At 41.3% G+C, this 230,686-nt stretch carries 221 protein-coding genes, 5 pseudogenes and 1 riboswitch (1 of these 227 cut by a window edge); of the genes and pseudogenes, 176 read left to right on the forward strand and 50 right to left on the reverse strand.

What is annotated here, in order from left to right:
- The first annotated feature begins 241 nt into the window (after positions 1-241).
- The 3 genes from H9647_RS26300 (at position 242) to H9647_RS09175 (ending at position 2,454) form a co-directional block, all read left to right on the forward strand.
- On the forward strand, positions 242-403 hold the full coding sequence (locus H9647_RS26300; RefSeq protein WP_404822617.1) for a DUF308 domain-containing protein: 162 nt from the start codon (positions 242-244) through the stop codon (positions 401-403).
- A 93-nt stretch (positions 404-496) separates the two neighbouring features.
- Positions 497-1,258 (forward strand): hypothetical protein, encoded by a 762-nt coding sequence (locus H9647_RS09170; RefSeq protein ID WP_191799480.1) that lies wholly within the window; start codon positions 497-499, stop codon positions 1,256-1,258.
- 188 nt (positions 1,259-1,446) lie between these two features.
- The gene (locus H9647_RS09175) at positions 1,447-2,454 is read left to right on the forward strand and encodes a TolB-like translocation protein (protein WP_191799481.1); all 1,008 of its coding nucleotides are present in this window, start codon (positions 1,447-1,449) and stop codon (positions 2,452-2,454) included.
- Positions 2,455-2,639: 185 nt separating this feature from the next.
- Here H9647_RS09175 and H9647_RS09180 read toward each other — a convergent pair whose 3' ends face one another.
- From H9647_RS09180 to H9647_RS09190, 3 genes are all read right to left on the reverse strand, one after another.
- Complete coding sequence (locus H9647_RS09180; RefSeq protein WP_318245283.1) at positions 2,640-3,332, reverse strand: 4'-phosphopantetheinyl transferase family protein; 693 nt, start codon at positions 3,330-3,332, stop codon at positions 2,640-2,642.
- A 10-nt stretch (positions 3,333-3,342) separates the two neighbouring features.
- On the reverse strand, positions 3,343-4,839 hold the full coding sequence (locus H9647_RS09185; RefSeq protein ID WP_191799482.1) for an amidase: 1,497 nt from the start codon (positions 4,837-4,839) through the stop codon (positions 3,343-3,345).
- Between the two features lie 104 nt (positions 4,840-4,943).
- On the reverse strand, positions 4,944-5,894 hold the full coding sequence (locus H9647_RS09190; RefSeq protein ID WP_191799817.1) for a DMT family transporter: 951 nt from the start codon (positions 5,892-5,894) through the stop codon (positions 4,944-4,946).
- A 133-nt stretch (positions 5,895-6,027) separates the two neighbouring features.
- Positions 6,028-6,172, reverse strand: a riboswitch (FMN riboswitch).
- Positions 6,173-6,607: 435 nt separating this feature from the next.
- Here H9647_RS09190 and H9647_RS09195 point away from each other — a divergent pair.
- The 16 genes from H9647_RS09195 (at position 6,608) to H9647_RS09270 (ending at position 23,228) form a co-directional block, all read left to right on the forward strand.
- Positions 6,608-7,996, forward strand: coding sequence for an amino acid permease (locus tag H9647_RS09195; RefSeq protein ID WP_191799483.1), 1,389 nt, complete (start codon positions 6,608-6,610; stop codon positions 7,994-7,996).
- 308 nt (positions 7,997-8,304) lie between these two features.
- The gene (locus H9647_RS09200; protein ID WP_191799484.1) at positions 8,305-9,528 is read left to right on the forward strand and encodes a WD40/YVTN/BNR-like repeat-containing protein; all 1,224 of its coding nucleotides are present in this window, start codon (positions 8,305-8,307) and stop codon (positions 9,526-9,528) included.
- A 115-nt stretch (positions 9,529-9,643) separates the two neighbouring features.
- Positions 9,644-10,042, forward strand: a complete 399-nt coding sequence (locus tag H9647_RS09205) for a DUF2500 domain-containing protein (protein WP_191799485.1) — start codon at positions 9,644-9,646, stop codon at positions 10,040-10,042.
- A gap of 180 nt (positions 10,043-10,222) precedes the next feature.
- On the forward strand, positions 10,223-10,972 hold the full coding sequence (locus H9647_RS09210) for an SDR family NAD(P)-dependent oxidoreductase (RefSeq protein ID WP_191799486.1): 750 nt from the start codon (positions 10,223-10,225) through the stop codon (positions 10,970-10,972).
- Positions 10,973-11,106: 134 nt separating this feature from the next.
- Positions 11,107-12,876, forward strand: a complete 1,770-nt coding sequence (locus tag H9647_RS09215; protein WP_191799487.1) for a hypothetical protein — start codon at positions 11,107-11,109, stop codon at positions 12,874-12,876.
- Positions 12,877-13,029: 153 nt separating this feature from the next.
- Positions 13,030-13,230: a hypothetical protein gene (locus H9647_RS09220; protein ID WP_191799488.1), complete on the forward strand. Its 201-nt coding sequence runs from the start codon at positions 13,030-13,032 to the stop codon at positions 13,228-13,230.
- 164 nt (positions 13,231-13,394) lie between these two features.
- Complete coding sequence (locus H9647_RS09225; protein WP_225229199.1) at positions 13,395-13,817, forward strand: cell wall hydrolase; 423 nt, start codon at positions 13,395-13,397, stop codon at positions 13,815-13,817.
- 42 nt (positions 13,818-13,859) lie between these two features.
- Complete coding sequence (gerQ, locus tag H9647_RS09230; RefSeq protein WP_318245290.1) at positions 13,860-14,321, forward strand: spore coat protein GerQ; 462 nt, start codon at positions 13,860-13,862, stop codon at positions 14,319-14,321.
- 222 nt (positions 14,322-14,543) lie between these two features.
- Positions 14,544-15,656 carry a hemolysin family protein gene (locus H9647_RS09235; protein ID WP_225229200.1) on the forward strand — a complete coding sequence of 371 codons (1,113 nt, stop codon included), beginning with the start codon at positions 14,544-14,546 and terminating at the stop codon, positions 15,654-15,656.
- A 95-nt stretch (positions 15,657-15,751) separates the two neighbouring features.
- The gene (locus tag H9647_RS09240; protein ID WP_191799490.1) at positions 15,752-16,672 is read left to right on the forward strand and encodes an ArsR/SmtB family transcription factor; all 921 of its coding nucleotides are present in this window, start codon (positions 15,752-15,754) and stop codon (positions 16,670-16,672) included.
- A gap of 236 nt (positions 16,673-16,908) precedes the next feature.
- A complete protein-coding gene (locus H9647_RS09245; protein ID WP_191799491.1) occupies positions 16,909-18,639 on the forward strand; it encodes an ABC transporter substrate-binding protein in 1,731 nt (576 codons plus the stop codon).
- 84 nt (positions 18,640-18,723) lie between these two features.
- The gene (locus H9647_RS09250) at positions 18,724-19,680 is read left to right on the forward strand and encodes an ABC transporter permease (protein ID WP_191799492.1); all 957 of its coding nucleotides are present in this window, start codon (positions 18,724-18,726) and stop codon (positions 19,678-19,680) included.
- A gap of 12 nt (positions 19,681-19,692) precedes the next feature.
- On the forward strand, positions 19,693-20,616 hold the full coding sequence (gene opp4C / locus H9647_RS09255) for an oligopeptide ABC transporter permease (RefSeq protein WP_191799493.1): 924 nt from the start codon (positions 19,693-19,695) through the stop codon (positions 20,614-20,616).
- 11 nt (positions 20,617-20,627) lie between these two features.
- A complete protein-coding gene (locus H9647_RS09260; protein WP_191799494.1) occupies positions 20,628-21,611 on the forward strand; it encodes an ABC transporter ATP-binding protein in 984 nt (327 codons plus the stop codon).
- A complete protein-coding gene (locus tag H9647_RS09265; protein ID WP_318245284.1) occupies positions 21,604-22,569 on the forward strand; it encodes an ABC transporter ATP-binding protein in 966 nt (321 codons plus the stop codon). Before H9647_RS09260 ends, H9647_RS09265 begins: the two co-directional genes overlap by 8 nt.
- A 179-nt stretch (positions 22,570-22,748) precedes the next feature.
- Complete coding sequence (locus tag H9647_RS09270) at positions 22,749-23,228, forward strand: hypothetical protein (RefSeq protein ID WP_191799495.1); 480 nt, start codon at positions 22,749-22,751, stop codon at positions 23,226-23,228.
- A gap of 89 nt (positions 23,229-23,317) precedes the next feature.
- Here the strand turns inward: H9647_RS09270 and H9647_RS09275 are convergent, their stop codons facing one another.
- Together H9647_RS09275 and H9647_RS09280 are read right to left on the reverse strand one after the other, a co-directional pair.
- On the reverse strand, positions 23,318-24,238 hold the full coding sequence (locus tag H9647_RS09275) for a hypothetical protein (RefSeq protein WP_191799496.1): 921 nt from the start codon (positions 24,236-24,238) through the stop codon (positions 23,318-23,320).
- The gene (locus tag H9647_RS09280; RefSeq protein WP_191799497.1) at positions 24,216-24,806 is read right to left on the reverse strand and encodes an RNA polymerase sigma factor; all 591 of its coding nucleotides are present in this window, start codon (positions 24,804-24,806) and stop codon (positions 24,216-24,218) included. The genes H9647_RS09275 and H9647_RS09280 overlap by 23 nt, the downstream gene beginning before the upstream one ends.
- A 262-nt stretch (positions 24,807-25,068) precedes the next feature.
- Here H9647_RS09280 and H9647_RS09285 point away from each other — a divergent pair, with 262 nt between their 5' ends.
- Positions 25,069-26,205, forward strand: a complete 1,137-nt coding sequence (locus H9647_RS09285) for a zinc-dependent alcohol dehydrogenase (protein ID WP_191799498.1) — start codon at positions 25,069-25,071, stop codon at positions 26,203-26,205.
- A gap of 103 nt (positions 26,206-26,308) precedes the next feature.
- Here the strand turns inward: H9647_RS09285 and H9647_RS09290 are convergent, their stop codons facing one another.
- Entirely contained in the window at positions 26,309-27,541 is a 1,233-nt protein-coding gene (locus H9647_RS09290) for an aminopeptidase (protein ID WP_191799499.1), read from the reverse strand.
- Positions 27,542-27,753: 212 nt separating this feature from the next.
- Here H9647_RS09290 and H9647_RS09295 point away from each other — a divergent pair, with 212 nt between their 5' ends.
- Entirely contained in the window at positions 27,754-28,020 is a 267-nt protein-coding gene (locus H9647_RS09295) for a hypothetical protein (RefSeq protein WP_318245285.1), read from the forward strand.
- A 184-nt stretch (positions 28,021-28,204) separates the two neighbouring features.
- Positions 28,205-29,011 carry an MBL fold metallo-hydrolase gene (locus H9647_RS09300; protein WP_191799500.1) on the forward strand — a complete coding sequence of 269 codons (807 nt, stop codon included), beginning with the start codon at positions 28,205-28,207 and terminating at the stop codon, positions 29,009-29,011.
- A gap of 67 nt (positions 29,012-29,078) precedes the next feature.
- Here the strand turns inward: H9647_RS09300 and H9647_RS09305 are convergent, their stop codons facing one another.
- The gene (locus tag H9647_RS09305) at positions 29,079-30,233 is read right to left on the reverse strand and encodes a serine hydrolase domain-containing protein (protein ID WP_191799501.1); all 1,155 of its coding nucleotides are present in this window, start codon (positions 30,231-30,233) and stop codon (positions 29,079-29,081) included.
- Positions 30,234-30,609: 376 nt separating this feature from the next.
- Here H9647_RS09305 and H9647_RS25725 point away from each other — a divergent pair.
- From H9647_RS25725 to H9647_RS09425, 26 genes and pseudogenes are all read left to right on the forward strand, one after another.
- Positions 30,610-31,155, forward strand: a pseudogene (locus H9647_RS25725) (S-layer homology domain-containing protein); the annotation flags it as partial.
- Between the two features lie 447 nt (positions 31,156-31,602).
- Positions 31,603-34,116: pseudogene (locus H9647_RS25730) on the forward strand (LamG-like jellyroll fold domain-containing protein); the annotation flags it as partial.
- A gap of 192 nt (positions 34,117-34,308) precedes the next feature.
- Positions 34,309-34,764: pseudogene (locus tag H9647_RS25735) on the forward strand (LamG domain-containing protein); the annotation flags it as partial.
- A 204-nt stretch (positions 34,765-34,968) separates the two neighbouring features.
- Positions 34,969-35,982 carry an aldose 1-epimerase gene (locus tag H9647_RS09315; protein ID WP_191799503.1) on the forward strand — a complete coding sequence of 338 codons (1,014 nt, stop codon included), beginning with the start codon at positions 34,969-34,971 and terminating at the stop codon, positions 35,980-35,982.
- A 92-nt stretch (positions 35,983-36,074) separates the two neighbouring features.
- A complete protein-coding gene (gene fumC, locus H9647_RS09320; protein WP_191799504.1) occupies positions 36,075-37,463 on the forward strand; it encodes a class II fumarate hydratase in 1,389 nt (462 codons plus the stop codon).
- Positions 37,464-37,631: 168 nt separating this feature from the next.
- Positions 37,632-38,054, forward strand: coding sequence for a DMT family transporter (locus tag H9647_RS09325; protein WP_191799505.1), 423 nt, complete (start codon positions 37,632-37,634; stop codon positions 38,052-38,054).
- 92 nt (positions 38,055-38,146) lie between these two features.
- Positions 38,147-38,620: a DMT family transporter gene (locus H9647_RS09330; RefSeq protein ID WP_191799506.1), complete on the forward strand. Its 474-nt coding sequence runs from the start codon at positions 38,147-38,149 to the stop codon at positions 38,618-38,620.
- Between the two features lie 474 nt (positions 38,621-39,094).
- Positions 39,095-39,547, forward strand: coding sequence for a MarR family winged helix-turn-helix transcriptional regulator (locus H9647_RS09335; RefSeq protein ID WP_191799507.1), 453 nt, complete (start codon positions 39,095-39,097; stop codon positions 39,545-39,547).
- Between the two features lie 22 nt (positions 39,548-39,569).
- Positions 39,570-40,088, forward strand: a complete 519-nt coding sequence (locus H9647_RS09340) for a GNAT family N-acetyltransferase (protein ID WP_191799508.1) — start codon at positions 39,570-39,572, stop codon at positions 40,086-40,088.
- A gap of 182 nt (positions 40,089-40,270) precedes the next feature.
- On the forward strand, positions 40,271-40,687 hold the full coding sequence (locus H9647_RS09345) for a MarR family winged helix-turn-helix transcriptional regulator (protein ID WP_191799509.1): 417 nt from the start codon (positions 40,271-40,273) through the stop codon (positions 40,685-40,687).
- A 64-nt stretch (positions 40,688-40,751) separates the two neighbouring features.
- Complete coding sequence (locus tag H9647_RS09350; RefSeq protein WP_191799510.1) at positions 40,752-42,500, forward strand: ABC transporter ATP-binding protein; 1,749 nt, start codon at positions 40,752-40,754, stop codon at positions 42,498-42,500.
- On the forward strand, positions 42,493-44,325 hold the full coding sequence (locus H9647_RS09355; protein WP_191799511.1) for an ABC transporter ATP-binding protein: 1,833 nt from the start codon (positions 42,493-42,495) through the stop codon (positions 44,323-44,325). Before H9647_RS09350 ends, H9647_RS09355 begins: the two co-directional genes overlap by 8 nt.
- 342 nt (positions 44,326-44,667) lie before the next feature.
- Positions 44,668-46,299 carry a PucR family transcriptional regulator gene (locus H9647_RS09360; protein WP_191799512.1) on the forward strand — a complete coding sequence of 544 codons (1,632 nt, stop codon included), beginning with the start codon at positions 44,668-44,670 and terminating at the stop codon, positions 46,297-46,299.
- Positions 46,300-46,451: 152 nt separating this feature from the next.
- On the forward strand, positions 46,452-46,952 hold the full coding sequence (gene uraD, locus H9647_RS09365; RefSeq protein WP_191799822.1) for a 2-oxo-4-hydroxy-4-carboxy-5-ureidoimidazoline decarboxylase: 501 nt from the start codon (positions 46,452-46,454) through the stop codon (positions 46,950-46,952).
- Positions 46,953-47,939, forward strand: coding sequence for a factor-independent urate hydroxylase (gene pucL, locus H9647_RS09370; RefSeq protein WP_191799513.1), 987 nt, complete (start codon positions 46,953-46,955; stop codon positions 47,937-47,939).
- Between the two features lies 1 nt (position 47,940).
- Positions 47,941-48,306 carry a hydroxyisourate hydrolase gene (gene uraH, locus H9647_RS09375; protein WP_191799514.1) on the forward strand — a complete coding sequence of 122 codons (366 nt, stop codon included), beginning with the start codon at positions 47,941-47,943 and terminating at the stop codon, positions 48,304-48,306.
- 43 nt (positions 48,307-48,349) lie between these two features.
- Positions 48,350-49,759: an allantoinase AllB gene (allB, locus tag H9647_RS09380; protein ID WP_191799515.1), complete on the forward strand. Its 1,410-nt coding sequence runs from the start codon at positions 48,350-48,352 to the stop codon at positions 49,757-49,759.
- Positions 49,752-51,053 (forward strand): M20 family metallo-hydrolase, encoded by a 1,302-nt coding sequence (locus H9647_RS09385; protein WP_191799516.1) that lies wholly within the window; start codon positions 49,752-49,754, stop codon positions 51,051-51,053. Before allB ends, H9647_RS09385 begins: the two co-directional genes overlap by 8 nt.
- Complete coding sequence (locus H9647_RS09390; protein ID WP_191799517.1) at positions 51,046-52,299, forward strand: pyridoxal-phosphate-dependent aminotransferase family protein; 1,254 nt, start codon at positions 51,046-51,048, stop codon at positions 52,297-52,299. The genes H9647_RS09385 and H9647_RS09390 overlap by 8 nt, the downstream gene beginning before the upstream one ends.
- Positions 52,293-53,888 (forward strand): gamma-glutamyltransferase, encoded by a 1,596-nt coding sequence (gene ggt, locus H9647_RS09395; RefSeq protein WP_191799518.1) that lies wholly within the window; start codon positions 52,293-52,295, stop codon positions 53,886-53,888. Before H9647_RS09390 ends, ggt begins: the two co-directional genes overlap by 7 nt.
- Positions 53,889-53,931: 43 nt before the next feature.
- Entirely contained in the window at positions 53,932-55,266 is a 1,335-nt protein-coding gene (locus tag H9647_RS09400) for a 5'-deoxyadenosine deaminase (RefSeq protein WP_191799519.1), read from the forward strand.
- A 111-nt stretch (positions 55,267-55,377) separates the two neighbouring features.
- Positions 55,378-56,397 (forward strand): XdhC family protein, encoded by a 1,020-nt coding sequence (locus tag H9647_RS09405; protein WP_191799520.1) that lies wholly within the window; start codon positions 55,378-55,380, stop codon positions 56,395-56,397.
- Complete coding sequence (locus tag H9647_RS09410) at positions 56,345-56,965, forward strand: nucleotidyltransferase family protein (protein WP_191799521.1); 621 nt, start codon at positions 56,345-56,347, stop codon at positions 56,963-56,965. The genes H9647_RS09405 and H9647_RS09410 overlap by 53 nt, the downstream gene beginning before the upstream one ends.
- Before the next feature lie 69 nt (positions 56,966-57,034).
- Positions 57,035-57,943: an FAD binding domain-containing protein gene (locus tag H9647_RS09415; protein ID WP_191799522.1), complete on the forward strand. Its 909-nt coding sequence runs from the start codon at positions 57,035-57,037 to the stop codon at positions 57,941-57,943.
- 29 nt (positions 57,944-57,972) lie between these two features.
- Positions 57,973-60,333 carry a xanthine dehydrogenase subunit D gene (gene pucD, locus H9647_RS09420; RefSeq protein ID WP_191799823.1) on the forward strand — a complete coding sequence of 787 codons (2,361 nt, stop codon included), beginning with the start codon at positions 57,973-57,975 and terminating at the stop codon, positions 60,331-60,333.
- Positions 60,330-60,830: a (2Fe-2S)-binding protein gene (locus tag H9647_RS09425; protein ID WP_191799523.1), complete on the forward strand. Its 501-nt coding sequence runs from the start codon at positions 60,330-60,332 to the stop codon at positions 60,828-60,830. Before pucD ends, H9647_RS09425 begins: the two co-directional genes overlap by 4 nt.
- A gap of 122 nt (positions 60,831-60,952) precedes the next feature.
- Here the strand turns inward: H9647_RS09425 and H9647_RS09430 are convergent, their stop codons facing one another.
- Positions 60,953-61,153 (reverse strand): hypothetical protein, encoded by a 201-nt coding sequence (locus H9647_RS09430; RefSeq protein ID WP_191799524.1) that lies wholly within the window; start codon positions 61,151-61,153, stop codon positions 60,953-60,955.
- Positions 61,154-61,483: 330 nt separating this feature from the next.
- Between H9647_RS09430 and H9647_RS09435 the strand changes: the two genes are divergently transcribed.
- The 23 genes from H9647_RS09435 (at position 61,484) to H9647_RS09545 (ending at position 86,525) form a co-directional block, all read left to right on the forward strand.
- The gene (locus H9647_RS09435) at positions 61,484-61,996 is read left to right on the forward strand and encodes a nucleoside deaminase (RefSeq protein WP_191799525.1); all 513 of its coding nucleotides are present in this window, start codon (positions 61,484-61,486) and stop codon (positions 61,994-61,996) included.
- A gap of 83 nt (positions 61,997-62,079) precedes the next feature.
- Complete coding sequence (locus H9647_RS09440) at positions 62,080-63,114, forward strand: ABC transporter substrate-binding protein (RefSeq protein WP_191799526.1); 1,035 nt, start codon at positions 62,080-62,082, stop codon at positions 63,112-63,114.
- A gap of 191 nt (positions 63,115-63,305) precedes the next feature.
- On the forward strand, positions 63,306-63,635 hold the full coding sequence (locus H9647_RS09445) for a YnfA family protein (RefSeq protein WP_191799527.1): 330 nt from the start codon (positions 63,306-63,308) through the stop codon (positions 63,633-63,635).
- A gap of 205 nt (positions 63,636-63,840) precedes the next feature.
- A complete protein-coding gene (locus tag H9647_RS09450; RefSeq protein ID WP_404822607.1) occupies positions 63,841-64,908 on the forward strand; it encodes a LacI family DNA-binding transcriptional regulator in 1,068 nt (355 codons plus the stop codon).
- Positions 64,909-64,924: 16 nt separating this feature from the next.
- Positions 64,925-66,103: a Gfo/Idh/MocA family protein gene (locus H9647_RS09455; protein WP_191799529.1), complete on the forward strand. Its 1,179-nt coding sequence runs from the start codon at positions 64,925-64,927 to the stop codon at positions 66,101-66,103.
- Positions 66,100-66,822: a ThuA domain-containing protein gene (locus H9647_RS09460; RefSeq protein ID WP_191799530.1), complete on the forward strand. Its 723-nt coding sequence runs from the start codon at positions 66,100-66,102 to the stop codon at positions 66,820-66,822. Before H9647_RS09455 ends, H9647_RS09460 begins: the two co-directional genes overlap by 4 nt.
- Before the next feature lie 34 nt (positions 66,823-66,856).
- Entirely contained in the window at positions 66,857-67,963 is a 1,107-nt protein-coding gene (locus tag H9647_RS09465; RefSeq protein ID WP_191799531.1) for a Gfo/Idh/MocA family protein, read from the forward strand.
- Between the two features lie 186 nt (positions 67,964-68,149).
- Positions 68,150-68,500, forward strand: a complete 351-nt coding sequence (locus H9647_RS09470) for a hypothetical protein (protein WP_191799532.1) — start codon at positions 68,150-68,152, stop codon at positions 68,498-68,500.
- A gap of 346 nt (positions 68,501-68,846) precedes the next feature.
- Positions 68,847-70,007: a type III polyketide synthase gene (locus tag H9647_RS09475; RefSeq protein ID WP_191799533.1), complete on the forward strand. Its 1,161-nt coding sequence runs from the start codon at positions 68,847-68,849 to the stop codon at positions 70,005-70,007.
- Positions 69,994-70,707: a methyltransferase domain-containing protein gene (locus H9647_RS09480; RefSeq protein ID WP_191799534.1), complete on the forward strand. Its 714-nt coding sequence runs from the start codon at positions 69,994-69,996 to the stop codon at positions 70,705-70,707. Before H9647_RS09475 ends, H9647_RS09480 begins: the two co-directional genes overlap by 14 nt.
- Before the next feature lie 31 nt (positions 70,708-70,738).
- The gene (locus H9647_RS09485; RefSeq protein ID WP_191799535.1) at positions 70,739-71,896 is read left to right on the forward strand and encodes an NAD(P)/FAD-dependent oxidoreductase; all 1,158 of its coding nucleotides are present in this window, start codon (positions 70,739-70,741) and stop codon (positions 71,894-71,896) included.
- A gap of 362 nt (positions 71,897-72,258) precedes the next feature.
- On the forward strand, positions 72,259-73,797 hold the full coding sequence (locus H9647_RS09490; protein WP_191799536.1) for a carboxylesterase/lipase family protein: 1,539 nt from the start codon (positions 72,259-72,261) through the stop codon (positions 73,795-73,797).
- A gap of 156 nt (positions 73,798-73,953) precedes the next feature.
- Positions 73,954-74,301, forward strand: coding sequence for a hypothetical protein (locus H9647_RS09495; RefSeq protein ID WP_191799537.1), 348 nt, complete (start codon positions 73,954-73,956; stop codon positions 74,299-74,301).
- Positions 74,302-74,319: 18 nt separating this feature from the next.
- Positions 74,320-74,820 (forward strand): hypothetical protein, encoded by a 501-nt coding sequence (locus tag H9647_RS09500; RefSeq protein WP_191799538.1) that lies wholly within the window; start codon positions 74,320-74,322, stop codon positions 74,818-74,820.
- Between the two features lie 162 nt (positions 74,821-74,982).
- Complete coding sequence (locus H9647_RS09505; protein WP_191799539.1) at positions 74,983-75,483, forward strand: tetratricopeptide repeat protein; 501 nt, start codon at positions 74,983-74,985, stop codon at positions 75,481-75,483.
- Between the two features lie 515 nt (positions 75,484-75,998).
- Positions 75,999-79,964 carry a S8 family serine peptidase gene (locus tag H9647_RS09510; RefSeq protein WP_191799540.1) on the forward strand — a complete coding sequence of 1,322 codons (3,966 nt, stop codon included), beginning with the start codon at positions 75,999-76,001 and terminating at the stop codon, positions 79,962-79,964.
- A 94-nt stretch (positions 79,965-80,058) separates the two neighbouring features.
- Complete coding sequence (locus H9647_RS09515) at positions 80,059-81,294, forward strand: S-layer homology domain-containing protein (protein ID WP_191799541.1); 1,236 nt, start codon at positions 80,059-80,061, stop codon at positions 81,292-81,294.
- A 112-nt stretch (positions 81,295-81,406) separates the two neighbouring features.
- A complete protein-coding gene (locus tag H9647_RS09520; protein ID WP_191799542.1) occupies positions 81,407-82,447 on the forward strand; it encodes a serine hydrolase domain-containing protein in 1,041 nt (346 codons plus the stop codon).
- A 125-nt stretch (positions 82,448-82,572) separates the two neighbouring features.
- Positions 82,573-82,842 (forward strand): HPr family phosphocarrier protein, encoded by a 270-nt coding sequence (locus H9647_RS09525; RefSeq protein WP_191799543.1) that lies wholly within the window; start codon positions 82,573-82,575, stop codon positions 82,840-82,842.
- A 130-nt stretch (positions 82,843-82,972) separates the two neighbouring features.
- A complete protein-coding gene (locus H9647_RS09530; protein WP_191799544.1) occupies positions 82,973-83,809 on the forward strand; it encodes a class I SAM-dependent methyltransferase in 837 nt (278 codons plus the stop codon).
- A gap of 198 nt (positions 83,810-84,007) precedes the next feature.
- Positions 84,008-84,901 carry an ABC transporter ATP-binding protein gene (locus H9647_RS09535; protein WP_318245286.1) on the forward strand — a complete coding sequence of 298 codons (894 nt, stop codon included), beginning with the start codon at positions 84,008-84,010 and terminating at the stop codon, positions 84,899-84,901.
- A gap of 20 nt (positions 84,902-84,921) precedes the next feature.
- Positions 84,922-85,710 carry an ABC transporter permease gene (locus H9647_RS09540; RefSeq protein WP_191799545.1) on the forward strand — a complete coding sequence of 263 codons (789 nt, stop codon included), beginning with the start codon at positions 84,922-84,924 and terminating at the stop codon, positions 85,708-85,710.
- Positions 85,711-85,730: 20 nt separating this feature from the next.
- Complete coding sequence (locus tag H9647_RS09545; protein ID WP_191799546.1) at positions 85,731-86,525, forward strand: ABC transporter permease; 795 nt, start codon at positions 85,731-85,733, stop codon at positions 86,523-86,525.
- 161 nt (positions 86,526-86,686) lie between these two features.
- On the opposite strand, the gene H9647_RS09550 is transcribed toward H9647_RS09545, so the two are convergent.
- Positions 86,687-87,628, reverse strand: coding sequence for an urea transporter (locus H9647_RS09550; RefSeq protein WP_191799547.1), 942 nt, complete (start codon positions 87,626-87,628; stop codon positions 86,687-86,689).
- Between the two features lie 251 nt (positions 87,629-87,879).
- On the opposite strand from H9647_RS09550, the gene H9647_RS09555 reads away from it, so the two are divergent.
- From H9647_RS09555 to treR, 11 genes are all read left to right on the forward strand, one after another.
- Positions 87,880-88,182, forward strand: coding sequence for an urease subunit gamma (locus tag H9647_RS09555; protein WP_191799548.1), 303 nt, complete (start codon positions 87,880-87,882; stop codon positions 88,180-88,182).
- A 27-nt stretch (positions 88,183-88,209) separates the two neighbouring features.
- Positions 88,210-88,530: an urease subunit beta gene (locus tag H9647_RS09560; RefSeq protein ID WP_191799549.1), complete on the forward strand. Its 321-nt coding sequence runs from the start codon at positions 88,210-88,212 to the stop codon at positions 88,528-88,530.
- The gene (gene ureC, locus H9647_RS09565; protein WP_191799550.1) at positions 88,530-90,242 is read left to right on the forward strand and encodes an urease subunit alpha; all 1,713 of its coding nucleotides are present in this window, start codon (positions 88,530-88,532) and stop codon (positions 90,240-90,242) included. Before H9647_RS09560 ends, ureC begins: the two co-directional genes overlap by 1 nt.
- A gap of 12 nt (positions 90,243-90,254) precedes the next feature.
- Positions 90,255-90,710 carry an urease accessory protein UreE gene (gene ureE / locus H9647_RS09570; protein WP_191799551.1) on the forward strand — a complete coding sequence of 152 codons (456 nt, stop codon included), beginning with the start codon at positions 90,255-90,257 and terminating at the stop codon, positions 90,708-90,710.
- Positions 90,703-91,389 (forward strand): urease accessory protein UreF, encoded by a 687-nt coding sequence (locus tag H9647_RS09575; RefSeq protein WP_191799552.1) that lies wholly within the window; start codon positions 90,703-90,705, stop codon positions 91,387-91,389. Before ureE ends, H9647_RS09575 begins: the two co-directional genes overlap by 8 nt.
- A gap of 29 nt (positions 91,390-91,418) precedes the next feature.
- The gene (gene ureG, locus H9647_RS09580; RefSeq protein WP_191799553.1) at positions 91,419-92,030 is read left to right on the forward strand and encodes an urease accessory protein UreG; all 612 of its coding nucleotides are present in this window, start codon (positions 91,419-91,421) and stop codon (positions 92,028-92,030) included.
- Between the two features lies 1 nt (position 92,031).
- Positions 92,032-92,856 carry an urease accessory protein UreD gene (locus H9647_RS09585; RefSeq protein ID WP_191799554.1) on the forward strand — a complete coding sequence of 275 codons (825 nt, stop codon included), beginning with the start codon at positions 92,032-92,034 and terminating at the stop codon, positions 92,854-92,856.
- Between the two features lie 135 nt (positions 92,857-92,991).
- Positions 92,992-93,612 (forward strand): PadR family transcriptional regulator, encoded by a 621-nt coding sequence (locus H9647_RS09590; RefSeq protein WP_191799555.1) that lies wholly within the window; start codon positions 92,992-92,994, stop codon positions 93,610-93,612.
- A gap of 246 nt (positions 93,613-93,858) precedes the next feature.
- Positions 93,859-95,595 carry an alpha,alpha-phosphotrehalase gene (gene treC / locus H9647_RS09595; RefSeq protein ID WP_191799556.1) on the forward strand — a complete coding sequence of 579 codons (1,737 nt, stop codon included), beginning with the start codon at positions 93,859-93,861 and terminating at the stop codon, positions 95,593-95,595.
- A gap of 15 nt (positions 95,596-95,610) precedes the next feature.
- A complete protein-coding gene (gene treP, locus H9647_RS09600) occupies positions 95,611-97,626 on the forward strand; it encodes a PTS system trehalose-specific EIIBC component (protein WP_191799557.1) in 2,016 nt (671 codons plus the stop codon).
- Positions 97,627-97,695: 69 nt separating this feature from the next.
- A complete protein-coding gene (gene treR / locus H9647_RS09605) occupies positions 97,696-98,427 on the forward strand; it encodes a trehalose operon repressor (RefSeq protein WP_191799825.1) in 732 nt (243 codons plus the stop codon).
- 64 nt (positions 98,428-98,491) lie between these two features.
- On the opposite strand, the gene H9647_RS09610 is transcribed toward treR, so the two are convergent.
- Positions 98,492-98,770: a YesK family protein gene (locus tag H9647_RS09610; RefSeq protein ID WP_191799558.1), complete on the reverse strand. Its 279-nt coding sequence runs from the start codon at positions 98,768-98,770 to the stop codon at positions 98,492-98,494.
- Positions 98,771-98,929: 159 nt separating this feature from the next.
- Between H9647_RS09610 and H9647_RS09615 the strand changes: the two genes are divergently transcribed.
- The 3 genes from H9647_RS09615 (at position 98,930) to H9647_RS09625 (ending at position 102,101) form a co-directional block, all read left to right on the forward strand.
- A complete protein-coding gene (locus H9647_RS09615) occupies positions 98,930-99,784 on the forward strand; it encodes a serine/threonine protein kinase (protein ID WP_191799559.1) in 855 nt (284 codons plus the stop codon).
- Positions 99,785-100,165: 381 nt separating this feature from the next.
- On the forward strand, positions 100,166-101,092 hold the full coding sequence (locus H9647_RS09620) for an AEC family transporter (RefSeq protein WP_191799560.1): 927 nt from the start codon (positions 100,166-100,168) through the stop codon (positions 101,090-101,092).
- Positions 101,093-101,243: 151 nt separating this feature from the next.
- Positions 101,244-102,101 carry a chemotaxis protein gene (locus H9647_RS09625; RefSeq protein WP_191799561.1) on the forward strand — a complete coding sequence of 286 codons (858 nt, stop codon included), beginning with the start codon at positions 101,244-101,246 and terminating at the stop codon, positions 102,099-102,101.
- An 87-nt stretch (positions 102,102-102,188) separates the two neighbouring features.
- On the opposite strand, the gene H9647_RS09630 is transcribed toward H9647_RS09625, so the two are convergent.
- Positions 102,189-103,496, reverse strand: a complete 1,308-nt coding sequence (locus H9647_RS09630; protein WP_191799562.1) for an MFS transporter — start codon at positions 103,494-103,496, stop codon at positions 102,189-102,191.
- A 63-nt stretch (positions 103,497-103,559) separates the two neighbouring features.
- Between H9647_RS09630 and H9647_RS09635 the strand changes: the two genes are divergently transcribed.
- The 6 genes and pseudogenes from H9647_RS09635 to H9647_RS09660 all read left to right on the forward strand — a co-directional run bounded on the left by H9647_RS09635 (position 103,560) and on the right by H9647_RS09660 (position 108,509).
- Positions 103,560-104,495, forward strand: coding sequence for a S66 peptidase family protein (locus tag H9647_RS09635; protein WP_404822609.1), 936 nt, complete (start codon positions 103,560-103,562; stop codon positions 104,493-104,495).
- A gap of 127 nt (positions 104,496-104,622) precedes the next feature.
- Entirely contained in the window at positions 104,623-105,705 is a 1,083-nt protein-coding gene (locus H9647_RS09640; RefSeq protein WP_191799563.1) for a DUF1835 domain-containing protein, read from the forward strand.
- Positions 105,706-105,728: 23 nt separating this feature from the next.
- A complete protein-coding gene (locus tag H9647_RS09645; protein ID WP_191799564.1) occupies positions 105,729-106,583 on the forward strand; it encodes a DUF1835 domain-containing protein in 855 nt (284 codons plus the stop codon).
- A 59-nt stretch (positions 106,584-106,642) separates the two neighbouring features.
- Positions 106,643-106,759, forward strand: a pseudogene (locus tag H9647_RS09650) (YkgJ family cysteine cluster protein); the annotation flags it as partial.
- Between the two features lie 230 nt (positions 106,760-106,989).
- Positions 106,990-107,400 carry a GntR family transcriptional regulator gene (locus H9647_RS09655; protein WP_191799565.1) on the forward strand — a complete coding sequence of 137 codons (411 nt, stop codon included), beginning with the start codon at positions 106,990-106,992 and terminating at the stop codon, positions 107,398-107,400.
- A gap of 5 nt (positions 107,401-107,405) precedes the next feature.
- On the forward strand, positions 107,406-108,509 hold the full coding sequence (locus tag H9647_RS09660) for a DUF1648 domain-containing protein (RefSeq protein WP_191799566.1): 1,104 nt from the start codon (positions 107,406-107,408) through the stop codon (positions 108,507-108,509).
- Between the two features lie 94 nt (positions 108,510-108,603).
- Here H9647_RS09660 and H9647_RS09665 read toward each other — a convergent pair whose 3' ends face one another.
- Positions 108,604-109,383, reverse strand: coding sequence for a sporulation protein (locus tag H9647_RS09665; RefSeq protein WP_191799567.1), 780 nt, complete (start codon positions 109,381-109,383; stop codon positions 108,604-108,606).
- A 262-nt stretch (positions 109,384-109,645) separates the two neighbouring features.
- Between H9647_RS09665 and H9647_RS09670 the strand changes: the two genes are divergently transcribed.
- Together H9647_RS09670 and bshB2 are read left to right on the forward strand one after the other, a co-directional pair.
- Positions 109,646-109,990, forward strand: a complete 345-nt coding sequence (locus tag H9647_RS09670) for a YojF family protein (protein WP_191799568.1) — start codon at positions 109,646-109,648, stop codon at positions 109,988-109,990.
- A 15-nt stretch (positions 109,991-110,005) separates the two neighbouring features.
- Entirely contained in the window at positions 110,006-110,662 is a 657-nt protein-coding gene (gene bshB2, locus H9647_RS09675) for a bacillithiol biosynthesis deacetylase BshB2 (RefSeq protein WP_191799569.1), read from the forward strand.
- A gap of 78 nt (positions 110,663-110,740) precedes the next feature.
- Here the strand turns inward: bshB2 and hflX are convergent, their stop codons facing one another.
- The gene (gene hflX / locus H9647_RS09680; RefSeq protein WP_191799570.1) at positions 110,741-112,021 is read right to left on the reverse strand and encodes a GTPase HflX; all 1,281 of its coding nucleotides are present in this window, start codon (positions 112,019-112,021) and stop codon (positions 110,741-110,743) included.
- Between the two features lie 534 nt (positions 112,022-112,555).
- Between hflX and H9647_RS09685 the strand changes: the two genes are divergently transcribed.
- From H9647_RS09685 to H9647_RS09720, 8 genes are all read left to right on the forward strand, one after another.
- Positions 112,556-112,903, forward strand: a complete 348-nt coding sequence (locus H9647_RS09685) for a hypothetical protein (protein WP_191799571.1) — start codon at positions 112,556-112,558, stop codon at positions 112,901-112,903.
- Between the two features lie 114 nt (positions 112,904-113,017).
- Complete coding sequence (locus tag H9647_RS09690; protein WP_191799572.1) at positions 113,018-113,596, forward strand: DUF1273 domain-containing protein; 579 nt, start codon at positions 113,018-113,020, stop codon at positions 113,594-113,596.
- A gap of 93 nt (positions 113,597-113,689) precedes the next feature.
- Positions 113,690-114,022, forward strand: a complete 333-nt coding sequence (locus H9647_RS09695; protein WP_191799573.1) for an antibiotic biosynthesis monooxygenase family protein — start codon at positions 113,690-113,692, stop codon at positions 114,020-114,022.
- Between the two features lie 343 nt (positions 114,023-114,365).
- Positions 114,366-115,055 (forward strand): N-acetylmuramoyl-L-alanine amidase family protein, encoded by a 690-nt coding sequence (locus tag H9647_RS09700; RefSeq protein ID WP_191799574.1) that lies wholly within the window; start codon positions 114,366-114,368, stop codon positions 115,053-115,055.
- Positions 115,056-115,280: 225 nt separating this feature from the next.
- Positions 115,281-115,634, forward strand: coding sequence for a hypothetical protein (locus H9647_RS09705; RefSeq protein WP_191799575.1), 354 nt, complete (start codon positions 115,281-115,283; stop codon positions 115,632-115,634).
- A 325-nt stretch (positions 115,635-115,959) separates the two neighbouring features.
- Positions 115,960-116,373 (forward strand): cupredoxin domain-containing protein, encoded by a 414-nt coding sequence (locus H9647_RS09710; protein ID WP_191799576.1) that lies wholly within the window; start codon positions 115,960-115,962, stop codon positions 116,371-116,373.
- Between the two features lie 298 nt (positions 116,374-116,671).
- Complete coding sequence (gene rbsK, locus H9647_RS09715) at positions 116,672-117,556, forward strand: ribokinase (RefSeq protein WP_191799577.1); 885 nt, start codon at positions 116,672-116,674, stop codon at positions 117,554-117,556.
- A 114-nt stretch (positions 117,557-117,670) separates the two neighbouring features.
- Positions 117,671-118,411: a glycerophosphodiester phosphodiesterase gene (locus H9647_RS09720; RefSeq protein ID WP_191799578.1), complete on the forward strand. Its 741-nt coding sequence runs from the start codon at positions 117,671-117,673 to the stop codon at positions 118,409-118,411.
- A gap of 139 nt (positions 118,412-118,550) precedes the next feature.
- Here H9647_RS09720 and H9647_RS09725 read toward each other — a convergent pair whose 3' ends face one another.
- Positions 118,551-118,724, reverse strand: a complete 174-nt coding sequence (locus tag H9647_RS09725; RefSeq protein ID WP_191799579.1) for a hypothetical protein — start codon at positions 118,722-118,724, stop codon at positions 118,551-118,553.
- Between the two features lie 202 nt (positions 118,725-118,926).
- On the opposite strand from H9647_RS09725, the gene H9647_RS09730 reads away from it, so the two are divergent.
- Positions 118,927-119,604 (forward strand): DUF1796 family putative cysteine peptidase, encoded by a 678-nt coding sequence (locus H9647_RS09730; protein ID WP_191799580.1) that lies wholly within the window; start codon positions 118,927-118,929, stop codon positions 119,602-119,604.
- A gap of 132 nt (positions 119,605-119,736) precedes the next feature.
- On the opposite strand, the gene nrdG is transcribed toward H9647_RS09730, so the two are convergent.
- Complete coding sequence (gene nrdG, locus H9647_RS09735) at positions 119,737-120,240, reverse strand: anaerobic ribonucleoside-triphosphate reductase activating protein (protein ID WP_191799581.1); 504 nt, start codon at positions 120,238-120,240, stop codon at positions 119,737-119,739.
- The gene (locus H9647_RS09740; RefSeq protein WP_191799582.1) at positions 120,237-122,204 is read right to left on the reverse strand and encodes an anaerobic ribonucleoside triphosphate reductase; all 1,968 of its coding nucleotides are present in this window, start codon (positions 122,202-122,204) and stop codon (positions 120,237-120,239) included. The genes nrdG and H9647_RS09740 overlap by 4 nt, the downstream gene beginning before the upstream one ends.
- A 470-nt stretch (positions 122,205-122,674) precedes the next feature.
- Here H9647_RS09740 and H9647_RS09745 point away from each other — a divergent pair, with 470 nt between their 5' ends.
- The 8 genes from H9647_RS09745 (at position 122,675) to H9647_RS09780 (ending at position 129,480) form a co-directional block, all read left to right on the forward strand.
- Positions 122,675-124,204: an MDR family MFS transporter gene (locus tag H9647_RS09745; protein ID WP_225229202.1), complete on the forward strand. Its 1,530-nt coding sequence runs from the start codon at positions 122,675-122,677 to the stop codon at positions 124,202-124,204.
- A gap of 181 nt (positions 124,205-124,385) precedes the next feature.
- Positions 124,386-125,207 carry a hypothetical protein gene (locus tag H9647_RS09750; RefSeq protein ID WP_191799583.1) on the forward strand — a complete coding sequence of 274 codons (822 nt, stop codon included), beginning with the start codon at positions 124,386-124,388 and terminating at the stop codon, positions 125,205-125,207.
- Between the two features lie 5 nt (positions 125,208-125,212).
- Positions 125,213-125,815 carry a hypothetical protein gene (locus H9647_RS09755; protein WP_191799584.1) on the forward strand — a complete coding sequence of 201 codons (603 nt, stop codon included), beginning with the start codon at positions 125,213-125,215 and terminating at the stop codon, positions 125,813-125,815.
- Between the two features lie 42 nt (positions 125,816-125,857).
- Entirely contained in the window at positions 125,858-126,718 is an 861-nt protein-coding gene (locus H9647_RS09760) for a hypothetical protein (protein WP_191799585.1), read from the forward strand.
- Complete coding sequence (locus tag H9647_RS09765; protein WP_191799586.1) at positions 126,715-127,356, forward strand: hypothetical protein; 642 nt, start codon at positions 126,715-126,717, stop codon at positions 127,354-127,356. The genes H9647_RS09760 and H9647_RS09765 overlap by 4 nt, the downstream gene beginning before the upstream one ends.
- Positions 127,357-127,410: 54 nt before the next feature.
- Complete coding sequence (locus H9647_RS09770) at positions 127,411-127,929, forward strand: hypothetical protein (RefSeq protein WP_191799587.1); 519 nt, start codon at positions 127,411-127,413, stop codon at positions 127,927-127,929.
- Positions 127,930-128,053: 124 nt separating this feature from the next.
- Complete coding sequence (locus tag H9647_RS09775) at positions 128,054-128,401, forward strand: DoxX family protein (RefSeq protein ID WP_191799588.1); 348 nt, start codon at positions 128,054-128,056, stop codon at positions 128,399-128,401.
- Between the two features lie 224 nt (positions 128,402-128,625).
- On the forward strand, positions 128,626-129,480 hold the full coding sequence (locus H9647_RS09780; protein ID WP_191799589.1) for a RhaT/GlcU family sugar-proton symporter: 855 nt from the start codon (positions 128,626-128,628) through the stop codon (positions 129,478-129,480).
- A gap of 23 nt (positions 129,481-129,503) precedes the next feature.
- Here the strand turns inward: H9647_RS09780 and H9647_RS09785 are convergent, their stop codons facing one another.
- Positions 129,504-130,379 (reverse strand): LysR family transcriptional regulator, encoded by an 876-nt coding sequence (locus H9647_RS09785; RefSeq protein ID WP_191799590.1) that lies wholly within the window; start codon positions 130,377-130,379, stop codon positions 129,504-129,506.
- Positions 130,380-130,580: 201 nt separating this feature from the next.
- On the opposite strand from H9647_RS09785, the gene H9647_RS09790 reads away from it, so the two are divergent.
- The 8 genes from H9647_RS09790 (at position 130,581) to H9647_RS09825 (ending at position 139,096) form a co-directional block, all read left to right on the forward strand.
- The gene (locus tag H9647_RS09790; RefSeq protein ID WP_191799591.1) at positions 130,581-131,648 is read left to right on the forward strand and encodes a stalk domain-containing protein; all 1,068 of its coding nucleotides are present in this window, start codon (positions 130,581-130,583) and stop codon (positions 131,646-131,648) included.
- A gap of 125 nt (positions 131,649-131,773) precedes the next feature.
- Positions 131,774-132,283 carry a PTS sugar transporter subunit IIA gene (locus H9647_RS09795; RefSeq protein ID WP_191799592.1) on the forward strand — a complete coding sequence of 170 codons (510 nt, stop codon included), beginning with the start codon at positions 131,774-131,776 and terminating at the stop codon, positions 132,281-132,283.
- 194 nt (positions 132,284-132,477) lie between these two features.
- Positions 132,478-133,209: an ABC transporter ATP-binding protein gene (locus tag H9647_RS09800; RefSeq protein WP_404822612.1), complete on the forward strand. Its 732-nt coding sequence runs from the start codon at positions 132,478-132,480 to the stop codon at positions 133,207-133,209.
- Between the two features lie 26 nt (positions 133,210-133,235).
- Positions 133,236-134,483 carry an ABC transporter permease gene (locus H9647_RS09805; RefSeq protein WP_191799593.1) on the forward strand — a complete coding sequence of 416 codons (1,248 nt, stop codon included), beginning with the start codon at positions 133,236-133,238 and terminating at the stop codon, positions 134,481-134,483.
- Between the two features lie 244 nt (positions 134,484-134,727).
- Positions 134,728-135,843, forward strand: coding sequence for an ABC transporter substrate-binding protein (locus H9647_RS09810; RefSeq protein ID WP_191799594.1), 1,116 nt, complete (start codon positions 134,728-134,730; stop codon positions 135,841-135,843).
- 19 nt (positions 135,844-135,862) lie between these two features.
- Entirely contained in the window at positions 135,863-136,753 is an 891-nt protein-coding gene (locus H9647_RS09815; RefSeq protein WP_191799595.1) for an ABC transporter ATP-binding protein, read from the forward strand.
- 45 nt (positions 136,754-136,798) lie between these two features.
- Positions 136,799-137,695 carry an ABC transporter permease gene (locus H9647_RS09820; protein WP_225229203.1) on the forward strand — a complete coding sequence of 299 codons (897 nt, stop codon included), beginning with the start codon at positions 136,799-136,801 and terminating at the stop codon, positions 137,693-137,695.
- A gap of 36 nt (positions 137,696-137,731) precedes the next feature.
- The gene (locus H9647_RS09825) at positions 137,732-139,096 is read left to right on the forward strand and encodes an LLM class flavin-dependent oxidoreductase (RefSeq protein ID WP_191799596.1); all 1,365 of its coding nucleotides are present in this window, start codon (positions 137,732-137,734) and stop codon (positions 139,094-139,096) included.
- A gap of 120 nt (positions 139,097-139,216) precedes the next feature.
- Here the strand turns inward: H9647_RS09825 and H9647_RS09830 are convergent, their stop codons facing one another.
- The 3 genes from H9647_RS09830 to H9647_RS09840 all read right to left on the reverse strand — a co-directional run bounded on the left by H9647_RS09830 (position 139,217) and on the right by H9647_RS09840 (position 141,922).
- Entirely contained in the window at positions 139,217-139,411 is a 195-nt protein-coding gene (locus H9647_RS09830; protein ID WP_191799597.1) for a hypothetical protein, read from the reverse strand.
- 91 nt (positions 139,412-139,502) lie between these two features.
- On the reverse strand, positions 139,503-140,222 hold the full coding sequence (locus tag H9647_RS09835; protein ID WP_191799598.1) for a cupin domain-containing protein: 720 nt from the start codon (positions 140,220-140,222) through the stop codon (positions 139,503-139,505).
- Between the two features lie 173 nt (positions 140,223-140,395).
- Positions 140,396-141,922: a phytoene desaturase family protein gene (locus H9647_RS09840; RefSeq protein ID WP_191799599.1), complete on the reverse strand. Its 1,527-nt coding sequence runs from the start codon at positions 141,920-141,922 to the stop codon at positions 140,396-140,398.
- 202 nt (positions 141,923-142,124) lie between these two features.
- Here H9647_RS09840 and H9647_RS09845 point away from each other — a divergent pair, with 202 nt between their 5' ends.
- Together H9647_RS09845 and H9647_RS09850 are read left to right on the forward strand one after the other, a co-directional pair.
- Positions 142,125-143,216 carry a glycosyltransferase gene (locus H9647_RS09845; protein WP_191799600.1) on the forward strand — a complete coding sequence of 364 codons (1,092 nt, stop codon included), beginning with the start codon at positions 142,125-142,127 and terminating at the stop codon, positions 143,214-143,216.
- 16 nt (positions 143,217-143,232) lie between these two features.
- Entirely contained in the window at positions 143,233-143,802 is a 570-nt protein-coding gene (locus H9647_RS09850; RefSeq protein WP_191799601.1) for a glycosyl-4,4'-diaponeurosporenoate acyltransferase CrtO family protein, read from the forward strand.
- Positions 143,803-143,847: 45 nt separating this feature from the next.
- Here the strand turns inward: H9647_RS09850 and H9647_RS09855 are convergent, their stop codons facing one another.
- The 3 genes from H9647_RS09855 to H9647_RS09865 all read right to left on the reverse strand — a co-directional run bounded on the left by H9647_RS09855 (position 143,848) and on the right by H9647_RS09865 (position 146,491).
- Positions 143,848-144,426 (reverse strand): sugar O-acetyltransferase, encoded by a 579-nt coding sequence (locus tag H9647_RS09855; protein WP_191799602.1) that lies wholly within the window; start codon positions 144,424-144,426, stop codon positions 143,848-143,850.
- A gap of 108 nt (positions 144,427-144,534) precedes the next feature.
- The gene (locus H9647_RS09860; RefSeq protein WP_191799603.1) at positions 144,535-145,479 is read right to left on the reverse strand and encodes an aldo/keto reductase; all 945 of its coding nucleotides are present in this window, start codon (positions 145,477-145,479) and stop codon (positions 144,535-144,537) included.
- 13 nt (positions 145,480-145,492) lie between these two features.
- Positions 145,493-146,491, reverse strand: a complete 999-nt coding sequence (locus H9647_RS09865; protein WP_191799604.1) for a Gfo/Idh/MocA family protein — start codon at positions 146,489-146,491, stop codon at positions 145,493-145,495.
- 126 nt (positions 146,492-146,617) lie between these two features.
- Here H9647_RS09865 and H9647_RS09870 point away from each other — a divergent pair, with 126 nt between their 5' ends.
- Positions 146,618-147,457 carry a helix-turn-helix transcriptional regulator gene (locus tag H9647_RS09870; protein WP_191799605.1) on the forward strand — a complete coding sequence of 280 codons (840 nt, stop codon included), beginning with the start codon at positions 146,618-146,620 and terminating at the stop codon, positions 147,455-147,457.
- Between the two features lie 177 nt (positions 147,458-147,634).
- Positions 147,635-148,123 (forward strand): GyrI-like domain-containing protein, encoded by a 489-nt coding sequence (locus tag H9647_RS09875; RefSeq protein WP_191799606.1) that lies wholly within the window; start codon positions 147,635-147,637, stop codon positions 148,121-148,123.
- A 31-nt stretch (positions 148,124-148,154) separates the two neighbouring features.
- Here the strand turns inward: H9647_RS09875 and H9647_RS09880 are convergent, their stop codons facing one another.
- Together H9647_RS09880 and H9647_RS09885 are read right to left on the reverse strand one after the other, a co-directional pair.
- Positions 148,155-148,448, reverse strand: a complete 294-nt coding sequence (locus tag H9647_RS09880; protein ID WP_191799607.1) for a hypothetical protein — start codon at positions 148,446-148,448, stop codon at positions 148,155-148,157.
- Between the two features lie 102 nt (positions 148,449-148,550).
- The gene (locus tag H9647_RS09885; RefSeq protein ID WP_191799608.1) at positions 148,551-150,272 is read right to left on the reverse strand and encodes an ABC transporter substrate-binding protein; all 1,722 of its coding nucleotides are present in this window, start codon (positions 150,270-150,272) and stop codon (positions 148,551-148,553) included.
- Between the two features lie 119 nt (positions 150,273-150,391).
- Between H9647_RS09885 and H9647_RS09890 the strand changes: the two genes are divergently transcribed.
- The 6 genes from H9647_RS09890 (at position 150,392) to yidC (ending at position 155,895) form a co-directional block, all read left to right on the forward strand.
- A complete protein-coding gene (locus H9647_RS09890) occupies positions 150,392-151,996 on the forward strand; it encodes a DUF4153 domain-containing protein (RefSeq protein WP_191799609.1) in 1,605 nt (534 codons plus the stop codon).
- A 17-nt stretch (positions 151,997-152,013) separates the two neighbouring features.
- Positions 152,014-152,685, forward strand: coding sequence for an HD domain-containing protein (locus H9647_RS09895; protein ID WP_191799610.1), 672 nt, complete (start codon positions 152,014-152,016; stop codon positions 152,683-152,685).
- A gap of 181 nt (positions 152,686-152,866) precedes the next feature.
- Positions 152,867-154,009 carry a stalk domain-containing protein gene (locus H9647_RS09900; RefSeq protein WP_191799611.1) on the forward strand — a complete coding sequence of 381 codons (1,143 nt, stop codon included), beginning with the start codon at positions 152,867-152,869 and terminating at the stop codon, positions 154,007-154,009.
- Positions 154,010-154,176: 167 nt separating this feature from the next.
- Positions 154,177-154,365 (forward strand): hypothetical protein, encoded by a 189-nt coding sequence (locus H9647_RS09905; RefSeq protein ID WP_191799612.1) that lies wholly within the window; start codon positions 154,177-154,179, stop codon positions 154,363-154,365.
- A 356-nt stretch (positions 154,366-154,721) separates the two neighbouring features.
- Positions 154,722-155,126 carry a hypothetical protein gene (locus H9647_RS09910; protein WP_191799613.1) on the forward strand — a complete coding sequence of 135 codons (405 nt, stop codon included), beginning with the start codon at positions 154,722-154,724 and terminating at the stop codon, positions 155,124-155,126.
- Positions 155,026-155,895 (forward strand): membrane protein insertase YidC, encoded by an 870-nt coding sequence (gene yidC / locus H9647_RS09915; RefSeq protein WP_191799614.1) that lies wholly within the window; start codon positions 155,026-155,028, stop codon positions 155,893-155,895. The genes H9647_RS09910 and yidC overlap by 101 nt, the downstream gene beginning before the upstream one ends.
- Before the next feature lie 55 nt (positions 155,896-155,950).
- On the opposite strand, the gene rocF is transcribed toward yidC, so the two are convergent.
- On the reverse strand, positions 155,951-156,859 hold the full coding sequence (gene rocF / locus H9647_RS09920) for an arginase (RefSeq protein WP_191799615.1): 909 nt from the start codon (positions 156,857-156,859) through the stop codon (positions 155,951-155,953).
- A 263-nt stretch (positions 156,860-157,122) separates the two neighbouring features.
- Here rocF and H9647_RS09925 point away from each other — a divergent pair, with 263 nt between their 5' ends.
- From H9647_RS09925 to H9647_RS09945, 5 genes are all read left to right on the forward strand, one after another.
- Complete coding sequence (locus H9647_RS09925; RefSeq protein WP_318245292.1) at positions 157,123-157,458, forward strand: ArsR/SmtB family transcription factor; 336 nt, start codon at positions 157,123-157,125, stop codon at positions 157,456-157,458.
- 103 nt (positions 157,459-157,561) lie between these two features.
- Positions 157,562-158,857, forward strand: a complete 1,296-nt coding sequence (locus H9647_RS09930; RefSeq protein ID WP_191799617.1) for an arsenic transporter — start codon at positions 157,562-157,564, stop codon at positions 158,855-158,857.
- A gap of 304 nt (positions 158,858-159,161) precedes the next feature.
- Positions 159,162-160,193 carry an NADH:flavin oxidoreductase/NADH oxidase gene (locus tag H9647_RS09935; protein WP_191799618.1) on the forward strand — a complete coding sequence of 344 codons (1,032 nt, stop codon included), beginning with the start codon at positions 159,162-159,164 and terminating at the stop codon, positions 160,191-160,193.
- Positions 160,194-160,303: 110 nt separating this feature from the next.
- Positions 160,304-160,753 (forward strand): MarR family winged helix-turn-helix transcriptional regulator, encoded by a 450-nt coding sequence (locus tag H9647_RS09940; protein WP_191799619.1) that lies wholly within the window; start codon positions 160,304-160,306, stop codon positions 160,751-160,753.
- Positions 160,754-161,002: 249 nt separating this feature from the next.
- Positions 161,003-161,344, forward strand: a complete 342-nt coding sequence (locus H9647_RS09945; protein ID WP_404822618.1) for a PadR family transcriptional regulator — start codon at positions 161,003-161,005, stop codon at positions 161,342-161,344.
- Here H9647_RS09945 and H9647_RS26370 read toward each other — a convergent pair.
- Positions 161,305-162,144: pseudogene (locus tag H9647_RS26370) on the reverse strand (IS30 family transposase); the annotation flags it as partial. The gene H9647_RS09945 and the pseudogene H9647_RS26370 sit on opposite strands and share 40 nt — an antisense overlap.
- A 302-nt stretch (positions 162,145-162,446) precedes the next feature.
- Here H9647_RS26370 and H9647_RS26145 point away from each other — a divergent pair.
- The 4 genes from H9647_RS26145 (at position 162,447) to H9647_RS09980 (ending at position 164,850) form a co-directional block, all read left to right on the forward strand.
- Positions 162,447-162,788: an integrase core domain-containing protein gene (locus H9647_RS26145; protein ID WP_191799621.1), complete on the forward strand. Its 342-nt coding sequence runs from the start codon at positions 162,447-162,449 to the stop codon at positions 162,786-162,788.
- Between the two features lie 325 nt (positions 162,789-163,113).
- Entirely contained in the window at positions 163,114-163,260 is a 147-nt protein-coding gene (locus H9647_RS09970; protein WP_191799622.1) for a hypothetical protein, read from the forward strand.
- Positions 163,257-163,838 carry an N-acetyltransferase gene (locus H9647_RS09975; RefSeq protein WP_191799623.1) on the forward strand — a complete coding sequence of 194 codons (582 nt, stop codon included), beginning with the start codon at positions 163,257-163,259 and terminating at the stop codon, positions 163,836-163,838. Before H9647_RS09970 ends, H9647_RS09975 begins: the two co-directional genes overlap by 4 nt.
- 589 nt (positions 163,839-164,427) lie before the next feature.
- A complete protein-coding gene (locus H9647_RS09980) occupies positions 164,428-164,850 on the forward strand; it encodes a hypothetical protein (RefSeq protein ID WP_191799624.1) in 423 nt (140 codons plus the stop codon).
- A gap of 94 nt (positions 164,851-164,944) precedes the next feature.
- Here the strand turns inward: H9647_RS09980 and H9647_RS09985 are convergent, their stop codons facing one another.
- The 3 genes from H9647_RS09985 to H9647_RS09995 form a co-directional block, all read right to left on the reverse strand.
- The gene (locus H9647_RS09985; RefSeq protein WP_191799625.1) at positions 164,945-165,346 is read right to left on the reverse strand and encodes a secondary thiamine-phosphate synthase enzyme YjbQ; all 402 of its coding nucleotides are present in this window, start codon (positions 165,344-165,346) and stop codon (positions 164,945-164,947) included.
- Positions 165,347-165,431: 85 nt separating this feature from the next.
- Complete coding sequence (locus H9647_RS09990; RefSeq protein ID WP_191799626.1) at positions 165,432-165,755, reverse strand: AzlD domain-containing protein; 324 nt, start codon at positions 165,753-165,755, stop codon at positions 165,432-165,434.
- The gene (locus H9647_RS09995; protein ID WP_191799627.1) at positions 165,752-166,477 is read right to left on the reverse strand and encodes an AzlC family ABC transporter permease; all 726 of its coding nucleotides are present in this window, start codon (positions 166,475-166,477) and stop codon (positions 165,752-165,754) included. Before H9647_RS09995 ends, H9647_RS09990 begins: the two co-directional genes overlap by 4 nt.
- Positions 166,478-166,622: 145 nt before the next feature.
- On the opposite strand from H9647_RS09995, the gene H9647_RS10000 reads away from it, so the two are divergent.
- The 6 genes from H9647_RS10000 (at position 166,623) to H9647_RS10025 (ending at position 170,921) form a co-directional block, all read left to right on the forward strand.
- Positions 166,623-167,213 carry an MSMEG_1061 family FMN-dependent PPOX-type flavoprotein gene (locus H9647_RS10000; protein ID WP_191799628.1) on the forward strand — a complete coding sequence of 197 codons (591 nt, stop codon included), beginning with the start codon at positions 166,623-166,625 and terminating at the stop codon, positions 167,211-167,213.
- Positions 167,214-167,256: 43 nt separating this feature from the next.
- Positions 167,257-168,507 (forward strand): MFS transporter, encoded by a 1,251-nt coding sequence (locus H9647_RS10005; protein WP_191799629.1) that lies wholly within the window; start codon positions 167,257-167,259, stop codon positions 168,505-168,507.
- A gap of 173 nt (positions 168,508-168,680) precedes the next feature.
- Entirely contained in the window at positions 168,681-169,322 is a 642-nt protein-coding gene (locus H9647_RS10010; protein ID WP_225229204.1) for a hypothetical protein, read from the forward strand.
- 27 nt (positions 169,323-169,349) lie between these two features.
- A complete protein-coding gene (locus H9647_RS10015; protein ID WP_191799631.1) occupies positions 169,350-169,883 on the forward strand; it encodes a MauE/DoxX family redox-associated membrane protein in 534 nt (177 codons plus the stop codon).
- Positions 169,884-169,896: 13 nt separating this feature from the next.
- Entirely contained in the window at positions 169,897-170,436 is a 540-nt protein-coding gene (locus H9647_RS10020; RefSeq protein WP_191799632.1) for a thioredoxin fold domain-containing protein, read from the forward strand.
- A 17-nt stretch (positions 170,437-170,453) separates the two neighbouring features.
- The gene (locus tag H9647_RS10025) at positions 170,454-170,921 is read left to right on the forward strand and encodes a hypothetical protein (RefSeq protein ID WP_191799633.1); all 468 of its coding nucleotides are present in this window, start codon (positions 170,454-170,456) and stop codon (positions 170,919-170,921) included.
- Positions 170,922-171,129: 208 nt separating this feature from the next.
- Here H9647_RS10025 and H9647_RS10030 read toward each other — a convergent pair whose 3' ends face one another.
- Positions 171,130-172,014 carry a LysR family transcriptional regulator gene (locus tag H9647_RS10030; RefSeq protein ID WP_191799634.1) on the reverse strand — a complete coding sequence of 295 codons (885 nt, stop codon included), beginning with the start codon at positions 172,012-172,014 and terminating at the stop codon, positions 171,130-171,132.
- A 116-nt stretch (positions 172,015-172,130) separates the two neighbouring features.
- Between H9647_RS10030 and zwf the strand changes: the two genes are divergently transcribed.
- The 5 genes from zwf (at position 172,131) to ybaK (ending at position 176,437) form a co-directional block, all read left to right on the forward strand.
- Positions 172,131-173,666, forward strand: coding sequence for a glucose-6-phosphate dehydrogenase (gene zwf / locus H9647_RS10035; protein WP_191799635.1), 1,536 nt, complete (start codon positions 172,131-172,133; stop codon positions 173,664-173,666).
- Between the two features lie 73 nt (positions 173,667-173,739).
- The gene (gene fsa / locus H9647_RS10040; RefSeq protein WP_191799636.1) at positions 173,740-174,408 is read left to right on the forward strand and encodes a fructose-6-phosphate aldolase; all 669 of its coding nucleotides are present in this window, start codon (positions 173,740-173,742) and stop codon (positions 174,406-174,408) included.
- A gap of 194 nt (positions 174,409-174,602) precedes the next feature.
- Positions 174,603-175,319 (forward strand): 3-ketoacyl-ACP reductase, encoded by a 717-nt coding sequence (locus tag H9647_RS10045; RefSeq protein WP_191799637.1) that lies wholly within the window; start codon positions 174,603-174,605, stop codon positions 175,317-175,319.
- 107 nt (positions 175,320-175,426) lie between these two features.
- Positions 175,427-175,801: a hypothetical protein gene (locus tag H9647_RS10050; RefSeq protein ID WP_318245287.1), complete on the forward strand. Its 375-nt coding sequence runs from the start codon at positions 175,427-175,429 to the stop codon at positions 175,799-175,801.
- A 156-nt stretch (positions 175,802-175,957) separates the two neighbouring features.
- Complete coding sequence (ybaK, locus tag H9647_RS10055) at positions 175,958-176,437, forward strand: Cys-tRNA(Pro) deacylase (RefSeq protein ID WP_191799638.1); 480 nt, start codon at positions 175,958-175,960, stop codon at positions 176,435-176,437.
- Between the two features lie 129 nt (positions 176,438-176,566).
- On the opposite strand, the gene H9647_RS10060 is transcribed toward ybaK, so the two are convergent.
- Positions 176,567-177,424, reverse strand: a complete 858-nt coding sequence (locus tag H9647_RS10060; RefSeq protein ID WP_191799639.1) for an SDR family oxidoreductase — start codon at positions 177,422-177,424, stop codon at positions 176,567-176,569.
- A gap of 192 nt (positions 177,425-177,616) precedes the next feature.
- Here H9647_RS10060 and H9647_RS10065 point away from each other — a divergent pair, with 192 nt between their 5' ends.
- The 3 genes from H9647_RS10065 to H9647_RS10075 all read left to right on the forward strand — a co-directional run bounded on the left by H9647_RS10065 (position 177,617) and on the right by H9647_RS10075 (position 179,964).
- Positions 177,617-177,898: a hypothetical protein gene (locus H9647_RS10065; protein WP_191799640.1), complete on the forward strand. Its 282-nt coding sequence runs from the start codon at positions 177,617-177,619 to the stop codon at positions 177,896-177,898.
- A gap of 128 nt (positions 177,899-178,026) precedes the next feature.
- Entirely contained in the window at positions 178,027-178,326 is a 300-nt protein-coding gene (locus H9647_RS10070; RefSeq protein ID WP_191799641.1) for a hypothetical protein, read from the forward strand.
- A gap of 87 nt (positions 178,327-178,413) precedes the next feature.
- Complete coding sequence (locus H9647_RS10075) at positions 178,414-179,964, forward strand: BCCT family transporter (protein ID WP_191799642.1); 1,551 nt, start codon at positions 178,414-178,416, stop codon at positions 179,962-179,964.
- Positions 179,965-180,037: 73 nt separating this feature from the next.
- Here the strand turns inward: H9647_RS10075 and H9647_RS10080 are convergent, their stop codons facing one another.
- Entirely contained in the window at positions 180,038-180,211 is a 174-nt protein-coding gene (locus tag H9647_RS10080; protein WP_191799643.1) for a hypothetical protein, read from the reverse strand.
- 31 nt (positions 180,212-180,242) lie between these two features.
- Positions 180,243-180,614: a DUF948 domain-containing protein gene (locus H9647_RS10085; protein WP_191799644.1), complete on the reverse strand. Its 372-nt coding sequence runs from the start codon at positions 180,612-180,614 to the stop codon at positions 180,243-180,245.
- 135 nt (positions 180,615-180,749) lie between these two features.
- Between H9647_RS10085 and H9647_RS10090 the strand changes: the two genes are divergently transcribed.
- From H9647_RS10090 to H9647_RS10105, 4 genes are all read left to right on the forward strand, one after another.
- Complete coding sequence (locus H9647_RS10090) at positions 180,750-183,341, forward strand: WG repeat-containing protein (RefSeq protein WP_191799645.1); 2,592 nt, start codon at positions 180,750-180,752, stop codon at positions 183,339-183,341.
- A 134-nt stretch (positions 183,342-183,475) separates the two neighbouring features.
- Entirely contained in the window at positions 183,476-183,685 is a 210-nt protein-coding gene (locus H9647_RS10095; protein WP_191799646.1) for a hypothetical protein, read from the forward strand.
- A 151-nt stretch (positions 183,686-183,836) separates the two neighbouring features.
- Entirely contained in the window at positions 183,837-184,301 is a 465-nt protein-coding gene (locus tag H9647_RS10100) for a GNAT family N-acetyltransferase (protein WP_191799647.1), read from the forward strand.
- 293 nt (positions 184,302-184,594) lie between these two features.
- Positions 184,595-185,767 (forward strand): copper amine oxidase N-terminal domain-containing protein, encoded by a 1,173-nt coding sequence (locus tag H9647_RS10105; protein WP_191799648.1) that lies wholly within the window; start codon positions 184,595-184,597, stop codon positions 185,765-185,767.
- Positions 185,768-185,853: 86 nt separating this feature from the next.
- On the opposite strand, the gene H9647_RS10110 is transcribed toward H9647_RS10105, so the two are convergent.
- Positions 185,854-186,585: a spermidine synthase gene (locus H9647_RS10110; RefSeq protein WP_191799649.1), complete on the reverse strand. Its 732-nt coding sequence runs from the start codon at positions 186,583-186,585 to the stop codon at positions 185,854-185,856.
- A 447-nt stretch (positions 186,586-187,032) separates the two neighbouring features.
- On the opposite strand from H9647_RS10110, the gene H9647_RS10115 reads away from it, so the two are divergent.
- The gene (locus H9647_RS10115) at positions 187,033-187,821 is read left to right on the forward strand and encodes a sulfite exporter TauE/SafE family protein (RefSeq protein WP_225229205.1); all 789 of its coding nucleotides are present in this window, start codon (positions 187,033-187,035) and stop codon (positions 187,819-187,821) included.
- 122 nt (positions 187,822-187,943) lie between these two features.
- Here H9647_RS10115 and H9647_RS10120 read toward each other — a convergent pair whose 3' ends face one another.
- From H9647_RS10120 to H9647_RS10135, 4 genes are all read right to left on the reverse strand, one after another.
- Complete coding sequence (locus H9647_RS10120) at positions 187,944-189,866, reverse strand: CotH kinase family protein (protein WP_191799651.1); 1,923 nt, start codon at positions 189,864-189,866, stop codon at positions 187,944-187,946.
- Between the two features lie 19 nt (positions 189,867-189,885).
- Entirely contained in the window at positions 189,886-190,614 is a 729-nt protein-coding gene (locus tag H9647_RS10125) for a DUF4956 domain-containing protein (protein WP_191799652.1), read from the reverse strand.
- Between the two features lies 1 nt (position 190,615).
- On the reverse strand, positions 190,616-191,329 hold the full coding sequence (locus H9647_RS10130; RefSeq protein ID WP_191799832.1) for a polyphosphate polymerase domain-containing protein: 714 nt from the start codon (positions 191,327-191,329) through the stop codon (positions 190,616-190,618).
- Positions 191,330-191,601: 272 nt separating this feature from the next.
- The gene (locus H9647_RS10135) at positions 191,602-192,015 is read right to left on the reverse strand and encodes a hypothetical protein (protein ID WP_191799843.1); all 414 of its coding nucleotides are present in this window, start codon (positions 192,013-192,015) and stop codon (positions 191,602-191,604) included.
- A gap of 286 nt (positions 192,016-192,301) precedes the next feature.
- On the opposite strand from H9647_RS10135, the gene H9647_RS10140 reads away from it, so the two are divergent.
- Both H9647_RS10140 and H9647_RS10145 read left to right on the forward strand, forming a co-directional pair.
- Positions 192,302-193,546 carry a purple acid phosphatase family protein gene (locus tag H9647_RS10140; RefSeq protein WP_191799653.1) on the forward strand — a complete coding sequence of 415 codons (1,245 nt, stop codon included), beginning with the start codon at positions 192,302-192,304 and terminating at the stop codon, positions 193,544-193,546.
- Positions 193,547-193,845: 299 nt separating this feature from the next.
- Complete coding sequence (locus H9647_RS10145) at positions 193,846-196,227, forward strand: family 43 glycosylhydrolase (protein WP_225229206.1); 2,382 nt, start codon at positions 193,846-193,848, stop codon at positions 196,225-196,227.
- A gap of 93 nt (positions 196,228-196,320) precedes the next feature.
- Here the strand turns inward: H9647_RS10145 and H9647_RS10150 are convergent, their stop codons facing one another.
- Positions 196,321-197,103 (reverse strand): DUF4184 family protein, encoded by a 783-nt coding sequence (locus H9647_RS10150; protein WP_191799654.1) that lies wholly within the window; start codon positions 197,101-197,103, stop codon positions 196,321-196,323.
- A 103-nt stretch (positions 197,104-197,206) separates the two neighbouring features.
- On the opposite strand from H9647_RS10150, the gene H9647_RS10155 reads away from it, so the two are divergent.
- From H9647_RS10155 to H9647_RS10170, 4 genes are all read left to right on the forward strand, one after another.
- The gene (locus H9647_RS10155; RefSeq protein ID WP_191799655.1) at positions 197,207-198,586 is read left to right on the forward strand and encodes a DUF4179 domain-containing protein; all 1,380 of its coding nucleotides are present in this window, start codon (positions 197,207-197,209) and stop codon (positions 198,584-198,586) included.
- Between the two features lie 139 nt (positions 198,587-198,725).
- Positions 198,726-199,307: a sigma-70 family RNA polymerase sigma factor gene (locus tag H9647_RS10160; protein ID WP_318245288.1), complete on the forward strand. Its 582-nt coding sequence runs from the start codon at positions 198,726-198,728 to the stop codon at positions 199,305-199,307.
- Entirely contained in the window at positions 199,300-200,670 is a 1,371-nt protein-coding gene (locus H9647_RS10165) for a DUF4179 domain-containing protein (RefSeq protein WP_191799656.1), read from the forward strand. The genes H9647_RS10160 and H9647_RS10165 overlap by 8 nt, the downstream gene beginning before the upstream one ends.
- Before the next feature lie 126 nt (positions 200,671-200,796).
- On the forward strand, positions 200,797-201,519 hold the full coding sequence (locus H9647_RS10170; RefSeq protein ID WP_160031726.1) for a YebC/PmpR family DNA-binding transcriptional regulator: 723 nt from the start codon (positions 200,797-200,799) through the stop codon (positions 201,517-201,519).
- Between the two features lie 325 nt (positions 201,520-201,844).
- Here H9647_RS10170 and H9647_RS25745 read toward each other — a convergent pair whose 3' ends face one another.
- Complete coding sequence (locus H9647_RS25745; RefSeq protein WP_225229207.1) at positions 201,845-203,218, reverse strand: restriction endonuclease; 1,374 nt, start codon at positions 203,216-203,218, stop codon at positions 201,845-201,847.
- 543 nt (positions 203,219-203,761) lie between these two features.
- Between H9647_RS25745 and H9647_RS10180 the strand changes: the two genes are divergently transcribed.
- The 3 genes from H9647_RS10180 (at position 203,762) to H9647_RS10190 (ending at position 205,964) form a co-directional block, all read left to right on the forward strand.
- On the forward strand, positions 203,762-204,229 hold the full coding sequence (locus H9647_RS10180; protein WP_191799657.1) for a hypothetical protein: 468 nt from the start codon (positions 203,762-203,764) through the stop codon (positions 204,227-204,229).
- A 162-nt stretch (positions 204,230-204,391) separates the two neighbouring features.
- On the forward strand, positions 204,392-205,156 hold the full coding sequence (locus tag H9647_RS10185; RefSeq protein ID WP_191799658.1) for an exodeoxyribonuclease III: 765 nt from the start codon (positions 204,392-204,394) through the stop codon (positions 205,154-205,156).
- A gap of 178 nt (positions 205,157-205,334) precedes the next feature.
- The gene (locus H9647_RS10190; RefSeq protein ID WP_191799659.1) at positions 205,335-205,964 is read left to right on the forward strand and encodes an SGNH/GDSL hydrolase family protein; all 630 of its coding nucleotides are present in this window, start codon (positions 205,335-205,337) and stop codon (positions 205,962-205,964) included.
- A 146-nt stretch (positions 205,965-206,110) separates the two neighbouring features.
- Here the strand turns inward: H9647_RS10190 and H9647_RS10195 are convergent, their stop codons facing one another.
- The 3 genes from H9647_RS10195 to H9647_RS10205 form a co-directional block, all read right to left on the reverse strand.
- Positions 206,111-207,088 (reverse strand): electron transfer flavoprotein subunit alpha/FixB family protein, encoded by a 978-nt coding sequence (locus tag H9647_RS10195; protein ID WP_191799660.1) that lies wholly within the window; start codon positions 207,086-207,088, stop codon positions 206,111-206,113.
- Positions 207,089-207,216: 128 nt separating this feature from the next.
- On the reverse strand, positions 207,217-207,984 hold the full coding sequence (locus H9647_RS10200; protein ID WP_191799661.1) for an electron transfer flavoprotein subunit beta/FixA family protein: 768 nt from the start codon (positions 207,982-207,984) through the stop codon (positions 207,217-207,219).
- Between the two features lie 72 nt (positions 207,985-208,056).
- A complete protein-coding gene (locus H9647_RS10205; protein WP_191799662.1) occupies positions 208,057-208,641 on the reverse strand; it encodes a TetR/AcrR family transcriptional regulator in 585 nt (194 codons plus the stop codon).
- 367 nt (positions 208,642-209,008) lie between these two features.
- On the opposite strand from H9647_RS10205, the gene H9647_RS10210 reads away from it, so the two are divergent.
- From H9647_RS10210 to H9647_RS10235, 6 genes are all read left to right on the forward strand, one after another.
- Entirely contained in the window at positions 209,009-211,189 is a 2,181-nt protein-coding gene (locus H9647_RS10210; RefSeq protein ID WP_191799663.1) for a heterodisulfide reductase-related iron-sulfur binding cluster, read from the forward strand.
- Positions 211,186-213,618 carry a 3-hydroxyacyl-CoA dehydrogenase/enoyl-CoA hydratase family protein gene (locus H9647_RS10215; protein WP_191799664.1) on the forward strand — a complete coding sequence of 811 codons (2,433 nt, stop codon included), beginning with the start codon at positions 211,186-211,188 and terminating at the stop codon, positions 213,616-213,618. Before H9647_RS10210 ends, H9647_RS10215 begins: the two co-directional genes overlap by 4 nt.
- Before the next feature lie 74 nt (positions 213,619-213,692).
- The gene (locus H9647_RS10220) at positions 213,693-214,898 is read left to right on the forward strand and encodes an acetyl-CoA C-acyltransferase (protein WP_191799665.1); all 1,206 of its coding nucleotides are present in this window, start codon (positions 213,693-213,695) and stop codon (positions 214,896-214,898) included.
- A 570-nt stretch (positions 214,899-215,468) separates the two neighbouring features.
- Positions 215,469-217,259, forward strand: coding sequence for an acyl-CoA dehydrogenase family protein (locus tag H9647_RS10225; RefSeq protein ID WP_191799666.1), 1,791 nt, complete (start codon positions 215,469-215,471; stop codon positions 217,257-217,259).
- An 89-nt stretch (positions 217,260-217,348) separates the two neighbouring features.
- Positions 217,349-219,025: a long-chain-fatty-acid--CoA ligase gene (locus tag H9647_RS10230; protein ID WP_191799667.1), complete on the forward strand. Its 1,677-nt coding sequence runs from the start codon at positions 217,349-217,351 to the stop codon at positions 219,023-219,025.
- Positions 219,026-219,066: 41 nt separating this feature from the next.
- The gene (locus tag H9647_RS10235) at positions 219,067-219,480 is read left to right on the forward strand and encodes a PaaI family thioesterase (RefSeq protein WP_191799668.1); all 414 of its coding nucleotides are present in this window, start codon (positions 219,067-219,069) and stop codon (positions 219,478-219,480) included.
- A 134-nt stretch (positions 219,481-219,614) separates the two neighbouring features.
- On the opposite strand, the gene H9647_RS10240 is transcribed toward H9647_RS10235, so the two are convergent.
- Entirely contained in the window at positions 219,615-220,163 is a 549-nt protein-coding gene (locus H9647_RS10240; RefSeq protein WP_191799669.1) for a recombinase family protein, read from the reverse strand.
- Between the two features lie 144 nt (positions 220,164-220,307).
- On the opposite strand from H9647_RS10240, the gene H9647_RS10245 reads away from it, so the two are divergent.
- The 4 genes from H9647_RS10245 (at position 220,308) to H9647_RS10260 (ending at position 224,584) form a co-directional block, all read left to right on the forward strand.
- Positions 220,308-221,771, forward strand: a complete 1,464-nt coding sequence (locus tag H9647_RS10245) for a SulP family inorganic anion transporter (protein ID WP_191799836.1) — start codon at positions 220,308-220,310, stop codon at positions 221,769-221,771.
- Between the two features lie 94 nt (positions 221,772-221,865).
- Positions 221,866-222,261 carry a hypothetical protein gene (locus H9647_RS10250; protein ID WP_191799670.1) on the forward strand — a complete coding sequence of 132 codons (396 nt, stop codon included), beginning with the start codon at positions 221,866-221,868 and terminating at the stop codon, positions 222,259-222,261.
- 154 nt (positions 222,262-222,415) lie between these two features.
- Positions 222,416-222,961: a PadR family transcriptional regulator gene (locus H9647_RS10255; protein WP_191799671.1), complete on the forward strand. Its 546-nt coding sequence runs from the start codon at positions 222,416-222,418 to the stop codon at positions 222,959-222,961.
- 111 nt (positions 222,962-223,072) lie between these two features.
- Positions 223,073-224,584 (forward strand): MDR family MFS transporter, encoded by a 1,512-nt coding sequence (locus tag H9647_RS10260; protein WP_191799672.1) that lies wholly within the window; start codon positions 223,073-223,075, stop codon positions 224,582-224,584.
- Positions 224,585-224,713: 129 nt separating this feature from the next.
- Here the strand turns inward: H9647_RS10260 and H9647_RS10265 are convergent, their stop codons facing one another.
- The 5 genes from H9647_RS10265 to H9647_RS10285 all read right to left on the reverse strand — a co-directional run bounded on the left by H9647_RS10265 (position 224,714) and on the right by H9647_RS10285 (position 229,725).
- A complete protein-coding gene (locus H9647_RS10265) occupies positions 224,714-225,535 on the reverse strand; it encodes an SPL family radical SAM protein (RefSeq protein ID WP_191799673.1) in 822 nt (273 codons plus the stop codon).
- 175 nt (positions 225,536-225,710) lie between these two features.
- Positions 225,711-226,412, reverse strand: coding sequence for an ABC transporter ATP-binding protein (locus H9647_RS10270; protein ID WP_191799674.1), 702 nt, complete (start codon positions 226,410-226,412; stop codon positions 225,711-225,713).
- Positions 226,412-227,512, reverse strand: a complete 1,101-nt coding sequence (locus tag H9647_RS10275) for an ABC transporter permease (RefSeq protein WP_191799837.1) — start codon at positions 227,510-227,512, stop codon at positions 226,412-226,414. Before H9647_RS10275 ends, H9647_RS10270 begins: the two co-directional genes overlap by 1 nt.
- A 150-nt stretch (positions 227,513-227,662) precedes the next feature.
- A complete protein-coding gene (locus H9647_RS10280; RefSeq protein WP_191799675.1) occupies positions 227,663-229,051 on the reverse strand; it encodes a sensor histidine kinase in 1,389 nt (462 codons plus the stop codon).
- Entirely contained in the window at positions 229,048-229,725 is a 678-nt protein-coding gene (locus H9647_RS10285) for a response regulator transcription factor (RefSeq protein ID WP_191799676.1), read from the reverse strand. Before H9647_RS10285 ends, H9647_RS10280 begins: the two co-directional genes overlap by 4 nt.
- A gap of 161 nt (positions 229,726-229,886) precedes the next feature.
- Between H9647_RS10285 and H9647_RS10290 the strand changes: the two genes are divergently transcribed.
- On the forward strand, positions 229,887-230,686 hold the 5' portion of the coding sequence (locus tag H9647_RS10290; RefSeq protein ID WP_191799677.1) for an aldo/keto reductase. Its footprint extends 67 nt past the window's final position; only the first 800 of its 867 coding nucleotides appear in the window; the start codon lies at positions 229,887-229,889; the stop codon falls past the right edge of the window.

The raw sequence follows: 230,686 nt of genomic DNA on the forward strand, positions 1-230,686 counted from the left end.
CTCTATTCTACACGAATCAGGCCATGGGCCATTTTTATTTTTTGAGCAAGGTGTCGCACTTCATATTACAATCTGTCGTTCAAAAAGGTTTCAGGCAATTTCAAAAGTGATTTTCCTTTAATTTCGGAGGGGAAATTATATACCTATTTACAAGCAAGGAGGAACTATAGCGCTGAGGTTAGAGGGGGAGAGTTTTCATTAAGGAAACATTGAAGGGGGATAAGGAGAGATAGCGGGCTTTATTGTAGGAACAAGTTTAGCGGTAATTATATTGGTTACGGGAATCGTGGGTCTGCTGATCAGTAAGCAAAAGAGAAAGAAGAACAAATGGGCGTGGTGGTTCATCTTGTTTGGATGCTGTGCAATCATAAGTGCATTTATAAACGCAGGTGGTTTAACTTAATCGTTCCAACTTAGAAATAATTCCATTATTTTGAAAATAATTTCCCTTGTATTATACTAAGATGTAAAGGTGACTTTATTGGGAGGTTTAATAATGAAAAAAATATTCAAAATAATCTTAGCTTTCACATTAGTTTCTCCTGTTTTTCAATTCAGTCAATACTTTAGCAATGAAGCCAAAGCACAAATGGTAACAGATAATAACTTTTCCTATTTCATAACGAAAGAAAAGCCTAGCAAAAAAGAAACAAAAAACAAGATTGTATTTGAACAGGATAACGTAAGTGTAATAGCTACTAAGAAAAAGTCAGCTACTCCTCCATCTGACACCCTGATAGATTCTGTAGAGATCATAAATGGGACTCAAAACTATACTATAAATTTCACAGATGAGTTTGATACCATTAATTCAATCTCCATATCCCCAACCAAAAAATTTCTTGCGCTACAAGCAGGGAATCTTAGCTACAACAGTTTATATGTCGTTAATCTCACAAATGGCTCTTACAAACTGATTAATAGTATTGTGAAAAGTTCGAAAGCAGTTGAAACAGTGACTGCCTACCAATGGTCTCCTAATGGTCAAAAACTTGCCTTTTCGTATGGAGATCCCTCATTAAGTAGAATAGCAATATATAATGTGTTTTATAATACCTTTACTTATGTACCAAGAGAAATAAGAACGATTTCTACTGCATTTATACTTTGGGATAAAAAAGGATTATTTATTGATTATGCAAGTGAATACCCTTCTGACCAATTTAAGTTATATAGATATTCTTTCGACACGAAAAAAAATAAAGTTATAAAAAAACTAAATGCTAAAGAACTGGCACAAAAGAATACATTAAATTAATAACTAAATAAAAAGCAAGCTAAGGAAATGGGGCGCAAAATAACTATTTCTCAAAGCTTGCTTTTTGCTTAAAAAACTGTTGTTTAAGCATTAAAAGTAATATACTATATTTATATGAAAAAAATTACATAGAAAAGAGTGTCTGCGATGAATTTAGGAAAATGTGTTAGTTCTAGGCTAAGTACCTTATGAAAAATAAATTGTTTTTAGCAAAAGGTTTACTACTTACTTTAGTTTTTATACTTTTACTAGTTGGCTGTAATAACAAAAATGGTCTTATAGAACAGAATGATGATTATATCTCAATAACACGTACGACATATATTCAGCCTGATACAGATGAAATGACAACCTCCATCTACCAATACACTCCTAAAACAAAAGAACTAGCAGAAATATTTAATTTCCCATATACAGCACAGTATCCACTAGGCGTTTTCAGTTCTAATGATAAAGTTGTTTATTATACTAAGACCGATGATAACAAGCATGATCAAATATTTAGTTATAATATAGAGACAAAAGAAGAAACGAAGTTAACAACCAATTTACGTGCTGTGAATCAAATCATACCTACTAAGGAAAAAGTCTTTTTTATTGCTTCTTCAAACAGGGTATTACGTTTAGGAATGTTGGATAAACAGAGCGGTGTTATTTCATACTGGGGAGATGAAGATACCAACGTTGAAACGATAACCATAAATCCAGATACAGAAAAAATATATATTTCTGCTTTTTCTTATAGTCAAGATCGGGAGGTTATCGAAAAACAGTTTGTCTCCGATGAAAATAAATATTCTATGCCTTTGTTTTCTATCTATGAAACCGATTTTAAATTTACGGATACACAGCAGCTCTTTTCAGAGCATGCTTGGATAAGAATTCTGATGGTAAATAGGATAGATAATAAGATAATTGCTATTTATGACAAAGAATATAATTCAGAAGAAAAATCTAAAGCTGTATCCATCAATGCTAGTTCACATGAGTTAGAAGAGTTCATATTACCACCTGAAAGAATGCAAGTAGACGGAGCAAGTTTTTCAGTTGATGGAAAAGGTCTATATGTTACATCGGTTTTAAATGATAAAAGAGGTATCTATTATTATGATTTCGAATCTAAAGAATACACGCCAGTTTTTATATCTGAGGATGGATTTATTAATAATTTTCAATTGATTTTAAGTGATCAGTAACAGATATCGTTAAACATAGCTGTGAGACGAAATAAGGAGACTGGTATAGTACACCAATATCAACACATACGTAGACGTATACATAAACGTAAACAACGTATGTGTAATTTAAATAGGCGTAGTGCAGGGGTTAAGCTCCTTGCACTACGCCTATCTTTTTAATCATGCTGATGCGCTTACTATTTTTAAATAATTGAAATCAGTTTATCCCAACGAACAGTTTCAACTTGTTCGGGAAAGTTTGACTCGCGCCCACATACGGCAAGAGCATACCCGGGGTCAATCCTATATTGCTTAAAATACCAGCTGGTATCTGGTTTACCCGAACGATAGAACTCTACTTTATGATGCTCCTGAAATTCAAATGAGAATGAATCAAGCGGAATCGAGAGCCCTGCACCTTCTGCTTTAATATAACTTTCTTTTAGCGTCCACAGATCGTAAAAAAGAGATTGCTGTTGTTCCTCGTATTGTTCTCGAAGCAGGCTGACTTCAGCAGGTGAAAAGAAGCGCTCTGCAATAGAGATCTCTATGGGATTAGCGGTAGTCTCAATATCGATACCAACCGGCTGGTTATCAAAAGCAGCTACGACCCAATCTCCAGAATGAGAGATGTTATAGTGACATGAACGATACTCTGCAAGTTCCGGTTTCCCATAGGCATTATACGTTTTGATAAGAGAAGAGGGGGAAATTCCCCACTGTTCTAAAGCATATGCTTGCAGAAGGAGTTCACCGCAAAGGGTGCGCAGCTGATCTTCAGGTTGACGAAACTTCTGAATCTTTGCTTGCATCTGAGAGTTCATTAAGGGTATGATACGCATCCAGTCTTTACCCGAATCTAATATTGGACAGAGATGCACAGACCAGATATCCATTTGTCACTTCCTATTCATTTTTCAACATGGGATTGTCCATGAGATCAACCCAAAGCGATGAATTTTCAAGTAAGGAAGCTAAGGTAAATAACTCATTCTCGTGCCCCTTGGCAGCCATCACCTGAACACCAACGGGAAGTCCTGACTCTGTCAGATGGATAGGGAGACTCATCGCTGGATTACCTGTAAGATTAGCTAATTGTGTAAACGGAGTATAGGTCAAGCTTGGAAGGAACATTTCATATATAAGTTCCTGTTGTTTAGTTTTTGATAAATCGCTCACGGAAAGCAAGTGCTGGATCTGTTCAGGTCCGGGCGTAAGTTCCCCCACAAGCGGTGCTGGATAGGCATTAGTTGGTGTAATGTAAAAATCGTAACGATCATAAATCGTACTCATCTGAGCAGCAGCTACATCCCATTCCGCTAAACTGTGCACAAATTCGGCAGCAGATAACTTACGGCCTGCTTCAAGCAGAACCCAACCTTCGATTTCGATATCTTCCGCAGTAATGGATCTGCCAAGCCCACGTTCCATTCCGAGAACCATAGCTGCCATTTCACCGCTGTTCATCATGTAATAGTTCTCCATCAGACGGACACCATTTACAGGGCTCAGTTTTTCTTCTACTGCATGTCCTTCGGATTCTAAGAAACGAACCAGTTTGTGTACCGCTTCTATAGCATCTTCACTCACGGGTGTACCAACAGGTGAAGTGGTAGTATATGCAATTCGGTATTTACGTTTAAGCGGCCCATACATATCTTCGAGATAACGTCCCGGATAAAGCGGTACTTGAAAAGCAGCTTCATTCTGAATCACTTGGAGTACATCGAGAAGAGCCGCACTGTCTCTGACCGTCTTTGATAAAGCAAAATCAATGGAAGCTCCTTGCCATTGTCTACCGACGCCAGGGCCAACTGGTGTACGTCCTCGAGTCGGTTTAAGTCCGAAGAGTCCACTAAATGATGCAGGGATACGAATGGATCCTCCGCCATCACTAGCTCCTGCGATCGGAACCATTCCAGACGCAACGGCCGCTGCGGAACCTCCGCTAGAACCGCCAGGGGAGTGCATGATGTTCCATGGATTCCGAGCGGGTCCATGCAGCTTTGGTTCGGTAATATTTTTGAGGCCAAATTCCGGTGTATTGGTATGCCCGATCGGAATAAAGCCAGCTTTTCTTAACTTGGCAACGAAATGAGAATCATATAAAGGCTTATGCTCTTTAAACAGCTTAGAACCAGAGGTGAGAGGTTCACCGGCAATGGCTTGAGAAATATCTTTTAACAAAATAGGAACGCCTGCAAAAGGCTGCTCCATAATGCTTACCTGTTCAGCTTCTTTCAAAGCTTGTTCATATCTTGTATGTACTACGGCATTTACTTTTGTATTTTGCTTTTCTACTTGCTCTATAGCAGCTTGAACTAACTCGGCAGGTGAAGTTTCCCGGTCTCTGATGAGCTGAGCAAGTCCTACGGCATCATAGGTAGTGTACTTGTTTTTCATGTCAATCATCCTTTCTGCTTATGATTCTAACATAAGCAAGAGCATTGTCGTTATCTCTTACATAAAAAGCCATGTCTAAAAGACATGGCAGGATCGAACCTTTATTAGTTTATAGAAAGTTGGTTCTGATTCGTCTGTTGCTGGCGCGTTAGGATAAAGAGAACGGACCATATAAAGATAAAACCTACGAGCTGGGCTAGTGTAATCATTTCACCAAAAGCAAGCCAGTTTACAATGATACCTGTCATCGGAAAACTGAGTTCGGCGAGTGTAGCCATCGATGCTTTCGTTGATGATAAACCTTTATAGTACAGAAGCAGACTTAGAAGTCCTGGCAGCAAAGCTTGCGCTAGAAGATTTATAATAATACTGGTAAGTGCAGGACCCGCTTGAGGAAGGTTGGTTACCCCACCTTCGATCCATGTCATACCAACAAGTAAAGGAATTGCGAATACATACCGGATTGAAGTAACGGTACTATACTGGATCTGACCAAGGAGCAGACGGCCCATCACTGTAGATCCGCCCCATAGAGCAGCTGCTAAGAGTGACAAAAGACTGCCGATTTTGAGCCATTCGGTTCCTCCGCCAAAGGGTAAGTGAAATCCAAAGGTAAGGAGATACGTACCAATGATCGCAACGATAAACAATGCACCGAATTTTTGCGGCAATGTTTCTTTTAAAATCAATTTTGCTAAAAGAATAGCAAAGATAGGTTGCATTTTTTGCAGCAAGATTACTGCATTTAAGTCACCGTTTGTCAGCGCCATCGTGAAGATAACAGACGCAAGCGCAGATCCACCCCATGAAATAAATAACATGGCAAGGTAGTGCTTAAGCTTCAAGTGTTTCAATTCGTGACGATTTTTCCAAAGGATTGGACCGGCGACAAGACATACGAGTAAATGTTCTACCAGAACAACTTGCATCGAAGTCAGATGTTCTAACAAGTTGATACGAAACAGGGGACTTATTCCCCATAAAGCTGCCCCAAGGGCAACCAGCCAAAAACCAGTCGAACTTGAATTTCTTTTTGCGTGGGTAGTGTTTTCCATCATCAAACTCCTCCATCGAAATTTGAAAATGGTATCTTCAGTTAACAAAACCCCTATCATTTCAGCATTTGCACGCCAAAAACAATAGGGGTTGATCAAACAAACATGCGAAATAACACGGCACGTTGCGATATTTGATCTTCTCTCATCCGGACTGTACCGTCGGCCTTGGAATTACACCAAGTCAGTCAATCTTCTATAGTAAGAAAATTGAGTCGCGGGCTTCGCTTAAAAGCGTCACCGCCGGTTGGGAATTTCACCCTACCCCGAAGATCCATTATTCAATTAGTTGATATATTTTAGTAAGTAAATGAGTTGTTGTAACTCTGTAGGTGTTATCATAATACAGGAAGCGCTATCACAGCAAGTGTTTTTTTATAGACGCTTATTTTTACTAATACCTACTATTGAAATAACTTAGATGCTTATCAAATCGGTGCGTATAATCAGCTTACATCATCCTGAATTTCATTGTACACAGGAATTGATAATTTTGTGCATTGATATGTACCTTTTAATAGGCCTATATAGGGTCTTTTTTATGCCGAAAATAGCGTAATACTAGTGGAAATGGGAGATTGAGTAAGTGAAGTATGATAATTTGATTAATCCTTTAAATATTCATTGACAGAGTCAATCCATATTTAGATAATAAAACAGCATTGCTATGAAACTACAGAATAGTAGGGCAACTTACATCTAGGAGTGACTTTATGGATTTATTACGTAAGAAACATTTTGATCCAAATCAAAAAACGGATAACAATCTAAAGAAAACGCTGGGCCCTTTTGATCTGACCGTCCTTGGAATAGGGGCGATTATCGGAACGGGTGTCTTTGTCGTTACTGGGACTGCTGCCGCAGATAATGCCGGTCCGGCACTCGTTATTTCATTTGTTGTTGCTGCCCTGGTATGTATTCTAGCAGCACTTTGTTATTCTGAACTAGCTTCTACGGTAACGATATCCGGCAGTGCCTATGCATACAGTTACGCCGCTTTTGGTGAAGTATTTGGCTGGTTAATGGGGTGGGCTCTTGTACTCGAGTACGGCTTAGCAGCTGCTTCTGTTGCGAGTGGGTGGTCTGCCTATGTGCAAGGACTATTAGCTGGTTTTAATATCCATTTGCCTGCTGCATTGTCTGGAGCATTTAATGCTGCCTCAGGACAAATTGTGGATTTACCGGCTGTTATTATTATTTTGCTGATTTGTTTACTATTAACGAGAGGTGCGAAAGAAACGGCTAGATTTAATGCGTTTATGGTGTTTGTTAAAATTGCTGTCATTCTCATCTTTGTGGTCGTAGGAGCTTTTTACGTGAAACCGGATAACTGGACACCGTTTATTCCATTCGGATATTCAGGGATTCTGAGCGGTGCTGCACTTGTGTTTTTTGCCTATATTGGTTTCGATGCAGTAGCAACCGCAGCTGAAGAGGTTAAAAACCCACAGCGAGATCTGCCAATCGGTATTATAGCTTCTCTTTTAGTGTGTACGATACTCTATGTCATTGTTGTTGTAGTCCTGACAGGCATGGTACCTTATACTGAACTCAGTGTAGCTGATCCGGTAGCTTTTGCACTGCGGTTCGTTGAGCAAGATTTTGCAGCAGGACTCATATCTCTTGGGGCTATTGCTGGGATTACAACCGTTTTACTTGTGCTTTTATACAGTCAAACAAGACTTTTATTCGCGATTTCTCGTGATGGGCTGCTTCCTAAATTCTTGTCAAAAGTAGATGAAAAGAGTCAGACTCCCGTTCGAAGTACATGGATGGTTGGGTTGGTAATCGCCTTGTTATGCGGATTCCTTCCACTTGATAAACTGGCAAGTCTGACAAATATGGGTGCATTATTCGCTTTTGCTATCGTATCTCTAGGGGTAATCGGATTACGTAAAGCAAGACCGGATCTTAAGCGAGGTTTTACGGTTCCCTGGGTTCCATTCCTTCCTTTGTTAAGTGCTGGCTGTTGTTTTTTACTCATGTTCCAATTAGACATTTGGACTTGGATGGGATTCATTCTTTGGATGATCGTAGGACTTCTTATTTATTTATTCTACGGATACTCGCATAGTGAGCTTGGTAAAGAAGATCCTAAATAAACCATTTTTTCTAGATAAAATATAATACTGATTTTAAGAACTTTCGGCTAGTTGCCGGAAGTTTTTTTATTTATCACAGACGAATCAATTTCATAATACCTTTAGTTGCTTTAATCAGGAGGATATATAGATCATAATGGCTCTATATATCTATATATAGTTACAAATTTATCGTTTTAATGAGTTAGACAAGTAACAGTTTTGACTCTCATTCAAAACAAATTATGCTATAATGACTAACTTAGAGAAAACGCTATGGTAGAAAAGGTGATAACATGCATAGAGCAATAGTATGGTCATTAGCATGTATGTTTATATTACTGCTTGCAGCCTGCAGTTCTAAAGAGTCAGAACAAGTGCAGCCGATCATGAAAGAAGAGCCTGTAGAGACAGGACAAACCCTTACATTAGTAGAACCAGAATATTATGAAGTACCGGATAGTAATAAATATCAAATTCAAACCAGATTGACTGATTTTCAATTAATCCATGGTTATGGTGGTCTTGCTTGGGGCGTTACTCGTAATGAATTAAGACTTTATTATACGCGAGATAACGGAGAAACCTGGGTTAATATTTCACCATCAGCCAATGTGAAATTTTCATCTAACCCCGTTTACGGAAAAGACATTTTCTTTTTAGATGGAGAACATGGATGGATTGTTCGTTCGGGAACGGATGGAACCAATAATGTTGTTCTTCGTACAGAGGATAGCGGGGAGAGCTGGAAGATCGCCTCTCTCGAAGAATCGGAAGCAGTGACAGCCCTTCATTTTAATTCCAGTACACATGGTTATCTCATGACAAGTGAGAGTGTGGGAACATTAAAAGAACAAAAAACATTATATACGACGACAGATGGCGGAGTTAACTGGACCCAGACATCAACAAATATTCCAATTCAAGCTACAAATGATGCGATTTCATTGCAAGGTTATACGATGGGCATGATGTTCACAGACATGGGGAAAGGTTTTGTACCTGTACTAGAGCTGGGAACACCAAAAATGTACGTAACTAAAGATGACGGTGAAACTTGGAGCGTGGATAAGTCATTTTTTAATCGTACTTCATCACTACATACGGATTGCTCTTCGTTTACAATTGGTGAAATGGAGTCATTAAGCGTAAATCATCATAAACTTTACTTACCGCTAGGGTGTTCTGAAGGAGACCAGGTTAAGTACAGCGGATTGTTCACAGATGACAGCGGCGATACATGGAATCATGTTCAATTTGAGTTGCCTGCAGAAGTCGTGACAGATAAACGGTTATATCCTACTTTTGTTTCTGATCATATAGGATGGATGTTACTAGGGAAAACGGTATACCAGACCGCAGATCAAGGAAAGACTTGGACTAAACTTGCAGAGAGCAAGAATCTGTCTGATTTACTGGATAAATACCCTGAGGTTGTGAAAATGCAGTTCGTTACGACAAAAGTCGGATGGATCTTACTTGAAAATGCAATTGAGAAGAAATCAATATTGATGCAAACGACGGATGGTGGATTGAACTGGGAAGTGTTATAACAAAATACTTTTGAACTATTCTGCAAAAGAGATGACAAGTTCTTTTCCATAGTGGCATATACTTGAAGAGAATGACGGTTTGTCAAAAGCCAGAACTTGGACGGGAGGAGACGGCATGGGATTTGAATCTTTCTGGATGTTTGATTTTTTCGGAACGGTATTCCCTGTAGTGTTTGTCGTGATTCTCGGTATCATTGCTATTTCCATTGGAAAAGAAGCACTTCAGTGGGGTAAAAACAAAAAACAGCCTGTCCTCACGGTGCAATCTCGAATTACAGGTAGACGTATTTCTGTACAGCAGCAGACGAATCAGAGTGAAGGCAACCATACGAGAACAATGTATTATGTCACGTTTGAAGTAGAGAGTGGCGATCGATTGGAATTTAAAGTCGCCGGTACAGAGTATGGTCTATGTTCTGAAGGAGATGAAGGAAGACTCACTTTTCAGGGAACGCGTTACATAGGCTTTGAACGTCTTGCTAAAGTATATGCGGAGCCGGTTCACGGGTCTTAGGGAAAGATACGGGGCTGATGCATGAGTGAAGTTTTTCGTTCAATCTCTTGCCATAATAATGTATAGGTCGTCCCTGACAAGGGCGGCTTTTTTTGATGTTTATTCAAAATGAATAGAGTAACTAAGTAGAACTAGGGTAATGAGTAGGAAAGGAATTCAAAAGGGAAGGGTGATGAGAAAATGAGATTTGAAAATAGGGTAGTGATCGTAACGGGAGCTGGTAGCGGGATTGGTAAAGAAGTGGCAGGTGCTTATGCAATGCAAGGAGCAAAAGTCGTCCTTGCGGATCGCCATGAGGAGAAGGGAGCAGCGGCGGCGGCATCATTACGTCAAGATGGATACGAGGCGATGTTTGTCCACTGTGACGTTAGGTCGGAAGAAGCAATTTTAGCATTAATGGAAGCTACTGTAACTGAATATGGGCAGATTGATGTTCTAATTAATAATGCAGGATACGGGATTTGGAAATCACCTTATGAACTAACTGTAGATGAATGGGATGATGTGATGAACACAAATGTCCGTAGCTGTTTTCTTGGGACAAGGATCGCAGCAAAATACATGAAAAACAACAAAAATGGTGGCTCTGTAGTCAATATTTCTTCTACCCGGGCTACCATGTCAGAGCCAAATTCAGAAGCTTATGCGGCTTCTAAGGGAGCTATTATTTCGCTTAGCCATGCGATGGCTCTATCCTTGTCAGCTGAACACATCCGGGTCAATAGTATCAGTCCGGGATGGATTGAGACTGGTGAATATGAACAACTGCGCCCAGAGGATCATACACAACATCCGAGCGGAAGAGTGGGAAAACCTTCAGATATCGCACGTGCCTGCTTATATTTGACCGATCCTGAGAACGATTTTATAACAGCAGAGAATCTAGTTATCGATGGTGGAATGTCACGAAAAATGATATATCAGCCCTAATCTAGGACTCGTATCATAATTGTATAATATTTCAAGCTGAGCCCAACATGAGCACGAGGGCTCATTTTTTTTGCTCTCTCTCACTGCTATAATAGCGTTGGCTTAAAAAAAGAGAAAAGAAGTGGAGGGAAGATATGTACGGGAAACTTTCCCGCATGCTCTTGTGGGTTGTACTTCTTGCTAGTGTAATGTGTTTGACAGCTTTCGATACCTCAAAAGAAACTACTCGGGCAATGTGGCTTTGGCAAGCTGAATCTATTCAAGATGGCGGCCAAGATATATTAGATTACGCGGATAATCATCGGATTAATCATATTTATTTACGAATTGATATGGAGCAACCTGCCGCAGTATACCAACGCTTTATCCTTCGTGCGCATGAGAATGGAATAAAAGTGGATGCGCTGGGAGGTCACCCAAAGTGGGCTGCGGAAGGCGGAGATGTTCCGTTATTGCGTTTTGCTAACTGGGTTGTTGACTTTAATAGAGACTCAGAAGAAAATGAGAAGTTTAGTGGAATTCATCTGGACATAGAGCCCTATGTTCTAGGGGAGTGGGAGATAGATAGCGATGAGGTCACTCGGTCTTATCTTGCGAATATTGAAAAGTTCCTGTCTGTCATTGAGCAAGAACCTAGCCTGGATTCAGCTATAGATCTTCCTTTTTGGTATGATCACTACTATAATCCAGAATCAAAGGAACCGCTGATTCAGTGGTTCATGAGTAGGTTTGATCAAATCGCTTTAATGGCTTATCGTGATAAAGCGAGTGGAGTGGGCGGCATCCTTCAAGTTATTCAAGAAGAGATGGAATGGTCAAGCAATTATTCTGCAAAGATCATTGTTGGAGTTAATGCGAAACCAATGCCGGGAGAAGAATTCACCTCATTTGCTGGGAAGACGAAAGAGAAGATGGAAGAAGCTCTCCAGGAAGTGACATCATCCTTTGCAGGCTATTCAAGTTTTGCCGGTGTTGCCATTCATGATTATGTATATTGGAGTCAAATGACTCAAGATACAGTGAATCCAGAGCCGACACCAGATCCAGAACCAACGCCGGACCCAGAACCTACACCAGAACCATCACCAGAACCAGAGCTTCCGGCTGACTCCATTCGCGGAACTTATATATGGAAAGCAGAACAGATAATTAATGAAAGTGAACGAGTGCTCGAGTTCTTGCAAGAGAAAAAGGTGAATTTTCTATATGTAAGACTTGATCTTGACCAGCCTTATGCGCTGTATCGCAATTTTGTGGGTCAAGCTGCAGCAATGGGAATTGAAGTTCATGCGATGGGCGGTCATCCAAGTTGGGGACTTGAAGAAAACAGATCACGTTTAACGAGGCTCATTAATTATGTGAAACAATATAACCTACGTGCAGCAGAGGAAGAAAAATTCCATGGCATTCACTTAGATATTGAGCCTTATACTAACTCGGAATGGGATAATAACCGAGAACGTGTGCTTAAAGAGTGGGCATCTAATATGGAGTATTTCGCTCGTGAGACCAAAAAAGATTCCGATCTCAAAACAAGTGCTGATTTAGCTGTATGGCTCGATCGTCATGAGTTACCAGGAAAAAATATGAGTGTAACGGAATGGATGATTCGTACATTGGATCATATCTCACTTATGGCTTTCCGAGATACAGCAGAAGGATCTAACGGAATTGCAACCGTTGTTGCTCAAGAAATGGAAATTGCTGATCAATTAGGCAAGCCGCTGCTGATTTCGGTTGAAATGAAAGAAAGTCATGAAGGAAATCATATTACTTTTTATGAAGAAGGCGAAGCTTATATGGAATCAGAACTAGCGAAGTTGCCAGGTCTGCTTGCGGAACATAATGCTTATCAGGGATATGTAATTCATTCTTACGATTATTGGATTAATGCGAAACCTTAAAGAATTATTTAATAATCTCATATAGAGATGAGAAGAGCGGGCTAAAGAAACTTTTAGTTTGCTCTTTTTTCATACGTTCCTTTCCTTTCCGTTATATATTTCCAATTAGAGATTTGTTAAACTGGAAAAAAAGATATAATCTCGGAGGAGTCTATGTATCTGATTAACTTTATTGAAGGCAAGCATATGTTACATGCAGAGGATGAGCCTAGGACGAGTTTCGGTCCTCTATCTTCAGGTGAAGACACGTATGATCCGATCCTTGTAATAACTAGTGTCGTTGTCTTGCTTGTTTTTCTCGTTGTAGGTTATTATGTGTCTCGCTATTTTCGTAATCATCGCAATAAAAAATGAGTGAAAAATAAGAAGAATGTTGGGCTCTTGTGAAAAGAAACCCAAGATTCTTTTTTTATTTTAAAAAATAATTGAAATAAATTGTCACGATCTGGGCGAATGCACAATAAGATATAAAGTATAGCCATGAGAACACCTGAGTACAGGAAGGAGGAAGACTTCCATTGGCAGTGATTAAAGCGAATTCCGAAGATGTGAAATTACTGGCGAGACTTATGCGTGCGGAAGCGGAAGAAGACGGGGATACAGGGATGCTTCTTGTAGGAAATGTAGGGGTCAATCGCGTACTCGGAGGATGTTTGGATTTTCGTAATATCCGCTCTGTGAGTGATATGGTATTCCAGAATCCCGGGGGTTTTGAAGCAACCCAAAAGGGCTATTTCTATCAGGCGGCAAGGGAATCAGAGATCAGGCTCGCTCAGCGGGTCATTAACGGGGAAAAAATATGGCCGGCCAGTAACGCACTCTGGTTCTTTAGACCTTCAGGGGATTGTCCGCCGACTTGGTACAATCAAGCCAATACAGGGAGATACCGAGCACATTGTTTCTTTAGTCCTTCAGGAGAGGATTGTCCTGCTGTTTATTAGTTTTTTGAACAGAGTATCTATTTAAAATCAGGGAGGTTTTTAATTATGTTTAACCAGCCTTACCAACCGGTCACATATAAGATTGGAAATGGAGGACCTGGATATGATCCGAGAAATATGGGAATGCCTTCGATGCCAATGATGCCTATGATGCCAAATACAACCATTGTTCCTCCAGAAGTGAGCAGTGGGAGTGTGATGACTCCAGGGGGGGCCGTTATTCAACAGACTCTACCTTTTACCGAACAATCTTTCATCGAGAATATTCTTAGGTTGAATCTCGGAAAGATTGGAACTTTTTACGCCACTTATGAAGGAAACAGGGAGTGGAATGCAAAGATCTTTAAAGGAGTTCTGGAAGCAGCAGGACGTGATCATATTATCATAAGTGATCCAAATACGGGTCAACGTACGATTATTTTGATGGTGAACTTTGACTATGCTACGTTCGACGAGCCTTTGAATTATGAATATCCATATGCGCCGCCTAGTGCTCGGCGGTAAAACTTAGGTTTATGAACGTTGTGCTCATGAACCCTTACTAAAACACATAATGCAGTAATAAGCCGCTGGGGCTACACATCAAACTTTTTTGTGTACCCAGCGGTTTTTTATAGCACTTATTTTGTTTCAGACATCATATATATTATCAAGTCAAGACAGACAAAGAAGGTTAAAAGGAGGTGAACCTATTCACTGTACTTTTACGGTGGATAGGACAATCATTTGGCTGATCCTTTACCGGCAATAGAGCTATTCATGATTATGGCAGTACTTGCGCTGATTAGTGCCATATTTAGTTTTTTTCAGAACCAGTTGATACTTCTTGCCTCAGACCCAGAACCGATCAGATCCATGGATAATACGGTTCTGTCTACATTTGATAAGGTGGGACTGCATTTGCGAGCACATCTTCAGTTCTATGTATATTTATGCAGAGCAGGTACTATTTTACCGTTGATTGCAGCCGGAATGATAGCTGTAGAAAGTAGATCGCGCATCTTTACTGCTGTATTAGTTGTTCTCGTTGTTATTGTATATATGGTTTGCGGCAGTAGTATTTCAAAACTGTGGTTAAGAAGACGTAAAAATAAGCAATCCTCTTCTGTAAGTATTTCTAAATCGGATCATAAGGAAAGTGCGTTACTCAGCCAAAATCTTCTGGAATTCTCTTCAAGGACAGCAAAGGAAATCATGATTCCGCGTACAGAAATGATATGCCTCAATACAGAATGGAGTGTTCATGAAAATCTGAAGACGGCAAGCATAGAGATGCGTACTCGCTATCCAGTATGTAGAGGAGATAAGGATCATATCATTGGATTTGTTCATATCAAAGATTTATTTATGTCAGGAATGGAGGATTATATAAGGACAATCAGACCTATTTTGAGTATCCCGGAATCCACTTCGATTGACCTTTTACTGAAACAAATGAAGGAATCCAAGACGCAAATTTCTATTGTAATTGATGAGTATGGCGGTACCTCTGGACTCGTAACCTTAGAAGATATCGTCGAAGAAATTGTTGGTGAAATTCAGGATGAGTTCGACAATGAACGGCCGCTTGTGGAATATTTGGGTGAAGATGTCTATTCTATTGATGGGTTAATGTTAATTGAAGATTTAAATCAGCATTTTGATCTGTGCTTGGAGGATATTCAGTACGATACGATTGGGGGATGGCTGTTCTCTGAGTTAGAATCTTCCTCTCCTCAAAAAGGAGAATATATTATCAAAGCGGGCTTTCGATATGTGATAGAAGAGATGGAACACTTACGAATTTCTAGAATACTTTTGTCCCCTAAGCAGGATACAAATGAACAAACGGGTACGTAACTCAGCTGTTTTATATAAAGAAATCTTATAAATCGCCAACTATTCCATTACTTCCTTCGAACGTTATAATATAGGGTACGAAGGAGTGTGGAGCAATGAGTTATGATATTACCTTTCGGTTTAAACCGGTATATGAGTTTATGAACAGTCTTCATACTTTTATTTGTCGCAAATCACATAAAAAGATTGAACTCTCACTTAGTTGGGTCAAGCAGACTCAAAGCATGCTGACTACAGAGTACAGTTCTTTACTGCACGAATGGCAAATGGACGACGAGTGGAAGTACGCCTATCTGTTGTTAGAACGAGAAGATATATATACTGCCGAAGATTACATAACCTTTTTAGAAAACACATCAGACAAAGATCTGCTTGACCAGTTCATTTCTCTCTGCAAAGATTGGAATTTTGAAATTCCTGAATTTGAAATGAACAGGTTTAGGGAGAGATATAAGGAACTATTTTACGAATGGAATGAACAATATTTCAAACAGCTTAGTCCTGAGGTGTGTAAAGCCCTTCAAGCAGAATATGCAGTTCGACTTGCTGAAAAAGAGTATAAATCGGCGGATTCATTACTCGATGAAACGACCCGAGGACTCGTGTTTGGCAGGACGGAGGGTCTTATTCGAATTGTGCTCATTCCGCAGTACCATTTTCAGCCGCTCCATATTTTTTGGCATTATGGAAATACAATTGTCTGTCACTATGCAGCACCTATTTACCTTGGGGATGATGCCGTTATTCCTCCGCATGATTTGCGAGTGATTCGTAGTCTGGGGGAAAAAAATCGTCTGAAAATACTTAAATATCTGCACCAAGGACCTCGATCCTTTATTGAAATTGTCAGGCATTTAGAGCTTTCGAAGGGAATTACGCATGATCATATTTCCAAACTGCGCAGCAGTGGACTCTTGTATGCTCATTTTGACGGAGAGAATCTGATTGAATACAGTATTAGATCACATGCGCTGCGTCAGGTGGAACGAAGTTTATTACATTACATAGAAGGTTGAAAAAATTAAAAACCATCAAATTCCTTGTGTGATAAGGGGTTTGATGGTTTTATTTTTCATAAAAAGATAAAAAGTTGAAAAAAACCCATAAAAATAACTGGTTCTCTATTTACAGAACTGCAATTCGTTTCTATAATAATGACTAATCAATAAAAACATACCTGGTTTATCGGAATTATTACTTTTGTGTTTTGTAAGGGCGTACTAAAAAAAATAAAGAGACGGAGAGATGTTTTATGAGAAAAAGGATCGCCTATGCTTCCTCGTTATTGCTTGCTAGCTCGCTTGTGTTATCTGCATGTTCAGGAGAGGGTGCTTCACCTGCCGATACCGGCACAGGTACATCGGTGAATGCTCCGTCAGGTGAAACTCCTGCAGCAACGAATCTGTTAACTGAAAAGGTACCTGCATCTGATCTCAGCAAATTACCTCAAACGGCTGTGCAAAGAACAGACACGGTTATTGTGGGACTCACCGATCCAAGCGGATCGTTCACCCCTTATTTCTCACAAAGCGGTTATGACGGTAACGTTGCTTCCCTTTTGTACACATCTCTTATTACTTCGGATGCTGAGGGACTCCCTATAGCAGATTATGCAGAAAGTTATGATGTTTCTGAAGACGGATTAACATATACATTCCATTTACCTGAAAAAGGTACGTTCAGTGATGGATCACCTCTCACTTCGGAAGATGTTGCATTTACTTGGACGCTTCTGCATGACAAAGCTTACGATGGCGATACCGATATTACACTGATGAAAGTGAAAGGCGGTCTTGCTTACAAAGAGGGCAAGGCAGACAGCATCGAAGGCATTAACATAATCGATCCTTATACGATTTCTGTAACGCTTGAGGAACCCAATGCAACTGCTCTTCTAAATCTCGGCGGTAATGTACTATCTAAAGCTTATTACGGTAAAGATTATAAATTTGGCGAATTGACTTATTTACAAAAACTACATGCTGCTCCGCTGGGTAATGGACCCTACATATTAGAGAAATTCCTGCCAGGACAAGAGGTTCGTTTCACAGCAAATGAACATTATCTGAAAGGAAAACCAAGTGTAGAACGTTTTATCTATAAAACTTCTCAGGGCGATACATGGCAATTCCTAGAAACAGGCGAAGTGGATCTTGCTTCTTATACAGCAACACAGGAAAACATCGATAAATTAAAAGGTCTCGGGTATGTCGATATCCTGCCTTATACACCAAGCACTTATGGATACTTCCAATTGAATCTTGAGAATGAACAGATGAAACAAAAAGAAGTGCGCCAGGCTATTACTCACGGATTAAATCGCCAAGCTATTTATGTAGATGCCAATCAAGGAGCAGGTGAAGTAGCTAACATCCCGGCAGCTCCGATCTCATGGTCTTATACCGAGGAAGGGATTAACCCTTACGAGTATAATCCAGAAAAAGCGAAGGAACTTCTTGATGCAGCAGGCTGGACCGTAGGCGGAGATGGGATTCGTGAGAAAGACGGCAAAAAATTATCCATTCACTATCTTGGTTTCAAAAGTCCGGCAACGGATATTTTTATCGCAGTAGCAAAAGAGAATTTCGCCGAAATCGGCATTGATTTTCAACCCGAAGTATTTGCAGACTTTAACGCTTTAGTATCAAAAGTAGAAAGCAAAGATTATGATATGGCCTCATTCTCAACGCCGATGCTAACGGATCCTTCCGATGGCGTTAATCAATTTATCGATGGCTCTTTGCCTGGCTACGATAACCCGAAAGTAAAAGAGTTATATGCAAAAGGTCTTGCCACGGTAGATACGGAAGAACGTAAAGCAGTGTATCAAGAATTGTATCAAATTCTGAATGATGAATTGCCAGTTATTTTTACATCCTACAGAAAATCGGTATACGCCAACAATGGTAGATTGAAGAACGTAAGTATTAGCCCATACCGTGGCATTGCCCAATCACTACCTGAATGGAAAATAGAACAATAGCATTGCGTTAGAGAAACAAAAAGTTAGCTTATGTCCGACCTAGACCCTTAGGCGGACGTAAGCTTAACAGATAAGGAGCATAACATGAGCACTTACCTTGTCAAAAGACTCACCTACATACTTGTTATTTTGCTAGCTGCGTCATTTCTTATTTTCAGTCTATATGCTCTTACGCCAGGAGATTATGTGTCGAGTAATATCAAGCTAAGCCCAGAACGTAAAGCAGAGCTGCGGGAGTTATATGGACTTGATAAACCGCTACTCGATCGCTACGTCATTTGGATTAAAAACGCACTACAAGGGGACTTTGGTTATTCGCTAGCACAACAAAAACCCGTGTTAACTCTTTTTAATGAATATATTTGGAATTCATTTCTACTTGCCGCCGTGTCGACTTTTCTCACATGGCTCATTGCCGTTGTGATTGGAGTCATTTCCGCTTACAAACAGTATTCTTGGTTTGATACCGTGGTCATGCTGATTATTTTTGCAGCGATGTCCATTCCGTCCTTTTTTATTGGACTTTATTTAATCAAGATGTTTGCCGTTGACCTGAAATGGCTTCCGCCAGGCGGAATGACAACAACGGGTAGTAATGCAACCGGTCTTGCTTATGCCAAAGAAGTGATTGAGCATATGGCACTGCCTGTAGTTGTCATGACACTACTTGGAATCGGCTCACTCACAAGATATATCCGCAGTAACATGATTGATGTAATCAAACAGGATTATATCCGAACAGCGAGAGCTAAAGGGCTTACTGAACGTAAAGTGCTATTTACACATGCCCTCCGAAATGCTCTGCTTCCGGCAATTACTCTCATCGGTTTTGAGCTTCCCGGACTATTTGGCGGATCGTTAATTATTGAAAAGATCTTTAACTGGCCGGGTATAGGACAGCTTTATATGTCATCTTTTTCTTTGCGTGATTATCCTCTGCTGATGAGTTTTACTGTATTTATCGCGATTTTAACTGTCCTTGGCACCTTGTTGTCGGACCTGCTGTATCGACTCGCAGATCCGCGTGTCAAGTTGGATTAAGGGGTGGATCGAATGTCATCAATTAGCGGAGCTACAAAAACAAGTAGAGGGCCTGGAGTAGAGTATAGATCATCTTTATGGCGCCAATCCGTTCGAAAACTATTACGTAACAAACTGGCGATTTTCGGTCTGGTTGTGGTGATCCTGATGTTTCTTATCTGCTTCTTAGGTCCGCTATTCTCTCCTTACGCAGATAACAAAATCAATATGCTGGAGATGAAGAAAGCGCCGAATGCAAAACACTGGCTTGGAACAGATAACTTAGGACGAGATGTACTTACTAGAGTGATGCAAGCAGGGCGTATTTCCCTGACAGTAGGGCTAGCCTCCATGATGTTATCTGTTCTAATTGGAGCGACGCTTGGAGCAGTAGCTGGATATTATAGAGGTGTTGTAGATCAGCTCATTATGAGAATTGCAGATTTGCTGCTAACGATTCCGAGCCTTCCGCTGCTATTTATCGTCGGTGCGCTCTTATCAGAATGGAAAGTGCCTCCAGATTACCGAATGTACGTGGTTATGCTGATGCTTGGACTCGTCAATTGGCCGGGACTCGCCAGAATGGTGCGGGGACAGATGCTCAGCTTACGAGAAAGAGAATTTATGCATGCCGCGACTGTCCTCGGACTCAGGGATCGAAAAAAACTGTTCCATCATCTATTGCCGAATATATATCCGCTTCTTATTGTTATGGCAACCTTAAGTATCGGCGGTGCGATTCTAAGTGAATCGGTGCTGAGCTTTTTTGGATTAGGTGTAATGCCGCCGACGCCAACATGGGGCAATATGATTGATGCTGCGAATAACTTAATTGATTTTCAACAGCATCCATGGCTTTGGATGCCGCCTGGATTCTCTATTTTTATTACAGTCATTGCCATTAACATATTTGGGGACGGTTTACGCGATGTGCTTGATCCCAAACAGAAGAGGTAGGTGAACACCAAATGGAATCGTTACTACAAATTAATCACCTGAAGACACATTTTTACACAGATGAAGGACCCGTCAAAGCAGTGGATGATGTGAGTATTACGGTACCTAAGGGACAAACCGTATGTATTGTTGGAGAATCGGGATGCGGTAAAAGCGTAACTGCCATGTCCATCATGGGTTTGATTGAGGAACCTGGGGGCAAGGTTGTCAGTGGAGAAATTAATTTTATAGATCAAGATCTGCTGAAGATGGACAAAAATGAATTTCGAACGATTCGTGGAAATGACATTACGATGATTTTTCAAGAACCGATGTCGAGTTTAAATCCCGTTATGAAGATCGGTGAACAGATTATGGAGCCGCTTATCATTCATAAAAGAATGAAAAAAGAAGCAGCTAAAAAAAGAGCGATTGAACTCTTGAAAGAAGTTGGGATTTCTCGATCTGAGCAAATTGCAGACTCTTATCCGCATGAACTGAGCGGAGGAATGCTGCAGCGTGTTATGATTGCAATCGCGATCTCATGTAATCCCAAACTCCTCATTGCTGATGAGCCGACAACAGCTCTTGATGTTACCATTCAAGCCCAAATTCTCGAAATGCTCCGTAAAATCAAAGAAGATTCTAATATGTCGATTCTGATGATTACGCATGATTTGGGTGTAGTTGCCGAAATGGCAGACTACGTTGTTGTTATGTATTCCGGCAAAGTAGTGGAAGAGGGCGAAGTGGTTGAACTTTTCCGTTCTCCCAAACACCCTTATACACAAGGACTTCTTAAGTCTAAGCCGGTTATTAATCAACGGCAGGATGAACTTTACTCTATACCAGGACAAGTTCCGAATCCGCTAACCCTTACGGAATCCTGTTATTTCAGTGATCGCTGTGAACACTGCATGCCGATCTGCAGAACGAATGAACCGGAACTGAAAGAAGTAGCTCCACTACAAAAAACGGCATGCTGGTTATACGAGGAGGTGGCTGCTCGTGTCTGAAGCATTACTGGAAGTGAAGTCGCTGAAAAAGTATTTTCCAGTGAAAAAAGGTCTGATGGGCCGAACGATAGGATATGTAAAAGCAGTTGACGATATAAATATCACTTTGTATCAAGGAGAAACTTTTGGTCTTGTAGGTGAGTCTGGGAGCGGAAAAAGTACGGTGGGACGCACCATTTTACGACTTCATGACAAGACGGCAGGAGAGATTCGGTTTCAAGGAAAAGACCTGTATGCTCTATCACCGCAAGAGTTAAGACAGCTTAGACCCAAAATGCAGCTTATCTTCCAAGATCCTTATAGCTCTCTAAATCCAAGGATCCGAGTGGGAGATGCCATTGGTGAAGCTCTCTTAGATCATAAGCTTGTACCTAAAGATAAAATTCGTGAAGTAGTTACTGAGGTGTTAACTTCGTGTGGTTTATCTGCTTATCATTATGATCGATTTCCGCATGAATTTTCCGGGGGACAGCGTCAGCGGATCGGAATTGCGAGAGCCCTTGCCCTAAACCCAGAACTGATTATAGCGGACGAACCGGTATCTGCTCTTGATGTTTCTATTCAGGCACAGATCATTAATTTATTTAAAAAATTGCAAGTCTCAAGAGGCCTCACCTATCTATTCATCTCTCATGATCTAAGTGTTGTTGAACATTTGTGTGATCGCATCGGAGTGATGTATCTCGGCTCCATGGTGGAGATGGGAACTAGGGATGATCTATTTCTTCGCCCACTACATCCTTATACAAAGGCTTTGTTGTCCGCAGTACCTATTCCCATACCTAAGCTTAAGAGAGAAAGAATTGTACTGAAAGGAGATATCCCATCTCCCATGAATCCACCTTCCGGCTGCAAGTTTCACACTCGTTGTCCTTTTGCAGTGGAACGTTGTTCTTCTGAAATACCGCTATTTAGAGAAATTGAGCAGGGGCATCATGTGGCTTGCCATCTAGTGTAGCAGTAAGCCGATACCTCAGATATAATAAAATAAGAAAACCTAAGCAGACCGTTTCCTAATGGAGATGGTCTTTTTATGTAAATATTTTACTTTATTTGAAACATAAACCACGCCAACTGCGTTATATTAATGAAACGTGATAATCACCGCGTTTAAATTAAAGTGAGGCAGGGAGATCAATGAAAAAGTATGTATGCGTTACCAAACTTCATGCTCTATGTTTGCTTGTGTTGGTACTATCTTTAGGGTTTGCTGGTGCCGCTAGCGCCGATCCGGTAAAAGAAGAAGGTGCACTGACTACAAAACCGCCATCAGAAGATACGACCCAGGTCAAAGCTACTTATAAGTATCTGAGTGCTTATACCAGTGATGTTTCGTATTCCAGTGGTGGGAAAGGTTCTGTTTTTGGTAATACGGGGGCATCCGTTACTGCGGATTTTATTGGAATCGACGCTGCCATACAGCGCTGGACAGGGGAAGAATGGGTTGCAGTTACAAGTAAAACTTCTTCTAAAAACACATCAAAGACAGTGAGTCTTAATGAAAGTTTTGCAGCAAGTGCTGGTTATTACTATCGGGTGGTATCCACACATACAGTGAGAGTAGGTTCAGATATTGAAAAAGCAACATACACAAGTCCATCACGTCTGTTAAAATAACTTTTTACTTGGCATTTGCAATTCTACATAGTGAAAAAAGAAAGAAGCTCAGTACATGTACTGGGCTTTTTTTGAATAGTGACGTATGACTAAGGCTTCAGTTCAAAACGATTATTAGCTTGGATTGCATTCGCAGTGGCAATTAAATCTTCTCTTCCAAGGGTACCTGTAATAATGATAAATACAAGATTGTTCCGATAAGCTAGGTGATCGTATTCAGATAAAGAGACGTCATAGAATACAGCAGTAGTTCCATCCTCAAGCGTGATTTCTTCCGGTTCTCCATTAATGCCGATGTGGAAGGATGTATCATCGTTTTCTTTGAACCTTTGATACATTTCAATCGTCAGTGGATTTTCATTACCTTTGTAATATTCAAGCGTCAATTCTTCTGAATGATAGATATGATCAGGGTCAATCGGGTTATTCTGATCTATTAAAAGCTGGTACTCTTTCCGATCGGGAGTAAATGGAACCTCGAAATCACGGTAGACAAAAGTAGCTCCGTCCAAAGCAGTTTCTCTCGGGACCGTGACTCGTTCTAGATCGTGTTTCTCAATCGTTGTGCCGATTGGCAGTCCCGTTCCTTCCACGATTGGGGGAGGAGTAGAAGTTTCGGGGGGAGGAGATGTTAAGGCTCCTGTATTGGCCTCTTCTTTTTCCTTACCCGTGAAACTTAGTATAAAGTCGTCACCAATCTTCTCCAACTTTTCAACAAAAAGCGTGTTAGCTTGAAGTCCTGCAGGAACACTAAAAATCGTTGCACCAAGCATAATGGAAGCTGCAACAACTCCTCCAAGCTGCCATCGTTTTGACCTGCGTTTTCGTTTGCGGATCTTCTGTAGCTCACTCTGCATGTTATTCCAGGATGCCTCCATACTCTCTTTATCTACCGTGGTGGAGGCAGCAGCGGCATTTTCGAAAGCAAGGTCAAAAACATCTTCAAATTCCCTGTCATAGATGTTATTTGAATCGTCAGCAGACTTATTACCGAACTTTTCGCTGCTCATTAGCCGCACCCCACTCTCTATACAGGAGTTTCTTAATTGCTTCTCTGGCTCTGAAAAGACGTTGCTTGATTACATCTTCCCGCAGATCAAGAAGTTCAGCCATCTCACGATAACTAAGTCCTTCTTTCCAGCGAAGCTCAATGAGAGATCTGTACTCTGGTTTCAGCGTCTCCATATAGCGCTCTATGGATTCCTGCATCAGTTTGGTCTCTACCATCGATTCGATGGATACAGAGTTTTGTTGTACGGTCTCTACATCTAAGAAAACACTGTCAGCATCCAAAAGGTTACGATATTTTTTATTTTTTCTTAAATAATTTATTGCTGTATTTTTAGTTACTACTTTCAGCCAAGCTTTTAATTTGATTTCGTTCTCGAATTCGGGTTTGTTTTTGATGATTTTGATGAATGCTTCCTGGATAATGTCTTCAGCTGCAGAGCGATCCTTCACAATGTATACGATAAATCCGTACATCATCTGATAGAACTCATAGTAGATCTCTCTCTGTAGGGATTCGCCAAGATCATTATAGTCCGCAGCCAACAGCAGTTGGATCCGGGTAGACATGATTATCCCCTCTCTAGTACATCTCTCTATTGTCAAACAAGTATTCCATTATTTTACTATAAATTGAGATTATTCTCCATAAATTTAAACTTCTTACTCATAGCTTTTCAAACTCATTGTTCCATGTTTATGTGAAAACCTCTTAAATAAAGAACTGAAATGTCGTGAACTTCGATTTTTCGTTTAGTTTCAGCTGTGATGGTTACTATATAAGCACAAGGAGTTATTGCAATCTCTATTAGGCTAAAGGAGCGTGAAGTAAGTGAAGGCACTAACTTATCAAGGAAAGAAAAAAGTGAAGGTAAAGGAAGTGGCAGATCCTACTTTGCAGGGCGACAAAGATATTCTAGTTAGAGTCACATCAACAGCGATCTGCGGCTCTGATCTTCATATTTATAATGGACTTATTCCCGGTATGCACAAAGACTACGTTATTGGTCACGAACCAATGGGAATTGTAGAGGAAGTATCAAGTGATGTGACACATGTGAAAAAGGGAGATCGGGTAATTATTCCTTTTAACGTTTCTTGTGGAGAATGTTATTTTTGCAAACATGAGATGGAAAGTCAGTGTGATTATTCAAACGAGGCTAAAGATACCGGTGGCTTGCTAGGTTATTCGGATTCCTATGGCGGTTACCAAGGTGGACAGGCAGAACTGTTACGTGTCCCTTATGGAGACTTTATGCCTTTTGTGATTCCGGAAGATGCAGAGATGGAAGATGAGAAGTTGCTCTTCCTCTCGGATATTTTACCGACAGCGTACTGGGGTGTGAAAAATGCAGGGGTTAAGCCGGGAGATACAGTAATCGTATTAGGTTGTGGTCCCGTTGGTCTGTTCACCCAAAAATTTGCTTGGCAGGCAGGTGCTAAGCGGGTTATCGCTGTAGATCATATTAACTATCGCTTAGAACATGCGAAACGGACAAACCATGTAGAAACTTTTAATTTCGAAGAGATCAAAGGCTTTGAAGGTTACATGAAGGAAATTACACATGGTGGTGCTGATGTAGTTATTGATTGTGTAGGAATGGATGCAAAACGAACGGTTGCCGAAAAAGTGGAAACAGCTCTTATGCTTCAGGGAGGTTCTTTAGGTGCATTCCGAACGGCAACGGAAGTGGTTAGGAAGTTCGGTACCATTCAGTTAATCGGGGTGTACGGTGCTAATTATAATATGTTCCCGTTAGGACATCTATTTGAACGTAATATCCAGCTGCGTACAGGACAGGCTCCTGTGATTCACTTTATTCCGGAAATTTACCAGCAAATTAAAACAGGAAAGATCGATCCGACCGATATTATCACGCATCGGATGAATCTGGAAGATGCAGAGCGTGGATATGAAGTGTTTTCGGAAAAAGAAGAGAACTGTCTGAAAGTTATTCTTAAGCCCTAATCATAGTATGAAAAATAAAGGTTGCCTTGGATCTAAATAATAGACCGCAGGCAACCTTTTTAATAGAGTATATTTTGATTATGAAAATCTACATCAGGCTGAATTAGAATGCCCAATTTCCTTTAAGGAAGATCGGTTCTTTTGTGCCGTCAGCGGTAATTCCGTAGATATCCATTTCAGCAGAACCAATCATAAAGTCAACATGTGTTAGACTTGTGTTGAGTCCAGCTGCTGCCAGCTGTTCTTGGTTCATGTTTTTGCCGCCTTCGAGGTTAAAGGCATAGGCGCTTCCAATAGCCAAGTGGTTAGAGGCATTTTCGTCAAATAGCGTATTATAGAACAGAATATTAGTATCGGAGATTGGGGATTGATGAGGAACAAGTGCTACTTCACCCAAATAATGAGAGCCTTCATCAATATCAACGAGATTTTGCAGGGCTTCTAAGCCTTCTTCAGCAGTCACCTTGATAATCCGTCCATTCTCGAATGTAAGTGAGAATTTATCAATTAGATTTCCGCCGTAGCTGAGAGGTTTGGTACTGCTAACTGTCCCATTAACACCTGTCTTCAGCGGTGCGGTAAATACTTCTTCCGTAGGCATGTTCGCTACAAACGTATGTCCCTTTTCATTGATACTGTCTCCTTGGGCCCATAAGTGTCCTTCAGGAAGCTCAATCGTAAGGTCTGTGCCAGGTGCGATGTAATGCAATTTTTTATATTTCTTCTCATTAAGCACTTTTGATTTGTTCTCAAGTGTAGTAATATGCTTCTGCCATGCAGCTACAGGATCGGCTTCACCAATACGTACCGTCTTAAAGATAGCTTCCCAAAGCAGAGATACTTGTTCTTGTTCTGGGGCATCCGGGAATACTTTGGCAGCCCATTCTGGAGAAGGAACAGCAATCAGACACCAGCTGAATTTATCAGCTTGCTGATATGCACGATATTTGGCCATCGCTTTGCCGCGAGCTTTTTGGGCAGCAACAATTCGATTTTGATTCACACCTTTAAGTAAATCGGGATTTTCGGATAGAATATGTAGGACAGCAGCCCCTTCTTCCACCATTTCAGTCATCTCGCCGGCATACCATTTTGGCTCTTTTTCAAATATTTCATCGGAAGCTAGGTCATACTGCATACGAGTGATCTGTTCATCGTTCCATTGAACTTTAATAAAACTAGCGCCAGTATCGTATGCTTCTTTCACGATAAGACGTACAAATTCCCTTGCTTCAACAGGAGCATGAACAATAAGCGCTTGTCCAGGTTGGATATTTACCCCGACTTTAATGGTGAGTTCAGCGTAAGCTTTTAGTTTTTGAGCAAAATCAGACATTGTAAAATTCCTCCATTTCACACGCTATGATATATTTATCTACCTTTGGTTAAAAAAAGCGATGTGATTAGCATGCCCGGATGAGTGAATCCAGACTCTTTCGCAAAGCTATTTTATTATTGTACAATATAAGTGGTAAAAATGAACTATTGCAATTGGTTTTCAAAAAAAGAAATCAAAAAAAGAAATCAGGATTATAAGGAGAGAAAAACGTGAGTTATAACATAATTAGAGCATCTATGCACAGGGATGAAGAGAAACATTGGTTAGGAAACACGGTATTTACGATCGGGGAGAGCAAGACTGAGTATGAGATCTCCTTCTTCAGTAAGAACGGCAAGGATTGGGATTATAGCCTGCATTTCGCGGCTGAACCGGGAGTAGAGGAAGAATTCCTACAACTGGATGCAAGGCTTGAAGAAGATGATGATTTATATAACGATCTTCTAGACGCTGCGATTGATTCTATTCCTGAATAAAGCGAACGAAAAGTGATAAAGCTTGTTCTTAATGAATGGTTGTTCTATTTCTGTGACATGCCGACTATAGATAGTAGGGTGAGTTTTTCTTACGAAAGCACATATTTTCTGGGAACTTGGGAATTCTACAGATGATTGATTGCACATAGGGGGCATTCCAATAAGAATGGGAGGTATCCGTCGCATGGCATCTGATAATCTGATAACGGAAGGCAAGATGGCTCTAGAAGAGGTTGCGCCCGATTTATTGTGTCTGCGAACATTGTTTGTTAATGTCCTTTTTGTCGGAACCCCTGGTTCTAGACAATGGATTCTAGTCGATACAGGGATGCCGGGCTTCGCGAAAGATATTATTGAAATTGCGGAAGAACGTTTTGATGGACCGCCTTTAGCGATTGTGTTAACCCATGGACACTTTGATCATGTGGGTAATGTAATTGAGCTAGAGCAGCATTGGGGAACACCTGTATTTGCGCATACTTTAGAATTGCCTTATCTAACAGGTCTAACGGATTATCCTCCAGCGGACCCTACGGTTGGCGGAGGATTACTAGCTCGTACATCCTTTATTTTTCCTAACGAAGCGATTCATCTGGATGATCGGGTTGATGCGCTTCCTTCTGATCATAGTGTACCGTACGCCCCAGATTGGCGATGGATTGCTACACCGGGTCATTCCCCAGGTCATATCTCTTTATACCGGGAGAAGGATGGGACACTCATTGCAGGTGATGCGTTCATCACCGTTCAGCAAGAATCGCTCTGGCATGTTATTTTCCAGGATAAAGAACTCCATGGACCTCCAATGTATTTCACTACGGACTGGGATGCTGCTAAAACTTCTGTTCAGACGCTTGCTGATCTTAAGCCAGAGCTTGCCATTACGGGACATGGTCATATGATGGCAAGTACAGAACTTAGAGGTCAATTGGATCGTCTTGCTCGGGACTTTGACCGGCTTGCCCTACCGAGACAAGGGAAATACGTCTAATAGATCATGAAATGACGAATAAAGATATCCTATAATCCGGGATATCTTTATTTTTGTTGTGATGAAATTAAAATTGTTCAATGGCAGCGAGGAAAACATTGTTAAAATGGTCTGTATACATATTTTTAAAAGGCTTCTCCAAATCTCGTTCGATCGTAAAATGAATCAATATAATATCATATACCGGATCAACTGCGACAAATACACCGGCTGCTCCCCAGTGAGAGTATGCCTGCTGCGAAAATAAATCTCCGCCATCTTTTTTACTTCCATTAATACTCCAGCCATATCCCCAGCTTGCTTCTGGAAAGGTTTCATCTCTGTAGACGGAGGAGACCCCTGGAATATGATTTTTTGTCATTTCTTTTATGGAAATGGGAGAAAGGATCCGCTGATCTCCATACGTACCTTTATTGAGAAACATCTGAGCAAAGACAGCAAGGTCCATGGCACTGCTATAGATACCAGCTGAAGGGGAGACCGATTCTATCATCTCGTCTGTTTCGAGCCACTCAGCACAAGGGTCTTCGGGTGATCGTTTCACAATACGATGACGTTCCGTGTGGGGGACTTTGAAATAAGAATCATTCATCCCAAGCGGCTCAAATAGTTCTTGCTTAACGAAGTCTGGATAGGAGATTCCGCTGACTCTGCGTATGATGTCTCCAAGTAGATCATATCCAAATCCAAGGTAAGACATAATTTCACCCGGCTTGCTGGATAAAGGAGCGCCGTATCTCATATGGAGGTACTCATGGAAATAAGGTTCTTCTGATTCTTCGCACGGAGGGATATCGATCGTTGATCCATCCCCTCTCGCGTAAGTATAGATGTCTTCTGCATTCATTCCAGAAGTGTGAGTAAGCAGGTGATGAATTCGCACATTTTCTTTTCCAAGTCCTTGAAATTCGGGTATGTAGTCAATCACCGGTCGATTAAGTCCGATGAGCCCTCGTTCAACGAGTATCATAATACAAGTAGCAGTGAACACTTTAGTAATCGAGCACAAGGGAAATAAAGCATTAGCAGTTAACGGTGGCGAATCGGCAGCGGGTGTGAGAGTTCCGAACGCTTGGTGAGAGACAATGATCCCTTTTCTTGCGACAAATATGACCTCGGCAGGGGTAATGTTGTTGTCAACCATCTGCTTCGCATAGGTAGTAGCGTAAGCTATTTTTGATGCAGACATTCCTGCTTCTTCTGGTGATCCATTACGTAACATCGTATTCACCTTCCTTTTATAGAAATATAATCCAGATTATATAGTATATAGAGTTAAGAATTAATAGACAAGTAAAATAATTCATATATTTGTTAGCTTCTATTGGTAGATAGTGTGTTCCTCATTTTCGTTTAATATATTGTAGCATTGACGAAATTTGGTAAATGAAGTTAGAATACAAATGTTAACTAGTTAGGATATGTATTAACAATGCGATTAATGGGGCGTGGTTTATGGTCGGTATAGGTGGTGGATAAGGAAGAAGCCATTCTGAGGCTGGATTGTTGTATTCGTTTACAAAATAAAGAGAAACATGCTTGTCATACCTTATAGGGAGGACTTTAATGTGAAAAAAACTTTTTCGAAATATGTAGCTATGATTCTCGTATTTGCTTTGCTTGTACCTACTAGTATCTATGCAGACAGCTCGGATACATCCCGAACGAAGACAGATGTAAGCGGTCACTGGGCGGAGGAATCACTTGAATCCTGGATTCAGAATGGAATCATTCAAGGTTACGGAAATGGCGTATACAAGCCGAATCAAGCCATAACAAGAGCAGAATTAATAACTCTTATTAATCGTACATTTAACTTTGTCGAGGTATCTGGCAGCGATGCTTTCTCAGATCTATCTGCTGATAACTCTTATTACAACGATATAATGAAAGCGGTTGCCGTTGGGTATGTGAAAGGATATACGGATGGCACAATTCGTCCTGATGAGCTTGTATCACGACAAGAAGCTGCTGTAATGCTTAGAAATGTGTTCGAATTATCACCTGAAGAAAGTAATAGTTCGCAGCTTACTGATTTGAGAGGGCTTCCAGATTGGAGTAAATCTGCAGTCAAAACCCTGTTGAATTCAGGCTATATTACTGGATATCCTGATCAAACCTTTAGACCTGCTAAATCCATTACGAGAGCGGAAGCTTTGGTATTGCTAAAAAATATTTCAGGAGAAATTCTTAACAAAGAAGGTACATACTCCGGCGTAACAGCAAGAAATGTACTTATTAACCACTCAGGAGTTACACTGAATAATTCAACAATTGAAGGAAATATAGTTCTGACGCAAGGTATTGAAGAGGGTGAAGTAGTACTAGATCAAGTCACAGTCAAAGGTGATGTTATTGTCGCTAGTGGTGGAACTGTTCATTTGAATGGTGAATTTGGGACGGTCGAAGTAAGATCATCAAATCATCCACAGGTGAAACTAGTAAAAGGAGTGATCCAAAAGCTGATATTGAATCAGCAGACGGAGCTTCATGTAGAAGAAGGTGCAGTTATCAATGAAGTTGTGATCGACGGAAATCTAATGATCACGGTGACGGGTAAAGGGGTAATCAAAACGACGGACGATCGAATTATACGTAAGGACAACGTAACATCTATACCGGAAGCAGGAGTTCCAAGTCAACCTTCCGTACCAAATCCATCACCAAATCCATCAACAGACCCATCAACAGATCCGGATCAATCTCCTGCACCTACATTCAAGAATGTATCGGTCCATGATCCTTCGATCATTAAAGACGGAAAAGAATATTATGTGTTTGGGTCTCATATTGAGGCAGCTAAATCGACTGATCTGATGAACTGGACAACGTTCACGAATGGATATACAACCCCTAACAATGTTCTGTTTGGAAATCTTTCAGAAAATTTGAAGGGCTCATTCGCTTGGGCTGGTGAAAATGACTCAGATAGTAAAGGCGGTTTTTCCGTTTGGGCACCGGACGTGTTCTGGAACGAAAATTACATCAATAAGGACAATACAAAGGGTGCCTATATGATGTACTACAGTGCATCATCCACCTATATCCGTTCCGCGATTGGTTATGCGGTATCTCAAAACATCGAAGGACCTTATGAATATGTAGACACGATTGTTTACTCAGGATTCACTAAAAACGATGCTAAAGATACAGATAGTCAAGTCAATAAAAAATGGACAAATACCAATATCAAAACATTGGTTGACGAGAAGCTTTTGAGCGGTCCAAATGAACAATGGTTTAAAGCAGACGGATCATTCAATAACAGCGTGTATCCTAACGCGATTGATTCCACCTTATTTTATGATACAGACGGTAAGCTGTGGATGACCTATGGTTCTTGGTCAGGCGGTATTTTCTTACTCGAACTGGACCCGCAAACGGGGAAAGCGATTTATCCAGGAGAAGATGGAATAACTGAGGATGGACGAATCATTGATCGTTATTTTGGTACGAAAATTGCCGGCGGTTATACAAAATCCGGAGAAGGTCCGTTTATTGTCTATGATGAAGAGACGGGATACTATTTCTTGACGGTTACTTACGGCTGGCTTGGGGCTGACGGTGGATACAACATGAGACAGTTCAGATCGAAGAATCCAGACGGTCCGTATGTGGATGCTGAAGGGAAAAATGCAGTATTGCCAAGTGGCGCGGAAAATGAAACTTATGGCATTAAGATGATCGGTAACTTCCTCTTCAAGAGAGAGATTGGTGATCCGGGAACAGGTACAGGTTATGGTTACGTATCTGCTGGTCATAACTCGGTATATTATGATGAAGAGACAGGTAAACAATTCTTGTTCTTCCATGCTCGCTTCCCGCAAAAAGGAGAAGCACACGAGCTTCGTGTTCACCAAATGTATAGGAATAAGGATGGTTGGCCGGTAGTAGCTGCTAATCGCTATGCGGGCGAGACGCTTTCGAAATTGAATACAAAAGATATCTCAGGCGAATACAAATTTGTGAATCACGGTTTAGCCTATTCCGGAGATATTACAAATTCAGTTGATATTAGTCTGAATGAAAATCAAACGATATCTGGAGAAGTAACTGGATCTTGGAAATTGAAGGATGATTTTTATGCAGAACTTACTGTAGATGAAGTCACATATGATGGAGTTTTCGTGAAACAATGGGACGAAACTTTGCAGAAGGAAACGATGACATTTACGGCCATTTCAAGTGCGGGAGAAACGATCTGGGGTATTGGACAGCCTGAGAAAACAGATCAAGAGGTTGTAAAGGATGTGGAGCAGGCGCTTACATTAGGTAATACATCCAATGTTTCTTCAAATCTTGCACTTCCTGTAAAGGGAGCGCGCAACACTCAAATCTCTTGGAAGACGTCTGATTCAAGCGTTGTGTCTGAGACAGGAGAAGTGAACCCTCCAGAGGTCGGTGAGCAGAATGTAACGGCAACACTTACGGCAACCATCTCGAAGGGCAACGCCGTAGTGACGAAAACATTTGATATTGTAGTAGCACCGGTTGACGCTTCATATGGTCTAATTGCGCAGTATTCTTTTGAAAATGATCTATCCGCTTCAGTCGGTTCTTTTGGTGATGGATCGATAACGGGAGATCGCATCGATAACACAGGTGGTACAATTACTTTTGATAAGGGTGTCGTAGGAAACGGAGCTATATTTGACGGAAAATCGGGTATCAAGCTTCCGAATGGTTTAATTGAAGGGAAAGAGTATTCTGTATCCATGTGGCTGAAGCCTTCGCAGATCACACAGTATACTCCGACTTTCTTTGGTGGATCAAACAAGAGTTGGATCAGCTTTGTACCGCAAGCAGGAGATAATACGACAACACTATGGTCTGGTGAGAATTGGTATAATGCATCCATCGGATCAAGAATTCGTACGAATCAGTGGCAACATATTGCATTCTCTGTTGATAACGGATTTGTAAAAGTATTTGTGGGTGGAAAAGAAGCTTACTCAGGCTCAGGTTTCCCGGATGTGTTTACGACCAAAGATGGGGTATTCAGTTTAGGTGTTAACTTCTGGGATACAGCATACAAAGGAATGTTGGATGAACTCCGTATCTACAATGTTGCTATTACTGCGGAAGTGGCTGCAAAACTAGCTGAGGACTTACCAAAAGAGGAACAAGGCGAAGCTGAACTCTCCGCTGAATTCTCTTTTGAGGACAAGTTAACCGATACCAAAGGCGACTTTGGAACCGGAACGGTCATCGGAGAAAAAATTGGTAACCCAGATGGTGGAACAATCTCATATAAAGATGGGGTAAAAGGGAAAGCAGCCGCATTTGACGGGAAGTCAGGGATACTTCTTCCGAGCGGGCTCATTTCAAGTGACAGCTATTCCGTTACAATGTGGGTATATGCAGATAAATTGAAGCCTTACACTCCCGTGTTCTTCGGAGCACAGTCGAATAAAAACTGGATTAGTATGCTCCCGATGGGACATGACGGAGCAAAAAACAACGCGATGTTGTGGTCAGGTGAAGCGTGGTACGATGCCATAGCAGATGTAAAAACACCGCTTCAAAAGTGGACTCACTATGCATTTACGGTGAATGGTGATGCCGTTACCGTATATGTTGATGGAGTAGCGAAGTATACGGGCAAAGGATTCCCCGATATTTTTACAGATAATAAGGGAACCTTCAGTCTAGGTACAAACTGGTGGGATACTCCTTTCAAAGGCATGATTGATGAACTGCAGATTTATAAAGGGGCAATTACTCCAGAAAAAGTCGCAGAACTTGCTTCATAATATTCTTCATGGGTAATAACCAATTAAGCACTTCTCAGGAGGAGTGCTTAATTGGATTTCTATATGCGAAGCCTTCTCTATTAATTGTTCCTATGAAGGCTCTATGATAGAATTTTTTTGTAGAACATGATATATTCGTCAAGAGAATAACATTGCTTCATACTAGATATGAAAGCGCTACATATAGGAGGCGTTGAAGAAACGATGGTACAAGATACGCATACGGCATATGAAGGAACATACGGTAGTTTTGCTGCTATTATTTTGAAGTCAGGCCCTTATGAAGCTAAGATGATCCCGGAAATCGGGGGGAATCTAGTTTCTTTTCGTGATGTAGAGCGAGGTCATAGTTATCTGAGAGAACCGGGTGAAGATCACGCGGAGGAATTAAAAGAGAACCCAGGAGTATTCGGGATTCCTGTACTCTTTCCGCCGAACCGATTCGAGGATGGTAAGTTTCCTTGGAACGGCAAGGTATATCATTTGCCAATTAATGAAGAAGCAACAGGCAATCATCTGCATGGATTTATGCACTACATACCGTGGCAGGTCGTAAGTTTTGGTGCAAATGAGCAGGAGAGCTTTGTTGTTGTAGAACAGATCGTACGAGAAGGACATGAATTTTATAAGTATCTCCCGTTTGAATATACGATCCGTCTTCGTTATACACTCAGTGGGCTAGGACTTCAGCAACAAGTTACCATTATAAATGAAGGTAAGGAATCCATGCCTAATTTACTAGCATTTCACACGGCAATTAAGGCGCCATTTGATGAAACAAGCGAGGCTGCTGACTATAAAGTCAAAGCGACGATTGGTCAGCGTTATGAGCTGAATGGTCGAAGTTTGCCAACAGGCAACATACAGCCTTTATCTAAAGAGGAAGAACTCTTAAAGACAGAAGGAGTGAATCCTTATTTTGAAGCGATGGATAATCACTATACTTCTGAGCCTCAGAATGGACGTAACTACATGGAACTTACGAACACAAAAACAGGAGATACCCTTGTTTATGACGTAGGTACTTCATACAAGCACTGGATGATCTGGAACAACAATGCGAGCAATCAGTTTTTCTGTCCAGAACCACAGATGAATCTCGTAAATGCACCGAATGTAACTGGAAAATCAAACGAGGAAATCGGGCTTATAGCACTAGAACCAGGCACTGTTTTTGAACAAGCTAGTCGGTTGTATGTGGTAAACAGATCACTATAGTTAGCCGGGCAGCAAAGATGATTGGCTAATCAAGCTTTTCTTCATAAAAATAACTTATGAACCCATAAGATTCGGTGAAGGAGGAATTGCAAATGGATTTCCGCATTGAGAAAGATACGCTAGGTGAGATGAAGGTTCCCGCTGATCGGTTATGGGGTGCGCAAACACAGCGCAGTAAAGAGAATTTTCCAATTGGTCAAGAAAAAATGCCGCTTGAAGTCATTCGTGCGTTTGCGATATTGAAAAAGAGTGCTGCCAAAAGCAATCTTCAGCTTGGCAAACTCTCAGAGGATAAAGCAGCAGCCATTGTTTATGCAGCCGATGAAATTTTGTCTGGACGAGTAGATGATCATTTCCCGCTTGTTGTATGGCAGACTGGAAGCGGTACGCAGTCCAATATGAACACAAACGAAGTGATTGCAAATCTCGGTAATCAGTGGCTTGCTGAACAAGGTAAGGAAGAACGCCTTCATCCGAATGATCACGTGAATATGTCACAAAGCTCTAATGATACATTCCCTACAGCACTTCATGTAGCAGGTGTTATTGCAGTGGAAGATGAACTGCTGCCGGCTATTCAATTGCTAAAAGGAACACTTCATCAGAAATCAGAAGAATTTATGGATATCATTAAAATAGGGCGTACCCATCTGCAAGATGCAACCCCGATTACACTTGGGCAGGAAATCAGCGGCTGGGAAGCGATGCTTGCCAAAAGCGAGCGCATGATTGCAGCTAGTGTGGAGTCGATGAAAGAGCTTGCTATTGGAGGAACTGCAGTAGGTACGGGAATTAATGCTCATCCTAAGTTCGGCGAGATGACAGCTGAAGAGATTAGTAAAGCGACAGGCAAAAACTTTACTTCTGCTGAGAACAAATTCCATGCCCTCACAAGTCATGATGAAGTGGTCTATACCCATGGTGCCGTCAAAGCACTCGCTGCCGATCTGATGAAGATTGCAAATGACGTACGCTGGCTGGCAAGTGGACCTCGCAGTGGTCTGGGGGAAATTTCAATACCTGAGAACGAGCCGGGAAGCTCCATTATGCCAGGAAAGGTAAATCCTACACAGAGTGAAGCACTTACTATGGTCGTTGCACAAGTGATGGGAAATGACGCTTCTATAGGTTTTGCGGCAAGCCAAGGTAACTTCGAATTGAATGTGTTTAAACCCGTTATTATCTATAATTTCTTACAATCAGTGCAGTTGCTTGCAGACTCGATTCGCGCATTTAATGACAAATGTGCCGTTGGTATTGAGCCGAATAGAGAGGCAATTAAGCAGAACTTGGATAATTCCCTCATGCTAGTTACCGCACTCAATCCGCATATCGGTTATGAGAATGCAGCGAAGATTGCAAAACATGCACATAAGAATGGTCTGACATTAAAAGAAGCGGCACTTGCGTCGGGGCTTTTGACAGAAGAACAGTTCGCAGAGTATGTTGATCCATCGAAAATGATTGCTCCAAAAGCATAACCATGAATAAAAGCAAGGAAATGTACAGATCAGGCTTTGTACATTAATAAAGGACTAGAAACCTTATCGGTTTCTGGTCCTTTTCTTATTGGGTTGCCTTTTTTCATAGCGAGCCTGTATGATTAGACATGCTGAAGCGTATCTTTTGGACAGAAGGGAGTACGGAAATTGAAAGGAATTTTATTTGCCATTTTGGGTGGGGCATGTATTACATTGCAAGGAATAGCGAACACCCAAATTAGTGAAGACATGGGAACGTGGCAGGCTGCTGCCATCACACAAACTACCGGGTTTGTGATTGCATTAATCATTATGCTGCTTGTGCGTGAAAGAAATTTCGGTGCAATCAAAAAGGTGAATCCTTTATACATAACGGGTGGCCTGATGGGAGCAATCATTATTTTTAGTGAAGTGACTGCGATCCAAAAAATCGGTGTAACCCTCACGATATCTACCTTGCTAATTGCCCAGCTTAGTCTCACTTATCTAATAGACATCAATGGTTGGTTTGGGGTAATGAAGCGGAAAATTACCATTCCGCAGCTGCTTGGGATTGCGATGATGATTTTGGGAGTTATTATTCTTAAGTGAATCAATTTCATAATACCTTTTTATCGTTTTAATGAGTTATGAAATTGATTTGAGTTGTAATGTAATTAGACTTTGAAAGGACCTTTTATTATATGACACTAGGTATTATTATAGCTTTGATAGCAGGCTCGTTTGTAGCGATGCAGGTTGTTTTTAACAGTAAAATGGGTGAGCATACAGGTTCCTGGCTTACAACGACCATAGTACTTGGACTTGGGGCAATCGCTTCTCTTGCGATAAGTTTACTGGTTGAAGGAACGGGTGGATATCATTTGGAGAACATGAAGGGATGGTATTGGATCAGCGGAGCCATCGGGGTAGGTGTGGTATTTAGTTTGATGCAGGGCATCAAGTTACTCGGGCCTACGTTTTCGACATCTATTGTGCTCACCTCTCAGTTAAGTTTTGCGCTATTATGGGATTCGCTTGGTTTTTTTGGACTAGAGAAAATTGAATTTACGATGAATAAATTGATTGGAGTTCTCGTGATTATAGGAGGAATTCTTGTCTTTAAATACGGAGAGCGTCTAAGCCAAGTACGGAATTCACCAAAACGGAGTAAATAGGGAAGCAGAATGCACTTCTAAACGAGCAATTCTACAATACAACAGGAAATTCACGGAACGGAGTAACACTCAAAGCGGAAAACTGTACTATATATTAACGTGATGCTAAGTTTGAAGCGAATCCTACAGTATCGACTTGCGTTTTTTAGTTAAAATAATTAAGTTAATACTTGAACAAACTGACCGATTTTTTGGTCAGTTTTTTAATGTTTGCTGTCAGGTATCATGAGGTATATATCAAATTCAGTCTGATACAAATGCACTAGGTTTCTATACCGAATTCATATGATTTCAAAATTAGCTGCGATGGTGAGAATCCAATAACACCAGGCACAGCTATACAGGGATTAAAAATATATTTTCATTTACTCATTTGCATTCTTGTTTATGTTGCAAATGCAATAAAGTTGAGTTAAATTAATATATATTTATTTTTGTTGCAAATACAACAAAATATAAGCTAAGGAGCTAAATATGAAGGGAATTCTTCGTGAAATAGGAATGATCGCAAGAGCTTTAGATTCAATAAGCAATATAGAATTTAAAGAGTATGACCTTACAAAAGGTCAATATCTATATCTTGTGCGTATATGTGAAAACCCAGGAATCATCCAAGAAAAGGTAGCTGAGATGATAAAAGTAGATCGAACAACAGCTTCACGCGCTATAAAGAAATTAGAAATCAATGGCTTTATTGAAAAGAAAGAAGACAATCATAACAAGAAAATAAAGAAACTATTTCCTACGGAGAAAGGGAAAAATATTTATCCTTTTATCATAAGAGAAAACGATTATTCCAATAAGGTTGCACTATCTGGGTTTTCCGAAAATGAAGTAGAGACGATATACAATTTACTGCAGAGAGTCAGGGAAAATGTAGAAAAAGATTGGGAGTTCGTTAAAAAAGGCAACAAGAGAGAGTATTAACAGACTGCTAGGAGGAAATAAAATGACAACCATAAACACAAGAAAATGTACAATTGAAGATCTAGAAATACTTCGGGAAATAAGTGTGGAAACATTTAAAGATACATTTGAGGATCAGAATTCTTCTGAAAATATGAAAACCTATTTAGATAGAGCATTTAATTTGAAACAAATAGAAGAAGAATTAGTAAATGAATTTTCGGAATTCTATTTTCTCTATTTGAATGAGGATATCGCAGGGTATTTAAAGTTAAACACGAATGATGCTCAATCTGAAACGATGGGAAATGATTCACTAGAAGTTGAAAGGATTTATGTGAGAAAAAAATTCCATAAACAGGGGCTAGGTAAATTCCTCATAAATAAAGCGATCGAAATAGCAAAAGAACAGAACAAAGATAAAGTCTGGTTAGGCGTTTGGGAAAAAAATGAGAACGCCATTTCCTTCTATAAAAAAATGGGGTTTGTTCAAACAGGAGCTCATTCTTTCTATATGGGTGATGAAGAACAAATAGATCTTATAATGACCAAATTACTTTAATAACATTTTACTGTTTAAAAAGTGTAGTCAAGTGAATTAAATCCAACTGATAGGAAGTCAGTTGGATTTAATTTGTACATACATCAAAACTGTAATCCATATTGAAAAGATCTAATTCGAAAAACTTGCAACCATTTATCTTCTAGTGTAAGATAAAATCATTCTGAAATCAGGTGATAAAATTGAATTATCAAGAATTAGCAGAAGAGTTTTTAGATTTTATGGTGACGGTAAAAGAAGGACCCATGCCACCCCCTCCTGATCTTATGGAATTTTCTAGAGGAGAGATGGGGATTTTAGTTTATTTGGTTCATTTGAAAGACGGTGTGTCAGCTGGAGAGCTAAGTAAGAATTTGAAATTGACGACGGGCCGAATTGCAGCAGCACTAAAAACATTAGAAAAAAAGATGTATATAGAAAGGAGAACAGATCCGTCTGATGGCCGCAAAGTGTTGGTTTATATAACAGCACTCGGAAAAGAAATATCACAAAGAAAAAAGAAAGAAGCCCTTGCTCATTTCACAAAAAATCTAGAAAAGTTAAGTATCGAGGAAGCTGAAAATTTTGTTCAGCTGTTGAAAAAATTTATCACTCCTTAGAGCAGTTATTAGACTGCTTTTTTTATCACAAAAATATCTTACACTAGAAGGAAAAGGAGAGCATATGTTAAAAATCTTAAGGCATTTAACGAGAAGAGAATGGCTTTTTGTTGGCGTTAGTTTAGTTTTTATTATTATGCAAGTATGGCTAGATTTAAAGTTACCGGATTATATGGCTGAGGTTACGTTACTCATTCAGACAGAGGGCACGACGGTTTCAGATTTATGGCATCCTGGTTTGATGATGCTATTATGCGCAGTGATAAGTATGGTTGCAGCTATAATTGTTGGTTGTTTTGCTGCTAGAATTGCTGCAGGTTTAGCAAAGCGAATTCGTGGTATGGTCTTTGATAAAACGATTTCATTTTCGCTTGCAGAAATGAATCATTTTTCAACGCCAAGTTTAATTACACGTTCCACAAATGACATTACCCAAATTCAAATGATTGTCGCAATGGGCTTACAAGTGATTATTAAAGCCCCGATTTTAGCGGTTTGGGCAATCATTAAAATATACAATAAGAACTTAGAATGGACAGCTGCTACAGGAGTTGTACTCTTATTACTAGTGACATTAATACTTATATTAGTACTAGTGGCCATTCCTAAATTTAAAGTGATTCAAACCTTAACAGACAATTTAAACCGGATAACACGTGAAAATTTAACGGGACTACGTGTGATTCGTGCGTATAACGCAGAAGATTATCAATTGCGTAAATTTGAAAAGGCAAATACAGAAGTAACAAGTACAAATTTATTTGTGAACAGAATAATGGCCTTAATTAGTCCTTCAATGATGCTTCTTATGTCTGGCTTGAGCGTTGCGATTTATTGGATTGGAGCATATTTAATTCAAAATGCCAATGCTGTGGATAAACTACCCCTGTTTTCAAATATGGTTGTCTTTTCTTCTTATGCGATGCAAGTTATTATGGCATTCATGATGGTAAGTATGATTTTTATCATGCTTCCAAGAGCACAGGTGTCAGCTAAACGTATTTTAGAAGTATTAAACACAAGCTCAACCATTAATGATGGAGAGCATGCAATCGAAGGTAGTATAGAAGAAATTCAATTTAACAATGTTTCATTCAGATATCCAAACAGTGAACAAAATGTATTAACAAATTTACAGTTTACAGCGAAAAAAGGTGAAACCATTGCACTGATTGGTTCTACCGGTAGTGGGAAGACAACGGCTATTCAGCTCATCCCTCGTTTTTTTGATGTGACAGAAGGGGAAGTTTTAATTAATGGTCAAAATATAAAGAAATTTAATCAGAAAGCATTGCGTGATGCGATTGGTTATGTTTCACAATCTGCTTTTTTATTCAGAGGAACTGTAAAATCAAATGTAATGTATGGTTCCAAAGAAGATCGTTCAATGTGGTTACAAGAAGTGATATCGATTGCTCAAGGAACAGAATTTGTAGAAAAGATGGAGAATTCCTACGATGCAATGATTGCACAAGGTGGTAAAAACGTATCTGGTGGACAAAAACAACGTTTATCAATTGCACGTGCCATTTATAAAAAGCCTTCTATCTATCTCTTTGACGATTCGTTCTCAGCACTTGATTATGAGACGGATAGAAAATTACGTTCAGCGTTAAAAGAAACAACGAATGATGCAATTACATTCATTGTGGCACAACGTATTGGTACGATTAAAGAAGCAGATCGAATTTTAGTATTCGATCAAGGGAGAATTGTTGGTAATGGTACACATGATGAATTGATGGTGAATTGTGAAACATATCAAGAAATAGCGTATTCACAACTATCAAAGGAGGAACTGGAACATGCGTAATCAACAGCAGATAGATGTAAACGAGAAACCCAATAGTGTTGAACCTTCGTTCGGTCCTCCTTCAATGGGTTCAACTGAGAAGGCAAATGATTTTCAGAAAACAATAAAAAAACTCGTTGTATATAGTAAAGGATTTACCCCATTTATTGTAATCGCCTTAATATTAGCCATAATTAGTACTGCTTTTACCGTTTATGGTCCCGATTTATTAAGTCAATTAACCGATACCATTCAAAAGGGGTTATTTACAAGCATTGATTTAGAGGCTGTTCAAAAGATAGGTCTATTACTATGTGTATTTTATGGATTAAGCTTTTTATTTAGTTACGTGCAAGGCTTTATAATGGCGACTGTGACACAACGTATCACAAAAAAAATGCGTTCAGATTTGGCAGTCAAAATGAACCGTTTATCGTTAAAATATTATGATCAAACAAGTATCGGAAACATCTTAAGTCGTGTGACTAATGATGTGGATACGATTGGTCAGACATTAAATAACAGTTTCGGTCAGCTTGTCACATCGATTGTTACATTTGTCGGTGTGTTATGCATGATGTTTTATACGAATTGGATTATGGCCATTACAGGTATTTTGTCATCATTAATCGGTTTTGGTTTGATGGCTTTTATCATGAAAAATTCGCAAAAATATTTTGATGGCCAACAAAAACAACTGGGTGAATTGAATGGTCATATAGAAGAAATTTATACAGGTCACCAAATTGTGAAAGCATATAATGGGGAGAATAAAGCGAAGGAGAAATTTCATGGGGTGAACGATGAGTTATTCCATAATGCTTGGATGTCACAATTTTTGTCGGGCTTAATGATGCCAATTATGCAGTTCATCGGAAATTTTGGTTATGTCGCTATTTGTGTGGTAGGAGCAATCTTAGTTACAAACGGCTCAATTACTATTGGTATTATTGTTGCATTTATGATTTATGTTCGATTGTTTACACAGCCATTAGCTCAAATTGCACAAGCAGTTACAAGTTTACAATCGACTGCAGCTGCAAGTGAACGGGTATTTGAGTTTTTAGAACAAAATGAATTAGAAGATGAATCTGATAAAAATCTTAACCTACCTGCTATTAAAGGAAATGTATCATTTGAGCATGTTTCATTTGGGTATGATGAAAATACTATAATTCACGATTTCTCTTTAGATGTGAAAGCTGGTCAAAAAATAGCGATTGTTGGCCCAACTGGTGCAGGTAAGACAACCCTTGTGAACTTGCTAATGCGATTTTATGAAGTGAATAAGGGAACAATTAAAATTGATGGCATTTCCATTCAAGAAATGACGCGTGAGCAAGTGCACGATCAGTTTTGTATGGTACTTCAAGACACATGGCTGTTTGAAGGCTCGATTCGTGACAATATAGCTTATGCTAAACAGAATGTTTCACAAGAAGAAATTGAAACAGCGGCAAAAGCAGTAGGTATTCATCATATGATACAAACCATGCCAAAAGGTTATGATACGGTATTAGATGAAAAAATTACGTTATCTGTTGGTCAAAAACAATTAATTACGATTGCAAGAGCGATCGTTGCAAATGCACCATTATTGATCTTGGATGAGGCGACAAGTTCTGTGGATACTCGCACCGAAATGCTCATCCAACAAGCGATGGATACGTTAATGAAAGGAAAAACTTCATTTGTGATAGCTCATCGACTATCGACGATTAAAAATGCAGATATAATACTCGTAATGAAGGACGGTACTATTTTAGAAACAGGAACACATGAACAACTTCTCGAGCGGAATGGATTTTACGCTAATTTATATAATAGTCAGTTTGAAATGGTTTAGCTTGTTTCATTTGTTTAGAGATTCACAGTCAATAAGTAAAGAAAATTTGAGAGTAGAGCATGACTTAAAGTAGCTATAGCGAATTTAATTTTAAGCACACCTTCTAGAGCCTGCTGGGTTCGAAGGTGTGCTTATTTCTAGTATAAAGAATTAAGAAATCAAGATCTTTCTCTAATCTGAAAGGTGTGGTGTTGGTTAGCTAGCATAAAAAATGAGCAGTAGAACATAAATGCAAAGAATAATCCGACTCCTCTATTCCATATATCGCTGTAGACTTTATAATAATTAATAAATAAGCAGATAACTTCACATTAGATGTTAGGTATAGAAAGGGTGTCTTGCATGCAGCTTACTGTTAATGAAGCCTTAGGTATCTACCCTCTCTCTGAAGCTAAATTGGTCGCGGGAGCACAGGGGACCACAAGAATTATTAAATCAGTTAATGTAATGGACGCTCCCGATATTGCGGAATGGATTAAATCTGGCGAACTGTTATTTACGACCGCCTTTGTTATGAAAGACAGTGAAGATGATGCAGTCATGCTCCTTCGGAAGTTACATGAACGAGGATGCGCGGGCCTCGGTATTAAGCTCGGCAGATTCTGGGAGCACATACCTAATCAAATTGTTGAAGAAGCGAATCGCCTCGGACTCCCCTTGATCGAATTACCCTTTCAATTTACGTTTTCTGACCAAATGAACGCCTTGTTTAAGGCTGAATATGAACGGAATACCAAAACACTGCAAACTGTGGTGGAGAAACAGAAAAAATTAATGCAATTCGCCCTTAATCAGGATCATAAAAAAGATGTGTTTGCTAAATTGGTTAGTATTATAGGTCACCCCATTGCTGTGATCGGTTCGAGGGGGCATTTATTATTTGCGAGTGAAGAGACGAAGGATCTGAATGTACAGCAGGGATGGCCATATAAACCGATGTTTCAGAGAGTGAAATGGGATCATGGCAGTTGCTATCGTGTTCCAATCACGCAAAAGGATGAAGATTTCGGCTTTTTACTTATATATACAGATGGGGCTTACGCTCTAAAAGAGGAAGAAGAGCTATTTCAGCAAGCAGCGGAAGTTCTTGCTTATGATATGGATATGACATACCGGGAACATATGAATCCAACCCTGCAAGATGAGATGTGCCTTGTGATGAAACAGTATCTGGAACGGAAGATAAACGGGGATGAACTCGTGAGACGTTCAGAAGGATATGGAATACAGCTGTTTCAAGGAAATTATCAATGTGTGCTGACAACGGTGGAACCCGAGATATTTGCTGATGGAAAACTGCTGAAGCAGATTCATCGAGAACTGCAATATAACCCGATGATGCAGCTGACAAACTCTTCACATATCAAAATAAACGGAGGCATTCTCTCGATCTATACCTGTCCTGCCGGAAAAGATTATGGCGAAGAATTGTCTCGTTTTCTTCTCAGTCGGTTTGAAGATATCATTGAGCCCGGTAAAACGGCAGGCGGTTCCATGCCTAGATTTTGGATCAGTAAAATGAAATATGAACCTAAGTCACTTCGTGAAGCTTATCAAGAATGCCTGGATACCCGCGCACTTGCTGCTCGCTTTGGAATGAAAGAAGTTGCCCTTCAGTTTGAAACACTTGAATTCGCTTATCTTTTTAGTCATGTCCCTGAATCTGTGATGGAAAATTACTGCAATAAAGTACTGGAGCCTTTACAGATGGAGGGCGGAGATCCAAGTCAAATTTTAATGAATACGCTCGAAGCATTTATCGAAAATGATGGACTTATTAATGAAGCAGCAAAACAATTGTTTGTACACCGTAACACAATCACTTACCGTATGGATAAAATCAGTACTCTCCTGCAAATGGACCTCAAAAAATCGAATGATCTTCTCAAACTCAAACTTGTATTTACCTTTCGGAACTATTTACAGGCTCATGAATCTAATGAATCCATCCCTAAACCACACTTCGCGAAATAGGATACGTGCACAAAACACAAAACAAATATTACATGTTAGTTTATATAACAAATATGTGTGCAAAACATTGTCACTTCAAATCCGTATAACATAAAATGTAAATATAAAAGCAGATTAGGAGGTGTTATTCACTGAACCTAACATTAGAAGACATAAATTCTTTCACTAAGGATAGGTATATCGCTTCATTTGGTGATCTTTTTGAACATTCATCATGGATTGCTGAAGCAACTTACCACAAACGGCCTTTTGATTCTTTGGAGCAAATGCATGCGTTCATGATCAAAGTAGTGGAACAATCAGATGACGATAAGAAAATGACACTGCTTTGTCATCACCCGGATCTTGGCTCGCGTCTTACCATGAGTGAGCATTCTGTAAACGAACAAAAAGGAGCGGGACTAGGTACGCTGCCTGCTGCAGAGCAACAAGAACTTTCGAGAGACAACGACAGGTATAAAGGAAAGTTTGGATTTCCTTTTATCATTGCGGTTAAGGGTAAAACACCCGAAGAAATCGGGAAAGCCTTGAAGGAGCGCTTAGAGCATACTCCGGAAGAAGAATTCCGAACCGCGCTGGAAGAGGTTTATCTGATTAGTTGGTATCGTCTTACGTCTTGGATGGAACAAAACATGACAGAGGAGAGGGTATGAATGACTTACGAAGCAGCGAAAGAGAGAACGATGTACTACGGAAAAGGGGATGTATGGGTATTTCGTTCCTATGCCAAACCGCTGACGGGTGTGAAGGTGATTCCTGAATCTTCTTTTAGCGGGAGAGGAAATGTCCTGTTCGGTATGAATATCAAGGTAGCTGTCAAAGGAGAGCAATTTATTACTTCTTTTACAGAAGGGGACAATTCGCTAATTGTGGCAACAGACTCTATGAAAAATTTTATTTTACGCCATGCGGCTGATTATACAGGAGCTACGGTGGAAGGTTTTCTAGAATACGCAAGTCGTTCTTTCCTTGAAACCTACCCGCAAATGACAGGGGTGCGAATGTCAGCAGAGCAGGTTCCTTTTGAAGAGATTGGGGTCGGAAATACCAATGGAATCGCTGCAAGTGATCTTGTGTTTAAGTATTCTCACAACGAAAGTGCGAGCGCTACATTTGTCCTTGAACGGGAAGGGGATAGCATAATTGTGGCAGAGCATCAAAGTGGTGTAATGAATCTTAGATTAATTAAAGTGAAAGGCAGCAGCTTTTCCGGTTTTGTAAGGGATGAATATACGACACTTCCGGAGACTTCTGACCGGCCATTGTTCATCTTTTTGAACATTCATTGGAAATACACAGAAATAGAAGACGCTCTTGATGACACCCGCGGTAACTATGTTGATGCAGAACAAATACGTGATATTGCAGCTACTGTTTTCCACGAAAATAATTCTCCTTCCATTCAGTCTCTCATCTACCACATCGGACTACGAATGCTTCAAAACTTCAGCCAGCTGGCAGAGGTATCTTTTGAATCCAATAACCGTACCTGGGAAACGATTGCCCTGACAGTAGCAGAAGGTCCAGGATCTGTTTTTACAGAGCCGCGTCCACCCTATGGTTTTCAAGGTTTCTCCATGACAAGGGAAGATCTTACAGCAGCACAGCGAAATGAAGCACAGCAAGCAGGCAGGGTCTAGGATGGGCGGAAAACTCACGACGCATGTGCTGGATACGAGCCGAGGGATACCGGGAAGTGAGATGAAGGTTGAACTTTACAAGGTTCTGGAAAAGCAGGGAGTAGAGCAGGTTGTTCTGCTTGCTACCCGTTTCACGAATGCAGATGGACGCTTGGATCCTCCTTTTCTCGAAGATGAGCTGAGCGAAGGGGTTTATGAACTTCGTTTCCATGCCAAAGCGTACTTTGAGACTTTTCTAATGGAAAGTGGAATACATACCATCTGGGATGTAATTCCACTCCGATGTAAGATCACTAGCATTGATGAGCATTATCACGTTCCCTTACTTGTTGCACCAGGGGGATACAGTACGTACCGGGGAACGTAATAGCAAGTACGCAGGTCATCTTATTGTAGAAGGAGAGCTCCTGATGCCGAAAAAATTTGAAGTCATCATCCAAGGTGGCTGTGTTGTTTTACCCCATGGTGTGGAAAAAGTGGACATCGGCATTCAGGATGGTGTTATTACTGCGATCGCTCCTGAGTTAGATGCAGATGAAGCTGCTATCCTATACTCTGCTGAAGATCAGCTTGTATTTCCGGGTGTGGTCGATGCACATGTTCATTTTAATGAACCTGGATTAGCAGAGTGGGAAGGATTTGAGACCGGTTCTGCCGCACTTGCTGCAGGCGGAATAACTACATATATTGATATGCCGCTGAACGGTGTTCCACCGACGACCACGAGGCATGGCTGGGAATGCAAGCTGTCAGCTGCCGACGGAAAAAGCTACGTGGATTATGCTTTTTGGGGTGGGCTTGTTAAGGCAAATGAAGCGGAACTCAGTTTTCTCGCCCGCGCAGGTGCAGCAGGCTTTAAAGCATTTATGTCTGAACCTGGCGGAGAAGGAGATGAGATTTTTACTAGAACGGATGATAAGGCACTGATTCGCGGAATGTCTGTGATTGCGAGTCTTGGCGGGGTGCTTGCCCTTCATGCCGAGAGCAATGAAATGACAGATGCACTTGCTTTTGCACGAATCTCCAATGGAAGAGTAGGGGCGGAAGATTATTTGGCTTCCCGGCCACCGGAAGCGGAAGCGGAGGCTGTAACTCGCGCCCTCATGTACGCCAGAGAAACAGGATGTAGACTTCATTTTGTTCATATCAGCACGGCTAGGTCTGTAGAGCTTATTACAGAAGCGAAGCGCAGTGGTCTTGATGTTACGGTAGAGACTTGTCCTCATTACTTGGTGCTGACAGAGGAGGATGTTGTAAGCAAGGGTGCCGCTTTTAAATGTGCACCTCCTCTTCGTAGTAAGCAGGAACAGGATCTATTATGGGAGACTCTTCTGTCTGGCAGTATTGATATGATCGCATCCGACCATTCCCCGTGCCCTCCCTCCATGAAAGATACGGACAATTTCTTTCAGGTTTGGGGAGGGATTGCTGGAGCACAGAGTACTTTGCTCTTGATGCTTGAAGAAGCTCACTTGAAGCGGAATGCACCACTTCCGCTGCTCGCTTCTTTACTCGCAGCAGGACCGGCCAGACGTTTTGGACTGGATTCATGTAAAGGAGAGATCGCGCTAGGCAAAGATGCTGATTTTGCAATTGTAAGGTTGAACGAATCGTATACGCTGACAGAGGAAGAAATCAGATATCGGCATCCTATATCACCTTATATGGATCGTACATTTTCCTGCAAGATCAAGGCGACTTTTAGCAGGGGGATTCAAATTTATGACGACTTGCACGGACTGACCAATCAAAGACAGGGCCGGTTTATTCCTTCCGTGCCGTCTAAAGTGGCCGCGGAAGAGGGCGATATTTATGTCTGAACCTTCCCCGGTCAAAAGTACCGAAGCAGACAGAAAGGCAGCATTTGCAGCTTCTTGTCATCTACTTCATGAATTGCTAGAGGAACTTTCGAATATTGGGAAAAGCGAGGAAGGTGGAATGACAAGGTTATTGTATTCCTCTTCTTGGCTGAAGGCGCAGCAGCATCTTCAACATGTTATGCAGGGAAAAGGCCTTGTCACTTCCTTTGATCAATCCGGGAATTTATACGCCTTGCTCGAAGGTACAGACAAGAACAGTCGCCATAAGCCATTGTTTACAGGGTCGCATATCGATACCGTGATTTCGGGAGGCAAGTTCGATGGTGCACTCGGTGTTGCAGCGGGGATGGTTGCTCTTCTGTATCTGAATGAAGTTTATGGGCCTCCGGTTCGATCACTTGCAGCGGTGTCCTTATGTGAGGAAGAAGGAAGTCGATTTCCGTTTGCTTTTTGGGGGTCGAGAAGTGTCACATCATTAAGCGACTGGGATGTTGCAGGCGATCTGAAAGATACGGAAGGGGTTAGTATGCTGGAAGCGGCTGAAATCTGTGGATTCGGACCGATTTCATCTTACCCCGTGAGACCCTTCGAGCCGGATGGATATCTGGAACTTCATATTGAACAGGGGGCCGTGCTTGAAAGAACGGGGACATCCATCGGTATCGTTACCGATATCGTTGGACAGAAACGTCTTGATGTGATGATCACCGGTGAAGCCAATCATGCCGGAACAACCCCTATGAATTACCGAAAAGATGCGCTTATCGGTACAACCGAGATGATTATTCGAATCCATGAGCTTGCGCTTTCTTATGGTGACCCGCTGGTAGCTACTGTCGGTACGATGGAGCTCCTGCCTGGGGCGGTTAATGTCGTTCCGGGAAAAGTGATATTCACTTTGGATATCCGGCACACAGACAAAGGGATTATGAATCGTTTTATACAGGAGGCGCTTCTGATCATATCCGAATCGGCGGTGCGAAATCAATTGCATGCAGAGTGGCAGGAGCATTTGTCGGTAGACCCTGTGGCTATGGATGAACGATGGATAGAGCGGATTCAGAATGCTTGTGAAGTACTTGATTTCTCTTACCGTAAAATGCCGAGTGGCGCAGGCCATGACGCTCAGATTTTTGCGGAGGTATGCAAGGCAGCAATGATATTTGTACCTAGTCAGAAGGGTCTGAGTCATCATCCTGAGGAATTCACCTCAGAGGAAGAGATCAATCGAGGGTTCAGAGTACTTGTAGAAATGCTGTACCAATATGGCTACAGGGGGAAGACAGATGAATAAATATAAAGAGCTAAATCCATCACTTCGAACCATCATGACACCTGGGCCGGTGGAAGTTGACCCACGTGTGCTTCGGGCCATGTCATTTCCTATATTAGGACAGTTTGATCCTGAATTTACGATGCTGATGAATGAAACGATGGAGATGCTCAGAGACGTATTTCAAACCTCTAATGAGTGGAGCTTTCCTGTAGATGGAACTTCTAGATCCGGGATTGAAGCCGTTCTCGTCAGTATCATCCAGCCTGGTGATAAAGTGCTGGTACCTATTTTCGGAAGGTTTGGACATTTGCTTGTTGAAATCGCTCAGCGTTCCGGTGCGGAAGTTGTATTTATGGAAACGGAGTGGGGAAATGTTTTTGATCCGCAGATCGTGATAGAAGCGATTCATACTCATAAGCCGGATATTGTTGCCTTGGTGCACGGGGAAACGTCTACAGGTCAGATGCAGCCACTAGCTGAGATTGGCAAGACATGCAGGCAACTGGATATTCTGTTTGTGGTTGATGCGGTCGCTACGATTGGCGGTGTACCTGTCAAGACGGATGCGTGGAATATTGATGCGGTGATCGGCGGCACACAAAAATGCATCTCCGTTCCATCCGGCATGGCGCCGATTACTTATAATGAGCGGATCGAAACAAAGCTTCAATCTCGAAAACAAATCGAACGCGGACTACGAGATCCGGCAAGTTTGGATAATGAGCCATCTTTAGTACCCATCCGAAGTAATTATTTTGATCTAAGTCAGATTCAGGATTACTGGAGCTCAGCTAGGCTGAACCACCATACAGAGGCAACATCTATGCTGTATGGTCTGCATGAAGGGCTGCGTATTTTACTTCAAGAGGGACTTGAAGACCGCTTCGCAAGACATGAACTGAATGGAAAGGCACTTGTGCAGGGAATTAAAGGAATGGGTCTTTTGTTATATGGAAATGAGGACAGTAAACTTCCTTGTGTGACGTGTATAAATATCCCGGACGGGATCGATGGAGAGCTTGTACGAAATAAACTGCTTCATGATTTTGGGATTGAAATCGCCAGTTCATTTGGACCGCTGAAAGGGAAGATCTGGAGAATTGGAACCATGGGGTATAGCTGCAGTCGTAAAAATGTACTGCACGTGCTAGGTGCGCTAGAAGCGGTACTTATTCACGAAGGGCATAAACTTCCTGCCGGAGAAGCGGTGCAAGCAGCGCTTTTGGTATATGCAGAAAGCAGCAAGGAGGAAGTATCATGCTGAATCAAATGCCAATCGGAACAGAAGTGATGATCACTTCCCCCCACTATTTATCTACAAGTGCAGGTGCTAGGATCTTAGCGCAAGGCGGAAATGCCTATGATGCTTCTATAGCGGTTAGTATTACACTAGGTGTTGTGTACCCTCATATGACTGGACCTGGAGGGGATGCTTTTTTTCTAATGTATGATGCCAAGTCAAGCGAGCTTTCCGGATATAACGGAACAGGGCGCTCACCTGCTTCGCTTACGAGAGAGTTGTTTGAGCAAATGAACATGACTTCGATCCCAAGGAGAGGTGTCCTAAGTGCAGTGACCGTGCCTGGTGTGGTAGATGCCTGGTGGGAAATATCGCAGAAATATGGATGCCTGCCTTGGGAGAAGTTATTTGATTCAGCTATTCAATATGCGGAAAAAGGGTGCCCGATCTCTCGTAATGTGCATACCTGGATGCTTCGGGACGAAGCGTATATTCGGGCGGATAAAGGATTATCCAGCGTTTATATCCGAAATGGAAAGCTTCTCGCCGAAGGGGATCTCTTTATTCAGCTTGATCTAGCGAATTCCCTGCGGATTCTGCAAAGCGGTGGAAAGGAAGCCTTTTATAAAGGAATCTTAGCAGAAACAATAACCAACGCCGTTATTCAAGATGGTGGATTTCTGCAAAAAGAAGATTTCGAAAATCATACAGGAGAATGGGTTACTCCGTTAAAGGTAGATTATCGTGAGTATGAGGTATACCAAATGCCCCCGAATTCTCAAGGCTACTCTGTGCTCATGATGCTGAATATGCTGGAAAATACAAATGTAGCTTCTATAGATCGTCTATCAGCTCCGTATTATCACCTCATGACAGAAGTGATTAAAAAATCATTTCGGGACCGTGATCGTTACTTGACTGACCCTGAATTTCGTGAAATTCCAATCGGTGATTTGTTATCTAAACCCTATGCGAAACAGTTATGGGAGGAGATTGCGGACTCTCCTGAAAAAGCACAGCCCTTCCTATCCCAAGCGATGGGTCAGGATACCGCTTATGCGGCTGTCGTAGATCGGGAAGGGAATGCCGTTTCTTTTATTCAAAGCCTATATTATGATTTCGGCTCCGCTTATGTCCCTGAAAACACGGGGATTATCCTTCAAAATAGGGGCTCCTTTTTTTCACTTGATCCAGATTCCCCGAATGTACTCGAACCGCGCAAACGAACCTTTCACACATTGATGCCAGGCATGGTACTAAAAGATGGGAAACCTTATCTACTCCTGGGTACGCAGGGCGGGGAAGGGCAGCCTCAGACGCAGTTGTCCATTCTGACCGCTGTGCTGGACTATGGCTATACGATTCAAGAAGCGATTTCACTTCCTCGCTGGGTATATGGGCGAACCTGGGATGTGGAAGGAGATGAATTGAAACTTGAGCAGCGATTCGGAATAGAGGTTATAGAAGGGCTCCAGGCCATGGGGCATGAAGTGATTCCGCTTAGCGAATGGGATGACTTAATGGGGCAAGCGCAAGGGATTCTTATAGGACCGAATGGATTACTTAGCGGAGCGGCGGATCCTCGTGGGGACGGCGCAGCGATAGGCTGGTGACATCGATACGGATAAGGTTGCAGTCTGGGGAGGTTCCTAAAAGATGAGTACACTACTGATCAAAGGTGCACAAATCGTGACGATGAATGGAAATGAAGATGTATTTATAGGCGATTTACTCATAGAAGGGAACAAGATAAAAGAAATAGGGGAGGACATCCAGGTAGCTGCTGATCGGGTTATTGATGGCAGAGGCAAAGCGCTGCTTCCTGGTTTTATACAGACTCATATTCATTTATGCCAGACTCTTTTTCGGGGACGTGCAGATGATCTGGAACTCATGGATTGGCTGCGTAAGCGGATCTGGCCTCTTGAAGCAGCTCATGATGAGGAATCTGTCTATTACTCTGCGCTTCTGGGGCTCGGAGAACTGATCGCGAGCGGTACAACGACCATTCTTGATATGGAGACGGTTCATTACACGGACGCTGCTTTTCAGGCAATGGCACAAAGTGGTATGCGTGTGGTTTCGGGAAAAGTCATGATGGATCATGGAGATGAAGTGCCGCTTCCTTTACAGGAAACTACGGCAGATTCCATTCAGCAAAGTGTTGATTTACTTGAAAAATGGAATGGTTTTGGCGGTGGAAGAATTCAGTACGCTTTCTGTCCTAGGTTTGTTGTTTCCTGTACAGAACAGCTGCTTACCGAAGTGCGGGATTTATCGGCACAATATCATGTGAAAGTACACACTCATGCTTCGGAGAATCGAGGAGAGATCGAGCTTGTTGAAAATGAGCGCGGCATGCGGAATGTGGTTTATCTGGATCACATTGGTCTGGCTACGCCGAGGCTGATTCTTGCCCACTGTGTATGGCTTAGTGAAGAAGAAAAAGAGATTATTCGTCTACGCGGTGTAAAAGTGACACACTGCCCAGGTTCAAATATGAAGTTATCCTCGGGAATCGCGGAAATACCAGATTTACTTAACCGGCAAATTCATGTCGGCATTGGTGCGGATGGCGCATCTTGTAACAACAATCTGGATATGTTTCAGGAAATGAGACTCACCGCTCTCATGCATAAAATACCGCACGGACCAACGGCTATGGATGCCAGGACGGTACTTCGAATGGCGACGATGGGCGGTGCGGAGGTGCTCGGTATGGCAAAGGAGATAGGAAGCCTTGAGATAGGTAAGAAAGCAGATGTGATTCTGCTGGATCTGGATGATTTTCATACCTATCCATCTTACGATGTGGATGTTTATTCAAGGGTTGTCTATTCGGCAACAAGAAGCAATGTGGATACTGTCATCATTGATGGGGAACTGGTGTTAGATCAGCGGGTAATGCGAACGATTGATCGTTCCATCGTACTGAGAGAAGCAGATCGTAGTATTGAAAGAATGGTGAACCGAATAAACGAAGTCTCCTAAAAAGTCGGAAAAACCTTCTTTTATCCATCGTAGGGCAGCATTTGCCGCTCGTTTTTCCACATTGGTTATCTATGTCAGGTTTAAAGCTAAGAAGAGAAAGGGGGAACTCGAATGGAGATGCATGATATTTGCGAAGCAGCTTTGAATGAAAGAAGCCAACTCGTTTTGGCTACTGCTGTTTATGTAGAAGGTCATGCATACCGCAAGCAAGGGGTTTCCATGCTCTTTACGGAAGATGGCGGAATGATAGGAAGTCTTAGCCCGGGCTGTATTGAAACGGATCTGGCTTTAAGAGCGGAAGAAGTGAGACGGTCTGGTAAACCTCAGCTGGTCTTGTACGATATGAGACCTGAAGATGATTTATCTTGGGGTGAAAATATCGGTTGCGGCGGGTTGCTTCATATTTTGTTGGAGCCTGTAGTAGGGGATCTGAAATGGAAGTTAACTCAGATGAAACTATATCTGGATCAAGGGCATTCTGTTACCATCCACCGTATGTGGAACGAGCGGAAGCAGGATGTTCTTCATTATATTGAGAAGGGTGAAAACCCATTTCGTACCGAAGAAGATTCAACCGAAGTGTTATACTCCCATACTTATCACCCTAAACCAAGACTTCTCATCCTAGGGGCGGGTGATGATTCCATTCCCCTCGTTAAACTTGTGGCAAGCATAGGATTTCGTGTCACTGTGGCTGATTGGCGGGAAGCCTTATGCACAGAAAATCGATTTCCAAATGCTGCGCTTCTTGTTGGCTTTCCTGAGGAAATCTTACGCGCTTTTCAGATCAAGGAGCAGGATTATCTTCTCCTCATGAGTCATCAATTCCCCAAGGAACGAGCATTACTCGAACAATTACAACATTCCTCTTACCGATATCTCGGTATTTTAGGCTCCCGAATCAGAACCTCTAGACTTCTTGAAGGTCTGGCTCCATTCCCTCATTTGCATACACCTGTTGGACTTACCATAGGATCGGAAGGTCCTGAAGAAATAGCGATTTCGATTGCCGCTGAACTCATTGCTGTCAAACGTAATAAAACAGCAGTTCATGATTATGCGAAGGAGGCGTACAGCGATGCGGACAGCAGGAATTGTGCTCGCGGCGGGCCAAAGTCGGCGCATGGGTAAGGATAAAATAAATCTTGCGCTGAGCGGTGCTCCCCTCGGCTCCTATGCGGTTAATGCGGCACTCCATTCTAGTCTTGACTTAGTGATCTTGGTCGTCAGAGCAGACGATCCGCTTTGCTGGCTCGTAAACCCGCTGAATGACAGGCTAATCATTACTAGATGTACGGATTCAAAGCTTGGAATGAGCCATTCTCTTCGCTGCGGAATGAATGAAGCGGTAGATAGGGGGGCGGACTGTGTTCTGATTTTATTAGCGGATCAGCCGCTGGTTCAGACCGAACACATCAATGCTCTGCTATCTGTATACTCATTAGCACCTGAACTTCACTATGTCTCAGCGAAAGATGGGGATGTAGTTAAACCGCCGCTGCTTCTATCAAGCAAGGTCTATTCTGTAATTTCTAAGCTCGAAGGAGATACAGGGGCTAGATCGATCATTCGAAACCCAGCTTATTTAGGAGAACAAATCTCATTTGAAAAAGAAGTTTTCTATGATGCAGACACGCCTGATGCATTACTTTACCTTGGTGAGCTGATGGATTCGTGTAAGGAAATCGATTTCTCTTGAATTTTTCAAGGAGTATATAAATGAACGAATAGGTTGTTATAGCTTAGGTGGGAAGTAAGGGGTGTGAATATGGGAACAGGACCTGAACGAATCATGTATCCCGAGTTATGGCAACCGGAAAGTATGGAAGAAGCGAGAAAGATCGCGGATAATGTATCGCCTCATTATCAGTGGGCGGCAGGGACCACCTTATTACGAACCCAGTGGGAAATGGGAACGGCACCTGTGCCAAAGCATCTGATTAGTCTTGCGAATATACGAGAGCTGAATGCGTGTACTACAGAAGAGGAAGGATTACGTATCGGTGCATTAATGAGGCTGAATGCCTGTGCGGCCTTCGAGAGGATTCAAACTCATTTTCCTTTACTAAGTCAGGCTATTGACGTGATATCCGCACCATCAATCCGAAACCTGGCTACGCTTGGCGGTAATATCGTATCGGGAGTGGGAGATTCCATTCCTGTGCTGCTCGTATATGAGGCAAGTTTACGATGGATGACAGACACGGGTCTTACAGAGAAGAAACTAACGGAATGGCTGGAAGAATGGCGCAGGGGACAGCGAAGTGCGGACCATTTTCTCACTGAAATCTGGATTCCACTGCCTGAACCCAAACCCGAGGAGGAGAGCCACACCGTCTCATTTTTCAAAAAAATCGGAAGAAGAGAAGCTTTTACACCTGCGCTGGTCACGATCGCCTTTCATGGAACTTTGAACGCTCAAGGAGAGTGGTCTTCACTAGCTATGGCGGCAGGAGGGGGTTCAGGAACGGCGATGAGGCTCTTTCAAACTGAAAAATGGATTCGACAGTTTCCTGTGAGTAGACTTCCTTTGTCTGAACTAATGAAGCAAGTACAAGATGAGTTTGTCACGATTAGCGATGTGTTTGCTACCGATACTTACCGTAAACAAGCGGCTGCCGGTTTATTTGCCTCGGAATTATGGAAGAGTATGAGATTCGCAAGGTACTCCGTATAACCGCATTCATAGAGAAAGGGATGGGGAATATGCTGCTAAACAAAGAGACCAGTGGGGGTAAGTGGCACAGACGTCCAGACGGAAGAGAAAAAGTAACGGGTACACTGCAGTATCTGACAGATAAGTCGCTATCAGGTATGCTTTACGGCCGGGTAAAACGAAGCGATTATCCGTATGCCCGAATTAGGAGTATTGATACAGCTGAAGCAGAGGCGTTACCAGGTGTTCATCAGGTACTTACTCACAAGGATGTGCCGGGACTGAATGGATTTGGCATTGCGATTCCGGATCAACCCGTATTTTGTGAGGATTTCGTAAGGTATACGGGTGATGCGATTGCCGCGGTTGCTGCGGATACGCCTGAGATTGCAGAACAGGCACTTCATCTGATTCGTGTTGAATATGAAGAGCTGTCTCCTCTAAGTTCTCCAGAGGCTGCGCTTAAAGAAGGGGCGCCTTCTTTGCATCCCGCCGGAAATATACTGCACCGAACGGAGGTAAAGCGGGGCGATGCAAAGACTGATCTTCAAAAAAGCGACTTCATTATCAAAGAAGTGTATTATACGCCGCGGCAAATGCACACTTATATGGAGACAGAAGGTGGTTTATTTGTCCCGGAAGACAGCGGTAGATTGACCGTTTATGCGCCGACACAGCACGGGTATAAAGACCGGATGCAGTTATCACGCATTCTGAATATGCCTGAAGAGTCTATTCGTGTCGTATCAAGCCCGATCGGCGGTTCCTTCGGCGGGAAGGATGAACTGAATGTTCAGCCATATGGTTCACTTTTGGCGTTGAAGACAGGACGTCCGGTTAAATTTCATAATTCCCGTAAGGAATCGGTGCGTGCCGGACTCAAGCGCCATCCAATGAAAATAGAGATGGAGACGGGTTTTACTAGAGAAGGGATGATGACTTCCCATCTTGTCCGCATTTTGTCTGATACAGGAGCTTATGCGACACTCGGAGCGCCTGTACTTAATTTTGCAACAGAGCATTCGATGGGGCCGTATCAAATTCCGAGTGTGGATGTAGAAGGGTTGTCTGTCTATACGAATAATGGCGTTTCTGGAGAATTCCGTGGATTTGGAGGCAATCAGGCGATCTTTGCGATGGAGGGACAAATGGACCGGGCCGCGGCGTTACTTGGAATAGATTCCTGGGAGATTCGGCGGCGTAATTTGCGGAGCAGCACAGATCCAGGACCGCTTGGGCAGCAGATCCTTGCCACAAATGGTCTGAGCGAAGTATGGGAAGCTGTAGATCATTCTGAACTGTGGAAGAAAAGGATTAGACAAATGGATACAAAAGGAACAGAGGCTGTCCCTTCAATTGATTTTTCATCAGAATCACTGTCTCACTCTTCAGCATCGCCTTGGATTAAAAAAGGAATAGGAGCTTCTCTTGCGATGCATGGTGCTGGCCTTGGTTACGGGATTCCAGACCCTGCCGGGGGAAGACTAAAACTGAATGCTTCAGGTAAAATCGAAGTTGCTTTTAGTTATGAAGAGTTCGGGCAAGGACTTGTGGCTACGCTGGAGATTATGTTATGCGATATTTTTCGGTGCACCCCGGCAGATATAGAGATTGTAATTGGAGATACAGACCGGGTTCCGCACGGTGGTTCAAGTACCGCATCACGGTCCACAACGATGGCTTGGATGGCTTTACAGCGGTTGAAAATCCCATTTAACGACACATTAATAGAACTCTCAGCGAAGGCAACCGGGCTACCTGCATCTGAGTTAGTTACAGGAGCGGGTGGGATTTGGCACAGAAGCAGTGATTCCGATTCAAATGAACAAGAGATGAAAGTGTTATCTTACTTGGAAATTGCGAACCTGGCGATTGAAGACGACCTCACCTTTGATACAAAGTTTCAGTATCCAACAACGCCGGATGAAGTGATGGGCGGACATTTTCTCTATACCTATGCGGCGGTAATTGCGGAAGTGGAAGTCAACACGCTGACAGGCCAGGTTAAAGTAGAAGAGATTAAACATATCGTTGCTGCGGGTCCTGTCATGAATCCAATGGGTTATATAGGCCAGATTGAGGGAGGAAGCGGGATGGCACTCGGCTTCACCTTAATGGAGGATGCGATAATGGATCATAGCATGTATGTAACGACCAATCTGGATACCTATTTAATTCCTACCTTTCAGGATATGCAGCAAAAAATCACGGTGGAAGCAATCGAGAATTTGCCTGAAAATGATCCTTTTGGACCTAGAGGGATCGGTGAGATCGGTTCTGTGGCGCTCGCTCCGGCCATTGTATCGGCGATTCACCAAGCAACGGGGATTTGGCTGAATAAATTGCCGATTAATAGAGAACGGCTTGCTGCTCCGCTGCATTTTGAATGGAAAGAAGGGGTTAATCCATGACAGGGGACACAGCATATATGAATTGGAATGCCACAATTAACGGGAAGCAGGTGAAGATGGAGGTGCCTGCGACGGAGCGGATGGTGACGATTCTGAGAGATCGTTTATTACTGACGGGTACTAAAATCTCCTGTGAAATCGGCAGATGTGGGGCTTGTATGATATTACTTGGTGGGGAACCGGTGAATTCCTGTCTACTCATGGCTTATCAATGTGCCGGGCAGGAGATTCAAACCATTGAAGGGCTTGCTCCTTCTAACGAGACGGATCTGCATCCGGTTCAGCAAGCTTTTATTGATGAAGGCGGATTTCAGTGTGGTTATTGTACACCCGGAATGATTCTATGTACGACCAAGTTACTCGAACAGCATCCTAATCCATCTACGGAGCAGATTGAAAAGGCACTTTGTGGCAATCTTTGTCGCTGTACCGGTTATAGCGGGATCATCCGTGCGGTACAGCAAGCGGCAGCTGCGTCCAGAGCTGAACATGAATAAACGAGAACAGAAAAGAGAATAGATGAAAATGATCCAAAAAGAATAAACAAGCCCCGAATCCATAAGGAGACGGGGCTTTATCGTTTATGTGAAATCCAAATGTAAATGATGATCATGATATCTTATTTTTCGATTTGTGTAGTGATCCAGAAGGTAATGAGTGTAACTGCACTCAGTGCAGAGATGAGAAAAAACACGTAGCCTACTTTCGTGCGGGTAGTAGCGTACCGATCGTAAAAGTCCGTTTTTTTACGGAAACATCCTGTCCACAGCTCGGCGACCATGCTCATGACTACCAAACTAAATGAAATGATGAATTTCACTACGAAACCACCTCACCATCTATATATGTAAATATAATCCAATATAACGCATTTAGAATGTCAAAATCAATTTATAATAAGTTATTTATATTACACTGTGTAATGTTCTTTTTTGTTGACATTATTTGTTGACATTATTTGTTGACATTATATGTTAAGTAACATAGGGGAATTATCTTATACTCATAGAAAAAGGATAACTCTTATGTCTATTTTCACAAAAAGTGTAGTGCTTCTTATTCATGATACCGAATGTGTGTTAGATTAATTGACGCAGAAAATGGATATAGCTAAAATCGAACTATAGCAGAGAGACAAGGAGCGATGAACATGGGGAGTCAAGAAAATCAGAAAGAACACCTTACTTTTTTACAAAGAGCGATTGAAATTTCACGGATGGCTCGCGAAAGCGGGAACACGCCGTTTGGTGCTTTGTTGGTTGACAAAGACGGCCACATTTTAATGGAGCAAGGCAATGTGGAGATCACAGAACATCGCTGCACAGGTCATGCAGAGACGGCTTTAATGGAAAGGGCATCGCATACATATAGTCCGGACTTTTTATGGAATTGCACCTTATATACGACGGCAGAACCTTGCGCGATGTGTGCGGGTGCCATGTATTGGGGCAATCTCGGCAGAGTGGTATATGGGATATCCGAGAAGGAACTCCTTACACTTACTGGGGATGATCCGCAGAATCCAACCTTTGATCTGCCCTGCCGAGAAATTTTCGCAAGAGGTCAGAAGAGAATTGAGGTCATTGGACCTTTTCCCGAACTTGCAGATGAGATTGCTGCCGTACATGAAGGCTTTTGGAACAGCAGTAAGGCGAAAGCCTGAATGCACATCCCTTCTTAAGAAGAATTAGACTCTTTTAAATAGAGAAGAAGGAAGAAAAATAGGGGAAGCGGAGAGTGATGGGGATGAAGAAATCAGGGGAACGCAGTAAAAAGTCGGTTAGGATTGGAGCGTTATTGATTGTTTTGAGTATAGCTTTAACTGCCTGCGGAGGAGGAGGAACCAGCTCAGAGAACCCTGATGATGCCTCAGGTACCCCAGAGCAAACAACGAAAACACCAGTGAAAGTAGTGCTCAACTGGTTTGCTAAATCGGAACACGGTGGTTTTTACGCAGCGCAAGAAGAGGGTATCTATGATGCCAAGAATCTAGATGTAACCATTGAACCTGGTGGTCCGCAGGTATCTTCTATTCAGATTGTAGCTTCTGGAAAAGCGGAGTTTGGGGTAGCGCATGCGGACCAAATTTTGCTTGCTCGTAAAGAAGGAATTCCCATTGTAGCCCTGGCTACTACGTTCCAGATTAGTCCACAAGCACTGATGTACCATGAAGAATCAGGTATTACTGATTTTGGAGATTTGAATGGACGGACGGTATTTATCCAACAAGGTCAGCCTTATTGGGAATTTCTCAAACATAAATATAAACTGGATACCGTCAAAGAAGTAGCGTATACCGGACAACACGGTAATTTTATTGAAGATCCACAGTCTGCCAGTCAATCTTTCGTTAATGGAGAGCCTTATGTTGTTGAGAAACAAGGAGTGAAAGTGAAGACGAAATTAATTGCTGATTCTGACTATAAACCGTATGCGGCCGTTATTTATACGACAGAGAAGTACCTGAAAGAAAATCCAGAAACCGTGAAAGCTTTTATTGGCGGGACGGTGGAAGGCTGGAATGATTACAAAGAAAATCATGAAAAAATCAACAAAAAAATAAATGAAGTGAACACAAACTTGTCCGAAGATGAAATCGCATTTGGTGAAGAAGCTCAGCGGGAATATGTGTATGGTTATGATGCAGAAGAACATGGAGTTGGCTACATGACGGAGGAGCGCTGGAGGGAACTGATGAAGCAACTTATAGAAATCGGTCTTCTCGATCAAGAGATGGATGTGAAGACGGTGTTCACCACGGATTATTTACCTGAACATTAGAGAGATAGACGAGGCGACAGCGTACATCATATAAATAGGAACCTTACTCATTCAAGTGGAGCAGGGTTTTTCTTATATTTGGAACATTAATGTAATAATCGGCTACCTTTTTCGTCTCGTTACCATGGCTAATTCTGCTATAATCACTAACGTTGAAACAACACCAGGCTGGCAAAAGGAGAAAGTAAGATATGATGATATCTATATTTATATTCATGATTGCAGGACTTGCGGAAATCGGAGGTGGATATTTAGTCTGGTTATGGCTTCGCGAGGGAAGACCATATTGGTATGGTATTGTGGGTAGTCTGGTTCTTGTCTTATATGGGATTATTCCAACACTGCAGCAGTTCCCTTCATTTGGGAGAGTTTACGCAGCCTATGGGGGCGTATTTGTTATTATGGCTGTACTTTGGGGCTGGGGGATTGATAAAAAGACGCCCGATGTATACGACTGGATCGGTGCATTGTTATGTCTGGCAGGTGTAGCAGTCATGTTATGGGCTCCGCGAAATGGGTAAATAGAGGAAACCTCTTTCATAGATCAGGACAATCACCATATACATAAATAGATAAATGAAATGTAGAGTTTAATCATTAGGATTAGTCATTAAGATGCTTGAAACAGTGGTGTTATAAGACACGCTTTTCCGGCATCTTTTTCACTTTTATTATTGACAGTAATGGAAAGACATGAGAAAATGTACGCGCGTACATTAAATGGAAATGAGTGGATATCTTATCGCTACACGAAAGGAAGTTGCCGAATTTGCCGGGGTGTCGGAAGCTACCGTATCCAGAGTCTTGAATGGGGTTGGTCCCATGAAAGAAGAAACTCGCTCCAAGGTACTTCATGCAGCAGAGAAACTAGGGTATGTGCCGAGTGCGCTTGCACGCAGTTTTGCAAGAAATCGAAGTGGTAATCTTGGTGTCATTCTGCCGTATATCCCCAAAGCACGCTTATTCTCAAGCTATTATTTCTCAGAAATGCTAAGTGGGATCGGTAGTGCCGTTCGTGAGCAAGGTTATGATCTGCTTCTGTTATTTCGAAGTGAGCAGGAACCGCAGGAATATGAATCTTTTTTTCTGGCTCAGAAGGTAGATGCTCTTATTATTCTGGGCTCTAGGGATGAGCCGGGTGAGCGGGAAGCCATACGCAAATTAAAAGATGCTAAACATCCTTTTCTTGTGGTGAACCAGCATTTTAAGGGAGAATCATTTCCTGAAGTTGATGTGGATCATGAGGAAGGCAGCAGGCAGGCTGTCACACACTTGATTGAGCAAGGATGCAAACATATTGGATTTTTAAATGGACCTTTAACGTATTCCAACAGTGCAGATCGTCTGTCAGGTTATCAAAAGGCTTTGGCCGAAGGAGATCTTCATCTCGATTCAAGTTATTTGTTCGAAGGTAATTTTAGCCGCCGAAGCGGATATGAGGCAGCAGAGAAAATGATGGAACTGCTTCCAAAGATGGACGGCTTGTTTGTTTCAAACGACCGTATGGCAATCGGTGTGTTACAAAAGTTCAGGGAATGGCAAATCCCTGAAGAGAAATACCCGAAAATTGTCGCATATGATGATTCGGATGCAGCTGAAATTACCGTGCCTCCGCTTAGCAGTGTAAGCGTTCCTTTTTATGAAATGGGAACGATCGCAGCTAATAAATTGCTCCAAATAGGTAATGATGCGGAGCTCTTCCGTAAATGGTTTGACGATCCGGTAAGAGAATTGTTGCAAGCTGAGCTTATTGTTCGGGCTTCTTCTAGAGGGAATACCGATGAGAATAACTAACGAGGAGGATGTAGGTATGAGTTCAGTTCGTGTTGGAATGGTAGGATATAAATTTATGGGAAAGGCGCACAGTAATGCCTACCGAAGTGTTCCTATGTTCTTCCCAAAAGTAAAAAAACCAGAGATGGCCGTCATATGCGGACGGGATGAAGCGGCTGTAAGAGAAGCGAAAGAGCAATTTGGTTGGCAGGAAAGTGTGACGGATTGGAAAGAACTCGTACAGCGTGAAGATATTGATCTTATCGATATCAATGCACCAAGCAACGCACATAAAGAGATTGCACTTGCTGCTGCAAAAGCGGGCAAACATATTTTTTGTGAAAAACCATTAGCGCTTTCACTTGCCGATTCTCGTGAGATGCAAGCTGCGGCAGAAGTAGCAGGGATTAAGCATATGATTGGTTTTAATTATCGTTTTTCACCTGCGGTACAACTTGCTAAGGATCTGATTGAAAGCGGAAGACTCGGTAAAATCTATCATTTTCGTGCGACCTTTTTGCAAGACTGGATCTTGGACCCTGAGTTTCCGCTGGTATGGCGTTTGCAAAAAGAGATCGCAGGTTCCGGTTCGCATGGGGATCTTGGCGCTCATCTCATCGATATGGCTCGTTTTTTGGTAGGGGAGTTTAAGGAAGTCGTCGGTATGAGCGAGACCTTTATCAAAGAGCGTCCAATTGCATCGGCAATGACTGGGCTTACGGCTACAAAAGGAAATGCGGATACGGAAAAAGGGCCTGTCACTGTTGATGATGCGACGCTGTTTTTAGCTAGATTTGAAAACGGTACCATTGGCAGCTTTGAGGCAACGAGGTTTGCCGCTGGTCATCGCAGCACGAACTCTTTTGAGGTGAATGGCAGTAAAGGCAGTGTCAGATTTGATTTTGAACGGATGAATGAGTTGGAAGTTTATTTTACAAGTGATGAGGAAGATGTACAAGGTTTCCGCCGGGTACTCGCAACAGATGGGGCTCACAAATACGCAGAGGCATGGTGGCCTGCAGGACATCCAATTGGGTTCGATCAGACGTTTACTCACGAGATGGTAGAGTTTATGAATGCAATCGAAGAAGATCGCCAGCCGGTTCCTAATTTTTCAGATGGAGTAGCTTGTCAGGCCGTATTAGAAGCAGTGGAGAAGTCAGTACAGGAACGTCGATGGGTTGAACTTACTGAAATGGAGGACATAAACCAATGAAAAAAGCACTAATTGTATGGGGTGGATGGAATGGTCATGAACCTGAGCTGGTATCGGCTTTATTTGATGAGTGGCTTACCGAGGCTGGTTTTGAAGTAGAACGGGCAAATACACTGGATGCTTATGCCGACGTAGAAAAACTTCGCGAACTGGATCTGATTGTACCGATGTGGACAATGGGCACGATTGAACAGAAATATGTGGAGAATGTGTCAGCCGCAGTCATTGGCGGAGTAGGTCTTGCTGGGTGTCATGGAGGAATGTGCGATTCCTTCCGAACGAATGTGGATTGGCAGTTTATGACGGGCGGGCAATGGGTAGCACATCCAGGCAATGACGGAGTCGAGTATATGGTGGAGATCAAGAACAGTTCAAGCCCACTGCTTGCAGGGATAGACAATTTTCAGGTGAAAAGTGAACAGTATTATCTTCATGTTGATCCAGCAGTAGAGGTTCTTGCTACGACCAGATTCCCGCAAGTAGAGGGGCCGCACAGTGCAAATGGTGCTGTCGATATGCCCGTAGTATGGACGAAAAGATGGGGGCAAGGCCGGGTGTTCTATAATTCGCTAGGTCATCATGCGGATATTATGGAGCAGCCTTCTGTCAGAGAGATCATGACTCGCGGTCTCTTATGGGCCGCTGAAGGAAAGACATTAGTCGATTCAAGAAATACTGCCGCGAGTGCTTATACAGGCATGGCCGATAACCAGCTGTAAAAGAATATGAACTTGGTGAAGGGAGATTTTACGCTTGGAAAAAGTGAAGGTAGGTATTATTGGCTGCGGTAAAATAAGCGGAATTTATATGGAGAATTGCAGTAAGTTTGAAATCCTGGAACTTGTCGCCTGTGCTGATCTTGATTTGGATCGAGCCAAGGAACAAGCAGCAGCGTATCAGATTCCTAGAGCGCTTACGGTTCCTGAATTGTTAGCCGACCCTGAGATTGAGCTTGTTATCAACCTGACGATTCCTGCAGTCCATGCGAGTGTGTGTTTAGAGGCGCTTGAGGCGGGGAAACATGTCTACGTGGAAAAACCGCTGGCCGTGACTCGGGAAGAAGGTAAACAAGTACTAGACCGCGCGGCTGAGCTTGGTTTACTGGTGGGGTGTGCACCAGAAACTTTCTTTGGAACAGGAATTCAGACCGCTCTGAAAACGATTGAAGAAGGACGTATTGGGACTCCAGTTAGTGCAGCTGCTTTTATGATGAGCCGTGGACATGAACATTGGCATCCCGATCCCGAATTCTATTATGCGGCAGGCGGAGGTCCGATGTTTGATATGGGACCTTATTATTTAACTGCCCTGATTCAGCTGCTTGGCCCGATTGCAAGCGTTACAGGTATGACAAGTGCCGCGCTTGAAGAACGGGAGATTACTAGTGAAAAGAAACGTGGGCAGAAGGTTAAGGTCGAAATTCCCACACATGTCACGGGTCTTATCAGATTTCAGGGTGGAGCAGTAGCGAGTATGATTACAAGTTTTGATATCTTTGGCGGAAGTACGCTTCCAAACATGGAGATTCACGGTACTAAGGGAACACTTCTCGTTCCTGACCCGAATACCTTTGGTGGTCCAGTAAAATGGAGAGGGGTGGGAGAATCAGAGTGGACGGAGGTTCCGCTTATCCCTGGATATGACCGAAATACGCGGGGAATTGGACCTGCAGATATGGCTTACGCCATTCGTAGTGGGCGCAGCCATAGAGCAAGCGGTGAACTAGCGTACCATGTACTGGAAGCGATGTGGGCATTTCATGATGCATCAAGCGAAGGCAAACATTATACGATGGAAAGTACATGCGAAAGTCCAAAACCGCTTCCTGCGGACCTTCCTTTATATACGCTTGACCAGTAATCATCCTTACACTAGCCCCTTGCGTCTGCAAAGCGGGCTTTTTTTATCTCCCTTTTATTATTAAGTACTCTTATGAAATGTAGGGCAACCGTAGAAAAACATCAGAAAACATAAAAAAGTGTTGTAAATCTTATAATACCTAGTATAATACTCGGTAAAAGAGAGCGAAGGAGATGCAGGTTGACTATGAACATACAAAATCAAACGAAGTCTTTACAAATGGATGATTATTTAGACCTCTTGAATTATGCAACCCAAATGAAGGACGAAGCATGGAGACAGTCGATTATGGAGCAAATCCGTAGTTGTGCAGCGAAATCTGTTCAGCAAGAAGAGTTGCCTGCCCGGAGCGATCTATGGGTTCGATTCGATGCACTTAATGATGAATTACTTGAACTTTTTAAACAATTAAAAGAAGAGACAGATTTGAAAGTAAAGAAAAAAGTAACAGAACAAATCTGGCAATTGAAATATGAAAGGGTCACCATTTCGAGACAGCTTGAATCGATTGTGAATGCTAAGCCTAGTTCTACCTAAATTAATATTTTTCTAAAATAAATTAACTAATCATATAGTTTATTGTTGCAAAAAAAACTACATCATCAAAAAGGGGTCCCATTGAGGGTCCCCTTTTTTTGTAAAAAGATCTTTTGTTCACTGTCAACCATTATAAAAGGAGTTCAATGTAGTAACTCTTTATTTTTTATTGATTTCAACTGATTTGTTAAGGGTACATAATTATAAAAGTGGGTTGAAATTCGTGTTAAGTCATTTTAGATAACATCATACTTATCGAAAGAGGTGAATAAAGATAGTTAATACCATAGGGTTAACGACCGAACGACCGGAAGATATCCGTTTAATTTAATAAGGAGGTAAATATATGACACAAAATTCACAATTCACTGGCATTTCTATTTTAGGCATGGGTACCGCACTGCCTTCACATTCCATCCCGCAAGCAGATATATCCGAACTGATCACCTCTTCCCTGCAGGATCGGCCCGACCTGGCTCGGTTTGCACGAAGGATATTTAGGTCATGCGGAGTAGAGATGCGCTATACATGTGAGCCGGAATTCACAAAAAAATCTTCAGCAGAGTGCAGATATTTGCCATCAAATGATTTATCTGGGGTGCCTACTACGGAAGAACGAATGAATACATATAAAAGGGAATCTGTCCCCCTTGGGCTTACGGCTGCGGAGGCAGCATTACTTGATAGCGGCGTAGATAAAAGTGAAATTACGCATCTTATTACAGTGAGCTGTACGGGACAGTTTCTTCCTGGGCTTGATGTGATGTTAATGAAAAAGCTTGGTTTATCACCACGCGTGAACCGGCTTCCATTGATTTTCCAAGGATGCGCAGCGGGTCTTAAAGCGATCCAGATGGCAAGAGATGTAGTTCATGGCTCTCCGGGATCAAAAGTCCTCGTTGTTTGTGTAGAACTGAGTAGTTTACATTTTCAGCCTGCTATGGATCGAGAGGCATTATTTGCAGCTTCTTTCTTTGGAGACGGGGCCTCTGGGTGCGTGATTGGAGAAGCTGACAGAAATCATCGTTCCTATCTCGAACTTGGAAAAGGGTACTCCGTTCTGCTACCCGATTCAACGGAAGATATGACGTGGGAAGTGGGCAATGTGGGATTTGATCTCTACCTTTCTCCACGAATTCCAAAACTATTAGGTGAATATCTTGCTCCGGAACTAGAACTATTGTTAGGAGGGGACAAGCATCCTGAATTATGGGCAATCCATCCGGGCGGGAAAGGAATTGTCGATTCTGTACAAAATGTACTTGGACTTCGTGATGATCAGACAAAATACAGTAGGGATATTCTTAAGAACGCAGGGAATCTGTCATCTGTCACGATTATGTTTGTACTTGCTGCCATGCGTCAGGATATGAGAGATCAGAATCAGGAAAAAACGAAGGGGATTGCGATGGCATTTGGTCCTGGAATTACCGCAGAACTGATGCAGTTCACTTATGTCCCTGCCTATCAAGCAGCTGAAACGGAGCCTTCCCATGTCTATCTTTAGAAATCTTTCAACAAGAGCAAAAGAAGATGAGCTTATGGATGATTTCTCCCTCGGTGGAGAAGAACTGAGCGAAGCACTCAAACATTTGCGAAGATTGAACAAGATTTTTGGAGCAGCAGGTCCTACATGTTATGGAGTGGAGAAGTTATGGACTGAGATGGGTAGACCCGGTGAGCTGACACTGCTTGATGTCGGTGCCGGATCAGGAGACGTCAATCGCAAACTTCTTAAATGGGCAGACAGCCGGGGTATTGAGATGAAGATTACCCTTGTCGATCTGACGGAAGAAGCCTGCGAAGAAGCACGGTTTTATTTTCGGGATGAAAAGCGTGTAAATGTGATTAGGGCTGATGTAAAGTCACTGCCGGAAGGATATGCAGATATCGTTACGGGTTCTCAGTTCGTACATCATTTCGAGGGACAGGAGCTCGTTGAAATCGTGAGTCACATGTTGAAGTCTTCCAGATATGGAGTGGTTATTAACGATATTCACAGGCATCCGGTACCTTACACGGCAGTATGGTTAACGACACGAATCATTTCCCGGAACAGGTATATTCGGCACGATGGTCCGCTTTCTGTCGCCAAAGGATTTACACACAAAGACTGGAGCGACCTGAAATCAAAACTAAATCATAAGACGATGACCTATTCATGGAAACCTTTATTCCGCTATGCAGTCGTCATACCTAGAGAGTGAAAACAGAAGAAGAGGGGAGGGGATTGAGAAGATGGATAACGTGATAGATGTGGTTATTATGGGAGCCGGTATTGGGGGAAGCGCGGCTGCCATTCAGCTTGCTGAAAAAGGGCATCAGGTTCTGCTCATGGATCGGCAAGCATTCCCAAGACATAAAACATGCGGCGAATTTATGTCTCCGGAGACCAAGGAGATGCTGGCTTATCTTGGAGTGAATCCACTAGAGCATGGGGTTAAACCGACAACGATGAAACAAGCCAGGATTATTTTGCCGAGTGGCAAAGAGATGGAAGCGCGTCTGCCAGGTGAGGCATGGGGCATCAGCAGGTATGAACTTGACCTTATGCTTCATAAAAAAGCGTTGGAACACGGTGTTCATATCAAGACAAAGACGATGGTTACAAATGTTCAGCAACAAGAAGATCACACTTATCTTATAGAGACAAAGCAAGGACAAACGAAGGAAACTTATCATGCTAAAGCAGTCATCGGAGCTTACGGTATTCGAAAGCCTCGAGGGGTTCCAACGGATCAGGAGGCAGAACGAAGGGATCTGGAAGTGTTCGTTGGCGTGAAGTCACACTATACAGGGATACAAGCAGCAGATGAGGTGGAACTGTATTTTTGCGATGGGGGATATGTGGGGATTTCACCTGTTAATGAGGGTGTAGTTAACATAGCCGCATTATTATCTTTTGATATGGTGCAGCGCAGCGGTAAATCGATCGAAGAGATTCTAAGCGAAGCAGCCTCTACGAATTCTCGGTTATCAGACCGGTTATCGAAGGGAACGCCAGTACAAGGTACTCAGGTATCTATATCCCCTGTAAGATTATCCGAAGAACCGGAACCCTGGTCTTTCTTTCCGCATATAGGTGATGCTATGCTCATGATTCCGCCGCTCTGTGGAGATGGAATGTCGATTGCACTTCGTTCTTCGATGATCTGTTCGATTGCTACAGACCAGTATCTAAAAGGGAAGCTGACTTATTTGGAGTGGGAGAGCAATTACACCTTGGAAGCGAATCGGGAGTTTTCCGATTTACTGCGCAGAGCCAGAAGGATACAAAAGATTGCTTTTTCGAAAGCAAATCAGATTTTTCCAATCATCGGTCAATTATTTCCGAGCCTTCCCTTTTATCTGGTGAAATCAACACGGTTGTCTGAACTTGGTGTGACTAAGTCATAAAGATTCTGCAGTCCGAAGTTTATAAAAATGCAATCTTTAAATAGCAAAAACAGCCTCCACTTCTACACTTATAGTGGGGGTTTTTGTATGACTATTTTTATGACTTTAGAGTCGTATTTATCAATTAATATTTTTACATATATCATTGTTTTAATTAGGTTAATATTCTACAATTTTACTAACATAACAAAAGTATCTCAAATGGCAAACAGTAACTTATAGAGAGGTGGGAAGGAGCAGGATTAAAAAGGATAAAGATGAAATTCGAATTTTTGAAACCGCTTTCTATCATAGACCTTGGCTGTTCATTATTAATGAATGATATTTTTAAAAAATCGGCTGCATAAAGGAGAACAATGGATATGCTTAGAAAAGTGAAGGTTGAGCAAGGATGGGTTCAAGGGTTGCCTGCGGCTGATCCACGAATTACTAGTTTTAAAGGGGTGCCCTTCGCAGCTCCACCTGTAGGAGAAAATAGGTGGCGTGCTCCTCAGCCCCTAAAAGACTGGGAAGGTGTACTCAAAGCTTATGAATTTGCGCCAATTTCAATGCAGGTGAGACAAGAGATTGACGAGAACAATATTTATACGCGGGAGTGGGCAGTGGAACCCGACATTGTCATGAATGAAGACTGCCTCTATCTCAATGTATGGACGCCTGCCAATCAGACCGATGAAAAGCTTCCAGTATATGTTTGGTATTTTGGCGGCGGGCTACAGGTAGGCCATACAGCTGAAATGGAATTCGACGGTGAACGGATAGCAAGACGTGGCATCGTGGTAGTCACCATTAACTATCGGCTAAATGTGTTTGGTTTTCTAGCACATCCGGAAATCACTTTGGAGGCACCGGAAGCACCCGCTAATTTCGGAAATCTCGATCAGCAAGCAGCTACAAGATGGGTCAAGCGCAATATAGCGGCTTTCGGCGGCGACCCTGAGAACATCACTATAGGAGGACAGTCTGCCGGCGGCGCAAGTGTGATGAGCCAACTTACCTCTCCGCAGAATGAAGGGCTCTTTCAGAGGGCGATTATTCAAAGCGGGATCTTTACTGAGCTATACCCAGGGCCTGCCATGCCGAGATTTTTGAGTCACCTGCCGGAAGCAGAGCAGGAGGGCGTGAAATTTTTTGAATATCTTGGCGTATCTTCGCTTGATGAAGCACGGGAGTTAGACTCCGTTTATCTCCGAGACAAGGCAGTGGAATACGGTAAATTTTGGGGGAGCGTCGTAGATCACACCTTTTGCGTAGGTAACTCGCTTGAATTGTTTCTTCAAAACAAGCGCCTGATGGTTCCAACCATGTTTGGTCACACGTCATCCGAGTTTTTTAGTATTCCGAATGTCGATTCACTAGAAGACTTCAAAAAGATGGCCATGCATATGTTTGGCAACGATGCTGACACCTTTTTGGAGCTTTGTAATGCTCAGTCGTCCAATATAGAAGAGATTAAGAATATAGCAGCCGTAAGCAGTATTGAATATGCAATACGTATTGCGGCGCATGCTAATACCAATATAGAATCCGGCCCCCCTATGTACTATTACAATTTTGATGCAGAAATACCAGGTTGGGATAACCCAGGTACCTTCCACTCTGTGGATCTCTGGTTTTTCTTTGAGACACTTGCTAAATGCTGGAGACCGTTTGTCGGTAAACATTACGATCTGGCTCGCCAAATGTGTAATTATTGGGCCAACTTCATCCGAACCGGAGATCCGAATGGACTCGATTCTACGGGAGAGGAATTGCCGCAATGGGAGCCATATACTTCTGAAGAACCTTATGGAATGTTGTTTGCTGATCAGTCCGAATTTTCGAAAGAACAACCAAGTGAGATCATGAGTTTTGTTGTTCAGCAATACTTCAAGAAGAATGGATTAGCCCTGCAACCCTAGGGGGATTTATGTTTAGCGTCCTAATTTCGATAATCTGTGAAGCAGTCAGAGCACCTTCAAAGAAATGTCTTACAGGCTGGATAAATGTCTGTAAGGCATTTCTTTGTCTTTATAACCTGATACAATAGGGATATGAGAAATGAAATGAGGGATACCATGAATATTGAAATAAACAAGGATCTAATTGAGGATGAACGTGGTAATTTATACCGCGCCATTCAGTTAGAGGGGAATATACTTACAGTAGTCAATGCATTTGTAGAAGCCTCTTTCCGAGAAATACTGAATTTTAACAAAAGTGAGAATGAACAGCTTGCGGCTTACGAAGGAGAGTATGTCGGAAAACAAGCGATGGATATCGTAAGACATGATTATGTTTTTGCCCTCAAAGAGATGGATGGCAGACTGTATACTTTGCAGGATGTAGAGAAGGTGTATGACGTGAACTTTATTAAGATGATTGAATTCTTTAGACCCAAAGGTATGAATTCTCATAACGATTGAGATAAGGGGGAAGCGTATATGGAACTCTTTTTCAGGGATCGCTTTTTTAGTTCAGGGACATCTGAAATTATGGATGCTTCAGGTAGTGAGCTGGGCCACATCGATTTGAAAAGTGCCTTCGGGTCTTCGCTGGATATCTATGATTCTTCACGTAATCTGATCTATTCAGGTAAATTCAGAGTGTTCTCTAATAAATGGAATGTACTTGACCCGCAAGGAGATACGATCGGGATCGTTCGATCCAGAATAAGTTTTCTAGAGAAGAAGTTTGAGTATCAGGCAGGATCGAGAGGAATATTTACGATTACCTCACCCGCATTCTCTAGAGATTTTACGATAGTGGATGAGCAAGGAGAGGTGGTAGCTGGATTTGAGAAAATCTCTGGTTTTTTCAGTTCAGGAGCCTATCGCCTGCAAAATAACTCTTCCGAAATAGACAGCTATGAACTGATCGCAGTGATTATGGGGGTTCATTCCATTCGTAAGAGACAGAGTCAGGCGGCAAATTCAGCGCCCTAAATGAACTGATATAAAAGAAAGGGACACAAGTGTGTGTCTCTTTTTCTTGTTGAGCTTTCAGCTGGGACTAAATGATTCTAAATTAAACATTACTACTGAAGTAATATTGTTAGCTGATAATATAATAGGAAAGCAATAGAAGAGAGTAGGAGAAGAGAACCTATGGATTGTTTAACACAGGTAGTTCAGTTAAGAGAGAGTGGACAAAACGAAATGGCACTTGAGGAACTGCTTACGCTTGAAGAACTTTTACGTGATGGGAAACTCCTGATCGATTCTGCACAGTTACATTATCAGCTTGCCTGGACGTACGATACGTTAGGGCTCGAAAAAGAAGCAGTGCCTTACTATGAAGCTGCTCTTTCAGGCGAACTATCCAAGGAAGACAGAGCGGGAGCATTGCTTGGACTAGGCAGTACATATCGAACGCTTGGACAGTATGAGGCATCGGAAAAGATTTTTGAGACCGCCATATTTGAGTTTCCTGAGAGACGGGAATTCCAAGTTTTTATGGCAATGGTTCAGTATAATCTCAAAGAACATAAGCAAGCGATGAAATTGCTCTTGCAGGAAATTGCCGAACATTCGGCTAATGCCGGTATACAGAAATACAAACGAGCGATTGCTTTTTATGCTGATAAATTAGATGAACGCTGGGACTAAAAGATACCCATAGGATTGTCGAATAAGCTCCCCCATAGGAAGATTCATAGCGTAAGGTGAGGTCTGAACCCTGGTGATAATATACTGTGGTTCAGGCCTTTTTATCTATGTAAACAAGAGATCTAGTTCTTGGTACGGATAGTTTTCTCGGTAATGAAAAAAGAAGTGTAAACGATATGCAAGACACTAGGTCTAACTAAATCGGGATCTATGATGAAGGCTCTAGCTCTAGATTCCTATCTTTTAAAATACTAGGCAAAATAATGACTTATGAAGACAAAATAACAATAGAATATACATATTTCAACCGTTGGATGATTAATTTTTTGTGATGTTATCTGACCTATACTAGAACCGATTGATAGATTTCTACATCAATATGACTATATTTTTATAGAGAAAACATGAAAATGATAAGAAATCTATCATTAAAGAGGTAGAGCAGGGAATTCTACAAAGTTTTTACCGGTGTTAAATTAAAATAGTTTTGAAAGAATTGAACAAGGAGGAATACCATGCAGTCTAAGCCTATATTGCGTAAAGTGATGTCGTTATCCGTCGTTTCTGCCCTTTTTATATCCGCTCTTTTCCCTGCTGTCGTCTCTGGTGCTGAAGCTAGAAAATTTCATTCCGAGGCGTTTCAAGTCGATTCAAGCAAATTATCTTCGGTCACATCTAAAAATCTGAACGTAGGTAAGAAAATAGAAGCGATGAAAAACAAGAACGGTGGTATGAAAGCAAACTCATCTATTCAGAAAGTGGACTCCTCGGCTTCTGCTAACAATGATAAAAAGAGTGGTGATATAGCGCCTCAAAACTATGTTCCTGCCTCTGACAGTACGGCTCTCATCAGTGTAATTGTCGAACTAACCGAAAACCCAGTGGTTGTAGAAGAAGCAAATCGTGAACAAGGAGTAAGTAAATCAGGAGTCAATCAGCGAAGTATCATTAAGAGTCAGCAAACCACATTTGCTGCTGCGGCTGCGAAACTGAATGCAAAACTCAAAACAAATTACACAGATGTATTTAACGGTTACGCACTTGATATTACTGCAGATCAATTGGATTCTTTACTAGGTCTTCCTGGTGTTAAGGCGATTTATCCCGATGCAGAAATGTTAGCAACACCAATGAGTAGTGTAACGCCGAATATGGATGACAGTGCTCCCTTTATCGGTTCGGAAATGTTCTGGGATACCGGCTATGATGGTTCTGGAATTAAAGTAGGTGTTCTGGATACTGGAATTGACTATGATCATCCGAGTTTGAAAGATGCCTACAAAGGTGGATATGACTTTATCGATAACGATAATGATCCATATGAAACGCGGCCTGATCCAAACGATCCGGAAGCAGCAACGGAACATGGTACACACGTTGCGGGAACGATAGCCGGACGCGGAAATCCGCTGGAGCCAGATGGCAGTACGGGGTGGGTACGCGGCGTTGCCTATGGTGCTGATCTATATGCATATCGTGTTCTTGGACCAGGCGGTTCTGGTGCCACATCAGGAGTTATCGCAGCGATTGAGCGTTCCGTGCAAGATGAACTCGATGTCATTAATCTCTCGCTTGGCAGTGCGATTAACAATGAATACGATCCTTCTTCCGTCGCTCTTAATAATGCAGCTCTAGCAGGAGTCGTAGCTGTTGTTGCGAATGGTAACGACGGTCCAGATGGTTATACGCTCGGTTCACCAGGATCAGCAGAGATTCCTATTTCTGTAGGAGCTTCTACACCGCCTCTTAATGTTCCAACAATTGAGGCAGAGGGTCTTATTAAAACTTTCGGCAGTTTGATGACTTTCTCGCCTGATCTTTCATCCCTTCAAGATAAGCCGATAGAAGTTGTTGCTGCCGGGCTTGGAAGAACGGAGGATTTTGCAGGTAAAGATCTGACAGGCAAAGTGGCACTCATTCAGAGAGGGACAATCTCCTTCACCGAAAAATCACTAAATGCGCAGGCTGCAGGAGCAGCAGTGGCTATTATTTATAACAATGCACCCGGTAATTTTGGGGGTACCTTAGGTGAGCCAGGAGATTACATTCCTACTTTAAGTATTTCTTTAGAAGATGGTACTGCGCTTAAAACCAAAATAGATGCGAATGCAGGTTACAAAATCAATTTTGGTGTGGAAATGAAGCAGGATTTGATGGGCGACTTCAGTTCAAGAGGACCTGGCCTTCCTAAATACGGCATTAAGCCGGATATTTCGGCTCCAGGGGTAGGTATTCGTTCTTCCGTTCCAGCATATGGCGGAGATTATACGGATGCATATGCCGATCTGCAAGGTACAAGTATGGCTGCGCCGCATATTGCGGGAGCTGCAGCACTTTTACTTGATAAAGATGCATCCCTGAACCCTTATGAGATCAAGGGACTGATGACGAATAATGCGCTGAAGATTAGTGATCTAAAAGGAAACCGTTACACCCATAACGAGCAAGGGGCAGGTCGAATTGATCTAACAAGTACGCTGAAAGCCAAGGCAGTAGCCCTTGTGGAAGAAGAAACGACGGCAGTAAAATCGGACACTGCTACACCGTATGAAACAGGTCTCCTTTCTTATGGAATTCTCGCAGGGGGAGAAACAGCAACGAAAACCATTAAGGTCAGTGATATTGTGTCTGAGAGTTCGGCTTACACCATTACAACCGAGTGGTATGGAGCTGCTCCAGGTACGCTTACGGCAAGCGAGTCTTCTGTAAAAGTTTCTGCAGGAGGAGATACGGAATTTACGGTAAGCCTTACGATGAATGCAGACACACCCAATGGAAATTATGATGGAGAAGTGATTTTGACCGAAACTTCGGGTCATCAGCTCAAGATTCCTGTATATGTATATGTCGGTGAACCGAAGAAGATTGATATCGTATCTGATCTTGAACTTATTCCGCAGTTCTTCTCTCCAAATGGAGATGATCTCGTTGATACAGCGGATGCTCATTTCTCGGTAAATGTGGCGAATAACTATTTCTCACTTGATGTATTTGATGCTTACACAGGGGAATGGATTGGTGTTGTCGCTGAGGTTCAAACGGGTTTAAAACCAGGAGATTATAACTTAACCGGTTGGGATGGCATCGTATCAAATTATAAAACGGAGTTTGCGCTTGATTCAGATGTTTACGTTCTAGCTCCTTATGTAGGCAATGATGACAAGAAATTAGAAATTGTAAAGGATGCTTCGTATGATTTTGTTATCGATAAAGAAGCCCCTGTCAGTTCTCTTCATGATCCTGCGATCCAAGTGAAAGATAACACTGGAGTGATTACAGGACAAATTAAAGATGATCTTGTGATTGAACTTCTTGGAAATTATTCGGGTCTTGCCGTAGATGCGGTATACGAAGTAGACGGCAAAAAGGAATATGTTCCAGGTACGATTGATCCAGACGGAAAGTTTACCATCGAAGTACCTGTAACGAAAGGGGAAAATCAATATCATATCTACGTATACGATTTTGTTGGTAATGGTTACTCAGAGCCTGCTCATGTAGTGAAATATAATTCAGATGGCGAAGAAGAGCCGGAAGAACCTACACCAGGTGCAATCTCACTTTCGGCAAACCTCTCTAAAAAACAAGTATCTGTCAATGAAACGTTCAATGTAGATATTGATTTTACCGACACAAAAGATCTTTATTCTGCTCAATTCAGCTTAACGTACGATAAAGACCTCGTGAAGGGTTCGGTAACCCCAAGCGTGGCGCTCGCTACTTATCAAGAAGAAGTGAATCCGGGAGTGTCTCCGATTATTAAAGAGGGAACGGTAGATCTTGGTGACGGAAAAGCAAAAACGGACTTTGTCATTTCTCTTGCCGGGATCCCGGATGGATATTCTGGTAAAGGAGCACTTGCCTCATTTCATTTTTCCAGTCCAGAAACAGGAGATTTCACGTTCTCTCTGTCCAATGTACGTGTCTTAAATAGTGAATCAGAAGATATCACACTTGGGAAAGTTTCGAGTGGTACGGTTAAAGTGACTTCGACTCCAACCCCTGATCCGGATCAATTTAAGATAACAGGCAGCATTGATGCAGAGGCCTTCCAAGATGTGAATTACAGTGATACTTGGTACCAAGGTGCGGACGGTGTTCACAAAGTCGTTGTGGAAGCACGAAGTGCAAATGGACAAGTAGCGGGTTCAGGTGTGGTAAGTGCGGATGGTACGTATACCATTGAAGTACCAAAAGGAACCTATACCGTTCGTGTGGTTGTGCCAGGTCACATCTCTGAATCGAGTTCAGTAACCGTGGATGGCAATGAATCTGTGAACTTTGGACCACTTACGGCAGGGGATCTGAATCAGGATGGTCATGTAAATCTCGTTGATCTGCAGCTTGCAGCTAAGGTGTTTGGCGCTGTAAAAGGAGCAAGCTGGCCGAATGCAAAAACTTCAGCCGCTGATTTAAATCGTGATAATAATGTTGATCTACTGGATATATCCTACATTATTAACAATTATGAAATCGAGTAATGAAGTAGACTTGCTAGGGTAGGTTTCACTGAAGAGAGGATGGAATTGACGTCCTCTCTTCATACATATTGAAGACGACAGGGGATGCGGGAGAATGAATATATTGAAGACAAAGAACAAATGGATCGCTTTCACAGCTGCAATGGGGATATTGTTCTGCGTTATTCCAGCGGGTTCACTATCAGCAGCTTCAGACGTGAAGAATACGAATAAGGTTACCGATGCTAATCTGCCGATTGTTCGTCTGGTACCTTCGGTATATGAGGCTAAGGTGGGGGATACGATTGAGGTTGCTATATGGCTGCAAGGATTTACCGGTGACTACAGCCATGTTCAAGGGTACGAGATTCATATGGATTATGACGCAGCACTTCTAGCACCAGATTCAGGTACTAAGAAACTATCTCCGCAGGTCTTTAAGAAAACAAGCAATCCTATGAGTCTTGTTAATAAAATTGATTCGGCGGGAAGCGTTCAGATTTCAGAAGTGATCACTTCACAGGATGCTAAACTTTTTACCGGATATGGAAAAGTAGGAACGATTTCATTTCGTGCATTAGAAGCAGGAACAGTCACATTAAAACAAGCCAAGTCTATTATTATTCAGCCGAACAACCCAGGTCTAAACATGAAGCACCAAACGAGTGAGCCGACGATTACGATTCGTAAAAGCGGTACTGTACCGGATAAAGTGAGTGAAAAGATACAAACGGTAGGAGACGTGCCTGTCAAAAAAATAAGTCAGGCTACCTCATCCCAAACACTCGCAGGCTTTAAAGATCAAGGAGCAATAACGAAACTAAAGTGGGCAGAGGATTCGATTATAACGCTTGCGGCAAGCGAGGTTCTGCAAGGCACAAATGAAGGGAATTTTGAACCGCTTCGAGATATGACAAGAGCTGAATTTGCCAAATCAGCTGTAGTGGTACTCGGGCTTGATATGAAACAGCAGACAACTCCTACTTTTTCAGATGTCAAAACCTCAGACTGGTACTATGACTATGTGGAAACGGCAGGAGCATATGGACTGATTCAAGGTAGAGAAGATAAACAAGGAGGGCTCCATTTTAATCCAAATGCACCGATTACAAGAGCGGAGCTTGCTGCTATTTTAGCCAGACAATTAAAGAACAGTGGTAAAGGAATGACGAGTGACAATAAGAATCCATTCACTGATATTCCGTCCCATTGGGCAAAAGAAGACATCATTTATCTATATGGAAACAAGCTGATTCAAGGCAAGACAGCAACGACGTTTAAACCAGGGGAAAAGGCCAGCCGTGCCGAAGTAAGTGTACTGCTTGAACGTGTTATACAAACCGTAAAATAAGAGAAAAAACCGTTTCATTCCTGACAAGGAGCGAAACGGTTTTGTTTTGTAACCTAGCAATTTACATGTTACCATAGTAAAGAATAGACATATGACTTGGAGGGTTTTGCTAGTGAATTATTCATCTTCTGGATTCGATCCTATCTATCATTTTATAGAGCAAAATGTAATCAATAAGAAATGGCCTTCCGCTGTATTTGGCATTACGAATCGCGATGAGATTCTGGATCTTCGCTCCTATGGCACTTATGAAGATGGAAGAGAAATAAACAGTAAGACGATATTTCCTGTATTCTCTATAACAAAGCCGATGATTGGACTTGCCATTATGCAGCTCTGGGAGAAGGGCTTACTTCATCCAGGACAATTAGTAAGCAAAATTCTACCGGATTTTGCGGAACACGGGAAAGATAAGCTTGCGTTATGGCATCTGCTTACTCATACAGGTGGACTCGATCAACGTTATTTGATGGAGTGCGCTCAGGGTAAACATGCTCCGGATGGCTTACTTCATCCTCATCTATATACTGCACTTGCGGAGAGTCACTTAGAGTCTGCTCTCGGGCAGGAAGTCAGCTATAACAATGCGGCATTTACCGTGCTGGCTGAGATTATAGAACGGCTAAGCGGCATAACGTATGAAGAATATCTGAATAAACATATTTTTGAACCGCTTGGAATGAAAGATACTGGATTTGGCGGGATTCATCAGGATCAATCGAGAGTGGCACCTATAGCTGGAGCGGAAGCGATGGCAAGTCATATGGATTCATTCGTTGCAGCTAAGATTCCATTTGGTGGTCTATTCAGCACAGCAGACGACTTGCTGCTTTTTGCTAAATCCATGTTAAGACAAACGGAGACCAAAGAAGGTAACTTCTTAATTAAGCCTGCCACCTTCAAACAAATGATCACACCTCAAACGCTACATATTGAAGAGGTCGATTCTGATTATGGTTTCGTATGGAAGACTCCAATCCGTCATAAAGGATTTATAGAGCGTGAAATTTATGGTCATAATGGGATGGGTGGATGTATGGTTTGGATGTATCCAAAACAAGACGTTGCTTTTGTACTGATGACAGCTGCATTAGGCAAGCCCGTTGACAATATTCACATCCATAATGTATTCATTTCCAGTTTACAAGGTTAATGCGGACGACCTTAACATGATTGGATAAAAAGCAATATTTACCATTTCGTGAATTTGAATTAGAATAGATTTACGAAAACATGTGAGCAATAACATAAAGTAGATTCGAAAAGGAAGTGGCGAATGTGAGAGTTCATGAATTCACAGTTGATTCAAATATTGATCGGTTTGAATTAATTCAAATCTCGAACTTGGCTTCCCGATTTATATCTCAGATTGTCCTCTCCTATGTAGATAAAGATGAGCACGAACATATCATAGATGTGAAAAGCTTGCTCGGGATGATCTTTCAACCGATTATACCTGGAACCCGTCTTCGCCTGTCCGCAAAAGGAAAAGATGAACTTGAAGCACTCGAAGCCATGCTAGAACAGTTCAGCAAAATACAATCGTAAGTGTAAATAGGAACCTTGAGTTCACATTCTGTGCATACAGAAGGATCTCAAGGTTTTTTCTATATTTTTATATGAAAAGCAATTAATTTCCATTACAATAAGGAATAACTTATGGAAAGAAGGAATGAGTATGAATCATATATCACGTAATCGGGCTTCAATGCCGGCAGGGACTTCCGTTATTGTCAATCAGCGATCGCTAGAAGCATCAAACCGAAGACTTGCAGCACTGCTGCAAGCGGGCATGTCTGTTCTTGATGTAGGTTGTGCCAGCGGAGCTATTACCCGAGGGATCGCTGAAAGGGTAGGATCAGATGGGAAGGTCACCGGAATCGATGTAAGCGAACGTTTGATACAAGAAGCGAAAGAACATTCAGTTAACCTGACGAATCTAGATTTCGAAGTAGCTGATATATACAATTTGCCTTATGAAAATACATATGATGTCATTACTGCCGCGCGTGTCCTGCAGTGGCTGTCGGAACCACAAAAAGCGCTAGAGCAAATGGTCGGTGCTGTAAAACCAGGCGGTACGTTGCTTGTTCTGGATTATAATCATGAAAAAATAGAATGGTCTCCTGCACCGCCGGAAGCATTTTTGCACTTTTATTCCGCATTTTTGAAGTGGAGGCAGGACAGCGGTATGTCAAATGAAATAGCGGATCAGTTGGTTTCCTGTTTTGAAGAGGAAGGGCTTAAGAATGTAATAGAGTATGAACAGCATGAAAAAACGTCAAGAGGAGATCTCGATTTTGAGAACAGAATCGCGATTTGGGCCGAAGTAGCAGAAAGCCGTGGTAAACAATTGGTATCCGATGGTTATCTTACGGAAGAGGAACGAGTTGAAGCAGCAGTTTCTTATCGTACATGGGCTGCACAAAAAGCAACGGGAATGAAGATGTATTTGCTTGCCGTAGAAGGTAAGAAACCTGAGCAGATTGAACAGAAGCAGAAGGTATGGGAGTAGATATGTAAATAAAGTGAACCGGAACTAAAAAGTAACCGGTTCACTTTGTTTTAATTGAATATTTTAATTGAAAATAACATGAAAGAGGTATTGTTTATGAGTGTTATTCATGTGAGCGGAATCACAAAGGTATATCGACAATACAAAAGGTTCCCGGGATTACTTGGTTCTTTAAGGAGTTTGGTGACTCGGAAGTATGTGGAAGAAGTAGCTGTTCGTAATATCTCATTTTCTATTAAAGAAGGTGAGGCTGTCGGATACTTAGGACCAAACGGTGCGGGAAAATCGACGATGATCAAGATGATGACGGGAATATTGGTCCCTACTTCAGGGGAATTAAAAGTTTTAGGATCTACCCCTCATAAAGCAAGGAGACAAAACTCTCAACATATTGGTGTTGTTTTCGGACAAAGAAGTCAATTGTGGTGGGATTTACCTGTCCAAGATTCGTTTGATCTACATAAGCACATTTATAAGCTTTCTGAATCTACATATAAAGCAAATGTAAACTATTACACAGAGCTCTTATCTTTATCTTCTTTCATTGAAAAACCAGTTAGACAATTAAGTCTAGGTCAGAGAATGAGAGTTGAAATTGCCATGGCTTTGTTACATGAACCCAAAATTTTATTTTTAGATGAACCGACGATTGGGCTTGATGTAGTTGCTAAAGAACAGATTAGGCAATTTCTTAAAACAATCAATCGGGAGAAGAAAGTCTCTATTATTTTGACTACTCATGATATGAAAGATATTGAGGAAATTTGCCATAGAATGATTGTTGTAAGCAAAGGGAACATGGTGTACGACGGGTCTGTTGAAAACCTTCGAAAGAAGTTAGGGGATCAAAGAAAGGTGATTATCTATTTTAGGGAAGAGCCAGGATCAATTGAATTACCTGAATTAAAGTTAATTGAAGATGAAGGTTTAAGAAAAGCGTATTTATTTGAGCAAAAAGATAGGACAGTATTTGATTGTGTCAGTCAGATAGCTGCCAAATATTCTGTGGAAGATGCTTCTATCGAAAGTGTAGACATAGATTCAGTGATTCGGAAACTTTATAAAAAGCTAGAGGAAGAGCAAGCGAACTAGACAAGATGGGAGGAGTATTATTGAAAACGTATATCATGTTTGGGATGAAAACATTCTCGAATCAATTATCATATCGTTCTGAAGTGTGGTTACGATTGTTTGGGAATTTTGTTGCGATTCTTATTTTGACGGAAATTTGGAAGGCTGTATTGGGCAATGGAGAGATTAACGGTATAGGTGTAGAGCAGATGATTACATATAGCATAATAAATACTCTTCTTAGTGCCGTATTGCTAAATGGAATTAGCGAAAAAGTGGATAATAGCCTTAAATCAGGATCCATTGCCACAGAACTAATAAAGCCAATTTCCTATCCTCTTTATCTATTATCCGAGGGACTAGGAAATTCATTTTATCAATTGATATTTACTTCGATACCCTCTTTATTCATTGCTTGGTTTTTCTTTGGTTTTCTTCCCCCGGCTTCTGCAATACATTTTCTAGGATTTTTGTTTGCTTTAGGTTTGGCGCTTACTATTTCGTTTTTATTAGGTTACCTCATATCCTTACTAGCCTTTTGGTTAATGAATCATTTCGCATTGAATTGGATGATGGGAGGACTCATCACTATCTTTTCAGGTTCCTTTTTACCATTATGGTTTTTTCCTGAATCATGGCTACCCATTACAAAGATTTTACCTTTCTTGTATCTGGGGTATTTTCCCGCAGCAATCTATTTGGGAACACTCACAGGTCAAGAAATGGGTAGTTTCCTTATTACCGGACTTGCATGGATTGCAGGGTTAACTCTTCTTGTATGTTGGTTATGGAATAAAGCGATCAAACGATTAGTTGTTCAAGGTGGATAAAGTTAGAAAGGCTGATATAAATGACAATGAGGTTATTCGGGAAATTAGTCTTTTTGCTAACAAAAGAAAGAATGGAATACCGTGGAGATTTTATACTGGCTGTGATTGCACAAATTATTAATTACATAGGCGATTATCTTATCATCTGGCTGTTTATTAGAAAATTCGACACTTTAGCTGGTTGGACTTGGCCAGAAATAGCACTTTTATATAGTCTTGGTTTGTTCACTTATGCATTAGGAGCTTCCTTTTCTTTTGTTCAAATGCGAGACCTTGAGAATCAAGTAAAGAACGGAACATTTGACTCGATACTTATTAAACCAGTAAACCCTTATCTATATATAGTTTGTAGGGGATTTAACTTAGGTTATCTTGCTCATGTAGCTATTTCAGGGTCTGTACTGATCTGGGCGCTATATGAATTGAATTTATATTTGTCCTGGTATGAGTTCATGTATCTATTCCTGTGCATTATCGGTGGAGCTATGATTCAGGCGGGATTTATGTCGGTGATCGGAGCGATGTCTTTTATATGGGTCAGGACGGGCTTCTTATTCACCCTGTTCTTTAAATTTAAAGAATTCATATCTTACCCGCTTCCTGTATTCGGTACGTTCATACAAGTACTTTTGACTTTTTTGGTTCCATTCGCATTCATCAATTTTTATCCGGCCGCATTTTTACTTTCAAAAGGAACAGCACTTTTGTCATCTTGGGCAATGTGGTTTGTACCTCTAATGGGTCCGGTTTGTTATGTCTTAGGTTACCGTTTATGGATGCTAAGCGTTAATAAATATCAGGGGGCGGGAGGTTAGGCCATAATTGGGTATATCAAATATGAACGAAACTCTTAGATATACAAAAAATCCCCTCAGGTAGCAGAAGAGAGGTTAGGTTTCTCCTAATCTCTCATTATATGCTGATCTTCTAAGGGGATATGATTGAGGTGTTCTATTAGACTATGAATACCCGATTACTAAATGTTAGGAAGTGCTTTTCTTGCGGCAAGAAATAGCCATGTGGATAGAACAAAAGGCATCGTCAGAGTTGGAAGGCCGTACGGCATCATCCAAGTGGTTACACTTGCGGTAACAGGTACGGATACAATAGCTGCAATAATACCGGTTATGGGTGCGAAACGGCTTTTTGCATCAAAAACAACCCCAACAGCTAACATCGTTAATACAGCATTAAATCCATAAAGTCCTGAATTGAGCATCGAGACTTCTGCCCCTAGCCAGTAGGCGGTTAACATTGCAACAACGGAACCAAGGACAGCATAAAGTCCAAGCTTCCACCCAGCCCAAAATATCCCTATTAAAATCAAAATTCCTGACCAAAAGGTGTCTTGGAAAAAAACTTGTCCAACACCGGAGACCGTTCCCTCTATCCAATTCATAGTACCCTCAAAATGGAGATTGAGATGAGACAGATCCTGAGGAGTAAGGTTAGGATTCAACCGGAACACACCAAGACGATAGGAAGCAAGCAGTAGAAACCAAGTCATAATAATGTAAGGAAACGTAAGTACAGGTATGCTCAGATGCTCCATCAATTTCATCATCGCGACAGTAAATAGAGCGGCAACGACAGCTCCAGCCATCGCAATAACAAAACGAGTACCTCCTTGTAGATTGAGAGATATGGCTATGCCTGCTAACACGGAGTTATATCCGAGCAGTCCTTGGTTTATGAGCGTTCGATTCGCTCCTCCGAGTCTCCCAATCAACACAGCAATGAGAGAAGATAGTAAGGCAATGATACCAAGCGATAGAGAAGAAAACATAATTGCAATGGTAATAAGGAGTCCTGTAAATGCATTTTCAATAAATATAACTTGGGATACTCCTTTGAAAACAGCAGAAATTAGCGGAGAAATCGTTTCCTTATAAACTGACTTCTGAATATCTAAATGCATTGTAGTCTCCTTTTAACCTTGTTATGTGAGTAGCTGGGAAAGGGTGGTGAAAAATTTGCCATATTGTGTCGAATTTCGTGTATAATAAGTATATGCAATTTGTGGTATATATAAATTATGATATAATAAGAATACTAGGTTAGCAATCTTAATCTTGAATAAGAGAGGTATATTCTCTTTGATAAGGTCCTAACCTACAGGGTTTTCGACAACTTTTTTAAAAATAATGTTGGATATGTGGAGGCTGAACTATGCATTTATTGCCGCGTGAGATTGACAAACTATTAATTGTTGTTGCTGCGGATCTTGCCAAACGAAGAAAAGAACGGGGACTCAAATTAAATCATCCGGAAGCCATCGCTTACATCACTTATGAAGTACTCGAAGGTGCACGTGATGGGAAAACAGTTGCTGAACTAATGGAGTTTGGAGCAACTATTTTGTCGCGTGAAGATGTAATGGAAGGCATTCCAGAGATGATTCACGATATTCAAGTGGAAGCTACTTTTCCTGACGGCACAAAATTGGTAACAATACACAGTCCAATTCGCTAAGTACGAATTGATAGGAGGAATACAGAGATGATACCGGGCCAAATTTTTCTGAATGATGAAGAGATTATCTGTAACGTTGATAAAACACCTTCCAAAATCAAAGTAAAAAATACAGGAGACCGTCCTGTTCAAGTTGGATCTCATTTTCATTTTTTTGAAGTAAATGATGCACTTGAGTTCAATCGTGAAGAAGGTTTTGGTATGCACTTGAACATTCCCGCAGGTGCTGCTGTTCGTTTTGAACCAGGGGACGAAAAAATAGTAGAAGTGGTTCCTTATGGCGGAGAACGCCGAGTGTACGGATTTAATAATAAAACGGATGGATCATTGGAAAGTGGGTGTAAATAATGAGTTTTCGTATGCCAAGAACTCAATATTCTCAAATGTATGGACCAACAACAGGAGATTCGATCCGACTGGCCGATACGGAATTAATTATTCAGATTGAAAAAGATTATACTTCGTATGGTGACGAGGTCGTATTTGGCGGCGGTAAAGTGATTCGTGATGGAATGGGTCAGCATCCGCTTGTAACACGTGGAGAAGGAATCCCTGACGTTGTCATTACCAATGCAATTATTCTGGATTACACTGGTATTTATAAAGCAGATATCGGGATCAGAGACGGGAAAATTTCCGGGATCGGGAATGCAGGGAATCCATTAGTCATGGATAATGTAGACATCGTGATCGGAGCTTCTACCGAGATTATTGCCGGTGAAGGAATGATCGTTACAGCGGGGGGAATTGACACGCATGTTCACTTTATTAACCCTGCACAGATCGAAACTGCATTATCATCTGGTCTGACTACACTGATTGGTGGAGGAACGGGACCTGCTGCAGGTTCAAAAGCAACGACGGTCACTCCTGGGGAATGGAACATCCATCGTATGCTCGAAGCAGCAGAGGGAATGCCTATCAATGTTGGTTTCACTGGTAAAGGACAAGCTGCAGCGGAAGAGCCTCTAGCAGAACAAGTACGCGCAGGAGCGATTGGTCTGAAAGTTCATGAGGACTGGGGTGCTACTGCATCCGCGCTTGATAACGCACTGACGGTTGCAGATAAATATGATGTCCAAGTTGCTGTTCATGCGGATACCTTAAACGAAGGTGGATTCATGGAGAACACGATGGCAGCGATTAAAGACCGCGTTATTCACATGTATCACACGGAAGGTGCAGGCGGAGGTCATGCTCCCGATTTGATCAAGTCGGCCAGCTACATGAATGTCCTACCATCATCTACGAATCCGACATTACCTTATACAATTAATACCATTGACGAACATCTAGATATGCTTATGGTATGTCACCATTTGAACCCTTCGATCCCTGAGGATCTTGCTTTTGCAGATTCCCGGATTCGCCGTGAAACGATTGCTGCTGAAGATATCTTGCAAGACATGGGTGTATTCAGTATGGTTAGCTCGGATGCGCAAGCAATGGGCCGAATTGGCGAAGTTATCCTTCGGACATGGCAGACGGCTGATAAAATGAAAAAACAACGGGGTTCGCTTCAAGGCGACAGCGCCATGTCGGACAATAACCGTGCAAAACGATTTGTTGCTAAATATACCATTAACCCTGCGATTACCCATGGTATATCAGAGTATGTAGGTTCTATTGAAGTAGGGAAAATGGCGGATCTTGTTATTTGGTCTCCAGCCTTCTTTGGTGTAAAACCGGAGATGATCATCAAAAATGGTATGGTTGTTCAAAGTTTGATGGGTGACGCAAATGCTTCGATTCCTACACCGCAGCCGGTCATTTATCGTCCGATGTATGCACAGTATGGAAAAGCACTTTCCAGTACATCTGCAACCTTTATTTCACAATCTGCTTACGATTTGAAGGTTCATGAAAAATTAGGACTGGAAAAAATTATTCTGCCTGTACACGGCATCCGGAATTTAACGAAGAAAGATATGAAGCTGAATTCCGAAACGCCAGAGATTACGGTTGACCCGCAAACGTACGAGGTAAGAGTAAATGGAGAATTAATTACATGTGAACCTGTTGACCGTGTGTCGATGGGCCAGCGCTATTTCTTATTCTGAGGTGAGAAAACATTGATTATTGAAAAAATTGTAACGAATATAGAAAACCTATCCAAAGAAGAAATAGAGAAACACCATATTGAGAAGGTGTATCTTGACAGCTCTGATCTCGTAAAACGAATCCAACGTGTCAAAACAGATCACGGTAAAGAAATTGGCATTCGCTTGAAAGAACAACGTGACCTGATCGCTGGTGATATTCTTTATATGGATGATAAAAACATTATTATGATTGATGTTACTTCCGATGATCTCATCGTCATTCGTCCGCGCAGCCTAAATGAAATGGGGACCATTGCCCATCAATTAGGAAATCGCCATCTTCCCGCTCAATTTGAAGGTGATGAGATGCTTGTTCAGTATGATTATCTTGTTGAGGAATTATTGAATCAACTGGAGATTCCTTATGAGCGGGAAGAAAGAAAAGTAAAACAAGCATTCCGTCATATCGGCCACAGTCATGGATAAGAACACGCTTTCCTTATTTCAACTCTGTGATTCCAATTTTCCAACAGGGGCGTTCAGTCATTCCTACGGTCTGGAAAGTTATATTCAGGAAGATCTTGTGCATAACCAAGAAACTTTCTCTGAATGGTTGAATGTGTATTTATATGAGCAGCTTGTCCATACGGATGGGCTTGCTTCTCGTATGGTGTACGATGCTTTACAGGAAGAAAACTTGGAAGCTGTATGGAAAATGGATCGAATGCTGTCTGTACAAAACTTGCCGCGTGAGACAAGAGAAGGCACGAAAAAAATGGGCGATCGTATGTTGAATCTGGTTGGGTCATTGTATGAAGTGCCGGTCCTTAATGAGTATCGGGAGCAGATCAAAGCGAAGAAATGCTTCGGACACCCAGCTATCGTCTTTACGATGATCGGGCATCATCTCGGCGTTTCTAAATCAACAACCATTTTATATTATTTGTATTCGATTCTATCAAGTCTTGTTCAAAATGCTGTGCGTGCGATTCCTTTAGGCCAGACTGCTGGTCAAAAAGTCATACAGCAATTTCAAGGTGATTTGATAGAGGCAACGGAGAAAATTTTATTGATGGATGAAGATGATTTCGGGATTATTTCACCGGGTCTTGAGTTATCACAAATGAAGCATGAACGTGTAAATATTCGTATTTTTATGTCATAAATCTTATCAAAGAAAGAAGTGTTTAAATAATGGAACCTATTAAAATCGGAGTTGGCGGACCTGTTGGAGCAGGTAAAACGATGCTAGTTGAGAAATTGACTCGTCATCTGGAAGGCGAAATTAGTATGGCGGTCGTAACAAACGACATCTATACCAAGGAAGATGCTAAATTTTTGATGCAAAATGGAGTTCTTCCAGCTGATCGTATTATCGGTGTTGAAACAGGTGGATGTCCGCATACGGCAATCCGTGAAGATGCTTCTATGAACTTCGCTGCCATTGATGAACTGAAAGAAAAACATCCTGATGTTGAGTTGATTTTCGTAGAAAGCGGTGGAGATAACCTAGCCGCTACATTCAGCCCTGAACTGGTTGACTTCTCCATCTACATCATCGACGTAGCACAAGGTGAAAAAATTCCGCGTAAAGGTGGACAAGGGATGATTAAATCTGATTTGTTCATTATTAACAAAACAGATTTGGCACCTTATGTTGGCGCAAGCCTTGAAGTTATGGAATCCGATACTAAGGTTTTCCGCGGAAACAAACCATTCGTGTTCACAAACCTGAAGGATAATAAAGGTCTTAACGAAGTAATTGACTGGATTAAAAACAATGCATTCTTAAAGGGATTAGAATAGAATGGAAGACTGGACAGGGATTCTGCGATTAGATGCGGAAGAAAGACACGGAAAAACTGTCGCAAAAAATGTGTATTTCCAAGGTGCTTTCAAAGTAATGCGTCCGATTTATCATGATCAATCTGGACAGCCATGTTATTACATTCTGAATCCAGGCGGTGGATATCTAGACGGTGACCGCTATCAGATGAAAGTATCGCTGGCGGAACAAGCTCGGATGACATTAACTACGCAGTCAGCTACTAAAATATATAAAACTCCGAATACACCTGCCTATCAGGAGACCGAATTTATTCTTAAAAAGGGCAGTTATCTTGAATATATTACAGATCCGCTTATTGGTTATCAGGATGCTAAGTATGTTCAAAAAACAGTGGTGCGAATGGAGAAAGGTTCTACTTTTCTATATTCGGATATCATTACTTCGGGGTGGTCTCCAGAAGGAGCCCAGTTTAGTTATGATCTGCTTCAATTAATGACAGAGGTCTATATTGATGACGAGTTAGCCTTATATGATCATATTAAATTAAATCCTTCTTCACAAAATATTGCTTCTCTTGGTTATATGGAAGGATTTACGCACCTAGGTTCCATGATGTTGATTGGAGACCAAGCGGATAATGAACTTCTTGACCGGCTATATCACGCAATACACGAAGATACAAAAGAATATAATATTGGATTATCGCTATTGCCAGTCACAGGGATCTTGATTCGTATCTTAGCTAATTCTACGCAGACGATAGAAAGAATTCAAACCGAGTGTCATCGTGTAATTAGTCAAGAGCTTTTTAACAGCTCACCTTCATTTTTAAGAAAATATTAAAGCTCACAAAACCCTGCAATCATAAATGGTTGCAGGGTTTTTTAATGAAAAACAGGTTACAATAAAATGTAGTTCAAGATAAACTGGGATCTTGGATAAATTTTTACCACTTAATTAATATAAGGAATGAGGAATATGAATACTCTTGGTTATGCGATTTTGAGCGTATTAAGTAAAAGGCCTAGCTCAGGATATGAATTGGCTTCTTGTCTGGATATGTTATGGCCAGCGAAACACAGCCAGATTTATCCTCTTCTCACCAAAATGGAACAGAAAGGTTTACTGTCCTATGAACATATCGAACAAATCGGGAAGCCTAACAAAAAAATATATTCGATAACTGAAAAAGGAAGAATAACTTTAGAATCTTGGATCAAGGAACCGGCCAGCAATCAAATTGTTCGAGATGATTTTCTGATTAAAGTATATGCAATTTGGCTTAAGGATGAGGAAAGCGCTAAAAAATTGATAGAAGATCGATTGGTAAAATTAAACCAACAAGTATCTTTGCAAGTGACTGAAATAGAGAAAGCAAATGAAGAACAGATATCGACTACATCGAAGCAATTTGGTAAGTATATTCTTCTGTGCAGAAGTCATTTTTTAAATAAAGAAGAAATTTCGTGGTGTCACTGGGTGCTCAATTTATTTAAGAGTTCCCACATTAGTAAGCTAATACTAGGCTTGTTAAGTGCCAATACGCTTTATAAAATAATGCAGAATCTTACGGTCATTGTTGAACTCGGTGAATTTTAATCATAGACTAAGTTTCTATATATAGAGGATGAAAAACAGCTCAAGTATAAAGTACCTTATGATCAGAAAGAGAATCGAAAGTGATGATTCCTTTCCATCAGGATGCTTATACTTGGGCTTTTATTGTTTAAATTCATGGTATATCGTTTAAAAGTGTATTGACAACATGTATATACAGGTTTATTATGAAACCATAACAACCTGTATATACAAGTTTAAAATTAAATATAAGGAGGAGTTATTCAAGTGAATGTACTAAATAAGAACACTTCTTCTGAATGGTGGAAGACCGGGGCCATTTATCAGGTATATCCGAAGAGCTTTTGTGATACTACCGGTAAGGGAACAGGAGATATTCGAGGTTTAATTAAGAAGTTAGATTATATTAAAGGTCTTGGAATTGATATGGTTTGGCTGCAACCTGTGTATGTATCGCCGCAAAATGATAACGGTTACGATGTTGCAGATTATTACAGTATTGACCCTGCTTTTGGTACGATGGAAGATATGGACGAGTTAATTCGCGAAATGAAAAAAAGAGATATGCATCTCATGATCGATATCGTTGTTAATCATTCCTCAACTGAACATCAGTGGTTTAAGGAAGCACGTTCCTCACGTGATAATCCTTACCGAGATTACTATATATGGAAAGACCCAGCACCAAATGGTGGACCACCTAACAACTGGCAATCTAAATTTGGCGGACCTGCATGGCAATATGATGAAGGTACGAAGCAGTATTACTTGACTCTATTTGACAAGACGCAAGCTGACCTAAACTGGGAGAATGAAAAAGTAAGACAGGAAGTCATTGACATATTGACGTTCTGGGCTGAGAAAGGGGTAAGCGGTTTCAGAATGGATGTCATTAATCTGATATCCAAAGACCAACGCTTCCCTGATGACGATGGTTCTGTGGCTCCGGGAGATGGACGCAAATTTTATACAGATGGTCCACGAGTACACGAGTACATTAAGGAACTGAATGAGAAGGTATTTAGGCCTTATAATATTGTAACGGTCGGAGAGATGTCTTCGACAACACTCGAACAGTGTATTCGATATTCGAATCCAGAAGAGAATGAGTTCTCGATGACATTTAATTTTCATCATTTGAAAGTTGATTATCCGAATGGTCAGAAATGGGAACTGAAGCCGTACGACTTTGAAGAATTAAAAAGTGTATTCTCGCATTGGCAAATCGGTATGCAGCAAGGCGGCGGATGGAATGCATTATTCTGGAACAACCATGATCAGCCGAGAGCTCTTACTCGATTTACGAATGATGGTGAATACCGGAACGAGAGCGCTAAAATGTTAGCGACAACTCTCCATGGTATGCAGGGTACACCGTACATTTATCAGGGAGAAGAGATCGGAATGCCAGATCCGGTATGGAATGATATTTCGGAATTCCGGGATATTGAGTCGCTTAATATGTATCAAATTCTGATTGATCGCGGTAAAACGCCGGAGGAAGCATCCCATATTGTAAAAGTACGCTCACGGGATAATTCGCGGATTCCTATGCTATGGGATGACAGCGATCAGGCAGGATTCACGAGCGGAACGCCTTGGATTAAGATCGATGAACGTTATAAAGAAATCAATGCGAAACAGCAAGTAGAAGAGCCAGATTCTATCTATCATCATTACCGCAAGCTTATTCAGCTCCGTAAAGAAGTTAAGGTGATTACAGACGGCACGTTTACTCGTCTTGACAATGCTCATCCTGAAGTTTTCGCTTACGCAAGAATGAATGAAGAAGAGACACTGGTTGTGATTTCGAATTTTAGTGACAAGACGGTTCAATTTGAATTGCCAGAAACGTTTGTAGAGAAGCATCTTATGGAAAAGGATGCAACACTCCTCCTGTCAAATACGGCAGACGATAAGAAGCTGACATCAAGCGTTGAATTATCACCTTATGCATCCCATATGTGGTTAATTTCGAATGCTGGAGATTCTACTAATAAATAAGGGAGAACAAACGCTATGTCTAAAATAGATCAAAAACAGGTGGAACGAATCGTTCAAGCTGTGGGTGGTAAAGAAAATATTGAAGCAGCTACCCACTGTGTGACTAGACTTCGCTTTGCACTCGCAGATGAGAGCAAGGTAGATGCGCAAGCTTTGGAAGAGAATGCCCTAGTAAAAGGGCACTTCTCTTCACAAGGTCAATTCCAAGTAATCATCGGTCCTGGTCTCGTAGATCAGGTCTATGATGAAATGATGAAACTTACGGGCGGGTCCAGAGCATCGAAAGATGATGTGAAGACACTTGCTAGTAAGAAACAAAATCCGCTCCAGCGTGCAATTAAAATGCTTGCGGATATTTTTATCCCGATCCTTCCAGCGATCGTTATGGCAGGTTTGCTTCTCGGGTTAAACAATATATTGGCTGGTCCTGATATTTTTTATGAAGGACAATCTCTCATTGAAGTGTATCCGCAGTGGGCAGACGTAGCTTCGATCATTAATCTAATCGCAAGTACAGCTTTCTCATTCCTGCCCGTACTGATCGGTTGGTCAGCTGTTAAACAATTTGGCGGAAGTCCGCTTCTAGGGATTGTACTGGGTCTGATCTTGGTTAATCCTGAACTATTAAGTGCCTACAATTATGCAGATGCAACACTCGAAGGAACGGTTCCGGTATGGAATCTATTTGGATTTGAAGTGGAGAAAATCGGTTATCAAGGGCAAGTTCTTCCGGTTCTTGTTTCCGCTTATATTTTGGCTAAAATTGAAGGTTTCTTGAATAAAAGAGTACGCGATTCGATTAAACTACTCGTGGTGGCACCTGTAGCCCTGCTGGTAACGGGTTTCTTGGCCTTTACAGTCGTTGGTCCTGTTACATTTTCCATCGGAAATGTAATTACAAATGGTCTGGTTAGTATTTTTGATTCTTTCTCTGCACTTGGCGGATTAATCTATGGTGGTTTGTATGCATTGCTTGTTATTACGGGGTTCCATCACACGTTTTTGGCTGTAGATATTCAGCTGATTGGAAGTCAAGGTGGAACATTCCTATGGCCGATGCTTGCTCTATCTAATATTGCTCAAGGTGCAGCTGCCCTGGCGATGATGTTTATTCTAAAAGATCAAAAAGCAAAAGGACTTGCTGTAACTTCATCCGTATCCGCTTTTCTTGGTGTAACGGAACCTGCAATCTTCGGAGTTAACATTCGTTATCGTTACCCATTTATTTTCGGTATGATCGGTTCTGGTATTGCCGGAGTACTACTGGCCATGAATAATGTACTTGCTTCTTCGATCGGAGTAGGCGGTATTCCCGGATTTCTTTCGATCTTCCCTAATCAATGGGGTATCTTCTTCCTTGGTATGTTAATCGTTATTGTGGTTTCTTTTACGGGGACGCTGCTGTATGGAAAACTGCGTATGCCGAGGGAACAGCTGAAATCTGAAAACGCTCCATCTGGTGTGGTTGTGGACAATGAGCAAGCAGCAACAGGTGAAGCTATGGATGTTCGTGCTGAAAATAAATTGGATGTTGAACAGAATGCTGTAAACTCCAATACACAAAAAAGAAGCGAAATGACGATTGCTGCTCCACTCAGTGGTAAGGTAGTTCCGTTATCTGAAGTACCTGACCCTGCTTTTGCACAGAAACAGATGGGCGATGGGGTTGCCATTATTCCAGCGGAAGGTAAGGTTTACGCTCCATTTAAAGGAACGGTAGAACATGTGACCAAGACGAAACACGCGATGATCTTAAGTGATACGGAAGGGTTCCAAGTGTTAATCCATGTGGGAATTGATACCGTCTCACTTAAAGGAAATGGATTTACTACACATGTCGAATCAGGTATGAGTGTAAGTGAGGGACAATTATTACTTGAGTTCGATAAGGAAGCGATAGAAAAAGCCGGGTTGCCTATTATTACACCGATTATTATTCCGGATGGACAGGAGCCGTCTCCAATTATTGAAGAATTAGCAAGCGGCATTATTGAATCGTCCGCTCCGCTCCTCAAGGTAACCTTTGACTAAAGTAAGTAATGCGTCATCTGAGTTGTAATCATTTTCATAAAAACGTGATACAATACGATTGGTGATATGATGATGAATAATATTTTTGTAACTCTGTATAAAGATTTCGCGGAAAAGATCGACTCAGGAATTCTTGCACCAGGCAGTAAGCTGCCCTCTGAACATGAATTGGCACAACATTATGAAATTACGCGAGAAACGGTGCGCAAAGGCTTAAACTTACTTGCTCAGAATGGTTATATTCATAAAGTTAAAGGAAAAGGCTCATTCGTTCTCGAAAGAGATCGTTATAATTTCCCAGTGAGCGGGCTGGTCAGTTATAAAGAAATGTCAGAACGGATGGGTAAGCTGAGTAATACCCTTGTGTATGTTACGGAATGTACTGAGGCTGGGGAGTTTATTTCGAAGCAACTTCAGGTATCTGCGGATACAAAAGTATGGAGGGTCGTTCGAGCCAGGGAGATAGACGGGGAACGAATTATACTGGATATTGATTTCTTACTGGCTTCGATTGTTCCTCATCTGTCTAAGGATATTACAGGGCAGTCCATATATGAGTATTTGGAAAAAGAACTGAATCTTAAAATCAGCTATGCTAAAAAAGTGATTTCGGTTGAACATGCGACAAGCATGGACCACGAGTATATGGATATTGGTGAAGATACACATGTCGTAGTCGTTCGCGGCTATGTCCATCTCGAAGATACAACGCTGTTTCAATATTCAGAATCCAGGCATCGTTTGGATAAATTTCAATTTGTTGATTTTGCAAGAAGAGAAAACACTTTATCGTTATTCTAAAAAAGCCAGCATGCATGCCTTAGATAAGGTTTGCGTGCCGGCTTTTTTAGGTTTGAGAACCTATTTATGACTTCTTTTTCGAGTATTTTTTCAGAATTAGATTCATTAATATCGCAGAAATCGAAGGAATGAGCAGGTGAACTCCAATTGCAGAAATATAAAGCCCATTCCATGCTCCTACTATGAAACCGGAAACAACGATAACAATCGAAATAATGAAAATCCTACCGAATACCGTTTTGTTCATGTCTTTCTTCGTGTTCCTTTTGATATCCATACGGTGGAATAAAAATGATAAGAGGATCGAACATGCGACTAGTAGCAAAACGAAATCGAGTTCCAATAAGCCACTCCCGTTCTATGTATTATAAATAATAATTGAAGGTGGTACCATTTTAGAATGTTTATACATAAGAGGTCAAGGATACATTTACAAGCATGCTATAATGATGGATAGGAAATTCTCTTTAAGAGAGCCAGTTTACCTTGAGGAGGTAATTTATTGCTACGTCTTTATTCAACCATTCATTCTTTCATTTCTGCTTGGCGTGACGATCCTCGTGAGAAAGGGGCCTGCTTAGGACAGCGTTACGAAGTGCAAGAGATTCTTGGTGAAGGAAGTTACGGGATTACATATAAGTGTCTAGATTATACAACAGGTAAAGAGGTAGCCGTGAAACAAGCAAGACCTAGCAAAGGTGACTACGCAGTGAAGCTTCTATTTCAAGAAGCAGAGATCATTAGTGAGCTTCAGCATCCGGATATCCCCGCTTTTATCGATTTTTTTAAAGAGAAGGGAAGAAGTTATCTTGTCATGTCCTATATGGAAGGGGATACGCTGGAAGATCTGATCTTTGGACAGGGAATAAAGTATGATGAAAAACAAACGGTTCTCATTACACTTCAGCTGCTTCATCTCGTGAAATATGTTCATAAACAAGGTTACGTCCATCTCGATCTACGTATTCCTAATGTTCTTTTTCATGGTGGAAGATTGCTGCTGATTGATTTTGGTCTGGCACGTAAAATAGGAACAGCTCCGTTGTTACCTAAATCTTCTTTTTTTGCGAGGCTTTCCGCTCAGCGTAGAAGCAGTACGGGAAAGGTAGCAAACGAACAAGCGGATCTGTATGATATCGGTCACTTTATGTTATTTATGCTTTATTCCACGTATGAAGTGGCGGAAATGGAAATGGAGATGAATCCTCATACTCCTCATACGGAGCAGAGCTGGCAGGAGGAACTTCGTCTTAGTGCAGATGTGAAACTTATTATTGAGCGTCTTCTTGAAAATGAACAGCCGTTTCATCGATCTGATGAACTGATAACAGCGTTAGAAGCGATGATTTTCACATAAAAAAATCCCTCTTTAATAGAGGGCGTGTGATGATTTTTAGCTTGAACTATATTTTCTACTCTTATAATAACCATGTCCTTGTTTTCCATGTTTATATTTTTGATCAGAGGAAGATCCGCGGTATCTAGGTGCGCGGTGAGAGCTACTGAACCGTCTAGAATATTTCTTTGCTGAGCTGCTATAATACCTTTTCCCTTTACTACGGCCAGTAGATCGAAGAAATTTATCAATAAGCTTCCTTAACATATCGTGTACACCCTTTCGTTACCACTTTTTAACCATCACCCAATCTATACGCTTAAAAAAATGATTGCGTTTCATATTTTACTATTATCTTTCTTTCCCCATTCTTAGGTCTTCCATCTGGAGGTTTTTTCAGTTATGAATTTGTTTTTCTCGATCCTGCTTAATAACGTAATCCCTCTTTTTTTAGTCATGACGATTGGATTCATCGTCCAGCGAACGAGAGGACTCGATATCAAGACACTATCAAATATCAATTTTTATATTTTATCACCTGCCGTTGTTTTTAATCTCCTGTACACAACGGATATTTCGATGTCATTGTTTGGACAAGTAATGGGCTTTTTTGTTCTGTTTATGCTCATGCAATATGTCCTTTGTTCCCTTGTTATTAAACTCCTCAGACTCGAAGGCGGTATGCCGGCGGCGATGAGGAACAGCGTATTGTTTGCCAATAGTGCTAACTATGGACTCCCTATTAATGAGCTTGCTTTTTCGGGTAATCCTTTAACACTCGGAGTTCAGGTGATTATCCTGATGCTGCAGTCGTTTTTACCCAATACCTATGGAATCTACAGCGTGAATGCACATCAGGTGAATAGAAAAAGAATCTGGCGAACCATTGCCGGCCAACCTGTTATTTATGCGATCCCACTCGCATTTTCACTCCGTTTACTCGGTGTTGAGCTCCCAAGTACGATTCAAATCCCGCTTAATTATTTGTATGCTGCCTTTATCGGGATGGCCCTTCTAACACTTGGTGTGCAGCTGGGAGCTATGAAATGGACGTTTGCAAAAAAGGGGAGTCTGAGTGTAGCCATCTCCGTCGCTATGAGACTTATTGGGGGCCCTCTATTAGCGGCACTCACAGTGCTGCTTCTTGGTATCGATGGGCTGGTTGCAAAAGCGCTTATCGTATCATCCTCTGTACCGACGTCGCTCAGCAGCATGATTCTGGCTGTTCAGTTCGACAATGAACCGGAATTTTCATCTCAGACGGTCTTTTTTTCGACACTTCTGAGTACGCTGACAGTAACAGGGACGATTGCGCTTTTAAACATCTAAATGAGTTTGAAAAATAAGGACTTGAGGCATTTACCTTATTTATCCATATTGTATATAATCGAGGGGAACCGTAAATACCCAGTACATCTGCTATGCTATCAAGTCATTAGCCTTATCTTTATATTTTAAAGATGGGAAGGAGTGAAGCGAGATGCAAAAGATTGGGGTTATCGTTATTCATGGTCTCGGCCTCCAGAATAAGGAGTTTGCATTCAAGTTCATAAAAAAACTAGATCATGCCTTTGCCGGTATGATGAATGTATCTTCTTCCAAACCTTACATTGATATTGAACCTGTGTACTGGGGAGATGTTTTCGGTGATCATGAGGATCGGATTTATCGTGACCTGGTTGTAAATAAAAAACTGCGATACAAAAAGCTTAGACGATACTTACTGTATTATCTAGCCGATGCTGTTGCTTATCAACCTGTAGATACGAACGGACATAATTACGATGCGGTCCATCAATCCATAAGTAATGCACTCCACTGTTTATCCCAGCGTATAGGTAATACGGCTCCCCTTTTCGTTGTTTCCCATAGTTTAGGCACCGTGATTGCTAGTAATTTTTTCTATGATCTGCAGTTTATTTCAAGACACTCTCCAGGAGTTATTGATACCTCTTCTCCGTTGGAGCGGGGGGAAACACTGACTCATTTTTATTCACTCGGGACTACATTGCCTCTCTGGAGCCTTCGCTATCGTGATTTTAGTAAACCGATTCGGATTCCTGCATTAGAAGGAAAAGATTTATATCCTGGCCTTGAAGGAGAATGGGTTAACTTTTATGACAAAGATGATATATTAGGTTATCCTCTACGTGAGATTGATCCCGCTTATGAGAAGGCTGTTAAAGCCGATGTAAGTATTAATGTCGGAAACTTACTGACTTCTTGGAATCCATTCTGTCACACGAGTTATATGAGAGATAAAAAAGTCGTAAATCACATTGCTGATCGGCTGGCAGTCGCCTATCGTTATATGAATACTGAGTTTCCTCAGCGGTAAATGATAAAAGAAAAAGCAATGACAAGGCTTCTCGAAAGGTAGAAGTCCTGGCCATTGCTTTTTTATATGCTGGTGTTTTCGTTTATTTTACTCAGCCGCACCTTGGTTTAACGAAGCCTTATACGGTATCGATTTACGTTTATCACGTAACATAAGATAGAAGAAAGCAGAAGCCGTCACATAGAGGAGACCTGTAATCGTGAAAGTAATAGCATATCCTTGATAGCTGCCGAAGGTGGTCACAAGATAAGATTGAACAGGACCCATCGTAGCCCACCCTGTCATAAAAGCGGTCTGCATGAGAGAATTGGCAATACCTCTCCTTTTTTCAGACACATGATCAATTAATAGGGAAGAAAAAATAGGATTTGCTGCATTCATTAAAGCTTGTCTAAACAGGAAAGTCACGGACGCCATAACAAGTGAATAGGTGTATCCTGTGAATAAAAGAAACGGAAGAGAAAGAATTTGAAATATAACGACTGCTTTAACCGGTCCGACTTTGTTTGCGAGCGAAGGACCAATCATCATCGATACGATGGTCATGATTTGCCCAAGCGAGATCAGGATACTCATCAGACTAAGGCTGATATCAAATCTGTCGGTAAAGTAAAGGTTTAAGTAAGGGACGACAAGACCTGAACCTGTTCCGATTAACAGTTGGGTAAAGAAAAACAGACGGATGAATTTCCAATCGGAAGCAGAAGATTTTTGATTATGTATTTCTATTTGTGCGGAGTCAAGATCAAGCTGTTTAGGAAGTAGGGCAAGCTGTTTATTATGTATAGCTGATTCTCTAACAAAAAATAAAGGTAACGTTCCTAAAACAGTAGCCATTCCGCCAATGAGAAGAACATACTGTAGGCTTGATACACTGCTCATTCCTGCTGATTTCAGTACATCCGCGAGAATGCCTCCGCCAAGACTTCCGATGACTTGTGCTGCAAGTACAAGCGAGGCATGAATACTGAACAATCTTAGTCTATTGTTTTTCGTTACATTGGCTGCAAGGAAAGGAATAGCTAGTACTTGAAAGAAGGAAGCAAATATACCAGAAGAAGCAGCAAGAAAGAGGATACTGGTTTCACCTTCCACAAAAGAGCGTCCCATAAACGTCATTCCACTACACAACGCCCCTATAACGAGAATAGGTTTACGGCTCATCTTGTCTCCCATCAGTCCGATGGGAATAAATAGGAGTGCAGTAGCAATAGACTGAATACTAATAACCCTGCCGTTCATCGAGACATCAAATCCGAGATCTTGAATGTACAGATTATACAGAACGGAAAACATCCCACCACCCATCTGATAAAGTATATTGGCAAGGAAAAAAAGCTGGATATTACGAGGCCAGCTTGTAATCTCTGCTTTGATATTGCGCCAAAGTGTCATGTAGAAGCCTCCTGTATTTTCTATTAAGAACTGGAAAAGAAGGAAAGTCAAGGTTGCGAGAGGATGAGGAATATGGATATTGTCTATCCAGCGAAACTTAGTCCGGGAGATCTGATAGGAATTACCGCACTAGCCAGTTATGCAGATCCAGTGGAAATGCTAAGGGCCACAGCATATTTTACTGGAATGGGTCTTAGAGTGGAGATCGGTCAAAGTATATTTCGTCAGTATGGTTACTTAGCAGGAACGGATGAGGAAAGGGCCAAGGAATTAAACGATATGTTTCAGAATCCGGAGATTAAGGCCATCATTTGTGCACGCGGAGGATATGGGACAGCGCGAATTGCGGATTTACTTGATTATGATAGCATTAAGCTTAACCCTAAAATTTTCTGGGGGTTCAGTGACATCACCTTTTTACATCAGGCGATATATAAGAATACGGGACTCATTACTTTTCATGGTCCGATGCTGTCATCCTTAAACGATAGTCCGCTTCATCCTCTTACGCTAGCGGGATTCCAACAATTGTTCTCGCCCATAGTGATGGAGTATACCGAAGAGATTTCTACACTGACTTCCATTGTGGAGGGGACAGCAAGCGGAGTCGTTGTTGGCGGGAACTTGTCGCTCATCGTATCCAGTCTGGGTACACCTTATGAAATAGATACTCGAAATAAACTTCTGCTCATCGAAGAGATTAGGGAAGAGCCATACCGAATTGACCGAATGCTGGGGCAATTACTGCAAGCAGGAAAACTGACGGAGGCTTCAGGCATTATTGTTGGGAATTTTCATGAGTGTGTGCCGGATACGAATAAATCTTCATTTACTTGTGAGGAAGTTTTGACTCACTATTTGAAAAAAGCAGATCGGCCTGCGCTGACAGGTTTTGATATTGGACATTGTTCTCCAAACATTGCAATCCCGCTGGGTCTCGAAGCAGAACTTTCTACAGAAAAGAAATCGCTTATATGGAAGAAACCTGCTGTAATTTGATCATATATGAGCTTTTTTGCTTATGAAGAAGGAAAAAGAAGCGTCCATAGCGTAGCTATTATAGATAAATAGCGTAATGTCAATTAGAGGTTCCATCTAGAACTGTGCGCCAAAAGGGGAGAGTAGGGTGAAAGATCAATTTGCAAATGAGGTTGGGTTAATGAAGCCGGATGAACTGGAGCGATTTGTACAATTTGTATTGCAAGCGTGTAAAACAGAGCAAGATGAAGACGGAACCCATCGTACTATGCTTGCTGCGAAAATAACCAGTGAGTGGAATGATGCACTTGTGAAATCGCAGATTCATTCTTTTTCGGAAGAAGGGGCTCCCGAACATATTCATATTGTACCCAGTTCGTCAGCTGAAGGACTGCTCAAAGTTTCTTTATCTGAAGCAGGAGTACCTCGAAATTATGTGGTGTTTAGTATAGAGGATAATCTCTCTATTGGACCTCTCTCGGATCTGGTGGGACGTCAAGAGGAAATGGAAAGAATGAGGTGGCTAACAAACGAGCTGGGTCACTATTATTTCCTTTTCCACCGCCATAATTATATTTCTTCCATTCAGCCTGTTCTGGAGCAAATTCCTGCTGATAAAGTAATTACAATCTGGATTGGAAACACGGCTCATGAGCAGATTTTTCTGAGACTCATGCTATATATTCTACGAGACGTACAGGCAGAAGTAAGAGTGATCAATGCGGTAGATTCGTCTCATATGTTAGAGAGTCAAGATAATAAGGGAAAGAGATCTGCAGAAGGGGAAGAAGATGAAAGGGTAGTGGCATTCGGACAGATGGACTCTAAGAAAGTAGTGTCACTTATCCTGCATGGGATTCCTTATTTGCTATCAGATAAAGAGAAAAAAGAATATGTAGAAGAATGGCTTCAGTTTTCAAGAAGAGAAGAGAAACTTCGGATTTGGCGGCAGGGCGAATTTCAGTTTCTGCCGATCGATGCTTATGATGAACGAATCATGAGCGTAATTAATGAGATTTATAACAGTATAGATACCATCGATGATGACTACAAGAAAGGAGACTATATCAAAGCAGGATATTTCGCAGGAATGTTAATGGATCATTATCCTGAGTTAACGAGTGATATGTTCTTTGAATACCGAATCCGAGAACTCATTGGTAAGAGAAGACTTGATTTTATAGGAGCACCTACTGCTCTCTATCGCTTTTATATCAAACCGACAAAATGAATTGAAAAAGAGGTGGACAGCCCTTGACCAATCAGCATGTACATATCATGTTTGGGATGGAAGAACAAGGAATTTTGAAAGCGGCTCTTCACAAGGCAGAGATAAGACATAACCATAAAGTGATTTCATTTAATGACTGGTTTGCTTATGGACCGCTAAAGCAGCTTCATCTAGAAGAAGGAGAAAAACAACGGACTCGCTGGCTATCCGCTCGGTTGTCTAATTATGAGCCATTGTATACCTATAATCCAGATCATCAGACGGGAAGAGTAGTAGAGACGATTCAATCACTGTCAGAGGAGACGAATGTAACTCTATGGCATGGGAATCATGCACACGATCAAATTGGTATTAGGTTTGTACTTTCGCTCCTTAGAGATCGAAAGATGAATATGAAGCTTGTGAATCCGATCCAGAAGGAATCAAACATTGTAGGTAATGTTCATACGAATCCCGTGAATTTGGCACAATTGAAAGCTTCTGATTATACTCCGTTTCTACATAAAATGGATGAATTCAATTTACTTACACAAGAAGAGATAAATGCTTTTGTATTAGACTGGGAGCAGATTTCAAACGATCCTGCTCTTTTTCGGATATGGGAGAATGACCATGTAAAATTATGTTCAGAAGATGCACTGGATCAAGATCTGCGGAATGTAATCATAGAACAGTCTTCTTTATATCCAGATCAGTATGTACCTGCTTCTAAAGTAGTAAGTGAAGTAGTAAGAAAAAGAGAAGGTTACTCTCTTCGCAAAGATTTTTTAGAGTATCGCCTGCGTTCACTTATTCAAGAGAAACAGCTTCTTTTTAAAGGAGCACCAGGGCAACTCCATCGGTATCGTGTGAAGTGGGAAATGGAGGAAGTAATATAAAGATCACGTTTGCCTACACTTGTATTGGTAAGCTTCATTTAATGAGGTGGTGATGCATAATGGAATGCAGGACAGGCTGTGGTGCATGTTGTATCGTGATCTCCATTACCTCTTCAATTCCAGGAATGCCAGATGGCAAACCAGCAGGTATGAGGTGTATTCAACTTACAGATGACTTCTCCCCATTGACGTAGAGAGGGTAGTCGAATCCTATCAATATAAATATTTAATGAAAAGCGCTGGATGCCGTTAGGCTGATTCAGCGTTTTTTTGTAATTCAGAAAAGATAAAATCAACAATTCTCTCACAACATGAACAGTCATTTGTTTATTTACATATATATTATATATCTGTTATACTACAAATATAACAGATACATGAAGAGAAATGGAGGTGCAAACCGTTCATGATCATTGAACTTGATATGCAATCAGATATACCCATCTACACTCAGCTGACGAATCAGATTATTGAGGGAATCGCCAGCGGCAGTCTAAAGCCTGGAGAAGCGTTACCTTCTGTACGGAGCCTGGCATCGGATATCGGCATTAATTTGCACACAGTGAACAAAGCTTATCAGCTTCTTAAGCAAGAGGATTATATCCATATTCATCGCCAGAAAGGTGTCGTTGTGAATCCAAACGGTATGCCAGAGGCCAATAAGGAATTTAGTGATAAACAAAATGCACAGATTAGACCGCTGATTGCTGAGGCCATTTTAAGAGGGGTTACCCTGGAAGAAATGAAGGAAATGATGGAGCGTATATATCAAGAGATTGAGCCGCCCGTGAATAAAGCGGATAATAAAAAGGAGTGATAGGCATGTCGGGTATTTATTTTGTCTTGCTGATTACGTTGTTTTTACCGATGGTATTTCTTACGTCATTCATCCCTTATTTCACAAGGCAGACAGAAAGTTTTGGGATTACGGTGAGTGAAAAAGTATTCCATAGTGCTGATTTGAAAAGGATGCGTAAAGGGTATGCGGTTAGCAATTTTGTAATTCAATCTATTCTTGCTGTATTCGCCATGGCAATGACGGTTAGGAGTTCGGATTCTGCTAATGTTTCGGCCATGTGGATCATGATCTATGTACTCATAAGTATTGTGACTCAGTTTATAACCATGATTTACTTTCATAAGAAAATGAAAAAGTATAAAGCGGAACGTTTAACGGATATGAAAATTCCCCAAGCGAAGTTAACGATTGATATGAACTTCCGTAAACAAAAACTGGTGATCTCTAAAAAGTGGTATTTGATTCATGTGGTCCTGATTATAGTGACTTTTATTTTCACACTGGTGAATTACGATCTGTTTCCTGACAAAATTGTGATGCAATATGATTTCCAGGGAAATCCAACAACGATCAAAGACAAGACGCTCGGTACTGTATTTATGCCAGTCGTTATGCAGATCATGATGACACTGCTGTTTATGTTTATCAATACGGTCATTTATCGAAGTAAACAACAAGTAGATACGGAGCATCCAGAAGTGTCTTTGGAGAAAAATCGAATCTTTCGGCTACGGAATTCGGTCTTTAATTTATTTGCTTCTCTCATGCTACTCTTGCTGTTTAGCTTTATGCAATTCCAAATGTTATATCCAGTAGATCCAGTGATATTAGCTACTGTCAGCATTTCAGTCGTTGTTCTTATCTTAGCCGGTACAGGTATTTTATATGTCACGACGGGTCAGGGAGGAAGCAGAGTCAAGTCGCCTGTGGCACCTTCTTCAAAACCTCCGCGAGACGATGATCAGAACTGGAAGCTCGGGATGTTTTATTTTAATCCTCAGGATCCTTCGTTATTTGTAGAAAAGAGAATGGGGTATGGGTGGACGATTAACCATGCAAGACCACTGGCCTGGATTATTTTCGGTGGAATCATTGGGTCGATCGTGCTTGTAAGTGTCCTATTATAAATAAACAAACGTTCAGTCTATCTAAATTAAAAAACGCTAGTATCTCTCTATATTAGAGCAGACACTAGCGTTTTTTTTGTATATCGTATTTTAGTTAGAGGCGAGTTTGTTCCTCAATCACGCGTTCAATCTGTTCAGCGATGTGGGAAGCACCTTGAGCAATGTCAGCATGATCGAAGTAAAGACGAATATGACGTTCATCCAGATCAAAAGCTTGTTCAAAAAATCCCATGAGGCCTCGTGCTCTCCGGTCAACCTCTACAAGCACATGAATACCTTCTTCATCCAGGTTCATCATCAGTTCCAGCTCATGAACGCGCCCAGCGAACCGGGAACTTGGATAGTATTCAAATTCTTGTACGAAAGGAACTCCGCGTCCCAGCTTTGTAGCATGTTCACAAGTAGAGGATTTGAAATGGAATCCTAAATATTCAACTGCTTCAAAAACAGCATCCATATAGAAGTGAGGCTCCACTTTAATCGCATCATGATCTGTTGGATCAATGGCCATTTCAATATCAAGGCCTGTACTTAACCACACGGGCTGTCCGCCATAAGTAACAGGGGTCTCAAGAGGAAGCGGAAAACTAAAAGGAATCTCTATCTTTTCTCCACTGCGTAGAAGCAGGCGATCCGAGACATCAAAGCAGGCTAGTGTATGTTTGTATTCCGATTTTCGATCGTTTTGTTCTCTTATATAGCGGGTCATCAGCTGAATGTAAATGCGTTCAATTTCTTGATCCACGTGGCCTCCTTGAATGCGAACGACACCTTTCACTGTTTCACCGGGTACATAAGATACTTTCTCAAGTAAAGTGTCAATCTCAGCAGAACCGATGCCTACCTTTGCAAGCATTTTGTTAAAAAAAGACATAAATGAAAAGCCTCCTTATGATTATAAATGGTTTAATCCTATTACGTATCAGATCATCCCTTTGTTTCATCTTTAGATACAGCTATATATACCGATTTGACAGGTATGAAACGAACCGTCATTAAAAATACGCAGATTGATTTTGTTTTCCCTGTTTTTTGAGATATACTGCTATATGTAGTGTGCACCACGATTTGATAGAAACCACCCATTATACCTAACAAGGTATGATAGATTCGTAGAAGTTACCGGAGGTATCATCATGCAGTTAATTAATAAGGCATTGGTACAAGAACAGCTGGACCGATATGCAAACGAAGACTTATATCTTCATATGGAACTTACAATGGGAGCTTATGCAGCCCATAATGATAGCTCGAAGCATCCTGCTTCGAACTTTATTAAGAATATACCGGTTCGATATTCAAGAGGCACGATTGAGGGGGATACTTACTATCGTGTTGGTTTAAAGATTAATGATGGATGGGTATACACGGAAGGACTTACCCACTGGGAAGAAAATGAAGAAGGACGTGTACTGCTTGCAGGTCATGACGCAGAAGGGCGCCTCATTGTATCTTTGCTGCTCAGCAGAACATTGTTTTAGAAAGAGGGGTTCTTTATGGAACAAAAACGTATTCTAGTCGTATTACCGCATCCGGATGATGAATCATTTGGTATGTCAGGAACACTTGCTAAATTGATTAATGAAGAAGGGGCAGTGGTTACTTATGCATGTCTCACACTCGGTGAGATGGCTCGAAATATGGGGAACCCGCCCGTTGCTAACCGTATTACACTACCAGCGATTCGCAAGGAAGAGCTCAAGCAGTCTTGCCGTGCGATCGGCATTCAAGATCTAAGAATGCTTGGCTTCCACGATAAAACGATTGAATTTGAAGATCGCGATCTTTTGGATGGTGCGATATCAGCACTGATTGAGGAGCTGAATCCGTCGATCATCTTTACGTTCTATCCGGGGTATAGCGTACACCCAGATCATGATGCTACAGGAGCTGCTGTGGTGCGTGTTGTGGAAGCACTGGAAGAAGACAGACGTCCAGCCATTCAGTGTGTTGCTTTCTCGAATGGTCATAAAGAAGCACTCGGCGAGCCGGATGTATCTTACGATATTCGGAATTTCAAGCTCAATAAAGTTCAGTCCATTCAGGCTCACAGCTCACAGTTCCGCATTTTGTCGGGGGATTCTCTGCTGAAAGACAAACAGTTTCAGAAACGTTTGGAGACGGAATATTTTTGGACTTATCCTGTAAAATAAGATTGTTTAAAAAGATTTTTATAGCATGTCAAAACCTCCTGCCGAGTTATGGCAGGAGGTTTTTTGTAAGCTTATCTATTAGGAGGTAGGCCTATCAAGCAGTTGGGACCATTTCTGGATCATGGCCGGAGAAGCTTCAACGGTAAGTTTTGTACCGTCTTCCTCATAACGGGTTGATTTTACATACGCATGTTCATGTAGATAAGAGACGAATTGATCTTCACCATAAGGAATGGTGACTTCGACTTCTTTATAGTGGCCAAAGATAGCATCACGGATCGCTTGCTCTATTTCCTCAAGACCGGCCCCGGTCTTGGCTGAAACGAGAACAGCAGGCTGCCGAAGTTCTTTAGATTCAAGTGGAAGCATTCGAAGATCCGTTTTGTTATAGGCATAAATAACAGGGATTTCGTCTGCTCCGAGCTCTCGAAGTGTTGTATTGGTGACCTCAATGAGCTGCTCCGCATCAGGATTAGCACTATCTACGACATGAATTAGCAGATCTGAATCCAGCACCTCTTCCAAGGTCGAACGGAAAGCTTTGACCAAATGATGGGGCAGCTTACTGACAAATCCGACGGTATCGGTGAGAAGGAAACTTTTTCGATCTGCAAGTTCGAGCTTTCTAACGGATGTTTGTAAGGTAGCAAACAGCATATCTTTTGCAAAAACAGCTTTATCCTCGGAAGCATGATGCTTCTGTAATAGAGCATTCATAAGACTTGATTTACCCGTGTTGGTGTACCCTACAAGGCTAACTACCGGAATTTCTGTTTTTTGCCGACGTCTTCGCTGGGTTTCACGTTGTGAGATAAGCAGTTCAAGTTCCCGGCCAAGTTCGGTAATCTTATCCTCTATGCGGCGCTGAGACAGTTCTAGCTTTGTTTCACCAGAGCCTCTATTCTTGGTACCAACACCGCCTCGTTGTCTGCCTGACGAAGAACTAATACCAGATAAACGGGGCAACACATATTGTAGTCTGGCTAGTTCTACCTGCAGCTGGGATTCTCTCGATCTTGCACGTTCGGCAAATATATTCAAAATTAATGTCGTTCGATCCAGAACAGATGCATCTAGTCTTTTCTCCAAATTACGAACTTGGGAGGGGGAAAGTTCGTCGTTAAAAATAACAATGTCCACCTCTAGTGTATCCAGGAGCCTCGCCAGTTCTTCAATTTTACCCGTACCTAGATATAAGGAAGGATGTACTCGCTCCGCTTTTTGTGTAATAACAGCCTCCACGGATATATGACATGCGTCAGCCAGATTTGCGAGCTCCTCCATAGAATAATTAAAATCTTCCTGTCCCTTGCGCTCAAGACCCGCAATAATTGCTTTTTCTTTGATTATTTGTTCCATTTGGTTGTCCTCCTTAGGTTTGAACATCAAAAAAACACAGGCGGACTGCTGCCTGTGTTACGCATGAGAACTCGGCGGACATAGAAGAAGTAGGTTCAAAAAGCGACAGATTCTACAAAGCCATATTCTGACCAGATCGTAAAGATATCCAGCCGCTAAAAATATGGAGAGGTTAAATCGCTTTCCCATAGAGGCCAGCCTGCCTTAATGGCCGAATCCCACAAGAATAATAATTGAATACCCAAATAAATTAGATCGAATCCGAGTCCTCTGTCCGCACACAGTAGACAGAGTCTTTGCCTATTTAGTTAGTAGGGGCAAAAGTGAATCTTACTCGAATCCAATTTATAATCATTCCGGTATCCCTCCGTTCCTAAAGTTAGGCCTATCTTAGCACAGCAAAAATAAAGATAGCAAAAGAAAAGATAGATATAATAATTTATTACCTGCCCAGCTTGTCCTTTTATTTTTGTAAGTAAGCCATCTTTTCCTTACCATCCGCATACATATGTTCATAAAGGAGCGTGATAGGGAATGGAATTATTACTACATCGTTATTTTGAATTGAAGCAGCGAAAGAAAGCGATAGATGAAGAACTGTCCGTACTTCGGGATGAGATTATCCTGGTGATGAAAGAGGAGGGAGTGAATCTGATCGATGCAGGAGACTATACTGCAAAACTCGTAGGCCAATCCAAAAAAGAATATGATGATGATAAATTATATAAAGCACTCCCTGATGCAGACGTATGGAAGCTAATTTCAAAAGCAGATCATGCCAAAATTGCTGCACTGCTGAAACTAAAAGTGATTTCGGAGGAAAGCATTGAGCATACGTATGATACGAAAAAAACGGAACTTTTGATCGTAAATAAAATATAAGTAAAACGGCAAGGACATCTTCAGATAAGAATAGGGTAGAAGCAACAAAGAAGTAGAATGTGGTACGATAGTAACATCAAGAACAGTCAGAAAGACGGCAGGTGGCTTTATTTTATGAAAAACTTATTAGTAACTGGATATCGGGCTCATGAGCTCGGTATTTTCAACCAAAAACATCCAGGCATTCCTTTTATAAAGCAGGCTCTTCGTTCCAAACTTGTTTCGTTGATTGAGGATGGAATTGAGTGGGTTATCACACCCGGACAAATTGGAATTGATCTATGGGCTTGTGAAGTTGTCATTGAATTAAAAAAGGAGTATCCGCAGCTCAAATTATCCATTATTTCGGCCTTTGCTGACCCGGAAGCGAATTGGTCGGAGGATAAGAAAACGTACTATGAAGAAATTAAACGGAATGTGGACTATTATGGTGTGGTGAGTAAACAGCCTTATATCGGCCCTTGGCAGTTTGCTGCGAGAGACGAACTGTTATTCCGGAAAACGGATCATTTACTGCTTGTGTATGATGAAGAGACAGGCCCAGGAAGTCCTAAATTTGTAAAGGAAAAAGCACTCAAAAAGCAGCAAGAAGATGGGTATGGTATCACCATCATTCATTCTGAAGATATCCAGAACATGGCTGACGAGATGACAGGTTTTTACGAAGAAGGAGAAACAGACTGGGTGGAATAAATAGGTGGGTATGGTATCCATGCGTTGACACTGATAATCATTATCGTCTAGTATAGTGATATAGGTAATGATATTAGAGAGGGTGTTTATATCTTGTTAGTCCAACTTCGTAAAATTACGGTAAAAGAAGGTTTCAGTGAGAAGATCGTGGAGCGTTTCGGCAAACCAGGCGGACCGATGTCCGAGATTCCAGGCTTTATTGATCGATCGGTGATGGTGAAGAAAAACCGTAAAAAAGGGGAAGAAACGGAAGAAGTTATCGTCATGGTTCGCTGGGAATCAGAGGAAGCATGGAAGACTTGGGAGAAGAGCCCTGCTCACATTGAGGGTCACCGGAACAAACGAACTCAGGAGAAACCAGAATATTTGCTAGATACCGAAGTATCTATGTATCTTGTGAAAACGACTGAACAGGTGGAAGTATAATTATCTTTCTACATAATCATTGAATAATGATAGAAAGTAACCCTACGAAACATGGGACCTAGGTATCTTCCCCATTATTAATATGTTATAATTTACCACATGATTCTGATATCGTTATGAGGTGAAATAGTGCATATTTTATGGGAAAATATCTTGATTACGTTAATCCCGATTGTTTGTGTCATTGGATTTATTGTGTATCTAGTCATACCGACAAAAAGAAAATAAGAACAGAATAAGAACTCTATCGATCTTCGGATTGGTAGAGTTTTTGTTGTTTCCTGAGTTTTTCGTCCAAGCAAGTAATAGAACCAATCATATAATATAAGGGAGGTGATAAATCATGGTTAAAATATTTATTGACCCTGGTCACGGAGGATCCGATTCAGGAGCGTTAGGGTATGGTCTGAAAGAAAAAGATCTAACACTGGCGATCGCTACTCGGGTTCGTTCCATATTGCTCGCAGAATATAGTAACGTATCTATTTTAATGAGCCGGATGAAGGATGAAACGGTGACTCTGACACAGCGTACCAATGCAGCAAATACGTGGGGAGCCGATTATTTTTTATCTATACACATTAATGCTGGCGGGGGTACAGGTTATGAGGATTTCGTATATCCGGGATCTAGCACTCGCGCTGCAAACTATCAGAGTAATATGCACAATGAAATTTTAAAGTTAAATACACTTACCGATCGAGGGCGAAAAACGGCAAACTTTCATGTACTAAGGGAATCTCGTATGCCTGCCATCTTGACGGAGAATGGATTTATAGATTCAAACAGCGACGCAGCACTGCTTAAATCAGCTTCACATCTTGATTCAGTTGCTCGGGGACATGTGAATGGTCTCGTCAAAAATTTCAATCTAACAAAGAAGATTACAACTGTTCAGCACACGGTTGTTAATGGTGATACAGTATATGCTTTAAGCTTGAAATATGGAAGTACAATACAGCAGATCAAAGAATGGAATAAACTGGATAATAACTTTGCAATTCATGTAGGCCAGGTTCTACGAGTGAAATAATGTAGTTAAACTAAGGTATGTAGCTGTTGGAGCACGCTGTTGGAGCACGCTGTTGGCAAAGAGCCAAACAGGTGCTTTTTTTGATTTTAGTTACATGAATCTATTTCATAATACCTTTAGTTACGAATTTATCGTTTTAATGAGTTATGAAATTGATTAACATACATGGGAATAATAATTCGTTATAGTATAATGTTAGAAAATAGAATTTCAGGAGGGATCTGCTTGTCCGCATCACATCATCAGCACATTTATTGTGTACATTGTAATGCTGAGATTGAATCTCGGTATGATCTCTTGGTGAACCTCTCTTTTTTTTCGTTATCTGCCTATCATACCTCATGTTATTCAGAAGCCTTAAAAGGCTGCCAATCGATTTTTCTAGACGGGAGCCCAGTAAATGGTGCAGCATTTAGCTGGACTTCTGGTTTTGCCTTCCTTTTTGGAATGATTCTTTTATTTATTCCTAAAGAAAACATAGGGGGTTCAAGAGTCTGGCTCTTGAATGTGGTCTTGTTACTTTTCCCGCTAGCGCGGCTATGTTCTTGGTACATTTACGAGCGGCATCTTGATAAATAAAAGGTTGAGGAGGATAGTTTATTGAGAATTGATGAAAGCCACTCAGCACAAAACGGGGAATGAACTTGTCTCCATCGTGAATAACAATCCTATTTTATATTGAACATGCAAGAGTAAAGTCAGCCCATTAACTGATCAGTTAGCGGGCTATTTTTCATGTGCATGACTTTAGTTGAAAGGGAGCGTCACAGAATAGTAAGATTTTATGGAACAAAATAGGTGTAAAGTAGCTCTAAAGGGTCATTTCAGTTATAGAATCATTGATTTATCATTATAATGAGTATGGGACATCATGAATATTGTTTTTCGAGAGGAACGATTGATTATGAATAAAAAATTGCCGAAATGGTGGCCTTTTGCCGCAATTGGAGTGGTGGCTGTAATCCTCATGGCAGGGGCTTTGTTTATGTTTAGCGGAAAGGAAATTATGCCGTCTGCTGGAGGGAACGGGCAGGCAGAAGAAGAACTGGAAGGCTATGAAGTGATTACGGTTCAGGTCAAATCGGACGGTTTCTATCCCGATAAGATTGAGGTAAAACAAGGAGTACCGACCAAAATTAATTTTAGAAAAGATACCTCCCTCACATGCATTACGGATGTTGTGTCTAAAGATTTGGATATGCTGAAATATTTGGAAAAAGGTGATAACTACTACACTGTGGATACCACGCTTGATCCCGGTTCCTATTCATTTAATTGCGGAATGTATATGTATTACGGAAATATAACAGTAATTTGACACAAAGTGACCTTATCTAATAGATCTGCGGAAAAGAATAGATAAAAGGACTGTTGCCTGATAGGTACAGTCCTTTTATCATATATAGAGTAGCTCTTCCTCATCTATGTATAATTTTTCGTATCAACCAGATAACAAAGACAAGAGCTGCAATGAGCAAAATCAATCCTGTTATACCTATATTTTGCATGATAGTGACCACTCCTTATCGTAATATATAGTAAATAATACCATTTTATTAAATGTAAACATATAGAAAATGAAAAGTAAATCTCAAATGAAGGCGGGAATTCTAACAATGAGTACATATAAAAAGCCAAAAGTAACGGTGATTGGAAGTTCTTCAATGGATCTTGTAGTCACGTCAAGTAAACGTCCTAGCGCAGGTGAAACGGTACTTGGTGAATCTTTTCAAGCGGTACCTGGAGGAAAGGGAGCTAATCAGGCTGTGGCTGCTGCGAGACTTGGAGCCGAGGTTTACATGGTAGGACGTGTTGGTGAAGACACGTATGGAAAAGCCATTTTGGACAATTTTAAGCAAAATCATGTAAACGTCAACTATGTTCAGCCGGTAGCCGAGATGGAGAGCGGGACAGCACATATCATTTTGGCTGAAGGGGATAACAGCATTATCGTAGTAAAAGCAGCTAATAATGAAGTGACCCCTGCTTATATCGATCAAGCCGCTGAAGTGATTCGCACCTCGGATATCGTACTTATTCAGCAAGAGATACCGGAAGAGACGGTTGAACATGTAGCAGAAATATGTAAAGAAGCAGGTGTCCCCCTTGTCCTCAATCCGGCGCCAGCAAGGAAAATAAGTCAGCAACTCATTGAAGATGCTGCCTATATTACACCAAATGAACATGAAGCACAGATGATGTTTGAGGAAGAGAATGTAGAGGATTCATTACGTAAATATCCGAATAAACTTATCGTAACCGAAGGAAAGAAGGGAGTTCGTTATTATGACGGCGAACAAGAGGTAGTGGTCCCTGCTTTTATCGTGGAAGCTGTAGATACAACGGGTGCAGGCGATACTTTTAATGCGGCATTTGCAGTGGCGCTGGCAGAAGGAAAGTCAATAAAAGATAGTATCTCCTTTGCTAATCTAGCGGCTTCTATATCGGTAACCAAATTCGGAGCGCAAGGCGGAATGCCGTTTCGTCATGATTTAATATAGATTTTACATGATACGGGTGATAGGGGAATAAGAGCATCGTATACTAAACTAGATTACAGACTAGAATACTTTGAAATCTTATTTCTTCTATCTTGTGAGGAAGGTGCAGATTTTATGAAAAAACCGCTGATTATTGCCCATCGAGGGGCAAAAGGGGAAGCTCCAGAGAATACAATAGCTGCTTTTGAACTTGCTTTGCAGCAGGGCTGTGATGCCTTTGAACTTGATATTCATCTATCCCAAGATGGAGAAATCATGGTTATTCATGATGACACCGTCCGTCGTACTACGAATGGTAACGGGTATGTAAAAGAGATGACGATGGCAGAACTTCAGCAGCTGGATGCCGGATCGTGGTTTGATTCCTCCTACCAAGGAGAATCGATCCCTACTTTAAGGGAAGTATTTGAGCTTGCTCCCCGTCATCTGATGATTAATGTTGAAATTAAGGGCGGGACTTCCGAAGGGGTGGAAGAAAAATTGGTTGCGCTGCTAGAAGAGTATGTCCTGTATGACAATGTCGTCGTATCTTCTTTTCATTTTGACAGCTTACGCACTTTGGAAAAATTGAATTCGAAAGTGAAAACGGGCCTACTATATGCTCAAAATTTCGCTCACCCTGAGTTATTACCGAATACTGCAGGAGTAAATGCTTTTTCTCTGCACCCATATTTCATCCACTTAGAAGAGGCAGACTTCAGATCTGTACAAAATGAAGGCTTGCAGATATATGCTTGGACGGTAAATGAAGAGAGTGTGATGAACAAGTTAATAGAAAAAGGAATTGATGGCATCATTACCGATTATCCTGGCCGATTAAAAAAAGTAATGGAACAAAAGAGAGTTAACCGCTGAGCGCGTAATCCGGCGGTCGGTTATATACAAAAAGAGAGAAACCTACTCATCCGTAGATTTCTCTCTTTTTTTTGGATTCGAAAGCGCAGAATAATTACGACGGTAAGTGGATGAAAGCCACATATTCTGCGCTTCCTGATTATCGCTTTTCTTCTTCATCCTTATCCTCATCCGTTATCCCCTGTTCATCTTCGGTAAGATTAGCAATCGTTATTGAATCAGAGTTTTTGGTCCAATCGATCTGATCGAATCTCGGATCCGGTTCGACAATAGAATCAAAACCGGCACCGCGGTCTGTTTTGTCTTCACTCATGATAGGTTCACCCTTTCCGTTATGGTTAGTTTGAGCCAAGTATTCCGTAATTATGTATCATTACCGCAGGAGAAGAAGAGTGAAACAAATAATCCTTAGGTCTATAGAGAGTGTTTTTGATAAGAAGAGTCCAATCGCACAGGCACAGCGGAGCTTTTCGTAATCTAATAGGGTATACCCTGGCTGAAAGGAGGCAAAGTAAATGGAACTGCATGAATTAAAGGGTGGGTATGATGTCCTCTGTAGTCTGGGCCATAACTGTCTTCCTGCAAGCCAGCTGAATCACAGTAAAATCCGAAATATAGCTGGAGTCATCGACTGGATGATGTCCCCTCATTTATCAGGGGTGAGTGCGCTGCTACGTGATCGATTCCGTCATGTCATGCTAAGAGATAATCTCAGGTATCACGGGGCAAGTTCTGATTCAGGTTGTTATGTCATTCGGGACGCTGCCTATGATCTGTATTCTGTTCATGATTTTCCGATGGAAGATAACGATCCCGATATCCTTGAAAGCTATTCAGGCTTGAAGCAAAAACTAGACTATAGAGCAAACCGGTTTTTGCAGCTTATGCAGAGTGGTAAGCGAATCTTTTTTTTACGAACCGAAGCCACTTCATATGAAACGGAAGAGTTGTTACAAGTTCTAGATGACCTCGTGGTAGGTGATTATAAATTACTAGTAGTAAATCACGCGCAGGTATCGGATATAGTTCAGATTGATTATCAACTGCCGAACGTCTGTACACTGCTCATCCCAGAGGTAGCAAACATGTTTCAAGATAACCACACCTTATGGCGAACCATTCTGGGAGGAATCTATAACACCATGACTAACGAAGAAATAAATACCTATCTATTACAAAATTACAACACATGAAAAATTCACATAAGAAATGAGAGGTTTCTTGTTCCATTTGATCGAGACCATACTCCTACTTTACCTATCGTGAAAAACGAAAAACATCCGGTTCATGAACGTAGACCATGTCGCCGGATGTTTCTATAAGAATTATAAAGTAATCACCGTGTCTTGGGATAACGATGCTTGTACATCAATAATTCGCTGATTTCGGCTTCCGCGGAAAAGAAGCGTGGTATCTTTCAATTCCATTTGGAAAGGACCATCGATGATGACATCACAAAGCTCAGCAAGCGACCGCATGTCTGGATCCTCCAGCAGCTTTTCATAGACAAAACCGGTATAAGCCCAAAGGGTTTTTTCTGGACAAAGCTCTTTATACTTCCGAACAAAAGCTGTACATGCAGGGGCGGAGAAGAAAGGATCTCCCCCGCATAAGGTCAGCCCATCAAGCAATGGGTTGTCCGCAATTTCCTGGATAATGCGCAGTTGTTCTTCTTCCGTGAAAGGTTTACCTGCCCTGAAATTCCAGGAAGATGGATTAAAACAGCCAGGACATGCATGCTTACAGCCACTTATAAAAACAACAGCCCGAAGACCCGCACCTTCATTAATAGATTCTGGAATATAACCGCAGATGTGTAAAGGGATCATAGATGTTTAACCCGGTCTCTGACTTCCGCTTGTTTAGCTGAATTGAAACGAACTGTGTAATCTCCAGTTAAATATCCAGTTACTCTGCGAAGTCGGCTAAAATGAATGTCATTTTCATTTATTCCACAGCTTGGACATTCTGTACCAATGACACCTTCATAGCCGCAGGAAGGACAGCGATCTAATGGGTGGTTGACTGAGAAATATCCGATATTTTGAGACAGCGCATATTGTACAATTCGGCGGAATGCATCCTGATTATTACGGGCATTTCCATCCAGTTCTACATAAGAGATCGCTCCTGCATTGCATAGTTCATGGAATGGTGCTTCCAGCTGAATTTTCTTCGCGGCCGAAATCGAATAGTACACAGGAACATGGAAAGAGTTCGTATAGTAATCACGATCATTAATTTCAGGTAGAATTCCGTATTTATTTCGATCCAAAACGGTGAATTTTCCTGACAAGCCTTCTGCTGGAGTAGCAAACAGGGTAATATTCAGATTGTATTCATCCCCTTTTTTGTCACAGAATTTCCGCATGGTTTCAATAATATGAACTGCTTCTTTGTAGGATATTTCGTCTTCCGCATGATGTTTTCCATATAATGCTTTCATACATTCAGCAAGTCCAATAAATCCAATCGACAATGTTCCATGCTTCAGTAGGGCTGCTACGGGTTCATCAGGATTCAGATGTTCGCCACCTTCCCAGACACCTTCCCGCATCATAAAGTCAGAGGCTTTTGCAGGTTGAACAGATTGAATAGCGTATCTATGCAGCAGCCCTTCTAAAGCGATCTCCATTACACGGTGTAAATTCTTGTAGAATTCTTTCATATCGGGTTCTGTCCGTTTACGCAGCGCAATCCCATGTTCAATGCCAAGCTTCACAAGGTTAACCGTATTAAAAGAGAGATTTCCTTTTCCGCTTTGACGGTTGCGGCCAAACCGGTCAGCGATCGTACGCGTGCGGCAACCCATGGTAGCAATAATGGTATCAGGTTCATTTTCACGATAGAACGGCAAATTAAATGTAGCATCGACATTTACGAAGTTCGGATATAATCTCCGGCTGGAACATTCGAGCGCTTTTACAAAAATATCATAGTTAGGTTCACCTGGAGCTTGGTTAATCCCTTGTTTACACTGGAAAATATGTTGAGGGAACACAGGTGTTTCTCCATGGCCGAGTCCTGCGATTGTAGCATCAAGAAGCGCATTGGATACAAGTCTTCCTTCAGCAGACGTGCATAATCCATAGTTTAAGGACGTAAACGGAATTTGACCGCCTGCCCGGCTGCTCATCGTATTTAGGTTGTGAATAAGGGATTCAGCCGCTTGTTGGGTCTCTTGAATGGTTTCATTCATGGCAAAAGCGTAGGCTTTCGGACAAGTCGTTTGTGCGAGTTCACTATTCATATGGATATGTTCCTGATCTAGTTCTGCTGTTTCTTCAAATAATTGTTTTCCTTTTCGGAAGTGCTTTCTAAAGGAACGTGCTACATAAGGAGCCAGGTCCCAATCGATTTTGTTGGCAGAAACACCGCCAAATTGACTGTTTTGCTGGGACTGAAAAATAATAGCGACAAGTGACATCGCTGACATGATCGATTGAGGGGTTCGAACAGAACCATTTCCTGTATTAAATCCGCGTTCTAGAAGCCGATCAAAAGGAATAAAGATGCAGTTCGTTGTACCGAGCGCATATTGATCAAGATCGTGAACATAAAGTTCGCCCTCTGTTATAGCTTGAGCAACCTGTTTGGGAAGGACATGCTTCATGACATGTTTTTTCGCAGTTTCAGATCCGATTTTACTCATCTTTCCACTGAAAGAGTCTCCATTCAAATTTGCATTTTCTCTAAGCAGATCGGTGTCCTTACTGCCTAAGATTTGGTCCATAATATCTGTGAGTTCATCTGCTTGTTTAGGGTTAGGTATGAATGCTTCTAATTTTGCCATATGAATGATCTCCTTCTAATTCCGTTTTCTGTTATGTGTTGTTTGTTTTGGATGATTTATATGTTTTAGTAATGCGGTACACACTATATATTGATCTATTTGAGTATCATACCTACAAGATATACTCGAAGTGTATGACAAAAATCACACTTTAACATGCTTAAAATCCATAACAGAGAGTTAAAAAAGGGCACAAACCCTTATCCATAGTGGGAGGAAGAGCTATGCAATATGAGGTGAAAAAACATAAAAAATGATAGGAGAATGATTTATAAATATAATCAATAAAAAACAGATATAGAAAAGAAATACGGATGCAGAAGAAACTAGGATGTGGTATGTTGTAAAAGTGCAATAAATCACAATAAGTAACGATACTTACTCCTTACATTGTCCGTATACCTCATCTTCAAAAAAAGAAGGGTAACGGATTTACATATATATAGATAGAATTGGATGGAGGAGAAAAATTGAATACAAATTCACTGAATGATTCGGCAGATAACAACGTAAATAAGAGTGCCGACTTTCCGAAAACCGGGTTGCTACTTGCTGTTTTATTGTCGGGTGCCTTTGTAGCTATTCTTAACGAGACGTTGCTGAATGTAGCTTTATTTCAAATCATGGGTGACCTGAGTATTGAACCTCACCTGGCACAGTGGCTTTCGACTAGCTATATGCTTGTCATCGGTATACTGATCCCCGTATCTGCGTATTTAGTTCAGCGGTTTACAACAAGACAACTTTATCTATCTGCAATGGCCTTATTCCTGATCGGGACAGTCCTTGCCGCAATCAGTTCAAGCTTCGGTATTCTTCTCTTAGGAAGGGTGATTCAAGCCGTCGGTACGGCTGTGCTGATTCCACTGATGATGAATATTATCTTGGCTGTCATTCCTATGGAGCGCAGAGGAGCTGCAATGGGACTGATTGGACTTGTTCTTATGTTTGCACCCGCAATTGGACCGACATTATCCGGTTTTATCCTGCAGCATTTATCATGGCGCTGGTTATTTATTTTGGTAGCTCCGATCGTTGCCTTAACGCTGATCTTCGGATTTATGAAGTTGCGAAATGTTACCAGTACAAGCAGACCGAAACTGGATGTGTTCTCCGTTATTCTTTCTACGATTGGTTTTGGAGGGATTGTATTCGGATTTGGAAGTATGGGGGAAGGCGGCAGCACAGCGATTCAGAGTTATGTGATCTTTATTATCGCGATTGGTGCTATATCTCTTGGTCTCTTTGTGTGGAGGCAGATGAAGTTGACTGTACCTGTTATGGATATGAAGGTATTTATCTATCCGATGTTTTCTGTTGCTGTTGTATTATCCATCATCGTAATGATGACCATGTTTGCTATGATGCTCGTTTTACCTCTTTATTTGCAGCAAGTGATGCTTTATAGTACTTTGATGACCGGACTTGTCATGTTGCCTGGCGGACTTCTGAACGGACTCATGTCGCCAATCATGGGGAAATTATTCGATAAATATGGACCACGGGTGCTTCTTCTGCCTGGGATGTTGATTATGATTGTTACAATTACTTGTTTCTTATTGCTGCCTTTACAGTCTGCTTGGCTTGTGGCCGTTCTTCAAACTTTCTTAATGATATCTATTGCCATGATTATGATGCCTGCACAAGCCAATGGACTGAATGCCCTTCCTGCCGAGTTATATCCGCATGGGACAGCAGTTCTGACTACGCTGCAGCAAACGTCAGGTGCTCTGGGAGCAGCAATCTTCATCTCGATTATGCAGAATGGGGAGAAGAAAGCGCTAAGCGGCATAGCGAATCCTGGAACGGCTGAATTGAATGCAGCAATGACTGCGGGTGTAATGGACGCATTTAAGATTGGACTGATTCTCGCTTGTCTCGGTTTCGTCCTTGCTTTGTTTGTGAAAAGAGTGGCAGGACAGACAGCGAATAGTACAGCATCTTCAGTACTTAGCGAGACGGAATTTGTTACAGGAACGGCAACTGTAAAGGGAAAATAAATGAGTATGCAATAGTACTTACTGAATCCTATATGGCAGAGTAGAATGCAATATGAAAAGGGGGATCAAATTGAACTCAATTTGATCCCCCTTTTTTTGTAGTTATTAGGAATTACAACACTTATCTCCTCTCATTTGCTAATTAGTGGTAAAATAATGTCTTGAAATGAGGTGGGTACAGATGAATACGCCGAAATGGCTAACTGCAAGGACAGTATTCATTGGATTTTTATTACTGTTAATCATGAGTTGGGCAGGGAATGTATGGTATTACTTCGGGGCAAGACTCGATAAACCTTTGTTTCTCACGCATTTGGGCAGTTACGATGTAAACCAAGAAGAAATTCCAATTTATTATCTGGAGAATAAAACGGGTGATAACAGGGTCATATATATCAAGTTTGATGAGCTGCCTTATTCCAGCTACCGAATCGAAGAAGTGAAGGAATATACACACCATGTACTAAAGGTCCTTTACTATAAGCCACTAAGAGAAGAAGATGAGCAAAATGAACAGCAGGAACTTGTAATTCATGAAATGGAAGTGGTGTATCAAGGGATTGAGTCTGAACGAATCCCGATCGGTGAAATTCGTATTGAGACTTTTGATCAGTCAGATGAAGATTCCATTGTCCTTACTACGTCAAGCGGCGGTTTTCCTGATGGCAGCGGACTTACGGCTCTTCGGATGAAAGAACCCGCAATCCTTGAACACGTGTCTCTAAATCAGTCTGATATCGAACCGGTTCTTCAGCTTATGGTGAATGATACGGACTATTCCGATCTACAGGAATGGAAACTGAACGAAAATGACCCCATTCGAATTAGCTACAAGTGGAATCTTCCGATGAAGGGTGAAGGATCAATGAGGGTATATAACCCCGTGGTTCAGCTTCATTTTAAACGGGAAGATGGTTCAATCAGGGTAGAAGCAATAGCGATTAATGAGAGTTCTGTTTATTTCTCAGAAGAGCAAGTGAGGTCCTATATACAAGAGAGGTGAATGGATTGGAGTATTTATTGCGTACAAAGGTCACGACACCCCTTAGGAGAATGGGGATCGGCTTTATTTTCATAATCATTAAAGTTAACTTTCATATTAATTTCTATTCATTTGATATATTTGCTGATTTTATAGGATATTTCTTGATTTATCGGGCTGCTGTGGTATTAAGCGAAAAAACATCTGTTTTTCATGTTGTATCATGGCTTGCTCTTTTGCTATCCATCCTATCCTTGCCTAAGGATTTCATGCCGTCAGTAAGTACTGCTGAAACATTTCAAACCATCTCGGTTGCAAACCATATCTATACGCAAGGCTTAGAGTTATTCATGATTATACTCCTATATTTCATATACAAAGGTCTTTGTGATCTTCCTTTATGGTACTATATAAGATCGGGTTTACTAAAACAGTCGATGCAAAAAAGATGCTTATGGCTGATAGGTTGTCTGATGCTTAAAATGCTCATCTATCCATTTTTTCTTAATCTAGTTGAGGATAAGCTCGTTTTTGTCATTGTTCCTGTGCTGCTTTCGGTTATCCTTTATATCCTTTTCGTACGAGTACTGTACCGAATGGCAAAAGCGGCCGAGCAGATCAGAGGATGACGTAACAAAATATTATGCGACGAGAAGGAAGGAAGAACACGATTGAAGTACAAAGAACTGATCCATTCATCAAAGAAGCGTAAGACTACATTTATAGGATTAGGGTTATTATTTATTTTGCTAATCTTATGGGCGGGAAACATTGGGTATTACAACCGTATGCAACTTAAAAAACCGGTTTTTCCTACTCACTATTTGACGACAACGATTTTCAATGGAACAAACTTGATGGAAATTGATTTTATGGAGAACAAAGGACCGGGGAAGAAAGTGCAGTCTATCTTGATCGAAGAATTCAATAAAGAATCATATTCAAAAAATGAAAGAGGACGTTATAAATATCAGTTGTCCTACCAAATGCATTTTAAATTTACCGAAAAAGATCTGGAGTATTTGCCTGATCAAAGTAATGAACTCATCGTAAACACCATAACTGTAAATTATGATGATGGCACCTCGGAACAGGTTCCGATCGGTGAACTTATCTTCCGTGCCAATCCAGAGAAATCTCAGGATTTAGCCTTGATTCACGGGGGATCTTCTTCTGACGGTTCGGGATATGAAGTGTTTGAGATGAACTCAGATGCAGTACTTGAGAAAATTGAATTAAGTCATACCGATAAACTAAAAGATTTATTCCAGCTTCGTGTGTATGGCAAACCATATGATCAAGTTACATACCCTAAACAAATTAAAAAAGGCGATAGCATCCATTTTCAGTATGCGTCTATAGAACCGAGACTCGCGAAAGATGGGTTTATCTCTTATTCCGTAGGAATTTTAGTTCATTTTAGATTGCCAGACGGTTCCAAAATCGTTTACGATCTTCTGACAAGCAACCATTTTTATTATTCATCGGATGAAATTAAAAAGATTGTGCGAGATGGGGGTGCAGTGAAATGACCAACCTCTCAATTCAGCACATCAGTGAAAAAGCACTTCGCCGATTGGCATGGGGATTTACCTTGCTTATATTGGATATTAATATCATGGGGTTTGATATTTTTAATGACTTGTTAGGGTATATACTCATTTTATACTCGCTTTCTTCCTTAGAAGCGGAGTCTGCTCTATTTCAGAAAGTGAAATGGATTACGTTACTTTTTTTAATCGAATCTTTTATAACCGATTGGTTTCCGAATAAAAATGTGGGGCTATGGTCCCCGGACATATCTCTGTCCTCCATTGTCTATGGGCAGGTGTTCTCCTTAGTCGATTTACTGATGATCATACTGCTGTTTACTTCACTTGGGCAATTATCGATATGGCAACAAATGAGTGATCCATCGCTGGAAGAGGCATTCATAACTAGACGCAAAGCATTCATTGGTTTACTTGTACTTCAGCAATTTTTCTATCCTTTTATTATCAATTTGGAACAAGAATGGGAAGTTGTTATGACGATATTTGCAATCTTATACGTGTTTTTCATGTTCTTATTGATTCGGCTTTTGTTTCGCTTGGCTAATGCATATGGTGCGGTACACCAAGGACAAGATAAAGATACGAGTAATATGCAGAGCGGTGATCCATACTTATAGAATGGTTACTTATTAGAACGGATAGTAAATAGAGATAGAAGGGAGAAATGATTAATGGCAAGAGAAGTACACGCAGTACCTTTTGGTTATGAACCGCCGAAGGAAATGTATAAAGGATCACTGATCTATTATGATGATTTTGAGAAAATAACAGATATACAGTTATCTGAGGCATACCATACAGTAAAGGAACGTAAATTCACAAAGTTCATTCTCTATCCACTTCATGAAGCGACAGTAAAACGGATGACGAATCACCCAGTGCTTCCATTTTACAAGAGAGAAGACCGTTTGCATGAATGGAAAAGAGAACAGAATGATAGCATGATTACCGTGGAGAATTGGGAAGGCAAAAGAAAAAAATATACGCCAATGGAAGCGGCACTACGACATGTAACCGAGAAGTACAAAGGTCCTTTTTTTCTGATGCTGTCAAGCGAATATGCGAACTGTTTTGCTTCTTATCCTTTTTTTGATGACTGGATCACTAAGATTAGATTGATTCTCATTGATGATCCTAAATTTACGCATCCAAAATTAGAAAAGAATCAGCACCGATGGGAAGTTTTGTAATTGAGAGAAGGAATTTCGGGATTTTCCGAGTTCCTTCTATACATATTAGATGTTCCATCGCATAACTTGATTAAAGCCCATGGATACTACTCCTACATCATTATGAACGCAAAGGAGATCTACAATGACAACAGTGCTACAGGTGGGAACAGGCATCGCGTTTTTGTTGCTAGGGATGAGTAAGTTTATGTCCAAAGAGGTGGCCGCCAAATATACAAGTTTCGGCTTACCGAAGTGGTTTAGTTATGTGATGGGAATCTTAGAAATGCTGGGGGCTATCTTGCTCTTTATTGGTAGCTGGAATCTTTTGCTTGGAGCAGTTGGAGCTTTTTATCTTGCGATTATGATGGCAGCGATGGTTGTTATACAAATTAGACTCGGAAAAGGATCCATGTCGGGAGTCTTATCTTCTGTTACGTTAATGATGATCTGTTTTGTTATTGTGAGCATGAATCTTGTAAGTATATCGTAAGCAAAAGAAAGACTACATTTTCTTATTATTAGAAAATGCGGTTTTCTTTTTTTTTGAAAATTCATTGGTGATAAATGGAATTAAAAAAACTCTCTATTTTTTAATTCAAAATCAATAAATTTGTTTACATAATATTGAGTATGTCTATATATTCATAATTACATATATTTTTATGGATTGTAATGACATGTCTTCGATATTTATAGAGAGAGAAGGATTGAAGCATGGATATTTTTTACGCACTCTTACCCGCTATTTTCTGGGGGAGTCTTGTTCTGGTTAATGTCAAAATTGGGGGAGGACCCTACACCCAAACGCTTGGAACTACGTTAGGTGCGTTGCTATTTTCAATAGGATTATACATATATGATCCGGTTCATCTGGATATGAAGACAATAATCATTGGTCTCATTTCCGGGTTCTTCTGGGTTCTGGGACAAGGGGGACAGCTGAAAACAATTGATGTGATGGGTGTCTCCAAAACATTGCCTATATCTACCGGTATGCAGCTGGTGGCGACAACGTTATTCGGGGCCTTTATCTTTAACGAATGGAATTCAGGGAAATCGGTCACGTTAGGAATCATTGCACTCGTACTTATTGTTACCGGGGTCATTTTTACATCCATTAAAGGAAAGAACGAAAAAGACGACGGTAAAGGAAACTTAAAAAAAGGTATTTTTATATTACTTGTATCTACCTTTGGTTATCTTGTCTATGTGGTTATCGTTCGTTTATTTGGAGTAGATGGTTGGGATGTACTGCTTCCGCAGGGGATCGGGATGGTGATTGGTGGTGTAGTCCTTACGGCAAAACACAAACCATTTAACACTTATGCACTTAAAAATATTTTACCGGGCCTAATTTGGGCAGCGGGGAATATGTTCTTGTTTATTTCGCAAGATAAGGTCGGGGTGGCTACAAGTTTTACCCTTTCTCAAATGAGTGTAGTAGTAGCTACACTAGGCGGGATCTTTATATTAAAAGAACATAAGACAAAACGACAACTCGTTTTTATTTCCATCGGAATTATCCTTATTATTATTTCTGCGGTTCTACTTGGAATCTCAAAATCCTAGAACAAAACCCTCAGTGGAAGGTCTTAGACCGAAACTGTGGGTTTTTCTTTATAATATTGTATAGCTAGTTCTTTAAACCTCTCCGCAGCACAAGATAAATAATGTCCTTTCATCCAGCATAGCGATACCGTTCTTGAACTGCCGGCATTCACAATACGGCGCAGCACGATACCCGAGTAAGCAGACGATGTCCATGATTTGGAAGGGACGATCGCAAGTAACTGTCCTGCAGCAACCATACGTTCTACAAGGATCGGATCTTCGCTCTCTAGTGCGATAGAGGGCTGTATGCCAGCCATTGCGAAACAACGGTCGGTAATGACACGTAGACTGCTAGAAGCAGGGGCCATAATAAAAGATTCGTGCCTAACCGCTTGCAGATGAATCGTCTCTAAGCTGGCAAGCGGGTGAGAATCCGGCAGGGCTAGAAGGAGTTCCTCATTGTACAAACAAACCCTTTCCATGGTTTGCGGTAAGATCGGCATACTAGTCAAGCACAGGTCATGATGATAGCTTCCCTCCACATAGGGCACAATCGCTACATTAAACTCCGGAAAGTTCTCCTTAAACTTCATAATAAGTTCTGGAACATCTTGAGTATGTACGTCTATTGCCAGCTGAACAGAACCTTTTTTGCCATCGGTTGTATCTTGCAACTGTTTTTTACCTTCCTCCAGCAGCTGTAAAGCTTCTGTCGCATATTTCAAAAAAATTCTTCCGTTCTCATTTAGACGTATATATTTTCCCAGTCGATCAAACAAAGGGGTATTCAATTCTTTTTCCAGCTGACGAATTGCTTTGGTTAATGCGGGCTGTGCCATATGTAATTCTTCAGCTGCACGGGTCACATGTTCCAGTTCGGCAACTTTAATAAAATAGGATAGTTGAGCAAGTTCCATCAAGATTAACCTCCATTCTGACAGTGAGAACACACTCTACCCAAGCTCCTATTATATTTAAATTTTTCCCATGTGTAGTATGAAGTTGGTTACAAAATGATGAACATACTTCAAAAAAACGGGTGAATTCCAACTATTTATCTTCCTAAGTGTTTAATGTATAGAAAGAATACAATGGGATTAGAAAGAAGGGTTCTTCTTATGAAAAAATGTTGGAATCATATTGTATCTGGTTTATTTATCTTCTCGGTTGTTGCTGGCTCTTATGCTACCGCATCATTGGCAGATGCAAGAGAAATGCAAAAAGAGGTTTCCATAGATGATAAAAGTTCTTCCTACGGATCTAAAGCTGCAATTCAGAATGATGTATATATTCTTCCTTTAAGAATGATCCATGAATTAGCGAAAGTGGAGCTAACCTGGGACAACGTCCATAAAAGAGCAGAGGTCAAATCACAAGGGAAAAAGTATATAATCACCGCTGGAGAAAAGATAGTTCAGACAAGCGCTAACCCGGTTCGACTTAAAACACAAGCTGAACTGCGCAATGGCAATATCTTTGTCCCAGCCACTTTATTGGCAGAGATGTCCGGAGCAAAAGTAACCTTATCCGAGGACGATGTTGCAGCAACGTTCACTACAGCCAATTACTATAAAATGCATCCTGAGGGAGAGCCAAATATTACTCTGCTTCCCATGAAAATAGGGAAATATGATTATATCGAAGGGATGAAGCTAAAAGTCTCAGGAAAAACCTACTCCTTTCCCGATTGGAAAGGAATGTGGGGATGGAATTATAAACCTGAATTGATTACGGAAGACATTTCTGGAGACGGCCACAAAGAAATTATTGTCGTGAACACGCTGGGGTATGGTACGGGACTATTCAATCAAGAAATTAAAGTATGGAATCCAGTAACCCTGAAAGAGGAAAAGGTCGATTCGCTTAAAAAGATAATAGAAGAAAATATAGAAAAATCTACGATTAAGGCAGATAAGAATCAAATACAGATTAGCCTTCAGATCAAAGGGTACAAAGAGCCAATCACTCAAGTGATTAAAGATCCGTATGCGAGCGAAATGAGTTTGAATGACGGTCTTGGTTTTGGCGCATGGGAGAGATACATGGTAACTGACGGGAAACTAATGATGCGAGCAAGTGCGAACTATACAAATACATCTCCCGCTGGGGATCTCATCGTGACGTATCAATATAAAGATCATAAATATCAAGCTGACGAAATAAAGTATGAACCGCTGGGTGAATAGGATCCTGCATATAGTATAAGGTGAACGGCTCTACTATTCGTTATAAATGCAAGAAAAAGCATAGTAGTATATAATAATATTGCACAATATAAATAGACTTGGATAGATACACTGGAGGAGATTGTATGTTTAAATGGTTAAAAGGCAAGACACAGGCAAAACTCGAACTTCTTGAAGTGATGGCACCTTTGACAGGTAAGGTCGTTCCTTTAGAACAGGTTCCCGATCCGGCATTTGCACAAAAAGCAATGGGAGAGGGAATTGCAATTGAACCAACCGAAGGAAAAGTGGTAGCTCCTTTTGACGGTAAAGTTGCTCATTTAATTGAAAAAAGTAAACATGCTGTTATTTTAGAGCACGCTTCAGGAGCGCAAGTTCTCATTCATATTGGTGTTAACACCGTATCTCTCAAAGGAGAGGGATTTAAAGCTCATGTAAGTACGGGTGATGAAGTAAAAGCAGGTCAACTTCTAATTGAGTTCGATATCAAAGCAATCGAAGCAGCAGGTTACCCTGTGATTACGCCTGTTCTAATTCCTGACGGAGTGGATGCAATTAAGAGTGTGGAGCCTTTGGAAAATGCGGGTTCCGTAACAGCTATGTCTGAAACCGTCCTTCGTGTACATCTTAACTAAATAATAATTTTTGATTGTATGTTACGGGATGATTGCCACTGCTGGCAGTCATCCTTTTTTAGTGCTTTTTTTAAAGGTCTTTTGATCCAATCATCGGTGGGTATCCGGCAGACTATGTTTAATTATCTGATGCAACGATATGCTTGCTCATACGTACTATTTTTTAATGAGTAAATCTGCAAAAGGAGCAGTGAATGATGCCTATGTCTACCTATTCAGCACAGCAAGAGGCTGTTTTGAAAGTACATATTGAGGAAGCGGGATACGAAACGGGATCAGCTACCATTCAGGATATTGAATTTGAAGTTATGCCAGGAGAACTGCTCGGTCTTATTGGCCCTAATGGGGCTGGAAAAAGTACGACTATTAAAGCCATTCTAGGCTTACTCAAAGAATGCAAAGCGAGTGTAACGATCTCAGGTGATCCGCCGAGATATGCATATGTACCAGAAAGTCCAGTTTACTATGAAGATTTAACACTTTGGGAACATTTAGATCTTGCCGCTGCTGCTTTTGGTATGGAAGATCAGCAATTTGAGATACAGGCTAATTTGCTGCTGGAACAGTTCGACATGACAGCAGTAAGAGACAAACTACCTGGAGGTTTTTCCAAAGGGATGAAACAGAAGATGATGTTAATGATTGGATTCTTATCGAGACCTGATGTGTATATCGTAGATGAACCTTTTATCGGGCTGGATCCAAGGGCTACTAAGGATTTTCTTGAGCTGCTTGATAGGGAAAGAAAACGTGGTGCAGGCATTCTCATGTGTACGCATGTGCTGGATACCGCAGAGCGGATATGTGATTCTTTTATACTGATGTCAAAGGGAAAGATTGCTTCCAGAGGTACCCTTGAAGATATAAGGTTGGCTGCCGGGCAGCCGAATGCTTCACTATTTGACTGTTTCACTCTTTTAGCATGAGCAGGAAGAGGGAGGAGAGTGATGTCATGGTGCAGATAACACCGCAAATGATATTTTGTCGTAGGTTTCGTACCTATATCGAACAGCAAAGAAAGGCACTCGCTACAGTTGTAGACTGGATCGTGATGCTATATATCCTCATACCCGGTTTGTTGATTGGAGGAGGTATTTATATTGACTTCTGGACAGACCCACTTCCCGTTTGGTCAGAGTCGATTCCCCTTTCTTTGTTTGCTATCTTGATCTGGTTCTTATTCTCAGGTAAGTTGTTGCTCTTTTTAGAAGATGCGGATGTGTTGTTTCTCAGGCAACAACAGACGTGGATGAAGAAAATTATGTTTCGTGGTGTGCTCGTAAGTTCTTTAATGAACATAGGTAAAGGATGTTTATTGTCCGTACTCGTCCTTCCTTTTATGGTGAGGAATTTTGAATTTTTTCTTGAGGATTGGATCATATTTTTTATTTATATCGCAGTATTGTCATGTGTAAGTGGTTTAGCGGGAAGAATCGTTAGTGTGAGCAATAGTGGATGGAAAGGAAAGTTTCGATCACTACTCCCTGATGTAGCGGCGATTTTACTAATCATTATATCGACACTAAACCATGCCTTCTTATTATCTGTAGCTGGAATCCCCCTTATCACCCTGCTGGCCGCCCTACTTCTATGGCTAGTACGAAGAAGGATCCGTATGACTGGGACCTTTATGAGAGATGTCGAAGAAGATAATACAACCAAGATGGGGCTTACGGGGAAATTATTGTCGCAAGCTACGGAGAAACCTACAAAAAGCACCAGTAAAACGTGGCTGTTCACCAAATCACAGCGATTATATAAGGGGCAACCGGAGAAAAGACTAGCCAATGCCGGAATCAAGGCTTTTTTAAGAAAGAAAGAAACTCTGCTTATGTACATGCAGATTTCGTTCATTGGAATACCGGCAATCTGGCTTCCTCCTATATACATCAAATGTATCGTGTTTGTGCTTATTCTATTTATGATTGCTTATTGGTTATTTATAAGATGGCACATTTTTTCAAATTCTGATTATCTGAAAGTACTACCATATACGGAAGTCCAACATCAGTCAGCGGCTGTTCTGGCGGTTCGTACATTATATAGTTTCCCAGCTTTTCTGTTATCCGCAGCCTTTGGTCTCAGTGTCCAGACAGGAATTTATGGAATTTCACTGGCTATAGCAACGACGGCCTTCTCCATTTGGATAGTCCCCAGAATGGCTATAATTGCTACCTATAGGCAGAAATCTAAAGAATAACAAAACCCCCTAGTAATAAAAAATAAAAAGGAAACAACTTGTTGACGAAATAAGAAGACTCTGTTATGATTCAAATCATAAATCACAGTAAATATATGGGAATTGTAAGGTTGACCGGTTTTACCGGAGACGCACTGCAGCAGAAAGGGATATATTCTGCCGCTTGCGTCTTTTTTTGTTGTATCAAGTAGACAAAACCTTAGGATCAAAGTGTAAAAGATAGAATGACAAGGGAGGCCGGGAGATGGTTCAGTTAGAAAGCAGAGGTTATTCAACCACTCGAAGAGGAGAAAAGAGAAAACGAATGAGAGGCAGGGCGTCTCATGTCCTCATCGCGGTGATATCGGCGGCACTGCTGACAGCAGGTTGCACCAATGAGAGTAAAGATGCTTCTGAATCCTCTGATAAAGAGGGAGGAATCGAAACACTCGAACTGCGTTATCAAGGCTCAACGGGAGCTGTTACCTATCCCGAGCTTGCAGAGGATCTCGGATATTTGGCTCCTATTAAACTCAAATGGATTGGCAATACGACCAGTGGACCGCAGGATATTCAAACAGCAGCTACAGGGCAATCTGATTTTGGAGGAGCTTTTAATGGAGCGATAATTAAACTCATCTCTGCAGGTGCACCGATTAAGTCGGTAATTAGCTATTACGGCATGGATGAGTTAACCTTCAACGGATATTACGTACTGGAGGGAAGTCCAATCAAAAGCGCTAAAGACCTGATCGGCAAGAAGGTAGGAATGAATACACTCGGCGCACATGCGGAATTTGTACTGAAAGAATATTTGCTTAGGGGAGGATTGACAGAGGAAGAAATCAAGCAGGTGACGCTTGTCGCCCTACCTCCAGTAAATACGGAACAATCCCTGCGTGCTAATCAGATTGATGTGGCAGTCTTGGGCGGAATTCTAAGGGACCGGGCTCTAGATCGGGGCGGGATTCGTCAGCTGTTCAGCGATTACGAGTTGTTCGGAACTCAAAGCGCTGGCACGATTGTTTTTACGAAGCAATTTATTAAAGAAAATCCAAACACCGTAAGTAAATTTGTAGAGGCAACGGCGAAAGCTATTGAATGGGCTCGAACTCAGCCGAGAGAGACGGTCATCAATCGGTATAAAGATATCATTAACAAACGCGGCCGACAGGAGGATGGGGCCAATCTGCAGTACTGGAAATCATCAGGTATTGCAGGTAAAGGAGGTACAATCCGTGAAGAGGAGTTTGAAATTTGGAGAAAATGGCTAGAGAGCAGTGGCGATGATAAAGCTGGAAACGTAAAATTTGATGATTTATTTACAAACGAGTTCAATCCTTTTAAGGACGATGATAAAAAAATAAAACAGCAGCCATAAAGAAAGGAGCATCGCAGCGATGAGTGAAGATAATCATAATATTGCATCTAACAACGGAAGAACGAATTCTAATTCCAAAATTAGCTTTGAGGATGTAACCAAACGTTTTTCCGTTCGAGAAGGTAAGGGAGTCTCGGAATTCACTGCGGTAGATCGCATTAACTTGGAGGTACATCCAGGAGAATTTATGGCAATCGTAGGTCCAAGTGGTTGTGGAAAGTCTACCTTGCTTGATTTACTTGCTGGATTGTCTAAGCCTACTTCTGGTCAGATTTTGTTGGATGGAAAGCCGATAACAGGTCCTGGACTGGACCGAGGTATTGTGTTTCAACAGTATGCATTATTTCCATGGCGCACCGCCGAAGCCAATATTGAGTTTGGACTTGAAGCGAAAGGAATTCGCGCGAAGGAAAGGAAGGAACGAGCACGTCATTATCTATCCCTAGTTGGCTTGTCTGGATTTGAAAATCGTTATCCACATGAACTTTCTGGTGGGATGAAGCAGCGAGTAGCCATTGCTCGTAGTCTTGCCTTTGATCCCGAGATGCTACTAATGGATGAACCTTTTGCAGCACTGGATGCTCAGACCAGGGAATCGTTACAAGACGAATTGCTACGGATATGGGAACAGACAGGCAAGACCATTATTTTTATTACGCACGGCATTGATGAAGCAGTATATCTGGGGCAACGAGTGGCTGTGATGACAGCTAGACCGGGAAGAATCAAGCGAGTTATTGATATTCCACTTGGTTCTCGTACAGAGGAAGAAGATATACGTTCAGGGGCCGAATTTGGCAAGCTCCGGCACGAGATTTGGAGCGAGCTTAGAGAGGAAGTACAGCGATCACAAGCTTTTGACCGTAGCAATGGAACTTCGGTAGAGAGCGATAAGGCAAAAGTTAAGTAGCAGTTAACTTACAATAAAACAAAAATATGAAAGGTGTTGCTGTGTATGAGCATGAACAAATCGATTGTTGTGCGTGCAGCGCATCCTGCTGCACCTGTGGAAGTGGTTACAGGTAGCGAGGCAGGTACATTGAGGACCGAGGTAAGAAGTAGGAAGCCCAATATCCAGGATACTTCGACTCGAGTGAAGACGGCTGTATTTAACAGCATCAGAGGTTCTGTTGCCATCGTTGCGCTTGCTTTCGTATGGGAGCTCGCCCCAAGGCTTGCTCTGGTAGATGCGACCTTCTTACCGCCATTATCCAAAGTTCTTGCGGCATGGTGGGAACTTGTTCTATCCGGTGCACTGCTTGAGAACTTTCAGGCAAGCATCGTACACAGTATTAGCGGGCTGTTGTTAGCTATCCTATTTTCTATTCCTATTGGACTCGTGATCGGTTATTACAAGCCGGTTGCCGTCATTTTAAGTCCAGTGTTAGAGCTGTTCCGTAATACAGCGGCACTTGCTTTGTTACCGGTCTTTATTCTGATCCTTGGAATTGGAGAAACATCGAAGATTTCAATTGTGTTATTCGCATGTACCTGGCCTATTCTTCTAAATACCGTAAATGGGGTGAGAAATGTCGATCCGTTACTTGTTAAATCGGCTCGTTCGCTTGGACTCGCCCCCATCAAGTTATTCATCAAAGTTATTTTGCCAGCTACATTGCCTTCGATCTTTACCGGTATTCGGCTTGCAGGGGCTTCCTCGATTCTCGTACTTATTGCAGCTGAAATGGTAGGTGCCAAAGCAGGGCTTGGTTATTTGATTAATTACACTCAGTACAATTTTCAAATTCCTGAGATGTATGCCGGTATTCTAACGATCTCCGCACTAGGGCTTGCCATTAATCAGGGGCTTGTGCTACTTGAAAGACGCTTCTCTGGTTGGAAGACAACTTAATTCTAAATTCATTTTATATTAAGAGGAGGAAGTAATATGGCACGTACAGACAAAATGCACCTTGGCGCATTTATGATGATTCCCGGGCATCATGTGGCATCATGGAGATACGAAGATAGCAACGCTAGAGGAGTACTCGATTATGGATTTTACAGACAAGTGGCAAAAACGGCGGAGCGGGGTAAATTTGATATGGTTTTCCTCGCAGATGGATATGCAGTGCATGAGCGATTCCCGCTTGCGCTGGAGCAAACGGTTCAGGTACGGCTTGAGCCGCTGACGCTGTTATCTGCCCTTGCTGCAGATACAGAGAATATTGGCCTTGCTGCCACGGTTTCAACCACATACAATGAACCCTTTCATGTCGCCCGTAAATTTGCTTCACTGGATTATATCAGCGGCGGACGATCGGCATGGAATGTGGTTACCTCTAATACAGAGGCTGAGGCTCGCAATTTTAGTCGTGAGAAACACCTTCTGCATGAACTGCGATACGAACGTGCTGAGGAATTCGTTGATGTGGTCAAGCAGCTATGGGATAGCTGGGAGGATGATGCCCTGGTTGCAAATAAGGAAGAGGCAAAGTTTGCGGATCGGACAAAGATTCACAGGACGGATCATGAGGGTAAATGGTTCTCTGTTCAAGGACCGCTAAATGTGGCACGTCCACCTCAAGGACATCCTGTCATCATCCAAGCGGGAGCTTCAGAACCTGGTAAGGAACTTGCTGCACGTACAGCCGAAGTCATTTTCACGGCTTGGCAGACATTAGAAGAGGCACAGACTTTTTATAGTGATGTGAAAGGTCGCCTTTCCAGATATGGTAGAAGACCATCTGATCTCAAAATAATGCCGGGTGTATTCCCTATCATTGGAAGAACAGAGGAAGAAGCTCAGGAGAAAAAAGCACGTTTTGAGGAACTTATTCCTGTGGAGGCGGGTGTTGCCCTGTTATCTGGGCTCATTAGCTTTGATCTAAGTCCATACCCTGTGGATGGTCCGCTGCCCGAGTTACCTGAGCTTGAACAAATAAACGGGGGGAAGAGTCGGTTCCAATTGTTGAAAAGTTTGGCAGACCGTGAGGGACTGAGCATTCGGAAGTTGTATCAACATATCGCGGGGGCACGCGGACATCGTGAAATTCTCGGGACGCCAGAGTCCATTTCTGATCAGCTGCAAGAATGGTTTGAGAACGGTGCAGCAGACGGTTTTAATATCATGCCGCCATATTTACCAGGAGGACTGGAGGACTTTGTTGATCTGGTCGTACCTGAGCTGCAGCGGCGAGGTTTATTCCGTACGAAATATGAAGGTAACACGCTGCGTGACAACCTAGGTCTCACAAGACCTATTAACGGTTACACCTTCAAACCTGCAGAGAGCGAAGCAACAACCGGATGACGACCCGCATTATGTAAATATTCGTAGAATGAAAAAAAAGACTGCTTTTGAATTCTAAACTCTAGACTCTAAACTCTAAACTCTAAACTCAACCCTTTGTAAAGGGCATTACAAGAAAAGCTAGGTAACTTGAAGGAGATGCTGTCTGCATTTTGCAGGCGGCATCTTTTTTAGGTCCCACTGTATGATCCTTCTGCATCTTATGGTAACTTGCTCGTATTGGATCGCTGAATCGTTCGTCATCGTATGGGCTTGTCCCAGCATACGCTGAGAAATATCCATGCAAGATGGATCATCATATTTATTCTGATTCATCTTCATTATCATCCCCTACTGGTATATCTCTGCTATGTAGGAACTCCCCCGCCCTTATAAATAATACATCAGAGCGGTGGGGTTTCCAAAATCAGTATGTTTTATGAGGACGATAATTTTCCTGCGGATAGTAGTAATTAAAAGGATGGGCCTGGTTCCAGCCATAGCCGTCTGAAGAATATCCTTGAGGAGACGGGATCGGACTTTGCGGAAGAGAATATGGATGCGAGGGATGCGGTGGAGTCCTGGTTTCAGATGATGGCTCTGTAGAGTCATTTCGTTTCTTACATCCGAGCGGTGGCCCTAAAATGATAGATTCCTGTATAGGTGCGACGGCAGCGGCATATTTTTCTTCATCAACACAATAAGCAAGACTCATAATTTCTTTTGGAGTAAAACGTAGGAAGTCTGAACCGTATACAATATCCGGCGTTGCTTCATCAAAGATGGTAAGAAAATGAGTGTCGTCTTTCATAGCTACAATCCAGTGAAACCAACCGAGCGGCAACATGGATACTTGGCCGGGCTTTATCCGATAGGATTTGAGTTTCTGAGTATAGGGGTCAAATACGGAAGTTACAACTTCACCACTGATCACAAAGACGAGTTCATTTACATTGGTATGCCAGTGTGGCTGTACAATAAACCCTTTATTCATATGGACATTGAAAAAACCAGTCTTGATAGCGGGGAGCTGCTCCTCAAAAACTTGTGTAATATAATTATTTGCATCTCGCTTGTAGTTGATTGTCTTGTTTGAATCCGCGCTTAGATTAAGGTTCGGTGATTTTAAAATGGGGTCCTTATTCATTCAGTGGCCTCCGCTTCAGGTATATTTATCTCACACCATATGCAGGTTGATCAAAGAATGCTCCGCACATCCCCATTTTTTAAGATTCAGGAACTTTTCTTAGACATGCAAAAAAAGCACATGATCCTAATTTTCATAGAACCATGCACTTTGATATCGGATAGGTGATCTGTTTATACTGACTTTTTCACTTTGAGGGGTTTCACGGCTTTCTTGGTGTTTTCTTTCTCTTTGATTAGATCGGCAGTCAGCTGCCCAGAGAGGGTTACCATGGGTACTCCGCCTCCTGGATGTGTAGAACCTCCAACGAAGTAAAGGTTGTTCATTAGCTCACTTTGACTTGGTATTTTAAATCCGCCGTTCATTTTACGGTCTGTGGCTACACCATAGATCGAACCGCCGTTTGATCCGTATAAATTTTGAAGGTCATCTGGAATAAAAGTGTACTCATATTCAATATGATCACGTATACCCGTAAGTCCCATTCGTTCCAGTTTGTTCAGCACCAGTTCACGGTACTCTTCTTTATAAGCCTGCCAGCTCTTGCCCGATTTAAGCGGCGGAACATGAGTTAAAACAAATAAATTTTCCTTGCCTGACGGAGCCTGCGACGCATCCGATTTACTGGACACACCAATATATACGGTTGGATCATCAGACGGAATTCCTTTGTTAAATATGTCATGGAATTCTTTTTCGGGATTATTTGAGAAGAAGAAATTGTGATGTAGTAGCTGCTCATAAGTTTTGTCCACACCAAGGAGCAACACAAGCCCAGAAACGGTTGGTGCATACTTGTTTAATTTCTTCGCTGTACTGATCGCTCCATTCTGATCTTTCAGCAGGGAGTAATAAGTAGGGATAGCCTCTAGGTTGGATACAACGAGATCCGCATCGATGACTGTGCCATCTTCGAGTGTTACCCCTGTTGCAGTTTGACCTTTGGTATTAATACGGGCGACTTTTGCATTCGTTCTTACGGGAACTCCTTGTTCATCAAGAACGCGCAGCATTCCTCTTGCGATATTATACATTCCGCCTTCAACATAATAGATCCCGAGTCCGAGCTGAACATACACAAGCTGTGAAAGTACGGCAGGCGCGTGATAGGGAGAGGACCCGATATACATAATGAAAAAATTAAATAGTTGACGCAAATGTTTGTCTTTTACGTATTTTGAAGTACTCTGAGACATGGTGCGAAGCGGGTCCATTGCGAGCAATTCTTTTACCGTATGCATGGCACGAAGCTCATCAAGTCCTGATAAACTCTTACTGTAAATGCTGCTTCTATTGAGATCATAAAGCTTCTGGCAGTACTGTAAATATTTCAGAAAACCTTTTGCATCTTCTTCAGAAACATCCTCGATATTAGATATCATTTGCGGTAGATCACTTGTAACATCAATAGATACGCCATCTTCGAAAAAAGTTCTCCATTGCGGTTCTACGCGAACAAGCTTCATATAGTCTTCCAGTCTTCTTCCTGTACTTTGGAACAGTTGTTCAAGAACCCAAGGCATGGTTAGAATGGAGGGCCCGGTGTCAAAGGAATAGCCTTTTCCAGAACGGATATTTAGTTTACCGCCGGCTCGTTCATTCTTCTCAAGAACCTCAACATCATATCCGTCTGCTGCTAGACGCATGGCACAGGATAGACCGCCAAGACCGCCACCAATGACTACTACTTTTTTACTCATAAGGATTGCACCCTTTCTATATCACCATGTAACTGGTTCATTGTTATTAATACACAAAAGCTGTAAATGCATGTTAATTGTATAAATGACATCAGCTCAGGTTCATAATGTTGCTAATATTTGATTTCAAGTTCCATCTTTTCCGTTTTTTTGAGAGATTAAACCAAGTTTACAACTCATCCAAAGAAAAGAGGTCTTATAAGTGACCTATGTATGGATTATTGCAGGATGGATTTCCGGCTGGATTATGTTAAGTGGGATGAAGCCTCTGATTCAGCAAACAAAACATAATCAAAGGGATAGGGGGGAGAAGAGAAAAGTCGATCAGCTCCCTTCTGTGAGTATTATTATTCCAGCTCGGAACGAGGAGGGGAACCTTATCTCGTTACTACGTTCAATACAGGAACAAACCGCTTTGCCTGCTGAAGTTATCGTTGTTGATGACGGCTCTGTAGATCGAACAGCAGAAATAGCGGCCTCATTTGGAGCAAAGGTAGTGGACCCAGGTGAACTGCCGCAGGGCTGGCTTGGTAAAAACCATGCCTGTGCAAAAGGGGCTAAAGTGGCGAAAGGTGATATTTTTATATTTCTGGATGCAGATATCACTTTGAATCCAAATGGAATCGAGACCTTACTTTCTCGTTATACAGAGGGGCTCTTGTCTGTTCAGCCTTATCATCAGATGATGCGTCCTTATGAACAGTGGTCCGCATTTTTTAATGTCATTATCCCGGCCTCAATCGGCAGTGGGAAAGATGGAACAGGCGCTTTTGGTCCTTGTATTGTCTGTAGCAGAGATGCGTATAAGGAAAGCGGAGGCCACGAGCTGGTAAAAGGAGAAATACTTGATCATCATTCACTTGGGAAATGTTTTGCGAGATTAGGATATCAAGTGCGAAATTATATAGGAATATCGGTCTTGTATTTTCGGATGTATCCTGAGGGTTGGAGCTCCTTATGGCGAGGGTGGAGTAAAAGTATGGCATCCGGTGCAGCTGCCACTCGGTTTCGTCGTCTACTGCCAGTAATCCTTTGGATCATGGGCATGATTTCGTCCTTCTTTCTTTTGATAGATAGCTTCTATAATGAGGACTTTCTATTTGGAACAGTCATATATGTTCTCTATGCATTAGAAATAGCAGTGTTACTCAGAAGAGTAGGGAGTTTCCGCTCGTGGGTGTGGAGTTTCTATCCATTACCGCTATTACTCTTTCTTGTCTTGTTTATTCGATCTATCTTAATGACGTTTGTGAAGAAAAAAGTGAAATGGAAAGATCGTGAAATTGAGCTTTAGTGTTTGAATAGTAGGGATGGAGCTTAAACTAAGAAAACGATTCATATGTGAAAGGAGCAGGCAGGTGCAAATATGGGAGTGGTCAGGACCAATTACGATAGTGGCTAATATTGCGGCATGGTTTATCCTTCATTTTAGCATTTCCTATTTGTTCACTGTTTTGCCGGATCGGTGGTTTGATGGACTGCGTTTAACGGCTTCTAGCAAAGAACTTTCATTCTATGATCGTGTTCTGCATATTAAACGATGGAAGAATAGATTGCCCGATGGAGCGGTATGGATAGGACAGGATTTCAGAAAGCAGCGGATCCAGCGAAGAGATACTGCATATCTTCACATATACCAAAGAGAGGCCCATAGAGGAGAATGGTGTCATTATGTATCCATTATGCCGGTACCGTTGTTCTTTTTATGGAATATGCCGGCTATAGCATGGGGGATGGTGGTGTATGCATTAGCAGCCAATGTACCCTGCATTCTGTCCTTACGTTACAACCGGGCACGTATTGTTCGAATTCTGCAACGAAGAGAAGAAGTAATTCCTGCTTATTCAGGTAAGATGAGAAAAGACCCCTCAATGGATTGAAGGGTCTTTTGGTCGTTCTATTTTATTCAAGGTAAAATACAGATTCTAGATCGCTTGTTGACTTACCTCAATTTTTTTCAAAATTCGTGCTGGATTTCCGCCAACAACTACGTTATCCGGTACATCTTTGGTTACAACTGAACCCGAAGCCACAACTACATTGTTACCAATCGTAACGCCTGGGTTAATGATGGCGCGTCCCCCAATCCATACTTTATCTCCAATCGTGACGGGTGCGCCATATTCCTCACCTCGGTCACATCTGGAAATCGGATCAAGCGGATGCGTTGCTGTATAAATATGAACTCCTGGACCAAGCAAGCAATATTTCCCTATGGTTACTTCGCATACATCAAGAATGACACAGTCGAAGTTTGCATAGAAATGATCACCTACATGGATATTATAGCCGTAGTCACAGCGGAATGTAGGTTCAATATAGAAATGTTCACCAACGGTTCCGAGCAGTTTTTTCATAATTTCGGCCCGATGTTCTGGATCATTTTCAGTCGATTGATTATAGATCCTTGTAAGACGTCTTGCCTGCTCACGATCTTGTGTCAATTCAGCGTCCCATGCTAAGTACAGTTCTCCTGCGAGCATCTTTTCTTTTTCTGTCTTCATCGAAAGCTCTCCTTTAATGATTGCTGGCATTCGTAGAAAAATATCAGTTTCAACAAATTTACTGTTCAGTTTAGTGTACTCAGTCATGAAATGCAATGGATGACGAGTTTATTGATGAATAGAGTTCGCGGAAAGATCAAGCCACTCTACTTCATCTCGTGTAAGCTGTATCTCAGCACCTTTTTGGCAGGACGCAAGTTCTGCTGGATTCTGAGCACCAATCAGGGCACAGGTTGGATAAGCTTGACTCAGTACATAGGCAAGAGCAATCTGGATGGTAGTGACTCCTTTTTTCTTAGCCAGCTCCTCGGCTCTGCGAAGTCGTTCCCAGTTATCGTCATTGTAGAACACACGCACCAAATCTTCATTGTCTGTAATTTCAGGCGTATACCGACCTGTGAAAAATCCACGTGCTTGGGAAGACCAAGAGAGAACGGGGATCTGGGTTTGTTCATGGAACTTGCTTGTCGCTTCGTCAACGGAAACACAGCCGTGCCAAAAAGGTTCTTTGGCTTTGGCTAGACTAAGATTAGGACTGCTAAAGGTAAATCCTTGCAGCCCATTTGTCTTCGCATAGTGATTCGCTTCCTGAATCCGTTCCCAGGTCCAATTTGACGCACCAGCAGCCCCGATCCGCCCCGCTTCGATATGTTCGTTGAGCGCTTCGATAATATGCTCAACAGGAACAGAGGGATCATCCCGGTGCAGGCCGTATAGTTCAATATGATCTGTCCCAAGCCGTTCTAGACTTACAGACAGGTCGTGGTCGATTGCTGCTTTATGAACTCTTGCTCCCGTACGATCTGGATGAGCACCTTTGGTAAAAATAACGATCTCGTCACGATTATTCATTTCTTTCAGGTACCTGCCGATAACTTCTTCACTTTGTCCTCCGCAATAAATATGAGCAGTATCAATGGTATTTCCACCAATCGCAAGGAAAGCATTCAAGTTGGTTACGACCTGATCGTAGTTGTCATGACGGAAATAGTCCGTTCCTTTAATGAGTCGAGAGACAGGCTTACGAGAACCTTCAATCGTTATTTTTTCCATGGACTGTTCCTCCTTATAGTTCGATTCGTTTCCGTTGCTCGGCTGAGCGCAGGGCAGATTCTAATACTTTCATGTTAAGAACAGCATCTTGTGGATCAAACTTAGGCTTGCTTCCATCCAGCACAACATCAGCAAAATCATCAGCCATTAAGGAATAATGATTTACGCGGGGGACTTCTACCACTCGATTACCGAGTTTTCCTGTGATCGAGAAGGATGAATCGGTGTCTGGATCACTCGCAAAAGCAGAAGGGACTTTAAGTACGCCATCTGTGCCGAGCACTTCCATCTCATTCCGGAAAGCAGCCCACATTCCGCAGTCAAAGATGAGAGAAATGGAATTCGGGAATTCAACGAAACCCGAGGTCATCATGTCTACTCCGCCATGCTTCTCTGAGAACAATGCTTGCGCGGTTACCGCCTCCGGTTCTTGACCGATGAGAAGTCTTGCTACGCTGATCGGGTAGCAGCCTACATCGTAGAGGGAACCACCGCCCCAATCTTTATGATAGCGAATATTTTCAGTGTTAGCGGCACTATTAAAAGTGAAGTTCGCATGAATTCCGCGCAGTTCTCCAATCTCTCCAGATTGAATAGCATCTTGAATCATTTGATACCTAGGATGATGCCGATACATGAATGCTTCAGCAAGATGAACTCCAGCTTTCTGACATGCCTCCACCATTTTCTCAGCTTCCGCTGAATTCAGTGCAATTGGCTTTTCGCATAAAATATGTTTACCGGCTTCTGCCGCACGTAAGGTCCATTCAAGATGAAGATGATTCGGTAGCGGGATATATACTGCATCAATATCATCGCTGGCGAGTAATGCTTCATAACTTCCAAAAGCGTTTTCGATATGTAACTCTTTTGCCGCCTCATCTGCTTTTTCTTGATTTCGGCTTGCTATTGCCACAACTTCATTTCTGATGGACCCGCGAATTCCCGGAATTACCGATCTTTTCGCAATACTGGCTGTTCCAAGAATGCCCCAACGTAACGTTTGATTCATGTTTTTACCTACCTTCTGATATATTATTATCATGATATTGTCATTGTATTGAATTCTATTCAAATTTAAAATGATAATATTTTGCAGTTTATTAACACAATATTGTCTTTATAAGGGAGACCAGCGATGGAACGCCAAAGTCACTTAGTTACGATAACGGATCAGCGATTTTTTTGTTACCCTGAGTCTGTCGGCATGTTTAGCAATACCCCCAAACATTCGGTAACCCGTGAGAAAGGGGCCCTTAACAATTTTAACATTCATTTTGTAGCAGCTGGCAAAGGTTATGTGGAGATGGAGGGGGCTGTATACGAACTTGAGGAAGGTGACGCCTTTTTGTATTTTCCTTTACAGGAACAGAGGTACTACAGTAGTACAAGTGAACCTTGGGATATCAGATGGGTCCATTTTTATGGAAGTAGCAGTTTAACTGACTATATGCTTGGACGTGGGTTTCAGGATCACCGGATCTGGACGCTCCGTCAGCCAGAAGGGTGGAAGAAAGCGCATTTGGATCTGCTTACCGAAGCGGAGAATCATAAAATGCTGAACCCGACCATTCTATCTACACTAACCTATGCCGTAATTACAGAGTTTGTCCACCAAGCAGAAGCGCATACGAAGAGCAGAACCGGACGTTCTACGGACCGAATTACGAAACTGCTGCCTAAAATTCAAAAAGAAGCTGCAAGTCCGTTCATATTGGAACATTGGGCGGAAGAAGCAGGGGTCAGTGTCCATTATTTTTGTAAATTATTTAAAAAAGCGATGCAAATGACGCCGATGGATTTTATAACGCAGTGCCGTATTCAAATGGCGAAGCAAGCATTGTTGGAACATACAGAAAGAACAATCGGTCAGATCGCTTCTGAAACAGGATATCCAAGCGCCAGTTATTTTAATCGTCGGTTTCTGGAACATGAAGGGATGACTCCAACCGAATATCGGAGATTATTCGGAAAATAAAATGAGTTATTTTGTATCGAATGAAATAGATAACGGGATGTGTTCAGCGATGTGGGAAGAGATGAAGAACGGAAATTTGATGTTTGTGTTATGGGAACATTTGTTCTATAATGAGAAAAGGGATTTTTTGATCTATAAATTTCCTATCAGACCGTAATCTAGGAGGCGCTAATATTTATGTCTAGTCTACTAAGTAAGAATGAGGTCATCCGTCATCGTGAATTTCGTTTCTTGGGTATGGGAGCGGTGACAAGTAATCAAGCTGAATTAAAGGGAGAAGGGGTAATTCCTTCACTTTGGTCTAATTTTTATGCAAACAATGTACTAGAACGTATACCAAACAAAATAAATTCATCAATTATTGCCTTATATACGAAGTATGAATCAGATGAGACCGGTCCCTATACCATTGCGCTGGGAACAGAGATTATAGAAGGACAAGCTGTCCCTTCCGGATTAGAAGAATGGGTAGTTCCTGAGTCCAAATATGTTGTGTTTACGACGCGTATAGGTCCGGTACAAGAAGTTGTTGTTGAGACTTGGCAGGAGATATGGGAATGGTCTAAATATAACGAGCGGGCATTTCAGTCTGATTTTGAGTTGTATGATCTGCGTTCAGTCGATCCAATGAATGGCCAAGTCGATATTTATATCTCCGTTAAGTAATGATCTAGCTGCTGATTGAAATGGAGTGTCGTTAGGTATGTAACGTAGCTTTGTTATTATTCCGCTTTTTGTTTCTACTGAAGAACAAGACCCACCATATAAGTAAATATAAGTATCCTATACTTACATAGATAGACCAGGTGGAACCTTGCAGCAACTGATTAAATAAGTGTTCCAATTCATTATGTCCTTCCGCTCTTCCGATGCTGTTTAAGATACTAATTAAAGGCACAGTTACAGTTACAAAAATCGCAATTACAGACCAAATGAGCATCTTCATATGAAACGCACTAAATAAAGCAGTTCCGAGTGTTACCCACACCATTTACTTACCTCCATCAGAGATCGTTTCATACAGGATAGCGAGTAGAGTAAACTTCCCTTAAAGCTTCTTGCCCTAAAGCTACATATAACAAGGGAGTTTACTCTATCGTATGGAAGCAGGGAACCAAACATGCCGGAGATCAATCCATCCCTGACTTCCTAGCTTTATCCCACGGACACCGGGCAATACTACTGTTTCGAATGGTTTGTCATATAGGATATGAAGGATGCTTTCTTCCATGAGCATAAGTTCCAGATTGATTAATTTGGTGAGACGGTTACTCGGATTCTTTGTATGTTCGATTTCTAGTAATCTCGTCAGAATCGTCTTCTGAAGATCCTGTCCTACATGAGAAGATATTGTCAAATAAAGATCATGTCTACGGAGTGATTCGTCTTGATCAAGCAGGAGCGAAAAGAGAATCAGATCGGCTTCCATACGAACAGGTCCTTTAAACAATTCGACCGGTACAATCTTGACATTGCAGTTATATCCGTTTTTTTCAAGCTGATAAGCAATGATAGCGGCATCTTTTCGGTACTGAGGAATGGTAGCGAGTATAAGGGGGACACCGGAGTCCTCATGATTATCCCTAGACCTATTTAAAGCTTCAAGCGCATGTTCTGTATCAGACAAACTTATACTCGACAGTACTTCTTTTCGAATCTTTGGATCCTGAAGAGGCCCGTCTTTTTCGGTATTACAAGTAACCAGCTTACGTACAAGGGATTGGCTTAGAGCCTGTGTAACCCCTGTATAGTTAGTAGAACTTCCCCCAAGCAGAACAGGAAACAAAGGATTAGAAGTTTCCGCTAATTCTGAATCTTGATCTTGTATATGCCAAGGGACTTGAATGATCTCTACCACGTCAAGATGCGGTCTCGTTTTGAAGTAGTCTGGAAAAGCTTCCAGGATACACATACTTGAATTATGCTCGGTTATTCGGAATGGTCCAGTACCGTATATTGTAGATGAATTTTGAGACGGGTCTTGCTGTTCTAGATCCTGATCTGAAGGAACGATGGCAGCCCTGGTGGTACATAAAAAAGAAGGGAAATACTCGTTAGCTTGATGCAAAGTAAATTCAACACACCGACTGGAGATCGCAGTCACCGAAGCAATGGATTGAATCACAAAATGGTATAGCAAGGGTTGATTACATCTCTTTAGTCTATTAAATGTATAAAGAACATCTTCGGCATGAAGTGTCTTTCCGTGATGAAATCTTACATCCTTTCTCAAATAAAAGGTCCATACTTTTCGGTCATCACTTACCTCGTAATCATGTGCGAGATGGGGCAGAATTGCTCCTGTTTCTGGATCTGAGGTGAGTAAACCATCAAATACATGACCTGATACAAACGATTCAGCGAGCAGGTTGATTCGAAGCGGATCAAGCTCGTGAATCTGCTGGCGTAAGGGAAGACGCAAAATATCCCACTGTTCACCCACGCCATTCCGCTTTGAATGGTGTCCAAAATAACTCATCAGCCAACCCTGTAAACGTTCAGGTAGTCGAGTAGAGTTTGTATACGTTTTAATATCATCCATCACTTTCTTCATTTCATGGCGATCGATCGCTTTTATCATCGTAAGCGCCGCAATTTCTTCAGGTTCGACCCGGAAAAATAATTCTGAACGTTTACCCCGTCCTCTTTGTGCTCGCCATTCGATCCAGCCATTTGCTTCCATTTTACGAATAATGTTGAGGGCATTTCGATGTGTGCATTCAAGGGTCAGCGCAAGTTCATCCAGAGTAATTTGCACGGAAGGTTCAGCTCCGTAATAACCATGTAATCGCAAAAATTGTGAATGTAATTTCATTACGCTACACTTCCGTTTATAAAATACGAAAATTCTAGAGATTATCTTTCTATTTATTTTCTTATTTTATCACCTAAGATAAAAGGTATAAACCAATTTCACTTCGGAGGTTGTATCGTATGAATCTTGCATTGCCAATCTGGAGGTCTCCCATAAGGAATCTGGTGACGTTGTTTGCTGCGTGTATACTAGCAATCCTTCATCAGTATTTATTTTATGGACACATACCTGGTATTTCAGTTCCCATTTTTGTGCTCTTTTTTTATGGGTTTATGTTAATGTTTGCGGGCGATCGTCTTATCCCATACACCAAATTCAACGCATTACTTTCTTTGGTCATTGTCATGTTGTCATTTTCCTATGTTCTTTTTGATCAATTTTTCTTTCATTTGCTTAATTTTTTTGTCCTCCCAATTCTTATTGCGATTCACCTTACCATGTGGATGGGATATCAGACGAGAGACTGGTTCCAGAAAGGGATTATTTACGACACTCTTCTTCATGTATTACCTAGAAATTTCAGACATTTTCCTACCGCATTTTCGTGTGTCATTTCTTCTGTATCAGAGAAGATGGCTGATGGTACTAAGAAAACGGTTCTCAAAATAGTTATAGGTCTGGCCATTTCAGCACCGCTGCTCGTTTTAGTCATCACGTTACTTTCATCCGCAGATGGTTTATTTGAAGCCTTTTTAGGATCCATTCCGAACTGGCTTAATCAGATCACCTACAGTGAAGGCTTTTTTCGTCTGACATGGGTATTTATCTTTACACTGCTGTTTTTTGGTTATGTGACTGGTTTTGTTAAGCCGGAATCGCAGAAAGAACAGATTATGAAATCCTTTTCTAAGGAAGTTGATCCTGATGATACAGAGCAAGGCTCCATTTCCTCTGTAAACGTCCCGTTACAATCACAAAATGAGCGCAATTCTAAAAATGAAGAGATTGAGACGAGGACGATGTTAATTGATCCAGTCATTGCTGCTACGGTCCTTGTGCTCATTAATATCGTATATATTATCTTTATTGTGCTTCAGTTCTCTTATCTATTTGGAGCTTGGGAGGGAGCGCTGCCGGAGGGAATCACTTATGCGGATTATGCCCGAAAAGGGTTTGCTGAACTAATGCTTGTGGCTCTACTTAATTTCACTATACTGATGACGGTGCTTTTGCATACCGCAGAGAGTAGCCCTATAGTAAGGCGAATCAATCATTTCATGACGTATCTACTTGTACTTTCTTCACTAATTATTTTGTATTCCGCTTACTCCAGACTCCATATGTATGAAGAAGCGTATGGGTTTACACACATCCGCTTTCTAGTTCATGTCTTTATGCTGTTTCTTGCTGTACTGATGATCATTGCGGGACTATGGATTCATAACAAGCGAATACCGCTGGCGAAATGTTATATTATTCTTGGACTGATCGCTTATGTAACAGTGAACTATGCAGGGATGGATTCTTATATTGCGGCGAAAAATATTGAGAGATATCATCTTACGGGAGCGCTAGACGAACATTTTTTAACTTCTCTTTCTGTAGACGCCGTTCCGATCTTGATCGAATTCAGTGACGAGTATCCACAAATGAATGATCATTTGAAAGGCCTTTATCAGGAACTTGCAGGGCAGGAGAGAGCATGGCCTTCGTTTAATATGGCAGAATATAGAGCGCAGCAAGCGATATCCGAGCATATATCAGCACAGTTTTCAGTCAAATAAAGTATAGAGCAGGAGATATGATGAATCAATTGGTACTTACAAAACAGGAAGAAGCTCTGCTTGAAGCAGCAGAAGCGTATGTAAAGCAAGAACTTAGCGGAGAAGGTACGGGGCACGATTATTGGCACATTTACCGCGTTGTTCAGACAGCGGAGAAAATTGCGATCGCAGAAGGAGCGAACCTTTATATCTGCAAACTGGCTGCTTATTTGCACGATATCGCGGACGAGAAACTGAATCCTTCCAAAGAAGCGGGGATATCTAAGGTAGATACATGGCTTAAAGAACATCATGTATCCGATACAGATCGATCGCATGTACTTGAGATCATTGGGAACATGTCCTATAACGGCGGGCATAATCCGCCTATGCGTACACTTGAAGGCAAGGTTGTTCAAGATGCAGATCGGCTGGATGCGATTGGTGCGATTTCTGTGGCTAGAGCTTTTGTATATGCTGGTTCCAAAGGGCATTTAATCTATGACCCAGAGGTAAAACCTAGAGAAGAAATGACACAGGAACAGTATCGTACAGGCAAAAATACAGCAATTAATCATTTCTATGAAAAACTTCTAAAGCTCAAGGACTTAATGAACACAAAACATGGAATTGAACTTGCTGAAAAAAGGCATCAATTTATGGAACAATATCTAGATCAATTCTTTAAGGAATGGGAAGGACACGTTTAATAACATTGATTTAATCGGTTAAGATTGTTACTTGTACTGCTGGGATGAATAGACTATGCATTTATATTACAAGATGCATAGTCTATTTTATTTTCCAATCCCATGAAACAAACTTCATATAACAACGTTATATATTCTATGAATGAGTACAGTTACAGAGAATGAAGGGAGAGAAGGGTAGATGAAGAGATTACATGTTCTTAAGATAGGGACAGCTGTTATTGCAGCAAGTATATTATTCACATCACAGCCAGTGCAAGGAGCAGCTGCTTCAAGTCCTTCCTATGAACTAGTATTAGATTCAGGGAGTGTTATTGAAGGAAAAGCAGTAATTAAGCAAGGGGTTTCTTATTTGCCGCTTCTGCAGATCAGTAAGGATCTTTCATTATCCGCTACTTTAGATCAATCTGGAAAAAGAGTTACTGTCCTCAGTCCTTCCATGAATTTAGCGGTTAGACTAAACAGTAAGCAGGCAGTAGTTAATGGCAAGGGAATTACGATGTCAGCGGCTCCTTTTAAGAATGGACAAGAGATATACATGCCCGCTTCTTTTCTTGTTTCCGCACTGCAGGGAGAAGGACTGACATATGACCGCTTGGCAAAAAGGTTGTCCGCTACGGGAATATATTCGGGGAATGATTCCAGTGTTTATGGTGGACTACGGTACGAGATTAGCCAGGAGGGCAAACTTTTTACAACCAATGCAAAGGGGAAGAAAAACCAACTTTATGATTTTAAAAAAGAAATATATAATCAGCCCGTGTATCAATTTACGAAAACAGCACAAGGACTAGTTATCTTGAATATCTTTGATTATTATGGGGAGCCTATGCTGAATAAGCAGACTTTTACCGTTGTCATTATGAATGGGGCAGTCATCCGGCAGAGCTATGTGAAGTATTTCAATCGTTTTGAAGAAAATACAGTTCTGTCTGTTGATAAGAAGGAGATCGTCCTTACGGATGGGTATACTTTACGGATACTTGAAGATGGAACAGGGAAAATATCTCAAACATATGATTTGAAAACACTCGGAGGCGAAGATGATACATACTTCGTAGAAGCGGTTGACAAAGAGTATCTGCTTATTCGTCCGAATAAAAAAGGATTGCTAACCTATATTGATCGTGCTACAGGAGAACGGACTTTGCTTTATAAAAAATTGCTGGGTAAAGCAGATCAAGAATATGCTGAAATCAACGATATTCCGTTTTTTGGGGATCAAATTAGGTTTACCGAACGTAAAGGGGATACCCTTACTTTTCATATCGGACCCATGACGGGAAAAGCTTCTGATCAAACAATGAAGATTCCGAATTCGTAAGGCTTGTTAATAAAGAAAAGACCTTCTGTTATTCATCCATAACGGGAGGTCTCACTTATAAATCAAAAAAACACAGTGATATTTTTAATATTGTGAAAATAATCACAAACATATCACGTTTCTCATGTTAAATTGAATTCAAGAGATAAAACAAGGAGATGAGAGAAATGAAAGCAATCGAAAATGACCAAGTAACCCGGAACTTACTCATGTACTGTTATACCTGTGAAGATGCAACATTTTGTACTACAGAAGAGGAGTGCAGAGCTTGCTGGGCTGACCAAGGAATGTTTGATGCAGAAGTAAACGATGGAGCAGGAGAAACACAGCAATTCCTTCGTATGGTACACATGTAAAGTTAAAGGGAGAAACCAACTGTATAGAAATTTAGAACCTACTGTAGAAAGACCATCCCGGTATAGATAAAAAAATAGAGATCATACCCGGAATAGAAGTAAGCGGAATATAGATTGTAGAGAGATTCACATCATAAAAAAAATGAATACAATCGTAAAAAGCAGAGAACTCCTGAGGGTCAAAGCAGAGGGGTGTCTGCTTTTTTGGTTTTTACACATATTATTATCATAATTCTTTAAAAGGTATAATGAAATTGACACATTTATATGTCTATTGTTATAAAATTGGTGAAATTAATACCATTATTCATCTGAAAAAAGGATATAATAATAGTAGTTAAAGGAGGTGAATCCTTTTGTTATGGTTTGAGCTTCAAGAACTCCATGGTTTTATTCCATATTTAGTATCGATCGGTCTGATTTTTACTGTTACTTGTATTTCATTGCTACATCTTTCAGGTGAACTTCGTAGACTTGGTGTACAAGGCGAAGCCGTATGGCCTGAATACGTTCCAGAACCGATGCCATCGGATGCCGACTTTTATGTAACATCCGTCATTTTGTTCCTTCGAAGATATAAAATATCACCTGATGATGATTCTGATAAGTATCACTCCTCGTTATTGAATAATGCAAAACACAATAACGAGGAGGATATACATGGAAAAAGCAAAAGGATTCTTTCCTATTCAAAAACGGACGGTGCGGATTTACGCTATACTAGCAAGTTTACTAGCGGTATTTTTACTTTCGGGTTGTAGCTCTAATGTGAGTGAAATCAGCAGTACAACACCAGGGTTCTTTAATCACTATATTGTCTTTCCGATTTCTTATATCACACAGCATTTGGCGGGATGGTTTAACGGTAGTTATGGGTTAGCCATTATTGCGCTGACACTCATCGTTCGGCTGTTATTATTTCCGCTCATGATGCGTCAATCGAAATCACAGCAGAAAATGAAACGTGTAATGAAGGCAATGCAGCCCGAACTCGATGCGCTGAAAAAAAGCTATGAGAACAAGAAAGACACAGCCAGTCAGCAGAAAATGCAGCAAGAAATGATGGAACTTTATAAAAAACATCAGTTTAATCCACTTAATATTGGCTGTCTGCCTATATTAATTCAACTGCCAATTCTTTCGGGGGTATATACTGCGATTCGGCTCATGCCGGACATGAGCAGTCACTCGTTTTTATGGTTTAAACTTGGGGAACCAGATATGATACTGGCACTCATTGTAGCTGCTATTTACTTGCTTCAATCTCGTATATCTATGCAAGGAATGCCGGTAGAACAGAAGAAACAAATGGCGATCATGGGCTACATTTCACCGATCATGATGGCATTCTTCTCAATGAGTGCACCTGCAGCAATCCCACTATACTGGATGGCAGGCGGTACTTTCCTTATTTTCCAGACACTTTTATTCCGTAAAATGTATCCAGTAGATCAAGGAACCGAAAATACGGAAGCAATATCACTTCCTGGTTCAAAATCGAAGAAAACAAAAGATCCTAATCCCGCATAAAATAAAGAATGAAAAAGGACAGCTTCCTGATTAGGAAAGCTGTTCTTTTTTATGCCTAGAGTATACGTTCACCAAGAAGTGATCCAATAAGACCGACCAGGAGCTCTGAAGACCGCTCACCATCGTCAAACATCGGGTTGTTTTCTACGATTTCAGCTGAAGTAAGAATGCTGGATTCGTAGAGCATTTCCATAGCAAGGTGTGCTTCCCGGTAACTAAGCCCTCCAGGAACCGGAGTACCTGTCGCCGGAGCAATCTGCGGATCCATACTATCAATATCAAAGGAAAGATGGACACCATCTGTTCCAGATGAAGAGATACGAATGGCTTCTTGCATGACATACGCCATACCAAGCTTGTCAATATCATGCATCGTATAGCAAGTAATGCCTTCTCTACGGATGAATTCTCGCTCTCCATAATCGATTGATCTTGCCCCTACGATAACGACATTTTTGGGATTGATGGACGATTTCATGCCACCAATGGATGTAAGCTTTGGATCTCCCATCCCTAGATTGACAGCTAAAGACATGCCGTGAATATTACCAGAAGGGGTAGTAAGTGGCGTGTTTAAATCCGAATGTGCATCCATCCAGATGATACCTAGACTCTGATGATGTTTTCTAAGTCCGCTGATCGTTCCAATGGCAATACTGTGATCTCCTCCAAGGATAAGGGGGAAAGCTCCATGTTTAGATAAACGGTATACCTCGTCAGCAAGTTTGGAATGGACCATTATATTCTCGTTTAGATGTTTTAATAGTGGGGAACTTGAATTACTTTCTTCTATAAAAGGGGGGAAGTGGATTTCTTGGAGCGTGTGTTTCATTTGGAGCGCATGCAGTTTGTTTACAAGTCCGGCCTTCAGAATGGCTTCTGGTCCTTGGCGGGTTCCTCGTTGACTCGCTCCAAGATCAAAGGGGACAGTCAAAATAGATACAGGGGTATTTGGATTTTTCATAACCATGCCAACCTCCTCAAGACTTGAATAAATTCCTGATTAAGATCCCGAAGAAGTAACGTAAAGGCTGTCTTTCTTTTTTAATACTTTATTCTGATTTTGGTTAACACGTTCACTTCTTTTCAATGTATTTTGTAATAGGGTATTCCATTCCTAACGTAGTTGTCATGTTATGAAGGTTTGTATATGATTAATCATAATTGCAAGTCTAGTAGTTTCGGATTCTCATTCTAATAGGGCAAGGAGGGAATGAAGATATGAATATAGAGGAACTAAACTTAACTGCTGATCGTCTAAAGTTGCTTGGTGATAAAACAAGATTGTTGATGCTGTTACTCCTACAAGAACGGGAATGGTGTGTATGTGAATTCGTTGATATTTTTGAGATGTCCCAGCCAGCTATAAGTCAACATCTGCGGAAGTTAAAATCTCTCGGCATTGTTAAAGAGGAAAGACGTGGTCAATGGATTTATTACTCTTTATTTATTGAGGATAAGCCTTATATTTCTGCCGTACTTGAACAACTTCCAAGTGGGAGTGTATTACTCCGTGAGAAAGGCATCAGCGAACAACGATCCGAATGTGGTTCAAAAGTATAATATATTCTCTGTAATATATAAGTATATTCCTATATAATAATGATCTCACAGAGTTAATTTGTAGAAGTATATACAACATGAATTTGTAAGCGGGGGGCGTAAGGTGGACTCGGTATTTATACCTATTATTATTTTTATCGTAACGCTGATTTTGGTAATATGGCAGCCTCGAAATCTATCGATTGGCTGGTCTGCCTGCGGGGGAGCTGTTATTGCTTTGCTCGCAGGAGTGGTTGATTTTCATGATGTGTGGGATGTGACCCAGATCGTATGGAATGCGACACTGGCGTTTATAGCGATCATTCTCATTTCGTTAATACTCGACCGGATCGGATTCTTTGAATGGGCTGCTTTACACATGGCAAGAGCCGCTAATGGTAATGGCGTTCGCATGTTTATTTACATCAGTTTGCTTGGCGCGATGGTGTCTGCTTTTTTTGCTAACGACGGGGCAGCACTTATTTTGACGCCGATCGTTCTTGCTATGGTTCGTGCTTTACATTTTGATGAGAAGAAGATCTTTCCGTTTATTATCGCGAGTGGATTTATTGCGGATACGACATCACTTCCGCTTGTTGTGAGCAACCTTGTGAACATTGTGTCTGCAGACTTTTTTGGAATAGGCTTTGCTGAATATGCCGGTCGAATGATCATTCCTAATCTGTTCTCATTAGCTGCAAGTATCGGTGTTCTCTATCTATTTTTCCGTAAAAGCATTCCAAAGCATTATGACTCTACGCATCTCCGGAATCCTTCCGAAGCCATAGCGGATCTGAAATTGTTCCGAATCTCATGGATTGTTCTCACTTTTCTGTTGATCGGCTATTTCACAAGTGAGTTTATCGGTATACCTGTCTCCTTTATAGCCATTCTTATTGCGATGGTATTCTTAATTGCAGCAAGAAAAAGCGAAGTCGTTCCAGTAAAAGAAGTCGTAAAAGGTGCTCCTTGGAACATCGTGTTCTTCTCCATTGGAATGTATGTCGTTGTTTATGGACTTAAGAATGCAGGATTAACCGATATCTTGGCACAGGTGATAGAGGTTATTGTGCAAGAAGGACTCTTTGCAGCTACGATGGGAATGGGCTTTATTGCTGCGATCCTTTCGTCGGTTATGAACAATCTGCCTACGATTATGATCAATGCACTTGCGATCGATGCAGCCGAAGTAACGGGAACGATAAAAGAGGCATTGATCTATGCGAATGTCATTGGATCCGATCTCGGTCCAAAGATAACGCCGATTGGTTCTCTTGCGACACTTTTATGGCTGCATGTTCTCTCTGCAAAAGGAATCCGTATCTCGTGGGGAACCTATTTCAAGACAGGTATTCTCATCACGATTCCTACTTTATTTATCACACTGCTTGGTCTATATCTTTGGTTGTTAATTTATTAAAGTCTGCTGCTTATTTCGCAGAATAGGACAAACTGCATTGTAGTAGAATGCAGAAAATTAGGTGTATTGAGGGCTATAAAAATGGTGCCTGCTGAGGGACGTTTTATAGCTCTTTTTTTATCCAATCATGATTCATTTCGTAATGAATTCGTTTATTAACGTAGGGGTTAGATTCGTAATTATTGACTTTGAAAAAAGGATGTAGTAATATTCATGCATGTGCATACATTAATTAATTTGAATGTAAGCTGTTTGCTGGAACGCAATGCTTCATACCTGAAATGTAAAAAAGGAGAGAGTATATATGTTGGATTTATTTAGTTCGTATCAGATCAAAGGATTAGATCTTAAAAACCGGGTGGTTATGCCTCCGATGTGTCAATATTCAGTTACCAAAAAAGATGGAATAGCAAACGACTGGCATCATACTCACTATATTAGCCGTGCAATTGGCGGTACGGGTCTTATTATCGTTGAGATGACAGATGTAGAGCCGGATGGACGAATCAGTGATTATGACCTTGGACTATGGTCCGATGAACAGATTGCTCCACTAGCTAAAATTGTGGAAGATGTACATCACTACGGTTCAAAAATCGGCATTCAAATTGCTCATGCAGGACGTAAAGCGGAGGATGCGAATCCACCTGTCGCTCCTTCACCTATCGCTTTTGATGAGGGCTGGAAAACACCAAGAGAACTAACAACAGAAGAAGTAAAAGGAATGGTAGAGAAATTCCGTCTTGCGGCACGCCGTGCTGTGCAGGCTGGATTTGACACAATTGAACTTCATGGAGCGCATGGATATCTTATTCATCAGTTCCAATCACCGATCACGAATAAAAGAACGGATGAATACGGACAGGATCGTAATAAATTTGCGGTTGAAGTCATTCGTGCAGTGAAAAGTGAAATGCCGGAGAGTATGCCGCTGATCATGCGTATTTCAGGAACCGAATTTGTTGAAGGCGGCTATCGTATTGAAGATAGTATTGAGTTCAGCAAAGCTTATAAAGAAGCTGGAGTAGATATGATTCATGTAAGTGCGGGCGGCGAGGGTCAGATTACAGCAGCGGGACGTCCGGGCACGCATGTTGCATATCAGGTTCCTTTAGCAAGAGCGATCAAACAAAATGTTGATATCCCTGTCATTGCTGTAGGCAGATTGGATGATGCTGCGCTTGCGAATGCGGTTATTGGTAACGAAGATGCAGATCTTGTTGCTGTAGGTCGTGCTATGCTTAAGAACCCGTACTGGACTTTAAATGCGGCAGAGCAGTTAAGAAAAGAAATAGAACTTCCTGAGCAGTACAAAATGGGATTCCGCTTGAAATAAGCAGCGAACGCATTGTAGCTCGTGTTCATTCTCAATGTTTGATATACTACAGTTATTGATTGTTTTGTCGTTACATGGGTTCATTTATTATCCTGAAGGGAAATTACAATATGGAATCAAATCTTATGAATGACTTGATCTCGAACTGGCAGTCGCTAACTCAAATGATAACGAATATCGAGAATACACTAGAACAACAGTTACAAGAAAAACACGATTTATCTTTGAATGAGTACTATATGCTTTTATTTCTATCGGAAGCACCCATGAAGAAGTTGCGATTGCAGCAGCTTGAATCCATGGTGGGACTCAGCCAGTCGGCTATGTCGCGACTCGTAGCTCGCTTTGAGAACAAAGGATGCGGGGCGCTTGCACGGCATGCTTGTGTAGAAGATCGCAGAAGTGTATATACGGCGCTGACAGAGATCGGTCAAGATAAAGTAAATAAGGCGACACTTACGTTTCAAAAAGCACTTGCAGACGCATTGCCAGATAAGGAAATGGAAGAGCTTATAGGTAAGCTTCTTCAGTCCAAGCGTAAGTTGAACGAAATATCCTAATAACGAGAAGGCTGCTGATTGATTATAATCAGCAGCCTTTTTGGTATGTGCAAAGAAGTTCTCTCATGGATTATTTTGAAACAATATACGAAATTCAAAGTATATATATAATTGTAACTTTTATCCATAATATGTCACGACGTGATACAATCACAGTACGACATAGTCATTTCTGTTTAGCTGTATGGGTACAAGTAAAAGGAGGAAAGCAGTCTGGTTATCGAAAAAACATTGAAAAAGTATCTGCCTATGTCAGAAACGGCATTTTATATTCTGCTCTCCTTAGCAGAGCCAAGGCATGGGTATGGAATTGTGAAACATGTAGAAGACATATCAAATTCAAGAATTCGCTTAGGTTCGGGAACGGTATATGGAACGTTAACAAAAATGCAGAAAGATGGAATTATAACGGTATTTGCCGATGAGGAAAGAAAGACAGTTTATGAAGTGACTGAACTAGGGAGGACGTTAATCACTGCTGAGATCCGCAGACTTGAAGAGTTGCACGATAACGCGCAGAAATACAGGAGGTTCTTTGGTGAGACGGATTGTCAATCCAAGTGCGACACTTTTTCTTCAAATGATTCGTGAGCTGTTTTCCATCCTAAACATTTCCTTGGTCTGTTTTTAATGAGTTGGAGGGCATGCTCTAATTCTTCCTCGGTCACCTCTGCAAAGTCCTTCCCTTTTGGGAAGAACTCTCGAAGGAGCCCGTTTCCATTCTCTTTGGAGCCTCGTTGCCATGAGGAATAAGGATCTGAAAAATACACCTTCATACCGTGTGACTCTTCCAGTTCACGAAAACATGCGAACTCCCTACCACGGTCAACAGTAGCTGTTTGGAAGGTTCGCGCAGGCTACTGTGCAGCAACTACACCAATAGCGATTTCCATGGATAATGAAGTGCGATCTGGCATTTTAATAGCAGTATACAGCCTTGTTTTTCGCTCGATACATGTAACGACACAAGCCTTGCTTTTTCCTCGGCTGGAGACGACCGTGTCCAGTTCGCAGTGCCCAAAGCTTTCTCGGAACGAATCTCTTTAGGCCGTTGTTTGATAGAAGTGCCTACAAGGAAGCGACCTCGTCTTTCTTGGAGTTTTTGTCTCTTACCTTTGTGTCTTAATTGCAGAACGGTGTAACGAATCAAACGCCCTTCATAAAGCCAGCGATAGATCGTTTTGAACGAAACCATGGGCTGTTCTTTCAGACCATAACGCATAGAGATTTGCTCAGGAGACCTGGTTTCATGAAGTCGCTGCTCAATTTCTTTCCCAAGTGTCACAGTCCACTTCCCTCTAGGTTTCTGAGCTTGGCGAAGATCCTTACACCGCTTGATAATCATTCAGACTCTGACTTTTCTTGAGTTCCCGACTGATCGTGGAGTGATGACTCTATTCTACACGAATCCGGCCATGGGCCATTTTTTATTTTGAAGGAGTGTCGCATCTCATATTACAATCTGTCGTGAAAATAAAATTATGTAAGCCCTTATGGAGTTATGATGTTAAGAAAACAGAGAATTGCTTTCATCCATGTCGGAGAGAGGGCATGAATTAGTAGAAATAAATCGGTTAACTCGATATTTTATATTTCAGCAAGGGGAACAGAGAAAAAGGTTGTACAAGATAGGGTTCGATAAAATTCAACAGAAGTCATTGTCCAGCTTCTTAACACTAGCGTACGAAATCCGGTGAGCATCCAGACAAAGAGCTCGTTAGGCGTACGTTCCGCTTTTCGCAAACGAAAAGACGTGACGGGCGTGGTCATTCATAGTGACCGCGGAGCTCCATACACGTCTCATCTGTACTATGACATGCTGCCAAAGGTTGATGCCCGAATCACCATGTCTCGCGGAGGAAAATGTTACGACAATGCCTCCATAGAGAGCTTCTTCTCGTATCTCAAAACGGAAGGGTTTTATCCTTATCATATCCGAAATCTAGCAGAGGCACAAAGTCGAATTGAAAAATACATACGATTTTACAACCGAAGACGGTCGCAGCGCACACTAAATAAACTGACGCCGGTATAGTACCGACACCAGTTTACAGACTAGGTGTTTTTTAATGTCCATTAAATGGGGTCTTGACCACTTTGGTTAGGGTGTTTTTTAGGAGAATCTATTATTATATACGAGATTATAAGAATATATACCTATATTTTAGAGAAATTCTATTCACAACAGGTAAATTGTGGTATATACTAAATAAACAATGAAGTGTTAATAACTAAACGTTAACAATAAAATGTTAATATTTGTCTATTTTAAAGTCTATTAAGACAATCTTTCTCATATACATTTTCTTATCTTAGTATAGGAGATGATGAGACTGATGAAAAAGAGGGGTGAAAGGAAGATGGCGGTAAAACCAATTCAACAAACGCCGGAATTAACTGGTACGTATGCTCAAGAATTTCTTAAAGAAGTATTGAAAAAGCCTTCAGCTGCTTCCATTGAACGTAGTAAAAAGGCTCAAGATCTATTAAGAAGAATGAAGAGATGAAGCTAGACATCTTAGATTATATAGATGATTTTAGTTTAGTGGAATTAACAAACGGGTATAGATTGGAAGATTTCGAGTGTACCATCGAAGAATACAAAATCTTCCTAACCAATCGGGCATTAAGTCATCAAGAATTAAATATATCCCGTACATATTTATTAATTAGCAAATCAAATTCTGATGTCGTCGCTTATATGTCTCTTATTTCAGATTCCATAAAATTGAAACAAGACGAGAAAATTAGTTATTTTGACGATAGTGCTTATTTCCCTAGTTATCCTTCAATGAAAATTGCAAAACTGGCAGTAGATAAAAACTACTCAACTAACTATAAAAATATTGGTACTCTTATGATTGAATTATCTAAGGGTATAGCTGCTGAAGTAAACGAATCTATCGCATGTAGATTTATTACTGTGGATGCAGATGTGGAACACCATACTTGGGTAACAAATTTTTATGAAAAATGTGGTTTTGTGCCTAATGAGGGATATAAACCTAAAAGTACAATTAGTATGAGACTTAATATCTTTCCTGATTCAGTAGAAGTTGAAGAAGAACGTGAGGAAATTTCTTAATATTTTAATACTATAACTAATCATCAAAAAAACTTTAAATCATAAAGAACATTACCTCATTTATAGGGTAGTGTTCTTTTTTAACCCTATTAACATATATACCATATGATTGCCAAGAAAATAATATCACAACTGAAGATTGATTATATGGGGACTATATTTTTCAACTAAATCAGGATATGTGATGTTAAGTGTGGCACAATGCTTCACCGGAAGTTTACGATTCAAGGCCATGACCGAGCTATCCTTGTTGGAGTGATTAGTGGGAAAATGAATATTAATGGTAATCCAGTTGAAATTAAGGGTTATCTCAAGATTGGTTTTTATTCGATACATTAGATATTTCTCCCTATATTCATGAGGAAATGAATACAGTCAGTTACTACATATTCAAAATTTTGATTTATCTCAAATAGTTCAGTCTCTGCTCAATATTTGGGTCGTTTTCATTTTTGGATCTTTCACCATCCGAACTTGGTTGTATTACAAGCGTCTTCAATAGTTTTAGATAATTAGTAAAACCGCTTATTCCAAATAGCGGGGCCAAGCATATGATACTCTATCACTAGAAATAGGAGGTAGAGAATGTATGAGCCAATTTATAGATTCTAGAACTTCTCAGAATGCTTCGACATCAAACTCGATATCAATCCCCATTCTTCTGCTTAATACCCCGCAGTTATTTGGTCAAATTGGACTGCTAACAGCTGGTGTAGGACCAAATCCGCGTGTGGTATTCAGTGGGACGATTTCCGTACAGGTTCCGCTTGCTTTAGCAGGTATTACGATAAGAATTGTGAGAGGGACAGCTCCGACAGATCCCATCGTATATTCTGCAACTTCAACATTTGACCTCAGCCTATTAGCTCCACAGATTATTAACTTTACTGCAACAGACTTTAATCCGCCAGTCACCCCTCAGTTGACTTATTCCGCTTATGTCATCTCGAATTTACTCGGGACTATACGTGTAGGACCGGAGACATTTAATGGACAACTTTATTCGGATTAATGTAGTTTGTTATGAGGGTATTAATAGAATTGATTCTATTTAAAAAAAGAGAAAGGCAGTGAGGTGACCTCACTGCCTTTTGTATGTAACAACGTTAACCTTCCATGATCTTAATATAACAATCCCGGGTACGTGGTCCATCAAATTCACAAAAATAGATCCCTTGCCATCTTCCTAGCAGTAGTTCCCCATTCTGTATAATAACCGTCTGAGATGTTCCTGTCGTTATTGCTTTCAGATGGGAGGCAGTATTGCCTTCGGCGTGACGATATTTCGGATGGTTCCAAGGATAGACTTCATCCAGTCTCATCAGTACATCATGCTTCACATCAGGATCAGCATTTTCATTAATGGTAATCCCAGCAGTTGTATGCGGGGTATAGATGACTGCTAAGCCGTCTGAAATCCCACTTTTACGTACATAAGATTGTACGTCCCGCGTAATATCTCTCATTTCATCTCTTTTGGATGTATTCAGCTCTATTTTGTGCAACATGTCTTTCCCTCCTGAACGAAATGTTATTCTTATTTTACACACGGTTTATGTAAATGTAACCATTCCTTTGATTATAGATTATGTATTACATCATGAAACGGAGTAAAGCCATGCAGGCAACACCAATAATGACGGTGAGAGAGAGACTTTTTGTCCATACGGCTGTAATGACGGATGGAATCAGTGCAATCACCACATACCAGTCAAAACGAAGCAGGCTGCCCGTATCTTGCAGCATACTTTCAGTAACAAGCGCTGTCAGAATGCATACAGGGATATAAGAAAGCCATTTTAGGACGACCTCAGGCATCTGTACACTGCGAACAAAAATAAAAGGAATGATGCGTGGAAGCAAGGTAACGAGCATACATCCTAGAATCAGCCAAATCATATTCGTACTTATCGTCATCGATCTGTCACCACCCCGATGGTTGCCACAACGATCGTCGAGATCAGTACGGCCACGTGTGATGGAAGCAGGGAAGAGAGAATAATCATGGAAATGATCATATATAGAACAAGGGACAAGCGGTGTGTAAGTTTATTTTTTGGAGTGGATTGTAACTGCAATACTAATAAAGCAGCAAACATAGCTACTAAAGCAAAATCAAGTCCGAGCGCTTCAGGATTGGATATCCACTGGCCCGACACGGCTCCTAGCGTACAAGCGGCTATCCAGCATAGATACGCTGTAATATTTAAACCGTTCATCCAGCGATTATTCAGTTTACCCTGTCCAGCGATCCGGCTTGCGGCAACACCAAATGTTTCATCCGTTAATAATGCTCCAAAACCTATGTTTTGCGGCAGCGAGTAACGGGTCAAATAAGGTGCGACGGTCAGACTAAGTAGAAAGTGCCTCAAATTAACAATAAATGTGGTGAAAATGATGGCTGAAGCTGGCGTACTTGTAACAAGAAGAGCGCAGATAATGAACTGTGCTGATCCCGCATAGACGAGGATAGACAATAATGCGACTTCAAGAATGCTTAGATTAGAGGAGATGCCTACGATTCCAAAAGCGAATCCGATGCTCATGTATCCTAGCAAAGTGGGGATACAGTCTTTGACACCCTGTACAAACGAATCCTCGCTAGCTGTTCGGGTTTGAGGAAGCAGAGGTAAGCTCATGATGATTTCTTCCTTTCAAGTAATAAAGTGCTTTTTTATATCAGATTACTATAGTAAAGAGTTCAGCTGATTGTCAATCAATGGGAAAGAAAGATATACTCTATTTAGTTAAAGTGATCGCAATAATAGAAAGGAGCATGTTGAGATGATAAATGATTTATGGATGAAAGATAGGGTCAGTTCGAAAGAACAACTTCGTATGAAGATTGAAGAGCCTCGGGAAGCGATCATCAGAAAATCTGTGGATGTTGTGGACGAACATATCAAAAAGTATTTGCAATTGTCTTCCTTATTCTTTCTAGGTACAGCGAATGCAAAAACACAGATGGATGTTTCTCCGAGAGGAGGAAAGCCTGGATTTGTCAAAGTGCTTGATCAGAAGCATATTGCCTTTCCAGATCGTTCCGGAAATAAGAGAGCAGATTCTTTATTAAATATCATTGAAAATCCGCAAGTAGGCATGGTCTTTATCATTCCAGGTCTAAATGAAGTGCTTCGCATCAATGGAAAGGCTATCATCACTCAGAATGAGGATTTTATTCAAAGTCAGGAATGGGACGGGACAACGACAGGACTTGCCGTTGTGGTGGAAGTAGAAGAATGTTTCATTCACTGTCCAAAAGCATTTATTCAAGGCGAAGTATGGTCATCCGAAAGCTGGGCTAAAAAAGACGAATTACCTAATACGACTGACATGTATAAAGCACATCTCCTGTTGAATGGGATCACATTATAACTCTTTTTGTTTTAAGAATGGGGACAGGAGGGATTGACCAAGAATGATGAATATACCTCACCTCACATTGCTGAGTAAAAATCGGAATATGTTCTGGGCATTTGCCGGTATGCTGATCTCTCGTCTTGGAGATGGAGTATATTCTGTTGCCGTCATTGCGCTTGCCTACGGGATTACACGATCCGGAGCAGGAACAGGAATTGTACTGGCCGCTTTTGCATTTTCTAGCTTTCTGTTTGGATCCCTATCTGGCGTAGCATCGGATCGGTGGAATCGTAAAATGCTGCTCGTTAGTTCGAGTCTTATATGTAGCGGTGTTGTTATTACGATGGCTGTACTGCCTTATTCAGGAACCCTGAATGTGGCAAGTTTAACGATCCTCTCCTTCTTACTTGGTGCGGCTACCCAATTTTTCGAGCCTATTGTCAATGCCTTAATTCCCAGGTTTGTGACTAAAGATGAACTCACAACAGCGAACGCAACCATCGGAATGACAGATAGTCTTGGCTATATTGCTGGGCCCGCTGCTGCTGCCATTCTTCTTGTTTTGTTACCGATTGAGATCGTTCTGCTGATCAATGCGGCTTCCTTCTTATTCGCCTCTCTCGCTGCATGTTTCCTACATATACCGCAAGTACCTAAGACCGAAACGAAGCAAACTTCTGTTTTTACAGAGGCACTGGAAGGTTTTAAATTTGTCTATCAAACCAAACGTATTCGACAATTGTTTATCATTAGCTGCTTGTCCTTACTAGCGTATTCCCCCTTTTTTGTACTTCTACCCTTATTTCTAGATCAAGATTTATTATTATCCGCTGAGCGTCAGTCTGCCGTCATTGGAATTATTTATTCTTCACTTGCGTTGGGACAGTTAGTAGGATATGCAGTTGTATCATATCTACGATTCAGTACGTTTCAGCTACTTGGGATCGGGTATTTACTACAGGCTATCGGTTTCGGCTGCCTGATATTCGTTCAGGTGGAACTGTGGATTGTCTTCCTTATTTTTATCGCAGGGATTTCCTTTGGTCTAACCGGATCTGCCTTCCACACGAATTTGCAGTCTAACACTCCAGATGATCGTCTTGGAAGAGTCTATGGTGTGAATTACACTGTCAGCGGGCTTATTGCACCGATGGGAAGAAGTGGCTCAGGTATACTGGCAGATGCTCTGGGAACCAAAGTGATGTTTGGAGGTATGGCGTTCCTGTTTCTCGTATCGTCAGCGATGTCATTTTGGCTGAGGAAAGGGAAATCGGCTGTACAAGAGAAAAATAATCACTTACCTCTGTAAAAGAACTTATTACAAACCTATTGCAAGCGTATTACCAAAAACAAAGCATATGAAGAGACTTTTTGTTTCTTCCTTGCTTTGTTTTTTTGATTTAAGGCTAATTTCATTCCATAACTCATACGATGAGTAAGGGAAGTAATTAACCATGTGAAATAAGGGGAGATGAGAAGTTGTTGTCCTTCTTATTATTTGTTTTTGCTGTGGCGGCTGCCATCGCAAGTGTTGATACGACATGTGGACTAAATGTGCTGGGAAGTCTGGAGAGTACAAAGGTCAGCAAAATGAAGTATGCAGTAGTCTATATTTTTTTTAGTATACTGGGCGGAGTGTTAACAGGACTGCTCATCGGCGGAGCAAACCTTTTACTGAAAGGAATTCAGCTGGATTTGTATTATAAGCCTATTATTATCATCATATTTCTTCTCTTTATAGGACTTGAACTATGGAACAAAGCAGGGCTGTTGCCTTCCGGTAACTTTATCGTACCGTCTGCATGGATCAAAGATGCAGGATACCGTACAGCGGCGCTATGGGGAAATATTCTGGGGATGGGCTTTATTACTTTGCAAGCAGGCGTATTATTTCATTGTTACGTCCTAATCTCTTTGTTTTCTGCTCCCTGGTGGCTAAGTATGGTAGCCGGTTTTTGTTTTGGAATCGTTCGAGGGACGGTGTTCAGTCTTCCTTTTATCAGGTCGGTCGTCTATCAGATGCTGGAGAAAAGAGTGTTCAGATACACTGCGCTGACTGCCATGAGGTTAACAGCTTCCTACATGCTACTTGTAGGTTCCATCATTCTTATCTTCATGAACTAGTCCAAGATCGAAGGAGACCTGATGATCATGTATGATCTTACAGCTATGTTACTAACACTTCCAATGCTCTTTTCTATAGTCAGCTATATATGGAGCAAAATCTTTCGTGATCCGCATCATTTCCCAGGTAATTCCCATATGCATCTATTATTAATCGTAATGCAGTTTATCTCGGTCACTATCCTTTTTACAATATCATCCGCTATGGGATTACTTAGTTTGTCTATTCTTTATCTTACTCAAGGGATCGGTGTCATCTATTATTTACAGCGTAATGGAAGGGTCGTTTGCGGTTGTTTTGGTTCACAAATTGCTTCTAAGCTAAGCTACCGGCTTGCAACGGGTAATGGGATTCTAGCGGGCCTCTCTCTCTGGATGTTCATGCATCGCTGGCTGCAGACTAGGGAATTACAATTTTCTTTATCACTGGAAGGGCTCATGATGGAACTTTTATGTATGATATTTGCTCTGGTTTGTGTGGTCGGAGTGCCGGATGCCATCTATGCGATTCGTGCTTATCGCGCTATAGCCGCTACCTATTATGAAAAAATAACGAAGTAGAAGGTGTTTTCTCATGTCTACATTCTTCTGGATATCCTATGCGATTTTATGGCTGCTAGTTGTTCCGCTAGTCATCCTCAATCTAATATTGTTCAGACAACTCGGCATCATGATTATGGGGACAGCGAGAGGAGTGAATCAGTCAGGTATTCCTGTTGGCGAGAGGCTTCCGGCGGCTACAACTACCCATCTAGATGGCAGGCAGTGGTCTACGGAGGAACTGAAGGGAAGACCTGCTCTGATGTTATTTGGTTCGCCAACATGCAGAGAATGTGCCGAAATCCTGCCTGATTTTCAGCTGATGACGAAGGAGCATCAGGTAAAGCCTATTCTTATGTTATTCTCATCGGCAGAACTTGCCGAGGATTACGCTCATCAAATTGAGTACGAAGATGAGGTAGTTCTAGTAAGTTCAGAATTTGCTCATCAGCTGGATGTTCAAGTGACCCCTTATGCTTATGCAATCGATTCGCAGGGTGTCATTAGACATAAAGGACTTGTCAACAGCCGGGAACAACTGGAAAGTTATATTAAATCGACGAAGGTTTCCTAGTTGTAAGGGGGAATTGGATGTGGCGTAAACCCATAAATAAAGACGAGCAAACACAAGATTCGATCAGCCGCATCACTCGAAAATGGACACGTAAAACCTGGCTGAACCGGATTTCTGAGCAGATTGCTTTCATGCTCGCTAAGATATTAATTAATCCAAGAGAAGATATGGCTAAAATCTCTTTTTTATCAGGAGCTTGCTCACCCCCACATGGACAATTTTGCAGTGGATGCGGTGCTGATGGATCTTGCCCCTCCACGTATGTTACTTGCACAACGAACAATTCATTGAATGGATGTAAAGGTTTATGTCCTCATCCATCCGGCTGGTGGTATACCAGTGATCCGGTAGGGGTAAGAGCGAAATGTATGGATTGTGTGAGTCAGTACGTAAATCCTAACAGCGGAAATACGTGGTGTTATAGAGGGGCTCAAATCTCAGGTCAATATGTCATTTGCGGTTGTAAGTCTACGAACTTATATTAATTCAGGTGAATCAATTTCATAATACCTTTAGTTGCTTTAATCAGGAGTATATATAGTTACAAATTTATTGTTTTAATGAGTTATGAAATTGATTCAGGTGATAAATTATTTAGTGAGGTACATTATAAAAAGAGAGCATTCGTAACCTGACAGATCAGGCGATGAATGCTCTTTTCTTTTCTTGAAAATGCTCATTTATTTAATGGGATTAATTTACGAGTTCTATAAACTTGCTTGCTGCCGTGGAGAGCGGCATATTACGCATGATCATAAGGCCTACTTGAGATGGTGGCATTTGGATATCAAGTTGAATCTCAAAAAGAGAGCCTTCTTCTAGTTCCTTCGAAATAAATTCTTTCGTTACATAAGAGATTCCGAGACCTTTTCGTGCAAGTTCAATTAATAAATCTACACTGCCTACCTCGATTTCAGGTTTAATTTGATGGCCGTAGCTCTGAAAAAGCTCTGTGATAGCCATCCGTACCCGGCTGTTGCGCGAAAATAAGATGATTGGGTACTCAAGCAGGTGTTCGAGTGATAAGACGCGATCCTTAAGTTCAGCATAACGAGCTCCCGCTACAAAGCAGTCCTGCAACTGAATTCCACCCATTACCTCAATTTGTGGATCGACGATCGGCATACGAACGACACCTAGATCAATTTTACCTTCCTTCAAGAAAGCAATCGTTTCTGGTGTTGTCCCATGATTAAGATGAAGCTTAATACCGGGATATTTCTGATGGTAGCTCTCTAGATAAGGAAGCATGTAATGTTTGAATAAGGAATCGCTTCCGCCGATCCGCAGCTCACCGCTATCCAATTTTTTAAGTGCAGCCATTTTTTCTTCTGCGAGCGAAATTAAAATATGAGACTGTTCTATATAGGAATAGAGAGTTGAACCTTCTTGTGTTAAAGAAACGCCTTTGGAATTACGGTAAAACAAGGTGACGCCAAGGCTTTCTTCCAGTTGTTTGATCGCGTGACTCACACTTGGCTGAGTAATAAACAGCACTTTGGCTGCACTAGACAGGCTTCCTGTCTTCGCTGCCCAATAAAATACTTTGTATAATTCGTGATTGATCATAGACGTCATCTATAGCTCCTGTGAAATATATTAATTACCTGTATAGGTGTGATTCGTATTATAGTGGATTAAAGGTTGAAATACCAGATTTAACTAACTGGCAACAACTGAGAGGAGAAAAACGAATGGAAGCAATTACATTTGTATTGTTTGGAGCCACAGGGGATTTAGCCAAAAGAAAAATCTACCCTGCTTTATATAATTTATTTATTGATCAAAAATTACCCGAATCGTTCTCTGTATTCGGTCTTGGAAGAAGAGAACTTTCCGATCCTGATTTTCAGGCCAATGTTGAGAAATCTCTACGGATGTTTTCCCGGCGTAAAGTGATAGATCAAGAAAATCTTCAAAAATTCATGGGTGCATTCCGCTATCGTGTTCTCGATGTTGGTCATAAAGAAGATTACAAAACATTGCTGCAAGAAATTGAACAACAGGAGCAAGAAATTCAAACGAAGTCGAATCGGATGTTTTATTTGTCGGTAGGACCTCAATTTTTCGGAACGATTGCAGCTAATATTCAGGAAAGCGGACTCGGAAGAGCAAGCGGTTGGAAGCGCCTGGTGATCGAGAAACCGTTTGGACATGATTTAGCGTCCGCACGAGAGTTAAATGAAAGTTTGTCGATTGCTTTTACGGAAGAAGAAATTTTCCGGATCGATCATTATCTTGGCAAACCGATGGTTCAGAAACTGGAAGTGCTGCAAAATAACAATCCTGTCTTTAAAGCATTATGGGACAATCGCTATATTGCAAATATTCAAATTACGTCCAATGAGACTGTAGGTGTGGAAGAACGTGCTGGTTATTATGATCAAGCGGGAGCAGTAAGGGATATGTTCCAGAATCATATGCTGCAACTGCTCATGATGCTGACGACTCACTCTCCGAATAATACAACGAATGACGATGTTCGGAAGAAGAAGAAAATCGTCATGAATTCTTTGGAACAGCTGCATAAAGAAGATGTTAAATCGCATGTTGTCCGTGGGCAATATGGGGCAGGAGCGATTGATGGGAATCCAGTCGTAGGCTATACTTCGGAACCCAACATTCCTGAAGACTCTAGTAATGATACATTTATCGCAGCGAAGCTAAAAATTGATGATTACTTCTGGCGCGGGGTTCCTTTTTATATCCGTACCGGTAAGAGAATGAAAGAGAAATCGACGCGTATTGTGATCGAGTTCAAAGAGCCACTGAAAAAATCCGGCGGCACAAATGAGGAAAATAAAAAGCCAAATCTTCTTGTATTTGAAATCAGTCCAGACGAAAGAATTTCGCTACATCTGAATACAAGAGATCCTCTGAATAAAGAGAAGATCAAACCGATGTATATTGATTTTCACGAGAGCCAAGCAAATTTACCGGAAGCTTATGAGAATTTAATCGGTGATGCGTTACATGGAGACTCTACGTTCTTTGCACACTGGGAAGAAGTGGAGTTGTCATGGCAATGGGTTCAGCCGATTTTAGAAGCATACAATGAGAACCTTGTACCTCTGCATATATATGCTGCGGGAACTAACGGACCTTCTGCTTCGGATGAACTGCTTGAGCAGGATGGATATCATTGGTGGTTCGATCAAGAAGAGGAACACAGAACTGAAATAATAGAAGAAGATCTTAGTCTAGCAACAAAAAGCCCTGTGCTTCAATAGAAGGAACGTATACAACACGTTTACGATAAATTTGAAGCCTACAAATCATACCCAATAAACGGAGGTAATATCGATGAAATTCTTTATTGACACAGCTAATCTGGAAGACATCAAAAAGGCTTACAAAATTGGAGTGTTGTCTGGAGTTACGACAAATCCCTCTCTGGTTGCTAAAGAAGGCGTGAAATTTGAAGATCGTATCGAGGAGATTTTACGTGAAGTACCAGAAGTTGAATCTGTATCGGCAGAAGTAACACCTGATGCAGAGACAGCGGAAGACATGATTGCACAAGCTAATGAACTTATTAAAATCAATAATAATGATAAAAATATTACGATTAAACTTCCGATGACACTTGCTGGTTTAGAAGCATGCCGTTATCTGACTAAAAAAGGTGTAAAAACCAATGTAACCTTGATTTTCACAGTTAATCAGGCACTCTTAGCTGCACGTGCGGGTGCAACCTATGTATCCCCATTCCTTGGTCGTTTGGATGATATTTCAGAAGATGGCGTACTGCTTGTATCCAAAATTGCAGAATTGTTCCAAATTCATAATTTGGATGCACAAATTATTGCAGCATCCGTTCGTCATCCAGACCACGTAACACGAGTAGCTATGGCGGGTGCGCATATTGCTACCATTCCTTTCTCTGTCATTGAACAACTGTCCAAACATCCGTTAACGGATCAAGGAATGGAGAAATTTGCTGCAGATTGGAAAAAAACAGTTCAAGTATAATCGAATATAAGTATATTATATGGCGGTAGCTCTCAATCGGGGGCTATCGTTTTTATATTCCACACAGTTATTCTAGTCTTCTCCAAACATCTGACTGCATAATTAATGGCATACTTGTCACGTAAAGTTTGGAAAATCAGGAAGTAAAAAAGTATAATACGAGTGTATCAGTTTATTTAAAAGGAGTGGAGACTATGCAAAACCTTACAGGGAAAGTCGCCCTAATTACGGGTGCAGGACGCGGCATTGGACGAGCAACCGCTATTGAATTTGCAAAAGAAGGCATTCACGTAGGCCTCATCGCACGGAATAAAAGTCACTTGGACAAAGTGGCAGAAGAACTACAACCCTACGGTGTCAAAGTATCGATCGCAACAGCGGATGTATCCGATCTTGAGTCCATTACAAAAGCAGTAGAACATGTCAGTCAGGAACTCGGACCTATTGATATCCTGATTAACAATGCAGGTATCTCGAAATTTGGTAATTTCATGGAACTTGATCCGAAGGATTGGGAACAAATTATCCAAGTTAACTTGATGGGCGTTTACTATACAACCAGAGCTGTTCTACCGCAAATGATTGAGCGTAAATCAGGCGATATTATTAATATCTCTTCTACAGCAGGCCAAAAAGGAGCACCTGTAACAAGTGCGTACAGTGCTTCGAAAGCAGGAGTTCTGGCATTAACGGAATCTTTAATGCTCGAAGTTAGGAAACACAATATTCGTGTAACTGCGCTTACGCCAAGCACAGTGGCCACAGATATGGCAGTAGATCTGAACCTGACTGATGGCAATCCAGATAAAGTAATGCAGCCTGAAGACTTGGCTGAATACATGGTATCTCAGTTGAAACTGAATTCGAGAATCTTCATTAAATCGGCGGGTATGTGGTCCACGAATCCTTAAAAAATATTTTTTGATGTATTAACGCATCTTCTTTCTATAGGCAAACACCCTTTATGAGTCAGCTGCATACATTGTGAGCAGGATGATTTATGAAGGAGGAATAGAGAGTGGCATATCGCGGACATCAATTAATGTATCAATGTGAGCATCAGCTCGCAGATCACTTGAAAAAACATAAAGAGCATGCAAAACACGCTTGCAAGCAATTGGTTAATCACAAGGTGAAAGTACTTACCATAGATGGAGAATCAATTGAGGGTATCGTCGTGAATGTAGATGAACATTATGTGTTTTTGCAAGTCGAAGATCAGCGTGGATTTTATCCAGGCGGATATGGACCGGGTGGGGGTGGCCACGGTCACGGCCATGGTCATGGTCATGGTCCAGGACCTGGTTGGGGTCCTCCAGGGCATGGACCCAATCCCAATGTTATTCTCCCATTAGCTTTATTTAACCTACTAACAATCAGTTTGTTATGGTGATTGATAAGGAGAGCCGCAGATTTGCGGCTCTTTTTTTATGATTATTCACTTCCATAAGTTTTCACGCTCTGCATAGTGAGCTACACTTTTCATACATACAAGCGATGATTAGAATAGAATTGACGTCATTAACAATCAAGAAAGGCAGGCTATGAAATGAAGCAAGAAAAGACAAATGCGATGCGTATGCTGGATAAGCAGAAGGTTTCCTATGACATGCTGACTTATTCCGTTGACGATGGAGACATTGATGGTCTATCTGTGGCGCGCAAAGTAGGAAAGTCTCCAGAACTTGTCTATAAAACCTTAGTGGCTCAAGGCAGTAACAGCAAAGGATATTATGTATTTGTAATTCCTGTTCAGTGTGAATTAGATCTTAAAAAAGCAGCGAAATCCGCAAAAGAAAAGAAAATCGAACTTATTGCTGTCAAAGACCTACTAGAAGTGACAGGTTACATTCGAGGGGGATGTTCTCCGATTGGTATGAAGAAACGTTATCCTGTATTTATTGATGAGCAAGCCAAAGATCTTGATAAAATCATAATTAGTGCAGGAAAAGTAGGATTCCAACTGGAAATAACGACAAGCCAGCTTGTAGAAGTAACCGGTGCGACATTATCTCAATTATGTAAGTAAGTTCGAACTTGCTTGGAACGATTCGTGTAGGTCCCGAATCATTTAATGGACAACTGTACACAGATTAAAGCATGGTGTTTCCAATCATAAAGAGATGCCTTTCTCGTTATCAGAGAAGGCATCTTTGTATTATCCTTTTCGAGTTGTTTTAGAGAGAGCATTCCATTCCTCTTCGGTGAGTTCTACTAGCCCATTAAACTGTCCCGCGCCCTGAAGCCACTCCCCGCCGTCAATAGTGACGACTTCCCCGTTAATATAACCTGCGTAATCGGAAATGAGAAAAGCAGCAAGCGCACCGAGTTCTTCTTTGTTTCCGGCACGTTTTAAAGGTACTCTGTCAATTAATTTCTGTTCGAGTCCGGGAGTTGGCGTTAATCTGGACCCAGCTCCCTCGGTTGGAAATGGACCAGGCGCAATAGCAACTTGACGAATACCGTAAGGAGCCCATTCGACTGCAAGTGAACGTGTAAGAGCAAGTACCCCCGCTTTGGCCGCAGCAGAAGGAACGACATACCCCGACCCGCTGCCGCTAGATGCGTAAGTAGTTACGATATTCAGCATCGTTCCGGTTTCTTTACGCTCAATCCATCTTTTTCCGACTTCTAGTGTCATGTAAAAGGTACCATGTAACACAATATTCAAAACGGCATCTACGGCCCGCGGAGATAACTTCTCCGTAGGACTAATAAAGTTCCCTGCAGCATTATTAACAAGGATATCAATATGACCATAATGAGCAGTAACCGCTTCCACAAAAGACGCTACTTGTGCTGCATCTCGTACATCACAACTTTGGTAGAAGACTTCAACTCCTTTGGCTGTGAAATTACGAGCTGATTGTTCGAGTACTTCAAATCGTCTTCCGCACCAAGCGAGTTTTGCCCCTAGTTCAGCAAACATTTCGCTCATAGCAAGACCGAGACCGGTTCCACCGCCGGTAATAATGATGACTTTGTCTTTTAATAGATCAGGTGTGAAAGGATGCATAATAAGTCACTCCTTTTGGGATTAATCTAACCTTATAACATGGGGGAAGGTATACGGGCTGCAATCTATCTACAGACTATCATGTAAAGTGGGTTCCGTCATCAGGTAGAGGTTCATATAATGAAGGATAGGGTACCGTACTAAGAGGATAGATGTTACGATAAAGTATATTCAGGGAAAGGAACATGGAGAATGAGCAACCCAATAGCGATACAGCCTTATTATAAAATGGAGCGAAAGATCCATTCCTTGGACATGGAGATCATAGAACATCAGCGTCTCCTAAAGTTATATCCGGATAAAATTGTTTCTGCGTATCGTGAGTTTCCAATCGAAAAAGTATTTGATTTATCCTACCGCTCCATGGGCAGTGGTCATGGCATGTTATATATACATACGCAGCAAGGTGTGTATCCCTATACACTGAGAGAGAATCCAAAATCTTTTATATTAGCGGTAAAACAATTCATCTAGAAAACGGCCAGAGGATTACTGTTTGGTCGTTTTTTGTTTTACGTTTCTCATTAGAACATCCAAACTTTTTCTGTTTTTTCGCGTTTTTATAATAATATAGTAAATTCAGTGACAAAGGCGGCGATTCCATGTCAAATATCATAAGTTCAGAGGCCGACCATTTGAAAGAAGAACCATTGGCGGATGAATTATTAGAAAAAAGTAAACAGGAATATATGGATATGTGGACACACATCTCCGGGTTTAGTCCAGCAGACAGCAAGAAGATTGTGAATGGAATTCAGCGACAAGTTTTTCTGACAACCAAAAAAAAGGAGTTTATACAATATATGAAATCCCCAACTCCTTATGTTGCCATGGTGATCGGCGGTCTATTGCCTATTTTATTTATCATTCTTTTCTTATGGTATTCTCTTTTATTGGAATAATACGCTGATTTCCTGATTAAGATCTATCATTTTGGTGTAATTAACTAATCTAAAAAGAGTTATTACTAAAATAGTAGAGGTGAGTCTGTGATTGGCGAATTATTTAAGAATAAGGTATTTTCAATTTCTGCAATAATCGTTGCGATTATTGCTTTGACGGGGGCAATCATACCTCAAGCTTTCGGAAATACCGCAGATTATTTATTTAACTTTTCAAAGGAAAACTTTGGTTGGTTTTATCTATTGTCACTGGTCGTAATTATTGTATTTCTCATGTGGCTAGCGGCCAGTAAATATGGTTCAATTCGCCTTGGAGGAGAAAAAGAAAAACCAGATTACTCGTTTTTTACGTGGTTAGGTATGTTATTCTCCGCTGGATTCGGCGTTGGACTTGTATTCTGGGGAGTAGCAGAACCGATGAGCCACTTCTTTGACACTCCGTTTGCAGGTGTGGAAGCCGGAACAACGGAAGCGGCACGAGTTGCGATGGGATATTCCTTCTTTCATTGGGGTATTAGCCAATGGGCTGTGTTTGCACTAGTAGGACTCGTTATTGCTTTTCTTCAATTCCGTAAAAAAAGGGATGGTTTAGTATCCACCGCTTTAGAACCTGTTACAGGGAAGAAAACAACGGTTAAAAATGCGATTGATATTTTAGCAGTTATTGCAACAGTGATGGGGGTTGCCACTTCCATAGGGCTTGGTGTTCTTCAAATGAGTGGAGGACTAGAACAGGTTTCTGGTGTAGGAAACAACATCATGATTCAACTGTTGATGCTATTTATTATTTTCGTATGCTATATGATCTCTACGATGACAGGACTTGATAAAGGAATCCGCATCTTGAGTAACTTTAATTTAATTATTGCGATAGCATTTTTGCTATTCGTATTTACAATGGGTCCAACCGTCTTTATACTCGAGTCATTTACATTAGCGATCGGGGATTACATAACGAATTTTGTTCAGTATAGTTTGCGGCTTCAACCTTATTCAGAAGGAACTTGGGTAGGAGAATGGACGATATTCTACTGGGCATGGGCAATTGCATGGTCACCTTACGTTGGCGCTTTTATAGCAAGAGTATCGAAAGGAAGAACAATCAGGGAATTTATCGTTGGTGTGACGATTATTCCGACGCTGATTTCATGTTTATGGATTGCTGCATTTGGCGGTACGGCGCTATGGTTTGATCTCCATGAAAATACGGGAATCGCTGCAGCAGTAAATGAAGATGTCACTGTTGCTTTGTTCCAAATGTTTGATCAATTGCCGTTTGCCGGAGTTATGTCTGTATTAGCGATCCTGCTCATTCTTACGTTCTTAGTAACGTCTGCGGACTCTGCAACGTATATTCTCGCAAGTATGACAAGCGGTGGTAGTTTAAATCCGTCAAGTATTGGTAAACTCGTGTGGGGTACTCTAATGGCTGCCATTGCCGGAGTGCTGTTATACTCAGGGGGGCTTGAAGCTCTGCAGACCGCTTCCTTAATCGCTGCTTTACCATTTACGGTGTTATTGTTACTACTTATTGTCGCAATGACAAAACTGATTAGAAAAGAACCGCTTCCCGTCAAGAAAGCTGATCTCAGACGATATCAGAAGATAAAAGAAGAGGCTAACAAAACACGGGTGTAAGTGAAATTATATTATAGTAAATAAGAGGAACCTCGATTCATATTCGGGGTTCCTCTTATTTATATGGAAGCATTTATAATCGATATCCGATCGATTGCAAAAACCAATTAAGCGACACGATGGCTACGGCAATATGCAGTAAAATATTCATCCAGGATTTTCGGGAAAGCTGAATGTCTTGAACAATCATTACAACCGACCAAATGAAAATAACAAGATATGCTAGTTGAACCAGGATGGTTGGCATGATTCACCCCTTTTCTTTACCGTTCAAAATTCTACTTGAATTTGATTTTAACTGGCTTCCTAGTATCTTGTTCTGCTGTCGGATGAATGACGTCACCAATAGCTTCTGAAGCTTGCTTGACCGTTTTCGTCACGCTGTGAATGGCCTCTCCCACATCTTGCGCAGAATTAAAGATAGGTTCAACGGAACGAATCTTACCTTTTACATCGGAGGTGATTACATTCGCTGTCTGAATTAACTTGGTTGATTCCTGAGTCAGCCCATGAATCGCATTTCTGACTTCGGATAATGTTTTGTTCGTCTCGCTAAGCGTGCTCATCCCTTTCACGAGAACTCGTACTACATAATAGACTAATACAATAAAAGCAATAGCACTTGCAGCAACGCTAATCGATATAATCATCTTCAAGCCTCCTTCACGTAAATATATGTCGTCCACATTAGGTTATTCCATAATTTAAAAGAAAGAACGGTATATTTATCTTTTTATAACAATACGATGAGGATGGATACTGTTGTAAAAAGGAGGCCTGCATTTATGTCTAATCATCATGAAGCCCAGATAACTCAGCTTGTTTTGTCCCATCTGCCTAGTACTGCAACGGTCATAAACATAGAAGGACCATTGCCTCGTCAGGCAATTTATATAGGGGATCTAACAGGAGATGAAATTCCTGAGATTTCTGTCGTTTACAAGGTATATGAAGAGTTATATCTGATGGTGCTTGTTTTTACTGATCAGGAATGGAAGGTCGCTGCGAGATTAAAAGGCCACGGGTATGGTCTTACGCTTATGATAAGTGGGCCTATCTTACATAACGATAGGAAGAGTTTACTGATTGGCTGGCAGATCGGAGCCGTTCGCTCTAAACTGTCCATCTATAAATGGGAAGATGGCAATTTCATCGATGCAGCGCCGGAAGATTTATCTTATAGTTCCATTGAAATATTAAACATACCCGGAATATCCGGTGGAAATCAGACGAGTGACATTGCACTTTGGATACATGATACGGGGGAGGCTTACCGTGTTGAAATACTCCGCTTCAGGGAAGGAAAGTTCGTACCCGCATGGGATGTATATCCTTATTATTTTGTGAATGTAGTTCGATATTACGAGCGAAAAACGGAAGAACATCCGAATTATCCATTGTATTGGTATTATCTGGCGGATGCTCAGTACCGTGCGGGAATGTTGCCTGCTGCGCTGCAATCAATTCATAAGAATCTGTTGTTCCAAAATCCTTATCCTTCTCGTAAAGAGATTCAGCAGTTACAATCAAAGATTGAGAATATTTACAAACATATGGGTGGGCAGATTACGGAAGAACAGATTATAGAAGAACGAATCATGGAAGAACAAATCATGGAACCAACGGCAACATCTACTGTGAACAAGCGAGGAATATCTCTATTCCTCGTAGCGGAGAAAACGACCGATGGTACAAAGTGGGGATATATAAACGAAGAGGGTGAATCTGTAATTCCGCTACAATATAGCGAAGCAAGAGATTTTCAGAAAAATGGACTTGCTGTTGTAGCTCAAAAAAGAAAATACGGGTTGATCCAGCTCTCAGGCGGGTATCTAGTAGAACCTATGTATACATCGATATCTCCTTACGTAGAGCAACGGGCAATCGTATCTGAGGATGAATATCACTTTGCAATGTTAAACGAAGAAGGGAAGAAAGTTACAGAGCAAACCTATCCTTTTATCTCTAATTCGGCTGGGAATCGGTCTGTTTATTCTATGGAGACAACAAGTAGCGCAGGAAGTAGTGTTATACAGTATGGATATCTTGATTCCGAGGGGAAAGAGGTCATTCCTGCACAATATGAAGAAGCAAGCGACTATCATCAGCAGAAGGCGATTGTGAAAATCAAGGATTATGAATATGCGTTAATTAACGAAATAGGAGAGAGGCTGGCTACATATCCCTATTACTATGTAGGAAACTATAGTGATGGGTTACTTGTATTTAAGGAGACAGCAAGTGGAACTTTTGGATACATGGATGAGAGGGGAACTGCTATTATTCCCCCTTCCTTTACAGGGGCAACCGGATTTCATCAGGGGCAGGCTATCGTAAACACATCAGAAGACTATAAGCCAGGCTATGGAGTAATCGATAAGCAAGGAGTGTACATCATTCCTGCGGAGTATCAGGATATCCGTGATCTAGGAGAAGATCGCTGGGCTGTTGGACGAACAGCAGATTCAAAACATCCGTTAAGTTTACCGTTTTACGCAATAGCCGATCGATCAGGTACACTGCTGACTGATTTTTCATTCTCTGATGTATCCGAGTTTATAGATGGTCTTGCTTCTGTGAATGATCACGAACAGACCTATTTTATAGACCGAAGTGGAACTCCAGCTCCAGGGTATCCACATATAGAAGGTAGCGGTACATTAACAGTCAAAGAAGACGATGTGATCCAAGCGTCCATTGATCAAAGACTATTCTATGTGAACCGTGCGGGAGATGTCATCTGGGAGCCGAATAAGATGATTTCGCTTAATGGAACGTACCAGGTTAAGGAAGAGAAATATAAGCCAAATCAAAATTACCTCGTTTATTATCCAGTAATAGAAGGAATGCCTGATGTAATTAGCGAACAAAGAGTGAATATCCGAATGAAGCAGCTGGCAGAAGTGAAGAAGATCCCTCTAAATAAGGAGAAAGAAGAGACTTTCACAGGGGATTATGATGTTATTTATTATAAAAAGGATCTTGTTGTCATTGAACTAAACGGTTATCACTATACCATAGGAGCGGCACATGGCTTACCAACAAAAATACACGCGCTGATTCATCTTGTAACCGGTCGTATATTTATGTTGAGAGATTTTTTTAAAGCAGGTGCGGATTATGTGAAAGAACTGAGTAAACGGATTAGAAAGATAATCACAGACGATCCTGCGTATTCCTATGTATTTTCCGAGAGTTACCAAGGGATTAAACCCAATCAGCCGTTCTATGTATCTGACAATGCTCTTCATCTATATTTCGCTCCTTATGAAATTGGACCCTATGCTGCAGGTTTTCCTACATTTACGATTCCATTTGATGAGATCAAGGGACTTATCTATAAAGAGGGTGAGTTTTGGAAATCGTTCCAGATTTGATAAAATAAGACGTTAGTTAAAAGCTTTCCTGACTAGCAGGAGAGCTTTTTCTTCTTATTTCATCTTAGCTTTAAATGAATTCATGCGTTAACCTATGAAAGAAAAATAGTTTTTAGCAAAAAGGAGGGTGTGTTATGGTTGCTGGTTTTTTACTATTGTTAATTATTGTACCTCTTATGCTGGTGATGCTGGGCTTGTATTATATTACGCTAGCGATATGGGAACTTCGTGCAGGAATGGACAGAACAAGATATGTGAAAATGATGTTTGGAGGGCTTGTTCTTGTAGTTATTGCTCCTCTTCTGTTTATCATTTATTGGTATGCCGGTGTTATGAGTTTGTAATTCTTATAAAATTGCCTTACTACAGATAATTAGATCTTACATACACGTAGACGTGAAATCTCTAAACCGTATAATATATAATCAACTTCTAAAATATAGCAGATTATAGAAGATATCGGATAAATAAAACATGAATAGGAGCGTAAACATCATGGACATCAGAATCGATGATCTAACCGGGCCAGAGATCATTACGTTAATTGAGGAACATTATAAAGAGATGTTGTCACAGTCTCCCGAAGATAGTATGCATGCGCTGGACTTGGAGCGATTAAGAAAGCCAGAGATTATCTTTTGGACGGCATGGGAAGGTAAGGAACTGCTTGGCTGCGGGGCAATGAAAGAACTTGATCCCACGCACGGAGAGATTAAATCAATGCGCACCGCTCCCCTACATACCCGAAAAGGAGTCGCCAAGCGAATCCTTGAACATATGTTAGAAGAAGCACAAAGAAGAGGTTACCATCAGGTCAGCTTGGAGACAGGTACGTTAGATAGCTTTAAACCGGCAATAAGTTTATACACAAAATTAGGATTCGAGTATTGCGAACCTTTTGCCGATTATGTGGAAGATCCATACAGTGTGTTTATGACGAAGCAACTGACAATGAAATGACGAAATGAAAATAAAAGAATTACAATACTACAATTACAATGAAAGCCTGAGAAATCAGGCTTTTTGCGTTTTTTGCAAACGAATACAGCCTGTTTATATTAGTACAAGTGTACGTGTTAAGAGAGTTAGAAGATATAATTCATAGCCGAAAAATGTTTCATTTTACCTTAATTTATAGTAATTAGTTATATAAGAATCGATTACATAAGTTATGGAATTGATTCAACTTGTGTTATTACACTGTATAGGAGGACGTAATTAACATGAGGGAACCCGCTAACAGGAGGAATCGTATGTCTATATTGAAGAAAAGGATAATGAACGTCGTATTGCTGTTCACCAGTATGCTGATGGCAGGAATATCTTTCTCACATGTAAATGTTGCTGACGCTAAGAGTTCAAAAGTGTATGTCCAGGCAGGAGTAGAGACAGCAGAGCAATATTCAAAGCTTGAGGACCCGATCATTATACAGCAAGGCCGGATTTTGCTGCCTATTCGAGAGATTAGTAACTATCTAAGTCTGAATGTTTCCTGGAACCAGAAGACGAAGTCAGCTACTTTATATGGTGTTAATAAGGAAATCAAGCTGACACTTGGAAGCAAAACAGCATACGTAGATAAGAAAAAAGTGTTGCTTGATGTACCTCTTCAAATGGAAAAAGGCAAAATTTATGTTCCATTACAGTTTGTTGCTTCTTCGGTCAAACAGAAAGTGACCTGGGATCGTACTCTAAAGACGATTCTTATCCCCAGAACCTATGCGAAAGGGACTGCAGATCAAATGACCTATTGGATCAAACTGACTACAGGAGAGTTATTCCAGGCTAAAACTAATCAGATAGGAACAAAAATCGGTCAAGTTAGTAAGAGGTTTAAAACGATGAGAGAGTTTGAAGTGGAAAAGATCGCAGCAGGTACGTATTATTTACGGATGGAAGAAAGTTTTGGCATGGCAGGTACCAGTAGAAATACAGGACAAGTACTCGTTAAAAATGGAAAAGTGCTTGATGAAGACAGCTTCTCATTCCAAGGATATTACGAGGATACAACACTTCATAAGTCACATGGAAATGTGCTGTTGACCAACGGGAAGCAGGCGAGATTCTTAGATAAGAATGGTAAAGTAGTTGCCTTATATAACCTAACAGACATTATGCAAAAAGATGAAATCTACATGGTAGAGCATTATAATCAGCGCATGCTGATCTTACGGGAGTATTCTTCGCAACATCTTATTGTTTATAATGTACAGTCTGATAATGCGGCATATGTTCATGAACTCATCACGCTTCCCGAAAGTGAAAGAGAGTATTTAGAACAGGCAGGATTTGATCGAAATAATGAAATGGTACGGGATCACATTATCTTTTTTGACAGTATCATTGATGGAGTTATGACTTTTCATTATAAAAATAAATCAAACAACATGGTAAATACGTATACTCTTGATTTAAGTCAGATCTAACAAGGGAAAACAAAACAAACAAACCGGCGTGAGAAGAAGCGGCGGTTTGTTTGCTCGTATAGTAGTTATAAACTCTTAATCCATCCCTATCGACCAGATATTTGAGGTGATTTTATTTTACGAAAATGAGCCATTGATTTTTGCTGATACCGCAAAGGATGATAACCAGCAGCGATGATCATATTCTTCGATCTTCCTAAACCTCCCGCATATAGAGAAAAAAGATCAACGACAGGAAAAAGAGAGGAAAGAGACCGGTAAAAGGACTGTACATAAGGATCCTGAGGTCCTCTTCCGATAATGTTCATCAAAAGGGTTCCATCCTCACTTAGTTTATCGCAAGCCGTTTCAAAAAAAGCCATCGTTGTCAGTTGCTCAGGAATACCATCTTCATGGAAAGCATCCACAACGATATAATCAAAACGGCCACTCGTCATCTGTTTTAGTAATGTATATCCATCCTCAATGAGAACGGGGGGACCATCGTAGCCGAAGTATTCTTTACTTAAGTCTGATACTTTCTGGTCAATTTCTGAAATGACTACATATTTGTCACGCAAAGCAGAGGATAAGGTGCCGATTCCATGTCCAATCAAAAATACATCTTCGTAAGAGGGGTTGTTGACCTCCATTAAATGCAGAAGCGCTCTAGGATATTCAAACAGGATTCGCTCCGGCTGATTTAGATCCAGGATTCCCTGAATTGCATCATTACCGAATTCAAGCACACGAAATCTTCCTTTTTCTCCGTAAACTTCAGAAGTATCATAGACGTAAATGGGTCTAGGTTCCGTTTCTTGGTGTAAGTACTGTGTCATGTCTAAAACTCCTTTATCTATAGCCATCTTCTTATCTCACTATACCAACTTCTGTACAAGAAAATACAGTTTTATGTCATAATGGAGGATGGAATAGCAAAGGAAGAAAAGATAAAAGTTTATTTCCGCTTATTCTTGTTGCAGTCCGCAGGATAAGAAGAATGTTCTTCGTACGTAACTCTTATTCCTAGAGCAGGATAAAATTCTTCTTTATATTCGCACTCTGCACAGGATTTGGTTACATGTAGTAGAGTTAACTTGCTGGATAAAGGCTGCTTGCATTTGGGACAATGCTGGCGAAAAAGACGGTTCATACCGGTCATAAGTATCACCTTTATTCCTATTCATTTAGTTGGGATTATTATAACTTGCCTTTTCAAATTTGTATAGTCATGTAGGTTGGGCAAATTAATTAATTGTGTTATGAGCGAGAGGAGGGAACATCTTATGTTTATACTGCTTATGATCCTGCTCGGATTCATCGGTTCGTTTTTTTCAGGTTTGCTTGGAATTGGCGGTGCCATTATCAATTATCCGCTTCTTTTATTTATCCCGCCGCTTCTCGGTGTGGGTGGATTTACAGCCCATGAAGTAGCTGCTATTAGTATATTCCAGGTGTTTTTCTCATCCCTTTCTGGAATCATTGGGTATAGACTGCAGTCTCGAAAAACAAAAACGAGGTTAATTCATTACTCTTTAGCTGCTTGGATGGGTACCAGTATATTAATAGGTAGTCTGCTAGGAGGATTGTGGTCTTCTCGCTTCGAGGAGCAAACGATTAACATCATCTATGGAATCCTTGCGGTGCTTGCCGTAATTCTTATGTTATTCCCTGCAAGAGGCAAAGAAGAGATGCAAAAGGTAGAGGAAATTACATTCCACCGATTTTTGGCGAGTTCGCTTGCTTTTGTTGTAGGTGTGGTCTCGGGCATTGTTGGAGCTGGAGGAGGATTTATTCTTATTCCCATTATGATGAAAGTGCTTCGAATACCGGTTCGAATTACGATTGCGACTTCTTTATCGATTGTCTTTGTCTCGGCAATTGGCGGAGTGATCGGTAAAATAAGTGGGGGAGATATTCCGATTCTTCCGATCCTTTTCACGGTTATTGGGAGTATCGCAGGGTCTCCTGTCGGTTCTTTGGTAGGTTCAAAAATGGACGTGAAGTATTTAAGATATGCTCTTGTCCTTTTGATTACCATAACGGCGGTAAAGGTATGGTCGTCTGTTTTTTAATTGTTAAACTTACAAAAAGACTGCTCACCGAAAGGTGAACAGTCTTTTTTGGAGTTGTTGTCATTTCATTTTCACGGTAACATTTCACGTTAAAATCGTAACGTAGCTTGGCATTTTTACTACTAGAGTCGTTTACGTTTGTAGAAAGTGACGAAAAGACAAGCGAGTATGACTATGATTAGAGATACGGCAACCCAAATTAAATCTTGTGTAGTCCCTTGTTGCATACTCTGTTGATCTTTACCAGCACCAGGGAATCCACCACCTCCCATCATGCCACCTTCAGGACGTTCCATACCGCCGCCAAAACCATCTGGTGCTTCACCCATACCGCCACCGAAGCCATCAGGAGGTGTCATACCATCTCCTTCTTCAACTTGTGCGTCTGGCTGAGCTCCATCAGTAGCAGTAGTTGTATTACTCTGCCCACCATTTTGGGTAGTTTTGTCTGATGGAATTTCTCCAGCAGGTGGCTGGTTTGCTGTATTAGATTGTTCCGTTGTAGCCCCATTTTCGCTTGCATTCTGAACAACGTTGTTTGCGGTATCAGGTGCTGTTTGCACATTCTCATTCTGTTTGCTAATAGAAGCACCATCCGCTGCTGCTTCATCATCAGCAGTTGCACCGCCAGTATTACCACCGGTAGCAGCGTCACCAGGAGCGCCAGCATTACCATCAGGAGCAGCGCCGCCAGGAGCGCCAGCTGCATCTCCAGTATTACCACCAGGAGCAGCGCCACCGGCACCGCCTTTTCCTCCCATGATTCCACCCATGTCGAATCCACTACCGGAGCCGTCGCCGGAAGAAGGAGAGGTACCATCAAGCTGTTCCGAAATATCTTTGACTTGCGATGCATTGGTGGAGATCAGACTCGTAACTCCTTTTTCAAATTCATCATAGGTATAAAAAGCGTTCGGGTCTGCTTTTACATATTCCGCAATCATCGACTTCACTTCTTGTACTCGTGCAGTAAAGGTATCATTAGCAAGGTATCCACCAATCGCTTCTGACAGCATCTGATGATACTGCTCTTTATACTCATCTACAGCAAGCAGTTTTGCAATGAGTGGACGTTCATCCAAAGCTCCTTGCGTTGGCTCATCGATATACAGGCTATTTCTACCTAAGCCCCCAAAAGCCATATTGTAGTCCCAAGGAAGTATAGAGAAGACTCCATCTTCTTCATACAAATAGTAGTTTTGTTTATTCGATCCAAGATAACTATCTGTGTTATTCGTCAGAACGTTCAGGGCAATATATCCTAATGCATCCTCTATATCGATATACTTCTCGTAGTCAGAACCATTATTGAGTTCATTCAGCATAGCGATCAGTGCATCGCCATCTGATTTTTCCGACTTCACTTCAAGACCAGTATAGAGATCCGGATCATCACCGAGCCAAGTTAAATCACTACCTTGACCGGTCATTACACCTTTGTATAGTGAGCCATAGGAGCTACCGAAGTTCCGCTCCAGATAAGATTCATCGATCTGTTCAACAGCAAGATAAAATCCCCATAATTCATCATTAATGTAGATGTTAACGAAAGAATATTCAGGGGTAGGAAGACCCATCAATTCTGCCAATTCATAGGTCAAAAATTCTCGCATGCTGGTCGCATCACTATAGTTATTGTTTAAGTTGATTTTGCTAATGCCTTCGAGTGTCTGATTCACGTATTCATCAAAGGAAAGCTTGAAGCTGTAGCGATTTGAGTCTTCCATTTGAACAACAGAGCGAAGACTTAAATTCCCCTTCGTGCGAATACCGACATTTTCAAGTTTAACACCGTTATATTCTACAATGGCGGGCTTATATTCTTCCGCACTGGCGTTGTCTAGCATGTCTTGAAATTCATCTTCATCGATCGTTATTTTTACATCGACCACTTTATCCTTTGGAAAAACGGTTTCTTCTATTTTCTGTGTTTCTTTGGATACAGCTGTTTCTGTAGAAGAAGACGAGCTGCCAAATTGGCAGCCGGCCAGAATCAGACAGATGGAGCAGAAGCATAGAAGAAGACTAGTAAATTTGTTCTTCATCTAGAGCACCACCTTATCTTTAGGATACATAATCACCGTTATAGCTGATAAGTACCGCATTTTTAACACCTTGAATTCCAGTAAGTTCGTTAACAAAGCTGCCTTCGCTATCTTTCAAACGAACTTCGAAGGTTACTTCAATATTGCCTGCAGTCACCGTTTTTTGTTTTACATTGTAACGTTTTACGATGCTGCCCAGTTGTTCGTGAATTTGTTTTTCCGTAGCATCGCTTTCGCAGTTCACGACAAGAAGGTAAGGAGTATCAAGAGATGTCCGTTTAATAAAGAAGAAGAGAATCAAACCGATAATAGCGGAACCGAGTGCTGCAAGTGTAAAGAATCCTGCACCAGAGACAATCCCCGCTGCCGCAGCCCAGAACAAGAAAATTAGATCAGTCGGGTCTTTAATCGGTGTTCTAAAACGAACGATGGACAGCGCACCAACCATACCAAGAGACAATACGAGGTTGGAGTTAATCGCAATGATGACCATCGCCGTAACCATTGTCATCCCAATTAGAGAAACATTAAAGCTTTTGGAGTAAAGTACTCCACTAAATACACGCTTATAAAGTGTGAAAATGAAGAGACCAATCAGAAAAGCGACCGCTAAACTGATAATAATTTTGGAAATACTAATATCGGATGAGAAGTTTTCCATCACCGAATTTTTGATGATATCTGTAAAATTTGTAGTGTCGGTAGTAGCTTGTGTGGCTGCTGCCGTCGTAGAAGCTGTTGCTGACATCTTAATAATCCTCCCAAGTGTTATACTTTAAAAATTTACGACATATCACATACTTTGAAGCTGATTGCCGGTTTAAACCTTCAAGCTGTAATGCAATCCGTATGTATTCCGGAATGTACTCATCAAATTTCACTTCCAGAATCATTAGGTTTTCATCGATTGCCCTTACAGGATGTAAATCTTTGTTGAACATATCAAGAGAGTGAAGACCGGTTCGAAGGTCCTTATCAAACGTAATCCTTACATTGCCATGGTGACAAACAAATGGTTCTCTTACATAATCAACAATGACTTTTGGACGTAACATCCGGTCCCGCATTTCATGATAAATTTCGTACATCAGCGGTTTTTCAGGAACATTCAGTACTTCGTAATCACCAGCGACTATGGATTCATACATTTCTCTTGTCAGGGATACTTTTTGTTTTGCGATGAGATCCCCTTTTTTTACTTTCTTCTCAAAATGAATGACCTTGTCTTCCACATTGTAGATTCGAATCCGGTATTTAGCCCGATCGCGAACACCACCAAGTTTTTCGTGAAGAGCACGGTTGTCCATATCATCAAAGTACAAACTTCGAATGTGATACTCTCCGGTATCTCCTACATTCTCATCGTACTTTACAATGTTTCTAAGTCTTTGCCGCAGAATCGTATACTGATGCTGATTGATAAGAAACTTAAGTTCATTGCGGTACTTTACAGGTTTACTCAGCTGCACATGAGCTGGGGTGAGCATAATTACACCTCTCTTTCTAGGGTAGATTCCACAAGTTACTCTGCTAACTGGAATCTGATTGTTTTCGGCTTGAGACCCATCTTACTTGGACTGTGTGAACTGTATTTGAACTGAACCTTAAAAATAGATGAATTTTACATTCTGATTACAAAAAGAATGAACAAAGTTAATGATTGTCAAATGAAGCACATAAAAAAAGACGGCCGACCACAAGGGTAGACAGTCTCACAAGTTTTTGATTATGAAGATTAAAGACGTTTCCGTTTATATAGATGTACAAATGCGGAAGCTAATAGAAGGAAGAGGATAGATACTACAGAAGATATGAAATCGGTCATTGATCCTTGCTGTGTATTTTGTTGATTAAAGGAAGGAAAACCTTCTCCTCCACCACCTGGTGGAAATCCCATGCCTCTTTCAGCACCTCCTCCAGGAAATCCTCCACCAAATCCTCGGTCTTGGCCGGGTACCTGGTTGCCTTGGGCACCATCTGGAGTGACAGACGGCATTGTCTGTTCAGGAGTGTTTGCATTCTCAGAAGTAGGAGCGGTAACAGCTGCTGCAGCAACGAATGAAGACGACGAGTTGCCGAATAGACAAAGGGCCAGAATCAGACAGATGGAGCAAAAGTATAGAAGGAGAATAGAATATTTGTTTTTCACAAAAGAGCACCACCTTATCTTTATACTTTAAAACTTTCGGCAGATCCCTTCTTCAAGGTGAATTGCCGCTTCAAACTAAACGAAATAAATGAAAGTATAATAAAAGTGTGTGAACTGAATTTGAACGGAACCTTAAAAACGGATGAATTTTACATCGTACCCATAAAACTACGTAATGAATTAGGAAAATGTTCGTTTGACTTCTAGTTTCATTCCGGTGTATCTTAGCAAACAGCTGCAGTTACCACATCAGACTTTAAGTTACGTTATGGAATGGAGGAAGGAGATGAACCGAAAGGATACAATGTGGATTATCATATTTGCTGTAGTCATTGTTGCGGCGGTGCTAGGTATGCAGTGGTACTCCAAAGGGGATTCAGATACTAATGCAAATCCGGTCGTAATAAGTACGATAAGCGAAGATTCTACGACTAGCCGTGCGTTTACTTGGCAAACGGATAATCCGAACTTGTCTGCAAAACTTCAGATTGTAAAAGGGAAGGACACCTCTTTTGAAGGGGATCAAATCTTGAATTTCGAAGGAACAACGACGTCACTTGTACTGGATAACGGGGCAACGGTCGGAGTTCATAAAGTAGAGGCAACCGGGCTAACACCGGGAACCGTATATCAATACCGAGTAGGAGACGGATCAGAGGAAGGATGGAGTGATGTACTTACTTTTGAAACCGCTCCAGAAGAGGAGGATTTCTCCTTTATTTATGCTACGGATTCGCAAGGTGAGACGCAAAGTGATTTTGAACTTTGGAAAAATACAATGGATAAAGCCTTTGAGACGTTTCCAAGTGCTTCGTTTGTCGTTCATGCGGGAGACTTTGTGGAAGATGCGGGTTCAGATGATGCGTGGAACTATTTTCTAGAAGAAAGTACTTCCTGGATTAGCCGTATCCCCATCGTGCCTGTCATCGGTAATAACGATGTGATGGATGATAAGTTTGAACGATTTGCTTCTTACTTCCATACGCCAGATAACGGTGCATCCAAATTAACGGGAACAGAAACCAACTACTCCTTTGATTATGGCAGTGCACATATCGCTGTACTCAATACCGAAGGGAGTATCAAGCAGCAGACAGAATGGCTGAAAGAAGATTTGGCAAGTACAGATAAAGAGTGGAAAATTGTAGCGATGCATCGTCCAGTATATGGTGGAAACACGTATAAGAAAATCCAGGACTGGGCGGAAATTTTTGATGAATATGAGGTAGATTTAGTTCTTCAAGGCCACAATCATGAGTATTCGAGATCTTATCCGCTTAAACAAGGAGAGATTACGGGAGATGGGTCTGATCTGGTTCGTAATCACGAAGGAACCGTATATGTGGTTGCCAATGCAAGCGGTCCTAAATTCAATGAGAAAAAAGAGGATCAATTCTACCACAAAATTCATTTCCAAAATAACAAACAAATGTTTGCTGGAATCACAATTCGAGATAATACGCTGACGTATCAGGCTTATGATGTGGATGGAAAACTGTTAGATGTGTTTAGTATTGAACATGAAGAGTAGCAACTTCTAATTAATAAAACGGCTGCTTTCGGAACGATTCTGCGTATTATTACTGCAGTTTGTTCCGAAACTGTCGTTTTTTTTAGTTTAAAAATAGATGAATACAAACGGACCATACATCTCTTGTTTTCTTGATGAAAAGAAGAATATATAATTTGTAAGGGTTTCCATTTTTATATTGAAAGAATACATCATCAATGCTATTATTTAACAAACAGCTAAATAGATTTACATAATTATTAAGCATATCAATTCTGTAAGCGTTTCATCTGCGAATACATGAAAAGGAGAGGGTAACGTTGTATCCATTATTCAAGCGAAGTAAGAAAGCAGCACTGCTCACGACAACCTTGACGGTTTTGTTTAGCGTCTTTGGTTCTACAGGAGCAATTTCTGTTAGTGAAGCGAAGGGGGCAAATGAGCAGACAAGTCCTGTTTTTCAAGAAGCTTCTGTTCATGATCCGTCCTTGATTAAAGTAGACAACACGTTTTATGTATTTGGTTCCCACCTTGCCGCTGCAAAATCTACAGATCTGATGAGTTGGAACTTGATTGATTCCGGTGTAAAAGACGGCAATAAGCTCATTCCGAATGTTACGGAAGAACTCAAAGAAGCTCTCGCCTGGGCACAGAGTGATACGCTGTGGGCAGCGGATGTCATTCAACTCGAAGATGGACGTTTTTATATGTACTACAATGCTTGTAAAGGAGACTCTCCGAGATCTGCGCTCGGCGTAGCTGTAGCAGACAATATCGAAGGTCCTTATAAGGACGAAGGTATTCTGCTGAAGTCAGGTATGTGGGATGAGATCTCAGAAGATGGCACGATTTATGATGCTACAAAGCATCCAAATGTAGTCGATCCTGATGTATTCTACGATAAGAATGGGAAGCTGTGGATGGTATACGGATCCTATTCAGGCGGAATTTTCATTCTTGAAATGGATCCAAAGACAGGCAAGATCTTGCCTGATCAAGGATATGGGGAGAAATTAATCGGCGGTAATCACAGCCGTATTGAAGGACCTTATATTTTGTATCATCCAGAGACCGATTATTATTACATGTACTTATCTTATGGCGGACTTGACTCTGTTGGCGGATATAATATGAGAGTTGTTCGTTCCAAGAACCCGGATGGTCCTTACCTTGATGCAGAAGGAAATGATATGACTCAGGTCAAAGCAGATCCATCTCTGCCGCTCTTTGATGATCGTTCCATTGAGCCTTTCGGCGTGAAACTAATGGGGAACTTTCAGTTCACGAGAGAAATTGGTGACCCTGGATCAGGTTCCGGTTTAGGTTATGTATCTCCGGGTCATAACTCTGCTTATTACGATGAAAAGACAGGGAAATCATTTTTAATCTTCCATAGTCGTTTCCCGAATCAAGGCGAGGGGCATGAAATCCGTGTACACGAGATGTATATGAATGCAGACGGCTGGCCTGTGGTAGCACCTTATCGTTATACGGATCAGGAATTTAAGAAGAATATCAATGCAAATGATGTTCAAGGCACCTACCAAATCATCAATCATGGTAAAGAGATTACGAATGCGATCAAAACTCCGTTAAAAGCGGTGTTTGACAAGAAAGGTAAGATTACGGGTGATGTAAAGGGTACCTGGAGTCTTGGGAAAAATGGGGAAGCGGTAGTGATTGTGGATGGTGCACAGTATAAAGGCGTCTTCTCCAGAGAGTGGGATTCATCCAAAGAACAGACGGTTATGACGTTTACTGCGCTTTCGAATCAAGGGGTTGCTCTATGGGGCAGTCGTACAGAAGAACGGAAAGACAAAGATGTGGTAGCTGCTGTGAAAAAAGATTTGTCGATCGGCGATACGACCGCCGTATACCAAAATCTTGTGTTACCCATTAAAGCTAGTGAAGACAGCACAATCAGCTGGACTTCGTCTAATAAAGAAGTTGTTTCTAATACAGGGGTAGTGAAAAGACCTGCAGCTGGTAAGGGTCAAGCTACGGTTCAACTTGTCGCAAAGATACAAAAAGGAAAAGTCGTAGGCACAAAAACGTTCAACGTGACCGTTCTGCCCGAACTTACAGGGCCCGTCATTGCGAATTATAATTTTGACGATGTACAAGGAACGAAAGTAAGTGATCAATCTGTAAATGGACTAAACGGAGTGCTTCAAGGAGGCGCAACGCAACTAACATCAGGTAAAAAAGGAGCTGCCCTTCAGTTTAACGGGAAAGATGGTTATGTGCAGGTACCAGGACTCGTTACCGATGCTCAAGATTTCACATTTGCTGCATGGGTGAATTGGAATGGTGGAGGAGACTGGCAGCGTATCTTTGATTTTGGAAATGGACTTGGAAAGCATATGTTCCTGACTCCTTCTCAGCATACAGGGGCACTACAGTTCACGATTCATAACGGAGTTGATCAAAGTTTGCTCTCGCAAGCGAAACTTCCTCAGAACGAATGGACGCATGTAGCCGTAACGTTTGAGGGAAATACCGGTACCATGTACGTGAATGGACAGCCAGTTGCTACGAATAAAGAAATGACGTATAACCCGAAAGACTTGCTTGCTAACGAAGCTTACCTGGGTAAAAGCAGATTTGCAGCTGATCCCTACTTCAATGGAAGTTTAGATGAGGTCAGCATTTATAATCAAGCATTGAGCAAGGAAGAAATTCAGGATCTAATATCTAAATAATTTACAAGAGCATAATAGAAAGCCGTAAGATTCATGGACTGGTTCTCTCAGATCCATCTGTCTTACGGCTTTTTTCTTTATTTTTCATGTGAATTATTGTCTACTTCGAAATGAGAAAGGCTGCCAGAAAAGATAAGCAAGTGATATGAACAGGAAGCCGAGAATGACGGAGTCAATCACTCGCACGACAAGGACTCCATATTCAGATAAGGATAACGGATCCATCACCATCCATAACACGAATATTACAATCATCAGAACCCCGAGAGATAACCAGTACCTCCATTTCCCTGAATTGAAATCCAATGAATAGCCAGAGATCGTTACTTCGTTTCGATGCATCCATAAACGGCTCAGAGAGAAGAGAAATATAATGGTTAAACCAAACAAAGTACTGCCATGCTGCAATATTTTATAAACGGGAAGGTCATACGTGGAAATGGATAAGGTTTCTTGTAAGAGACTCCACCTTAAGACCATAAATCCTCCTTGGTGTGTAAACGAGTCCCAGATCACATGGGTTGCCATGCCGAGCCAAGCGGAATATACAAAAACAAGGACCCGAATCACCCTTGGCTTCCGTAGATGTTCTGACTTCGAAGGTGAAGTGAGGATACCCTGCACATCGGAAGGGAGATTGCTGAATAAAGGAGGATATACAATATACCGATATACTAGATAAGTTAGGATAACGAGGAAAAGGTTCAGCGTCATGAATCCATTTATCGTATGGCCGATTTCGCCGGAAGGTCTACCTCGCAGGAAATACTCGAAGTCGGGTGCCATACTCCCAAGAACAAGTGCGGGAAAATGAAGATAAGTTTTGTTTCGAACGAAAGGAAGTACAGCGGCTGGATGAGCAAAGGTGAGTGGCATGGATGTTCCTCTTTCTTTTTTCTATTTAGCTAACTTTATGGCTTTTTAGACGTTAACTATGTGTATGGTTTAGCAATAACTAAAGAAATGGCGGGAAGCACATATGAAAGACGAAGTGGAAGAACAAAATGTAGCACAAATGATGAAAAAAGTATCGAATGACTCTTCTAAAAGTCAACTTCCGGAATTAGATACCGAGAAATTACCTCGGAACAGCAAGAAACCTCGAAATAGATGGTCAAAACGATTGTTTTATATCACTGGGTTCACCCTTGTCTTTCTTTTGGTCATTCTCGTACTGGAGAGGAATGGAGTATCAGAAGAGGATAGAATCTTAATGGAAAAGTTATCAGGGAAATTAAGCTATTTGGAACTGATACGAGCTGATCAAACGCTCTATAACGCGGTGAAACATGATTTATTGCAAGATCTACATATCACAGATACAGACGGAGATTATTCAATAACGGTAGATGGCCTCATAGCTGATGAGAAAAAAGCTGTTATTTTGTACACGTTTACGGAACCTAATATTGAAAGCGGGAATAGTTTATTTACTCAAGTAGAAATCACAGCTGGGAATCAAGTTCCATTAAGTAGTTACGGATATATCCCAGCAAGAAGCGATGATAAGAAGAATAAAGATAAGATCCTGACAGATGCTCGTATATATAATGTTGAAGCAGGTTTAGAAGGGAATATCCCGGAGACGTTGATCTTAACCATTAAGATAGATGATAAACAGTTTAATTTCACAATTCCAAACGATCAAAAGCATTATGCGAACATGAAAAAAACGCACCGAATAGATCAAAACTTTTCTATTGGTGGTCAACAATTGACTGTACATGAAGCGATTATTACTCCGCTTGCTTCCTATGTAACATTAGTAGCTGATTCGATGAATACAAGACAAATTAACGATTTGATTTCCTTATCGCTGATGAATGAGAAGGAGAAAAGATATACCGACCGAGGGGGATACGGTGATTTGAATCTAACAGGGGGTTATACCACTCAATTTCATAGTACCTATTTCGAAGATTCACCTGTATATCTGATATCAGAGGGGGGTTATATCTCGGATAGGAATAAGAAATTAGTGATAAATACAGATACGAAAGAGACCTTACTAGCTCCAAGCGATCAGATATCCCTCTCTGAAGTCATTGTGAAGGAAGATCAAATACAAATTAGTATCCTTGCAAAAGATATAGATAATCCAGTTCCGAAACATTCTAGAATGTTTAGCTTACTAGATAGAAACGCTGTTTTTACAGATGCACAGGATACCGAATATAAAATACTGAGCGACAATGAGACTGAATACAGTCATCTAGGGGAAAGCAAGTCAGAACAAATGTCCCATTATTCGATCCCGAAAGAAGATTACGAGCAGCCGCTGACTTTTGAAGTCCATGAGTATCCTGGTTTTGTGAAAGAAAAAGTGAAGGTTTTGCTCGATCTAACAAATTCAAAATAACTAATATTTTTGTAGGAGAGTCACAGTTTGTTCTTGTGGCTCTTTTTATTTTTGGCGTGAACAAAAACCAAATGGACTGTACGTCAGTCTAATTAACAAATAGAGGAAATTATAACGGATGGAAAGGAGGAGGGAATGAGTGGATTTAATTGAACTGGCTGTGAAAGCAAAACAAGGAGATGAAGAAGCATTCTTAGAGCGAATGAGTGTAGACAAGCATAAATTATACGGCATTGCCTATTCCTATATGCTCAATCAGCAGGATGCGCTAGACGTGGTCCAAGAAACGGTGAGCAAAGTATGGGCAAAACGGAAATCACTGAAGCAACCCGAATATTTTACAACATGGGTCATTCGAATTTTACTACGCGTATGTATGGATGAACAGAAGAAGAAACGTAGAGAGGTGCCTACGGCTGCGGATCATCTGGGATATGATGCAGTACTTGCTCCGCAAAGTGTAGATTCCGATCACAAATTAGATATGGAAAAACGGATTAGAAAACTGCAACCGAAATATCGGATGGTCATCGTACTGAAATATTACCGTGATCTTACCATTCCAGATATCGCTGAACTTATGGACAAGCCGGAAGGGACGATCCGAACCTGGCTTCATAAGGGACTGAAGCAAATGAGAACAGAAATGTTGGAAGAAGAGGATCAGGAAGTGAAAGAGAGCCCATGGACTGAGGACAGGAAGGTGAGAAAATATGTCTGAAAAACAAGATAAGAAATGGGAGAATTCTTTTGAGCTAAACAAACAATTTCATGATCAGCGGATGACGATGGTATCTGACTTCGAACTTGATCATGCAATCCGTAAGGGATTGTCACAAGGAAAGAAAACGGATGGGGATGTGAGAAAAAGGAGATCTATTTTTGTAGCAGCCGCAGCTATGATGAGTGTTTTTATGATATTCGTTGCGAGTATCCGAGTTTCACCCGCCTTTGCTTCCACAGTTCGGGACATGCCGGGTTTGAATAAATTCGTAGATCTCATTCGGTATGACAGCTTATTTGCAAAAGCATGGGAACATGATTTTCTACAAGAAGTGGGAATCTCAGATAGATCGGAAGATACCGTGTTTACGGTGGGAAGTATACTTGCGGATGAAGACCGGATTCTCATTCTCTATTCTCTGAAGGGTCCAGAAGTGAGGGAAGGGAAAGCGAATGATTATATGGCTTTTGAATTGACGAATGGAAAAGGAGAAAAGATCAGCGAGCAACGACTAAGCGTTCTTCCTAAAGAGATTGAGGAAGCAGTTGATACTTATGAAAAACTTGATTTTCGATTGTTAGACGGTCAAACGATGCCGGAACGGTTAATTCTGAAAGTGAATATGATTGGTCATCATTATGAAATTCCATTTACCGTGGATAAAGAACGTTTTGCGGGTATGAGAGAGGTCATTCCAGTCGATAAGCAGATGGAAGTAGATGGTCAGAAAGTGAACATTGATCAAGTAACGATTACGCCTCTTCAAGCAAAAGTACATGTCACAGCAGACCCCAATAATACAATGCAGATCAATGATCTAGTTGATTTAAGATTAAATGATAATACCGATTACAAAAGAAGAATGGAGACCGTACAGGGTGACTTAGCAACAGGAGAGCGAACTTATTACTTTGAAAGTCCTTATTTTAGTCAAACGGACTCGTTGACTTTAGAAGCAAAAGGATTCTTTTTGAATAAACGAGATCAAGTATTTACATTTAATATAGAGACGGTAGAGACCATACACACACCTAACCCACACATTGTCTTAGATAAGGTAGAGGAAACAGGAGACGGAATTCAAGTAAGCATCAGTACAGAAGGAATTTATGACCAGACGGAATATCCATATTTCAATCCTTATGTACAATTTTTCAATGAAGATAACACATTCACAGATGCTGCGGGTAAAGAATATCCAATGAACGACGCTAAATTGTTAATGTGGACGGGACTCGGCACGGAGAGCCACGAAATGACGTTCTCTATACCCAAAAGGGAATATAAACAGCCTTTGTCTTTTAAGGTGAAGGAATACCCAGGATTTGCCAAAGCAGATATCAATATTAAAATAAAATAGAATTTGTCCTTATGTCGTTCATGTATCGCTTACAAGAAATGTGACGTGTAAACTTTTCAACTCATTCCATAAAAGCTATAATAGAAAGGATTGAGCCTGATTCTAAGTGAAAGAGAGCGATATATTATGGGTCGTAAATGGAATAACATCAAAGAGAAAAAGGCAAATAAGGACGCTAGTACTAGCCGAATCTATGCCAAATTTGGACGTGAAATATATGTAGTTGCTCGCCAAGGTGAACCTGATCCTGAGTCGAACCGTGCACTGAAAGTAGTACTTGAGCGTGCCAAAACTTATAACGTACCAAAAGCAATCATCGACCGCGCACTGGAAAAAGCAAAAGGCGGTTCCGAAGAAAACTTTGACGAACTTCGTTATGAAGGTTTTGGACCTAACGGTTCCATGGTTATTGTGGATGCCCTCACGAACAACGTGAATCGTACTGCTTCTGAAGTACGTTCCACTTTCAGTAAAAACGGAGGAAACCTTGGTGTAAGTGGTTCCGTAAACTACATGTTTGATTCAACAGCCGTTATCGGTGTGGAAGGAAAAACAGCGGATGACGTGCTTGAACTGCTGATGGAAGCAGATCTTGATGTGCGTGACATTATCGAAGAAGATGATTCTGTTATCGTGTATGCTGAACCAGATCAATTCCACGCCGTACAAGATGCTTTCAAAAATGCAGGCATTTCCGAATTTACGGTAGCCGAGCTTACAATGCTTCCACAAACCTTCGTATCTCTAGAAGGCGATGCACTTGCTCAGTTCGAGAAACTGATCGATGTGCTTGAAGATCTGGAAGATGTGCAGCAGGTGTACCACAACGTGGAGTTCGACGAAGAATAGGAAAACTTCCTTTAACCTCGACGTTTTAAAGTCTTCACGTTTTGTCTGCCATGGATATCAATTCGTGATTCACCGTAGTTATCAGTCAGCGATGGTATGTATTAGGTCGCTCTGTTGATATTTACGGTGATGTACGTTTTTGAGAATGGGATCTGATTTAAACTCACTTTTTGTATGGGATGTAACTATACAAGGAGTGAGTTTTTTTAGTGAAAGATACAAATGGTATACAATGACACTTAGTTCATTAGGAAAGCAGTGTCATTTGCATCAAGTAAACTGTTGCTTTACGTATCATAAATTTGAATATTTTAGATAGGAACTACTAGTAGAATTCTTTAATTTTCTCCTTCAACATGTTTCTATCCCACAAAATTATTCTATTTGACAATGCCAATTCTCTTGCGGAATTAGTGAAATGACTATTTGTAACAACAATTCCTTTATCCAATTTGTAGTGAACTATTCCAGCTGAAACTTCTTGTATTGCCTTATTGGTAACCAAATTAGAATAACATTTTGCTTGGATACCAATTTTCCTTCCCTGACGGGCTGCAATAACATCAATTCCTTGATCCCCTGAAGCTTTAGTTAATTGAGTAGTGTACCCCATTTTTTTAAATAGGTCTGATACAAATTGTTCGAATTCGTAGCCTGTCATAAGATCAATATCATCTATAGAATAAGTAGTAATAGATGATATTAGATTGTTTTTTAGTAATGCTCTTTCAAAACTGTCATTTTTCTTATTTTCTATAGATTTTAAAACTAGGTTAACAACAACTTCATATTCTTTTATAAAATTTTGACTATATGTAATACCTTTATGAATTAAAAAATGAGTTAATACTCCTGTATTAAAATTTACATTGATAGAATCATTTTCAACATAAAAGGAGAGGTATTCTTCCAACGATAATTCAGTACCATTATTATTAAATCTATCTTCAAACTCCATTAATAGTAAATCATGATAGTATTCGTTTAGAAACTGTCTTAGGATCTTCCAAGTTACAAAAATTGCAATATCTTCATTGAGCATCATATATTTTTTTATGATAAGTTTGACTAATCTCATAAATTTTTCATTAAACTCATTCTCAATCAAAGTTATACTCAGATAATCTTCCATTCCTTCATAAATACTATTGTAAGTAAGATAATGATTTAAATATGGGTCACTACAGAGCAATGACAATTCTCCAATATTAGTATGTTTAATAATCAATCTTTCAAATACAACGAAACTTGTTATATTCAAAAAATTTATATCCAATATATTGATAAAATTGTTAAGTATCAATTTCATTTCACTGTCAGTAAGAAGAGTTGAAGCTTCAGATTCTATTATTTTTTTATTCAATATTTTCGTTAATTCTAGAGCTTTAGATTTTCCTAGTTCTTTTTCTTTTAAGACCCTAGCTTCTTCAAGCTTTTTTTCTTTCGAAGCCTTAGCTTCTTCAAGCTCTTTCTCTTTTAAAGCTAGCTCTTTTTTGTTACTTTCCATAGCTGCTCTTATTTTTGGATCATCTATAATACGGTTTGACTTTTCTCCGCATTTAGGACATATCATTTTTTCTGCAATAGTATAATAGATTCCCCTTTTTCTACAGATATTCTGATTAAAGATAATTTCAGTATGGCAAAATTGACAACTGACAAAAATATTACTATCACTTTCTCCAATCTTATAAAACATTTAGACTCTCCTCAATTTGTGACTTTATAAACTGTTGGCTTAGTTAGATAGTGTAGGTAGTACACAGCTTTCTTTAGTAGATAACTAAACCATTAAAATATACATAATAATGTACGAACATACCTATATATCACTTCTGCACCGCATCCCGTGTTATATCCACGTTAACAAAAATAATTATATGTTAAAGAACTACACATTTACTATATTTTAACGTAATGAAGTTCGAATATTAAACTTTTATATTTTTTATAAAGGTGGATCGTCTACACTAAGAACATAAATTAGTGATTCACCGTATTAATCAATCTGCGATGGTATGTATTGGGTCGCTCTGTTGAAATATATGGATGTACGTTTTTGAGAATGGGATCTGATTTAAACTCACTTTTTGTATGGGGTGTAACTATACAAGGAGTGAGTTTTTTGTTGTTAGAGGATATTCACAAGGGATTTCTTTTTGATCGAATAAGGAGAAGGATAACAGAGTACTGCAACCTTTATTAAGGCTTTTCTCGTCTGTATTAGCGAGAGGTGAAAAAGATGAAAAAGGTTCTTATAAGTTTGATCTTAACTATGGTTCTGGTTTTCTTAGCAGCATGCTCACCCCAAGAGGTTGAGGGCGGCAAAGGGTTAACAGTGAACCCCATTAACAAGGTAGAGGGTTCCGAAGAGAATGAATATAAAACAAAAGATCATCTTAGTGAGAAGAAGATTGAAACTCAAAAGGAAACTTTTATAGAAAGCTTCTTGGATGAAAACCAAGAATATGAAAAAGAAAATATCGAGACCATACGGGCAGTGGTGCTAGATATTGTTCCTAGTAAGAATGAAAACCAATTATCTGTAAAGATAAAAGACTACGATACACAAGAGATCCTTATACTTAAGGATGAAAAAGAGAAATTAGCAGAAATAAAAAAAGGTCAAGATATCGTTGCTATAACAACGAAGCTATGGAAACAATCTGCACCACCGCAGAATAGCCCATTAAAGTTAATTGTCTTATAAGAGATAAATGACTAAAAGGAAATAAACATATATAAGCTTCTTGTTTGTTAAGAAACCTCCTTTTAGCGGGGGCTGACTGTAGGTATGCTAGCCTTGCTAGTTTGCCTACGGTCTTTTTATTTACTAGAATGTAAAGAAAGTATAGACATCAAGGAGAGAGACATGAAACTGGTATCTTGGAACGTAAATGGGCTTAGAGCTTGTGTGAAAAAAGGGTTTATGGATTATTTTCATCTAATGGATGCAGATATTTTCTGTCTTCAAGAAACAAAACTGCAAGAAGGACAGATTGAGCTGGAGCTGGGGGAAGGGTATCAGGATTACTGGAGTTATGCCGAGAAAAAAGGATATTCGGGCACTGCGGTATTTATTCGTATTAAACCATTGTCCGTCCAGTATGGAATGAGTGAAGAAGACCCAGACGTGGAAGGCCGAATGATCACTTTAGAATTTGAGTCTTTCTATCTGGTGAACGTGTATACACCGAATGCTCGGAGAGATCTATCGAGACTAGCTCTGCGGCTGGAGTGGGAAGAACAATTTCGAGAGTATATTACGGGCCTGGATCAGAAAAAACCTGTGATAATCTGTGGTGACCTTAATGTCGCACACCAAGAAATAGATATCAAGAATGCGAAGAGTAATCGGGGCAATTCCGGATTTACAGATGAGGAACGGGAGAAGATGACAAGACTGCTTGCAGCCGGATTTGTAGATACATTCCGTTATTTTTATCCTGATCAGACCGATGTATATAGCTGGTGGTCTTATATGGCGAAGGTTCGAGAGCGGAATATCGGCTGGCGTATTGATTATTTTCTAGCATCGGAGAGAATTGCTCCCCAATTAATAGACGCATCAATCGATAGTCAAGTTCTCGGTAGTGATCATTGTCCAATCGTGCTTGAAATTGATATAACTAAATAAAATGGAAAACTGTAATTTTGTTTGGTTTTGTTAGGTTAGGTATGTCATGCTTTTTATCATAATAACTATTTTTGTTATGAAATTTTACGAAAGCCTATTTCCAATTTGAACTGATAGCGTTATCATAAGGAATGGAAATGAACGTATATATCAGGTAATTGGAGAGGGGAAGTAAACCGTGAGCCATCCGTTTCAACAGGGAGAGACTGTTCTTTTTATAGGAGACAGTATTACTGATTGTGGTCGAGATTATAGTAACAATTGGAGCCTTGGCAGTGGATATGCGCTGCTGACAGCAGCTGAAGTTGGGAAACAATATCCTGAGCTAAATATGAGGTTTTTAAATCGGGGTATTAACGGCAACCGAATTACGGATCTGCAGCAACGATGGGAAGAGGACTGTATCGCTCATCAGCCTGATTGGGTGTCGATCTATATCGGTATTAATGACACTTGGCGTTATTATGATCAAGGTGAATTTACTTCACCCGAAGATTTCTATCGTACATATCGTGATTTGATTGTTCAAACCAAGGAAAAAACAAATGCAAAACTGGTCCTCATCGAACCATTTGTTCTTCCTGTTCCGGCAGGGCAGAGAGAATGGAGAGCAGACCTTGATCCAAAAATCCATGCGATTCGCCAGTTAGCTCGTGAATTTAAAACATATTATATTCCTCTAGATGGTTTATTTGCTTCAAAAAGCACGCAACTCGATCCGGCTTTCTGGGCCGAAGATGGAGTACACCCAACAGCGGCAGGCCATGCACTGATTAGTAAAGCATGGCTCGATGCAGTTCAATCCTAATATAGGGAAGACACAAAACTTTTATCAAAAAAAGAAAATATCAATAAAAGAAAAACTACCTCTGCAAGCATCCATTATGGATGAGAGCTAAAGGTAGTTTTTTTATTTTACAATCAAATCAATTTCATAATACCAACATCAACCCATTATACAAGCACTTTACGGAATTCTTCGGTGAGAAGCGGTACCACTTCAAATAAATCGCCAACAATACCATAGTCTGCAACTTTAAAAATCGGTGCTTCTGGATCTTTATTAATGGCAATAATGACCTTGGATTGACTCATGCCCGCCAAATGCTGGATGGCTCCGCTTATGCCGCAGGCGATATAGATTTCAGGAGTAACGACTTTACCGGTCTGACCGATTTGAAGAGAGTAATCACAATATCCTGCATCACAAGCTCCACGGGAAGCACCGACAGCACCCCCTAGCAAATCCGCAAGTTCTTCGAGTGGTTTGAATCCTTCTTCACTCTTGACACCGCGGCCTCCAGAGATCACCACTTTGGCTTCCGTCAGATCTATTTTTCCTGTAGCTTTGCTCACGACATCTTTAATCACGGTACGTAGGGAAGGGGCGGGATAAGCGATATCTATTACACTTGATGGAGCAGCAGTCTCACTTAATTCCGCAGGTTTAATATTGTTAGGACGAATGGTAACGACAGCAGGAGTGGATTCGAATACACGTTTCTCAAATGCTTTGCCTGCATAAAGAGGACGAGTGAAAATTGCTTCCCCATCTTCATTATCTATTTCGGTTACGTCAGAAATTTGACCTGCTCGTAAATAGGCTGCTACTTGCGGGGCAAGATCCCGTCCAATGGCGGTATGACCCAAAAGTACGATATCTGGTTTAGTCTGATCCAATGCAACCTTAATTGCAGCAAAGTAAGCATCGGGATTATAGTGCGTAAGGTCTGCATGTTCCATGGCGACAACCTGATCTGCTCCGTAAGGAAGGATCGCAGATACCGCTTCTGTAATCTGGGATCCAGCAACAAAAGCGCAGATGGTATCCCCTTCCTTCGCAATGATCTGAGCTGCACCTAACGTCTCCTTAGCAACTTGACGTAACTTACCTTCACGGCTTTCAGCGTAAATGAATATCGTTTTGCTCATTAGCTTAACCTCCCGGGCAATATAGAATAAATCAAGCAGGGGATCATGGTTCTCAAAAAAATTGCATGTAGGACATTCTACTTGCCATACAGTTATAGAAACATCACAATTGAAAACGCATTCAAAAGTTAGATCACTTTAGACTTCGTTCGCAGTAAGGAAACAAGTTCAGATACCGCTTCGGCAGGTTCACCTTTTAGAATTTGCCCAGCACTTCGTTCTGGGGGGAGCGTGAGTTCGGTTTGTTTTGTCGCTGGCTTCACATCATCTTCCGTAAGGTCCAGATCTTCAAGTGTATAGGTTTTGAATGGTTTTTTCTTCGCCTTCATAATGCCGGGCAGGGAAGGATATCGGGGTTCATTTAGTCCTTGTTGAGCGGTGAATAGGGCTGGTAAAGGGAGGGTAAGTATTTCAAGATCTCCTTCTGCATCACGGTGAACTTCCGCGGTCGTACCGTTTATCGTAAGTTTAGTAATGGAAGCGGTATGGGGGATATTAAGCAACTTCGCAAGCCGAATCGCCACTTGGCCTGATCCGCGATCGACCGAGAAATTACCGCCAAGAATGAGGTCCGGATTTTCTTTGGATAGATAGGTATATAGAACTTTGGAGACAGCACACTCATCATCCGGAATTCGATCATCCGAGATGAGGACTGCTTCATCGGCACCCATTGCAAGGGCAGTGCGTAGCGCTTCTGCGGTTCGACTGGGACCGAGGGATACGAGGGTTACGCTGCCACCAAACTCATCACGAAGCTTGACGGCTTCCTCCACTGCATATTCATCATAAGGGTTAATGACAAACTTGACTCCATCTTCCACAATCGTACCTTGCTTCACTACGATTTTTTCCTCTGTATCAAATGTTTGTTTCATGAGCACTACAATTTTCATCGTTTACGCTCTCCCTTCAAAATGAATGCTTGTGAGTTTTTTATATGTGAATAGTAGAGATGTAGAACCTCTCTACTTGGAAACGCCGTGAATAAAAAACTGAAGTGTTTCATCCACTTGATCACGTAAGGAGTACTTTTGACCGGAAAGAAGCCAAGAAGTAACGACTTCGTCCATGGAACCGAAAATTAAATTTCGCACAAGTTTTACATTGAGGTTCGCCCGAAACTGTCCATTGTCGATCCCTTGTTGAACAATATTCTCGATAAGCTCGATGTATGGCTTCAGCGTAATTCCTATTTCTTTTCGCAGTTCCAGTTCACTTTGCCGCATTTCAATCTGAGTCACATAAGCAAGCTCTGGATTATTCTCAAGTTCCGTGTAATGAATGGTGCATATCATTCGCAGCGCTTCACATGCATCATTCGTTTCAGCTACGCTTTCATGAAACTTATTTACCAGTTCTCCAAGCTTCTCTTGGAACAGATGAATGAGTATGTCCTCCTTTCTTTTGAAATACAAATAAATCGTTCCATCCGCTACGCCGGCTGCCTTGGCAATCTTGGAAACTTGCGAACGGTGATAGCCGTTTTCAGCAAATACCTTGAGGGCGCCCTGAAGAATTAAATGATATTTTTCTGTTTTTTTACTTGTCATATCGTCACCCCGATGTTAGACTACAATTAAATTTATGAATGAATACTCATTCAGTTTCTTTTGATCATCATAGAATACGTTCTTATCATTGTCAACGATGGGTTAACAAATATTAAATATGCAGCAATTACATCTACTTTATAGAGAATAGAGACGTTCATCATTCACGTTATTTGACGAATCCATGTTGTATTACAGTCAAACGGAGTATGGAGGTCTCTTTTTTATACATTAGATGAAAGCGCTTCATACAAACACTTCCCTGATCTTGGCTTGGTGAGAAATAAAGAAGGGAGTGACACGCTGTCCAAAGACGATAAAGAGAAGGATTCTAGGTAAAGAATGAAGATACAAGGGGCTGATGAGGATGATCTTGCAAATCGGGAATGCGCTGCTCTTTTTCCTCGTTACCGGTCTAGCGGTATATCTGTTCCTAAGAGTCGTGTATCATCGGTATCTGTACATTCGTTTAGGAAAGCCGGCTGACCTCAGGCGAGATGTGAACGAACGATTACGCACCTTTGCCGTTCAGGTATTTGGTCAAACGAAACTTTTTAAAGATCCAAGAAGCGGTATTATGCACTTTGTTGTCTTTTACGGTTTTATTATTTTGCAGTTTGGCGCACTGGATATTATCTGGAAAGGCCTAAGTGGTCATCAGCTTCCGATTCCAGGTTATGAAGGATTTATTCTCATGCAAGAGGTTACGGTAGTTCTCATTCTTCTGGCAATCGCATACGCGGCATACCGCAGATATGGGGAGAAGCTGGACCGATTAAAACGTGGGTTTAAACCTAGTATTGTCGTCATCTTTATTACTACGCTTATGATATCTGTACTATTTACCGTGGCATTCGAAAGAGTAAGAGAAGGCGTGGCATCATCTTCACTAGCTCCGATCTCATCAAGTCTTGCGGCTGCTGTAAGCTGGATGCCTGACATGGCAATAAACGCACTATACTACGTATGTTGGTGGCTGCATCTCCTAATCTTGCTGTCATTCCTGCTATATGTTCCCCAATCGAAACACTTTCATCTTATTACAGCCCCTATCAATATTTTATTTCGCAGAACAGATGCCCCAGGGAAATTAACCACATTAGATCTCGAAGATGAAGAAGCTGAATCCTACGGTGTAGGTAAAATTGAAGATTTCACTCAAAAACAAATGCTTGATTTCTATGCATGCGTTGAATGTGGACGCTGTACGAATGTATGTCCTGCTTCGAGTACGGGAAAGATGCTGTCTCCAATGCACATGATCGTGAAACTGAGGGATCATTTGACGGAAAAAGGAGCTCTACTCACTTCCAAATCCCCTTGGGTACCCGCTGGCGTATTTGGATACTCTGGAGTTTATTCCATGAGCAGTACAGATCATGAACTCACGCAGTGGAAGGGAGAAGGTATCACTGATATTCGTCCTACGATGGCAGCTCAGAAGAAAGCATGGCATCAGGTGGAAGGTGTGAATGTCAAGGATGTTCAGCTTATTGGCGGAGTGATGACAGAAGAAGAAATATGGGCTTGTACGACTTGTCGTAATTGCGAAGATCAGTGCCCAGTATCCAATGAACACGTAGACAAAATTGTTGATCTGCGCAGACATCTTGTTCTTATGGAAGGCAGTGTGCCGCAAGAAGGACAAAGAGCGATGCAGAACATTGAGCGTCAAGGTAACCCATGGGGTATCAGCCGGGCTGAACGCAGTAAATGGGTGAAGGAAATCGATCCGGAAGATACGCTTCATCTTGAGATCCCGACCGTGAAAGAGAATCCGGCATTCGAATATTTATTTTTTGTAGGTTCGATGGGTTCCTATGATAATCGCAGTCGCAAAATAACACGTGCGTTTGTCCGCTTAATGAATGAAGCGGGCGTGAACTTCGCCATTTTGGGTAACGAAGAAAAAAATTCAGGCGACACACCGCGCCGGATGGGTAACGAATTCCTATTCCAGCAACTCTGTGCAGAGAATATCGAGATTTTTAAAAAATATGGTGCCCATAAAATCGTCACCGCTTGCCCGCACACCTTCAACATCTTCAAGAATGAATACCCTGATTTTGGACTAAAGGCTGAAGTACTACACCACACGCAGCTCCTAGACCAACTTGTGAAAGAAGGAAGACTCACTCCGAAACATACGGTTGAAGAAAAAATTACGTATCACGATTCCTGTTATCTTGGTCGGTACAACGATGTTTATGACCAGCCGCGTGATGTGCTTCGAGCTATCCCGGGGGTAACGTTGCTAGAGATGGAGCGAACTCGTGAAAACGGAATGTGCTGTGGTGCCGGTGGCGGGCAAATGTGGATGGAAGAGGATGAAGGAAAACGAGTGAATTTAGCTCGAACAGAGCAAGCACTTGCGGTATCGCCGACGATGATTAGTTCCGCTTGTCCTTACTGCCTGACGATGCTGGAAGATGGTACGAAGCTGCAAGAAGTAGAAGAGCAAGTGAAAACTCGGGATATCGCTGAGATTTTAGAAGTGTCTGTATTTGGAAGGAAAGAAACCCACGAACGGGAGGTCGTAGTTAAATGAATAAAACGTTAGCAAAAGATACGGCTCACAAAACTGCTTCTAGGACGATTTCAAAAGCCGCCGTTATAGGGTCCGGTGTCATGGGGTCGGGGATTGCAGCCCATCTGGCCAATGCAGGCATTCCTTGTTTATTGCTTGATGTTGTTCCGAGATCGTTAAGCCCAGAGGATGAAAAAGCAGGGTTAAGCCTTGCGGATCCTAAGTTTAGAAATAAACTGGCGGCAAAAGCAATTGCAGCTCTTCCTAAATCCAGTTCGGCTCCGCTTTATGCGGCAGATTTTATAGAGCGAATTACACCGGGGAATACAGAAGATCATTTCCATCTACTAAAAGATGTGGACTGGATTATCGAAGTGGTGACGGAAAAGCTCGACATAAAGAAATCCATTCTAAAACAGATTGAAGGAGTGGTAAAAGAAGGAACGATCGTAAGTACCAACACTTCGGGAATCTCGGTTAATGCGATGGTGGAGGACTGCAACGAAAATTTCCGCAGGAATTTTATTGGAACTCATTTCTTTAACCCTCCTAGACATATGAAGCTGCTCGAGATCATTCCTGGATTTGATACCGATCCGCAGATCACAGCATTTATGGCGGACTTCTGTTCAAGAAGGCTTGGCAAAGGGGTTGTGCTTGCAAAAGATACACCTAATTTTATATCCAATCGTATTGGCACGTATGGACTGCTCGTTACTTTACATGAAATGAAAGAGAACAACTATACCGTAGAAGAGGTAGATGCAGCTACGGGTCCTGTTCTTGGCAGGCCGAAAAGCGCGACCTTCCGAACCCTGGATCTTGTGGGAATCGATACGTTTGTTCATGTTGCTCAGAATGTATACGACAGCGTTCCAGACGGACCTGAGAAAGACATTTTCGCTGTACCTGATGTCCTAAATGAATTGGTAGCAAAAGGTTGGATTGGAGAAAAGGGCGGCCAAGGTTTCTATAAGAAAGTGAAAGGGGAGCAAGGGAGCAAAATACTCTCACTTGATCTGTCCACGATGGACTATAATCCAAGCGCAAAAATTAGATCTGCTTCCATCGAAGCTGCAAAAGCGGTAAAAGGTTCAAAGAAGAAAATAAAAGCATTCCTTGCCACCAATGACCGTTATTCGGAACTCGCTTGGAATGTGCTTAAACAAGTACTGATTTATTCTGCTGAAAAATTAGGAGAAATCGCGGATTCCATTGAAGATATCGATAATGCAATGAAATGGGGTTTTAATTGGGAACTTGGACCATTTGAAACTTGGGATCTGATTGGATTACCCGAATCCGTACAGCGGATGGAAGCAGAAGGTCTTGTCGTACCAACTTGGGTCAAAGAGTGGATCGCCGCGGGTAACAAGTCTTTCTATGAGCAAAAAGATGGAGCTGTACTCCACTTCTATAAAGGAGCTTACAAAGAAGTCGAAACACAGCCAGAACGGATCTCACTTCAAAGCTTAAAGGCACAGAACAAGATCATTCGCCAAAACTCGGGTGCGAACCTGATTGATCTTGGAGATGACGTCGCTTGTCTGGAGTTTACTTCGCCGAACAATGCCATTGGTGCAGATATTCTAGTCATGATCCAGCAAAGTGCCGAGGAAGTGAGAAATAATTATCGCGGACTTGTTATTGCGAATGAAGGACGTAACTTCTGTGTGGGCGCCAATCTGATGCTCATGCTGATGGAAGCCCAAAGTGGGGACTGGGATGAAGTGGATGATATCATCCGTTTATTCCAAGGCAGTATGATGAAATTAAAAGGTCTTGAAAAACCGGTTGTGGCAGCACCTCACCGAATGACACTAGGCGGCGGTGTGGAGGCTTGCCTTCCAGCAGATCGCATTATTTTCTCCGCAGAATCTTACTTTGGTTTGGTCGAGACAGGTGTAGGACTCATTCCTGCGGGAGGCGGTTGTAAAGAACTAGCACTTATGACAAGTGACCGTTATCCAAGCCCAGATTCAGATCTTCAGCCTGAGTTAAACCGTATTTTTGAAATGATCGCAATGGCAAAAACATCAACGAGTGGTCATGAAGCGCTGCGTATGTATGGTCGTAGTCATGACAGTGTCGTTATGAATCAAGATTTCCGTATATACGAAGCAAAACAAGCGGTGCTTGAAATGGAGCGAGCAGGTTACCAACCAAAAATACCTGCTAAAGCAAGAGTAGCGGGAAGAGATGGCCGCGCGGTCCTGCAAGTGGGAGCACTTGGATTAAAAAACAGCGGGTATATTAGTGATCATGATTATTTGATTGCGAAGAAATTAGCACATATTCTGACCGGAGGAGATGTAGCTCCAGGAACAGTGGTTAGTGAACAATATTTGCTTGATCTGGAACGGGAAGCTTTCCTCAGTCTACTTGGAGAAGTGAAAACACAGCAACGTATGCAGCACATGTTATCCAAAGGCAAACCGCTACGTAACTGAATCAAATTCATCATTTTGATGAGTTATGAAATTGATTCAACTAGTCTTTTAATCCAAAAGATGAGGTGAAAATCATGAGAGAAGCCGTGATTGTATCGCTGGCTCGTACTGCGATCGGGAAAGCGAAGAAGGGGAGTTTCGCACAGACGAGAGTAGAAGATCTAGGAAAAGCGGTACTCGAAGCCGTTATTGACCGTGCACCCGGACTGCAAAAAGAAGACGTGGACGATATCATCCTTGGTTGTGCAATGCCTGAGGGTGAGCAAGGTTTAAATGTAGCAAGGATTATTTCGCTATATGCAGGGTACCCGGTTACAGTTCCTGCGCTGACGGTCAATCGCTTCTGTTCATCTGGCTTACAAGCCATTTCTTTTGCTGCAGAGCGTATTATGCTTGGGCACGCAGATGTCATCATTGCTGGCGGTGTGGAGAGCATGAGTCATGTTCCCATGACCGGGTTCAAACCTGCTCCTCATCACCGGATTGTGGAAGATATGCCGGAAGTGTACATGGGTATGGGGCATACGGCAGAAGAGGTTGCACGAAGATTCGGTGTGGATCGCGAAGCGCAGGATGCCTTTGCCGTAGGAAGTCACCGCAAAGCAGCAGTAGCCATTGCTTCCGGTAGATTCCGAGAAGAAATCGTACCTGTCACTGTAGCCGCCACTTCAGTAGACGAACAGGGGAGAGTGCGCAGCCGTACCTTCACTTTTGATACCGATGAAGGTGTACGCAAAGATACTTCAATGGAAGGACTCGGTCGTCTCAGACCTGCATTTTCCATCAAAGGTACCGTAACCGCAGGCAATGCTTCTCAGACCAGTGACGGAGCTGCAGCTGTTGCAGTGATGAGCCGGGAAAAAGCGCAGGAACTTGGGCTTACACCGCTTGCTACTTTTCGTTCATTTGCCCTTGCCGGGGTAGAGCCGGAGGTGATGGGAGTAGGTCCCGTCGAAGCGATTCCCAAAGCACTAAAAATGGCTGGAATCGAAAAAGACGATGTAAATCTCTTTGAAATAAATGAAGCTTTTGCATCGCAATGCCTTCATATCATTCGAGCCTTGGAACTCGATGAAAACAAGGTGAATGTGAACGGAGGGGCGATTGCCCTGGGTCACCCTCTAGGTTGTACAGGTGCTAAACTTACAGTCAGCTTGATCTCCGAACTGGCTAGGCGGGGAGGAGGATACGGTGTAGTAAGTATGTGTATCGGCGGAGGGATGGGAGCCGCAGGGGTGTTTGAAGTCCACCCACAGAAACAGTTCAGTATGGGGTATTAAGGATGCGATGAGCCGACGTCGAGGTTTTAAGTCGAGGCCGAAAGCAAAAATGGAAGCGGAACGAAGCCCAAGCTGATTCTTATTACCTCATTACTCATACTCTTACTCGCACTTACACTCACACTCGTACTCGCACTTGCACTTGAACTCGCACTAAGTAGTTCACTTTACCAAGGCAGTTTCAAGAAGAGAAACCTTGAAACTCGCCCCTGCCTACACCAAATTTGTGTAGGAGCAGTATGTCTTTTAGGCGGTACCCAACCCTGCTTGCGTAGAAAGCGGAATCGTCCTGAAGAAGCGAAGCGCTCGCCTTTGAATCTGGATTTCAACCTTACCCCATTCCATCAAGAAATCCAGATTCAACAGCGATCGTAAGGATGATCCGCATTCGAAGCACCGCTTAACGATGCTCAGCCGATCCGCATTCGAAGCAACGTTCAACGATGCTCAGCCGATCCGCATTCGAAGCACCACCCAACGATGCTCGGCCAATCCGCATTCGAAGCACCACCCAACGATGCTAGACCGATCTGATCCACCACAAATTCCCTCCTGGAAGGAGAATAACCCATGACTGACAACCAAACCAAAGAACCAAAAATCAAAGGCGGAAGTTTTATCATCGATAACGTAGATATTAATCGCATCGTAACCCCCGAGGATTTTACCGAAGAACACCGCATGATTGGAGAAACGGTTCGCGATTTTATTGATGGCGAAGTCATTCCTAGAGATGAGGAACTAGAGAAATTAAATTATGACCTGACCGTAGAGCTGCTTCAAAAAGCGGGAGAGCTTGGACTTCTTGGAGCAGATGTTCCTGAGATTTTTGGAGGAATTGGTCTAGATAAAGTAAGCTCAACAATCATTACCGAGTATTTTTCCAAAAGTTCAGGGTTTGCCCTATCCTTTGGTGCTCATGTCGGAATCGGGACGCTGCCCATCGTTTACTTTGGTACAGCGGAGCAGAAGCATAAATATTTACCCGACTTAGCAAGCGGAGCGAAAATTGCTGCTTACTGTCTGACCGAGCCAACATCTGGTTCAGATGCCCTGGCTGCGAAAACAACAGCTCGTCTCTCGGAGGACGGAGAGTACTATATTTTAAATGGATCCAAATTATATATCACGAATGCGGGATTTGCCGATATTTTCATTGTCTATGCGAAGGTGGAGGGAGAGCATTTTACTGCTTTTATTGTAGAGAAAGAGATGGAAGGATTTACGATCGGGCCGGAGGAAAAGAAAATGGGAATCAAAAGTTCCTCTACACGTCCGCTCTTTTTTGAAGATGTGAAAGTCCCCAAAGAAAATTTACTCGGAGAAATTGGAAAAGGTCACCGGATCGCTTTTAATATTCTTAACATCGGTCGGTATAAACTGGCGGCAGGTACCGTGGGTGCGTCGAAAGAATCGATAGAACTCAGTGCCAAGTATGCGAATACGCGCAAACAATTTGAAACCCCGATCTCGAGCTTCCCACTCATACGTAAAAAACTGGCTGAAATGAATATTATTACTTTTGTGATGGAAAGTATGGTGTATCGTACAGCGGGGCTGTTGGATGAAGCTCTCGCAGACATTGATTACAATCATCCTGATGCAGGTGTTCACTCAGCAAACGCAATTTCGGATTATGCCATTGAGTGCTCGATCAATAAGGTGTTTTCTTCAGAAGGTCTCGATTTTATTGCAGATGAAGGAGTCCAGATTCATGGAGGGTATGGATACATTCAGGAATATAAAATTGAACGAATCTACCGAGATTCCCGTATTAATCGAATTTTTGAAGGAACGAATGAGATTAATCGCCTCCTAATACCAGGTACCTTAGTGAAAAAAGCGTTGAAAGGGGAAATCGCCCTTCTGCAAAAAGCACAAGATCTGCAAGGTGAACTGCTGCAAATGGTTCCGGCACAGGAATATGAAGGGGTGCTCGGACAAGAGGAACACATTCTGGATATGGTGAAGAAAATATTCCTGCTCACAGGCGGCTTTGCCGTGCAGAAACTAGGTACCAGCCTAGAGAAAGAACAAGAGACTTTGTCTAATCTAGCGGATATTTTAATTGATGTGTTTGCACTGGAAAGTGCGCTGCTTCGTACGAAGAAACAACTAGCCCGCGTATCAGAAGAAAAAGCCATGAACATGGTGGAGATGACCAAAGTGTATGCTTATGAAGCCCTGCAAAGAGCGGAAGCTACCGCCAAGGAAACACTCACCTCTCTTGAATCCGGTGATATGCTCCGTATGCAGTTATCTGTGCTGAAGAAGCTAACAAAATTAAGTCCGGTAGACAAGGTAGCACTGAAACGCAGCATTGCTGCTAGGGTGGTAACAAACGAACGTTATACCGTATAAACTGCGCATTATCTTTGCTAGATATAAAATGGTTTTGGATGAGGAGTAGGTCAGCAGGAAGCATTCCGAGAGGAAAGGATTGATATTCGATGAATGCAAAGCCCTGGCTTCCGTATTACCCGACCGAAGTGGCCCCTAGTTTCGATTATCCTAAACAGAATCTGGCGCAGTTTCTGATCAGCTCTTCACAACAGTATCCGAACCGGCCGGCCATGTATTTTATGGGAAAGACCATTCGTTATAAAAAGCTCCTAGAGTCTGCTTACCGTATGGCAAACGCGCTGAAAAGTAAAGGACTTAAGAAGGGGGATCGGGTGGCTATTATGCTGCCCAATTGCCCGCAGGTTGTGATTGCATATTATGGGACCCTCCTTGCAGGAGGCATTGTTGTAATGACGAATCCGCTCTATGTAGAGCGGGAGCTGGCATATCAATTGCAGGATTCAGGAGCGAAGATCATGATTACCCTGGATCAATTTTATTCAAAAGTTCAGAATGTTGCTGAGGAGACGATGATTGAGCATACGATTGTTACGGCGATCCCCGATTACTTGCCTTTTATCAAAAAAATATTGTATCCATTCGTCGCCAAAAAACAAGGACCGTTGCCGCAAATCGAATACAGCCGTTCCGTACATTCATTTACAGCACTTCTTGCTTCAGCGGACGATGCTCCTTGTTGCGAAAAGGTGAATGCAGATCATGAACTAGCATTGTTACAGTACACCGGCGGGACGACAGGTGTCCCTAAAGGGGTCATGTTAACCCACACGAATCTCATTGCCAATACCATCCAATCCGCCAATTGGTGTTATCAGGTGGAGAATGGCAAAGAACGATATTTAGCTGTACTGCCTTGTTTTCATGTGTTTGGGCTTACTACGCTTCTCAGCCAAGGGGTCTACCGTGCAGGGATGCTAATCCTCATACCTAAATTCGATCTGAATTCCCTTCTCAAAATCATCGATAAGAAAAAACCAACCCTTTTTCCAGGAGCACCGACGATGTATATTGCCCTTATTAATCATCCTAAGATAAAAGAGTACGACTTATCCTCGATTAATGCCTGTATCAGCGGCTCATCTGCGCTTCCGCTTGAAGTGCAAGATCGTTTTGAGGAGCTGACAAAAGGGAAATTAATCGAAGGTTACGGACTTACGGAAGCTTCGCCAGTAACGCATGTAAACCCGATATGGGGGAGAAGAAAGATAGGAACGATTGGAATTCCGGTTCCTGACACCGAAGCGAAAGTGGTGAATCCAGTTACAGGTGAAGAAGTTCTGCCCGGGGAAGTAGGGGAACTCATTGTCAAAGGACCGCAGGTGATGAAGGGATATTGGAATAGGCCAGAAGATACTTTTGATACGATTCGAAATGGCTGGTTATTTACCGGTGACATGGCAACCATGGATGAGGAAGGCTATTTTTCGATCATTGACCGGAAAAAGGATATGATTATTGCAAGCGGTTTCAATATTTATCCGCGTGAAATAGAAGAAGTTCTTTACGAACATCCCGCAGTAAAAGAGGCTGTCGTAATAGGGATAAAAGACGCGTACCGCGGTGAAACAGTGAAAGCCTATATTGTCCTTAAGGATGGAAAGACGCCTGATCCAAAAGATATCGAAATGTTCTGTCGTTCCCAGCTTGCAGCTTATAAAGTGCCTAGACACTATGTATTCCGTGAATCACTTCCGAAGACCCTTGTAGGTAAAGTATTGCGCCGTAAATTACTTGAGGAAGAGGAAGAAACTCCGGCAGGTTGAAAATATGGTGGCTTATCGGATAGAGAAGGAGGCACTTTTAGATGGAGAGCATGGAAGGAAAGCAGTATATAGAGTCTTTGACGAAGGCGGCAGAACCCACTTTTTGGGGATACCTTGGCTGTGAGCTTACAGCCATTCAAACTGATGAAGTGGTGGTTACGCTTGATACGAAGCTGCACCATTTGAATCTCATGGGAATTGTTCATGGGGGTGTTCTTTCTTCGCTGATGGATAACGCAATGGGGATTGCAGTGATGATAAGGCGTCCCGGAGAAGCTTCGGTAACCAGTAACCTGAATGTGCATTTCGTTAAACCGGCGAAGAAAGGACTGCTTACCGTTACCGCAAAAATAGTTCATGAAACCGGACGATCACTAACGACCGAATCACGAATTGTAGATTGTGACCATGAACTGGTTGCACTGAGTACGGGATCGTTCCGAATTACGAAATAGAATGAAGCGTGAACACGGCATAAGAGATAAATAAGTAGCATTGATTAATCACGTATTATAACGAATTGAAAAAAGAGCGTTTCTGCCAAATACCATGGCGGAAACGCTCTTTTCTACTTGCGAATAGGAAATCACTAATTCTCAGAGTCCAAATAACGATACAGCGTCGATTTGCTGATTCCTGTTTCCTCTCGAATTTGGGCGAGACTATACTGATTGCTTTGATACATAACGATTGCTCTTTTTACATTATCATCTGCTTTACGAGGCCGTCCTGGGTGATTGCCTTTTTGTTTTGCTTCATAAAGTCCTTTTTTCGTCTTCTCACTAATGACATCACTTTGAAAATCCACTAAATGTTTAACGATCTCGGGAAAAGGATATCCTTCGGATTTACTTGTATCGATCCCTTCGGTAAGAGAGCAGAGATGTGCTTGTTTCTCTTCCAGTTTTTGAAGTAGTTCTACAAGATGCCTGGTCGAATCGGCCAGGGCAAACAATTTGTATACAACGACGATATCTCCTTTGCTGAGTTCATTCATTAATTGTTCGAGTTCATTTCTTCTTTTAGCGGATGCATGTTCTTCTATAACTATTTTATCACAGGACAATTGATCCAGAGCATCAGTCTGCATGTTCAAATTCTCGTCATCCTGATAGGGTCTCATATATCCGATACGCATAGGTTTTTCTCCTAAACTATACTTTTACTCATTATCATAACATACTTCGCAGTATCAAAAAGGTTCCATTTAGGAACGATTCGTGATACACTCATGGAAAAATACTACATGATTTATATCACAGTGAAAAGGTGTGGAGTAAAGTTGGTTGAACGGTTAAAACGTAACTGGTTTTTTAATGTAAGGGCGGATATATTATCCGGTATGGTTGTTGCGCTAGCTCTGATTCCAGAAGCAATTGCATTTTCCCTGATTGCAGGTGTAAGTCCGATGGTTGGACTTTATGCATCTTTTTGTATCGCGATCATTATTTCGTTTGCAGGAGGAAGGCCGGCTATGATTTCAGCGGCAACAGGAGCTATGGCGCTCGTGCTCGCCCCGCTTGTAAGAGATCACGGGATTGAGTATATGATTGCGGCTACGATATTAACCGGTATTATTCAGTTTCTGTTAGGTACCTTCAAGGTTGCTCGTCTAATGAAATTTATACCGAGGGCGGTTATGATCGGTTTTGTCAATTCCCTGGCTATTCTTATCTTTATGGCGCAGGTCCCTTACTTTTTAGGGAAATCAGTAATGACATTTGTTTTTCTAGGGATTACATTACTCATACTAATCTTCGTTCCAAGATATGTAAAAGCGATTCCGGCACCTCTGATTGCGATTGTTGTCCTTACGATAGTTTCTACTGTAGCGGGTGTACATCTTCAGACGGTCGGGGATATGGGCACAATTACGAAAACTCTTCCCAATTTATTGCTTCCTAATGTACCTCTGACGCTAAATACGCTGCAGATCATTTTACCTTATTCTTTTGCACTGGCACTGGTAGGTTTACTAGAGTCACTGCTGACTTCTTCTATCATTGATGACATGACAGATACAGAGAGTGATAAGAATAGAGAAGCAAGAGGACAAGGCATCGCGAACTTCATCAACGGATTCTTTGGCGGTATGGCAGGGTGTGCGATGATCGGTCAATCGGTCATTAATGTAAAATCAGGGGGCAGAAGCAGGTTGTCTACCCTCGTAGCTGGACTTTTCTTAATGTTCCTTATTCTAGTTCTTGGAGATTTTGTTGTCCTTATGCCCATGCCGGTATTAGCGGGAATTATGATCATGGTATGTGTGGGCACTTTTGAGTGGACTTCCTTTCGTTATTTGAGAAAAGCTCCACGAGGAGACGCATTTGTCATGCTTATGACCGTTATCATCGTGGTAGCAACTCATGATTTATCTAAAGGTGTGATTGCAGGAGTCATACTGAGTTCCATCTTCTTTGTTGCCAAGGTTTCTAAACTTACCGTAACAAGTGAGAAGAAAGAGAATAAACAAGTGTTTTATGTAAAAGGACAGTTGTTCTTTGCTTCAACACAAAGTTTTGAAAAAGCGTTCGATACGTCTGTTCAAGAACAGCATATCGTCATTGATTTTTCGGATTCGCACATTTGGGATGATTCGGCTGTAGGAGCAATTGATAAAATCAGACTTAAATATGCAGAGAATCATAATGAAGTTACCTTGATTGGCCTAAACGACTCCAGTCAGAAAATACTTCATCAGCTAGCTGCTATTCCTGAGAATACAGCGAACAGTGTAAGTTCGTAAGTTTTAATTGGTTTATATACATGTGCCGTCTGTTTAAATATTCATAATCATAATCATAATCATAACCAAATCAAGTGATAAAAGAAGGATCTATATGAAAAAAACAAAATACATTCCAGTTTTATTGGTATTACTTATTGGATCATTATTTTTGAATATTTTTCTCTATCAGTCCCATAAAAATGAACAACAGTTATACCAGACAAATCTCAATCAAAGACTAAGTAGTGAGCTTACTTTCTTTGCTTCTCAACTAGAAGAGGGTAAAATTCCGAATACTTCTCTTTTAAATTCTGCTTCGATAATTGATACTTTATCGTATTACTCTGATATGAAAATAAGCTTCAATTTAGCATTTCTCATACAAGAGAAAATAGGAAATGATCAAACTTTAAAAAACACAGATAAAGTTAAAGAAAAGATTATGAGTATACAAGAAGCTCCGAATCAAGAGGAAATATTGAAACTGGGTATCCTTCTTAAACAATAAGTTAAAGATCGTCTGTTTATAAAAACAGACGGTTTTTTTATTTATTATGATGTTGATTTTTATATCACAGCGATATATTATAATATTGTCTTATATCATCACGATATATTTGAACGGAAATGTACTCCAAAATAAGAAAAGGAGGGTATGAATTTTGTATGAACTATTTGTTCTGGGAGAGCTAATGGATAGGCCCATGCATGGATACCTACTTCATCATATCCTGTCCAGAATTATAGGTCCGGTAAGACAAGTTAGTTGGGGAGTGCTGTATCCGCTTATTCAAAGACTTGAAAAAGAGAAGTTCATTCAAATGTCAGGGAAAGATGGTAACAGGAAGGTTTATTGTATTACAGAAGCGGGTAAAGAGCAGTTTTTTCGATTAATGGACGAGAAAACTACATACAATTCGGATACAAAAGATTATTTTGATATCAAATTTGCAAATCTTCATCATGTTTCCAAGGAGCAGCAGGAACAGGTTTACGAGGATTATCGCGAGTATCTAGGTTATCTTCAAGAACATTACGATCTCGGAATGCAGATTGTGAAGAAAATTCCTGTGACGAGTGAGAAGGAGCGAAAAAGCATCCAAAGGACGTTACATCACCGGGCTCACTTCGTCAGCTCAGAGATCTCTTGGCTTGAAAATCAGCTAAGCGAATTACAGGACGAGGAAGAGAGCGAAGATAAAAAATAATCTAATAATTTTTTATGTTTATTGCAATATAATTTAATAGGTGAATCAAACTCACAATATCGTTTTATGAGTTGTGAAATTGATCCAGCTATATTAATTGGAGATGAGAAAATGAATAAGAATCGAGCTGCCACGTTTGTAACTGTCGGACTTTTGCTCGGGATTTTTGCTTCTGCTATCGACAACACCATTGTTGCAACGGCAATGGGAACCATTGTAGGCGATTTGGGTAACTTTGACCAGTTTATTTGGGTAACTGCCGCTTATATGGTGGCAATGATGGCAGGTATGCCGATTTACGGTAAACTGTCTGACATGTATGGAAGAAAGCGGTTTTTCTTATTTGGATTAACCGTGTTTATTATTGGTTCCGCCCTTTGTGGATTGTCTCAAACGATGGGACAGCTTATCGCATTTCGGGTCATCCAAGGGATTGGCGGCGGGGCTCTTATGCCTATCGCATTTACCATTATCTTTGATCTGTTTCCCGTTGAAAAACGAGGCAAAATGACCGGCTTGTTAGGTGCAGTATTTGGATTATCGAGTGTAGTAGGTCCACTATTAGGTGCCTTTTTGACAGATGCCTTAAGTTGGCACTGGATTTTCTATGTGAATCTTCCGATTGGTGCGTTATCGATCTTCTTTATTGCTAAATATTATAAAGAAACACTGGAACATCAAAAACAAAAAATTGACTGGGCAGGGGCATTTACACTTGTTTTGGCAATCGTATGCCTTATGTTTGCACTGGAGCTCGGCGGTGGCAAATATGCATGGGATTCTGCTTTAATTATCTCCTTGCTTGTAATCGCAGCTTTATCTTTTATCATCTTCATATTTGTTGAGACAAAAGCAGAGGAACCGATCATTCCATTCTGGATGTTTAAAAAGCGTTTGTTTGCAACATCACAAGCACTTGGCTTTATTTATGGTGGAACATTTATCATTCTTTCGGTGTATATACCGATCTTTGTGCAAGCCGTATACGGCGGTTCTGCAACTAACGCAGGTATTGTACTGATGCCAATGGTCATCGGAACGGTGATTGGTAGTATGATTAGTGGGCTTACACAGACGAAAATCCGTTTTCGTTCGCTGATGATCTTGTCTGTATTCAGTTTCCTAGCAGGCATGATTTTACTATCGACGATGACACCCGAAACTTCAAGAATAATCTTAACGCTATACATGTTTATTGCTGGTTTTGGTGTTGGGTTCTCCTTCTCACTGTTGCCAACGGCTTCCATCAATAAACTTCCTTCGCGCTTCCGCGGAACGGCAAACTCGACGAATTCGTTCCTTCGTTCATTCGGGATGACCGTGGGCTTAACCATCTTTGGTACACTGCAGACGCATACCTTTACCAAACGTCTAACGGAGGCCTTTGGCGGAGCGAGCGGTGGTTTTGCCGGAGATATGGATACGAGAGAAATCTTTACTCCTCAGGGTCGTGCAAAAATTCCACCTGAGGTTCTAAGCAAAATTACGCAAGCGATGTCGGATTCCATTACACATGTATTCCAGATCGCCATTATCCCGATTGCGATTGCTGTAGTTATCGTGTTCCTCATGGGATCGGAGCGCGCTCAGTCTAGTGAAGCGGAATTGAATGAGTCTGTCTGATTATTACTGATGTCAACTGAATATCTATAGAAAGACGAAGACCATGAGAAGATATACTTCTCATGGTCTTTATTCATAGATGTATAGAATTCTTCTATACATCTGGCTAGAAATATCATCTCTAGCAGATTAGAAAGGAGCAAACCCTTCCTGACTAATTCGGACCTGTTGTTCAGGATAAAGTTCACGCATCCGGCGAGCCACCACTTGATATGCTTCCGGATGATACCAATCACTGTAACCTAGTTCTTCGTATTTATCCTGTATACCAAGCTGCTGTGTTCGTCTGCCATGGGCTCCATCTCCCATGAAAAAATCATCAATGCAAACTAAATCTACGACAGGACGAAGAAGTTCGGGAAATGCTTCACTGCTAGGCAGTACGGGTGCGATGGCAACTTGTGTAGGGATTCCTGCTTCGCGCAGTTTGCGAAGTGTTTGTATACGAGCCGAAATAGGTGGGGCAGAGGGAGAGAAATGGGTGCGAATCTCATCAAGATCGGTTTCCACAGTCATACTTACCCGGACCCGATTACCCAGTTTTTGTAGAAGATCAATATCTCTTTTTACGAGCGGACTTCGGGTTTGTACCAGCAGAAAATCGGGCTGAACCTCTGCCATAACTTCAAGCAAAGAACGAGTAATTTCTTCTTTGTATTCGGCAGGTTGATAGGGGTCCGTACTTGAAGACATAAAGATTGTAACCGGACCCTTTTTCTTTTCTCTTAATAGCTCTTTGTGCAGCAATGCTGCACTGTCTTTCTTAATGTCCAACCAAGTTCCCCATTCTTTTCCTCGAAATAAAGAAACGGGCATTTTACGAACGTAACAATAGGAACAGCCAAAAGTACAGCCCGTATATGGGTTAAGAGAATGGGAGTATCCGGCCAGGAAGCCAGTCCCCTTATTTAGTAAAGTTTTAGGTTGTTTATAACTATAATCTATATTCATAGGAAAAATCCCTTCATGAGAAGTGTCATACCTTTCCTTATTATTTTACACGGATAACATCCAATAATCGAATGTGCGAACAGGCATCGAATGTTCGAGCAGACACCTAAGGAAGTTGAGGAGTAGATATTAAAAAAGCAGCGACCTTATTAGTAAGGCTGCTGCTTTTCATTATTTAATGCTGGAATACAGGCTGTTCCGTGAGCACTCCATCTTCCATATATACGACCCGATCACAGAGATCGAGCATCCGGGTATCATGTGTAACCATGATTGCCGCTTTGTTTCTTTCTTTTACTTCTTGTGAGAGCATTTCCACGACGGCCCGGCCTCGTTCTGAGTCAAGACTTGCTGTTGGTTCATCGGCCAGCAGAATTTCTGGATCATTCATCCAGGCTCTAGCGATAGCAACACGCTGACGTTCACCGCCCGAGAGGTTTTCCGGATAAGCATGGGCGCGGTGACTTAGCCCAAGTCTACTTAACATCTCATCGGCTTTCTGGTTTGCTTGTTTTCCTTTTTTACCAGAAAGTTCAGCAATTAAAAGGAGTTGATCCTTCACTGTCAAATAAGGGATCAGGTTGGCCGATTGAAATACAAATCCGATTTTATCAAGACGTATTTCATTCATTTGCTTCTCTGAGAATTGACTCAGGTCTTGTCCGCCAATGACTATACGTCCGCTGGAAGGCGCAAGCAGTGCGCCAGCAACGGAGAGAAAGGTGCTTTTCCCGGAACCGGATGGACCGACTAGGGCAACAAATTCACCGGCTTTTACATTCAAGGTTACATTCTTCAGTACTTTAATAGAAGAGTCACCGTCACCAAATGTTTTTGTAATATTTTCTAGTTGTAATTTAAGATTTGCTGTGTTCATTAAGCAGCCCTCCCTATAGCTTCGATCGCATCAATTTTAGCAACTCGGTACACGGACAGTAGAGAACCAAGGATAGATACTACGATAAACAGAATCGAACAAAGAGCAACCAATGATGGACTGAGGTCAAATGGCATACTTGCCGGAAGTATAGCTGCGACACCATAAGTTAGCAGGATACTCAAGGCGAGACTGGCAATCGTTATTATTAAAATTTGGGACATCACATTACGTACCAGGTAACTGTTTTTTGCACCGATGGCTTTGAGTACACCGAATTGATTCATCTTTTGAATGGTAATCACGTAGAAGAATACGGCCAGAACAAAGGCAGCAATGACAAATAAGAAGGCAATCATCATGAGAAGTGAGCCGCTTTCTTCTTTATACCCAGGAATTCCAGCTAACGTGTCATCTTTAGCGATGACTTCAATATCACTGATCTGACTGACTTCGTCAGCAACGGCATCTGTTGTTTTTAAAGCGATCGCGTTAAAATGGTAAATCTCACTATCCGGATCCGCATCATGAAGTGCAAACCATCCTGCCATATTCATGTGAAGAACTGGAGTATGGCTGTAGGATTGTCCTTCCGTAAAACCGATAATGGTGAACGACTTCCCTGAGGATTGATCTTGGATTCGGTCGCCAACCGCAAATCCTTCCTCTTTCAGTGAAATATCAGCGACCACTTCGTCTGCCGCTTTATTGTCGATCATTGAACCCTCTACAACGGTCGGAGCAATAAAGCTGTCCTTATCAATGGCAAAAAAGGAAGCATCAATCTTGGTGCTTGTCCCTTCTTTGATTAACGTACTCATCTGCAGACCGAGGGGGGTAGCCCCTTCATCCCCTGTGATGCTCCTAACTTGATCTAGTGTTTCACTTGGTAATACAGAGCGATTTATTTTGAGTTCGGATTCATTCTGCATAACAATGTAATCTGCGTCCATATTTTGCAGCGACGATACGTTGTCATTACTGAGACCCTTGGCAAGACCCGTAACGAACAAGACGAGCCATGCAATGAGAACCATAATGAGACCGATCAGCAGATAGCGTAATTTGGCGTGTTTCATTTCACGTAAAGCTAAAAACATACGTTTCAACCCCATTCCTTAAGCTTTTCTATATTTTTAATTTCTCACCCACTGCTTAAGTATCAGGTTGAAATATGAACGGAGGATGAACAGCATATTACAAATGGAACATATAAAAATTGGAATATATAAAAAAACCTCCCCAGGTTTTCACTCAGGGGAGGAGATCGGGATCCATATTTGAATGCATGTGCCTTTTCCTAGTTCACTATGAACCGTAATCTGTCCATCGTGCATATCAATAATTCGTTTTACAATCGCGAGTCCAAGACCACTGCTGCCTTCGCTGCGATTTCGAACTTTATCGGTTTTATAGAATCGATTGAAGATGTAAGGGAGGTCTTCTTCCTTGATCCCTATGCCGGTGTCTTCAATTTCGATCAAATGATGGTTATTTTTCTCTTCAAGCCGAATTCGAATGGTTCCTCCGGGATCAGTGAACTTAATACTGTTTGTAATTAGATTAACCCATACTTGATGCATCCATTTTGGATCCGCATAGACCTCTGCGGAAGAGAGCTGTAGATCTAAAGCAATTTCTTTTTCCCGCCAGTTCCATTCCAGCATATACACAACCTGTTTAATCTGATCTTTGGCAGAATAAAGCTGCTTATCAATGATGGATTCCTCTTTATCCAGTGAGGCTAGAGTGAGCAGTTGTTTACTTAATTGAGATAGTCTTCGGCTCTCGGATGAAATAACATCAAGGTAATGCAACCGTTCCTCTTCTGTTAACTGATTTGATTTCAAGCGCTCAGAGAATCCTTGGATTGAAGTAAGGGGGGATTGGATTTCATGAGAAACGTTAGAGACAAACTCTTGCCGCATGGATTCGAGTTGTTCTAAGCTTTTTGCCATCTGTGAAAAATGATTAGCCAGCTTACCGATCTCATCTCGTCTTCGAGCATTTAACTTAATATGATAATTGCCTTTGGCAATTTGTTTGGTTGCTTCCGTTAAGCGAGTGACGGGCTTCACAATATATCTCGTGCTGATAAAGACAAGTATGATACTGATTAGTGTCGTCAGAACGAGAAGTAAGGCAAAGAAAATGCGCAATTCCCCGAACTGAAGCTCTACATTAGGGCGAACAAAAAGAGCGTGCGTCTCCCCGTTAACGGTAATAGGCATCCCAATCGAGTTGCCGAGTGAATTATCAAAAAAACCAGTAATAAATAGTTTTGCAGGAAAATCGGCAATGCCGTGATATACTTGTCCACCGAGCACCTGGCGAATAAGGTCTGAATCTAAATTTTTCTTACGAAAATCTCCGCCATAAAAAGTTCCTTGATCCGGTGAGTCGGCTAGATAGATTTGATACCCTAAATCTCCAATGCTGTTAAGATAAGCAGGTAAGCTCACTTCCGGGTTCTCTTTATAAAATTGAATAATATCGTTTGTCATGTCTGTCATCTTTTCATCGTTATAAGGCTTCAAATTATACTGGTAGTACATATTAGAGATGACAAAAGCCAGCAGACTGCTGAGCAGCATTACCAAGGCAGTCGTAAGTACAATACGAAGATACAGTGTTTTCACCGTGAGCAGACCTCCAGTTTATACCCAATACCGCGAATTGTTTTTATAACGAAATCATCGCTTCGATGTTGGAATCGCTCTCTAAGACGTTTAATATGAACATCAACTGTACGATCATCTCCCTTGAAGTCGGCTCCCCATACGAGATGAATTAACTCTTCTCTGGAATAGATTCGGTCTGGGTAGCTAGCGAGCTGGGATAATAACTCGAATTCTTTCATGGGAAGCATTAATAATTGATCATCACAGTACACTTCATAGCTGTCTCGATCAATGATCGTTCTTCCGAGTGTGATTTTTTGAGAATTAACCATTCGGTAACGTCGTAACAGTGCTTTGATACGAAAAATAAGTTCTTTTGGCTCAAAAGGTTTGGTTACATAATCATCCGTTCCTAGCGCATAACCTTTTTCCTTATCAATCAGTTGATCCTTCGCAGTCAGCAAAATGACAGGGATATCATAATACTTGCGAATTTCCTCAACCAGCTCATACCCATCTTTGCCAGGCATCATAATGTCTACGACAGCGAGATGAATTTGTTCCGTGGATAAAAGCGAGGAAGCTATCGTTCCATTAGCCGCTTCGTATACGGTATATCCTTCTGCAGATAGATAAAAATGGACCAGTTCCCGGATATGTACGTCATCATCAGCAACTAAAATGTGGATCATAAGAGTTCATACCTTTCTTTATTGTTAAAACTTTGAAATAGAAGGATATAACGCACAAATTTAAGGTTAATGTACAGTAAACCAAGCTATTCAACAAATTATCTTATACCCCGAACCCAAGAAAGGCAAATGAACACATCACAATAGTGAATAAAGAAGGGATGAAGAATATGATTAAACAACCCACCGTTACACTTCCAGATGGAACGCAGCTTCCGGCGATTGGACAAGGAACATGGCGTATTGGAGATGACCCAAGTAAACGAATGGAGGAAATAGCAGCACTCCGGCTGGGTGTAGAACTCGGGATGAAAGTGATTGACACCGCCGAGATGTATGGTGAAGGTTTATCAGAGGAACTGGTAGGTGAAGCGATTCACGGGATCAGAGATGAAGTTTTTCTTGTATCTAAAGTATACCCTCATAATGCAGGAAAAAACCGAATCATTACAAGCTGTGAACAAAGCCTTAGAAGACTAAAAACAGATCACCTGGATCTTTATCTATTGCACTGGAGAGGCGATATTCCGCTCGCAGAAACCATCCAAGGAATGCAGCGACTCGTCGAGGAAGGAAAGATTGACCGCTGGGGTGTATCGAATCTGGATAAGGACGATATGGAAGAATTAATACAGCTAGATAAAGGAGATCGATGCATGGTAAATCAGGTGCTGTATCACCTGGGATCGAGAGGGATTGAAGTTGATTTATTACCGTGGCAAGAAAAACATCAGATGCCAATCATGGCTTATTCACCTCTAGCTCAAGGAGGAAGTCTTAGAAAAGAGTTAGTGCAGCACGAGACGGTGATAAAAGTAGCCGAAAAACACGGCATTAGTCCATATCAATTACTATTAGCCTGGACACTCCGCTCCGGTAATGTCCTTTCCCTGCCTAAATCTTCGAGTGAAAAGCATGTTAAGGAAAATGCATTCGTATATGAAGTAATGTTGTCAGCGGA

This window comes from Paenibacillus gallinarum, assembly GCF_014836635.1.
Lineage (GTDB): Bacteria > Bacillota > Bacilli > Paenibacillales > Paenibacillaceae > Paenibacillus > Paenibacillus gallinarum.

Coding starts and splice junctions, on each gene's coding strand:
- H9647_RS09270 (WP_191799495.1), top strand. CDS start 22,749: ATGAAAAAGTATGTATGCGTTACCAAACTTCATGCTCTATGTTTGCTT.
- H9647_RS09495 (WP_191799537.1), top strand. CDS start 73,954: ATGAATATTGAAATAAACAAGGATCTAATTGAGGATGAACGTGGTAAT.
- H9647_RS09300 (WP_191799500.1), top strand. CDS start 28,205: ATGGCATCTGATAATCTGATAACGGAAGGCAAGATGGCTCTAGAAGAG.
- H9647_RS09660 (WP_191799566.1), top strand. CDS start 107,406: ATGTCGGGTATTTATTTTGTCTTGCTGATTACGTTGTTTTTACCGATG.
- H9647_RS09635 (WP_404822609.1), top strand. CDS start 103,560: ATGAGGAATATGGATATTGTCTATCCAGCGAAACTTAGTCCGGGAGAT.
- H9647_RS09480 (WP_191799534.1), top strand. CDS start 69,994: ATGTCTATCTTTAGAAATCTTTCAACAAGAGCAAAAGAAGATGAGCTT.
- H9647_RS09455 (WP_191799529.1), top strand. CDS start 64,925: ATGAGTTCAGTTCGTGTTGGAATGGTAGGATATAAATTTATGGGAAAG.
- H9647_RS09360 (WP_191799512.1), top strand. CDS start 44,668: ATGCAGCTTACTGTTAATGAAGCCTTAGGTATCTACCCTCTCTCTGAA.
- H9647_RS10120 (WP_191799651.1), bottom strand. CDS start 189,866: ATGAAGAACAAATTTACTAGTCTTCTTCTATGCTTCTGCTCCATCTGT.
- H9647_RS09215 (WP_191799487.1), top strand. CDS start 11,107: ATGTACGGGAAACTTTCCCGCATGCTCTTGTGGGTTGTACTTCTTGCT.
- H9647_RS09460 (WP_191799530.1), top strand. CDS start 66,100: ATGAAAAAAGCACTAATTGTATGGGGTGGATGGAATGGTCATGAACCT.
- H9647_RS10030 (WP_191799634.1), bottom strand. CDS start 172,014: ATGACGTCTATGATCAATCACGAATTATACAAAGTATTTTATTGGGCA.
- H9647_RS09730 (WP_191799580.1), top strand. CDS start 118,927: ATGGAACTGCATGAATTAAAGGGTGGGTATGATGTCCTCTGTAGTCTG.
- H9647_RS09355 (WP_191799511.1), top strand. CDS start 42,493: ATGCGTAATCAACAGCAGATAGATGTAAACGAGAAACCCAATAGTGTT.
- H9647_RS10225 (WP_191799666.1), top strand. CDS start 215,469: ATGACTGACAACCAAACCAAAGAACCAAAAATCAAAGGCGGAAGTTTT.
- H9647_RS09795 (WP_191799592.1), top strand. CDS start 131,774: ATGTTTAAATGGTTAAAAGGCAAGACACAGGCAAAACTCGAACTTCTT.
- H9647_RS09510 (WP_191799540.1), top strand. CDS start 75,999: ATGCAGTCTAAGCCTATATTGCGTAAAGTGATGTCGTTATCCGTCGTT.
- H9647_RS09985 (WP_191799625.1), bottom strand. CDS start 165,346: ATGTTGCACAAAATAGAGCTGAATACATCCAAAAGAGATGAAATGAGA.
- H9647_RS09435 (WP_191799525.1), top strand. CDS start 61,484: ATGGGGAGTCAAGAAAATCAGAAAGAACACCTTACTTTTTTACAAAGA.
- H9647_RS10265 (WP_191799673.1), bottom strand. CDS start 225,535: ATGAATATAGATTATAGTTATAAACAACCTAAAACTTTACTAAATAAG.
- H9647_RS10210 (WP_191799663.1), top strand. CDS start 209,009: ATGATCTTGCAAATCGGGAATGCGCTGCTCTTTTTCCTCGTTACCGGT.
- ureC (WP_191799550.1), top strand. CDS start 88,530: ATGAGTTTTCGTATGCCAAGAACTCAATATTCTCAAATGTATGGACCA.
- H9647_RS10115 (WP_225229205.1), top strand. CDS start 187,033: ATGTTTATACTGCTTATGATCCTGCTCGGATTCATCGGTTCGTTTTTT.
- H9647_RS10140 (WP_191799653.1), top strand. CDS start 192,302: ATGAACCGAAAGGATACAATGTGGATTATCATATTTGCTGTAGTCATT.
- H9647_RS09485 (WP_191799535.1), top strand. CDS start 70,739: ATGGATAACGTGATAGATGTGGTTATTATGGGAGCCGGTATTGGGGGA.
- H9647_RS10195 (WP_191799660.1), bottom strand. CDS start 207,088: ATGAGCAAAACGATATTCATTTACGCTGAAAGCCGTGAAGGTAAGTTA.
- H9647_RS09340 (WP_191799508.1), top strand. CDS start 39,570: ATGACAACCATAAACACAAGAAAATGTACAATTGAAGATCTAGAAATA.
- fsa (WP_191799636.1), top strand. CDS start 173,740: ATGAAATTCTTTATTGACACAGCTAATCTGGAAGACATCAAAAAGGCT.
- H9647_RS09335 (WP_191799507.1), top strand. CDS start 39,095: ATGAAGGGAATTCTTCGTGAAATAGGAATGATCGCAAGAGCTTTAGAT.
- H9647_RS09560 (WP_191799549.1), top strand. CDS start 88,210: ATGATACCGGGCCAAATTTTTCTGAATGATGAAGAGATTATCTGTAAC.
- H9647_RS10185 (WP_191799658.1), top strand. CDS start 204,392: ATGAAACTGGTATCTTGGAACGTAAATGGGCTTAGAGCTTGTGTGAAA.
- allB (WP_191799515.1), top strand. CDS start 48,350: ATGCCGAAAAAATTTGAAGTCATCATCCAAGGTGGCTGTGTTGTTTTA.
- H9647_RS10070 (WP_191799641.1), top strand. CDS start 178,027: ATGTCAAATATCATAAGTTCAGAGGCCGACCATTTGAAAGAAGAACCA.
- H9647_RS09450 (WP_404822607.1), top strand. CDS start 63,841: ATGAGTGGATATCTTATCGCTACACGAAAGGAAGTTGCCGAATTTGCC.
- H9647_RS09945 (WP_404822618.1), top strand. CDS start 161,003: ATGTCAGAAACGGCATTTTATATTCTGCTCTCCTTAGCAGAGCCAAGG.
- H9647_RS10240 (WP_191799669.1), bottom strand. CDS start 220,163: ATGCGTATCGGATATATGAGACCCTATCAGGATGACGAGAATTTGAAC.
- H9647_RS09830 (WP_191799597.1), bottom strand. CDS start 139,411: ATGAATCAGAATAAATATGATGATCCATCTTGCATGGATATTTCTCAG.
- treP (WP_191799557.1), top strand. CDS start 95,611: ATGTCTAAAATAGATCAAAAACAGGTGGAACGAATCGTTCAAGCTGTG.
- zwf (WP_191799635.1), top strand. CDS start 172,131: ATGGAAGCAATTACATTTGTATTGTTTGGAGCCACAGGGGATTTAGCC.
- H9647_RS09770 (WP_191799587.1), top strand. CDS start 127,411: ATGGCAAGAGAAGTACACGCAGTACCTTTTGGTTATGAACCGCCGAAG.
- H9647_RS10260 (WP_191799672.1), top strand. CDS start 223,073: ATGAATAAGAATCGAGCTGCCACGTTTGTAACTGTCGGACTTTTGCTC.
- H9647_RS09690 (WP_191799572.1), top strand. CDS start 113,018: ATGAAAAACTTATTAGTAACTGGATATCGGGCTCATGAGCTCGGTATT.
- H9647_RS09765 (WP_191799586.1), top strand. CDS start 126,715: ATGACCAACCTCTCAATTCAGCACATCAGTGAAAAAGCACTTCGCCGA.
- H9647_RS09905 (WP_191799612.1), top strand. CDS start 154,177: ATGAAAGCAATCGAAAATGACCAAGTAACCCGGAACTTACTCATGTAC.
- H9647_RS09585 (WP_191799554.1), top strand. CDS start 92,032: ATGGAAGACTGGACAGGGATTCTGCGATTAGATGCGGAAGAAAGACAC.
- H9647_RS09850 (WP_191799601.1), top strand. CDS start 143,233: ATGGAGCTTAAACTAAGAAAACGATTCATATGTGAAAGGAGCAGGCAG.
- H9647_RS09880 (WP_191799607.1), bottom strand. CDS start 148,448: ATGGTGTGGGTAACACTCGGAACTGCTTTATTTAGTGCGTTTCATATG.
- treR (WP_191799825.1), top strand. CDS start 97,696: ATGATGAATAATATTTTTGTAACTCTGTATAAAGATTTCGCGGAAAAG.
- H9647_RS09935 (WP_191799618.1), top strand. CDS start 159,162: ATGTTGGATTTATTTAGTTCGTATCAGATCAAAGGATTAGATCTTAAA.
- H9647_RS10095 (WP_191799646.1), top strand. CDS start 183,476: ATGGTTGCTGGTTTTTTACTATTGTTAATTATTGTACCTCTTATGCTG.
- H9647_RS09970 (WP_191799622.1), top strand. CDS start 163,114: ATGGCGGTAAAACCAATTCAACAAACGCCGGAATTAACTGGTACGTAT.
- H9647_RS09475 (WP_191799533.1), top strand. CDS start 68,847: ATGACACAAAATTCACAATTCACTGGCATTTCTATTTTAGGCATGGGT.
- H9647_RS10090 (WP_191799645.1), top strand. CDS start 180,750: ATGTCTAATCATCATGAAGCCCAGATAACTCAGCTTGTTTTGTCCCAT.
- H9647_RS09410 (WP_191799521.1), top strand. CDS start 56,345: ATGCGGACAGCAGGAATTGTGCTCGCGGCGGGCCAAAGTCGGCGCATG.
- H9647_RS09750 (WP_191799583.1), top strand. CDS start 124,386: ATGAATACGCCGAAATGGCTAACTGCAAGGACAGTATTCATTGGATTT.
- H9647_RS09630 (WP_191799562.1), bottom strand. CDS start 103,496: ATGACACTTTGGCGCAATATCAAAGCAGAGATTACAAGCTGGCCTCGT.
- H9647_RS10125 (WP_191799652.1), bottom strand. CDS start 190,614: ATGTCAGCAACAGCTTCTACGACGGCAGCAGCCACACAAGCTACTACC.
- H9647_RS09725 (WP_191799579.1), bottom strand. CDS start 118,724: ATGAGTGAAGACAAAACAGACCGCGGTGCCGGTTTTGATTCTATTGTC.
- H9647_RS09625 (WP_191799561.1), top strand. CDS start 101,244: ATGCAAAAGATTGGGGTTATCGTTATTCATGGTCTCGGCCTCCAGAAT.
- H9647_RS09185 (WP_191799482.1), bottom strand. CDS start 4,839: ATGAAAAACAAGTACACTACCTATGATGCCGTAGGACTTGCTCAGCTC.
- H9647_RS09990 (WP_191799626.1), bottom strand. CDS start 165,755: ATGACGATAAGTACGAATATGATTTGGCTGATTCTAGGATGTATGCTC.
- H9647_RS09500 (WP_191799538.1), top strand. CDS start 74,320: ATGGAACTCTTTTTCAGGGATCGCTTTTTTAGTTCAGGGACATCTGAA.
- uraH (WP_191799514.1), top strand. CDS start 47,941: ATGGGCGGAAAACTCACGACGCATGTGCTGGATACGAGCCGAGGGATA.
- H9647_RS09980 (WP_191799624.1), top strand. CDS start 164,428: ATGAGCCAATTTATAGATTCTAGAACTTCTCAGAATGCTTCGACATCA.
- H9647_RS10230 (WP_191799667.1), top strand. CDS start 217,349: ATGAATGCAAAGCCCTGGCTTCCGTATTACCCGACCGAAGTGGCCCCT.
- H9647_RS25745 (WP_225229207.1), bottom strand. CDS start 203,218: ATGTTTTATAAGATTGGAGAAAGTGATAGTAATATTTTTGTCAGTTGT.
- H9647_RS09390 (WP_191799517.1), top strand. CDS start 51,046: ATGAATAAATATAAAGAGCTAAATCCATCACTTCGAACCATCATGACA.
- H9647_RS09175 (WP_191799481.1), top strand. CDS start 1,447: ATGAAAAATAAATTGTTTTTAGCAAAAGGTTTACTACTTACTTTAGTT.
- pucL (WP_191799513.1), top strand. CDS start 46,953: ATGACTTACGAAGCAGCGAAAGAGAGAACGATGTACTACGGAAAAGGG.
- H9647_RS09200 (WP_191799484.1), top strand. CDS start 8,305: ATGTTTATATTACTGCTTGCAGCCTGCAGTTCTAAAGAGTCAGAACAA.
- H9647_RS09815 (WP_191799595.1), top strand. CDS start 135,863: ATGAGTGAAGATAATCATAATATTGCATCTAACAACGGAAGAACGAAT.
- H9647_RS09515 (WP_191799541.1), top strand. CDS start 80,059: ATGAATATATTGAAGACAAAGAACAAATGGATCGCTTTCACAGCTGCA.
- H9647_RS09240 (WP_191799490.1), top strand. CDS start 15,752: ATGAGTTATGATATTACCTTTCGGTTTAAACCGGTATATGAGTTTATG.
- H9647_RS09220 (WP_191799488.1), top strand. CDS start 13,030: ATGTATCTGATTAACTTTATTGAAGGCAAGCATATGTTACATGCAGAG.
- H9647_RS10275 (WP_191799837.1), bottom strand. CDS start 227,512: ATGTTTTTAGCTTTACGTGAAATGAAACACGCCAAATTACGCTATCTG.
- H9647_RS09865 (WP_191799604.1), bottom strand. CDS start 146,491: ATGAATCAAACGTTACGTTGGGGCATTCTTGGAACAGCCAGTATTGCG.
- H9647_RS09470 (WP_191799532.1), top strand. CDS start 68,150: ATGAACATACAAAATCAAACGAAGTCTTTACAAATGGATGATTATTTA.
- H9647_RS10150 (WP_191799654.1), bottom strand. CDS start 197,103: ATGCCACTCACCTTTGCTCATCCAGCCGCTGTACTTCCTTTCGTTCGA.
- H9647_RS09555 (WP_191799548.1), top strand. CDS start 87,880: ATGCATTTATTGCCGCGTGAGATTGACAAACTATTAATTGTTGTTGCT.
- H9647_RS09190 (WP_191799817.1), bottom strand. CDS start 5,894: ATGGAAAACACTACCCACGCAAAAAGAAATTCAAGTTCGACTGGTTTT.
- H9647_RS10285 (WP_191799676.1), bottom strand. CDS start 229,725: ATGATCCACATTTTAGTTGCTGATGATGACGTACATATCCGGGAACTG.
- H9647_RS09710 (WP_191799576.1), top strand. CDS start 115,960: ATGAATAAAAAATTGCCGAAATGGTGGCCTTTTGCCGCAATTGGAGTG.
- H9647_RS09290 (WP_191799499.1), bottom strand. CDS start 27,541: ATGTCTGATTTTGCTCAAAAACTAAAAGCTTACGCTGAACTCACCATT.
- H9647_RS09775 (WP_191799588.1), top strand. CDS start 128,054: ATGACAACAGTGCTACAGGTGGGAACAGGCATCGCGTTTTTGTTGCTA.
- H9647_RS09655 (WP_191799565.1), top strand. CDS start 106,990: ATGATCATTGAACTTGATATGCAATCAGATATACCCATCTACACTCAG.
- H9647_RS09550 (WP_191799547.1), bottom strand. CDS start 87,628: ATGCATTTAGATATTCAGAAGTCAGTTTATAAGGAAACGATTTCTCCG.
- ureG (WP_191799553.1), top strand. CDS start 91,419: ATGGAACCTATTAAAATCGGAGTTGGCGGACCTGTTGGAGCAGGTAAA.
- H9647_RS09900 (WP_191799611.1), top strand. CDS start 152,867: ATGAAGAGATTACATGTTCTTAAGATAGGGACAGCTGTTATTGCAGCA.
- H9647_RS09530 (WP_191799544.1), top strand. CDS start 82,973: ATGAATCATATATCACGTAATCGGGCTTCAATGCCGGCAGGGACTTCC.
- H9647_RS09440 (WP_191799526.1), top strand. CDS start 62,080: ATGAAGAAATCAGGGGAACGCAGTAAAAAGTCGGTTAGGATTGGAGCG.
- H9647_RS10020 (WP_191799632.1), top strand. CDS start 169,897: ATGTCTACATTCTTCTGGATATCCTATGCGATTTTATGGCTGCTAGTT.
- H9647_RS09210 (WP_191799486.1), top strand. CDS start 10,223: ATGAGATTTGAAAATAGGGTAGTGATCGTAACGGGAGCTGGTAGCGGG.
- opp4C (WP_191799493.1), top strand. CDS start 19,693: ATGTCATCAATTAGCGGAGCTACAAAAACAAGTAGAGGGCCTGGAGTA.
- H9647_RS09330 (WP_191799506.1), top strand. CDS start 38,147: ATGACACTAGGTATTATTATAGCTTTGATAGCAGGCTCGTTTGTAGCG.
- H9647_RS09305 (WP_191799501.1), bottom strand. CDS start 30,233: ATGTTACGTAATGGATCACCAGAAGAAGCAGGAATGTCTGCATCAAAA.
- H9647_RS09400 (WP_191799519.1), top strand. CDS start 53,932: ATGAGTACACTACTGATCAAAGGTGCACAAATCGTGACGATGAATGGA.
- H9647_RS09315 (WP_191799503.1), top strand. CDS start 34,969: ATGGTACAAGATACGCATACGGCATATGAAGGAACATACGGTAGTTTT.
- H9647_RS09800 (WP_404822612.1), top strand. CDS start 132,478: ATGATGCCTATGTCTACCTATTCAGCACAGCAAGAGGCTGTTTTGAAA.
- H9647_RS09740 (WP_191799582.1), bottom strand. CDS start 122,204: ATGGCAAAATTAGAAGCATTCATACCTAACCCTAAACAAGCAGATGAA.
- H9647_RS09790 (WP_191799591.1), top strand. CDS start 130,581: ATGAAAAAATGTTGGAATCATATTGTATCTGGTTTATTTATCTTCTCG.
- H9647_RS10215 (WP_191799664.1), top strand. CDS start 211,186: ATGAATAAAACGTTAGCAAAAGATACGGCTCACAAAACTGCTTCTAGG.
- H9647_RS09665 (WP_191799567.1), bottom strand. CDS start 109,383: ATGTCTTTTTTTAACAAAATGCTTGCAAAGGTAGGCATCGGTTCTGCT.
- H9647_RS09975 (WP_191799623.1), top strand. CDS start 163,257: ATGAAGCTAGACATCTTAGATTATATAGATGATTTTAGTTTAGTGGAA.
- H9647_RS10250 (WP_191799670.1), top strand. CDS start 221,866: ATGAAAAAAACAAAATACATTCCAGTTTTATTGGTATTACTTATTGGA.
- H9647_RS10015 (WP_191799631.1), top strand. CDS start 169,350: ATGTATGATCTTACAGCTATGTTACTAACACTTCCAATGCTCTTTTCT.
- H9647_RS09170 (WP_191799480.1), top strand. CDS start 497: ATGAAAAAAATATTCAAAATAATCTTAGCTTTCACATTAGTTTCTCCT.
- H9647_RS10180 (WP_191799657.1), top strand. CDS start 203,762: ATGAAAAAGGTTCTTATAAGTTTGATCTTAACTATGGTTCTGGTTTTC.
- H9647_RS09780 (WP_191799589.1), top strand. CDS start 128,626: ATGGATATTTTTTACGCACTCTTACCCGCTATTTTCTGGGGGAGTCTT.
- H9647_RS09180 (WP_318245283.1), bottom strand. CDS start 3,332: ATGGATATCTGGTCTGTGCATCTCTGTCCAATATTAGATTCGGGTAAA.
- H9647_RS09415 (WP_191799522.1), top strand. CDS start 57,035: ATGGGAACAGGACCTGAACGAATCATGTATCCCGAGTTATGGCAACCG.
- H9647_RS09805 (WP_191799593.1), top strand. CDS start 133,236: ATGGTGCAGATAACACCGCAAATGATATTTTGTCGTAGGTTTCGTACC.
- H9647_RS09280 (WP_191799497.1), bottom strand. CDS start 24,806: ATGTCTACCCGGATCCAACTGCTGTTGGCTGCGGACTATAATGATCTT.
- H9647_RS09890 (WP_191799609.1), top strand. CDS start 150,392: ATGAATCTTGCATTGCCAATCTGGAGGTCTCCCATAAGGAATCTGGTG.
- H9647_RS10085 (WP_191799644.1), bottom strand. CDS start 180,614: ATGATTATATCGATTAGCGTTGCTGCAAGTGCTATTGCTTTTATTGTA.
- yidC (WP_191799614.1), top strand. CDS start 155,026: ATGGAAAAAGCAAAAGGATTCTTTCCTATTCAAAAACGGACGGTGCGG.
- H9647_RS09245 (WP_191799491.1), top strand. CDS start 16,909: ATGAGAAAAAGGATCGCCTATGCTTCCTCGTTATTGCTTGCTAGCTCG.
- H9647_RS10110 (WP_191799649.1), bottom strand. CDS start 186,585: ATGACACAGTACTTACACCAAGAAACGGAACCTAGACCCATTTACGTC.
- H9647_RS10200 (WP_191799661.1), bottom strand. CDS start 207,984: ATGAAAATTGTAGTGCTCATGAAACAAACATTTGATACAGAGGAAAAA.
- H9647_RS09405 (WP_191799520.1), top strand. CDS start 55,378: ATGGAGATGCATGATATTTGCGAAGCAGCTTTGAATGAAAGAAGCCAA.
- H9647_RS09205 (WP_191799485.1), top strand. CDS start 9,644: ATGGGATTTGAATCTTTCTGGATGTTTGATTTTTTCGGAACGGTATTC.
- H9647_RS09385 (WP_191799516.1), top strand. CDS start 49,752: ATGTCTGAACCTTCCCCGGTCAAAAGTACCGAAGCAGACAGAAAGGCA.
- H9647_RS09505 (WP_191799539.1), top strand. CDS start 74,983: ATGGATTGTTTAACACAGGTAGTTCAGTTAAGAGAGAGTGGACAAAAC.
- H9647_RS10065 (WP_191799640.1), top strand. CDS start 177,617: ATGAGCAACCCAATAGCGATACAGCCTTATTATAAAATGGAGCGAAAG.
- H9647_RS09350 (WP_191799510.1), top strand. CDS start 40,752: ATGTTAAAAATCTTAAGGCATTTAACGAGAAGAGAATGGCTTTTTGTT.
- H9647_RS10045 (WP_191799637.1), top strand. CDS start 174,603: ATGCAAAACCTTACAGGGAAAGTCGCCCTAATTACGGGTGCAGGACGC.
- H9647_RS10025 (WP_191799633.1), top strand. CDS start 170,454: ATGTGGCGTAAACCCATAAATAAAGACGAGCAAACACAAGATTCGATC.
- H9647_RS09275 (WP_191799496.1), bottom strand. CDS start 24,238: ATGAGCAGCGAAAAGTTCGGTAATAAGTCTGCTGACGATTCAAATAAC.
- rocF (WP_191799615.1), bottom strand. CDS start 156,859: ATGAAAAATCCAAATACCCCTGTATCTATTTTGACTGTCCCCTTTGAT.
- H9647_RS10005 (WP_191799629.1), top strand. CDS start 167,257: ATGATGAATATACCTCACCTCACATTGCTGAGTAAAAATCGGAATATG.
- H9647_RS10205 (WP_191799662.1), bottom strand. CDS start 208,641: ATGACAAGTAAAAAAACAGAAAAATATCATTTAATTCTTCAGGGCGCC.
- H9647_RS09820 (WP_225229203.1), top strand. CDS start 136,799: ATGAGCATGAACAAATCGATTGTTGTGCGTGCAGCGCATCCTGCTGCA.
- H9647_RS09875 (WP_191799606.1), top strand. CDS start 147,635: ATGTCTAGTCTACTAAGTAAGAATGAGGTCATCCGTCATCGTGAATTT.
- H9647_RS09940 (WP_191799619.1), top strand. CDS start 160,304: ATGGAATCAAATCTTATGAATGACTTGATCTCGAACTGGCAGTCGCTA.
- fumC (WP_191799504.1), top strand. CDS start 36,075: ATGGATTTCCGCATTGAGAAAGATACGCTAGGTGAGATGAAGGTTCCC.
- H9647_RS10060 (WP_191799639.1), bottom strand. CDS start 177,424: ATGCATCCTTTCACACCTGATCTATTAAAAGACAAAGTCATCATTATT.
- bshB2 (WP_191799569.1), top strand. CDS start 110,006: ATGGAACAAAAACGTATTCTAGTCGTATTACCGCATCCGGATGATGAA.
- H9647_RS09700 (WP_191799574.1), top strand. CDS start 114,366: ATGGTTAAAATATTTATTGACCCTGGTCACGGAGGATCCGATTCAGGA.
- H9647_RS09490 (WP_191799536.1), top strand. CDS start 72,259: ATGCTTAGAAAAGTGAAGGTTGAGCAAGGATGGGTTCAAGGGTTGCCT.
- H9647_RS09840 (WP_191799599.1), bottom strand. CDS start 141,922: ATGAGTAAAAAAGTAGTAGTCATTGGTGGCGGTCTTGGCGGTCTATCC.
- H9647_RS09670 (WP_191799568.1), top strand. CDS start 109,646: ATGCAGTTAATTAATAAGGCATTGGTACAAGAACAGCTGGACCGATAT.
- H9647_RS10270 (WP_191799674.1), bottom strand. CDS start 226,412: ATGAACACAGCAAATCTTAAATTACAACTAGAAAATATTACAAAAACA.
- H9647_RS10000 (WP_191799628.1), top strand. CDS start 166,623: ATGATAAATGATTTATGGATGAAAGATAGGGTCAGTTCGAAAGAACAA.
- hflX (WP_191799570.1), bottom strand. CDS start 112,021: ATGGAACAAATAATCAAAGAAAAAGCAATTATTGCGGGTCTTGAGCGC.
- H9647_RS09445 (WP_191799527.1), top strand. CDS start 63,306: ATGATGATATCTATATTTATATTCATGATTGCAGGACTTGCGGAAATC.
- H9647_RS09195 (WP_191799483.1), top strand. CDS start 6,608: ATGGATTTATTACGTAAGAAACATTTTGATCCAAATCAAAAAACGGAT.
- pucD (WP_191799823.1), top strand. CDS start 57,973: ATGCTGCTAAACAAAGAGACCAGTGGGGGTAAGTGGCACAGACGTCCA.
- ybaK (WP_191799638.1), top strand. CDS start 175,958: ATGAAGCAAGAAAAGACAAATGCGATGCGTATGCTGGATAAGCAGAAG.
- H9647_RS10100 (WP_191799647.1), top strand. CDS start 183,837: ATGGACATCAGAATCGATGATCTAACCGGGCCAGAGATCATTACGTTA.
- H9647_RS10080 (WP_191799643.1), bottom strand. CDS start 180,211: ATGCCAACCATCCTGGTTCAACTAGCATATCTTGTTATTTTCATTTGG.
- H9647_RS09810 (WP_191799594.1), top strand. CDS start 134,728: ATGGTTCAGTTAGAAAGCAGAGGTTATTCAACCACTCGAAGAGGAGAA.
- H9647_RS09825 (WP_191799596.1), top strand. CDS start 137,732: ATGGCACGTACAGACAAAATGCACCTTGGCGCATTTATGATGATTCCC.
- H9647_RS09995 (WP_191799627.1), bottom strand. CDS start 166,477: ATGAGCTTACCTCTGCTTCCTCAAACCCGAACAGCTAGCGAGGATTCG.
- H9647_RS09620 (WP_191799560.1), top strand. CDS start 100,166: ATGAATTTGTTTTTCTCGATCCTGCTTAATAACGTAATCCCTCTTTTT.
- H9647_RS09685 (WP_191799571.1), top strand. CDS start 112,556: ATGGAATTATTACTACATCGTTATTTTGAATTGAAGCAGCGAAAGAAA.
- H9647_RS09870 (WP_191799605.1), top strand. CDS start 146,618: ATGGAACGCCAAAGTCACTTAGTTACGATAACGGATCAGCGATTTTTT.
- rbsK (WP_191799577.1), top strand. CDS start 116,672: ATGAGTACATATAAAAAGCCAAAAGTAACGGTGATTGGAAGTTCTTCA.
- H9647_RS09250 (WP_191799492.1), top strand. CDS start 18,724: ATGAGCACTTACCTTGTCAAAAGACTCACCTACATACTTGTTATTTTG.
- H9647_RS09545 (WP_191799546.1), top strand. CDS start 85,731: ATGACAATGAGGTTATTCGGGAAATTAGTCTTTTTGCTAACAAAAGAA.
- H9647_RS09855 (WP_191799602.1), bottom strand. CDS start 144,426: ATGAAGACAGAAAAAGAAAAGATGCTCGCAGGAGAACTGTACTTAGCA.
- ggt (WP_191799518.1), top strand. CDS start 52,293: ATGCTGAATCAAATGCCAATCGGAACAGAAGTGATGATCACTTCCCCC.
- H9647_RS10165 (WP_191799656.1), top strand. CDS start 199,300: ATGTCTGAAAAACAAGATAAGAAATGGGAGAATTCTTTTGAGCTAAAC.
- H9647_RS09885 (WP_191799608.1), bottom strand. CDS start 150,272: ATGAAATTACATTCACAATTTTTGCGATTACATGGTTATTACGGAGCT.
- H9647_RS09575 (WP_191799552.1), top strand. CDS start 90,703: ATGGATAAGAACACGCTTTCCTTATTTCAACTCTGTGATTCCAATTTT.
- H9647_RS10170 (WP_160031726.1), top strand. CDS start 200,797: ATGGGTCGTAAATGGAATAACATCAAAGAGAAAAAGGCAAATAAGGAC.
- H9647_RS10155 (WP_191799655.1), top strand. CDS start 197,207: ATGAAAGACGAAGTGGAAGAACAAAATGTAGCACAAATGATGAAAAAA.
- H9647_RS10105 (WP_191799648.1), top strand. CDS start 184,595: ATGTCTATATTGAAGAAAAGGATAATGAACGTCGTATTGCTGTTCACC.
- H9647_RS09785 (WP_191799590.1), bottom strand. CDS start 130,379: ATGGAACTTGCTCAACTATCCTATTTTATTAAAGTTGCCGAACTGGAA.
- H9647_RS09720 (WP_191799578.1), top strand. CDS start 117,671: ATGAAAAAACCGCTGATTATTGCCCATCGAGGGGCAAAAGGGGAAGCT.
- H9647_RS09895 (WP_191799610.1), top strand. CDS start 152,014: ATGATGAATCAATTGGTACTTACAAAACAGGAAGAAGCTCTGCTTGAA.
- H9647_RS09590 (WP_191799555.1), top strand. CDS start 92,992: ATGAATACTCTTGGTTATGCGATTTTGAGCGTATTAAGTAAAAGGCCT.
- H9647_RS09835 (WP_191799598.1), bottom strand. CDS start 140,222: ATGAATAAGGACCCCATTTTAAAATCACCGAACCTTAATCTAAGCGCG.
- H9647_RS09260 (WP_191799494.1), top strand. CDS start 20,628: ATGGAATCGTTACTACAAATTAATCACCTGAAGACACATTTTTACACA.
- nrdG (WP_191799581.1), bottom strand. CDS start 120,240: ATGATCCCTTTACACATCTGCGGTTATATTCCAGAATCTATTAATGAA.
- H9647_RS09425 (WP_191799523.1), top strand. CDS start 60,330: ATGACAGGGGACACAGCATATATGAATTGGAATGCCACAATTAACGGG.
- H9647_RS10235 (WP_191799668.1), top strand. CDS start 219,067: ATGGAGAGCATGGAAGGAAAGCAGTATATAGAGTCTTTGACGAAGGCG.
- H9647_RS10220 (WP_191799665.1), top strand. CDS start 213,693: ATGAGAGAAGCCGTGATTGTATCGCTGGCTCGTACTGCGATCGGGAAA.
- H9647_RS09860 (WP_191799603.1), bottom strand. CDS start 145,479: ATGGAAAAAATAACGATTGAAGGTTCTCGTAAGCCTGTCTCTCGACTC.